219 protein-coding genes, 2 tRNA genes and 2 pseudogenes (1 of these 223 only partly in view) are annotated in these 225,213 nt (G+C 59.9%); 130 read left to right on the top strand and 93 right to left on the bottom strand.

From position 1 onward, the window contains the following. From AAIH70_RS20075 to AAIH70_RS20065, 3 genes are all read left to right on the top strand, one after another. Nucleotides 1–476, top strand: partial view of an FtsK/SpoIIIE family DNA translocase gene (locus AAIH70_RS20075; protein WP_132277403.1) — the 3' portion only. 2,167 nt of this gene lie to the left of the window's left edge; the window shows 476 of its 2,643 coding nt (coding positions 2,168–2,643); its start codon lies off the left edge, out of view; the stop codon is at nt 474–476. 73 nt (nt 477–549) lie between these two features. Continuing rightward, nucleotides 550–1,194, top strand: a complete 645-nt coding sequence (locus tag AAIH70_RS20070; protein WP_132277401.1) for an outer membrane lipoprotein carrier protein LolA — start codon at nt 550–552, stop codon at nt 1,192–1,194. A gap of 111 nt (nt 1,195–1,305) precedes the next feature. Beyond that, nucleotides 1,306–2,106 carry an exodeoxyribonuclease III gene (locus AAIH70_RS20065; protein ID WP_132277399.1) on the top strand — a complete coding sequence of 267 codons (801 nt, stop codon included), beginning with the start codon at nt 1,306–1,308 and terminating at the stop codon, nt 2,104–2,106. A 249-nt stretch (nt 2,107–2,355) separates the two neighbouring features. On the opposite strand, the gene AAIH70_RS20060 is transcribed toward AAIH70_RS20065, so the two are convergent. Both AAIH70_RS20060 and AAIH70_RS20055 read right to left on the bottom strand, forming a co-directional pair. Next, nucleotides 2,356–2,811, bottom strand: coding sequence for a cyclic nucleotide-binding domain-containing protein (locus tag AAIH70_RS20060; RefSeq protein ID WP_132277397.1), 456 nt, complete (start codon nt 2,809–2,811; stop codon nt 2,356–2,358). A gap of 14 nt (nt 2,812–2,825) precedes the next feature. Continuing rightward, entirely contained in the window at nt 2,826–3,509 is a 684-nt protein-coding gene (locus AAIH70_RS20055) for a response regulator transcription factor (protein WP_132277395.1), read from the bottom strand. A gap of 140 nt (nt 3,510–3,649) precedes the next feature. Between AAIH70_RS20055 and AAIH70_RS20050 the strand changes: the two genes are divergently transcribed. Beyond that, nucleotides 3,650–4,195: a L,D-transpeptidase family protein gene (locus AAIH70_RS20050; RefSeq protein WP_132277393.1), complete on the top strand. Its 546-nt coding sequence runs from the start codon at nt 3,650–3,652 to the stop codon at nt 4,193–4,195. Here the strand turns inward: AAIH70_RS20050 and AAIH70_RS20045 are convergent, their stop codons facing one another. From AAIH70_RS20045 to AAIH70_RS20000, 10 genes are all read right to left on the bottom strand, one after another. Continuing rightward, nucleotides 4,196–5,026, bottom strand: a complete 831-nt coding sequence (locus AAIH70_RS20045) for a DMT family transporter (RefSeq protein ID WP_132277391.1) — start codon at nt 5,024–5,026, stop codon at nt 4,196–4,198. A 120-nt stretch (nt 5,027–5,146) separates the two neighbouring features. Then, complete coding sequence (gene leuC, locus AAIH70_RS20040) at nt 5,147–6,553, bottom strand: 3-isopropylmalate dehydratase large subunit (protein ID WP_132277389.1); 1,407 nt, start codon at nt 6,551–6,553, stop codon at nt 5,147–5,149. Between the two features lie 289 nt (nt 6,554–6,842). Continuing rightward, nucleotides 6,843–7,550 (bottom strand): BA14K family protein, encoded by a 708-nt coding sequence (locus AAIH70_RS20035; RefSeq protein WP_165932079.1) that lies wholly within the window; start codon nt 7,548–7,550, stop codon nt 6,843–6,845. Nucleotides 7,551–7,709: 159 nt separating this feature from the next. Beyond that, entirely contained in the window at nt 7,710–8,252 is a 543-nt protein-coding gene (gene rplS, locus AAIH70_RS20030; protein WP_132277383.1) for a 50S ribosomal protein L19, read from the bottom strand. 258 nt (nt 8,253–8,510) lie between these two features. Then, nucleotides 8,511–9,185, bottom strand: a complete 675-nt coding sequence (gene trmD, locus AAIH70_RS20025) for a tRNA (guanosine(37)-N1)-methyltransferase TrmD (protein WP_132277381.1) — start codon at nt 9,183–9,185, stop codon at nt 8,511–8,513. Nucleotides 9,186–9,188: 3 nt separating this feature from the next. Next, on the bottom strand, nt 9,189–9,752 hold the full coding sequence (gene rimM / locus AAIH70_RS20020) for a ribosome maturation factor RimM (RefSeq protein ID WP_132277379.1): 564 nt from the start codon (nt 9,750–9,752) through the stop codon (nt 9,189–9,191). A 150-nt stretch (nt 9,753–9,902) separates the two neighbouring features. Continuing rightward, entirely contained in the window at nt 9,903–10,283 is a 381-nt protein-coding gene (rpsP, locus tag AAIH70_RS20015; protein ID WP_132277377.1) for a 30S ribosomal protein S16, read from the bottom strand. A 51-nt stretch (nt 10,284–10,334) separates the two neighbouring features. Next, complete coding sequence (locus AAIH70_RS20010) at nt 10,335–10,652, bottom strand: chorismate mutase (RefSeq protein ID WP_132277375.1); 318 nt, start codon at nt 10,650–10,652, stop codon at nt 10,335–10,337. 14 nt (nt 10,653–10,666) lie between these two features. After that, on the bottom strand, nt 10,667–12,253 hold the full coding sequence (ffh, locus tag AAIH70_RS20005) for a signal recognition particle protein (protein WP_132277373.1): 1,587 nt from the start codon (nt 12,251–12,253) through the stop codon (nt 10,667–10,669). Nucleotides 12,254–12,535: 282 nt separating this feature from the next. After that, nucleotides 12,536–13,111, bottom strand: a complete 576-nt coding sequence (locus AAIH70_RS20000) for a hypothetical protein (RefSeq protein WP_132277371.1) — start codon at nt 13,109–13,111, stop codon at nt 12,536–12,538. Nucleotides 13,112–13,273: 162 nt separating this feature from the next. Here AAIH70_RS20000 and AAIH70_RS19995 point away from each other — a divergent pair, with 162 nt between their 5' ends. From AAIH70_RS19995 to AAIH70_RS19950, 10 genes are all read left to right on the top strand, one after another. After that, nucleotides 13,274–13,513, top strand: a complete 240-nt coding sequence (locus tag AAIH70_RS19995) for a type II toxin-antitoxin system VapB family antitoxin (protein ID WP_132277369.1) — start codon at nt 13,274–13,276, stop codon at nt 13,511–13,513. Then, nucleotides 13,513–13,950: a type II toxin-antitoxin system VapC family toxin gene (locus AAIH70_RS19990; RefSeq protein ID WP_132277367.1), complete on the top strand. Its 438-nt coding sequence runs from the start codon at nt 13,513–13,515 to the stop codon at nt 13,948–13,950. The genes AAIH70_RS19995 and AAIH70_RS19990 overlap by 1 nt, the downstream gene beginning before the upstream one ends. 53 nt (nt 13,951–14,003) lie before the next feature. Next, nucleotides 14,004–15,101 carry an MBL fold metallo-hydrolase gene (locus AAIH70_RS19985; protein WP_132277365.1) on the top strand — a complete coding sequence of 366 codons (1,098 nt, stop codon included), beginning with the start codon at nt 14,004–14,006 and terminating at the stop codon, nt 15,099–15,101. Nucleotides 15,102–15,153: 52 nt separating this feature from the next. Beyond that, complete coding sequence (locus tag AAIH70_RS19980; RefSeq protein ID WP_132277363.1) at nt 15,154–15,741, top strand: biliverdin-producing heme oxygenase; 588 nt, start codon at nt 15,154–15,156, stop codon at nt 15,739–15,741. 93 nt (nt 15,742–15,834) lie between these two features. After that, on the top strand, nt 15,835–16,737 hold the full coding sequence (gene dapF / locus AAIH70_RS19975) for a diaminopimelate epimerase (RefSeq protein ID WP_132277361.1): 903 nt from the start codon (nt 15,835–15,837) through the stop codon (nt 16,735–16,737). Continuing rightward, nucleotides 16,734–18,020 (top strand): tRNA (N(6)-L-threonylcarbamoyladenosine(37)-C(2))-methylthiotransferase MtaB, encoded by a 1,287-nt coding sequence (gene mtaB / locus AAIH70_RS19970; RefSeq protein ID WP_132277359.1) that lies wholly within the window; start codon nt 16,734–16,736, stop codon nt 18,018–18,020. The genes dapF and mtaB overlap by 4 nt, the downstream gene beginning before the upstream one ends. Before the next feature lie 18 nt (nt 18,021–18,038). Beyond that, nucleotides 18,039–19,667, top strand: coding sequence for a signal recognition particle-docking protein FtsY (ftsY, locus tag AAIH70_RS19965; RefSeq protein WP_132277357.1), 1,629 nt, complete (start codon nt 18,039–18,041; stop codon nt 19,665–19,667). Nucleotides 19,668–19,736: 69 nt separating this feature from the next. Continuing rightward, nucleotides 19,737–20,384 carry a septation protein A gene (locus AAIH70_RS19960; RefSeq protein ID WP_132277355.1) on the top strand — a complete coding sequence of 216 codons (648 nt, stop codon included), beginning with the start codon at nt 19,737–19,739 and terminating at the stop codon, nt 20,382–20,384. Beyond that, a complete protein-coding gene (locus AAIH70_RS19955) occupies nt 20,381–20,968 on the top strand; it encodes a DUF2585 domain-containing protein (RefSeq protein ID WP_132277353.1) in 588 nt (195 codons plus the stop codon). Before AAIH70_RS19960 ends, AAIH70_RS19955 begins: the two co-directional genes overlap by 4 nt. Nucleotides 20,969–21,078: 110 nt before the next feature. Then, complete coding sequence (locus AAIH70_RS19950) at nt 21,079–22,266, top strand: GGDEF domain-containing protein (RefSeq protein WP_430035214.1); 1,188 nt, start codon at nt 21,079–21,081, stop codon at nt 22,264–22,266. 21 nt (nt 22,267–22,287) lie between these two features. On the opposite strand, the gene AAIH70_RS19945 is transcribed toward AAIH70_RS19950, so the two are convergent. From AAIH70_RS19945 to ccmA, 5 genes are all read right to left on the bottom strand, one after another. Further along, nucleotides 22,288–22,902 (bottom strand): DsbE family thiol:disulfide interchange protein, encoded by a 615-nt coding sequence (locus AAIH70_RS19945; protein ID WP_132277349.1) that lies wholly within the window; start codon nt 22,900–22,902, stop codon nt 22,288–22,290. Continuing rightward, the gene (gene ccmD, locus AAIH70_RS19940) at nt 22,899–23,072 is read right to left on the bottom strand and encodes a heme exporter protein CcmD (RefSeq protein ID WP_132277347.1); all 174 of its coding nucleotides are present in this window, start codon (nt 23,070–23,072) and stop codon (nt 22,899–22,901) included. Before ccmD ends, AAIH70_RS19945 begins: the two co-directional genes overlap by 4 nt. Nucleotide 23,073: 1 nt before the next feature. Beyond that, nucleotides 23,074–23,856, bottom strand: coding sequence for a heme ABC transporter permease (locus AAIH70_RS19935; protein WP_132277345.1), 783 nt, complete (start codon nt 23,854–23,856; stop codon nt 23,074–23,076). A 43-nt stretch (nt 23,857–23,899) separates the two neighbouring features. Further along, complete coding sequence (gene ccmB / locus AAIH70_RS19930) at nt 23,900–24,559, bottom strand: heme exporter protein CcmB (protein ID WP_132277343.1); 660 nt, start codon at nt 24,557–24,559, stop codon at nt 23,900–23,902. Nucleotides 24,560–24,788: 229 nt separating this feature from the next. After that, the gene (gene ccmA / locus AAIH70_RS19925; RefSeq protein WP_132277341.1) at nt 24,789–25,433 is read right to left on the bottom strand and encodes a heme ABC exporter ATP-binding protein CcmA; all 645 of its coding nucleotides are present in this window, start codon (nt 25,431–25,433) and stop codon (nt 24,789–24,791) included. A gap of 271 nt (nt 25,434–25,704) precedes the next feature. Here ccmA and acnA point away from each other — a divergent pair, with 271 nt between their 5' ends. The 4 genes from acnA (at nt 25,705) to AAIH70_RS19905 (ending at nt 30,878) form a co-directional block, all read left to right on the top strand. Further along, nucleotides 25,705–28,398, top strand: coding sequence for an aconitate hydratase AcnA (gene acnA, locus AAIH70_RS19920; RefSeq protein ID WP_132277339.1), 2,694 nt, complete (start codon nt 25,705–25,707; stop codon nt 28,396–28,398). Between the two features lie 86 nt (nt 28,399–28,484). Continuing rightward, nucleotides 28,485–29,222 carry a sulfite exporter TauE/SafE family protein gene (locus AAIH70_RS19915; protein WP_207908279.1) on the top strand — a complete coding sequence of 246 codons (738 nt, stop codon included), beginning with the start codon at nt 28,485–28,487 and terminating at the stop codon, nt 29,220–29,222. 188 nt (nt 29,223–29,410) lie between these two features. Continuing rightward, complete coding sequence (locus AAIH70_RS19910) at nt 29,411–30,160, top strand: DUF1223 domain-containing protein (protein ID WP_132277337.1); 750 nt, start codon at nt 29,411–29,413, stop codon at nt 30,158–30,160. A gap of 328 nt (nt 30,161–30,488) precedes the next feature. After that, nucleotides 30,489–30,878 carry a DUF2794 domain-containing protein gene (locus AAIH70_RS19905; RefSeq protein WP_132277335.1) on the top strand — a complete coding sequence of 130 codons (390 nt, stop codon included), beginning with the start codon at nt 30,489–30,491 and terminating at the stop codon, nt 30,876–30,878. A gap of 15 nt (nt 30,879–30,893) precedes the next feature. On the opposite strand, the gene AAIH70_RS19900 is transcribed toward AAIH70_RS19905, so the two are convergent. The 4 genes from AAIH70_RS19900 to AAIH70_RS19885 form a co-directional block, all read right to left on the bottom strand. Next, nucleotides 30,894–31,451, bottom strand: a complete 558-nt coding sequence (locus AAIH70_RS19900; RefSeq protein ID WP_132277333.1) for a GNAT family N-acetyltransferase — start codon at nt 31,449–31,451, stop codon at nt 30,894–30,896. A 109-nt stretch (nt 31,452–31,560) separates the two neighbouring features. Further along, nucleotides 31,561–32,295 (bottom strand): Bax inhibitor-1/YccA family protein, encoded by a 735-nt coding sequence (locus AAIH70_RS19895; RefSeq protein WP_132277331.1) that lies wholly within the window; start codon nt 32,293–32,295, stop codon nt 31,561–31,563. A 194-nt stretch (nt 32,296–32,489) separates the two neighbouring features. Continuing rightward, nucleotides 32,490–35,036 (bottom strand): ABC transporter permease, encoded by a 2,547-nt coding sequence (locus AAIH70_RS19890; protein ID WP_132277329.1) that lies wholly within the window; start codon nt 35,034–35,036, stop codon nt 32,490–32,492. Further along, nucleotides 35,033–35,746, bottom strand: a complete 714-nt coding sequence (locus AAIH70_RS19885) for an ABC transporter ATP-binding protein (protein ID WP_132277327.1) — start codon at nt 35,744–35,746, stop codon at nt 35,033–35,035. Before AAIH70_RS19885 ends, AAIH70_RS19890 begins: the two co-directional genes overlap by 4 nt. A gap of 92 nt (nt 35,747–35,838) precedes the next feature. On the opposite strand from AAIH70_RS19885, the gene AAIH70_RS19880 reads away from it, so the two are divergent. The 4 genes from AAIH70_RS19880 to AAIH70_RS19865 all read left to right on the top strand — a co-directional run bounded on the left by AAIH70_RS19880 (nt 35,839) and on the right by AAIH70_RS19865 (nt 37,943). After that, nucleotides 35,839–36,501 carry an arylesterase gene (locus AAIH70_RS19880; RefSeq protein WP_132277325.1) on the top strand — a complete coding sequence of 221 codons (663 nt, stop codon included), beginning with the start codon at nt 35,839–35,841 and terminating at the stop codon, nt 36,499–36,501. A 66-nt stretch (nt 36,502–36,567) separates the two neighbouring features. Next, entirely contained in the window at nt 36,568–37,155 is a 588-nt protein-coding gene (gene thpR, locus AAIH70_RS19875; protein WP_132277323.1) for an RNA 2',3'-cyclic phosphodiesterase, read from the top strand. Between the two features lie 29 nt (nt 37,156–37,184). Further along, nucleotides 37,185–37,484, top strand: a complete 300-nt coding sequence (locus AAIH70_RS19870) for a 4a-hydroxytetrahydrobiopterin dehydratase (RefSeq protein ID WP_132277321.1) — start codon at nt 37,185–37,187, stop codon at nt 37,482–37,484. Between the two features lie 60 nt (nt 37,485–37,544). Then, on the top strand, nt 37,545–37,943 hold the full coding sequence (locus AAIH70_RS19865; protein WP_132277319.1) for a YkvA family protein: 399 nt from the start codon (nt 37,545–37,547) through the stop codon (nt 37,941–37,943). A gap of 7 nt (nt 37,944–37,950) precedes the next feature. Here AAIH70_RS19865 and AAIH70_RS19860 read toward each other — a convergent pair whose 3' ends face one another. Next, nucleotides 37,951–38,538 (bottom strand): sigma-70 family RNA polymerase sigma factor, encoded by a 588-nt coding sequence (locus AAIH70_RS19860; protein ID WP_132277317.1) that lies wholly within the window; start codon nt 38,536–38,538, stop codon nt 37,951–37,953. A gap of 325 nt (nt 38,539–38,863) precedes the next feature. Between AAIH70_RS19860 and AAIH70_RS19855 the strand changes: the two genes are divergently transcribed. Both AAIH70_RS19855 and rlmN read left to right on the top strand, forming a co-directional pair. Then, nucleotides 38,864–39,367 (top strand): invasion associated locus B family protein, encoded by a 504-nt coding sequence (locus AAIH70_RS19855; protein ID WP_132277315.1) that lies wholly within the window; start codon nt 38,864–38,866, stop codon nt 39,365–39,367. 220 nt (nt 39,368–39,587) lie between these two features. Beyond that, nucleotides 39,588–40,829: a 23S rRNA (adenine(2503)-C(2))-methyltransferase RlmN gene (rlmN, locus tag AAIH70_RS19850; RefSeq protein ID WP_132277313.1), complete on the top strand. Its 1,242-nt coding sequence runs from the start codon at nt 39,588–39,590 to the stop codon at nt 40,827–40,829. Between the two features lie 15 nt (nt 40,830–40,844). On the opposite strand, the gene AAIH70_RS19845 is transcribed toward rlmN, so the two are convergent. The 4 genes from AAIH70_RS19845 to AAIH70_RS19830 form a co-directional block, all read right to left on the bottom strand. Further along, complete coding sequence (locus AAIH70_RS19845) at nt 40,845–42,719, bottom strand: FUSC family protein (protein WP_132277311.1); 1,875 nt, start codon at nt 42,717–42,719, stop codon at nt 40,845–40,847. Then, a complete protein-coding gene (locus tag AAIH70_RS19840; protein WP_132277309.1) occupies nt 42,716–43,180 on the bottom strand; it encodes a MarR family winged helix-turn-helix transcriptional regulator in 465 nt (154 codons plus the stop codon). The genes AAIH70_RS19845 and AAIH70_RS19840 overlap by 4 nt, the downstream gene beginning before the upstream one ends. A 97-nt stretch (nt 43,181–43,277) precedes the next feature. Continuing rightward, on the bottom strand, nt 43,278–43,919 hold the full coding sequence (locus tag AAIH70_RS19835) for a LysE family translocator (protein ID WP_132277307.1): 642 nt from the start codon (nt 43,917–43,919) through the stop codon (nt 43,278–43,280). A gap of 66 nt (nt 43,920–43,985) precedes the next feature. Then, nucleotides 43,986–44,843, bottom strand: coding sequence for an SDR family NAD(P)-dependent oxidoreductase (locus tag AAIH70_RS19830; protein ID WP_132277305.1), 858 nt, complete (start codon nt 44,841–44,843; stop codon nt 43,986–43,988). 102 nt (nt 44,844–44,945) lie between these two features. Here AAIH70_RS19830 and AAIH70_RS19825 point away from each other — a divergent pair, with 102 nt between their 5' ends. From AAIH70_RS19825 to AAIH70_RS19815, 3 genes are all read left to right on the top strand, one after another. Beyond that, nucleotides 44,946–45,194, top strand: a complete 249-nt coding sequence (locus AAIH70_RS19825) for a type II toxin-antitoxin system ParD family antitoxin (RefSeq protein ID WP_132277303.1) — start codon at nt 44,946–44,948, stop codon at nt 45,192–45,194. Further along, on the top strand, nt 45,184–45,486 hold the full coding sequence (locus tag AAIH70_RS19820) for a type II toxin-antitoxin system RelE/ParE family toxin (protein WP_165932078.1): 303 nt from the start codon (nt 45,184–45,186) through the stop codon (nt 45,484–45,486). Before AAIH70_RS19825 ends, AAIH70_RS19820 begins: the two co-directional genes overlap by 11 nt. A gap of 111 nt (nt 45,487–45,597) precedes the next feature. Then, nucleotides 45,598–46,815, top strand: coding sequence for an argininosuccinate synthase (locus tag AAIH70_RS19815; RefSeq protein WP_132277299.1), 1,218 nt, complete (start codon nt 45,598–45,600; stop codon nt 46,813–46,815). An 83-nt stretch (nt 46,816–46,898) separates the two neighbouring features. Here AAIH70_RS19815 and AAIH70_RS19810 read toward each other — a convergent pair whose 3' ends face one another. Beyond that, on the bottom strand, nt 46,899–48,110 hold the full coding sequence (locus AAIH70_RS19810) for a multidrug effflux MFS transporter (RefSeq protein ID WP_132277297.1): 1,212 nt from the start codon (nt 48,108–48,110) through the stop codon (nt 46,899–46,901). 26 nt (nt 48,111–48,136) lie between these two features. Further along, nucleotides 48,137–48,583, bottom strand: a complete 447-nt coding sequence (locus AAIH70_RS19805; protein WP_132277295.1) for a MarR family winged helix-turn-helix transcriptional regulator — start codon at nt 48,581–48,583, stop codon at nt 48,137–48,139. A 205-nt stretch (nt 48,584–48,788) separates the two neighbouring features. Here AAIH70_RS19805 and AAIH70_RS19800 point away from each other — a divergent pair, with 205 nt between their 5' ends. The 4 genes from AAIH70_RS19800 to ppa all read left to right on the top strand — a co-directional run bounded on the left by AAIH70_RS19800 (nt 48,789) and on the right by ppa (nt 54,225). Then, on the top strand, nt 48,789–50,879 hold the full coding sequence (locus AAIH70_RS19800) for a M3 family metallopeptidase (protein ID WP_132277293.1): 2,091 nt from the start codon (nt 48,789–48,791) through the stop codon (nt 50,877–50,879). Between the two features lie 161 nt (nt 50,880–51,040). Then, a complete protein-coding gene (gene typA, locus AAIH70_RS19795; protein WP_132277291.1) occupies nt 51,041–52,861 on the top strand; it encodes a translational GTPase TypA in 1,821 nt (606 codons plus the stop codon). Between the two features lie 200 nt (nt 52,862–53,061). Beyond that, nucleotides 53,062–53,568 carry a GNAT family N-acetyltransferase gene (locus tag AAIH70_RS19790; protein WP_132277289.1) on the top strand — a complete coding sequence of 169 codons (507 nt, stop codon included), beginning with the start codon at nt 53,062–53,064 and terminating at the stop codon, nt 53,566–53,568. A 123-nt stretch (nt 53,569–53,691) separates the two neighbouring features. After that, on the top strand, nt 53,692–54,225 hold the full coding sequence (gene ppa, locus AAIH70_RS19785; RefSeq protein ID WP_132277287.1) for an inorganic diphosphatase: 534 nt from the start codon (nt 53,692–53,694) through the stop codon (nt 54,223–54,225). A 4-nt stretch (nt 54,226–54,229) separates the two neighbouring features. On the opposite strand, the gene AAIH70_RS19780 is transcribed toward ppa, so the two are convergent. Beyond that, the gene (locus tag AAIH70_RS19780) at nt 54,230–54,544 is read right to left on the bottom strand and encodes a DUF167 domain-containing protein (RefSeq protein ID WP_132277285.1); all 315 of its coding nucleotides are present in this window, start codon (nt 54,542–54,544) and stop codon (nt 54,230–54,232) included. 11 nt (nt 54,545–54,555) lie between these two features. After that, complete coding sequence (locus AAIH70_RS19775) at nt 54,556–54,900, bottom strand: YggT family protein (protein WP_132277283.1); 345 nt, start codon at nt 54,898–54,900, stop codon at nt 54,556–54,558. A gap of 115 nt (nt 54,901–55,015) precedes the next feature. On the opposite strand from AAIH70_RS19775, the gene AAIH70_RS19770 reads away from it, so the two are divergent. After that, a complete protein-coding gene (locus AAIH70_RS19770; RefSeq protein ID WP_132277281.1) occupies nt 55,016–56,260 on the top strand; it encodes an MFS transporter in 1,245 nt (414 codons plus the stop codon). 3 nt (nt 56,261–56,263) lie between these two features. Here AAIH70_RS19770 and AAIH70_RS19765 read toward each other — a convergent pair whose 3' ends face one another. From AAIH70_RS19765 to hemC, 6 genes are all read right to left on the bottom strand, one after another. After that, nucleotides 56,264–57,034: a glutamine amidotransferase gene (locus AAIH70_RS19765; RefSeq protein ID WP_132277279.1), complete on the bottom strand. Its 771-nt coding sequence runs from the start codon at nt 57,032–57,034 to the stop codon at nt 56,264–56,266. A gap of 4 nt (nt 57,035–57,038) precedes the next feature. Beyond that, nucleotides 57,039–57,530, bottom strand: a complete 492-nt coding sequence (locus tag AAIH70_RS19760) for a TerB family tellurite resistance protein (RefSeq protein ID WP_132277277.1) — start codon at nt 57,528–57,530, stop codon at nt 57,039–57,041. Continuing rightward, on the bottom strand, nt 57,530–59,221 hold the full coding sequence (locus AAIH70_RS19755; RefSeq protein WP_132277275.1) for a heme biosynthesis protein HemY: 1,692 nt from the start codon (nt 59,219–59,221) through the stop codon (nt 57,530–57,532). The genes AAIH70_RS19760 and AAIH70_RS19755 overlap by 1 nt, the downstream gene beginning before the upstream one ends. A gap of 9 nt (nt 59,222–59,230) precedes the next feature. Continuing rightward, a complete protein-coding gene (locus tag AAIH70_RS19750) occupies nt 59,231–60,664 on the bottom strand; it encodes a COG4223 family protein (protein WP_430035202.1) in 1,434 nt (477 codons plus the stop codon). A 111-nt stretch (nt 60,665–60,775) separates the two neighbouring features. Next, nucleotides 60,776–61,474, bottom strand: a complete 699-nt coding sequence (locus AAIH70_RS19745) for a uroporphyrinogen-III synthase (protein ID WP_132277271.1) — start codon at nt 61,472–61,474, stop codon at nt 60,776–60,778. Between the two features lie 3 nt (nt 61,475–61,477). After that, on the bottom strand, nt 61,478–62,407 hold the full coding sequence (hemC, locus tag AAIH70_RS19740) for a hydroxymethylbilane synthase (protein ID WP_132277269.1): 930 nt from the start codon (nt 62,405–62,407) through the stop codon (nt 61,478–61,480). Between the two features lie 73 nt (nt 62,408–62,480). On the opposite strand from hemC, the gene tsaD reads away from it, so the two are divergent. From tsaD to AAIH70_RS19715, 5 genes are read left to right on the top strand one after another with little or no spacing between them, the layout of a single operon-like run. Then, complete coding sequence (tsaD, locus tag AAIH70_RS19735) at nt 62,481–63,575, top strand: tRNA (adenosine(37)-N6)-threonylcarbamoyltransferase complex transferase subunit TsaD (RefSeq protein ID WP_132277267.1); 1,095 nt, start codon at nt 62,481–62,483, stop codon at nt 63,573–63,575. Next, complete coding sequence (locus AAIH70_RS19730) at nt 63,572–64,561, top strand: NAD(P)H-dependent glycerol-3-phosphate dehydrogenase (protein ID WP_132277265.1); 990 nt, start codon at nt 63,572–63,574, stop codon at nt 64,559–64,561. The genes tsaD and AAIH70_RS19730 overlap by 4 nt, the downstream gene beginning before the upstream one ends. A 25-nt stretch (nt 64,562–64,586) precedes the next feature. Continuing rightward, complete coding sequence (locus AAIH70_RS19725; RefSeq protein WP_132277263.1) at nt 64,587–64,883, top strand: YciI family protein; 297 nt, start codon at nt 64,587–64,589, stop codon at nt 64,881–64,883. 6 nt (nt 64,884–64,889) lie between these two features. Next, a complete protein-coding gene (locus AAIH70_RS19720) occupies nt 64,890–65,330 on the top strand; it encodes an EVE domain-containing protein (protein WP_132277261.1) in 441 nt (146 codons plus the stop codon). A 19-nt stretch (nt 65,331–65,349) separates the two neighbouring features. Then, a complete protein-coding gene (locus AAIH70_RS19715) occupies nt 65,350–65,994 on the top strand; it encodes a class I SAM-dependent methyltransferase (protein WP_132277259.1) in 645 nt (214 codons plus the stop codon). A 7-nt stretch (nt 65,995–66,001) separates the two neighbouring features. Here AAIH70_RS19715 and AAIH70_RS19710 read toward each other — a convergent pair whose 3' ends face one another. Then, on the bottom strand, nt 66,002–66,409 hold the full coding sequence (locus AAIH70_RS19710; protein ID WP_132277257.1) for a hypothetical protein: 408 nt from the start codon (nt 66,407–66,409) through the stop codon (nt 66,002–66,004). A 303-nt stretch (nt 66,410–66,712) separates the two neighbouring features. Here AAIH70_RS19710 and sdhC point away from each other — a divergent pair, with 303 nt between their 5' ends. The 17 genes from sdhC (at nt 66,713) to AAIH70_RS19625 (ending at nt 84,580) form a co-directional block, all read left to right on the top strand. Beyond that, a complete protein-coding gene (sdhC, locus tag AAIH70_RS19705; protein WP_132277255.1) occupies nt 66,713–67,102 on the top strand; it encodes a succinate dehydrogenase, cytochrome b556 subunit in 390 nt (129 codons plus the stop codon). 11 nt (nt 67,103–67,113) lie between these two features. Further along, nucleotides 67,114–67,494: a succinate dehydrogenase, hydrophobic membrane anchor protein gene (gene sdhD, locus AAIH70_RS19700; protein ID WP_132277253.1), complete on the top strand. Its 381-nt coding sequence runs from the start codon at nt 67,114–67,116 to the stop codon at nt 67,492–67,494. Between the two features lie 6 nt (nt 67,495–67,500). Further along, nucleotides 67,501–69,345: a succinate dehydrogenase flavoprotein subunit gene (gene sdhA / locus AAIH70_RS19695; RefSeq protein WP_132277251.1), complete on the top strand. Its 1,845-nt coding sequence runs from the start codon at nt 67,501–67,503 to the stop codon at nt 69,343–69,345. A gap of 18 nt (nt 69,346–69,363) precedes the next feature. Then, the gene (locus AAIH70_RS19690; RefSeq protein ID WP_132277249.1) at nt 69,364–70,143 is read left to right on the top strand and encodes a succinate dehydrogenase iron-sulfur subunit; all 780 of its coding nucleotides are present in this window, start codon (nt 69,364–69,366) and stop codon (nt 70,141–70,143) included. Nucleotides 70,144–70,159: 16 nt separating this feature from the next. Next, nucleotides 70,160–70,966, top strand: a complete 807-nt coding sequence (locus AAIH70_RS19685; protein WP_132277247.1) for a nucleotidyltransferase domain-containing protein — start codon at nt 70,160–70,162, stop codon at nt 70,964–70,966. A 139-nt stretch (nt 70,967–71,105) separates the two neighbouring features. After that, nucleotides 71,106–71,630, top strand: coding sequence for a protease inhibitor Inh/omp19 family protein (locus tag AAIH70_RS19680; RefSeq protein ID WP_132277245.1), 525 nt, complete (start codon nt 71,106–71,108; stop codon nt 71,628–71,630). 31 nt (nt 71,631–71,661) lie between these two features. After that, a complete protein-coding gene (gene zapE, locus AAIH70_RS19675) occupies nt 71,662–72,822 on the top strand; it encodes a cell division protein ZapE (RefSeq protein WP_132277243.1) in 1,161 nt (386 codons plus the stop codon). A 177-nt stretch (nt 72,823–72,999) separates the two neighbouring features. Next, complete coding sequence (mdh, locus tag AAIH70_RS19670; protein WP_132277241.1) at nt 73,000–73,962, top strand: malate dehydrogenase; 963 nt, start codon at nt 73,000–73,002, stop codon at nt 73,960–73,962. Between the two features lie 36 nt (nt 73,963–73,998). Further along, nucleotides 73,999–75,192: an ADP-forming succinate--CoA ligase subunit beta gene (sucC, locus tag AAIH70_RS19665; protein ID WP_132277239.1), complete on the top strand. Its 1,194-nt coding sequence runs from the start codon at nt 73,999–74,001 to the stop codon at nt 75,190–75,192. 16 nt (nt 75,193–75,208) lie between these two features. Beyond that, complete coding sequence (gene sucD / locus AAIH70_RS19660) at nt 75,209–76,111, top strand: succinate--CoA ligase subunit alpha (protein WP_112429332.1); 903 nt, start codon at nt 75,209–75,211, stop codon at nt 76,109–76,111. A gap of 204 nt (nt 76,112–76,315) precedes the next feature. Beyond that, nucleotides 76,316–79,318 (top strand): 2-oxoglutarate dehydrogenase E1 component, encoded by a 3,003-nt coding sequence (locus tag AAIH70_RS19655; protein WP_132277237.1) that lies wholly within the window; start codon nt 76,316–76,318, stop codon nt 79,316–79,318. Nucleotides 79,319–79,378: 60 nt separating this feature from the next. After that, nucleotides 79,379–80,617 carry a 2-oxoglutarate dehydrogenase complex dihydrolipoyllysine-residue succinyltransferase gene (odhB, locus tag AAIH70_RS19650; protein ID WP_132277235.1) on the top strand — a complete coding sequence of 413 codons (1,239 nt, stop codon included), beginning with the start codon at nt 79,379–79,381 and terminating at the stop codon, nt 80,615–80,617. Nucleotides 80,618–80,646: 29 nt separating this feature from the next. Beyond that, nucleotides 80,647–81,060, top strand: a complete 414-nt coding sequence (locus AAIH70_RS19645) for an MAPEG family protein (RefSeq protein WP_132277233.1) — start codon at nt 80,647–80,649, stop codon at nt 81,058–81,060. A 33-nt stretch (nt 81,061–81,093) separates the two neighbouring features. Then, nucleotides 81,094–81,846, top strand: coding sequence for an SDR family oxidoreductase (locus AAIH70_RS19640; RefSeq protein WP_132277231.1), 753 nt, complete (start codon nt 81,094–81,096; stop codon nt 81,844–81,846). Nucleotides 81,847–81,865: 19 nt separating this feature from the next. After that, nucleotides 81,866–82,504: a LysE family translocator gene (locus tag AAIH70_RS19635; protein WP_132277229.1), complete on the top strand. Its 639-nt coding sequence runs from the start codon at nt 81,866–81,868 to the stop codon at nt 82,502–82,504. A 7-nt stretch (nt 82,505–82,511) separates the two neighbouring features. Continuing rightward, nucleotides 82,512–83,939, top strand: coding sequence for a dihydrolipoyl dehydrogenase (lpdA, locus tag AAIH70_RS19630; protein WP_281033627.1), 1,428 nt, complete (start codon nt 82,512–82,514; stop codon nt 83,937–83,939). Nucleotides 83,940–84,064: 125 nt separating this feature from the next. Next, nucleotides 84,065–84,580, top strand: coding sequence for a DUF2867 domain-containing protein (locus AAIH70_RS19625; protein ID WP_245519255.1), 516 nt, complete (start codon nt 84,065–84,067; stop codon nt 84,578–84,580). On the opposite strand, the gene AAIH70_RS19620 is transcribed toward AAIH70_RS19625, so the two are convergent. Then, complete coding sequence (locus tag AAIH70_RS19620; protein ID WP_132277225.1) at nt 84,573–85,676, bottom strand: TraB/GumN family protein; 1,104 nt, start codon at nt 85,674–85,676, stop codon at nt 84,573–84,575. The two genes, AAIH70_RS19625 and AAIH70_RS19620, sit on opposite strands and share 8 nt — an antisense overlap. Before the next feature lie 69 nt (nt 85,677–85,745). Further along, complete coding sequence (locus tag AAIH70_RS19615) at nt 85,746–86,681, bottom strand: tyrosine recombinase XerC (RefSeq protein ID WP_132277223.1); 936 nt, start codon at nt 86,679–86,681, stop codon at nt 85,746–85,748. Between the two features lie 133 nt (nt 86,682–86,814). Between AAIH70_RS19615 and AAIH70_RS19610 the strand changes: the two genes are divergently transcribed. The 17 genes from AAIH70_RS19610 (at nt 86,815) to AAIH70_RS19530 (ending at nt 107,347) form a co-directional block, all read left to right on the top strand. Continuing rightward, nucleotides 86,815–87,741, top strand: coding sequence for a GNAT family N-acetyltransferase (locus AAIH70_RS19610; RefSeq protein ID WP_132277221.1), 927 nt, complete (start codon nt 86,815–86,817; stop codon nt 87,739–87,741). 127 nt (nt 87,742–87,868) lie between these two features. Next, nucleotides 87,869–90,091, top strand: coding sequence for a primosomal protein N' (locus tag AAIH70_RS19605; protein WP_132277219.1), 2,223 nt, complete (start codon nt 87,869–87,871; stop codon nt 90,089–90,091). Between the two features lie 58 nt (nt 90,092–90,149). Next, complete coding sequence (locus AAIH70_RS19600; RefSeq protein WP_132277217.1) at nt 90,150–90,533, top strand: DUF4345 domain-containing protein; 384 nt, start codon at nt 90,150–90,152, stop codon at nt 90,531–90,533. A gap of 261 nt (nt 90,534–90,794) precedes the next feature. Then, nucleotides 90,795–91,361, top strand: a complete 567-nt coding sequence (locus AAIH70_RS19595; RefSeq protein ID WP_132277604.1) for a F0F1 ATP synthase subunit delta — start codon at nt 90,795–90,797, stop codon at nt 91,359–91,361. Then, nucleotides 91,361–92,890, top strand: a complete 1,530-nt coding sequence (atpA, locus tag AAIH70_RS19590) for a F0F1 ATP synthase subunit alpha (RefSeq protein WP_132277215.1) — start codon at nt 91,361–91,363, stop codon at nt 92,888–92,890. The genes AAIH70_RS19595 and atpA overlap by 1 nt, the downstream gene beginning before the upstream one ends. Nucleotides 92,891–92,920: 30 nt before the next feature. Next, nucleotides 92,921–93,802, top strand: coding sequence for a F0F1 ATP synthase subunit gamma (locus AAIH70_RS19585; RefSeq protein ID WP_132277213.1), 882 nt, complete (start codon nt 92,921–92,923; stop codon nt 93,800–93,802). A gap of 23 nt (nt 93,803–93,825) precedes the next feature. Continuing rightward, entirely contained in the window at nt 93,826–95,286 is a 1,461-nt protein-coding gene (gene atpD, locus AAIH70_RS19580) for a F0F1 ATP synthase subunit beta (protein WP_132277211.1), read from the top strand. Nucleotides 95,287–95,363: 77 nt separating this feature from the next. Further along, nucleotides 95,364–95,768, top strand: a complete 405-nt coding sequence (locus tag AAIH70_RS19575) for a F0F1 ATP synthase subunit epsilon (protein WP_132277209.1) — start codon at nt 95,364–95,366, stop codon at nt 95,766–95,768. Between the two features lie 131 nt (nt 95,769–95,899). Then, nucleotides 95,900–97,042, top strand: coding sequence for an iron-containing alcohol dehydrogenase (locus AAIH70_RS19570; RefSeq protein WP_245519254.1), 1,143 nt, complete (start codon nt 95,900–95,902; stop codon nt 97,040–97,042). Between the two features lie 61 nt (nt 97,043–97,103). Then, complete coding sequence (locus AAIH70_RS19565) at nt 97,104–98,036, top strand: L-lactate dehydrogenase (RefSeq protein WP_132277205.1); 933 nt, start codon at nt 97,104–97,106, stop codon at nt 98,034–98,036. 69 nt (nt 98,037–98,105) lie between these two features. After that, the gene (locus AAIH70_RS19560) at nt 98,106–98,999 is read left to right on the top strand and encodes a LysR family transcriptional regulator (RefSeq protein WP_132277203.1); all 894 of its coding nucleotides are present in this window, start codon (nt 98,106–98,108) and stop codon (nt 98,997–98,999) included. Between the two features lie 153 nt (nt 99,000–99,152). Next, nucleotides 99,153–99,632 (top strand): formate dehydrogenase subunit gamma, encoded by a 480-nt coding sequence (locus AAIH70_RS19555; protein ID WP_132277201.1) that lies wholly within the window; start codon nt 99,153–99,155, stop codon nt 99,630–99,632. Beyond that, nucleotides 99,629–101,197 carry a formate dehydrogenase beta subunit gene (locus tag AAIH70_RS19550; protein ID WP_132277199.1) on the top strand — a complete coding sequence of 523 codons (1,569 nt, stop codon included), beginning with the start codon at nt 99,629–99,631 and terminating at the stop codon, nt 101,195–101,197. Before AAIH70_RS19555 ends, AAIH70_RS19550 begins: the two co-directional genes overlap by 4 nt. A 258-nt stretch (nt 101,198–101,455) precedes the next feature. Continuing rightward, a complete protein-coding gene (fdhF, locus tag AAIH70_RS19545) occupies nt 101,456–104,335 on the top strand; it encodes a formate dehydrogenase subunit alpha (RefSeq protein ID WP_132277197.1) in 2,880 nt (959 codons plus the stop codon). Between the two features lie 145 nt (nt 104,336–104,480). After that, entirely contained in the window at nt 104,481–105,332 is an 852-nt protein-coding gene (fdhD, locus tag AAIH70_RS19540) for a formate dehydrogenase accessory sulfurtransferase FdhD (protein ID WP_132277195.1), read from the top strand. Next, entirely contained in the window at nt 105,322–105,612 is a 291-nt protein-coding gene (locus AAIH70_RS19535) for a formate dehydrogenase subunit delta (RefSeq protein ID WP_430035188.1), read from the top strand. The genes fdhD and AAIH70_RS19535 overlap by 11 nt, the downstream gene beginning before the upstream one ends. 76 nt (nt 105,613–105,688) lie before the next feature. Beyond that, on the top strand, nt 105,689–107,347 hold the full coding sequence (locus AAIH70_RS19530; RefSeq protein WP_132277191.1) for an OFA family MFS transporter: 1,659 nt from the start codon (nt 105,689–105,691) through the stop codon (nt 107,345–107,347). A 74-nt stretch (nt 107,348–107,421) separates the two neighbouring features. Here the strand turns inward: AAIH70_RS19530 and AAIH70_RS19525 are convergent, their stop codons facing one another. From AAIH70_RS19525 to AAIH70_RS19500, 6 genes are all read right to left on the bottom strand, one after another. Next, complete coding sequence (locus AAIH70_RS19525; RefSeq protein WP_132277189.1) at nt 107,422–109,206, bottom strand: methyl-accepting chemotaxis protein; 1,785 nt, start codon at nt 109,204–109,206, stop codon at nt 107,422–107,424. A gap of 237 nt (nt 109,207–109,443) precedes the next feature. Continuing rightward, on the bottom strand, nt 109,444–109,923 hold the full coding sequence (locus AAIH70_RS19520) for a chemotaxis protein CheW (RefSeq protein WP_132277187.1): 480 nt from the start codon (nt 109,921–109,923) through the stop codon (nt 109,444–109,446). A gap of 493 nt (nt 109,924–110,416) precedes the next feature. Beyond that, complete coding sequence (locus tag AAIH70_RS19515; protein WP_132277183.1) at nt 110,417–116,833, bottom strand: translocation/assembly module TamB domain-containing protein; 6,417 nt, start codon at nt 116,831–116,833, stop codon at nt 110,417–110,419. 49 nt (nt 116,834–116,882) lie between these two features. Beyond that, a complete protein-coding gene (locus AAIH70_RS19510) occupies nt 116,883–118,814 on the bottom strand; it encodes an autotransporter assembly complex protein TamA (RefSeq protein WP_430035268.1) in 1,932 nt (643 codons plus the stop codon). Between the two features lie 224 nt (nt 118,815–119,038). Continuing rightward, on the bottom strand, nt 119,039–119,653 hold the full coding sequence (locus AAIH70_RS19505) for an acetate uptake transporter (protein ID WP_132277179.1): 615 nt from the start codon (nt 119,651–119,653) through the stop codon (nt 119,039–119,041). Between the two features lie 236 nt (nt 119,654–119,889). Further along, nucleotides 119,890–120,156: a YMGG-like glycine zipper-containing protein gene (locus tag AAIH70_RS19500; protein WP_132277177.1), complete on the bottom strand. Its 267-nt coding sequence runs from the start codon at nt 120,154–120,156 to the stop codon at nt 119,890–119,892. Between the two features lie 343 nt (nt 120,157–120,499). Here AAIH70_RS19500 and hemA point away from each other — a divergent pair, with 343 nt between their 5' ends. Beyond that, on the top strand, nt 120,500–121,714 hold the full coding sequence (hemA, locus tag AAIH70_RS19495) for a 5-aminolevulinate synthase (protein ID WP_430035183.1): 1,215 nt from the start codon (nt 120,500–120,502) through the stop codon (nt 121,712–121,714). Nucleotides 121,715–121,793: 79 nt separating this feature from the next. Here the strand turns inward: hemA and dxr are convergent, their stop codons facing one another. Further along, entirely contained in the window at nt 121,794–122,963 is a 1,170-nt protein-coding gene (dxr, locus tag AAIH70_RS19490) for a 1-deoxy-D-xylulose-5-phosphate reductoisomerase (RefSeq protein WP_132277173.1), read from the bottom strand. Nucleotides 122,964–123,102: 139 nt separating this feature from the next. Here dxr and AAIH70_RS19485 point away from each other — a divergent pair, with 139 nt between their 5' ends. Beyond that, a complete protein-coding gene (locus tag AAIH70_RS19485; RefSeq protein WP_132277171.1) occupies nt 123,103–124,365 on the top strand; it encodes an FAD-dependent oxidoreductase in 1,263 nt (420 codons plus the stop codon). On the opposite strand, the gene AAIH70_RS19480 is transcribed toward AAIH70_RS19485, so the two are convergent. The 4 genes and pseudogenes from AAIH70_RS19480 to AAIH70_RS19465 all read right to left on the bottom strand — a co-directional run bounded on the left by AAIH70_RS19480 (nt 124,356) and on the right by AAIH70_RS19465 (nt 127,706). Further along, nucleotides 124,356–124,706 carry a flagellin gene (locus AAIH70_RS19480; RefSeq protein ID WP_430035266.1) on the bottom strand — a complete coding sequence of 117 codons (351 nt, stop codon included), beginning with the start codon at nt 124,704–124,706 and terminating at the stop codon, nt 124,356–124,358. The genes AAIH70_RS19485 and AAIH70_RS19480 overlap by 10 nt on opposite strands. Nucleotides 124,707–125,729: 1,023 nt before the next feature. Next, nucleotides 125,730–126,122, bottom strand: a pseudogene (locus AAIH70_RS19475) (flagellin); the annotation flags it as partial. Nucleotides 126,123–126,393: 271 nt separating this feature from the next. Further along, nucleotides 126,394–126,470 (bottom strand) — tRNA-Arg (locus AAIH70_RS19470). A 72-nt stretch (nt 126,471–126,542) separates the two neighbouring features. Further along, entirely contained in the window at nt 126,543–127,706 is a 1,164-nt protein-coding gene (locus AAIH70_RS19465) for a M20 aminoacylase family protein (protein WP_132277167.1), read from the bottom strand. 234 nt (nt 127,707–127,940) lie between these two features. Between AAIH70_RS19465 and AAIH70_RS19460 the strand changes: the two genes are divergently transcribed. Both AAIH70_RS19460 and AAIH70_RS19455 read left to right on the top strand, forming a co-directional pair. Next, the gene (locus AAIH70_RS19460) at nt 127,941–128,972 is read left to right on the top strand and encodes a D-alanyl-D-alanine carboxypeptidase family protein (RefSeq protein WP_132277602.1); all 1,032 of its coding nucleotides are present in this window, start codon (nt 127,941–127,943) and stop codon (nt 128,970–128,972) included. A 47-nt stretch (nt 128,973–129,019) separates the two neighbouring features. Beyond that, nucleotides 129,020–130,207: a CobW family GTP-binding protein gene (locus AAIH70_RS19455; protein WP_132277165.1), complete on the top strand. Its 1,188-nt coding sequence runs from the start codon at nt 129,020–129,022 to the stop codon at nt 130,205–130,207. Between the two features lie 3 nt (nt 130,208–130,210). Here the strand turns inward: AAIH70_RS19455 and AAIH70_RS19450 are convergent, their stop codons facing one another. The 5 genes from AAIH70_RS19450 to AAIH70_RS19430 form a co-directional block, all read right to left on the bottom strand. After that, nucleotides 130,211–130,459 carry a sulfurtransferase TusA family protein gene (locus AAIH70_RS19450; RefSeq protein ID WP_132277163.1) on the bottom strand — a complete coding sequence of 83 codons (249 nt, stop codon included), beginning with the start codon at nt 130,457–130,459 and terminating at the stop codon, nt 130,211–130,213. Nucleotides 130,460–130,467: 8 nt separating this feature from the next. Then, nucleotides 130,468–131,793 (bottom strand): L,D-transpeptidase family protein, encoded by a 1,326-nt coding sequence (locus AAIH70_RS19445; protein ID WP_132277600.1) that lies wholly within the window; start codon nt 131,791–131,793, stop codon nt 130,468–130,470. A gap of 193 nt (nt 131,794–131,986) precedes the next feature. Then, entirely contained in the window at nt 131,987–132,940 is a 954-nt protein-coding gene (locus AAIH70_RS19440; protein ID WP_132277161.1) for an acetyl-CoA carboxylase carboxyltransferase subunit alpha, read from the bottom strand. Between the two features lie 53 nt (nt 132,941–132,993). Then, nucleotides 132,994–133,944, bottom strand: a complete 951-nt coding sequence (gene xerD / locus AAIH70_RS19435) for a site-specific tyrosine recombinase XerD (protein WP_132277159.1) — start codon at nt 133,942–133,944, stop codon at nt 132,994–132,996. Between the two features lie 16 nt (nt 133,945–133,960). After that, nucleotides 133,961–134,131 carry a hypothetical protein gene (locus AAIH70_RS19430; RefSeq protein WP_165932076.1) on the bottom strand — a complete coding sequence of 57 codons (171 nt, stop codon included), beginning with the start codon at nt 134,129–134,131 and terminating at the stop codon, nt 133,961–133,963. 251 nt (nt 134,132–134,382) lie between these two features. Here AAIH70_RS19430 and AAIH70_RS19425 point away from each other — a divergent pair, with 251 nt between their 5' ends. From AAIH70_RS19425 to AAIH70_RS19415, 3 genes and pseudogenes are all read left to right on the top strand, one after another. Beyond that, on the top strand, nt 134,383–135,009 hold the full coding sequence (locus AAIH70_RS19425; protein ID WP_132277598.1) for a shikimate kinase: 627 nt from the start codon (nt 134,383–134,385) through the stop codon (nt 135,007–135,009). Nucleotide 135,010: 1 nt separating this feature from the next. Then, entirely contained in the window at nt 135,011–136,144 is a 1,134-nt protein-coding gene (aroB, locus tag AAIH70_RS19420) for a 3-dehydroquinate synthase (protein WP_132277157.1), read from the top strand. Between the two features lie 11 nt (nt 136,145–136,155). Then, nucleotides 136,156–137,022: pseudogene (locus tag AAIH70_RS19415) on the top strand (HlyC/CorC family transporter); the annotation flags it as partial. Nucleotides 137,023–137,055: 33 nt separating this feature from the next. On the opposite strand, the gene AAIH70_RS19410 reads toward AAIH70_RS19415, so the two are convergent. Beyond that, nucleotides 137,056–137,337: a BolA family protein gene (locus AAIH70_RS19410; protein ID WP_132277153.1), complete on the bottom strand. Its 282-nt coding sequence runs from the start codon at nt 137,335–137,337 to the stop codon at nt 137,056–137,058. A gap of 103 nt (nt 137,338–137,440) precedes the next feature. On the opposite strand from AAIH70_RS19410, the gene AAIH70_RS19405 reads away from it, so the two are divergent. The 5 genes from AAIH70_RS19405 to AAIH70_RS19385 all read left to right on the top strand — a co-directional run bounded on the left by AAIH70_RS19405 (nt 137,441) and on the right by AAIH70_RS19385 (nt 142,665). Next, entirely contained in the window at nt 137,441–138,067 is a 627-nt protein-coding gene (locus tag AAIH70_RS19405; RefSeq protein WP_132277151.1) for a J domain-containing protein, read from the top strand. Nucleotides 138,068–138,132: 65 nt separating this feature from the next. Further along, nucleotides 138,133–139,125 carry a cobaltochelatase subunit CobS gene (cobS, locus tag AAIH70_RS19400; RefSeq protein WP_132277149.1) on the top strand — a complete coding sequence of 331 codons (993 nt, stop codon included), beginning with the start codon at nt 138,133–138,135 and terminating at the stop codon, nt 139,123–139,125. An 18-nt stretch (nt 139,126–139,143) separates the two neighbouring features. Continuing rightward, nucleotides 139,144–141,039, top strand: coding sequence for a cobaltochelatase subunit CobT (cobT, locus tag AAIH70_RS19395; protein WP_132277147.1), 1,896 nt, complete (start codon nt 139,144–139,146; stop codon nt 141,037–141,039). 14 nt (nt 141,040–141,053) lie between these two features. Then, a complete protein-coding gene (locus tag AAIH70_RS19390; protein ID WP_132277145.1) occupies nt 141,054–142,061 on the top strand; it encodes an esterase-like activity of phytase family protein in 1,008 nt (335 codons plus the stop codon). Between the two features lie 46 nt (nt 142,062–142,107). Then, nucleotides 142,108–142,665 (top strand): AAA family ATPase, encoded by a 558-nt coding sequence (locus AAIH70_RS19385; RefSeq protein WP_132277143.1) that lies wholly within the window; start codon nt 142,108–142,110, stop codon nt 142,663–142,665. Here AAIH70_RS19385 and AAIH70_RS19380 read toward each other — a convergent pair. Next, on the bottom strand, nt 142,662–143,297 hold the full coding sequence (locus tag AAIH70_RS19380; RefSeq protein WP_132277141.1) for a queuosine precursor transporter: 636 nt from the start codon (nt 143,295–143,297) through the stop codon (nt 142,662–142,664). The two genes, AAIH70_RS19385 and AAIH70_RS19380, sit on opposite strands and share 4 nt — an antisense overlap. A 106-nt stretch (nt 143,298–143,403) precedes the next feature. Then, the gene (rpmB, locus tag AAIH70_RS19375) at nt 143,404–143,694 is read right to left on the bottom strand and encodes a 50S ribosomal protein L28 (protein ID WP_132277139.1); all 291 of its coding nucleotides are present in this window, start codon (nt 143,692–143,694) and stop codon (nt 143,404–143,406) included. 233 nt (nt 143,695–143,927) lie between these two features. Between rpmB and AAIH70_RS19370 the strand changes: the two genes are divergently transcribed. Continuing rightward, nucleotides 143,928–144,701, top strand: a complete 774-nt coding sequence (locus AAIH70_RS19370; RefSeq protein ID WP_132277137.1) for a DUF3108 domain-containing protein — start codon at nt 143,928–143,930, stop codon at nt 144,699–144,701. Nucleotides 144,702–145,090: 389 nt separating this feature from the next. Here AAIH70_RS19370 and AAIH70_RS19365 read toward each other — a convergent pair whose 3' ends face one another. Next, entirely contained in the window at nt 145,091–145,522 is a 432-nt protein-coding gene (locus AAIH70_RS19365) for a cupin domain-containing protein (protein WP_132277135.1), read from the bottom strand. After that, nucleotides 145,522–146,292, bottom strand: coding sequence for a hydroxyacylglutathione hydrolase (gene gloB, locus AAIH70_RS19360; RefSeq protein ID WP_132277133.1), 771 nt, complete (start codon nt 146,290–146,292; stop codon nt 145,522–145,524). The genes AAIH70_RS19365 and gloB overlap by 1 nt, the downstream gene beginning before the upstream one ends. An 88-nt stretch (nt 146,293–146,380) precedes the next feature. Here gloB and AAIH70_RS19355 point away from each other — a divergent pair, with 88 nt between their 5' ends. The 3 genes from AAIH70_RS19355 (at nt 146,381) to AAIH70_RS19345 (ending at nt 149,256) form a co-directional block, all read left to right on the top strand. Beyond that, the gene (locus AAIH70_RS19355) at nt 146,381–147,124 is read left to right on the top strand and encodes a class I SAM-dependent methyltransferase (protein ID WP_132277131.1); all 744 of its coding nucleotides are present in this window, start codon (nt 146,381–146,383) and stop codon (nt 147,122–147,124) included. Nucleotides 147,125–147,220: 96 nt separating this feature from the next. After that, on the top strand, nt 147,221–148,330 hold the full coding sequence (hisC, locus tag AAIH70_RS19350; protein ID WP_132277129.1) for a histidinol-phosphate transaminase: 1,110 nt from the start codon (nt 147,221–147,223) through the stop codon (nt 148,328–148,330). Beyond that, the gene (locus AAIH70_RS19345; RefSeq protein WP_132277127.1) at nt 148,327–149,256 is read left to right on the top strand and encodes a prephenate/arogenate dehydrogenase family protein; all 930 of its coding nucleotides are present in this window, start codon (nt 148,327–148,329) and stop codon (nt 149,254–149,256) included. Before hisC ends, AAIH70_RS19345 begins: the two co-directional genes overlap by 4 nt. Here the strand turns inward: AAIH70_RS19345 and AAIH70_RS19340 are convergent, their stop codons facing one another. Next, nucleotides 149,257–150,258, bottom strand: coding sequence for a DUF2125 domain-containing protein (locus AAIH70_RS19340; RefSeq protein WP_132277125.1), 1,002 nt, complete (start codon nt 150,256–150,258; stop codon nt 149,257–149,259). A gap of 45 nt (nt 150,259–150,303) precedes the next feature. Here AAIH70_RS19340 and AAIH70_RS19335 point away from each other — a divergent pair, with 45 nt between their 5' ends. Next, on the top strand, nt 150,304–150,858 hold the full coding sequence (locus tag AAIH70_RS19335; protein ID WP_132277123.1) for a gamma-glutamylcyclotransferase: 555 nt from the start codon (nt 150,304–150,306) through the stop codon (nt 150,856–150,858). On the opposite strand, the gene AAIH70_RS19330 is transcribed toward AAIH70_RS19335, so the two are convergent. From AAIH70_RS19330 to ftsE, 4 genes are all read right to left on the bottom strand, one after another. Then, nucleotides 150,859–151,650 (bottom strand): lysophospholipid acyltransferase family protein, encoded by a 792-nt coding sequence (locus AAIH70_RS19330; RefSeq protein WP_132277121.1) that lies wholly within the window; start codon nt 151,648–151,650, stop codon nt 150,859–150,861. Between the two features lie 89 nt (nt 151,651–151,739). Beyond that, on the bottom strand, nt 151,740–152,474 hold the full coding sequence (locus AAIH70_RS19325; RefSeq protein WP_132277119.1) for a YdcF family protein: 735 nt from the start codon (nt 152,472–152,474) through the stop codon (nt 151,740–151,742). A 70-nt stretch (nt 152,475–152,544) separates the two neighbouring features. After that, nucleotides 152,545–153,495 (bottom strand): cell division protein FtsX, encoded by a 951-nt coding sequence (locus tag AAIH70_RS19320; protein WP_165932084.1) that lies wholly within the window; start codon nt 153,493–153,495, stop codon nt 152,545–152,547. Between the two features lie 100 nt (nt 153,496–153,595). Beyond that, complete coding sequence (gene ftsE, locus AAIH70_RS19315; RefSeq protein ID WP_132277117.1) at nt 153,596–154,255, bottom strand: cell division ATP-binding protein FtsE; 660 nt, start codon at nt 154,253–154,255, stop codon at nt 153,596–153,598. Nucleotides 154,256–154,471: 216 nt separating this feature from the next. Here ftsE and AAIH70_RS19310 point away from each other — a divergent pair, with 216 nt between their 5' ends. The 3 genes from AAIH70_RS19310 (at nt 154,472) to AAIH70_RS19300 (ending at nt 156,284) form a co-directional block, all read left to right on the top strand. After that, on the top strand, nt 154,472–155,164 hold the full coding sequence (locus tag AAIH70_RS19310) for a hypothetical protein (RefSeq protein ID WP_132277115.1): 693 nt from the start codon (nt 154,472–154,474) through the stop codon (nt 155,162–155,164). Nucleotides 155,165–155,218: 54 nt separating this feature from the next. Next, nucleotides 155,219–155,773, top strand: a complete 555-nt coding sequence (gene hpt / locus AAIH70_RS19305; RefSeq protein ID WP_430035172.1) for a hypoxanthine phosphoribosyltransferase — start codon at nt 155,219–155,221, stop codon at nt 155,771–155,773. A gap of 130 nt (nt 155,774–155,903) precedes the next feature. Next, nucleotides 155,904–156,284 (top strand): response regulator, encoded by a 381-nt coding sequence (locus AAIH70_RS19300; protein ID WP_132277111.1) that lies wholly within the window; start codon nt 155,904–155,906, stop codon nt 156,282–156,284. 84 nt (nt 156,285–156,368) lie between these two features. On the opposite strand, the gene AAIH70_RS19295 is transcribed toward AAIH70_RS19300, so the two are convergent. The 4 genes from AAIH70_RS19295 to argH form a co-directional block, all read right to left on the bottom strand. Next, nucleotides 156,369–159,143: a TIGR02302 family protein gene (locus AAIH70_RS19295; protein WP_430035170.1), complete on the bottom strand. Its 2,775-nt coding sequence runs from the start codon at nt 159,141–159,143 to the stop codon at nt 156,369–156,371. 205 nt (nt 159,144–159,348) lie between these two features. After that, nucleotides 159,349–160,617 (bottom strand): diaminopimelate decarboxylase, encoded by a 1,269-nt coding sequence (lysA, locus tag AAIH70_RS19290; RefSeq protein ID WP_132277107.1) that lies wholly within the window; start codon nt 160,615–160,617, stop codon nt 159,349–159,351. A gap of 13 nt (nt 160,618–160,630) precedes the next feature. Further along, a complete protein-coding gene (gene lptM, locus AAIH70_RS19285) occupies nt 160,631–160,840 on the bottom strand; it encodes an LPS translocon maturation chaperone LptM (RefSeq protein ID WP_245519253.1) in 210 nt (69 codons plus the stop codon). 109 nt (nt 160,841–160,949) lie between these two features. Next, a complete protein-coding gene (argH, locus tag AAIH70_RS19280) occupies nt 160,950–162,353 on the bottom strand; it encodes an argininosuccinate lyase (protein WP_132277105.1) in 1,404 nt (467 codons plus the stop codon). Between the two features lie 21 nt (nt 162,354–162,374). Here argH and tlpA point away from each other — a divergent pair, with 21 nt between their 5' ends. From tlpA to AAIH70_RS19265, 3 genes are all read left to right on the top strand, one after another. Continuing rightward, nucleotides 162,375–163,049: a thiol:disulfide interchange protein TlpA gene (gene tlpA / locus AAIH70_RS19275; RefSeq protein WP_132277103.1), complete on the top strand. Its 675-nt coding sequence runs from the start codon at nt 162,375–162,377 to the stop codon at nt 163,047–163,049. Nucleotides 163,050–163,154: 105 nt separating this feature from the next. After that, entirely contained in the window at nt 163,155–163,397 is a 243-nt protein-coding gene (locus AAIH70_RS19270; protein WP_132277101.1) for a type II toxin-antitoxin system VapB family antitoxin, read from the top strand. Then, nucleotides 163,397–163,795: a type II toxin-antitoxin system VapC family toxin gene (locus AAIH70_RS19265; protein ID WP_132277099.1), complete on the top strand. Its 399-nt coding sequence runs from the start codon at nt 163,397–163,399 to the stop codon at nt 163,793–163,795. Before AAIH70_RS19270 ends, AAIH70_RS19265 begins: the two co-directional genes overlap by 1 nt. 4 nt (nt 163,796–163,799) lie before the next feature. Here the strand turns inward: AAIH70_RS19265 and AAIH70_RS19260 are convergent, their stop codons facing one another. The 6 genes from AAIH70_RS19260 to AAIH70_RS19235 all read right to left on the bottom strand — a co-directional run bounded on the left by AAIH70_RS19260 (nt 163,800) and on the right by AAIH70_RS19235 (nt 168,321). Then, nucleotides 163,800–164,681: a 3-hydroxybutyryl-CoA dehydrogenase gene (locus AAIH70_RS19260; RefSeq protein WP_132277097.1), complete on the bottom strand. Its 882-nt coding sequence runs from the start codon at nt 164,679–164,681 to the stop codon at nt 163,800–163,802. Nucleotides 164,682–164,792: 111 nt separating this feature from the next. Beyond that, complete coding sequence (locus tag AAIH70_RS19255; RefSeq protein WP_132277095.1) at nt 164,793–165,722, bottom strand: electron transfer flavoprotein subunit alpha/FixB family protein; 930 nt, start codon at nt 165,720–165,722, stop codon at nt 164,793–164,795. A 23-nt stretch (nt 165,723–165,745) separates the two neighbouring features. Beyond that, nucleotides 165,746–166,492 carry an electron transfer flavoprotein subunit beta/FixA family protein gene (locus AAIH70_RS19250; protein WP_132277093.1) on the bottom strand — a complete coding sequence of 249 codons (747 nt, stop codon included), beginning with the start codon at nt 166,490–166,492 and terminating at the stop codon, nt 165,746–165,748. 184 nt (nt 166,493–166,676) lie between these two features. After that, nucleotides 166,677–167,255 (bottom strand): cob(I)yrinic acid a,c-diamide adenosyltransferase, encoded by a 579-nt coding sequence (locus tag AAIH70_RS19245; protein ID WP_132277091.1) that lies wholly within the window; start codon nt 167,253–167,255, stop codon nt 166,677–166,679. Continuing rightward, a complete protein-coding gene (locus tag AAIH70_RS19240; RefSeq protein WP_132277089.1) occupies nt 167,255–167,455 on the bottom strand; it encodes a twin transmembrane helix small protein in 201 nt (66 codons plus the stop codon). The genes AAIH70_RS19245 and AAIH70_RS19240 overlap by 1 nt, the downstream gene beginning before the upstream one ends. 32 nt (nt 167,456–167,487) lie before the next feature. Continuing rightward, nucleotides 167,488–168,321, bottom strand: coding sequence for an SDR family oxidoreductase (locus tag AAIH70_RS19235; protein WP_132277087.1), 834 nt, complete (start codon nt 168,319–168,321; stop codon nt 167,488–167,490). 119 nt (nt 168,322–168,440) lie between these two features. Between AAIH70_RS19235 and AAIH70_RS19230 the strand changes: the two genes are divergently transcribed. Continuing rightward, nucleotides 168,441–169,421 carry a YihY/virulence factor BrkB family protein gene (locus tag AAIH70_RS19230; protein ID WP_132277085.1) on the top strand — a complete coding sequence of 327 codons (981 nt, stop codon included), beginning with the start codon at nt 168,441–168,443 and terminating at the stop codon, nt 169,419–169,421. Here the strand turns inward: AAIH70_RS19230 and gluQRS are convergent. After that, entirely contained in the window at nt 169,386–170,267 is an 882-nt protein-coding gene (gene gluQRS, locus AAIH70_RS19225) for a tRNA glutamyl-Q(34) synthetase GluQRS (protein WP_430035163.1), read from the bottom strand. The two genes, AAIH70_RS19230 and gluQRS, sit on opposite strands and share 36 nt — an antisense overlap. A 68-nt stretch (nt 170,268–170,335) precedes the next feature. Here gluQRS and AAIH70_RS19220 point away from each other — a divergent pair, with 68 nt between their 5' ends. Both AAIH70_RS19220 and AAIH70_RS19215 read left to right on the top strand, forming a co-directional pair. Continuing rightward, the gene (locus tag AAIH70_RS19220; protein WP_132277081.1) at nt 170,336–170,977 is read left to right on the top strand and encodes a DNA-3-methyladenine glycosylase family protein; all 642 of its coding nucleotides are present in this window, start codon (nt 170,336–170,338) and stop codon (nt 170,975–170,977) included. 134 nt (nt 170,978–171,111) lie between these two features. Then, nucleotides 171,112–171,669 carry an HNH endonuclease gene (locus tag AAIH70_RS19215; protein ID WP_132277079.1) on the top strand — a complete coding sequence of 186 codons (558 nt, stop codon included), beginning with the start codon at nt 171,112–171,114 and terminating at the stop codon, nt 171,667–171,669. A gap of 66 nt (nt 171,670–171,735) precedes the next feature. On the opposite strand, the gene AAIH70_RS19210 is transcribed toward AAIH70_RS19215, so the two are convergent. Further along, entirely contained in the window at nt 171,736–172,263 is a 528-nt protein-coding gene (locus tag AAIH70_RS19210) for a disulfide bond formation protein B (RefSeq protein WP_132277077.1), read from the bottom strand. A gap of 258 nt (nt 172,264–172,521) precedes the next feature. Here AAIH70_RS19210 and AAIH70_RS19205 point away from each other — a divergent pair. The 3 genes from AAIH70_RS19205 (at nt 172,522) to AAIH70_RS19195 (ending at nt 174,448) form a co-directional block, all read left to right on the top strand. Continuing rightward, a tRNA-Leu gene (locus tag AAIH70_RS19205) sits at nt 172,522–172,606 on the top strand. Nucleotides 172,607–172,689: 83 nt separating this feature from the next. Beyond that, nucleotides 172,690–173,418: a DUF6538 domain-containing protein gene (locus AAIH70_RS19200; RefSeq protein WP_132276964.1), complete on the top strand. Its 729-nt coding sequence runs from the start codon at nt 172,690–172,692 to the stop codon at nt 173,416–173,418. A gap of 124 nt (nt 173,419–173,542) precedes the next feature. Further along, nucleotides 173,543–174,448, top strand: a complete 906-nt coding sequence (locus tag AAIH70_RS19195) for a ParB N-terminal domain-containing protein (protein WP_132276962.1) — start codon at nt 173,543–173,545, stop codon at nt 174,446–174,448. A 166-nt stretch (nt 174,449–174,614) separates the two neighbouring features. On the opposite strand, the gene AAIH70_RS19190 is transcribed toward AAIH70_RS19195, so the two are convergent. Continuing rightward, nucleotides 174,615–175,283 (bottom strand): SH3 domain-containing protein, encoded by a 669-nt coding sequence (locus AAIH70_RS19190; protein WP_165932070.1) that lies wholly within the window; start codon nt 175,281–175,283, stop codon nt 174,615–174,617. 24 nt (nt 175,284–175,307) lie between these two features. Then, a complete protein-coding gene (locus AAIH70_RS19185) occupies nt 175,308–175,637 on the bottom strand; it encodes a hypothetical protein (protein ID WP_132276958.1) in 330 nt (109 codons plus the stop codon). Nucleotides 175,638–175,866: 229 nt separating this feature from the next. Between AAIH70_RS19185 and AAIH70_RS19180 the strand changes: the two genes are divergently transcribed. Beyond that, nucleotides 175,867–176,427, top strand: coding sequence for a recombinase family protein (locus AAIH70_RS19180; protein ID WP_132276956.1), 561 nt, complete (start codon nt 175,867–175,869; stop codon nt 176,425–176,427). 36 nt (nt 176,428–176,463) lie between these two features. Here the strand turns inward: AAIH70_RS19180 and AAIH70_RS19175 are convergent, their stop codons facing one another. From AAIH70_RS19175 to AAIH70_RS19160, 4 genes are all read right to left on the bottom strand, one after another. Next, on the bottom strand, nt 176,464–177,771 hold the full coding sequence (locus tag AAIH70_RS19175) for an ATP-binding protein (protein ID WP_132276954.1): 1,308 nt from the start codon (nt 177,769–177,771) through the stop codon (nt 176,464–176,466). A 361-nt stretch (nt 177,772–178,132) separates the two neighbouring features. Next, on the bottom strand, nt 178,133–178,369 hold the full coding sequence (locus tag AAIH70_RS19170) for a hypothetical protein (RefSeq protein WP_132276952.1): 237 nt from the start codon (nt 178,367–178,369) through the stop codon (nt 178,133–178,135). Nucleotides 178,370–178,518: 149 nt separating this feature from the next. Next, a complete protein-coding gene (gene rhaI, locus AAIH70_RS19165; RefSeq protein WP_132276950.1) occupies nt 178,519–179,811 on the bottom strand; it encodes an L-rhamnose catabolism isomerase in 1,293 nt (430 codons plus the stop codon). A 179-nt stretch (nt 179,812–179,990) separates the two neighbouring features. Then, a complete protein-coding gene (locus AAIH70_RS19160) occupies nt 179,991–182,087 on the bottom strand; it encodes a bifunctional rhamnulose-1-phosphate aldolase/short-chain dehydrogenase (RefSeq protein WP_132276948.1) in 2,097 nt (698 codons plus the stop codon). Between the two features lie 210 nt (nt 182,088–182,297). Between AAIH70_RS19160 and AAIH70_RS19155 the strand changes: the two genes are divergently transcribed. From AAIH70_RS19155 to AAIH70_RS19120, 8 genes are all read left to right on the top strand, one after another. After that, nucleotides 182,298–183,116, top strand: coding sequence for a DeoR/GlpR family DNA-binding transcription regulator (locus AAIH70_RS19155; RefSeq protein WP_132276946.1), 819 nt, complete (start codon nt 182,298–182,300; stop codon nt 183,114–183,116). 51 nt (nt 183,117–183,167) lie between these two features. Further along, nucleotides 183,168–184,163, top strand: coding sequence for a rhamnose ABC transporter substrate-binding protein (rhaS, locus tag AAIH70_RS19150; RefSeq protein WP_132276944.1), 996 nt, complete (start codon nt 183,168–183,170; stop codon nt 184,161–184,163). 353 nt (nt 184,164–184,516) lie between these two features. Then, the gene (locus AAIH70_RS19145; RefSeq protein WP_132277588.1) at nt 184,517–186,046 is read left to right on the top strand and encodes a sugar ABC transporter ATP-binding protein; all 1,530 of its coding nucleotides are present in this window, start codon (nt 184,517–184,519) and stop codon (nt 186,044–186,046) included. Between the two features lie 10 nt (nt 186,047–186,056). After that, the gene (locus AAIH70_RS19140; protein ID WP_132276942.1) at nt 186,057–187,046 is read left to right on the top strand and encodes an ABC transporter permease; all 990 of its coding nucleotides are present in this window, start codon (nt 186,057–186,059) and stop codon (nt 187,044–187,046) included. After that, nucleotides 187,043–188,053 (top strand): ABC transporter permease, encoded by a 1,011-nt coding sequence (locus AAIH70_RS19135; RefSeq protein ID WP_132276940.1) that lies wholly within the window; start codon nt 187,043–187,045, stop codon nt 188,051–188,053. The genes AAIH70_RS19140 and AAIH70_RS19135 overlap by 4 nt, the downstream gene beginning before the upstream one ends. Next, entirely contained in the window at nt 188,050–188,370 is a 321-nt protein-coding gene (gene rhaM / locus AAIH70_RS19130; RefSeq protein ID WP_132276938.1) for an L-rhamnose mutarotase, read from the top strand. The genes AAIH70_RS19135 and rhaM overlap by 4 nt, the downstream gene beginning before the upstream one ends. A gap of 5 nt (nt 188,371–188,375) precedes the next feature. After that, nucleotides 188,376–189,770: an FGGY-family carbohydrate kinase gene (locus AAIH70_RS19125; RefSeq protein WP_207908282.1), complete on the top strand. Its 1,395-nt coding sequence runs from the start codon at nt 188,376–188,378 to the stop codon at nt 189,768–189,770. 294 nt (nt 189,771–190,064) lie between these two features. Then, complete coding sequence (locus AAIH70_RS19120; RefSeq protein WP_132276934.1) at nt 190,065–190,865, top strand: hypothetical protein; 801 nt, start codon at nt 190,065–190,067, stop codon at nt 190,863–190,865. A gap of 99 nt (nt 190,866–190,964) precedes the next feature. On the opposite strand, the gene AAIH70_RS19115 is transcribed toward AAIH70_RS19120, so the two are convergent. From AAIH70_RS19115 to secA, 3 genes are all read right to left on the bottom strand, one after another. Further along, nucleotides 190,965–192,233, bottom strand: coding sequence for a GNAT family N-acetyltransferase (locus AAIH70_RS19115; protein ID WP_132276932.1), 1,269 nt, complete (start codon nt 192,231–192,233; stop codon nt 190,965–190,967). Then, the gene (locus tag AAIH70_RS19110) at nt 192,230–193,648 is read right to left on the bottom strand and encodes a lipopolysaccharide biosynthesis protein (protein ID WP_132277586.1); all 1,419 of its coding nucleotides are present in this window, start codon (nt 193,646–193,648) and stop codon (nt 192,230–192,232) included. The genes AAIH70_RS19115 and AAIH70_RS19110 overlap by 4 nt, the downstream gene beginning before the upstream one ends. Nucleotides 193,649–193,824: 176 nt before the next feature. Beyond that, nucleotides 193,825–196,536, bottom strand: a complete 2,712-nt coding sequence (gene secA / locus AAIH70_RS19105; RefSeq protein WP_132276930.1) for a preprotein translocase subunit SecA — start codon at nt 196,534–196,536, stop codon at nt 193,825–193,827. A gap of 211 nt (nt 196,537–196,747) precedes the next feature. Here secA and AAIH70_RS19100 point away from each other — a divergent pair, with 211 nt between their 5' ends. From AAIH70_RS19100 to AAIH70_RS19075, 6 genes are all read left to right on the top strand, one after another. Next, complete coding sequence (locus AAIH70_RS19100; protein ID WP_430035155.1) at nt 196,748–197,638, top strand: peptidylprolyl isomerase; 891 nt, start codon at nt 196,748–196,750, stop codon at nt 197,636–197,638. Nucleotides 197,639–197,710: 72 nt separating this feature from the next. Then, on the top strand, nt 197,711–198,952 hold the full coding sequence (argJ, locus tag AAIH70_RS19095; protein WP_132276928.1) for a bifunctional glutamate N-acetyltransferase/amino-acid acetyltransferase ArgJ: 1,242 nt from the start codon (nt 197,711–197,713) through the stop codon (nt 198,950–198,952). Between the two features lie 7 nt (nt 198,953–198,959). Next, entirely contained in the window at nt 198,960–199,739 is a 780-nt protein-coding gene (locus AAIH70_RS19090; RefSeq protein ID WP_132276926.1) for a GNAT family N-acetyltransferase, read from the top strand. After that, nucleotides 199,736–200,149 (top strand): 8-oxo-dGTP diphosphatase MutT, encoded by a 414-nt coding sequence (gene mutT, locus AAIH70_RS19085; protein WP_132276924.1) that lies wholly within the window; start codon nt 199,736–199,738, stop codon nt 200,147–200,149. Before AAIH70_RS19090 ends, mutT begins: the two co-directional genes overlap by 4 nt. 120 nt (nt 200,150–200,269) lie before the next feature. Beyond that, nucleotides 200,270–200,602: a hypothetical protein gene (locus tag AAIH70_RS19080; RefSeq protein WP_132276922.1), complete on the top strand. Its 333-nt coding sequence runs from the start codon at nt 200,270–200,272 to the stop codon at nt 200,600–200,602. 9 nt (nt 200,603–200,611) lie between these two features. After that, nucleotides 200,612–200,794, top strand: a complete 183-nt coding sequence (locus tag AAIH70_RS19075) for a Flp family type IVb pilin (protein WP_132276920.1) — start codon at nt 200,612–200,614, stop codon at nt 200,792–200,794. A gap of 4 nt (nt 200,795–200,798) precedes the next feature. On the opposite strand, the gene AAIH70_RS19070 is transcribed toward AAIH70_RS19075, so the two are convergent. Then, complete coding sequence (locus AAIH70_RS19070) at nt 200,799–201,668, bottom strand: methyltransferase domain-containing protein (RefSeq protein WP_132276918.1); 870 nt, start codon at nt 201,666–201,668, stop codon at nt 200,799–200,801. A 146-nt stretch (nt 201,669–201,814) separates the two neighbouring features. Between AAIH70_RS19070 and AAIH70_RS19065 the strand changes: the two genes are divergently transcribed. From AAIH70_RS19065 to AAIH70_RS19045, 5 genes are all read left to right on the top strand, one after another. Beyond that, nucleotides 201,815–202,636 carry a ComF family protein gene (locus tag AAIH70_RS19065; RefSeq protein ID WP_132276916.1) on the top strand — a complete coding sequence of 274 codons (822 nt, stop codon included), beginning with the start codon at nt 201,815–201,817 and terminating at the stop codon, nt 202,634–202,636. A gap of 111 nt (nt 202,637–202,747) precedes the next feature. Continuing rightward, nucleotides 202,748–203,005 carry a glutaredoxin 3 gene (gene grxC / locus AAIH70_RS19060; RefSeq protein ID WP_132276914.1) on the top strand — a complete coding sequence of 86 codons (258 nt, stop codon included), beginning with the start codon at nt 202,748–202,750 and terminating at the stop codon, nt 203,003–203,005. 45 nt (nt 203,006–203,050) lie between these two features. Then, nucleotides 203,051–203,908 (top strand): carbon-nitrogen hydrolase family protein, encoded by an 858-nt coding sequence (locus AAIH70_RS19055; protein WP_132276912.1) that lies wholly within the window; start codon nt 203,051–203,053, stop codon nt 203,906–203,908. Continuing rightward, nucleotides 203,905–204,333: a DUF1178 family protein gene (locus AAIH70_RS19050; protein WP_132276910.1), complete on the top strand. Its 429-nt coding sequence runs from the start codon at nt 203,905–203,907 to the stop codon at nt 204,331–204,333. The genes AAIH70_RS19055 and AAIH70_RS19050 overlap by 4 nt, the downstream gene beginning before the upstream one ends. 1 nt (nt 204,334) lies before the next feature. Further along, complete coding sequence (locus tag AAIH70_RS19045) at nt 204,335–204,913, top strand: DUF3291 domain-containing protein (RefSeq protein ID WP_132276908.1); 579 nt, start codon at nt 204,335–204,337, stop codon at nt 204,911–204,913. 36 nt (nt 204,914–204,949) lie between these two features. On the opposite strand, the gene AAIH70_RS19040 is transcribed toward AAIH70_RS19045, so the two are convergent. From AAIH70_RS19040 to ubiG, 3 genes are all read right to left on the bottom strand, one after another. Beyond that, nucleotides 204,950–205,246 carry a type II toxin-antitoxin system RelE/ParE family toxin gene (locus tag AAIH70_RS19040; protein WP_132276906.1) on the bottom strand — a complete coding sequence of 99 codons (297 nt, stop codon included), beginning with the start codon at nt 205,244–205,246 and terminating at the stop codon, nt 204,950–204,952. Beyond that, entirely contained in the window at nt 205,243–205,512 is a 270-nt protein-coding gene (locus AAIH70_RS19035; protein WP_132276904.1) for a ribbon-helix-helix domain-containing protein, read from the bottom strand. Before AAIH70_RS19035 ends, AAIH70_RS19040 begins: the two co-directional genes overlap by 4 nt. An 87-nt stretch (nt 205,513–205,599) precedes the next feature. Next, nucleotides 205,600–206,346 carry a bifunctional 2-polyprenyl-6-hydroxyphenol methylase/3-demethylubiquinol 3-O-methyltransferase UbiG gene (gene ubiG, locus AAIH70_RS19030; protein ID WP_132276902.1) on the bottom strand — a complete coding sequence of 249 codons (747 nt, stop codon included), beginning with the start codon at nt 206,344–206,346 and terminating at the stop codon, nt 205,600–205,602. Between the two features lie 323 nt (nt 206,347–206,669). Here ubiG and AAIH70_RS19025 point away from each other — a divergent pair, with 323 nt between their 5' ends. From AAIH70_RS19025 to AAIH70_RS18985, 9 genes are all read left to right on the top strand, one after another. Then, a complete protein-coding gene (locus tag AAIH70_RS19025) occupies nt 206,670–207,551 on the top strand; it encodes an SH3 domain-containing protein (RefSeq protein WP_430035149.1) in 882 nt (293 codons plus the stop codon). 298 nt (nt 207,552–207,849) lie between these two features. Continuing rightward, nucleotides 207,850–209,124 carry an aspartate kinase gene (locus AAIH70_RS19020; protein WP_132276898.1) on the top strand — a complete coding sequence of 425 codons (1,275 nt, stop codon included), beginning with the start codon at nt 207,850–207,852 and terminating at the stop codon, nt 209,122–209,124. Nucleotides 209,125–209,203: 79 nt separating this feature from the next. Beyond that, nucleotides 209,204–211,480: a phosphoenolpyruvate--protein phosphotransferase gene (ptsP, locus tag AAIH70_RS19015; protein ID WP_132276896.1), complete on the top strand. Its 2,277-nt coding sequence runs from the start codon at nt 209,204–209,206 to the stop codon at nt 211,478–211,480. 199 nt (nt 211,481–211,679) lie between these two features. Further along, the gene (gene prfA / locus AAIH70_RS19010) at nt 211,680–212,762 is read left to right on the top strand and encodes a peptide chain release factor 1 (protein ID WP_132276894.1); all 1,083 of its coding nucleotides are present in this window, start codon (nt 211,680–211,682) and stop codon (nt 212,760–212,762) included. Between the two features lie 10 nt (nt 212,763–212,772). Beyond that, the gene (gene prmC, locus AAIH70_RS19005; protein WP_132276892.1) at nt 212,773–213,657 is read left to right on the top strand and encodes a peptide chain release factor N(5)-glutamine methyltransferase; all 885 of its coding nucleotides are present in this window, start codon (nt 212,773–212,775) and stop codon (nt 213,655–213,657) included. Between the two features lie 339 nt (nt 213,658–213,996). Then, nucleotides 213,997–214,947, top strand: a complete 951-nt coding sequence (locus AAIH70_RS19000) for a DUF4167 domain-containing protein (protein ID WP_132276890.1) — start codon at nt 213,997–213,999, stop codon at nt 214,945–214,947. Between the two features lie 384 nt (nt 214,948–215,331). Beyond that, a complete protein-coding gene (locus tag AAIH70_RS18995) occupies nt 215,332–216,060 on the top strand; it encodes a uridylate kinase (protein ID WP_245519248.1) in 729 nt (242 codons plus the stop codon). A 121-nt stretch (nt 216,061–216,181) separates the two neighbouring features. Then, complete coding sequence (locus tag AAIH70_RS18990; protein WP_132276888.1) at nt 216,182–216,532, top strand: VOC family protein; 351 nt, start codon at nt 216,182–216,184, stop codon at nt 216,530–216,532. A gap of 239 nt (nt 216,533–216,771) precedes the next feature. Next, the gene (locus AAIH70_RS18985; RefSeq protein ID WP_132276886.1) at nt 216,772–217,734 is read left to right on the top strand and encodes a class 1 fructose-bisphosphatase; all 963 of its coding nucleotides are present in this window, start codon (nt 216,772–216,774) and stop codon (nt 217,732–217,734) included. An 88-nt stretch (nt 217,735–217,822) separates the two neighbouring features. Here AAIH70_RS18985 and AAIH70_RS18980 read toward each other — a convergent pair whose 3' ends face one another. Continuing rightward, nucleotides 217,823–218,002 (bottom strand): hypothetical protein, encoded by a 180-nt coding sequence (locus AAIH70_RS18980; RefSeq protein ID WP_132276884.1) that lies wholly within the window; start codon nt 218,000–218,002, stop codon nt 217,823–217,825. 326 nt (nt 218,003–218,328) lie between these two features. Here AAIH70_RS18980 and clpB point away from each other — a divergent pair, with 326 nt between their 5' ends. Then, entirely contained in the window at nt 218,329–220,929 is a 2,601-nt protein-coding gene (clpB, locus tag AAIH70_RS18975; RefSeq protein ID WP_132276882.1) for an ATP-dependent chaperone ClpB, read from the top strand. A gap of 60 nt (nt 220,930–220,989) precedes the next feature. On the opposite strand, the gene AAIH70_RS18970 is transcribed toward clpB, so the two are convergent. Together AAIH70_RS18970 and AAIH70_RS18965 are read right to left on the bottom strand one after the other, a co-directional pair. Then, nucleotides 220,990–222,405 carry a Dyp-type peroxidase gene (locus tag AAIH70_RS18970; protein WP_132276880.1) on the bottom strand — a complete coding sequence of 472 codons (1,416 nt, stop codon included), beginning with the start codon at nt 222,403–222,405 and terminating at the stop codon, nt 220,990–220,992. A 351-nt stretch (nt 222,406–222,756) separates the two neighbouring features. After that, nucleotides 222,757–224,706, bottom strand: coding sequence for a M23 family metallopeptidase (locus AAIH70_RS18965; RefSeq protein WP_132276877.1), 1,950 nt, complete (start codon nt 224,704–224,706; stop codon nt 222,757–222,759). Nucleotides 224,707–225,213 lie beyond the last annotated feature (507 nt).

Raw genomic sequence — 225,213 nt, 5'->3', positions numbered from 1 at the left:
CCTTCCAGGTTACCTCGAAGATCGACAGCCGCACGATCCTTGGCGAACAGGGTGCAGAACAGCTGCTTGGCATGGGCGACATGCTTTACATGGCCGGTGGTGGTCGCATCCAGCGTGTCCATGGTCCGTTCGTGTCGGATAACGAAGTCGAGGAAATCGTCTCCTACTTGAAAAGCCAGGGCTCGCCCCAATATCTCGAAGCAATTACGGCAGACGACGAGGATGACGACGAAGGCGGCCCGGCGGGCACATCCAATCTTTCCGATTCGGATGACCCTTACGATCAGGCGGTGGCAATCGTGCTGCGTGACGGAAAGGCCTCAACATCCTACATCCAGCGTCGTCTGGGGATCGGTTATAACCGCGCTGCGTCGCTGATCGAGCGGATGGAGCAGGAAGGGCTGATCGGCCCGGCAAACCATGCCGGCAAACGCGAGATACTGGTGCCGACGGAGAACGATATTCTCGATCGGTAACCGCGCTGTGAAGAGGCGCGGCCACGAAGCCGCCGCCTTTGACAGTAAGGAAGAGACTGAAGGAGAATATTGAATGACAGTTAAGACCATGCCGCAGATTTTGACACCCTCCCTCAGCCGCCGCGGTTTCGTCACCGGCGTCACGGCCATGGCGCTTGGCAGTCTCACAGGCGTTCCGGCTTTCGCGCAGGGCAATGCGTCCGCGCAGAAGATCGCCGATCACTTTTCCTCCGTCAAAACCATGATGGGCGAATTCGTGCAGTTCGGCCCGCGCGGCGAACAGACCGGCGGAAAATTCTTCATCGAACGTCCCGGAAAACTGCGTTTCAATTTCGAGGATCCGTCGCCGATCCGCGTCATTGCCGACGGCAAGAATGTCGTCATCGGCAATCTGAAGCTGAAGACCTGGGATATCTATCCGCTCTCCAAGACGCCGCTCAGCCTGCTTCTGTCCGAAAAGATCGACCTGCAGAACCAGACAGTACGTGATGTCAAGGAAGAGTCGGACCTGATCACCATCGTGCTCGGCAACAAGAGCATCTTTGGCGATTCGACGATCACCATGATGTTCGATCCGAAAACCTATGACCTGCGTCAGTGGACCATTACCGACCTTCAGAACAAGGAGACGTCGGTGATGATCTATAACGTCCAGAACGGCACGCAGTTCGACAACAAGGTCTTTCAGATCGATTACGACGCGGTCCGCCGCCGATAAGCTGTTTACAGCATGATGAGATTGCGGAAGGTCGCCGAAAAGGCGGCCTTTCTGCTTTTCAGGAGATTGGAAATTGCCTAGACCCTTGGCCATCAGCAGGGGATCGCTCGCATGTCATTTTCCGTCACCACCTGGAACATCAATTCCGTGCGGCTGCGCATGCCGATCGTCGAGCAGTTCATCGTCCGTCACCAGCCGGATATCCTCTGCCTGCAGGAGATCAAGTGCCAGGAGCCGGAATTCCCGCTCGCGCCCCTGAAGGCGCTCGGTTACGAGCACATAATCATCCACGGACAGAAGGGTTATCACGGCGTGGCAATCGCCTCGCGCATTCCCCTGTCGGAAGATCATCGCCAGAACTACTGTAATGTCGGTGATGCCCGCCACATTTCGGCGATCTTCGAGCGCGGTTCGCGCCGCATCCGCCTGCACAATTTCTACGTTCCCGCCGGTGGCGACGAGCCGGATCGCACCATCAATCCGAAATTCGGCCACAAGCTCGATTTTCTCGAAGAGATGAAGGCGCTGAAGGCGGATATGCCGGGTGTGTCATCCATCCTTGTCGGCGACCTCAATATCGCGCCGCTGGAACACGATGTCTGGTCGCACAAGCAGCTTTTGAAGATCGTCAGTCATACGCCGGTGGAAACCGACGGCATGAAGGAGGTCATAGCCAAGGGCGGCTGGCTGGACCTGATGCGTCAGTACACGCCGGAACCGGAAAAGATCTATACGTGGTGGAGCTACCGCGCCAAGGACTGGGAAGCCGCCAACAAGGGCCGTCGTCTCGACCATATCTGGTCGTCGCCGGAGCTCGGGCCGTTCCTGGACAGAATAGAAGTGCTGAAGGAAGCCCGCGGCTGGAACCAGCCGTCGGACCATGTGCCGGTGACCGCGACGTTCAAGTTCTGAGTGGGGGAAAGTAAGGCCAGGCTGCTTGGGTTTGGATCCTCGGGTCAAGCCCGAGGATGACGACGGTAGGGAGGCGTGAGGGGGCCTCAATCAATGCTGCGGCGAGCCGATAAGTCCCGAGCGGTTGAAAATTCTGAGATCGTTTCCGTGTGAGGAAATGGGTGCTTGTGGCATCCTCGCTCCTTCAGTTTGGCCATCCTCGGGCTTGACCCGAGGATCCACCCCCCAAACCCGCTGAGCCAACCGTCCTTACTGGAACCGGCTTTCCATCGCCGCTGCCGCCTGCGCCATGCGCACCAGATTGTCGCGGATGCGGGCCTGCAAGATCTGCGCCGCGCGCGGATATTCCTCTAGCAGGCGGTGAAACAGGGTGCGCGTCACTTTCAGCACGTCGCTGTCCTGCAGCGCCACAGCCGTGTATTTGCGCTCCACCATCGTCACCAGCGCCAGTTCGGAGAGTAGCGCTCCGGCGCCCACTTCCTTTTCCACCTGCTGGTGCCCATCACGGCCAAGCGTCGACAGTTGAAAACGGCCGCTGGCGATCACGAAGGCGCATTCGGCGGGGGAGTGTTCGCGAAACAGGGCCTGGCCTTCGCCGATGGTGCGGCGTTCGGCGCCGAAGGCGATCAGCCGCAGCTGGTCGCCATCCATGTCGGAAAACAACGGCACCTGCGAGAGCAGGCGGATATCGTCGGCAAGTGCCATTGTTGTTCCAGTCCTTACGGTACGATCTTGTAACCGCCGTTTTCCGTCACGAGGATTTCCGCGTTGGACGGGTCGCGCTCGATCTTTTGGCGCAGGCGGTAGACATGGGTTTCCAGCGTGTGCGTGGTGACGCCGGAATTATAACCCCAGACCTCTTCCAGCAACACGTCTCTGGTAACCACCTTCTGCCCGGCGCGGTAGAGATAACGGATGATCGCCGCTTCTTTTTCAGTCAGGCGGATTTTTTTGCCGTCGTCGGTGGTCAGCAGCTTCTGGCTCGGCTTGAACACGTAAGGCCCGACGGTGAATGTCGCGTCCTCGCTCTGTTCGAACTGGCGCAACTGGCCGCGGATACGCGCCAGAAGAACCGCAAAGCGGAATGGCTTGGTCACATAGTCGTTGGCGCCGGCTTCGAGGCCGAGAATGGTGTCGCTGTCGGTGTCATGACCGGTAAGCATGATGATCGGCGCCTTGAAACCGCTCTTGCGCAGGAGCTTCACGGCCTCGCGGCCATCCATGTCCGGCAGGCCGACATCCATGATCAGCAGGTCGATCTGGGAAGCCTTGGCCGCCTGCATCGCCTTGGTGGCGTTGCTTTCCTGCAGAATGTTGAATTCTTCATAGAAGGAAAGCTGCTCGACCAGCGTCTCGCGAAGATCGTTGTCGTCATCGACCAGAAGGATGGTGCGTGCTGCCATGTAGAACTTGCCTCTTTGTTGTCGCGTGCCGTCACGGTTGTGAAAGCGCACGCGGCCGACTGTTTCGGGCACTTGATGTAAGTGCTAGCTTGCTATGAATTCAAATAAAATCATGAGCAAAGCAAAAACTTGTGAGGAAAATGCGAGCAAAAGCCGAAAAGACAAGGCGTGGACCTGTCATTGTGGTCCGTCCGGCGCCCGGAAAACGGTCGCGGGCGCTCGTTCAGCTTGGCCCGGTCACCGTTCCGGCGGCGATCGGTCGATCCGGGCGCACCGGTTTCAAGCGCGAGGGGGATGGTGCCACGCCGATCGCTGCCATGCCCGTCCTTCACGGTTTTGTCCGCGGCGATCGTGTTCGCGCGCTGCCGACCGCACTCCCCATGCGCCGCATCCGCCCCGATATGCTGTGGTGCGACCAGCCGGAGCACCCGAGCTATAATCGTCTGGTGAAGGCGCCGTTCAAGCCCAGCCATGAGGAGATGACGCGGGAGGACGGGCTTTACGATGTGTGCCTCGTGCTCGACTGGAACATCTCTTCGCGCAAGCGGCATCGCGGCTCGGCCATCTTCTTTCATCTCATCCGCCCCGGCTACCAGCCGACGGCAGGATGCGTCGCGGTCAAGCTCAGGGACATGCAGCGTGTGCTGCGCTTCATCCGCAAGGGCACGGTCGTGAAAGTGCTCTGATCAGCGGCCGATCAGGATTGCACCGGCCGCTACGACCACGCAGGCAAAGATGCGTTTCGGCGTGAGCGCCTCGCCTAAAAAGATCCGGCCGATCAGAACGGCAAACACCACGCTCGTTTCGCGGATCGCCGTCACCGGTCCTGCCGGGCCGAGTGAATAGGCGGCGATCACGGCGGCATAGGCGATCAGCGCAAACACACCGCCACCCAGCGCCTTTTGCGCCTCACGCGATGTGAAGTCGATCCTCAGCCGGCCGCGCATGACGGTATAGACCGCCACCATCATCAGCCCGTAGACCAGCAGGACCCAGGCGGAATAGGTCATTGTCTCATCGACATGGCGAATGCCGGTGGAATCGATGAGTGCATAGGTGGAAATCAGCGCACCGGTCAAAAGCGCCAGCCCCAGTGATGTGGCGGACACGCCCGAGCGACCCAGCACGAGGCTCATGATGCCAAGGGTGATCAGCGCCACGCCCGTGATCTGCGGTGTCTCGAGGTGAACGCCGAGGAACAGGATGCCGATCAGCGTTACCAGCAATGGCACGGTGCCGCGAATGATCGGATAGACCTGACCGAGATCGCCATAACGGTAGGCGACCACCAGAAAGAAGCTGTAGGCCGTCTGCAGGGCCGAGGAGACGAAGATGAAGGCCAGCGCCGTTGGGGAGGGAAGCGGATAGATCAGGATCAGCGGCACGGCAATGACCGTGCCGGATATGCTCATCACCGTCACCGACCACATGCGGTCGGCACCCGAACGCAGAAAGGCGTTCCAGCTGGCGTGGAGAATGGCCGCAAACAGCGCCAGGCCGATCATTGTCAGGTTCACGGGGGAGGGCGCCTTGTGACGGAGCTGAAGAGTATCAGGACGCCAGCATAAAAGTCGCGGCTTGTCTGTCAATGAACAGCATCAGGAAGAAAGGGCCGGATTGATCCGGCCCCATCAAAATCATTTCCACTCGCGGATATCGACAAAATGCCCGGCAACTGCCGCCGCCGCCGCCATGGCGGGCGAGACGAGATGCGTGCGGCCCTTGTAGCCCTGACGACCCTCGAAATTGCGGTTCGAAGTTGAAGCGCAACGTTCATACGGGTTGAGGCGGTCGTCGTTCATGGCAAGGCACATGGAGCAGCCCGGCTCACGCCATTCGAAACCGGCTTCCTTGAAGATCACGTCGAGGCCCTCGGCTTCCGCCTGTTCCTTGACGAGACCGGAGCCCGGCACGATCATGGCATTGACCGTGGGTGCTACCTTCTTGCCCTCGACGACGATTGCCGCCGCACGCAGATCCTCGATACGGCCGTTGGTGCAGGAACCGATGAAGACGCGGTCGACGGTGATGTCGGTCATCTTCTGGCCGGGCTTCAGGCCCATATATTCCAGCGCCCGCCATTTCGAGGTGCGCTTGTTCTCTTCCGCGATATCGTCCGGGTTCGGAACAGTGCCCTGAACCGAGATGACATCTTCCGGCGAAGAACCCCAGGAGACGATCGGCGGCAGATTGGCGCCGTCGAGCACGATCACCTTGTCGTAATGGGCGCCTTCGTCGCTGTGCAGCGTCTTCCAGTAGTCGATCGCCATGTCGAGCGCCGCACCCTTGGGAGCGCGTGGCTTGCCCTTGATGTATTCGAACGTCGTTTCGTCCGGCGCGATCAGGCCGGCGCGGGCGCCGCCTTCGATCGTCATGTTGCAGACCGTCATGCGGCCTTCCATCGACAGCGAACGGATCGCCTCGCCGGCAAACTCGACCACGTGGCCGGTGCCGCCTGCCGTGCCGATCTCGCCGATGATGGCGAGGATCACGTCCTTGGCGGTGACGCCTTCCGGCAGCTTGCCATCGACACGCACCAGCATGTTCTTGGCCTTTTTCTGCACCAGCGTCTGGGTGGCGAGCACGTGCTCTACCTCGGACGTGCCGATGCCGTGCGCCAGCGCACCAAAAGCGCCGTGCGTGGACGTGTGGCTGTCACCACAGACGATGGTCATGCCCGGCAGGGTAAAGCCCTGTTCGGGGCCGACAATGTGCACGATGCCCTGACGGACATCCTTTTCGGAATAATATTCGACGCCGAAATCGGCGGCATTCTGCGCGAGCGCCTCCACCTGGATGCGGCTTTCCTCGTTCTTGATGCCGAGATGGCGGTCGCTGGTGGTCGGCACGTTGTGATCGACGACGGCGAGTGTGCGTTCCGGGGCGCGCACCTTGCGGCCGGCCAGACGCAGGCCTTCAAAAGCCTGCGGCGACGTCACTTCGTGAACGAGGTGACGGTCGATATAGAGAAGACAGGTTCCGTTTTCTTCCGAAACAACGTGGTCGTCCCAGATCTTGTCATAGAGGGTACGCGGTGCGCTCATGGCTGACATCCATTGCAAATGGTCATGTTTTGAAGAAGGGAATGCGGGCGGTCAAAATACCGCCGTGCCGGGCATGTCGGCCCGGTCAGCTAAGTCGGCTGCAAAGCGCCCCGGATACGCGCGCAAAGAAACGTGCCGGCAGACGCTTATGGTCCTGCAGCACAAAAACTTCCTTCGCGAGACATCCGAATTTCGATCCCATGACGGCGTATATAGCAGTTCCGTAAAATGTCGGCAATCCGGTGCGTGAAAGGATGATGACAGATGCCTGTTCTGTTGCCGGGTGGTGTCAGTAGCTGCTTTCGCGCGGTACGCATTGGCGACGCGGCCCGCCGTCGAACGGCTGATAGCTGTTGTCCTCGGCACGGTAGGATCGGTATTGCGCAAAACACCAGGATGTGTCGATGCTGCCGGAATCGGCGATCATCTGTGGTTCTTCCGCAGCGACCTGCTCCTCTGGCATGACATCCGCCGGGAGCGTCGCGTCACCCATGTCGTAAGCGGCGGCTACGGGCGTGCCTGTCTCATGCGGTGACTGGCATTGCTGGCGTTCCAGGGCATCGAACGGCTGGTAGCTGTTATCCTCGATCCGATAGGAGCGGTAGCGGGCAAAACACCAGTCGGTATGGGCCGCGCTCAATTCGATGCCGGCATCGGTCTCGTCACCCGGCAGCGATACTTGCGCCAACTGGCTGGTGGCGGGCAGACGCTGCGGCGATACTGCGTTGGCAGCGCTGGCGATCTCCGCACCCAGCGGCGTTTCCTGAGCCGGCACATCGGCACTGGCGACCATCGCCGGTAGACGTTCAAGCGCTTGCGCATTGCGATCGATGGCGACGGGCCTGTCGGTCCAGAGCGGCGCGTCCATATGCGCAAAATGGTGCGGTTTGTAATCGGTCACGACTAAGGATGCCGCGTAGGCCGCACCGATGATACCGGCGACGCCGATCGTCAGGCATGCTGCGAGTTTCATGGGTACGATGACGATCGGTTTCACGGGTTGGCTCCGGCTTTTGCAATCCGGTGTCAGAATGCTCAAGGGCGCCATCGGTTCCGTCGCAATGCCGTCAGCCTGTCGTATTGCCTGAAAAAGCTGTGCCGCAACAAAAAAGGCGACCCGAAGGCCGCCTTTTCAACATTGCCTTGTCGGCAAATCTTATTCTGCAGAAGCTTCTGCTGCCTTTGCTGCGGCTGCTTCTTCAGCGGCCTTGGCTTCAGCGGCTTCCTGAGCTGCCTTTTCGGCGGCCAGTGCCTGTGCTGCTGCTACCTTTTCGGCTTCCAGACGTGCCTTTTCCTCGGCCGCCGCAGCGCGCTCGGCGTCGTTCAGCTTGCGGGCGCGCGTACCGGTGTTTTCAACGATACGAGCCGACTTGCCGCGACGATCGCGCAGGTAGTACAGCTTGGCGCGACGGACCTTACCGCGGCGAACGATTTCGACGCCTTCGACCAGCGGCGAGTAAACCGGGAATACGCGCTCGACGCCTTCACCGTAGGAGATCTTACGAACCGTGAAGCTCTCGTTGATGCCGCCGCCCGAACGAGCGATGCAAACGCCTTCGTAAGCCTGAACACGGGTACGGGTACCTTCCGTCACGCGAACGTTGACGCGAAGGGTGTCGCCGGCTTCAAAAGCAGGGAGCTTGCGCTTGGCTTCGATCTTGGCGGCCTGTTCGGCCTCAAGCTGCTGGATGATGTTCATCGATATAACCTCTAGTTTTTCTGAAACAGCCAGAGCGCTCGATGATCATCCTCTGGTCCAGACTTTTAAGGGTCGTCGCCTCGGGATCAGCCTTTTCGGCAGAGCGGGTTCGCCATTCTTTGCTTATCGGTTACGGGCATTTGCCCATGTCCGAGCGGGCCAATACACCAAAGGGGACCGCTTGTCATCCCACCGGTCGCGTTTTTGTGCCGGAAATGCGGCGTTTGCGGCATGCAAGACACCGGTTGACGCTCGATATCAGTCCAAAAGGTCCGGTCGCCGCTCTTTCGTCAGCTTCAAGGCCTGTTGTTGCCGCCATTTTTCAATAGCCGCATGGTTTCCCGACGTCAGTACGGCGGGAATTTCCTGGCCTTCGAAAACCTGCGGCCGGGTGTAGTGCGGGTGTTCCAGCATGCCGGTCTCGAAGCTTTCATGCGTGCCGGACAGAACATTGCCCATCACACCGGGCAGAATGCGCACCACGGCATCGAGCAATATCAGCGCCGCAGGTTCGCCGCCGGAGAGAATGTAGTCCCCGACCGAAACCTCTTCGAGTGCGCGGCCATCGATCACCCGCTGATCCACGCCCTCGAAACGACCACAGACGATGACGACGCCATCGCCGGCCGCCAGTTCGCGCACGCGCTCCTGCGTCAGCGGTTTGCCACGCGGGCTCATCAGCAGGCGAGGGCGGTTGTCTGCCGCGACGGAATCGATCGCTTTTGCCAGAATGTCGGGCTTCAGCACCATGCCGGCGCCGCCGCCAGCCGGCGTGTCATCGACGGTGCGGTGCTTGTCTTCCGCAAAATCGCGAATCTGCACGGCTTCAACCGACCATTCACCACGCGCGGCGGCCTTACCGGCAAGCGAGGTGCCGAGATGGCCCGGAAACATTTCGGGGTAAAGCGTCAGAACGGTCGCGCGAAAGGTCATGGGTCAGTTGCCGCCGGGAAAGCCATCCTGGCCCTTGCCCTCATTGGGGTCCTCGATCAGGCCTGCCGCCATCGGATCGATCAGAATACGCCCGTTTTCGAGATCGATCTCCAGAACTGCCGCTTCCGAAAACGGAATGAGGGCAGGCCGCAGGCCCGGTCCCTTCAGTTCCAGCAGGTCGCCGGCGCCGAAATCGTGGACGGAGGTCACCTTGCCGTAACTCTTGCCATCGGCATCGACGGCTTCCAGGCCTTCGAGGTCGGCATAATAGAATTCGTCTTCTTCCAGTTCGTCGTCCGGCAGATTTTCGCGGTCGATGAACAGTTCCAGCCCGTTGAGCGCCTCGGCAGCATTGCGGTCGTTGATGCCGCGAAACCGCACGATGACGACAGTCTTGGCTTCGCGCAGGTCGAGGATCTCGAAGACGCGGCCATCGGCACTGTGCAGGTTGCCGTAATCACCAAGTGCCATCGGATCTTCGGTGAATGTGCGTACGCGCACTTCGCCGCGCAGGCCTTGGGCTGCGCCGATCGTGGCCATCAGGATTGGGTTTTCAAGCTTGGCCATACGGGCGTGCCGATCCTCGTTGTCGTTTCCGGTCTTTTACGGCGGCAGGCATTATCGGGCAAGCGCCGTTATCATGCTGCTGAAATACAAACGAAAACGGGTGGCATGTCGCCATGCCACCCGTTCCCAAGACCTTGCGGTCCGAAAAGATTATTCAGCGGAAGCGGAGGCTTCGGCAGCAGCTGCCTTGGCGTCTTCGATCTTCTGGGCCTTTTCAGCAGCGCGTTCGATTGCCTTCTTGCCCGGCTTTGCCTTGACCGGGTTGCTCTTGGCTTCGCGGGTAGCAATGTTGGCGTCGGCCAGGAAGCGCAGAACGCGGTCGGTCGGCTGTGCACCGTTTTCAATCCAATGCTGGATGCGCTCGGCGTTCAGTTCGATGCGGGCAGCGTTGTCCTTAGCCAGCATCGGGTTCCAGGAACCGAGCTTTTCCAGGAAGCGGCCGTCGCGCGGCGAACGGGCGTCAGCCAGAACGATCGTGTAGTAAGGACGCTTCTTGGAGCCACCGCGGGCCAGACGAATCTTCAGGGACATAGTTTTACTCCTAGGTTTGGGCCGCCATCCGGCGGGCCTTGATCTTGTTGGTTATGCAGTCTGTTTCGGACCGCCGTGTTCGGCGGCAATCGCTTCATGATGCCGGATGACTTCCTTGATGACGAAGTTCAAAAACGTCTCGGCGAAATCCGGGTCCAGATGAGCATCCTTTGCCAACTGGCGAAGGCGTTCGATCTGGAATTCTTCACGCGCCGGGTCGGCCGGCGGCAAATCGTATTGGGCCTTCAGGTGGCCCACTTCCTTGGTGCAGCGAAAACGTTCGGCCAGCATATGCACCAGCGCCGCATCGATATTGTCGATCGACTGGCGGTAGCTCAGAAGCTTTGCCTTCACTTCAGTGTCAACCATCTACGCGCTCCCTCTTACTTCTTCTTGCCCGGCAGGCCGGGCAGACCAGGAAAACCACCCAGACCCGGCAGGCCACCGCCGCCCAGGCCCGGAAGGCCACCCATTCCGCCCGGCAGGCCGCCGCCCGGCTTCAGGCCGGCGGCTTCCGCCTGCTTCTGCAGGGCTTCAAGCTGTTTCGGGTCGAGCTTGGAAAGGTCGGGCATGCCGCCCATACCACCCATTCCGCCCATACCACCCATTCCGCCCATGCCCATCTTCGAGGCAAGGCCGCCCATCATCTGCTTCATCATGCCGCCCTTGCCCTTGCCGCCCATCATTTTCATCATGTCGGCCATCTGGCGGTGCATTTTCAGAAGCTTGTTGATTTCCGCGGCATCAGAGCCGGAACCGGCAGCGATGCGCTTCTTGCGGGAATGTTTCAGCATGTCCGGGTTGGCGCGCTCGGCCTTGGTCATCGAGGAGATGATGGCGATCTGGCGGTCGAACGTCTTGTCGCTCATGCCGGATGCGGCGAGCTTGTCCTTCATGCCGGCCATGCCCGGCATCATGCCCATGATGCCACCCATGCCGCCGAGCGATTTCATCTGGCGCAACTGGTCGGCAAGGTCGTTCAGATCGAACTTGCCCGACTGCATCTTCTTGGCCATCGCCGCGGCTTTTTCCGCATCGATGTTTTCTGCAGCCTTTTCGACCAATGAGACGATATCGCCCATGCCGAGAATACGGTCGGCGATACGGCGGGGATGGAATTCCTCCATCTCCGTCATCTTTTCGCCGACACCGATCAGCTTGATCGGCTTGCCGGTGACGGCGCGCATCGAAAGCGCTGCACCGCCACGGCCATCGCCGTCCATACGGGTCAGAACGAGGCCGGTAATGCCGACGCGTTCATCGAAATTGCGCGCCAGATTGACGGCGTCCTGACCGGTCAGGCTATCGGCAACCAGCAGAATTTCATGCGGATTGGACTTGCGCTTGATCTCGGCCATTTCGGCCATCAGCGGTTCGTCGATATGGGTGCGGCCGGCGGTGTCGAGAATGACGACGTCATGGCCGCCGAGCTTGGCGGCCTGCACGGCGCGCGCGGCGATATCGGTCGGCGACTGGCCGGCGATGATCGGCAGCGTATCGACGCCGGTCTGGACGCCCAACTGGCGCAGCTGTTCCTGGGCTGCCGGACGACGCGTATCGAGCGACGCCATCAGCACCTTTTTCTTGTCGCGGTCGGTCAGCCGCTTGGCGATCTTGCCGGTGGTCGTGGTCTTACCAGAACCCTGCAGACCGACCATCATGATCACGACCGGGGCGGCGGCGTGCAGGCTGATGCCAACGCCTTCCGAACCCAGCATCTCGACCAGTTCGTCATGGACGATCTTGACGACCATCTGGCCGGGCTTGATCGATTTGAGAACTTCGGCACCAATGGCCTTTTCACGCACCTTGTCGGTGAAGGCGCGAACCACTTCGAGCGCCACGTCGGCTTCCAGAAGGGCACGGCGAACCTCGCGGAGCGCAGCGGAGACATCCGCCTCGCTCAACGCGCCACGGCCGGTCAGTCCATTCAGAATGGAGCCAAGACGGTCCTGCAGGTTCTCAAACATCGCAACTTCCTTCTTCGTTTCCGGGTGCCCGGAAACGTCGGGTCTTTTACCGCTGAAAACAAGACGCGAAGAGCGCGCAAAGCCAAAAAGCACCCGAGGGCGCAACGCGCTGTCGGGTGTTGACCTCCGGGCTCAGTATGGCGGCCCCGGTCGGCGGCTCCAAGTCGTGACTTGTCAGCAGATTTTCGGGCTTAAACAGGAAATGGGGGCGAGAGTCAAGGCAAGAGGCCGATTTGCAGGGGTAAAGGACGGGCCGACCAGGTGCCGGCGGCCCATCAAATATCATTTTTTCGCGTAACGGGCTGCGTATTCCGACTTGTATTTGCCGATGCCGTCAGTCCAGCCACTCACTTCGGCAGTTTTGCCCGACAGGCTCTTGTCGCGCAGCTGGCCGACCCAGTAGGCGCCGTCCTGGCTGTATTCGAACACGGTCAGCCCATGTTCTTCCAGCACCTTCTGCGGATCGATGCCGACATCGGTGGCGGCCTCCATGTGACCGGTGACACGGGCGTAATCGTCGAAGCTGGCAAGCTTGCGCTTCGTTTCCTGCGTGCTGGCGGCAAACCGGCCGGCATTCAGGTTGCTGAAGGCCTGACCGTAATAGGTGATCAGCTTGAAATCCTTGTCGTCCTTCAAGGCCTGGGTAAAGGTCTCATTGACTGCGTCGAACTGAGCCTTGTCGATCGCCAGCGTCTTGAAGACCTCGTCCTCACTTGTCCTGTTGGAAATACGGGCAGAGGCCGATGCCCATTCCTCGAAAGTGACGCCATGCACGGGCGGCGGCACATCCTGCGCTAAGGCGAAAACCGCGGAAAGCGACAATGCGCCGGCCATCATCAATATCTTCAAAAATCTCATGGTCCATCCAAAGCCGATTGGCGCATTCTCTCGCGCACGACATCACAACGCCGGCCTAAATAGGCGCGCCAGTGTTGATGCCAAGGTTTTGCTGTCGATTGCGGGAATATTCATTTGGTCTATACTGAATATTCCATCGCCCCTGCCGGAAGGTGACGTGCAATGTCTCTTTATATCCGTGATCCGAAGGTCAATGCACTGGCCGACGAGGTGATGCGCTACCTTGGCACCAAGACCAAGACGGAAGCCGTGCGTCTGGCGTTGGAGAGTGTGCTGAGAGAGGCGCATGAAAAGCCGTTGAAGGAGCGGATTAAACCCTTGCAGGAGCGATATGCCGCGCTCGGCCCCAAGGATCCTGATTTCGATGAAAAGGCGTTCATGGACGAGATGTGGGAAATCTGATGTTTGTCGATGCATCCGCCATCGTTGCAATCATCAGTGACGAAGATGGCGCGGCTGTGCTGCTCGAAAAGATCAATGCCGCGCAGTCTCCTATCCATTATTCTTCGCTGGTCATATTCGAAGCTGTGATCGGGCTGACTCGCAAGAAGAAGGCTTCTCTTTATGGTGAAAATTCGCCGATGCCTGCAGGTATGATCGAAGAAATGCAGAAACTCGTCGGCGATTTCCTTGACCAGATCAACGCCACCGAGATCGATCTCCCCGCCGGACTGCACGAGACCGCCCTCGATGCCGCGAAGACATTTGGCCGTTTCGTCGGGCATCCGGCAAAACTCAATTTCGGCGATTGTTTTACCTATGCCGCCGCCAAAACGTTCAAATCGCCACTTCTCTTCGTCGGCGAGGATTTTGCACAGACGGATATCGAAGTCGCCTGAGCACACCTCCCTGAAAACGTCTCCTTGAAAACTCCGACCATCGGACTGATCTCATGAACCGTCGCAATTTTTTCAAATGGACCGGTCTCGCCGCCATCGCGGCCCTTGCCGGCGGGTTCACGGCTAGGAGCGCCATGGCTGGCAATAAGTATTACAGCGGTCCCGTATCGGATCATTTCGACGGCACGCATTTCTTCAATCCGAATGGCGAAGAACCGGCGGGCATGACCGATCTCCTGCGCTGGAAACTCGGCAACGGCAATATTCCCTGGCCGGACACCTTTGCCAGCCCGTTTCCGCAAGCCGTCCCGGAAACCCGTATTGATGGAGACCGCGTCGTCGTCACCATGGTCGGCCATGCCTCCATGCTGATCCAGGTCGCCGGCCTCAACATCCTCACTGATCCCGTCTGGTCGGAGCGCACCAGCCCGTTTTCGTGGACCGGCCCGAAGCGCGTCAACCCACCCGGCATCCGCATCGGCGATCTGCCGCCGATCGATATCGTGCTCGTCACCCACAATCATTACGACCATCTCGATCTCGAAACGCTCTGGGTGCTGCAGGGGCGCGACAAGCCGCATTTCATCACCCCGCTCGGCAATGATGCGATCATCCGCACACGCGTGCCGGATGCAGGGATCACGGTGATGGATTGGGGAGCTCAGGAAACCGTCGCGCCGGGCGTCATTTTCCATTGCGAACCCTGCCATCACTGGTCGGCTCGCGGCCTCAATGATCGTCGGCAAGCGCTATGGGCGGCTTTCGTGTTCGAAACACCGGCCGGAAAAATCTATCATATCGGTGATACCGGCTTTCACAGCGGCATCAATTATCGCGCGGCACACGAAAAGCATGGCGGTTTCCGCCTCGCCAACCTGCCTTTCGGCGCTTATGAGCCGCGCTGGTTCATGAAGGCTCAGCACCAGAACCCGGAAGAAGCGGTGGAGGGCATGTTGCTTTGCGGCGCGTCCTTTGTTGCGGGCCACCATTGGGGCACCGTGAAACTCACCAATGAGGGCGTCGAGCAGCCTGTGGAGGCGCTTCATGCCGCGCTCGATGCGCGAAAAATTTCTCGCGATCGTTTTCGTCCCATGCGGCCGGGCGAGGTTTTCGACGTGCCCGCATCCATTTCCGCCAATACGCGCACTTGACGACACCCACTCCGATTTGCTTCATGCGAAACATGAGCTTGAGGGACAAGAAATGCTGATCGAACTCGAACGTCCGGCCGAATCCACCCGTATCCAGCGTCTGAAGGCGCTGACGGCGGGCACACATGATACGCTGGACAAGCGCATCATGTGTGCCGAACCCTTTGCTGACCGGGACCGTTACGCCCTGTTCCTCGAGGTTCAGCATCATTTCCATGCGGATGTCGCGCCGCTTTATGCGTCGTCGGAGCTGAATGCGAAACTTCCTGGCCTTGCCGATCGCTGCCGTCTGGAAGCCCTGCGTCAGGATATTGTCGATCTCGGTGACGTGGCTGAAAAGCTTGTTACCACAACAGGACCATTGAGCCCTGCCGCAGCACTCGGCTGGGTTTATGTGGCTGAAGGCTCCAATCTCGGCGCCGCCTTCCTGCGCAAGGAAGCCGCCAAGCTGGATCTGTCGGATGATTTTGGCGCCCGCCATCTCGCTGGTCATCCGGAAGGCCGTGGCCTGCATTGGCGCAATTTCGTTTCGGCCTATAACGACCTGCCGCTTTCCGAAGCCGAAGAAATGGAAGCCGCAGAAGGCGCCAAGGCCGCATTTCGGCGCGTGCATGGTCTGGTGGAGCGGATTTTCGGGTAAGCGGCGACCATTAGGCACCACTGGTAATTCCCGATACTTTCGGCCATATACGCCTTGAAGATAGGGGCGCAGGCCCGGGAATGGATCAGCATCATGACAGGACAGGTCGAATTCGCGCGCATGAACGGGCTTGGCAACAAGATCCTGGTCGTCGACATGCGAGGCCGTCCCGATATGGTGACGCCTGATGCGGCGATTGCGCTGAATGCCGATCCTGCCACCCAGTTCGACCAGATCATGGCCATCCATGATCCGAGGGCTGATGGCACCGATGCCTGGATCGACATTTTGAATTGCGATGGCACCAAGGCGCAGGCCTGCGGCAACGGCACGCGCTGCGTCGTGCAGGCATTGGCTGCCGAGACCGGACGCAAGACTTTTACCTTCCAGACGGTGGCCGGCATTCTGAATGCGGAAGAGCATGCGGACGGCACGATCTCGGTCGATATGGGAAAGCCGGTTTTCGCCTGGGATCGCATCCCGCTGGAGGAAGAGTTTTTCGACACCAGCCGTATCGAGCTGCAGATCGGCCCGATCGATGCGCCCGTGCTGCATTCGCCCTCGGCCATGTCGATGGGCAATCCGCATGCGGTCTTCTGGGTCGATCAGGACCCGATGACCTTCGATCTCGAGCGCTTTGGCCCGATGCTGGAAAATCATCCGATGTTCCCGGAAAAGGCCAATATCACGCTGGCGCAGGTCACATCCAACAGTTCCTTGCGCACCCGCACCTGGGAACGTGGTGCCGGGCTGACGCTCGCCTGCGGTTCCGCCGCCTGTGCCGCCGGCGTATCCGCTGCCCGCACCGGTCGCACAGGCCGCACGGTGACCATCGATGTGGCATCGGCACCGAGCCGCCAGCCGCTTGTCATCGAGTGGCGCGAAAACGATCACGTCGTCATGACCGGTCCTGCCGAATGGGAATGGTCCGGCAAGGTCGATCCGGTCACCGGCAGTTTTGTCCGGGATGAAAAACCCGAAGCGAGGGTGAATTGAGCGGCGTCGAGGTCATCACCTTCGGCTGTCGGCTGAACACCTATGAATCGGAAGTGATGCGGGCCGAAGCCGAAAAGGCTGGGCTCAACAATGCCGTGCTGGTCAATACCTGCGCCGTGACAGGCGAAGCGGTGCGTCAGGCGCGCCAGACCATCCGCCGTGTGCGCCGCGAAAACCCGCATGCCCGCATCATCGTCACCGGCTGTGCCGCGCAGACCGAAAAGCAGACCTTTGCCGATATGGCCGAAGTCGACATGGTGCTCGGCAACGAAGAAAAGCTGAAAAGCACCTCCTATCGCGCCCTGCCGGATTTCGGCGTGTCGGCGGAAGAAAAGCTGCGCGTCAACGATATCATGAGCGTCAAGGCGACAGCGCCGCAGATGATCAGGCATATCGATGGGCATGTGCGCGCCTTCATACAGGTACAGAACGGCTGCGATCACCGCTGCACCTTCTGCATCATCCCTTATGGACGCGGCAATTCCCGCTCCGTGCCGATGGGCGCGGTGGTTGAACAGGCGCGAAAACTGACGGAAAGCGGTTATCGCGAAATCGTGCTGACCGGCGTTGATGCCACCAGCTACGGCGCCGATCTGCCCGGTACCCCCACCTTGGGTTATCTCGCCAAGACGCTGCTGAAACAGGTTCCCGACATTCGTCGCCTGCGCCTGTCGTCGATCGACAGTATCGAGGCCGACAATCACCTCTGGGATCTGATTGCCGACGAACCACGTTTCATGCCGCATCTGCATCTGTCCTTGCAGCATGGGGACGACATGATCCTGAAGCGCATGAAACGCCGCCACAGCCGCGCCGAGGCGCTGGCCTTTACCGAACAGGCCCGCCGCCTGCGGCCTGATATCGCCTTCGGGGCGGATATGATCGCCGGTTTCCCGACAGAGACGGAAGAGATGTTCGAAGGTGCCGCAACGCTTGCAGAAGAAGCCGGCATCTCCTTCCTGCATGTCTTTCCCTACAGCCCGCGCCCCGGCACGCCGGCCGCCCGCATGCCGCAGGTGGATCGCGCGCTGGTCAAGGATCGTGCGGCACGGCTGCGCGCCCGTGGCGAAGCGCTGCACCGCGCCCATCTCGATCGCATGGTCGGCACCGAGCAGACCATCATCGTTGAGAACAACGGCTTGGCGCATACGGAAAACTTTTCGCTGGTTGCAGCCCCTGACCTTATTCCCCGCGACTTCAAGCGCGTTATGATAACAGGGCACAACGGCAAACATCTCGACATGACCGTCGTGGCCGATGCTCGTCACGAGCAGGCGGCCTGACCGGAACGGATATCACATATGGCATTGAGCTTCATCAAACGCGTCTTCACCTTCGGCGACAAGCCGGCAGAGGAACAGGTCGCGCATCCGGCCCCGGACGCGGCGGCCGACGTTGCTGCCGTTCAGGCCGAGCTGGAGCCGAAATCGCGTGATGAGGATCTGCCTGTTGCCGCTGACCCGGTCGCGGCTGTGGAAATGGAAACGGCGGGTGGGCCGTCCGGTGATGTCTTTGAGGAAGCTGCGGTCGAGACTCAGGTTGCCGAGGAAGAGCCTGTTGCCATTCTTCCGGGCGTCGAGGAAATTTCGGAACTTGGCGTCGTGCCGTTGTCGCTGCTGGAGGCGGAGGCTGCGGCCGAAACCGTCGATGTTCCGAGTGCAGAATCACCCCCCTCTGCCCTGCCGGGCATCTCCCCCTCAAGGGGGGAGATCACGGATGCGCCGGCTTCGGCCCCATCTGAAGAGGGCGTAAAAGGTGATGGTTCGCCTGCTCAAAAGTCCATCTCTGAGGCTTCGACGTCCGTTATAGAGCAGGGCGTAAGCCACGATTCGATCTCCCCCCTTGAGGGGGAGATGTCCGGCAGGACAGAGGGGGGTATTACCTCAACTGCTGATTCCAGCGGTGAAGTGGCAATCGTTCCAAGCGCAGCCCCATCCACACCAATCCTGCCCAAAGGTTTCTCCACTGCCAAGCCGGAAGCCGAACCGGTCGCGGTCGTCCCCCCGGCAAACCTTACGTGGTTCCAGCGCCTGCGCGCCGGCCTTGCCCGCACATCGTCGCAGCTGACCGGCCAGATCACTGCCCTGTTCACCAAGCGCAAGTTGGATGAACAGACGTTGGAAGAACTCGAAGACCTGTTGATCCAGGCCGATCTCGGTGTCGAAACCGCCATGCGTATTGCCGATACGCTGTCGTCGGAACGTTACGGCAAGGATGTCACCGGCGAAGACGTGTCACGCATCATGTCGGCGGAAATCACCAAGGTTCTGGCGCCGGTCGCCAAGCCGCTGCAGCTCGATCTCGATCACAAGCCGCATGTCATCCTCGTCGTCGGCGTCAACGGCACCGGCAAGACCACCACGATCGGCAAGCTGGCTGCAAAACTCTCTGGCTCGGGCCTGAAGGTCATGCTCGCCGCCGGCGACACTTTTCGCGCGGCAGCCATCGAGCAGCTTAAAATCTGGGCGGATCGTACCGGTTCGGAATTCATCGGCACCAAGCTTGGCGCGGATGCCGCGGGCCTTGCCTATGACGCTTTCGAGCAGGCACGCGCCAACAAGTCGGACGTGCTGATCATCGATACTGCCGGCCGTCTGCAGAACAAGGCCGAGCTGATGGCGGAACTGGAAAAGATCGTGCGTGTTCTGAACAAGCTCGACCCCGATGCACCGCATACCGTGTTGCAGACGCTTGATGCCACGACCGGCCAGAACGCCATGAACCAGGTGGAAATTTTCCGCAATGTCGCCGGCGTCAGCGGCCTGATCATGACCAAGCTCGATGGCACGGCGCGCGGCGGCATTCTGGTCGCCATTGCTGCCAAGCACAAATTGCCGGTCTATTTTATCGGTGTGGGTGAGGGCGTGGATGATCTGGAGCCGTTCGAGGCGCAGGATTTCGCCCATGCCATTGCCGGCCTGACGCATTGATGCCACGAAAAGCGTGTTTGGCTTCGCCAGCACAACCCGTTTGACGCTTAGCCCAAGAAGTTGGATCCCATGCAGATCGAAAGCGACACCACGCCGACCAAGGAAGAGAAACAGCATCCCGGCCTCAAGCTGGCGCTGGAAATCGGCCCTTTGCTGGTCTTTTTCTTCGGCAATCTTCGTGGCGAATGGCTGGCGGAAAAATTTCCGGCGCTGACCGCCATTGGCGGGCCGCTTTTGATTGCAACGGCGCTGTTCATGGTGGCGACCGTCGCGTCGCTGATTGTTTCAAAGATCGTCTTCAAGCACCTGCCGGTCATGCCCTTCGTTTCGGGCGTGGTGGTCATGGTGTTCGGCGGCCTGTCGATCTGGCTGCAGGATGAAACCTTCATCAAGATGAAGCCGACCATCGTAAATACCCTGTTTGGTGTCGTCCTGCTCGGCGGCCTCCTGTTCGGCAAGTCGCTGCTCGGTTACGTCTTCAACGCCGCCTTCCGGCTGGATGAGGAAGGCTGGCGAAAGCTGACGGTTCGCTGGGGCATCTTTTTCCTGTTCCTCGCCGTCATCAACGAAGTCGTCTGGCGTAATTTTTCCGATGCGTTCTGGATCAACTTCAAGGTATGGGGCACGATGCCGATTACCATCGCCTTCACGCTCTCGCAGATGCCGCTGATCATGCGCCACACGATCGAAGACACCGCGACGGATAACGGCAAGTGACGGCGACGGGCGCCTTCGAACCGGATTCTCAATCGCGCCGCTGGCTGCTGGGCGCGCTGGTTCTGTTCATCGCGCAGATCGGCATCCTGTATTTTATGGGCCGTATCCCGATCTGCGAATGCGGTTACATAAAACTTTTCGAGCCGGGGGTAAATTCGCCCGGCAATTCGCAGCATATCGCCGACTGGTATACGCCCTCCCACATCATCCACGGCTTTCTGTTTTACGGGCTTGGCTGGCTGGTATTGCGTCGCGCACCGCTGTCGGCCCGCTTCTCGCTGGCGGTGCTGATCGAAGCCGGTTGGGAAATTCTTGAGAACTCGCCTTTAATCATCGACCGCTATCGCTCGGCCACGATGGCACTCGGCTATAACGGCGACAGTATCTTGAACTCGGCGATGGACACTGTCTCCATGGCGCTCGGATTTTTCGTTGCGGCACGCCTGCCTGTCTGGATGACGGTGGCGATTGCGATTTTCTTCGAACTGCTCACCGGTTATCTGATCCGCGACAATCTGACGCTGAACGTGCTGATGCTGGTTTCCCCCGTGGATGCAGTGCGCGAATGGCAATCCGCGCTGTAAAGCCTGTGCACTTGCGTAAAAGCAATCAGGTTTCGTTAACAGTCGCGTCATAGAACCGGAATGTCAGTTCTTGAGGGGATGTACCCCTTAGGCCGCGTCGCGAGGACGACATGGAATCCCAGGATAATTTCGCCTATCTGCTGCCCTTCATTTTCCTGACCTTCGGTCTGGTGTTTTTCGGGGCGGCGCGCCTGGGCGACCGCAGTGCCCCTGCCTGGGGTTTTGGTTATATCGCCGCCGCTCTCGGCTTTGCCACGCCCTTGCTGCTTGGTTTCCTTCCGGCACGCGGACAGGCTGTTCTGGCGAATGCCTTCTTCTTCACCGGCTTCTATCTGTTCGGTGACGCGCTTCTCCTGCGTTTCCGCCGCCCGCGTCTTCGTAAAGCACGTATGGCGCTTTGGGCGATCGGGATGGTCGCCATCGGTTACTTCGTCCTGATCGCGGACAGCATGCGTGGCGAGTTGTTGTCCAGCGACGTCTTCTGCTTGGTTCTCATCGCCCTGCCGCTTGCCGCCGTGGTTCGCGATCTGCGCCGTCCAATCGATATCGCGTTGTTCGGTATCGTCAGCCTCGTGTTCATCGAGACCCTGGTGCGATTGGTTACCATGTCGTTCGTGCTGGCCGACCAGTCCTATATGGGCTTCGATCGCTTTCTGGCATCGGACTACGCCTTCTTCATGCAGGTCGGCGCCAGCATTATCGGTTTCCTGATGGCGCTGACGGCGCTTGCGGCAACGGTCCTCGATGTCATCGGAGGTCATCAGGATGCGGCCCATCGCGATCCGCTGACCAATGCGCTTAACCGCCGCGGTTTCGATCGTGCCATTGCCGAGCTTGGTGAATTAAGCGAGCGTGGCGTGGTCATCTGCAGCGATGTCGATCACTTCAAGCGGGTCAATGACGATTACGGCCATGCGGCCGGCGATGTGGTCATCACCATTCTGGTTGAAATGTTCCGCCGACAGTTGCCGGAAGGGGCGCTGATTGCCCGGTTCGGCGGGGAGGAATTCGTTGCCTTCCTGCCCGGCATGTCACTCACCGAGGGCGGTGTGCATGCGGAGGTCATCTGCCACGCCTTTGCCAACCGTCGCTGGGAAACAACCGGCATTCGTCGCAAGGTCACGGCAAGTTTTGGCGTATCCACCGTCTCACGCAACGACCGCTCGGTTCATGAGGCGATTTCGCGAGCCGATTCCTGCCTTTACGCTGCCAAGGACACCGGTCGTAACCGTGTCGTCATCGAAGGTCGTCAGCGGCCGGAAAGCTCGGCAAGCATTCACAGCATATCGGCGGCCTGAGCCGCCGGTCATCTGCGCTGTTCAGGATTTCGAGAGCGCTTTTTCCATGGCCGGCAGCAGGCCATTGGTCAGGCTTTGGCTGTCGAAGGGACCGACCTTCTTGTAGAGGATCGTGCCGTCCGGGCCGACCAGATAACTTTCCGGAATGCCGTAAACCCCCCAGTCAATCGCCGCCTTGCCGTTCGGATCGACGCCGATCGCCTTGTAGGGATTGCCGAGTTCGCCGAGGAAACGCAGCGCGTTGTCGTTGCGATCCTTGTAGTTGATGCCGACGATGTTCAACTGGCCTTGTTCGGCAAGGCTTTTCAGGATCGGATGTTCCTGCCGACACGGTACGCACCAGGATGCAAACACGTTGACCAGCGTCAGCTTGCCCTTGATGGCATCTGCGTTGAGCGCCGGCAGGTTTGAGCCGTCAAGTGCCGGCATCGCGAGCGTTGGTGCTTTCTGGCCGATCAGCGCTGAAGGAATTGCCGAGACGTCACGACCGTTCACGTCCTGATCGTAAAGCATCTTACCGGCAATGGCGGCAAAACCGGCAAAAACGGCAAGTGGGATGAGCGCCAGCGCATAACGGCCAAAACCGCGACGCTCACCTTCGCGCTGTTTCTGTTCCGTCGGTTGCGTGTTGGTCATGCCTTTTCGCCTTCTGGCTTCGGGGTCGAGCGGCGGCGAATGCCGGACGCTTCGAGTTCCGCCAGCTCTCTGCTCCGGGCCCGGCCATCCAGCCAGACCCAGGCGATCAGACAGAGGCTGATCAGGGCGGCGATGCCGTATGACATGGCGATGTAGAATGTATGGGTCATGTCACGCACCCTTCTCAGCGGTATTGTCCGTTTTCTGGCCGGCCATGCGAGCCGCCATTCGGCGCTGCGCGCTGACGCGGCGGCGCCAGATTTCATTGCGCATCGCAGCCACATGTAGCGTGAAAAACAGCATGGTGAAGGCAATGGCCATGATCAGCAACGGCCAGAGAAAGGTGCTGTCGATCGTTGAGCCGCCCATGCGGATGACGCTGGCCGGCTGGTGCAGCGTGTTCCACCAGTCGACCGAAAACTTGATGATCGGAATGTTGACGAAACCGACGAGGATCAGCACGGACGAAACACGCGCTGCCTTGCCCGGATCGTCCATGGCGCGGTTGAGCGCGATCAGGCCGAGATACATCAGGAACAGCACGAAAACGGAGGTGAGGCGTGCATCCCACACCCACCATGTGCCCCACATCGGCTTGCCCCACAGCGAACCGGTAGCGAGCGCGATCAGCGTGAAGGCCGCACCGAGCGGGGCGGCCGCCTTATGGGAAACATCGGCCAGCGGATGACGCCAGACCAGCGTGCCGATCGCCGACGCTGCCATCACCGAATAACACATCATCGACAGCCAGGCGGCCGGCACATGCACATACATGATGCGCACCGTCATGCCCTGCTGGTAATCGCCTTCGCCGGCAAAGCTCAGGTAAAGGCCGATCGCGAACAGGATCGCGGTGATCCCCGCCATCCATGGCAGGATGCGCGCAGCAAGGCTCAGAAACCGCGTCGGGTTGGCGAGATCTGTCAGCTTGGTCAAAACAGCAGTTTGAGGCATGGGGCTTTCTACTTGATGGGGCGGGCCACGGCTTTGCTTCTAGTCAATCGCCGGCGTTTCTCAAAGCCAGTGCCGCACCCAGCGGGCCAAGAACGGCAAAAAACATCGTGATCGCCACCAGTATCAGGAACGGCGGCATGAAGGGAGCGGGATCCTGCACGGCGGCATATGAAGCGCTGACGCCAAAAATCAGAACGGGGACGGCCAGCGGCAGGACCAGAATGGAAACCAGCAGGCCACCACGCGGCAGTGCGACGGCCACGGCGGCACCGACAGCACCGATAAAGGTGAGTGCCGGCGTGCCGACCAGAAGCGTCAGCATTGTCGCACCGATCGCCACCTCGTCCATGTTCATGAACAGACCGAGAAGCGGCGAGGCGATCACCAGCGGCAGGCCGTTGCCGAGCCAGTGCGCCAGGCATTTGACGAGCACGGTCAGCGCCAGCGGGTGTTCCTGCATGAGGATAAGGTCAAGCGAGCCATCTTCGCGATCGGTCTGGAACATGCGGTCTAGGCCAAGCAGCGACGATAAGAGCGCGCCGATCCAGACGATGGCCGGGCCGATGCGCGACAGCAGGTTGAGGTCAGGACCGACGCCGAACGGGATCACGGCGACCACCGTCATGAAGAACAGGACGCCGATCAGTGCCCCGCCACCGGCGCGGACGGAAAGTTTGACGTCGCGGAGGAGAAGGGCGATCATTGTGGCTGAGCCTCGTGGGTGCGGTTACCCCCCTCTGCCCTGCCGGGCATCTCCCCCTCAAGGGGGGAGATCACAAGGCGCCTGACTGTAATTTCTCCAAGAACCTTGTGTTGCACGGAAAGGCTAAAGTGGTTTGCGGGATGTGCGCCCAGCCGATCTCCCCCCTTGAGGGGGAGATGCCCGGCAGGGCAGAGGGGGGCTGCCGGGGGGAGGCGATAATGAAGCTGTATCACCACATGCTCTCCATAACACCGGCAAAGCCCGTCATCTTCAATTCCTGGGTATTCTCTAGCCCAAGCGGCTGATGGGTGGCCGCCAGCACGATGCCTCCCTTGCCGAGATGGGTCTTGATCAAGGCGGTAAAAACGCTTTCCGCACTCACATCAAGTGCTGCCGTCGGCTCATCGAGGATCCAGACCGGGCGCCAGGCGACAAGCAGCTTGGCGAAGGCCATGCGGCGCTGTTGGCCGGCGGACAGATATCCGAAGGGTAGGTGAGTTATGCCGCCGAGCCCGACCGCTTCCGCCGCCTCGCCGATCGACATGCCCTGACCGCCGGCAAAATCGCCGAAAAAGCTTTGCCAGAATTCGAGGTTTTCGCGCACTGACAATTCTGCCTTCATGGCGTTGCGGTGGCCGAGATAGTGGCAGGCTTCCGCCGCTCGCATACCGTCTTCCGCGCCGTCCGAAATCCAGATCACCCGTCCGCTTTCCGGGTGCAGCAATCCGGCGATGGCGCGCAGCAGGGTGGACTTGCCCGAGCCGTTGCGGCCGGTCAGGATCAGGCTTTCTCCTGCACCGAGCGTGAAGGAGATATCCTTGAAAATAAGGTCTTCTCCGCGTCGCGCGCTCAGGGCGTCTACCGTCAGTCGCATCTGCGGGCTTTCGTCAAGTTTTCAAACATCTGATCGCAAAAATGTTTCGTGCTCTGCGTCAAAGCATCTGGAAGGCTTCTTAGAAACTATCTATATACATGGCAACCACGCCAGCGGCCGGCGTGATTTCCACTCAGCGCCGGACCTGAAGACCATAAATCTTCTCGTGCGGACAGCGGAAATGGTCGCACCCGCATCCTATAGTGCATTTCCAAGTGCATAGGCGTCCGCACGCGCGTGTTGGCTCTTGATATCAGCGGGGTTATTTTCCGTGGCCAAATCTATTGATAGCTTTCAATGTCGTTCCGTCCTTACCGTAGGCGGTAAGGACTATGTCTATTACAGCCTGCCCAAAGCCGAAGCGAACGGCCTTGCAGGCGTTTCCAACCTGCCCTTTTCCATGAAGGTGCTGCTGGAAAACCTTCTGCGCTTCGAAGACGGCCAGTCCGTCACGAAGGAGCAGATCCTTTCCGTTGCCGCATGGCTCAACAACAAGGGCAAGGCCGAGGCTGAAATTGCCTATCGCCCCGCCCGTGTGCTGATGCAGGACTTTACCGGCGTGCCGGCGGTTGTCGATCTCGCCGCCATGCGCGACGGCATCAAGTCGCTCGGTGGCGATGCGCAGAAAATCAATCCGCTCGTGCCCGTCGACCTCGTCATCGACCACTCGGTCATCGTCGACGAATTCGGCACGCCGACCGCCTTTGCCCGCAATGTCGAGCTGGAATACCAGCGCAATGGCGAGCGTTACCGCTTCCTCAAGTGGGGCCAGCAGGCGTTCAAGAATTTCCGCGTCGTGCCGCCCGGCACCGGCATCTGCCATCAGGTGAATTTCGAATATCTTGGCCAGACGGTCTGGACCAATGAGGAAGATGGCGAAGTTACCGCCTATCCCGATACCTGCGTCGGCACCGACTCTCATACCACGATGATCAACGGCCTTGGCGTGCTCGGCTGGGGTGTCGGCGGCATCGAGGCCGAAGCCTCCATGCTCGGCCAGCCGGTTTCCATGCTTCTGCCGGAAGTCATTGGCTTCAAGCTGACCGGCAAGCTGAAGGAAGGCGTCACCGCGACCGACCTCGTGCTGACCGTCGTGCAGATGCTGCGCAAGAAGGGCGTCGTTTCCAAGTTCGTCGAATTTTTCGGTCCGGGCATGGACAACATGCCGGTCGCAGACCGTGCGACGATCGGCAATATGGGCCCGGAATACGGTGCTACCTGCGGCTTCTTCCCCGTCGATGCCGAAACCGTCAACTATCTCAACATGTCCGGCCGCACCAAGGAGCGCATCGCGCTCGTCGAAGCCTATTCCAAGGCGCAAGGCATGTGGCGCGACAATGACGGTGCCGATCTCGTCTTTACCGATACGCTGGAACTCGATCTCAACGACGTCGTGCCGTCCATGGCCGGCCCAAAACGTCCGGAAGGCCGTATTCCACTGGAAGGCATCGCCTCCGGTTTCGCCGGCTCGATGGACACCGAATACAAGAAGCCGGGTCAGCTGGAAAACCGCTATGCGGTCGAAGGCACCGATTTTGATCTCGGCCATGGCGACGTCGCGATTGCCGCCATTACGTCCTGCACCAACACGTCCAACCCCTCGGTTCTTATCGCTGCCGGCCTGCTGGCCCGCAACGCCGTTGCCAAGGGTCTGAAGACTGCGCCTTGGGTGAAAACCTCGCTTGCACCAGGATCCCAGGTCGTCGGCGAATATCTTGCCAAGTCCGGCCTGCAAAATGATCTCGATGCGCTCGGCTTCAACCTTGTCGGTTTCGGCTGCACCACCTGCATCGGCAATTCCGGCCCGCTGCCGGCGCCGATCTCGAAGACGATCAACGACAAGGGCCTGATCGTTTCGGGCGTGCTTTCGGGCAACCGCAATTTTGAAGGCCGTATCTCGCCGGACGTCCAGGCCAATTATCTGGCTTCGCCGCCGCTCGTTGTCGCTTATGCGCTGGCCGGCACGGTGCAGAAGGATCTGACGACGGAGCCGCTCGGCATTGGCAGCGATGGCCAGCCGGTCTTCCTCAAGGATGTCTGGCCGACCTCTGCCGAAGTGCAGGAGTTCATCCAGAAATACGTCACCCGCGAACTGTTCGAGAGCAAATACGCGGACGTTTTCAAGGGCGATGAAAACTGGCAGGCCGTACAGATCCCGGATGGTGATACCTATGCCTGGGACAACAACTCCACCTATGTGCAGAACCCGCCTTATTTTGTCGGCATGGGCAAAAAGGGAACCGGTCTCAAGGACATCAAGGGCGCCCGCGTCCTCGGTCTGTTCGGCGACAAGATCACCACCGACCACATTTCCCCGGCCGGTTCGATCAAGGCTTCGTCGCCGGCAGGCGCCTACCTCACGGAAAACGGCGTCGCTGTTGCCGACTTCAACCAGTACGGCACACGTCGCGGCAATCACGAAGTGATGATGCGCGGCACATTCGCCAACATCCGCATCCGCAATCACATGCTCGGCCCGAACGGCAAGGAAGGTGGCTACACCATTCACTACCCGTCCAAGGAAGAGCTGTCGATTTATGATGCGGCGATGAAGTACAAGGAAGAAGGCACGCCGCTGGTCATCTTCGCCGGTGTCGAATACGGCAACGGTTCGTCGCGTGACTGGGCTGCAAAGGGCACCAACCTGCTTGGCGTCAAGGCTGTGATTGCCCAGTCATTCGAGCGTATCCACCGCTCCAATCTGGTCGGCATGGGCGTGGTTCCCTTCACTTTCGAAGAGGGCACGACCTGGGCTTCGCTCAACCTCAAGGGTGATGAGACCGTCACCATCGAGGGGCTGGAAGGCGATATCAAGCCGCGTGAGTGGAAGATTGCCAAGATCGCGTACGCTGACGGCACGGAGAAGGACGTCAAGATCCTGTGCCGCATCGATACGCTCGACGAGGTCATCTACATGAACAATGGCGGCATTCTGCAGACGGTTCTTCGCGATCTGGCTGCCTGAGTTCGCCGATACAGCGCCCGCCGGTTCATTCGGCGGGCGTTTCTTTCAATCCATAAATCCGCATCGCATTTTCAGGTTTCCCACCCTTGTCCCTCATCATTTTCATCGGAATGGCAGTCACCGTCTTCCTGACGTCGCTGCTCTCCGGCATTTTCGGCATGGCAGGCGGGCTGATCCTGCTCTGGGTGCTGCTGTTTCTCTATCCCGTCGGCACGGCAATCGCGATTCAGGGCGTCATCCAGATGGTGTCGAACGGTTCCCGCGCATGGTTCTCGCGCGCGTATATCGACTGGAAAATCCTTGCCGTCCTGTGTTCCGGCGTGGCGCTGTCGGCCGTGATCCTGTTCCTGACCAGTTATACGCCCAACCTGATGGTGGTGCTGATCGGCGTCGGCCTGATGCCCATCCTCGTCTGGTTGCCGGTCAACAAGCTGAAGCTCGATGCATCGCGTCCTTCGCACGCCTTTCTGGCGGGGCTGCTTTCGGGCGGCATGACGATCAGCGTCGGCGTGGCGGGTCCTACGGTCGATATCTTCTTCATTCGCACCCAGATGGACCGCCGCAAGGTGATTGCGACAAAGGCATCCATTCAGACACTGTCACATATGGCGAAGATCGCCTTTTACTGGGATGCTGCTTCACAGCTTCCAACGGTCGATGCCATCGCTGTGTTGATCGCGGCTCCAATCGCCATACTCGGCGCGCGTGCCGGCAACGGTATCCTGCAGAAAATGACGGACGCAAACTTCCGAAGCTGGACCCGCTGGGTCGTGACAGCTGTCGGTGCCGTCTATTTGACCCAAGGCTTGCTGAAACTGATTTGACGCTCGTAGTTTTTTCAGCAATTCATGGCAAATCGTCAAGAAACATGACAGAGGCACCGATCACGTATCTGGTCCTCACCCTGTTGTGACTTCCGTTTGACTACATGGATTGACTATTTTGCAGGATGAGATGTGCGTGACCGTACTGTCACCGTTGTGATTGCCGGTTCGCCAGAGGGTTTTATTCGATGTTTTCGACTGTCCGTAGCGCCGCATTCCTGATCGGCCTGTTTTCTGCCGGTCTTGCCTGTGCTGGCGATATTGCGGAGCCGAAGGGCGTCGTTGAGCTGTTCACCTCGCAAGGCTGTGCCTCTTGTCCGCCGGCAGACGCCGCCTTGAAGAAGCTGGTCGAGCAGGGCGATGTCGTCGCGCTCTCCTATCATGTCGATTACTGGAACTATCTCGGCTGGACCGATACGCTGAGCTCCAAGGAAAACACCGAGCGCCAGTACGGTTATGCTCATGCCTTCGGGCGCAGCGGCGTCTATACCCCGCAGGCCGTCGTCAATGGCCGTGATCACCTGATCGGAACCGACCTTACCGCCATCAACGGAAAGATGGACGGCATGAAAACGGCCGGCCAGGGTCTGACAGTGCCGGTGAAGGCCGCCATGAACGGTGAAGAGATCGAGATCAATATCGGCGCCGGCACCGGCAAGGCCGATATCGTGATCGCTTATTTCACCAAGAAGGAAAAGGTCGAGGTCCAGAAGGGCGAGAACACCGGCAAGCAGATGGAATACTGGCACAGCGTTTACGATGTGCAGACCGTCGGCATGTGGGATGGCAAGGACATGAAGATCACTGTACCTGCCCGCACCATGGGCAAGGGCAAGAAGGATGGCTGCGCCATTCTGCTGCAGTCTTCCAAGCCAGGTGGCGAACCCGCAGCCATTGTCGGCGCAACCATGCTGATGGCCGGACGCAAGCGCGACTGACGCTTTCCATCAAAAAATGATTCGTGACGAGACCGGATATTGCTGATGTCTGGAAGGGTGTTGGTTGCCCGATCCGAGGCGTTGGGGGGCTGGGGGTAAGGGTCAGCGCTCCGGATCGGGCTTGTTTGACGCAAAGGCGTCAACCAACAAAGCCAATCTCGCCTCGGATTCGGGCGCTGTTTTGACCGAAATGCGGCGAGAAAAATAACCTTGGTCGATTGCATCCGCTGATTTTGTAAGGTGTCTCTGGCTCAACCGTCTGCGTCTTGCATTTTATGGCTGCTGAGGCACACTGTCATATCTCTGCAATAGTCGATCTGGAGCCGTGATGACTGATCAGCCGGATTTTCCGAGGGGATCAAAACCCGAAGACGGTACCGTTGTTGTCGATCTCAACCAGTATAGAAAAAATCTCGATCCGCTGCCCGTGACCTTTCACCGGCGCGAACTCGACGCCATCCTGTGGATCTATGGACGCATGGTGGGTGAGGGCGAGTGGAAGGATTATGCGATCGATCACACGAGCGAGAAAGCGATCTTTTCCGTCTTCAAGCGATCGGGTGAAATGCCGCTTTTCCGTATCGAGAAAAATCCGAAACTTGCCGCCAAGCAGGGCGCCTTTTCGGTGGTCAATACGCATGGAACGATCCTGAAACGTGGCCATGAGCTTCAGCAGGTGCTGAAGGTCTTCGACAAGGTGTTGAAGCTGGTCGATTGACCGGCTCGCTTTTGCTTATTCGCTAAAAAGCGAACCGGGATAGGTCGCAGGGTCCGGTGCGGTGTTCGTTCCATCGCCAAGTGCAATCTGCATGAACACCGTATCCAGCCATTTACCGTGCTTGAAACCGGTGCCTTTCATGGTACCCGTCATCTCGAAGCCTAGGCTTTTGTGGACCGCGACCGAGGCCGGGCTGGCGCCACCGATGACGGCTGCCATCTGGCGGAATCCGAGTGCTTCGCAGCGGATCAGCAATTCCTTCAAAAGCGCCTTGCCGACGCCTTTGCCACGGGCTTCCGGCGCCAGATAGATCGAATCTTCCACCAGCCAGCGATAGGCGGGGCGGGTACGGAAAGCCGAAGCGTAGGCATACCCCAGAAGCGTGCCGTCATCGTCCTCGGCAGTGATGTATGGATAGCCCTTGTCCCTGATGGCCTGAAAGCGGCCAGCCATTTCCGTCTGATCCGGCGGTGCAATTTCATAACTCGCCGTGCCGTTGAGAACGCTGTCACGGTAGATTTCCGTAATGGCGGCAAGATCGGCAGGCGTTGCGTCGCGCAGGCGAAAGGTCATGGAGAGGCCTGATGTTGTTCGGTGGGACCAAACCTATGCCCAGCCCCTAAGGGCGGCAATAAAAAGGCGGAGCCGAAGCCCCGCCTTTCCAGAATGGACGAATTCCTGATTAATCGCGGTTTCCAAGGAAGCGCAGCATGAACAGGAAGAGGTTGATGAAGTCGAGATACAGGGTCAGCGCGCCCATTATGGCCATGCGGCCGGTCGTGGTGGCGTCGTTGCCTTCGTAATACATTTCCTTGATCTTCTGCGTATCGTAGGCGGTGAGGCCCGCGAAGATCAGCACGCCGATTGCCGAGATGGCGAAGCCGAGTGCTGAAGATGCGAGGAAGATGTTGACGATCGAGGCGATGATCAGGCCGAACAGGCCCATGATCAGGAACGAACCCATTGCCGACAGGTTCTTCTTGGTGCTGTAGCCGTAAAGCGACAGCGCGCCGAAGGAAGCGGCGGTCACGAAGAACGTCTGAACGATGCTCTGGCCGGTATAGACCATGAAGATCGACGACAGTGAAAGACCCATCAGCGCCGCATAGATCCAGAACGTCGTCTGCGCTGCAGAAACGCTCATCTTATGGATGCGGAAGCTGAGGAAGAAGACGAGCGCGATCGGCGCCAGCATTACCACCCAGCGAAGCGGCGAGCCAAAGATGGCTTGTGCGAATGCCGGGCTGCTGAGCGCTGCGGTATAGGTGCCGTAGGCAGCCAGGCCGGTGATCGCAAGACCGAGCGCCATCAGGTTGTAGACCTTGAGCATATAGGACCGAAGGCCCTGATCGATCATCGCGCCCGACTGTACGCCGCCGCGTGCCATGCGGTTTTGGTAGTTGTAGGGATCAGCCATGGTTTCCTCTCAAAGCTCCCAGATCGTTTCGGTGTGCGGGCAAATGCCGGTCGCCGCTGCGGAGCTCCAGCAAGCATGAAGAGAATATGCTGGCAGTTGCGTTATCATTCAAGGCTTTGAAGCCCGAATCCTGAAAGTGGAGAAAATTTAATGCGCACATGCGGTCGGGGCCTGACGATCGTCAGGCCCATATATCAAAGTTCGCGCAATACGGGTGCCGCCTTCTGTCCCAGAATGCGCCACGTGCCGGCAAGACCGATACCGACCGTCAGCACCAGCGCGATCACCAGCGTCAGCACGGCGACATCCGGCATGAAGGTCGATTGCAGGCGCATGATCTTTGCCACCACATACCAGGCCGCACCGGTGCCGGCGAACAGGGCAAAGATGGCCGTTGCCGTGCCGAGGATCATGTATTCGTAGCTGAAGGCGCGGATCAGCATGGAGCGCGTGCCACCGAGCGTTTTGAGGATCACGGCATCATGGGTGCGGGCGCGGTTGCCGGCAGCAAGTGCGCCGGCCAGCACCAGCACGGAGGCGATCAGCGCCACGGCGGCGGCCGCGCGAATGGCAGTCGCGAGCTGTCCCACCAACTGATCGACAATGTCGATCGCGTCCTTGACGCGAACGCTGGTGATGGTCGGGAACGCGTTGGTCACTGTTCTGAGGATGGCGGCCTCGGCCTGCGGTGATGCGCCGGCATCCGTCAGCGTTGCCAGCCACGCATGTGGCGCGCCCCGAAACGTGTTGGGCGAAAAGACCATGACAAAGTTGATCGAAAGCGATTCCCACTCGATCTTACGGAAGTTGGCGATCCTGGCGGTGATGTTGCGGCCAAGCACGTTGACGGTAACTGTGTCTCCGATCTTCAGCCCCAGTTCGCCCGCTTCTTCCGCCGAGAAGGAAACGAGCGGTTCACCGGTATAATCTTCAGACCACCATTCGCCTTCGACCAGTTTCGAGCCGGTCGGCAGACTGGCGTCATAGGTGATGCCGCGATCGCCGCGCAGAACCCAGCGTCCCGATGGCGGCACGTTCATCTTGGCGACGTCCTCACCGTTGAAGGCGAGAATGCGTCCGCGCAACATCGGCACTTCGGTGATCGTGCCCTGCGGAGATTGCTGCTTCAGGATATCGACAAAACCCTGGCGCTCGGCGCTCTGGATATCGACGAAGAAGAAATTGGGGGCGTTCTGCGTCATCGTGCCGTTCAACTGGCGGCGCAGATTGCCGTCGATCAGCGTCAGTGTGACCAACAGCGCCAGGCCGAGGCCGAGCGACAGGACAACGGACGAAGTGAGCGCACCGGGACGATGGATGTTGCCGATCGCCAGTCGCAGGGCGGGCGAAGAGACACGCGGGCAATGGCGCGCCAGCGCCGATATGCCACCTGCAACAATGCGCAGCAGCACGAATGCCGCAGCAACCGCACCGAGGAAAATGGAGGCGATAAATCGGTCTTCGGCGGCGAAGATCGCCAGTGCCGCAAGGGCTGCCAAGGCAACGCCACCGGCCGCGAGGTAGGGCCAGGAGGGCAGGCGGGCCTGCTCAAAACCCTGTTCGCGGAAGAGCGCTGTGGCCGGTACTTCGCGGGCATGGCCAAGCGGCAGGATGGCAAAGGCAAAGGTCGTCAGAAGGCCGAACAGGGCTGCGATGCCGAGTGCGGACGGATAAAGCGTGACTTCGGCCGGAACGGGCAATGCGCCATCCAGAAAACGCAGGGCGATGAAGGGCGCGATGGCGCCGACGGCAAGGCCGATGGCAATGCCGACGCCGCCCAGAATGAGGATCTGGAACAGATAGGTGATGGTGACGACGAAAGCGGGTGCACCGAGGCATTTCAGCGTGGCGATGGTGGTGCGCTTGCTATCGAGGAAGGCGCGCACGGCGTTGGCGACGCCGACACCCCCGACGATGAGGGCGGTGAGGCCGACAAGCGTCAGGAACTGCGAAAAGCGGTCGACATTTTCCGTCAGCGACGGCGCTGCGCGATCGCTGCTGCGAACAGACCAGCCGGCACTCGGGAACTGTTTGTTGGCGCTGGCGACAACGGCCTTGCTTGTGGTCGGGTCTGCCAGCTTGATGCGGTAGGCATGTTCGACAAGGCTGCCGGTGGTGATCAGGCCGGATGCGGTAAGGGCATCACGGGCAATCAGCAGGCGCGGCGCAAAGCCAAAACCTTCAGAGACCGCATCCGGTTCGGTGACGATCGTGCCCTTGATCTTGATACGCGCGTTGCCGAGCAGCAATTCGTCGCCAACCGAGATGCCGAGACGATCGAGCAATAGCGGCGCAGCGATCGCGCCATACACGTTGTCCTCATGGGTGAGGAGATTGGTGATCGGCATGTTCGGCTCGGTCTTCAATTGACCATAGAGCGGATAAACGCCATCGACGGCCTTCACCTCGGCAAGCGTCTGGTCGGAGCCATCCGGCAGCCGCGCCATCGAGCGGAGGTTGGTGGAGACCGATACCGTGCCGAGGCCGTTGAGGAATGTACGCTCCTCCTCGCTTGCCTCGCGATTGTTCAGTTCGAAACGCACGTCGCCGGCTAGCAGGCTCTGGCCCTGGGTTGCGATCGCGCCGGTTATGGCGCGCGAAACGGAATTCACCGAGGCAATGGCGCCGGTGCCGAGCGCGATACAGGCGAGAAAGATGTAAAACCCGGAAAGGCCGCCGCGCATTTCGCGAAGGGCGAGGCGAAGTGCGATCGACAGGCGGGCGGACGTGCTGTTTCTCATGCGCGGATTGCTTCTCCGACACTACCGGGTGCTGCACCTTCGGCAACGATTTCGCCTGAGCGCACGCGTATCTGCCGCGAGCAGCGAGCTGCAAGTGCGTTGTCGTGGGTGACGAGCAGCATGGTCATGCCGCGTTCGGCCTGTTTTGAAAACAGGAGGTCGGCAATCTGACGGCCGGTCTCGGTGTCGAGATTGCCGGTCGGCTCGTCGGCGATCAGAACCGAAGGCGAGGGGGCAAGCGCACGGGCGATCGCCACGCGCTGCTGCTCACCGCCGGACAGCTGGCCGGGATAGTGATTGAGACGTTCACCGAGGCCGACTGCGATCAGCTCCTGGCGCGCGGTTTCGAACGGGTTCGGCGCATTGGCCAGTTCCAGCGGCACGGCAACGTTCTCGATTGCGGTCATGTTGGCGATCAGGTGAAACGACTGGAAGACGATACCGATATTGCGGCCGCGGAAATCCGCCAGGCCATCCTCGGAAAGCTGGTGGAGCGGGGTGTTGAGAATGACGATCTCGCCGCTATCGAGCCGTTCCAGGCCGGCGAGAACCATCAGCAGGGTCGATTTGCCCGAACCGGATGGGCCAACGATGCCGACGGCTTCGCCGCGGCCGATCTGGACGTCGATATTCTTCAATACATGCACGGATGCGGCGGCGCTGCCGAGGGTAAGATCAGCCTTCTTCAGCTCGATGATGGTTTTAGTCACGCGCAGGCGTCCTATATTGGCATGTACACAGCGGTCATGATGGGATGTCGGCAAGGGGCCGGCGAACAGGTTGGCAATCTAGGAAGGTCTTCATGGGATTGAAAGCGCTCGCACTTCACTTCACCGTCATAACCACGTTGTCGTTAACGGCCTTTTCTGCCGTGGCACAAAGCCCCGCACCAACCCAATCCGTCCAGATCGTCGGTTTTGGCGACAGCCTGATGGCGGGTTATCAATTGCCTCCAAACGAATCCTACACGGCGCAGCTGGAAGCGGCGCTAAAGGTCGAAGGGCTGAGCGTCACGATCACGAATGCCGGCGTTTCCGGTGATACAACATCCGGCGGACTGTCGCGCATCGACTGGTCGGTGCCGGATGGCACGGCAGGCGTGATCGTCGAACTCGGCGCCAATGACGCGTTGCGCGGTATTTCGCCTGAGCAGAGCGAAAAGAACCTCGACGGCATTCTGGCGCGGCTGAAAGAGCGAGGCATTCCTGTAGTTCTGGCGGGCATGATGGCGCCGCCGAACATGGGCGGCGAATATGCCGAGCGTTTCAATCCGATCTATAAAAAGCTTTCGGAAAAATATGATGTGCCGCTCTATCCATTCTTTCTCGATGGCGTTGCAGCCCAACAATCGCTGCAATTGGACGATGGCATGCATCCCAATGCAGAGGGTGTGAAGGTCATGGTCGAGCGCTCTCTGCCGGTTATGCAGAACTTTGTTCGCTCTATTCTTATGGAGAAGAAATAGTAGGTTGCACGGAACCGTCATGCATGTTCCGCTGTTGTCAGATCCGAGAGATTCGAGGAGGTCCCCATGCCGAGACTTTTCACCGCCCTCGAGATACCGCGCAATGTCGCGATGAGCCTGTCACTGCTGCGGGGCGGAATACCCGGAGCACGCTGGATCGATGTGGAGAACTATCACATCACTCTTCGCTTCATCGGCGATGTCGATAACCGCACTGCCGACGAAATCGTTGACCGGCTGGACCGGATCGACCGGCAGGAATTCCAGATCAGTATCAACGGTATCGGTTCCTTCGGCTCTAAGAAGCCGCATTCGGTCTGGGCAGGTGTCACGCCATCCCCCGAAATGGCTGCCTTGCAGGGTGAGATCGAACGGATCTGCCAGCGTATTGGCCTGCCTGCCGAGCCGAGAAAGTTCATGCCGCATGTGACGCTGGGACGGCTGAAATCCTGCCGCCTGGATGATGTCGTGCATTATCTCGGCGGTCGCGGGAATTTCCATGCCATGCCGTTTACGGCCGGCCGTTTCGTCCTTCTGTCATCGAAGGAATCTGTCGGTGGCGGACCTTACGTGACAGAGGAAATCTTTCCGCTGAACGAATCATGGGGGGCGAGCCATGCGGGCGGCGAGCTTCATGAGACCAGCCTCTACTGAAGGCTTCCGATCGATTTCAAAGGTGCATGATGCGACCCCAGAAACTCGAAGCAAAATCCATTGAAGGTGAACTGGCAAACCTTTCCGGCTGGGCCTTGCGGGATGATGGCAAGGCCATCGTCAGGACGTTCAAGTTCAAGACGTTTGTCGAGGCTTTCGGCTTCATGACGCAATGCGCGTTTTTTGCGGAGAAGCTCGATCATCATCCGGAATGGTTCAACGTCTACTCAAAGGTCGATGTGACGCTGTCGACGCATGATGCCGGTGGACTGACCGAGCTTGACTTCAAGCTGGCGCATTTGATGGATAGCGTTGCTGGCCAGGATTGAAGGTATGGCCTGTCATGGCCATATGAGGGGCTCCACGGGGTTCGCTTCGGAGACGCTTTTATGGATGACGTGAAAATCGGTGAGATACTGTTGGCCGGCGACGAGGAAACTCAAAATCGCCGCGAGACGCAGGTGAAAGCCAAATTCTGGCCGACGCTTCGCAAGGCGGCCCGCTACGTTCCGTTTTCGCGAGATCTGGTTGCCGCCTTCTATTGCGCCACCGATTCGAAAACGCCCACTCGGGCCAAGGGTGTATTGCTGGCGGCGCTCGGTTATTTCGTGTTGCCGATCGATATCATCCCGGATTTTCTTGTGGTGGCCGGCTTTACGGATGATGTCGCGGTGCTTGCGGCAGCGCTCAAGATGATCAGCGTCCACATCACCGACGAGCATTACGAGGCTGCCGACCGTGCCCTGGCTGACGAGACGGATGTCGCTGCAGCCTCCGCCGCCAAATAAAGATCCATTACGACGACAATCGATCTGAATTATCGAGCGCTTTGCGCAGGTGCTCGAACGCAAGTCGTATGCGCGATTTGACCGTGCCGAGCGGCAGGCCGGTGCAGGCGGCGATTTCGCTATGCGAATAACCGAGGAAAAACGAGGCGCGCACCAGCTCCATCTGCTCGCCGGGAATGCGGGTCAATGCCTCGCGCACTTGCGCCTCACGCTCCTCGCTTTCCAGCATGGTCTCCATGCCGGGCACGTCATCGATCTGTAGCAGCGGTTCCTTGCCGTCGATCATCCTGGTCTTGATGCGGCGTTGCAGGTCGATATGGCGATTGCGGGCAATGCGGAACAGCCATGTCGAAAGCGACGAGCGATTGACGTCGTAGAGTTGGGCGCGGTGCCAGAGAACCGTCATGACCTCCTGAACGATTTCCTCCGCTTCCTCATTGGCAAGGCCGCGGCGATGCAGCCAGTAATTCAGGCGTGGCGCGAAATGATCGAACAATTGGCGAAATGCAAGCTGGTCGCGATCTTCTGCGACAGCCCTTGCCAGAGCGGCGAAGCGATCTTTCTGGTCACTGTCGCTGAGCACTTCGTCCGTCATTCATCAAAAATCCGTCTCGTATTCAGCTATTCTAATGTCAAAACAGCGTATTGGAAGAGGACAAACTGTTGCCCCATTCCTTGTGTCAGTAAAATATGAGGGGCGCACAGGCCCACATTCGAACTTCAGGTGAAACAAAGTCAAAAACGTGGTTAAAACCGGGTTCAGGCGAAATGTCCCATGATGCCGGAAGTGGTACACCTCCTTCCCTTTCAGGACCGTTCTTCACGGTTTGGTAACCAGAATTTGGTCAAAATAGAGCGATCGCGACCACGCCCGCAGGGACTTCCGGTCGACCGTTCATAAAAAAATTGGCAGGAAACCCATGTTTGCAAGACAGATTGCCATTGCGCTGAGCCTCATGCTGGCAGGCACGAGCATTGCCGCCGCACAGGCGCCGAACCGTATTCAGCAGTTCAAGGCCTGGGGCGCATATTCCTACAAGCAGGGTAACGGCACGGTCTGCTACGTCCTGTCGGTTCCGACCACCAAGGAACCTGCTTCCGTCGATCATGGGGACATCTTCTTCATCGTTTCGCAGCGTCCGGGCCAGAACATCTCCTACGAACCGCAGGCAATGATGGGCTACACGATGCAGGCCAATTCCAAGGTCACTGTCACTATCGATGGCAAGAATTTTGTCATGTTCACCAAGGAAAAGGCTGCCTGGGTGGAGAATGCTGCCGAAGAGCCGGCCCTGGTCGCCGCCATGAAGACCGGCACGAACATGAGCGTCAGCGCCGTTTCCGGCCGCGGCACCAAGACGTCCTACGCCTATTCGCTCGCCGGTATTTCGGCTGCTCTCAAGCAGATCGAATCCTGCAAGTAAGAATTTTATTGCGCGTTTCAGAGAAAGGCCGGTCGCAAGACCGGCCTTCGTCGTTTTTCCAAGACAGGGTGACGCGGCGGCATTTTGATGATAAAGCCCGGCTCAACAGGGTCAGGCCACACGTTGCCGCGGCCGTTTCAGGTTTCACGAACAGACATGCCCCTAGCCTTATCCGCCTGTTTCGCGGTGGCGCTGGTCATGTGCTCGAACGGGATAGAACATGTCAGTCACAGAGGTTTTTGCGCCAGGCGTCGTCGCCAAGAAGCCGCTTGTCGCCAATCCGGATCTTTTCGGTTCCAAGCCATCGCTGATCGGTTTGTCGCGCGAACAGATGGGCGCGGCTCTGAAAGAAAAGGGCATTCCCGAAAAGCAGGTGCGTATGCGCGTCAGCCAGCTGTGGCATTGGCTTTACATTCGCGGCGTTTCCGATTTCGACGCGATGACCAATGTCGCCAAGGACATGCGCGAAATGCTGAAGGCGCATTTCACCATTGCCCGTCCGGAAATCGTCGAGGAGCAGATTTCCAACGATGGCACGCGCAAGTGGCTGCTGCGGTTTCCGCCGCGCGGTGCCGGTCGTCCGGTCGAGATCGAGACGGTCTATATTCCCGAAGAAGGCCGCGGCACGCTGTGCATTTCCAGCCAGGTCGGCTGTACGCTGACCTGTTCCTTCTGTCACACCGGTACGCAGCGCCTGGTTCGTAACCTGACTGCCGAGGAAATTCTCAGCCAGCTTCTTCTGGCCCGCGACCGGCTTGGCGACTTTCCGGGTGCCGACACGCCGCCTGGCGCTTTTGTGCCGACAGGTGACCGCAAGGTCACCAATATCGTCATGATGGGCATGGGCGAGCCGCTTTATAATTTCGACCACGTCAAGACGGCGCTTCTGATCGCCACGGATGGAGATGGTCTGTCCCTCTCCAAGCGTCGCGTGACGCTATCGACCTCGGGCGTCGTGCCGGAAATTTTCCGTACCGGTGACGAAATCGGCGTGATGCTGGCCATCTCGCTGCATGCCGTGCGCGACGAGCTGCGTGACATGCTGGTGCCGATCAACAAGAAATATCCGTTGAAGGAACTGATCGACGCCTGCCGCAACTATCCCGGCCTGTCGAATGCCCGCCGCATCACATTCGAATATGTGATGCTGAAGGACGTCAACGACAGCCTGGAAGACGCTAAGGCGATGGTTCAGTTGCTGAAGGGCGTGCCGGCCAAGATCAACCTGATCCCGTTCAACCCGTGGCCGGGCACAAACTACCAGTGCTCGGACTGGGCAACGATCGAAAAGTTTGCCGATTTCATCAATCAGGCCGGTTACGCGTCGCCGATCCGCACGCCGCGTGGTCGTGACATTCTGGCTGCCTGCGGGCAGCTGAAATCGGAATCGGAACGCATGCGCAAGACCGATCGCCTGGCTTTCGAGGCGATGATGATTGCGGGCCACGGCGAGGACGATTGAGTTCGTCCTTTCCGGTCAGCCTGCGCGCCTGAAGAAATCCTGATTGGCGGCCAGCAGGCCGGCGGTTTCGGTGAGGCCCGCGGCACTCTGCGGATCGATTTCTGTCAGGGTCTTTGCAGCCGTTCTTAAAAGCCGGGTCACGCGTTCCGGCTTTTCGGGCAGGGTGGCGACACTCGACAATGTCGCCTTCAGCGCGCGTCGCGATCCTGCGGACAGGGCCGGCCTTGCCGCCATGTCCCGCACATGCAGAAGCGTGTTGCCAAGTGCAAGTGCTGTCATTCCGCCATCGGATGCAAGGGAACCGGTGCCACCGCTGCGATGCGCCCATCGGGCCAGCAACATCAGCCGGTGATGAATGCGCAAACGCCAGTGTCGGCGGCGCTTCAAGTCGTCAAAATCCCCTTTCGCAATGGCCGTGAGTTCGGAGACGATCAGCCGGATGATGAAATCAAGCCGTCGACGCGGATCGATGGGGACTGCCAGAAACGCCAGATAGGCGCAGACCGGACCAAGCACGACGGCAACTGCCTGCAGCAGCGCGCGCGCAAGATTGTCATCGACCGGCAGGTTCGGGTTCATCATCAGCAGGTAGATGAGATTGTATTCCATGCCGGCCAGCGCCACCCGCCGATGCGCCATGACCGGTGCGCCAAGAAGAATGAGCGGCATGCTCAAAAGGGCTGCCAGCGTTGCGCTCATGGCCATCGGCAGGATGAACAGATGGGCGAACACTGCCGCCAGCGCGCCGGCAACCGAACCGCCAACCACCCAGCGCATCTGCAGGTGAGGGGTCGGAAAGGTTGAGAAGACCGACGTCATGATCGCCGCGCCCATCACCATGTAAGGCCCGAGCGGCCAGCCGGTGATCACCCAGAGCATACCCGTCGCGGCCACGGCGCCGGCCGAACGCAAGGCTGCACGACCTGCGCCGATCCGGTCGCGATGCCGAGGCAGGGCGGGGTGGGACGGGCGCTCCCTGTCGATCGTACCGGCGGTTGGATTGGCCTGCCGCCATGCCGCCGCCACTGCCGTCAGCGAGGCGGCCAGATGCGGTGATGATGATGCGACGTCCGCCGCCAGTGTCGCGATACGGTTTGCCACGGCGTCATCGCATAGCGGCGTGCCCGTCCGATCCGGCGTCGGCGGGATCTTGCCTGGTGCGTGTGGTTTCGGCTCCGTGAGGCATCCGATGATGGCTGCCAGCAATTGCCGGATATCGCGCGCTTGCCGGCGTGTACGCAGCGAGCCTGCGGATACGGCATCCAGTTTTTCGTCCAGCACGGCCATCGCCGCGATCAGCTGCGCACGCTGTTGGCGGTCGGGACCGCCGGCCGCGACATGATCGAGGAAGGTTTCGACAATGGCACGTGTGTCCTGGGCAATATCGGAGGGTTTCGTGGTGCTGAAAATTGCGGCGAGCGTCCCGATCAAGCCGCCGAGGCAGATCGTCAGGATACGATCGAGCGCAAGCGCCGCGATGGAGTCTTCATGCCCATGACCGAGTAGTGTGACCATGGCGGCGGAATATCCCGCCAGCAGGCTGACATAGGACAACGGGCCGGTCAGCAGATTGCCGGTGCCGGCGCAAAGGCCCAGCCACAGGGCAAGGCCGAGAACGATGCCGATTGGACTGCCGCCTGACAAAACGATGAAGCCGATGCCCGCCATCGCGCCTATCGTCGTCCCCGCAATACGCGCGAGGCTTCGTTCCAGACGCTGGCCACGCGTCGGCAGGGCGACGATCCAGACGGTCATTGCCGCCCATTGCGGGTGATCGAGGCCAATCAACGTGCCGAGGCCGAGGGCCACGCAGGAGGCAATGGCGGTGCGCGCCGTCGCCTGCAGGCGCGCGGGGTCGATATCGGTCAAGAAGGAAAGGAGATGTCTCACGGTTTGCCCGCCTTCTCCCTTGCCTGTTCAATCTTCGTCTCCACCCGTTCGAAGAGGTTCAGCATCGCGGCAATGTCGCCATTACCGAACTCTTCCAGCAGTTCGTGTTCGAGCGCCACCAGCCTTGCACGAATGGCCGTCGCGGCCTTTCTGCCTTCCTCTGTCAGATAAAGCCGGCGGGCGCGCCGATCGTTCGGATCAATGCGCCGCTCGACGAGATTGCGTTTCGACAGGATATCGAGGAGCCGGACAAGGCTCGAATCGTCGAGGCCAGACGCCGTTGCGAGTTCCTTTTGCAGCAGGCCATCGCCTTGACGGTAGAGATAGATGAGTGGCGTCCAGCTGGCGTCCGTGAGGCCGCTCTCGGCAAGTCTGTGGTCTATGAAATTTCGCCAGCGGCGGGCGAACACGACGACGGCGCCGCCAAAGACGGCTTTGGGATCATTCGAATTGATGCGCATTCAAATGATTTGCATCAAAACTAATTTGGACGATAGAGGTCTAACGGCATGACTGCCGTGCAGTTTCCGCAGGTCTATGATCGTTTTGACCGATGGCTCAGCGGGCCTGCGTCAGAAAGATTTTGGCGGCGAACACCGAAAAGACGCCGGCAAAAGTGTAATCCATGCCGCGCAGAAATTTTGGATTGGCCTGCAGCCAGCCGGCCAGCTTATCGGCAGCGAGCACTGCCGCCACGTTCACCGGCATGCAGATGATGATGAAGTACACGCCAAGGAAGATCAGTTTTCTGGTGACATGCGGATCGCCCGCCGTGACGAATTGCGGCAGAAAAGTCATGAAAAAGATAATGACTTTGGGGTTGAGGATATTCACCCAAAATCCCACGGAAATGTTGGCGAAGGGACTGCTTTCGGCCTTGTCCACCTTCTGAACGGACAGGCTTGAGCCGAAGCGGATCGCCTGGATTGCCAGCCAGAGCAGATAGGCGGCACCGCCGGTCTTGAGGAAAAAGAACGCGGTTGGCGATGCGGTGATCAGCGCCGAAACGCCGAAGGCGACGAGAAGCGTGTGGCAGACGACGCCAAGGCTGGTGCCGAGAACCACAAACATTGCCGGCTTGCGGCCCTGGCCAAGCGCGCGGCTGATGGACAGGGTCATGTCCGGGCCGGGGGTCAGTGCGAGAAGCAGGCCTGCGGCGGAGAAGGCAAGCAGGGTGGCAATGCTGGGCAGGAATTCCATGGGTGCACTCGAAAGCCGGATGGTCGATATGCTTGTGTACCCGGCTTTCGTGTTCCTGCCAATGGATCAGCGACCGCTGATGAATTCCTTGGAAGCCTCTGCATAGTCGGGATGCCAGCGCGACAGCGGCGGCCGGTTTTCGATGACGTCTCCGATCGCCCAGGCCATGCGGCGTTCGTCGGTGGCGCGATCGACATCATTGTCCGGGCAAAGGATGTAGAAGTCGCCGCGTTCGATGCTCCGGAGCATGAATTCGACCGTCTGTTCCGATGTCCATGCCCCCTCCGGTTTTTCCGTGCGGCCACCCGCAGCAAGGGGCGTGAACACGAAACCGGGGATCAGCAGGTGGGCTTCGACATTGCATTCCGGCGTGTTGCGCAATTCGTGCTGCAGGGCTTCGGTAAAGGCTTTCACGCCGGCCTTGGAGACATTGTAGGCCGGGTCGCCCGGCGGCGTGGTGATGCCCTGTTTCGAGCCGGTGTTGATGATCAAGGCCGGCTCCTTGTGCGCGATCATGCCGGGACCCAAAACGCGGCTGCCATTGATGATGCCCATCAGGTTGACGGCCAGAATGCTGTCCCAGTTTGCCTGCGGGCCGAAGACGCTGCTGCCCGGCTGGATACCGGCATTGTTCATCAGCACATGCACGCGGCCAAACCGCTGGATGACGGCGCGTTCCAGCGCTTCCAGCTGGTCGATACGCGAAACATCGGTCGGTATGGCGACGACATCGGCTTCTCCGTCTTCTGCGAAGCTTGTGACTTCGCTTGTGGCTTCGGCAAGGCGGTCGCCTTCCAGATCGACGAGTACGACACACATGCCAAGCCGGGCGAATTCTTTTGCGGCGGCAAGTCCGATACCGGAGGCCGCACCGGTGACGACGGCGACATTATCCTTCTTGATGGCAGGATGGGTAACGGCCATGACGGATCTCCTCTGCGAGGCTGCTGTTCAAAGGTGGGGACGCATATGGTACGGTGACGATACTGCGTCAACATGACGGAATGGCCAACCGGAGCAAGCCTGATGGGCGAGATCACATCGATCAGCGTGGATGAGGAATTGACGGCCTTCGTCAGGCAGCAGGTCGATGACGGCCGTTACCCGTCCGAGAGCGCGGTGATCGAAGACGCCCTGCGGATGCTCAAGGAGAGCGAAGAGGCGGCCATTGACGCGATCCGCACCGCGATCGAGGAGGGTGAGGCTTCGGGAGAGCCCGAGACGTTTGATCCGGATGCGTTTCTGGCCGAGATCCATCGTAAACATGGGCGATGAGCTGAGGCGCTACAAGCTTTCGCCACGAGCGAAGCGGGATCTCCTGGAAATCTGGCTTTATACCCGCGACACGTGGTCCATCGTCCAGGCGGACAGCTATTACCAAGAACTGATCAATTCGGTGGAAGCTTTGGCGACGGGCGTAAAGCGCGGCAAGCCGATTGACGATATCCATTACGGGTATCTCAGTTTTGCGTCCGGTTCGCATCGTATCATATACCGCCACGCGAACCGCCAGGTTCTTGTCATCCGCATCCTCCACCAGCGCATGAACGTTCGCCAGCATCTCTGATGCCGTTTCACCGGGTTTCCCTTGCGTGGCCCGCGAAACTCGCTAAAAAGTTCGGCGATCCAATTGGGCGGACTGCTGTCCGCCAACCACCCGCAGACGGATATTTTCGCCATGGCTCTCCCCAAAGACGTAAAGAAGGTCGTTCTCGCCTATTCCGGCGGTCTCGATACCTCGATCATCCTGAAATGGCTTCAGACCGAACTGAACGCTGAAGTCGTCACCTTCACCGCCGATCTCGGCCAGGGTGAAGAACTCGAGCCGGCCCGCAAGAAGGCCGAGATGATGGGCATCAAGGAAATCTATATCGAGGACGTCCGCGAAGAATTCGTGCGCGATTTCGTATTCCCGATGTTCCGTGCCAATGCCGTATACGAAGGCGTCTATCTGCTCGGCACTTCGATCGCCCGTCCGCTGATCTCCAAGCATCTGATCGACATCGCCAAAAAAACCGGCGCCGATGCGATCGCGCATGGCGCCACCGGCAAGGGCAATGACCAGGTTCGTTTCGAACTGTCGGCTTATGCGCTTAACCCGGATATCAAGATCATCGCTCCTTGGCGCGACTGGTCGTTCAAGAGCCGTACGGACCTCCTGAACTTCGCCGAACAGCACCAGATCCCGGTTGCCAAGGACAAGAAGGGCGAAGCGCCGTTTTCCGTCGATGCCAACCTCCTGCACTCCTCGTCCGAGGGCAAGGTTCTGGAAGACCCGGCCGTCGAGGCTCCGGAATACGTGCATATGCGCACGATCTCGCCGGAAGCTGCTCCCGACAAGGCCACCGTCATCAAGGTCGGTTTCCGCAAGGGTGATGCCTGCTCGATCAACGGTGTCGAAATGTCGCCGGCCACACTGCTGGCAGCACTCAACAACTATGGCCGCGACAACGGCATCGGCCGTCTCGATCTCGTCGAAAACCGCTTTGTCGGCATGAAGTCGCGTGGCGTCTACGAGACCCCCGGCGGCACGATCCTGCTCGCCGCTCACCGCGCCATCGAATCCATCACGCTTGACCGTGGCGCTGCCCACCTCAAGGACGAGATCATGCCGCGTTACGCCGAGCTGATCTATTACGGCTTCTGGTTCTCGCCGGAACGCGAAATGCTGCAGGCGCTGATCGACAAGAGCCAGGAGCATGTCGAAGGCGAAGTGACGCTGAAGCTCTACAAGGGCAATGTCATGGTCATCGGCCGCGAGAGCGACAAGTCCCTCTATTCCGACCAGCTGGTTACGTTCGAAGACGACCAGGGCGCCTATGACCAGAAGGACGCAGCCGGCTTCATCAAGCTGAACGCTCTGCGCCTGCGCACGCTCGGCAAGCGCAACAAGTAATTTCTCTGGCGGCTTCGGCCGCCAGATGTCTGATCTAAGAACCCGTCCTGCCTCGTGCAGGGCGGGTTTTTTATTGCCGCCTGTCAGCGACGCCGGTTGAGGGCGAGATAACCGAAATAGCTGGCAATGGCGATCAGTTCCATTGCCGGAATGATGATGCTGAAGGCCAAGACGGGTGATCCGAGTGCCGCCGCCGCAAGCCCTCCGGTAAAACCAAAGCCCATCTGGATGAAGCCCATGATCGCCGATGCCGAGCCGGCAATATGCGGGAAGGGGGCGAGCGCCATGGTGACCACCTGGGGCGTGATGAAGGAGAGGCCAAAGGTGCAGATGGCGACCGGTCCCATGATCGAGACTAGCGTTGCCGGTAAAAGCATGTTCCAGCTGAACATCAGAAGCGCGCCGAAGCCGATCAGGGCGAGGCCGATGCGCACGGCGCCGGGGCCACCGATCCGGCTGGAAACCCGCTTGAGAACGAGGGATCCGGTGAAATAGGCACCGGATTGCATCAGCATGGACAGGCCGAATTGCGTGGGCGTGAGGCCGACTGCGCCGATCAGCACGAAGGGCAGCATGGTCGACTGGGCGTAGAGCGCGCCGACCGAACCGCCGAGGATGAGTGCGGTGGTGAGGAAACGTGGTTCCGACAGCGTTTCCCGATAAGCGGAGATCAGCCGCGCGGGGCGGATGCGCGTGCGATCCGGGACCGTGGTTTCCTTCAGCAGAAAGAACACGCTGGCGACGATGCCGACACCGAACAGGACCATCAGGATGAAGACGGATTCCCAGCCGAAAGCCGAAAGAGCCAGGCCGCCGATGGTCGGTCCCATTGCAGGACCGATCGCCACCATGATGCCGACGAGGTTCATGATGCGCGCGGCCTCTGCGCCAATGAAGAGGTCGCGGACGATGGCGCGGGCGACGGTAACGCCTACAGAGGCGCCGATGCCCTGGATCAGGCGGCCGATCAGCAGCGCTTCCACCGATGTGGCGAAAACGGAGATCAACGCACCGAGAAGATATATGGCCATGAAGGCGATGGTGGTCTTGCGACGTCCAAAAGCATCCGATGCCGGCCCTGCCAGCAATTGCGCCATGGCAAAACCGCCGAAATAAAGTGACAGGCTAAGCTTGATCGCCGCTTCCGTCGTACCGAATGCTTTCACCATTTCCGGCATGGCGGGTGTGGAAATCGCCATGGAGATCGGGCCGATCGCCGTCAGCACCGCTCCAAAAATCGCCACCCGGCGCTCGCTCATGCGTTTCTTTTCGGGCGGCACCACGGAACTGGTCATCAGGGGGTATGATCTCGGCAGGAGGCTCAGGGCGTTTCGGCAAGAAGATTGTCATGCACGGTTTCGAGTACGCGCATGAAAATTTTAACATCGTTTTCGGCCAGACCTTCGGTCGCCTGTGCGATCAACTGGTCGAGTTCATGGCGGATACGCTTGATCAGATCGTGCGATTTCGGCGTCAGCACCACCTGCTTGGCGCGGCGGTCGGTGGGGTCCGGTTGGCGCTCGATCAGGCCGGCGGCCTGCAGCTTGTCGAGAAAGGCGCAGACCGTCATCGGTTCTATGCCCATGCGGGCAGCGATATCCAGTTGTCGGCCGTCCTTGAGGATTTCCACGTTCAACAGGGTCCGTGCTTCCGCCGGGGTTACCTCCAGCCCTGCCTGAACGATACGCCGCTCGAAAGCTGCCCGCAGCACGCGTGCGCTGTCGGAAATCAGGAAGGTCAAGGTGTCGGTGTTCTGCTTTGCGTCCATCGATCCTGCTGCCGTTGCCGCGGGCACCCTTACTCAGTTCCACCGTCAAGGAAAACCGAAAAGCCGAAAAAGCCGGTGTTTTCGTCTGATCGGGCCGCGACAGATGCGCGCTTTACTGCGCCTGTCGCAGATACCCTCCCAATCCTCGAAGGTTTCTCCTATGTAATACCGACGAGACTCACATCGATGCAGAGGAAAAGCGCGCATGGCGACCGAAACGCAAATCAATCCGGCCCTCATCGACTGGAACGGCCCCAATGGTCTTCCGAAATTCGAACTGGTGAAGGACGAGGATTTTGCCATCGCCTTCGATTCTGCGCTGACTGCGCATGAAGCGGAAATCGATGCGATTGCCGACAACACGGAAACACCGACCTTCGAGAACACAATCGCAGCACTGGAAATTGCCGGTGACGCGCTGTCACGCGTCTCGTCTCTGTTCTGGAACAAGGCGGGCGCACATACAAACGAGTTGATCCAGTCGCTGGAGCGCGAAATCGCGCCAAAAATGTCGCGGCATTATTCGAAGATCGGCATGAATGCTGCCTTGTTCGCGCGCGTCGATGCGCTGTGGGACGGCCGCTCGACACTGGAGCTCGATCTGGAGCAGACGCGTGTTCTCGAGCGCCACTGGAAAGGTTTTGTGAAAGCCGGTGCAAAGCTTTCCAGGGATGAGCAGCAGCGTCTTGCAAAAATCAACGAAACGCTGGCCGGCCTCGGCGCCAGCTTCGGTCAGAACGTGCTGGCCGACGAAAAGGACTGGTCGCTGATCCTGACGGATGAAGCGGACCTTGCCGGTCTGCCGGCGTTTGTGCGTGATGCGATGTCGTCGGCTGCGGAGGACCGCGGTTCGCCGGGTGCCTTTGCCGTGACCTTGTCCCGTTCGATCATCGAGCCGTTCCTGACGTTTTCCGAGCGTCGCGAATTGCGCGAACAGGCTTTTGCGGCATGGGCGGCGCGTGGCCGCAATGGTGGCGCCACCGACAATATCGGCATCGTCCGCGAAACGCTGGCGCTGCGCTTCGAAAAGGCAAAGCTGCTGGGCTATGCCGATTTTGCCGCCTTCAAGCTCGACAACACGATGGCCAAGACTTCCGAGGCCGTGAACGGCCTGCTGCATCAGGTGTGGGAAAAAGCGCGTACCAAGGCGCTGGAGGAAGAGGCGAGCCTGTCCGGGCTGATCGCCGAGGAAGGCAAAAATCATGCGGTCATGCCGTGGGACTGGCGTTTTTACGCGGAAAAGCTGCGTGAGCGGATGTTCGATTTTTCCGAGTCGGAACTGAAGCCGTATCTGCAGCTCGAAAAGATCATCGAGGCCTGCTTCGATGTTGCCACGCGCCTCTTCGGCGTCGAGATCAAGGAAGTCTCCGGTATTGCCGCCTATCATCCGGACGTGCGGGTATTCGAAGTGCGCGATGAGGAAGGCACGCTGAAGGCGATGTTCCTCGGTGATTATTTTGCCCGCTCTTCCAAGCGCTCGGGTGCGTGGATGAGCGCGTTCCAGTCGCAGCACAAGCTGACGCTGAAAAGCGGCGCAGAGGGCGAGCTGCCGATCATCTACAACGTCTGCAATTTTGCAAAGCCCGCCGCCGGCAAGCCGGCGCTGCTGTCGCTCGATGATGCCCGCACACTCTTCCACGAATTCGGCCATGCGCTGCATGGCATGTTGTCCAATGTCACTTATCCGTCGGTCTCGGGCACCGGTGTCTCGCGCGATTTCGTCGAACTGCCGTCGCAGCTTTACGAACATTGGCTGACCGTGCCGGAAATTCTCGAAAAATATGCCGTGCATCACGAGACCGGCAAACCGATGCCGAAAGCTTTGCTCGACAAGGTTCTGGCGGCACGCACCTTCAATGCCGGTTTCGCGACGGTGGAATTCACCTCGTCGGCGCTGGTCGACATGGCATTCCACACGCGTGGCCCGGTGGAGGATCCGCTCGCGGTTCAGGCTGAGGTGCTGGATGAGCTTGGCATGCCGGCCTCCATCGTCATGCGCCACGCCACGCCGCATTTCCAGCATGTCTTCTCTGGTGATGGTTATTCGGCCGGTTATTATTCCTACATGTGGTCTGAAGTGCTGGATGCCGATGCCTTTGCTGCTTTCGAGGAGACCGGCAATGCGTTTGATCCGGTGCTGGCGCGCAAGCTGAAGAACAATATTTATTCGGTTGGCGGCTCGATCGATCCGGAAGACACCTACAAGGCTTTCCGCGGCAAACTGCCTGATCCGACGGCAATGCTGAAGAAAAAAGGTCTGGCCGTTATGGGAGAGCTGTCGGGCAGCGATGGCTGAATTTTCGCCGGCGAATTGTCATCGGTTCTTCGCAGACGGGTCTTAAGGAGAGGCGAAAATCTTCGCCCCCTTTCGCAAACGGGAAAAACAGGCTAAGAGCGCGCCAACAGAAATTGGCGCCTTCTCCCAATAGTCGCGCCCCAGCCCCAGAGAAACTTGATATGGCACTTCGCAACATCGCGATCATCGCGCACGTTGACCATGGCAAAACAACGCTTGTCGACGAGCTCCTGAAGCAGTCCGGTTCGTTCCGTGAGAACCAGCGCGTTGCAGAACGCGTGATGGATTCGAACGATCTCGAAAAGGAACGCGGCATCACCATTCTCGCCAAGGCGACCTCGGTGGAGTGGAAGGGCGTTCGCATCAATATCGTCGACACCCCCGGCCACGCCGACTTCGGTGGCGAAGTTGAGCGTATCCTCTCGATGGTGGACGGCGCGATCGTTCTGGTCGACTCGTCGGAAGGCCCGATGCCGCAGACCAAGTTCGTGGTCGGCAAGGCGCTGAAGGTTGGTCTTCGCCCGATCGTCGCGATCAACAAGATCGACCGTCCGGACGGCCGCCACGAAGAAGTCATCAACGAAGTTTTCGACCTGTTCGCAAACCTCGACGCCACCGACGAGCAGCTCGACTTCCCGATCCTTTACGGTTCCGGTCGCGATGGCTGGATGAACGTCAACCCGGAAGGCCCGAAGGACGAAGGTCTGGCACCGCTGCTCGATCTGGTTCTCAAGCACGTTCCTGAGCCGACCGTCGAAGAAGGTCCGTTCCGCATGATCGGTACGCTTCTCGAAGCCAACCCGTTCCTCGGCCGCATCATCACCGGTCGCGTCGCTTCCGGCTCGATCAAGCCGAACCAGGCCGTCAAGGTTCTGGCTCAGGACGGCAAGACCGTTGAAACCGGCCGTATTTCCAAGATCCTCGCATTCCGCGGCATCGAGCGTACCGCTATCGATGAAGCAATCGCTGGCGACATCGTTGCCATCGCCGGTCTGTCCAAGGGTACCGTTGCCGATACGTTCTGCGATCCTTCGGTCTCGGAAGCGATGACGGCTCAGCCGATCGATCCGCCGACCGTCACCATGTCCTTCATCGTCAACGACAGCCCGCTTGCCGGCACCGAAGGCGACAAGGTCACCAGCCGCGTCATCCGCGATCGTCTGTTCAAGGAAGCCGAAGGCAACGTTGCACTGAAAATCGAAGAAGCCGAAGGCAAGGATTCGTTCTACGTGTCCGGCCGTGGCGAACTTCAGCTCGCCGTTCTGATCGAAACCATGCGCCGCGAAGGCTTTGAGCTTGCCGTGTCGCGTCCGCGCGTCGTCATGCACAAGGACGAGAACGGCGTCACCATGGAGCCGATCGAAGAAGTCGTCATCGACGTTGATGAAGAACATTCCGGCGTCGTCGTTCAGAAGATGTCCGAGCGCAAGGCCGAGATGACCGAACTGCGTCCTTCGGGCGGCAGCCGCGTTCGCCTCAAGTTCCTCGCTCCGACCCGCGGCCTGATCGGCTACCAGTCGGAACTGCTGACCGACACGCGCGGTACGGCCATCATGAACCGCCTGTTCAACGACTATCAGCCTTACAAGGGTGAAATCGCTGGCCGTTCCAACGGCGTTCTGCTCTCCAACCAGTCTGGTGAAGCTGTCGCTTACGCGATGTTCAACCTGGAAGATCGCGGCCCGATGATCATCGAGCCGGGTGAAAAGGTTTATGCCGGCATGATCATTGGCATCCACACCCGCGATAACGACCTTGAGGTCAACGTCCTGAAGGGCAAGCAGCTGACGAACATCCGTTCGGCCGGCAAGGACGAAGCCGTCCGCCTGACCCCGCCGATCCGCATGACGCTCGACCGCGCTCTCTCCTGGATCCAGGACGACGAGCTGATGGAAGTGACGCCGAAGTCGATCCGCCTGCGCAAGATCTACCTCGACGCCAACGACCGCAAGCGCTTCGACAAGTCGAAAGCCGCTCTCTGATCTACGTCTTAACCAAGACCATAAAACCCGGCCTCAGTGCCGGGTTTTTTAATGTGCTTTGGTTCGGCACAGGCTTGTCGTGATCGTTAAAAATGCGTTAACCTTCACGGAAGTTTAATGGCTGATTAGCCTGTGGGCAACGCAACCCGGAGTCACTGCCGGGATTGGCGAATCAGCCCTCGCGGGACCAGAGTGGCGTTATGAAGACGTTATCCATAGATGTGCGGCGCGCCGAGCCCAATGATGCCCGGGAGATCTCCGAGGTGCACCGGGCTGCGTGGGCGCAGGCCTATACGGGCCTCATCCCCCACAAGCCGCTCACGCAGATGCTGGAGCGCCGAAACGAAAACTGGTGGCGCAAGGCTGCGCGCGGCCCCGCAACGCTGCTGGTGCTCGATGTCGCCGGAACCATTGCCGGTTACGCCACTGTCGGCCTGAACCGGGCCAAGGCGCTGCCTCAGGATGGCGAAATCTACGAAATCTATCTGCGCCCGGAATATCAGGGCATCGGCCTTGGCCGCCGCCTGTTCGGAGAAACGCGCCGCCTGCTGAAATCGCTTGGCTGCAACGGGCTTGTCGTCTGGTGCCTGGAGGACAGTGAGAGCGCCACGAGTTTCTTCCGCCGTCATGGCGGTCACGATCTTGCCGAAGGCATGGAGGATTTCGGCGGTGCGCATCTGCGCAAGATCGGTTTCGTCTGGCCGTAAATGCCGCGATGGTGCGGCTGCCTGTCCGAGCATCACTCGGATTGGATGGTAAATGGCAGGTTGCCATGGCTTTCAAATCCCGATATCCAAACCCTCGAATGTTCAACATTATCGAGGATTAGAATGCGTATCGACGCGATTTCCATCGGCAAGAATCCGCCTGAAGATGTCAATGTCATCGTTGAAGTGCCGGTCGGCGGTCAGCCGATCAAGTACGAGATGGACAAGGATGCAGGCGCGCTGGTCGTCGATCGTTTCCTCTACACGCCGATGACCTATCCGGGTAACTACGGTTTCGTGCCGCACACATTGTCGGAAGACGGTGACCCGATCGACGTCCTGATCTGCAACACGCGTCCGCTGGTTCCGGGTTGCGTCATCAACGTCCGTCCGATCGGCGTGATGATCATGGAAGACGATGGCGGCAAGGATGAGAAGATCATCGCCGTACCGTCGCCGAAGCTGACGCGTCGCTACGACAAGATCCAGAACTACACCGATATGCCGGAAATCACGCTCAAGCAGATCGAGCACTTCTTCGAGCACTACAAGGATCTGGAGCCCGGCAAGTGGGTGAAGATCGGCGGCTGGCAGGGCGTTGACGTTGCCAAGAAGCTGATCGTCGAAGCGATCGAGCGTTACGAGGCGCAGAAGTAAGCCTTCAGGCGCCCGTCAGCATATCCAGCTGTTTTGACAAATCCTCCGGGTCGCCATCGATCCGGAGGATTTTTTTGCGCGCTGTTTCCCCGGTGATGACGGTTATCGCGCTTTTCGGTACGCGCAGCTCTTTTGAAAGAAGCGCGATGAGCGCCTTGTTCGCCTTGCCGTTTTCGGGAACTGCGGACACGCGCGCCTTCAGATAGGCGTCGCCATCGGCATCCTTCTCGATGCCGTCGATAGAATCGCGGCCCCCGTTCGGCGTCAGCCGGACCGAGAGCCGCAGATGGTCGTCATGCAGTCTGAACGGCGTGTTCAAACCAGCCGTATTCAAGAGACCAGCGAGATCAGCGCCGGTGCAATCGGGTTCGCGATGATCATCTGCAGGAAATAGATGAGCAGGATCAGCACGATCGGCGAGATATCGATACCGCCGAGGTTCGGCATCACGCGCCGGATCGGGCGCAGAACCGGCTCCGTCACGTTGTAGAGGAACGAACCGATCGAATTGACGAACTGGTTGCCCGAATTGATGACGTTGAACGCGTAGAGCCAGGAGAAGATGGCGCTGGCGATAAGAATGTAGACAAAAAACGTCAGTGCCATCTGAATGACTTGGATCAGAGCGAAAATAATGCCCGCCATCGAGTTCTCCATTTCGTGGTTGACAGACATGTAGACATTGAGGCCTTAACGAGCAAGTACCGCGCCGTTGGCTCAGACGAAACATGTTTAACGCGCGCTCATGACAGGCCTGCCGGTTTTCCGGCCCTCTGAAAGTGCGTTTCCAATGAGCATCTCGTCTACGGGGGACCGTTTTGCCGCTTTCCGGCACCGCTCCTACTCGCTGTTCTTCTCATCCCGCTTCCTTGCCGCCTTCGCCATCCAGATCGTCAGTGTCTCGGTCGGCTGGCAGATGTATGAAGTCACGCGCAACACGCTGTATCTCGGGTTGATCGGTCTCGTTCAGTTCCTGCCGGCGCTGTTGCTCATTCTTGTCACCGGTTCGGTTGCCGACCGTTATAATCGGCGTGTCATCGTTTCGGCCTGCATGGCGCTGGCTGCCATTTCTGCCGCAGCGCTGCTTGGGCTGACACTGGCCGGCGCATTCGAGCCGCTGCCTGTGTTCATCATTCTCGTCCTGTTCGGCATCGAGCGCGCCTTCATGGGGCCGGCCGTGCAGTCGCTTGCGCCCAATCTGGTGCCGGAAAAGGATCTGGCCAACGCCATCGCCTGGAATTCGTCGTCATGGCAGATGGCATCGATCATCGGCCCGGTGGCCGGCGGTCTGCTCTATGGTCTCGGCGCGTCGGTTGCCTATTCGGTTGCGCTGGGCATGTTCATTCTCGGTGCCGTTCTGGTCTCGATCATTCCGAAACCGGCGCAGCGGACGTCCTCCAAGGCCACAAGCTGGACGGAAATCCTGGCAGGCTTCCACTTCATCAGCCGCGAGAAGGTGGTGCTGGGTGCCATTTCGCTCGACCTTTTTGCCGTGCTTCTTGGCGGCGCGGTGGCGCTGATGCCGGTGTTTGCCACGGATGTGCTGGCACTCGGCCCGCTCGGTCTCGGCCTGCTGCGCTCGGCGCCGGGCGTCGGTGCCATCATCGTGGCGATCTGGTTGGCGTTCCGGCCCATCCAGCACAATGCCGGCATCGCCATGTTCGTCGGTGTCGCGTTGTTCGGTATCGGAACGGCAATTTTCGGCTTGTCGCAAACGCCATGGATTTCGATTGCAGCGCTTGCCCTGATGGGCGCTTCCGACATGATCTCGGTCTATGTGCGCGAAACGCTGATTGCGCTCTGGACGCCGGACGAGGTGCGCGGCCGCGTCAACGCCGTCAACAGCGTGTTTATCGGCGCTTCCAACGAACTGGGCGAGTTCCGCGCCGGCACGATGGCACATATCATCGGTGCGGTTCCGGCTGTCGTCATCGGCGGGTTTGGAACACTGGCGGTGGCGGTGATCTGGTCGCTAAGCTTTCCGCAACTGCGCAAGATCGACAGCCTGCAGGCGCCGGATCGGACGGAAAGATAAGCTTCAGGCGTTCGCCGATTTCGGGGCCGGGCTGTATCTTGGCAGTTCGGCTTCCAGCTTTTTCGGTTCGAAAATCAGATCGAGATAGTTCCATAGCCATTCCCTGAGCGGCTGGTCGAACAGCATGCGGCCTTCCAGATGTCGGCTGCCGACCTGCGCGTTCGGCATGGTGAACCGCTCGGCGCCATGCACGACCCAGCGCTGCATCATGGCGCGGGTGAGTTCTGCATGAAACTGTACGCCCCAGGCATTGTCGCCGTAGCGTATGGCCTGATGGGGATAGGTATCGCCTTCGGCAAGCAGTTGCGCGCCACGCGGCACCTCAAAACCCTCGCGGTGAAACTGATAGACCATCTTTGGCCAGTGCATGAGAAGCCGTCCATGCTCGGTCGGGCGTAGCGGGTACCAGCCGATTTCGGTCATGCCCTGTTTGTCGGCGTGTACCTTGCCGCCGAGATGGCGCACCAGCATCTGCGCGCCGAGGCAAATGCCGAGATAGGGCTTGTTTTCCTTGAGCGGCACCTTGATCCAGTCGATCTCGGCCTTGACGAATTCATGTTCGTCATTGGCGCTCATCGGCCCGCCAAACACGACGGCGCCGGAATGGCTGGCCAGTGTCGATGGCAGGCTGTCACCCAGCGCCGGTCGGCGAATATCGAGGGGATAGCCTTTTTCCAACAGCATCTGTCCGACGCGTCCGGGTGAAGAGCGTTCCTGATGCAACACAACAAGAACCGGAGCTTTATTGGAGCGTCGGGCAGGCGCGGCTATCATCTGTCTAGTCCTCAGTCTCCAAGGCAACCGGCTGGGCGTCCGGCCTGGCGCGTGAGGCGGCCTGTTGCCGCAACAGAACACGGTCTCGAGAAGATACACCCAGCAAATCGGCGACCCGCCAGATGACGTGGTCTTCCATTTCGCTGCGGTCACCATCGGCATAAACGAGATCCCAGAGGATGCCGAGCAGTTCTGTGCATTCCTCCGGCGACAGATGCCGTTTCAGATCCGAGGTGAAGCGGTAATAGTCGACCGCCTCAAGTCCAGCTTCCTGACCAGCCTCAATCAGTGCCTGCAATTGACCGCTTGTCAGACCGTAACGTACGCCGAGCAGGTCCTTCAGGCGTTGCATTTCGGACTTCGAAACCTTGCCGTCTGCCTCCATGACCTGAAAACAGAGGGCTGCAAATGCCACGCGCGGATCGTCGCCCGAAAATTCGTTTTCGGAGCGGCCGACCGTCAGTGTCTGGAGAAAGGCCTGTATCCTCTCCAGCATCAATAGAGCCTCAACCGTGTCGGGGCTTCGTTGCTTGCAGCCTGGTCCTTTACGCCCGGATCATCCGGCGGCCGGCCATTGAACGGATCAGGTTCCGCTACGCTCGGCGCAGTGTCGGTTTTTGCCGGTACCGGCGTTTGCGCTGTGGCTGGTGTCCTTGCTGGTGTCGGGGCCGGTTTGGCAATCGGCTTTTCCTCAATCTTCACGAAGGTTAGCGGTGAAAATTTTTGCGTTTCGGTCTGTGCAGGGGAAGGAGCAGGTGTCGGTTCCGCAACGGTGGAGGTTTTCTGCTCCGACTTCGTCTCCGCAGCCTTCACATCCGTCCGCTCCGGCGCCGTGTGGACGGCCGGCAGGCTGGCGATTGCAGTTTCCGCAAGCCTGCCTTCTTCGACCGGTCCTTCCAACTGACCAAAAGGCGCCTTCCACTCGAATGCGTCGAGGCGGCCGGTGGCCGGCGAGACAGGCAGCCAGTGATCTGAAACGATGCCGTCTGCTACCCAGGACGGGTCGCGCGGCGCGCGCAGGGCCTGTCCCATCCAGTGGCGAACGCGACCCTGATCACCAGTGTCGGCCTCTTCGATATCGGCAAGAAGCAGATAGACGCCTTCACGGGAATCGATACGGGCAGCGGCTTCCGCCTTGGCGCGGGCCTTGTCGAAATCCCTGGCATCGAGTGCTGCACGGGCGACTGCGATCAGCGATTCGACGTTGTTCGGTCGCATCGCTTCCAGCTTTTCGGCGCGTTTCAGGCGGTCGGCCGTGCTGTCGCCGCTGCGGGCGCGAACATAGGTCTCGGCAACATCCGGATGCGGTGTGATTTTCCAGATGCTTTCGAGCACGGATGCCGTCTTGCGCAGATTGTTTTCGCGCGCATAGGCCTTGGCGGCGATGATGCCGGCGGGCACCAAATCCTTGGCCAGTTTCAATGCAGCGGTCGCATCGTCGCGGGCGCCGCGCGGATCACCTTCGAGCTTTTCACCGGCCTTGGCGGTCAGAAGCACGGCCTTCCAGCGATCGGCCTTGTCACGCTCGATCACACCGGCAATGCGCTGCTGGTCGAGAAGGCGGATGGCGTCATCCCAGCGTCCGGCCTGACAGCGATATTCCAAAGTCGCCTGAGCGGCCCATGGCAGGTAAGGCGCGTTTTCGGCAGCGCTCTCGGCATATTGCCGGGCGGCTTCATCGGCGCCGAGGCGGCGGGCTTCCATATAGAGACCACGCAGCCCGATTTCGCGGGTTTCCGGATCCTGCGACATGGCTTCGAAAATCGAACGGGCCTCGTCATGCTTGCCTTCGATCAAAGCCGTCTGTGCTTCGAGAAGCAGGATCAGCGGCTCCTGATCGGCGCGAATGAGACTGCGGCTGCGCAGGCTCATCTTGCGGGCAAGCGTTGCGTTGCCGGCGCCGGCGGCAATCAGGCCGGTGGAAAGCGCCTGGTAACCGCGGTCACGCTTGCGGGCGCGAAAATGGCGTTGCACCAGATGCGGCGAACTCCAGATGATGCGCACCAGCCAGCCGATGAACATCATGGCGGCAACGATGGCGACCAGAAGGGTGGCAGCCACCATCAGGCTGGTCTCGATCAACTGACCCTGCCAGGTAATGGAAATCAGGCCGGGACGATCGGCGAGCCAGGAAAAGCTCCAACCCAGACCGAGAACGACGATGGCGAATATGAACAAACGGATCATCGAAGAACCTCAGCCTGCATTGCTGGCGCCGGCAATGGCGCGGTTGAGTGTGTTGTCGACGAGGCCATCAACCTCGATGCGGGCATCAAGCGTCTGCTTGTAGGCAACCGAGGCATCCTTGGCAGACTGCGGCAAGGCTTCCCACTCGCTGGTCGCGCCCTTGAGATTGCCCTTGCGCAGCTGGTCCTCCATGCGGGCAACGATCGCTTCGGGCGTATCACCCTCGACATCGCCGACCGGGCGCACCTTGACCATCTGCATGGCGCTGGACAGTAGCCGGCTACCGACCCCTGCCTGCTCATCCGTCTGATTGGCGGCGTTCAGAATGGCGTTGGCTGTCTGCGGAAATTTCTGGACCAGATCGGATGCGGACGGCACGCCGCTCTGGGCAAATTTTCCCAGCACCTGCACGGCCGGATCATCTCCGGCGATACCGGAAAATGTCTGCAATTCGCCGGTGAAGGGGCCGCCGCGGTCGATGGCTGTTTTCAGGGCCGAAGCGGCAAGCGCCTTGGCGACCGCCTCTTCGCGGCCGGGCTGATCAACCTTGGCTTCCAATGCGGCCAGTCGCTGCGTCAGGGCGTCTGAGGCCGCAGTGTTGGAGCCGGCCTCGGTGATCCGCGCTTCCAGTGCCGCCAGCCGATCAGAAATCTCGGTGCTGCCACCGGTGGCACCATTGCCGGCCGCAGCGGTTGCCTTGAGCGCCTCGATGGCGGCGGTGCTGGAGGCAAGCTGCTGGTTCAGGCTGTCGATCTGCTGCTGCAGGGTTGCCGTTTCGGTGGAACTGCCCCCGGATGAGCCGGGAATGACGCCTGCGTAAAACATGCTGCCGACCAGTGCCAGGGCGACGACGCCACCAACAATGCCGGCGGCAATCAGCGAACTGGTGGCAGGAGATTGGCGGGGTTGTTCCTTGGCGGGTGCCGATGTCGATGTGGAGCCGGGGCCGGCTTTTGCCGAAGCCGATGTTGCTCCGGCAATCGGGGCGCTCGTACCGGCGGTGCTGGTGCCAAAAGGTTTGTTTGGCGTGTCGACGCCTGAGGTGCCCGTGCTGCTGGCAGCTGAGGCAGAGGCTGAAGACGGGCTCGATGTCGGTGCGCTGGTCGCCGGACCTGTCTTATCTGAAGCGCGGGCGGCGCTGTGCTTGGTGACTTCAGGTGTTTTGCCGGATTCGGCATTACCCCTTGGGGCGCTTACAGACACTGCTGGTTTCACGTCCGCCGGTTTGGTGTCTTGCGGGCCTGTTGCCGTGGATGCCGATTGAGCAACGGGTGGCTTTTCGGAAACCACGGACTCGGCATCCTTCTTCGCGGCATTCACAGGTGCGTCGCTGTCATCACTGCGCACGGGCGTGGCGATCGTGCTGACGTCGTCGGCCGCAAGATCGATCGTGACGGGAGACTTGTCCGATTTGGAGCGGCGTGGGGGCTTGTCCGAAACCATGGCAACCTCATTTTTCTGCATTCAAAACAAAAGTAGACAGCACGACCAACGAAGGGAAGGGGCGCGACCCGAATTAGGCCGTTGTCGGTGCCTTGTTATCTGCCGTGATGGTTACAGAAGTGCCAGCAAGGCGGCTTCATCGGGGCGCTCGGCAATCTTCACGCTGTCTTGTAGAGCGGTTGGCACTTCTTCTGCCACGCGGGCGCTCAGGCAGGCGATGATGCCGGCAGACAATGCCGCGAGGTTTTCGGCGATTGCCGGAAGCGCGAAAAAAAGCCGGGCTGTTTCGCGTGAATGGAAAAGAATGGCGCCGGGTGGCGGGTCAAGCAGTGCGAGAATATCTGCCGGTGCCGGTGCAAGCGGCACCATCTCGTAACATTCGATGACGGAAAGCGGGATGTCTTCCGCCTGAAGTGCCTTTTCAAAGGTTGGTGACCGTGGTTTTCCCGTCAGGTAAACCACGCCAGTTGGTGCATTCCGGGCAATCAGCGCGGCAAGCGAAGCGCCATCGCCATCGGCGATCTCGATCGTCTTGAAACCGGCCTGTTGTGCGGCTGCAGCGGTCTTGCGGCCAACGGCGAACAGCGGTGTCGCCAGATGATCGGAGAGATCGAAATCTGCAAGTGCCCGCAGTGCTTCCGCACTTGTCAGCGCGATGGCCGGATATTTTCGGACCAACAGTTCGCGGACCCGATCCGTCAGGTGTCGGGCTTTGCTCAGCGGAAGCAACAGCGGTTCGTGGCCCATGCCGCGAAGCGTTGCGGCGGTGGCCTCAGCCCTGTCTTGCGGCCGCGTCACCACCACCCGCATCGGTCAGCTCCAGCTTGAAAAGAAGCCGGGGCCGGCGGCGGTGCGCACCGCTTCGCCCGCTTGTCTGCCGAGCTTGACCGCATTGGCGCGCGAACCATCGATGCTGATGGCATGTTCGCGCGTGCCATCCGGCGTCAGGATCAGGCCGGAAAATTTCAGGTGATCACCATCGAGGATCGTATAACCGGCGATCGGTGTGCGACAGGAACCGTCCAGCACTTCCAGGAAGGCACGCTCGCAGGACACTGCGTCATAGGTTGGCTTGTGGTTGATGCCTTCCAGCAGGTCGAGGACGCGCCGGTCGCCAACGCGGCTTTCGATACAGATCGCGCCTTGCGCCGGTGCCGGTGGAAATTCGGTCGGGTCGAGAAGCTCGGTGACCACATCCTCGCGGCCAAGACGTTTCAGGCCGGCGAGTGCCAGAAGCGTCGCGTCGACCTGACCTTCATTGAGCTTGCGCAGACGGGTTTCCACCGAACCGCGGAACACGATGACCTCGATATCCGGGCGCATCCGGCGGATCAGGGCCTGTCGGCGCAAAGAGGCAGAGCCGACGACGGCGCGGTCGGGCAGGGCGGTCAGGCTGGGCGCAGTGCGGCCGACCACGGCATCACGAAAATCCTCGCGTGGCAGATAGGCGGAAATCTCCAGCCCTTCCGGCAGCCATGTCGGCATGTCCTTCGACGAATGAACGGCAAAATCCAGCTCGCCGGACAGCAGTTGCTGTTCCAGTTCTTCGGTGAACAGGCCCTTGCCACCGATCTCGCTGAGCGCCCGGTCGGTGATGCGGTCGCCCTTGGTGGACAATACCACGACCTCGAACATCTCCTCGGGCAGGCCGTGGGCCTCCATCAGGCGGGAACGGGTTTCGGCGGCCTGGGCTAGGGCCAGCGGGCTGCCACGCGTGCCGATCCGGAAAGGTTTTGTTTGCATCCGCAGTCATCCATTGTTAGGCGGTAGCTTCGTAACCGGCTTCTAGCCCCATCGCAATCAATCCGACAGACCCATGGCACCGTTTCTGCGTATTCTCGGCATCGAAACCAGCTGCGACGAGACCGCCGCGGCGGTGGTCGCACGTCACGACGATGGCCGCGGCGAAATTCTCTCGGACGTTGTTTTTTCTCAACTTGAGGAGCACAGCGCCTATGGTGGCGTGGTGCCGGAGATTGCCGCGCGTGCCCATGTCGAAGCCGTCGATGGGCTGATCGACGAGGCGCTTGCCCGCGCCAATCTGTCGCTGTCGGATATCGATGCGATTGCCGCAACCTCCGGTCCCGGTCTGATCGGCGGCCTGCTGGTCGGGCTGATGACGGCCAAGGCGATGGCGCTTGCCACCGGCAAGCCGCTTTATGCGATCAACCATCTCGAAGGCCATGCGCTGACGGCGCGACTGACGGATGGATTGTCCTTCCCCTATCTGATGCTGCTGGTCTCCGGTGGTCATACGCAGCTTATTCTGGTCAAGGGTGTCGGCGAATACGAGCGTTGGGGCACGACGATCGATGACGCGCTTGGCGAAGCCTTCGACAAGACGGCAAAGCTGCTTGGTCTGCCTTATCCCGGTGGTCCCGCCGTCGAGAAGGCGGCGCTTTCCGGTAATCCGGATCGTTTTGTCCTGCCGCGTCCGCTGGTCGGCGAGGCGCGCCTCGATTTTTCCTTCTCCGGCCTGAAGACGGCCGTACGGCAGGCGGCGACCGAGATCGCACCGCTTTCCGATCAGGATGTTGCCGATATCTGTGCGTCCTTCCAGAAGGCGATTTCGCGCACGCTGAAGGACCGCATTGGCCGTGGCCTTGCGCGGTTCAAGGCGGAATATCCGGGCATGGCTGAGCCGGCGCTGGTCGTTGCCGGTGGCGTTGCCGCCAATCAGGAAATTCGCCGAACGCTGCAGGCGCTGTGCTCCGAACACCGCTTCCGCTTTATCGCGCCGCCCATGAATCTCTGCACCGACAACGCCTCGATGATCGCCTGGGCAGGGCTGGAGCGCATGGCAAACGACGTTGCGCCCGATACGCTGCAGGTCGCGCCGCGTTCGCGCTGGCCGCTCGATGCCGAAGCGCAGACGCTGCTTGGTTCCGGCAAGAGGGGAGCCAAGGCATGAGCGGACGACAGAAGATTGCCGTCATCGGCGCCGGTGCTTTCGGAACGGCGCTTGCCACTGTCATGGCGCTGGATGGCCGATCGGATGTGACGCTTGTCGGGCGTGATCTGGCATTGATGGCCGACCTGCGTAATGACCGCATGCATGATGCGGCTTTGCCGGGTGTGCCGCTGCCGGATGGTCTGCAGTTTTCGGCAGAGCCGGATGCGCTGGAGCAGGCTGACCTCGTACTCTTCGCCATGCCGGCGCAGGCGCATGATGCCGCCGCGCATTATTACGGTCCTTATCTGCGCGGTGACGTCGTGGTCGTCACCTGTGCCAAGGGTATCGAACGCTCGAGCGGGCGCATGCTGACCGACGTGCTGAAAGCGTCATTGCCGAACAATGCGGTTGCAGTCCTGTCCGGTCCCGGTTTTGCTGCCGATATTGCTCGTGGCCTGCCGACGGCCATGTCGATTGCCGCCGAAGATCTGAGCGTTGCCGAACATCTGGCGCAAACCATTTCCAGCCCGACATTTCGCCTTTATGCATCGAGCGATCGTATCGGCGTGCAATTGGGCGGCGCGTTGAAAAACGTGCTGGCGATTGCCTGCGGTGTCGTGGAAGGCGCCGGACTTGGCGATAGTGCACGAGCGGCATTGATTGCGCGTGGTCTTGCGGAAATGTCGCGTCTGGTCGTGGCGCTGGGCGGCTCTGCCGATACCGTTCGCGGCCTTTCCGGTCTTGGCGATCTTGTGCTGACGGCCACAAGTCATCAATCGCGCAATCTGCGTTTCGGCATCGCGCTCGGCGAAGGCGTTCCGGCGGATGCGGCGGCCGGCGGGCTGGTTGAAGGTGCGCATACCGCGTCCGTTGCCGTCCGGTTGGCGCGCGAAAATGGTATCGAGATGCCGGTGGCCGAAGCGGTTGCCGCCATCATCGATGGCCGGCTCGGCGTGCGCGCCGCCATGGAAGCGTTGATGACGCGACCGATCACCACCGAATAATTTTTGTCACGGGAGTTCTGACACCATGCCTCTCTTCTCCTTCATCTGCACCGACAAGCCGAATTCGCTCGAACTGCGCATGGCCACGCGCCCGCCGCATGTGGAGCATCTGACCGCGCTCAACGAAAAGGGCATCCTGAAAATGGCAGGTCCGTTTCTCGATGCCGATGGCAAGCCGAATGGCAGCCTTGTCATCGTCGAAACGGCGACGATCGAGGAAGCCAGGGCTTTGGCCGATGCCGATCCTTACGCAAAGGCCGGTCTGTTCGAGAAGGTCGAAGTGAAACCGTTCAACTGGGTTTTCAACCCGCCGAAGGCTTGATCATCCATGGCTTACTGGCTCTACAAATCCGAACCGAATGTCTGGTCCTGGGAACAGCAGAAAGCCAAGGGCGCTGCCGGCGAGGAATGGACAGGCGTTCGTAACTATCTGGCGCGCAACAACATGCGCGCCATGAAAATCGGCGACAAGGGGTTCTTCTATCACTCCAACGAGGGGCTGGAGATCGTCGGTATCGTCGAGGTCTGCGCCCTGTCGCATCCCGATTCGTCGGCCAAGGGCGATCCGAAGTGGGATTGCGTCGATATCCGCGCCGTCATGGATGTACCGAAGCCGGTCACACTCAAGGACGTCAAGGCTAATCCGAAATTCGAGAAGATGGCGCTCGTCACCTCGATGCGTCTTTCGGTACAGCCGGTCACGGAAGAGGAATATTTCGAGATCTGCCGCCTCGGTGGTGTCGATAATCCTCCGAAGTCTCCGGATTGACCCGAGAGACGAGTGTGGCGTGAAGACCGATCCCAAAAACTTCATTCTCGCCAATACCGATCTCATGCGACCGCCGCATGTGCCGGAGGTGCTTTTGCATCTGGCAAGCGAAGCGCATGATCTCTGGCTGAAAACCGAGGATGAGTTGCAGGAGATCGGCCTGCCACCGCCCTTCTGGGCTTTTGCCTGGGCGGGTGGGCAAGGACTTGCCCGGTATGTTCTCGATCATCCCGAGCTTGTTGCCGGCAAGCGCGTGCTGGATTTTGCGACCGGTTCCGGGCTGGTGGCGATTGCTGCGATGAAAGCCGGAGCATCGCATGTTCTGGCCGTGGATATCGATCCATGGGTCGGCACGGCGCTGGCGCTCAATGCTGCCGCCAATGATGTCGAGGTCGAATTTGTCCGTGATGACCTGATCGGCCATTCTGTCGAAGCGGATATCGTTCTTGCCGGCGACGTTTTTTACGATCGTGATTTTGCCGCGGCACTGACGCCCTGGTTCAAGCGGTTGACGGCAGAAGGCCGTCAGGTGCTCGTTGGTGATCCGGGTCGCAGCTATTGCCCAATGAGCGAACTTGTTGCGCTGGCAAGTTACGAGGTTCCGGTCACCCGGGTGCTGGAAGACAGCGAGATCAAACGAACCACCGTCTGGCAGTTCGCCTGAAAATCGTTCAGCGATCGCCGCGAATCACGCAGACGCCCGATTCCATGACGCAGCCGGAGCGCGGCGCAAAGGCGTCATTATAGGCAACGGTATCCACATCGATGATCTTTGCTTTCGGCGCCAGAACGGTGATGGACTTCTTTGCTTCACGCCTGTCGTCGAGTGATACGAACCTGCCGTAAATTCTGGCGTTCACGATGGCGACGCTGCCATGGCGGATGAAATACGAAGGATAACGACCTTCGTAGCTACGGCTCGCGCGACCTTGATCGCCATTGTACGATTGAACGCTGATATTGTTGCCAAGAGGCCCGTTGCCGCTGCCGAGAGATCTGTCGCTGGCATTGGCGATGGGTGCGGCGCACACAAACAGAAGAGCGGCAGTCATGCCGCCGAAGATGCTTTTCGCCATCATGGCGGATCCTCCGAACGCATTACGGTTAACCAATCGTTAACACATAGTCCGAAAGAAAGCGCCAGTAGTTTTTGCGTCGGCGAAAAACTGACTGAAATGGTTAACTTTCGTCAGTCACAATAGGACGTGTGGCGGCATCGAACCCCAATCGATTAAATTCGGATTCGCTCTGAAATAAGCTTGTCGTGACGGCAATCGACGATTAAAGCATCGCATGATGCAATGCACATTTCTTCGGCATCGTGCATTGCCGGGAACGCACCAGGAGGTATGGGCGCGCCCGCAATACGCCGCGAGGATATGATGGCGAATGTGACTAACAAGCGGCCCCTGTCGCCGCATCTGCAAATCTACAAGCCAATTCCCACCATGGTTATGTCGATCGTACACCGTATTACCGGTGGAGCACTGGCTGTGGGAACCATTATTTTGGCATGGTGGCTAATTGCCGCAGCCTCTGGCAAGCCGTATTTCGATTGGATCAGCTGGCTGCTCGGCACCTGGATCGGTCTTCTCGTGCTGTTCGGCTATACGTGGGCGCTGGTTCACCACATGCTTGGCGGCATGCGCCACTTCATGTGGGACATGGGCCACGGCTTCGACAAGCACTTCACCACCAAGATGGCGATCGCGCTGCCAATCGTATCGATCTGTCTCACCGTGGTGATCTGGATCGTCGGTCTGGCGATCTGAGGGAAAAAATCATGGATATGCGTACGCCTCTGGGCAAAGTTCGCGGTCTCGGTTCCGCAAAGGCTGGCACCGAGCATTTCTGGGTGCAGCGGATGTCTGCCGTGGCCATGGTGCCGCTGGCCATCTTCTTCATCATTTTCCTGATCCGTTATGCCGGTGCTCCCTACGAAGATGTCGTTGGTGCGCTGTCGAACCCGATCGTCGCCGTCCTGTTCGGCATGATGATCATTGCCGGTCTCGTGCACATGCGCATCGGCATTCAGGAAATCATCGTCGACTATGTCCATCACGAAGGACTGAAGTTCCTCGTGATGATGCTCAATACATTCTTTGCAATGCTGATCGGTGGTCTCTGTCTTTTCGCCGTTCTGAAAATTGCGTTCGTAGGATAACCCGCCATGGCATCCGTGACCCCCATCGCCCAGAACGGCAAAGCATATACCTATGTCGACCATTCCTATGACGTGATCGTCGTTGGCGCCGGTGGCGCCGGCCTGCGCGCCACGCTCGGCATGGCCGAACAGGGTTTCAAGACCGCCTGCATCACAAAGGTTTTCCCGACCCGTTCGCACACTGTCGCGGCGCAGGGTGGCATTGCCGCCTCCCTGCAGAACATGACGCCGGACAGTTGGCAGTGGCACCTCTATGACACCGTCAAGGGTTCCGACTGGCTCGGCGATGTCGACGCCATGCAGTACATGGTGATGGAAGCGCCGAAGGCCGTCTACGAACTCGAGCATTACGGCGTGCCGTTCTCGCGTAACGAAGAAGGCAAGATCTACCAGCGCCCGTTCGGCGGCCACATGCAGAATTTTGGCGCCGGCCCGCCGGTGCAGCGCACCTGCGCTGCGGCCGACCGTACAGGCCACGCCATCCTGCACACGCTTTACGGCCAGTCGCTGCGCAACAATGCCGAATTTTTCATCGAATATTTCGCGCTCGACCTGATCATGTCGGACGATGGCAGCCGCTGCGAAGGCGTCGTGGCCTGGAACCTCGATGACGGCACGATCCATCGTTTCGCCGCCAAGATGGTGGTTCTGGCGACCGGCGGTTACGGCCGCGCCTATTTCTCGGCGACCTCTGCCCATACCTGCACCGGCGACGGTGGCGGCATGGTGGCACGCGCCGGCCTGCCGATGCAGGACATGGAATTCGTTCAGTTCCACCCGACCGGCATTTACGGTTCGGGCTGCCTGATCACCGAAGGCGCACGCGGCGAAGGCGGTTATCTCGTCAATTCCGAAGGCGAACGCTTCATGGAGCGTTATGCGCCATCGGCCAAGGACCTTGCCTCGCGTGACGTGGTTTCGCGCTGCATGACGATGGAAATCCGTGAAGGCCGCGGCGTCGGCAAGAACAAGGACCACATCTTCCTGCATCTCGATCATCTCGATCCGGCTGTTCTACACGAACGTCTGCCGGGCATTTCCGAGAGCGCCAAGATTTTTGCGGGCGTCGACGTGACGCGCGAGCCGATCCCGGTTCTGCCGACGGTTCACTACAACATGGGCGGTATCCCGACCAATTACTGGGGCGAAGTGCTGAACGCAGACAGCAATAACCCTGAGCGTATCCTGCCCGGCCTGATGGCCGTCGGTGAAGCTGGTTGCGCCTCGGTGCACGGTGCAAACCGCCTCGGCTCCAACTCGCTGATCGACCTCGTGGTCTTCGGTCGCGCCGCAGCGATCCGCGCCGGTCAGGTCATCGACCGCGCCTCGGCAATCCCGGCACTCAACACGGCTGCCTGCGACAAGATCATGGATCGTTTCGACGGCCTGCGTCATGCTGCCGGCGGTACGCCGACGGCTGTGCTGCGCGACCGCATGCAGCGCACCATGCAGGACGATGCCGCTGTGTTCCGTACCCAGGAATCGCTCGAATCCGGCTGTCGCCGCATGAGCCAGATCTGGGGCGAGATGAAGGACATCAAGGTCACCGACCGTTCGATGATCTGGAACTCCGATCTCGTCGAGACGCTGGAACTGCACAACCTGATGGCCAACGCGATCACCACGGTCTACGGCGCCGAAGCGCGCAAGGAAAGCCGCGGTTCGCACGCCCGCGAAGACTATACCGAGGGCGCATTCGCCGGCCGCGACGACGTCAACTGGCGCAAGCATACGCTGGCGTGGGTCAGCGACGCCGGTGACGTCAAGCTCGACTATCGCCCGGTCCATACCGACCTGATCGCCGAAGGCATCGATCCTTACAAGATCGAGCCCAAAGCGCGCGTCTATTGATCTGAAGGGAATTGGACCATGGTTGAACTCGCTCTCCCAAAAAATTCCCAGATGACCGAAGGCAAGGTCTGGCCGAAGCCGGATGGTGCCCAGAATGTTCGGGAATACCGTATCTATCGCTGGAACCCGGATGACGGCCAGAACCCGCGTATCGATACCTATTACATCGATATCGACGATTGCGGCCCGATGGTGCTCGACGGTCTCTTGTACATCAAGAACAAGATCGATCCGACGCTGACGCTGCGCCGTTCCTGTCGCGAAGGCATTTGCGGCTCCTGCGCGATGAACATCGACGGCACCAACACGCTTGCCTGCACCAAGGGCATGGACGACGTGAATGGTACGGTGAAGGTTTATCCGTTGCCGCATATGCCGGTCGTCAAGGATCTCGTTCCTGACCTCACCAACTTCTATGCCCAGCATCGCTCGATCGAGCCCTGGCTGAAGACGGTATCGCCGGCACCAGCCAAGGAGTGGAAGCAGAGCCATGATGACCGTCAGAAGCTCGACGGTCTTTACGAGTGCATTCTCTGCGCCTGCTGCTCGACCTCCTGTCCGAGCTACTGGTGGAATGGCGACAAATATCTTGGTCCGGCCGTTCTGCTGCAGGCCTATCGTTGGCTGATCGACTCCAGAGACGAAGCCAAGGGTGAACGTCTCGATAATCTCGAGGATCCCTTCCGGCTCTATCGCTGCCACACGATCATGAACTGTGCCCAGGCCTGCCCGAAGGGTCTGAACCCGGCCAAGGCGATTGCCGAAATCAAGAAGATGATGGTCGAGCGCCGCATCTAGGCGCTCGAGAGTAAAGATGTCACTGAGCGAATTCGATCCGCTTGCCGTTGCCGAAATCCGCAAGCGGCTCGAATCTGTCAGGGCATCCGGTGTCCGTATCGGCTTTGCCATCGAAAGCGGCAGCCGCGCCTGGGGTTTTCCGTCCCCCGACAGCGATTACGACTGCCGCTTCATCTATGTGCGGTCGCGCAACGATTATCTCAGCCTGTTCCCCAAGCGCGATGTCATCGAGTTTCCGATCGTTGGTGATATCGATGCCGGCGGCTGGGATTTGCGCAAGGCGCTGCTACTTGCCCTTAAAGGCAATGCGGCTTTGGTGGAGTGGGTAACATCACCCATCGCTTACGAGGAAGAGCCGGGTTTTCGCGATCGGCTGAAAAGCCTGCTCGACGAGATCATGGTGCCGCGCCGGGTGGCGCTTCATTATGTCGGATTGCTGCACCGACATATGCCGGGTGACGTTTTTACCCAGTCCAAGCTCAAGAAACTGCTCTACGCCGTGCGTCCCGCCATTGCCCTGCACTGGATGAGCCAGCGCGATTTTACGGCCCTGCCGCCGATGAACATGCTGGAATGCCTGGAGGGCTGCGTCATGGCGGATGAGCAGCGGCAGGCCATTCTCGATCTGGTCGTGTTGAAAAAGTTGACGCGGGAAATGGGGGAGGGGCCTGTGCCGGTGCCGGTCGCCGCCCTACTTCAGGAGGCGTTGGCAGCGTTCGGCGGGCTTTCGACGTCGTTCGACCTCATCGAAACTGCCGAGGATGACATGATGAAAGAGCGGACGGATGCCTTTTATATCCGGGAGATCGATTGCGGAATTTGATGGCCGGGCCTGATCAAAGCCTCGTCAAATTGTCGTGGTACGACTTGATTAACCAAATCGCTTTACGATAATCGGGCTTAATTCAGTGGCCCCGGGCCAGTGGCATGGTGCAGCGCGCACTGAACGCAGGAGTGGAATGATGCAGTTGAAATATGTGGTGACGGGACTTGTGGTCGCGGTTTCTCTCGCTGGCTGCCAGAGAACGTCGAACAACCCCTATAACAATCTGCAGTCGCCGCCGCCATTGCAGGCGCAGCCGGTTCCTTCCGTACAGTCGGGCCAGCTGCCGCCTCCGGGCGCCGGTGGCCAGCAGTTCCCCAATGCCCCGATGGGCAACCAGAACATGGCATCGCTCGATCCGGGTTCGGCTCCGACCAATGCGCTTGATGTGACCAAGGAATCCATGGTCGGTAACTGGCGCGTTTCCAACGGCGGCGCATCCTGCGACATGTTCCTGACGCTGACCAATCTCGGCAGCGGCTCGCGTGGTGGTACCCGCGGTTGCTCCGGCGAACTGACGGCCATGGGTTCGTGGGAAGTTTCCGGCAAGATGGTCCAGTTCAAGAACCGCGCCGGCGACGTCATCGGCCGCGTCTACAAGAGCGCCGACAACCGCTACGACGGCACCACCAATTCCGGCCAGCCTGTCAGCCTCAGCCGCTAAAGCCCGACGGGCTATCGGCGGGGAGGGCTGATTGGAACGCATACCGGATTACAAGCTGAGCGTCAGCGAGGAACTCAAGTCGCTGACCGCCTCCGGCAAGCTGCAGGCGGATGCCGCGCAGTTCGATGTTGCAGCCAAGCTCGACCACGTGCTTTCCTCTTTGCGGGACATGCGTCCTGCCAAGAAGAAAAGTGCGCTCGGCTGGCTGTTTGCCCGTGGCGGTAAACCGCAACATATCCGCGGTCTTTACGTTTACGGCAGCGTCGGTCGCGGCAAGACCATGTTGATGGACATGTTCTTTGCGAAGGCGCCGGTGGAGCGCAAGCGGCGCTCGCATTTCCACGAATTCATGGCGGATGTGCATGGCCGCATCCACGAACATCGACAGAAGCTGAAGGCCGGCGAGACCAAGCAGGCCGACCCGGTGCCGCCGGTTGCGGCGGCTCTTTTTGCCGAAGCCGAACTGCTGTGCTTTGACGAATTCACTGTCACCGACATCGCCGATGCGATGATCCTCGGGAGACTGTTCACTGAACTGTTCTCGCTTGGATGCGTGCTGATCGCCACATCCAACGTCGCGCCGGAAAACCTTTATAATGAGGGGCTGAACCGCAGCCTGTTCCTGCCGTTCATCGGCCTGCTGCAGCAGAACGTGGATGTCACGACGCTTGATTCGCCGACCGACTACCGCATGGAAAAACTCGCCAGCCTGCCGGTCTATCTGACGCCCGCGGATGCGCGCGCCGATGCCGCGATGGAATCCGCTTGGCACCATATTACCGATGGAGCGAAATCGGCGCCCGATGAGATACCGATGAAGGGGCGCAGCATTCATGTGCCCGCGTCTGCCGGTCGTGTCGCACGCTTCCATTTTTCCGATCTCTGCGAGAAGCCGCTGGGCGCGAGCGACTATCTGGCGATCGCCGGCCGTTACGATGCCATTTTCATCGAGCACATTCCGCGGCTTGGGCCGGAAAAACGCAACGAGACCAAACGCTTCATCACGCTGGTCGATGCGCTCTACGATAAATCCGTCCGTCTTTATGCAACGGCCGCCGCGCCTGCCGAGGATCTTTTGACGGAGCGCCGCGGCACGGAAGGTTTCGAATTTGACCGCACCGTATCCCGCCTTTTCGAGATGCGCAGCGCCGACTATCTTGCGCTGCATAAAAGCGAACGTGCTGATATCTAACACTTTGATGACATAATTTCTTACGTTTACGTAAGAGTTTTAATATCTAAACGATTGAAAAATATAGCTTTGAATTAATCGGTTGCCAATTTGTCGCAGCCGGTTTATGTCCTCTCCCCACATCGGTCGACCGTTGTATGTGCCGGCCATGAGTGTGAATGGAGAGGAAGCATTTCGATGGCACGCAAGAAGATTGCACTTATTGGCTCCGGCATGATCGGCGGCACGCTGGCACATCTCGCCAGCCTGAAAGAACTGGGCGACATCGTCCTGTTCGACATTGCCGACGGCATTCCGCAGGGCAAGGGCCTCGATATCGCTCAGTCCGGCCCCGTCGAAGGCTTTAATGCCAAGCTGACCGGTGCCAGCGACTATGCTGCGATTGAAGGCGCTGATGTCTGCATCGTTACCGCCGGCGTTGCCCGCAAGCCGGGCATGAGCCGCGACGATCTTCTCGGCATCAACCTCAAGGTCATGGAACAGGTCGGCGCCGGCATCAAGAAATATGCCCCGAACGCCTTCGTGATCTGCATCACCAACCCGCTCGATGCGATGGTCTGGGCGCTGCAGAAGTTCTCCGGCCTGCCGAAGAACATGGTCGTCGGCATGGCCGGCGTGCTCGATAGCTCGCGCTTCCGCCTGTTCCTCTCCGAAGAATTCAACGTTTCCGTTCAGGACGTCACCGCTTTCGTGCTCGGCGGCCACGGCGACACGATGGTGCCGCTCGCCCGTTATTCGACCGTCGGTGGGATTCCGCTGACCGATCTGGTCAAGATGGGCTGGATCACCAAGGAACGTCTCGAAGAAATCATCCAGCGCACCCGTGACGGCGGCGCCGAAATCGTCGGCCTGCTGAAAACCGGTTCGGCCTATTACGCACCGGCTGCCTCGGCGATCGAAATGGCCGAATCCTACCTCAAGGACAAGAAGCGCGTTCTGCCGGCCGCTGCCCATCTTTCGGGTCAGTACGGCGTTAACGACATGTATGTCGGCGTTCCGACGATCATCGGTGCCGGCGGCATCGAGCGCATCATCGAAGTCGAATTCACCAAGGACGAAGAAGCGGCCTTCCAGAAGTCGGTCGGCGCTGTCGCCGGTCTTTGCGAAGCCTGCATCACGATCGCGCCGGCTCTCAAGTAATCGGCGCCGCACTCATTCAAACAGGGACATCGCCCCATGAACATTCATGAATACCAGGCCAAGGCTCTTCTGAAGGGCTTTGGCGCTCCGGTCGCCGAAGGTGTGGCCATCCTCAAGGTCGAGGAAGCCGAAGCTGCTGCCAAGTCGCTTCCGGGTCCGCTTTACGTCGTCAAGAGCCAGATCCATGCTGGTGGCCGCGGCAAGGGCAAGTTCAAGGAACTTGGCCCCGACGCAAAGGGCGGTGTTCGCCTTGCCAAGTCGATCGAAGAAGTCGTGGCGCACGCCAAGGACATGCTCGGCAACACGCTGGTAACCGCCCAGACGGGCGATGCCGGCAAGCAGGTCAACCGTCTCTACATCGAAGACGGCGCCGACATCGAGCGCGAACTCTATTGCTCGCTGCTGGTCGACCGTTCGGTCGGTCAGGTTGCTTTCGTCGTATCGACCGAAGGCGGCATGGACATTGAAGCTGTCGCTCACGACACGCCTGAGAAGATCCACACGATCGCCATCGAACCGCAGGCCGGTGTGACGGCTGACGACGTTGCCAAGATTTCGAAGGCTCTCGAGCTTTCGGGTGCGGCTGCCGAAGACGCCAAGGCGCTCTTCCCGGCGCTCTACAAGGCGTTCGGCGAAAAGGACATGGCTCTCCTCGAAGTCAACCCGCTGATCGTCATGAAGGACGGCCATCTGCGCGTCCTCGACGCCAAGATGTCCTTCGACGGCAACGCCCTGTTCCGCCATGACGACGTCAAGGCGCTGCGCGACGAGACCGAAGAAGACGCCAAGGAAATCGAAGCCTCCAAGTGGGACCTCGCCTACGTTGCTCTCGACGGCAATATCGGCTGCATGGTCAACGGTGCCGGTCTCGCCATGGCGACGATGGACATCATCAAGCTATACGGCAAGGAGCCGGCAAACTTCTGCGACGTCGGCGGTGGCGCCGGCAAGGAGAAGGTGGCTGCAGCCTTCAAGATCATCACGGCTGACCCGAAGGTCGAGGGCATCCTCGTCAACATCTTCGGCGGCATCATGAAGTGCGACGTCATCGCCGAAGGCGTTGTCGCAGCCGTTCAGGAAGTCGGTCTCAAGGTTCCGCTCGTCGTTCGTCTCGAGGGCACCAATGTCGAGCTCGGCAAGAAGATCCTCAACGAATCCGGTCTCGCGATCACGGCAGCTGACGATCTCGACGATGCAGCCAAGAAGATCGTCGCGGCGATCAAAGCCTAATTTGAGGACCTGATAAATGTCTATTCTCGTAAACAAGAATACCAAGGTCCTGGTTCAGGGCCTGACCGGCAAGACCGGCACGTTCCACACCGAACAGGCGCTTGCCTATTACGGCACGCAGATGGTCGGCGGTATCCACCCGAAGAAGGGTGGCGAAACCTGGACCGGTTCGAAGGGTGAAAGCCTGCCGATCTTTGCGACCGTCGCAGAAGCCAAGGAACGCACCGGTGCTGACGCATCGGTCATCTACGTTCCGCCGGCAGGTGCCGCCGACGCCATCATCGAGGCAATCGACGCCGAGATCCCGTTCATCACCTGCATCACCGAAGGCATCCCGGTCATGGACATGGTCCGCGTCAAGGCTCGCCTCGACAAGTCCAAGTCGCGCCTGCTCGGCCCCAACTGCCCGGGCATCCTGACGCCGGAAGAATGCAAGATCGGCATCATGCCGGGCTCGATCTTCCGCAAGGGTTCGGTCGGTATCGTTTCGCGCTCCGGCACGCTCACCTATGAAGCCGTTTTCCAGACATCCAACGAAGGCCTCGGCCAGACGACGGCTGTCGGTATCGGCGGCGACCCGGTCAAGGGCACCGAGTTCATTGATGTGCTGGAAATGTTCCTGGCCGACGAAGCCACGACTTCGATCATCATGATCGGTGAAATCGGCGGTTCGGCTGAAGAAGATGCAGCCCAGTTCCTGATCGACGAAGCCAAGAAGGGCCGCAAGAAGCCGATGGCAGGCTTCATCGCCGGCCGTACGGCTCCGAAGGGTCGCACCATGGGCCATGCCGGCGCTGTCGTTTCCGGCGGCAAGGGCGATGCGGAATCCAAGATCGCTGCCATGGAAGCAGCCGGTATCAAGGTTTCGCCTTCCCCGGCACGCCTCGGCACCACGCTGGTTGAAGTCCTCAAGGGCTGACGCCACATAGGGACCACGACCGGCCTTCAGGGCCGGATGTGGTCGAAAGAATACGGGCAGGCGGCATCTCCGCCTCCCGTTCCAGTGCCCTCGGGTGCTGCCGCTTGATGCGGATCTAAAAGACAAGACCCAAGCGGCGGCCGGCGCTTTGTTTTCCCGGCCCTCAATTACGTGAGGAGGCGGGCGCGGCGCCCGCGGGACATCATGGCACGGCAAGAAGCCAACGAGCAGTTTCTCATCACTTCGTTCCTCGACGGCGCGAACGCTCCCTATATCGAGCAGCTCTACGCGCGTTACGAAGAGGATCCGAATTCGGTCAACGCGGAATGGCAGGCCTTCTTCAAGGCACTGGCCGATAATCCCGAGGACGTGAAAAAGGCCGCCAAGGGCGCCTCCTGGAAGCGCGCCAACTGGCCGCTGGCTGCCAGCGGCGATCTTGTTTCGGCCCTCGACGGCCACTGGCCGGTCGTGGTGGAAAAGGCCATTGAAACCAAGGTCAAGGCCAAGGTCGAAGCTGCTGCTGCCGTCACCGGCCAGCCGGCAAGCCCCGCAGAAGTTCATCAGGCGACCCGCGACAGCGTGCGCGCCATCATGATGATCCGCGCCTATCGCATGCGTGGCCACCTGCATGCCAAGCTCGATCCGCTCGGCATCGCCAGCCCGGTCGACGACTATAACGAACTGTCGCCATCTTCCTACGGCTTCACCGATGCCGATTACGATCGCAAGATCTTCATCGATAACGTGCTGGGCCTGGAATACGCCACCGTGCGCGAGATGATCGATATTCTCGAGCGCACCTATTGCTCGACGATCGGCGTCGAATTCATGCACATGTCGAACCCGGAAGAGAAAGCCTGGATTCAGGAGCGTATCGAAGGTCCGGATAAGGGCGTCGAGTTCACGCCTGAAGGCAAGAAGGCTATCCTGTCCAAGCTGGTCGAGGCCGAAGGTTTCGAACAGTTCATCGACGTCAAATACAAGGGTACCAAGCGTTTCGGCCTCGATGGCGGTGAATCGTTGATCCCGGCGCTGGAACAGATCATCAAGCGCGGCGGCCAGGAAGGCCTGCAGGAAGTCATCGTCGGCATGGCCCACCGTGGCCGCCTGAACGTTCTGACCAACGTCATGCACAAACCGCACCGCGCCGTCTTTCACGAGTTCAAGGGTGGCTCGTTCAAGCCTGACGAAGTCGAAGGTTCGGGCGACGTGAAGTACCATCTCGGTGCCTCTTCCGACCGCGAATTCGACGGCAACAAGGTTCACCTGTCGCTGACGGCCAACCCGTCGCACCTTGAAATCGTCAACCCGGTTGTCATGGGCAAGGCCCGCGCCAAGCAGGACATGCTGACCAAGGTCTGGGACAAGGACAACATCATTCCGCTGTCCGAGCGCTCCAAGGTTCTGCCGCTGCTGCTGCACGGCGATGCGGCTTTTGCCGGCCAGGGCGTTGTTGCCGAAATCCTCGGCCTGTCGGGCCTGCGCGGTCACCGCGTTGCCGGCACGATGCACGTCATCATCAACAACCAGATCGGTTTCACCACCAATCCCGGTTTCTCGCGTTCGTCGCCTTATCCGTCCGACGTCGCCAAGATGATCGAAGCACCGATCTTCCACGTCAACGGCGACGATCCGGAAGCGGTCACCTACGCTGCCAAGATCGCCACCGAATACCGGATGAAGTTCCACAAGCCGGTCGTGATCGACATGTTCTGCTACCGTCGCTTCGGCCATAACGAAGGCGACGAGCCTTCGTTCACCCAGCCGAAGATGTACAAGGTTATTCGCGCCCATAAGGCCGTGGCCGAGATCTATGCCGATCGTCTGGTCGCCGAAGGCGTCATCACCGACGGTGATTTCCAGAAGATGAAGGCCGACTGGCGCGCCCATCTGGAGACCGAATTCGAAGCCGGCCAGGCCTACAAGCCGAACAAGGCCGACTGGTTGGATGGCCAGTGGTCGGGCATGCGCTCGGCCGACAATGCCGATGAACAGCGTCGCGGCAAGACCGCCATGCCGATGAAGAGCCTCAAGGAAATCGGTCGCAAGCTGGCGACCATTCCGGACGGTTTCAACGTCCATCGCACCATCAAGCGTTTCATGGAAAACCGCGCCCAGATGGTCGAGACCGGCGAAGGTATCGACTGGGCTATGGCGGAAGCGCTTGCTTTCGGTTCGCTCGCCGTCGAAGGCACGAAAATCCGCCTCTCGGGTCAGGATTGTGAACGCGGCACGTTCAGCCAGCGTCACTCGGTTCTCTACGATCAGGACACCGAAGAGCGTTACATTCCGCTTTCCAACCTGCAGGCCGGCCAGGGCAAATACGAAGTCATCAACTCGATGCTTTCGGAAGAAGCTGTGCTCGGTTTCGAATACGGTTATTCGCTGGCCCGCCCGAGCGCTCTGACGCTCTGGGAAGCCCAGTTCGGTGATTTTGCCAACGGCGCGCAGGTCGTGTTCGACCAGTTCATCTCGTCTGGCGAACGCAAGTGGCTGCGCATGTCCGGTCTCGTCTGCCTTCTGCCGCATGGTTATGAAGGTCAGGGTCCGGAGCACTCTTCGGCGCGTCTCGAGCGTTGGCTGCAGATGTGTGCGGAAGACAACATGCAGGTCGCAAACTGCACGACGCCGTCGAACTATTTTCACATCCTGCGCCGCCAGGTGAAACGCGACTTCCGCAAGCCGCTGATCCTGATGACGCCGAAATCCTTGCTGCGCCACAAGCGCGCCACTTCGACGCTTGCCGAAATGGCCGGCGAATCGTCGTTCCACCGTCTGCTGTGGGATGATGCCGAGGTGATCAAGGACGGTCCGATCAAGCTCCAGAAGGACGCAAAGATCCGCCGCGTCGTGATGTGCACCGGCAAGGTCTATTACGATCTGCTCGAAGAACGCGAAAAGCGCGGCATCGACGATGTCTACCTGCTGCGTGTCGAACAGCTCTATCCGTTCCCGGCCAAGGCTCTGATCAACGAGCTTTCCCGCTTCCGCCATGCCGAAATGGTCTGGTGCCAGGAAGAGCCGAAGAACATGGGTGCATGGTCGTTCATCGACCCTTACCTGGAATGGGTGCTGGCGCATATCGACGCCAAGTATCAGCGCGTGCGCTATACCGGCCGTCCGGCCGCCGCCTCTCCGGCAACGGGTCTGATGTCGAAGCATCTGCAGCAGCTCGAAGCCTTCCTCGAAGACGCATTGGGCGGCTGATCCTTCAGCCTTCCACCTTTCGCAAATTCAACGAACACCTGACAAAAACGGAAACAAGTCATGGCCACCGAAATCCGCGTTCCCACCCTCGGCGAATCCGTCAGCGAGGCGACCGTCGGCACCTGGTTCAAGAAGGTCGGCGACACCGTCAAGGCCGATGAGCCGCTGGTCGAACTCGAAACCGACAAGGTCACCGTCGAAGTGCCGTCCCCGGTATCCGGCGTCCTGACCGAGATCGTCGCCCAGAACGGCGAAACCGTTGGCCTCGATGCCCTGCTCGGCCAGATCGCCGAAGGTGCTGCCGGTACCGCTTCTGCGGCGCCTGCCGCTGCCAAGCCTGCTGAAGCAGCACCGGCCGCAGCTCCTGCACCGGCTGCTGCTGCCGCACCGGCTGGCGGTTCCGCCATGCCGGCTGCTCCGGCCGCCGCAAAGATCGCTGCCGACAACAACATCTCGACCGCTGATGTCGATGGTTCCGGCAAGCGTGGCCAGGTTCTGAAGGGCGACGTCATCGCTGCCATTGCCAAGGGCACGTCGGCTCCGGCAGCACCTGCTGCTGCTGTTGCGGCACCACGCCCGGTCTCTTCGGCTGAAGATGCACCCCGCGAAGAACGCGTGAAGATGACGCGCCTGCGCCAGACCATCGCCAAGCGCCTCAAGGATGCCCAGAACACCGCAGCCATGCTGACCACCTATAACGAGGTGGACATGTCGGCCGTGATGGACCTGCGCAACCGTTATAAGGACGTGTTCGAGAAGAAGCACGGCGTAAAGCTCGGCTTCATGGGCTTCTTCACCAAGGCCGTTACGCACGCGCTGAAGGAACTGCCGGCCGTCAACGCCGAAATCGACGGCACCGACATCATCTACAAGAACTACTGCCACGTCGGCATGGCTGTCGGCACCGACAAGGGTCTGGTGGTTCCGGTTATCCGTGATGCCGACCAGCGTTCGATCGCCGGCGTCGAAAAGGAACTCGGGCGTCTTGCCAAGGCAGCCCGCGACGGTTCGCTGTCGATGGCCGACATGCAGGGCGGCACGTTCACCATCACCAATGGTGGTGTTTATGGTTCGCTGATGTCCTCGCCCATCCTCAATGCACCGCAGTCGGGTATTCTCGGTATGCACAAGATCCAGGAGCGTCCGGTCGCCATCGGCGGTCAGGTCGTCATCCGCCCGATGATGTATCTGGCGCTCTCCTACGATCACCGCATCGTCGACGGCAAGGAAGCGGTTACCTTCCTCGTGCGCGTCAAGGAAAGCCTGGAAGATCCGGAACGTCTGGTTCTGGACCTCTGATCATTCCATCCTGACTGGAGGAGACCACGATGGACGCCGCTTCTGCCAATGCCACCACGCTGCTGGTGCTGCTAGCCTTAAGCGTCGTCCTGCTCGTGGTTCATATCCTCCTGCAGGGGAATTTTGCGACCAAGGAACGCGGCCTGGAATGGAATGCCGGGCCGCGTGACGGCGATAATGAGCCGAAGAGTGCGCTTGCCGGCCGCTCTGCCCGCGCTTCCAAAAATTTCCAGGAAACCTATCCGGCCTTTATCGGCCTGCTGCTGGCGATGATCTTGACCGGTGATACGTCGGGTCTCGGCCTGCTCGGCGGCTGGGTCTGGCTGATTGCGCGTATTGTTTACATCCCGCTTTATCTCGGCGGTGTTGCCTATGTGCGCTCGCTGGTCTGGGTGGTCAGCCTGCTTGGGCTGTTGCTGATGATGATCGGGTTGTTCCTGTGATGGCACCGTCGATCACAGTAGGGGTGTGCTGCCATGACTGAAAACCCCGTCCTGCTCGTAACCGGCGGCAGCCGTGGTATCGGCGCTGCAATCTCCCGGCTTGCTGCTGCAAAGGGATGGCGGGTAGCCGTGAACTACGCTGCCAACAAGGCTGCGGCCGATGCTGTCGTTTCCGCGATCGAGGCCAGTGGCGGCGAGGCTTTTGCGATCAAGGGTGATGTTGGCAATGCCGCCGATATCGCGGCGATGTTTCAAGCCGTCGACAAGCAATTCGGACGGCTGGACGGACTTGCCAACAATGCCGGCATTGTGGATGCGCAGGCGCGGGTGGACGAGATGTCGGTCGAGCGCCTCGAGCGGATGATGCGTATCAACGTGACCGGCTCCATTCTCTGCGCCGCCGAAGCGGTTCGCCGAATGTCGACCCGACATGGCGGGAGTGGCGGCGCTATCGTCAATATTTCATCGATGGCTGCAATCATCGGCTCTCCCTCGCAATATGTCGACTACGCCGCCTCCAAGGCCGCGATCGACACGTTTACCATCGGTCTCGCCCGTGAAATCGCCACCGAAGGTGTGCGAGTGAATGCGGTGCGGCCGGGTGTCATCGACACCGAAATCCATGCCTCCGGCGGCCTGCCGGATCGGGCGCGCGACATGGCGCCGACTATTCCGATGCAGCGTGCTGGAACGGCTGAAGAGATCGCCGATGCGGTGCTCTACCTGTTGTCATCCGAGGCTTCCTATATCACGGGCTCGATCCTCAATGTGAGCGGCGGTCGATGACCCCAATGGCGGTGTGAACATGCAATACCTCCTTGAATTTCTCGGCCTGATGGCCGTCTTCTCAATCTTCATCGTCGTTCCGGGCGCCGACTTTGCCGTGATCCTGCGCCAGAGCATCGTGCATGGCCGCCGAGCAGCGATGATGACCGGCCTCGGAATGGGCTTTTCGCTGCTGTTTCACATCAGCTACACCATTCTCGGTCTCGGGCTGATCGTCTCGCAATCGCTGATGCTGTTTTCGCTGATCAAGTTGGCGGGTGTGGCTTACCTGATCTATCTCGGCATCATGTCGTTTCGCGCGCCCGGCTTTAATGTCGAGGAGATCAAGGTATCCGAGGCGGAACGCAAGCCGATCTCGGCTCTGAAATGCCTGGGCATGGGCTTCATCACCAACGCGCTGAACCCCAAGCCTGTGCTGTTCTTCCTGTCGCTGTTTTCGACGCTCGTGCATCACGATACGCCGGCTCTGATCCAGTTCAGCTATGGCATCGGCATGGCGACGGCCTTGGCCGTCTGGTTCGCCGGTGTCTCCACCTTTTTTACGGTCAAGGCCGTTCGCGACCGCTTCATCGCAAGCGGCAAATGGTTCAACCGCATTACCGGTGCCGCTCTGGTCGGCTTCGGCTTCCGCCTCGCACTGACCCGTGCGGCGGACTAAACAGACAATCTCAAGAGGAAAAGAAACAATGTCCTATGATGTGATCGTTATCGGTTCCGGCCCCGGTGGTTATGTCTGCGCCATCAAGGCAGCGCAGCTCGGCCTCAAGGTCGCCGTAATCGAAAAGCGCGCCACCTATGGCGGCACCTGCCTCAATGTCGGCTGCATCCCGTCCAAGGCTCTGCTGCATGCATCGGAAATGTTCCATCACGCCGCTCACGGCATGGACTCGCTCGGCATCGAAATCGCAGCGCCCAAGCTGAACCTCGAAAAGATGATGGCGCACAAGGAGGCCACCATCAAGTCGAACGTCGAGGGCGTGTCCTTCCTGTTCAAGAAGAACAAGATCGATGGCTTTATCGGCACCGGCAAGATCGTTGCAGCCGGCAAGGTTTCCGTTACCGCTGAAGACGGCAAGGTTCAGGAGCTCGAGACCAAGAACATCGTCATCGCCACCGGTTCCGACGTTGCCGGCATTCCGGGCGTCAATGTCGAGATCGACGAGAAGGTCATCGTTTCCTCGACCGGTGCACTGGAACTCGACAAGGTTCCGCAGAACCTGATCGTCGTCGGCGGCGGTGTCATCGGCCTTGAGCTCGGTTCGGTCTGGCTGCGTCTCGGCGCCAAGGTCACCGTCATCGAATATCTCGACAAGCTGCTCGGCGGCATGGATGCCGACGTGTCGAAACAGTTCCAGCGGATGATCGCCAAGCAGGGCATGGATATCCGCACCGAAGCCAAGGTTACGGCCGTCGAAAAGACCGAAACGGGCGCCAAGGTCACCTATGAGCCGGTCAAGGGCGGCGATGCTGTCACCTTCGAGGCCGATGTCGTGCTGATCTCCACCGGCCGCAAGCCCTACACTGAAGGCCTTGGTCTCGAAGGTGCCGGCGTGGCGCTCGACAACCGTGGCCGCGTCGAAATCGACCATGGCTTCAAGACCAATGTTGCCGGCATTTATGCCATCGGCGACGTCGTGAAGGGTCCGATGCTGGCGCACAAGGCGGAAGACGAGGGTGTGGCGCTTGCCGAAATCCTCGCCGGCCAGCACGGCCATGTGAACTATGATGTCATTCCGGGCGTCGTTTATACCCAGCCGGAAGTCGCTTCCGTCGGCAAGACCGAGGAAGAGCTGAAGGCTGCCGGCATCGCTTACAAGGTCGGCAAGTTCCCGTTCACCGCGAACGGCCGCGCTCGCGCCATGCAGGTGACGGACGGTTTCGTGAAGATCCTGGCCGACAAGGAAACTGATCGCGTTCTCGGCGGCCATATCGTCGGCTTTGGCGCCGGCGAGATGATCCATGAAATCACGGTTCTCATGGAATTCGGTGGTTCGTCGGAAGACCTCGGCCGTACCTGCCATGCCCACCCGACCATGTCGGAAGCGGTCAAGGAAGCGGCTCTTTCGACCTTCGCCAAGCCGATCCATATGTGATCGATCGAATTATTCGAACAGAAAGCCGTCGTCTGTCATGCAGGCGGCGGTTTTTTGTTGCCTTGTCGGCTCTACGGAAATCTATTGTGCTGGAGAGCGCAAATCGCCGGGTGTAGGGTTGGGCCATGACAAAAGTTGACGATTTCAGCCGGATGCCGGTTTTCAGTCGACCTCAATTACCGCACCCGATTTTTCCGCGCGCCGATTGGGCCGATTGTTATGCCCTGCAAGTCGCAAACCCGCAATTGTCGGCAATAGAGGCGGCACGTCTTGCCTTCGGCTCTTTTCCGCTATGGGTGAGATTGCTGTTGAAAATGCGAAACGGCATCGTTGCTCTGGCCGGATTGCAGTCCACGGGTGATCTCGCAGGTACAACGACCGAACGGATAGGTTTTTTCCCGATCGTCAAACAATCAGATCGTCAAGTCGTGGTCGGGTTCGACGACAGGCATCTGGATTTCCGGGTTGTCGTTGATGTCGAGAATGGAGACAACGGTCTTTCGATCGTTTCAGCAACAACGTTGGTTTACCGAAAGATCTTGCTCGGACGTCTGTACATTGCAGCCATCACGCCGTTTCACAGGCTGATCGTCAAGACCATGCTGCGCAACATCGCGCGACAGCTGACGCCTATCAATTGATGGCGGAAACCTTGAAGCCCTGTTTGCGCAGCAGTTCGATCACGCCTTCCTCACCCGGCAGGTGAAGTGCGCCGACAGCCATGAACAGGCCGCCTTCCTTGAACAGCGCGGCGGAGCGGTCCGCCATGACATGGTTGCGTTTGGTGACGATCATCTTTTCGAACTCGGCATAACCGGCATCGGCTTCCTTGTCGTCTTCAGGCGTCAGCGCCCGCAGCATAGGCACTGTCAGGCCGATATCACCGGCCACATAAAGCGCCGTCATGGTTTCGGTCACGTCGTTCATACGTGAACCGAGATCGAGCGTTTCCGCGAGCGATTTCAGATGCAGGTCGAGGGGGAGGGCTGCCATTGCGGAAAGCTGCTCCTCCATCGATTCAAGGCCTTTTACCGGCTTGCCTGCAGCAATGGCGTCGAGCGCGATCTTCTTGTCGAGGAAAGGCGCGGCATTGGCCTTGCGTGCCAGTTCGCAGGCGGGAAGCGCGATCATGCCCGATATCATCCAGGGTTTGAAACTCTGAACGGCGGCGAGCGGGATATTGCGCTCCTTCAGAGCGGCCTCGAGCTTTGCCACCTGCTCTTCAGGCAGAAGTGTCTTGATGGTCTTGCCATCCATGAACATCAGCAGGTCCGGTTTGGTCATCAAACCGGCCATTGCCTTCTTCTCATCGAGGATCTCATCCGATTCGATGGCGATCGTTTTTGCATCCTTTGCCGCCTCGGCAGCACCTGCCGGCATTGCGAGCACGCGCGGATCGGTGACATGCATGGTGCCGAGCAGATACGATGTCGGGACGCCGTCCTTTTCGATCTTCCAGAAAATGCCCTTGCCGTTCGGTGTCTTTTCGCCTTCGGCGATCACCTTGGCGTAGCGCGCCGGATCCTGTGTCTTCAATTCGTCCAGCACGTTGTTGCCGGTGCAGACGGGCGCTGCCTGTGCGCTCGCATCCTGCGCATGCGCGGGAGACAAAGATGCCACAACGACCATGAAGGACAGAAAGACGATGACGTGCAGCGTTGCCAGCAGCCATAGGGCGATATCGCCAGGCTGGCGCGAAAACGGATGTCTGGACGAGGTGAAGGCAAATTTTGTCATAGGGCCGATGTATCGCTTCGGTGTCGAAAAGCCCTTAACGGGCGTGGTTAAGCATTGCTTACCGCCCGCTCAGGCGCGGGGGTGGGCGCGGTCGTAGACTTCCAGCAGGCGTGCGGCATCGACGCCGGTATAGACCTGTGTCGTCGACAGGCTGGCATGGCCGAGCAGTTCCTGAATGGTGCGCAGGTCGCCGCCGCCGGCCAGAAGATGGGTGGCGAAGGAATGGCGCAGGGCGTGCGGCGTCGCGGTTTCCGGAAGGCCGAGTGCGCCCCGCAACTTGCGCATTTCGCTCTGGATGATCGCCTGCTGCAGTTTTCCGCCGCGAGCCCCGCGAAACAGCGGCTCGTTGTCCGGCAGATGATAGGGGCAGAGGCGTTTGTATGTCTCCACCGCTTCCAGTGCTGCCTGCAGAAGCGGCACGACGCGCATCTTGTTGCCCTTGCCGGTTATGCGCAATGAGGTCGCGCCCGCCGCCATGTCGGATGGCGTCAGGTCGAGCGCTTCGGAAATGCGCAGGCCGCAGGCGTAGAGCAAGGTCAGGACGGCAGCGTCGCGTGCAGCGATCCACGGCTCTTCATGCAATTGCGCATTCTGGCCGACAACAGCGATCGCCTGCGTGTCCGACAATGGTTTCGGCAGAGATTTCGGCTGTTTTGGTGTGCGGATGGCCGAAGCACCGGCCGCATTGACGAGGCCCTTGCGCTCCAGATACCGCAGAAATGACCGTATACCGGCAAGATGACGGCCGAGCGATCGGTTGCCGGAGCCTTCGCGTCGGCGGGCCGCCAGAAAAGCGCGCAGATCGGCCGGACGCAGCGTGTGAATGTCGCTTATGCGGGCTGGTTCGGCGAGGTGGCCTGTCAGAAATTTCAGGAACTGGCGGGTGTCGCGTTCATAGGCATTGAGCGTGTTTTCGGAAAGTCGGCGCTCGTCGGACAGGCTTTCCATCCATTCCCGGCGCTTCTCCAGAAGTTCGGGCGCTGCAATGATCAGGATTTCGTTCATCACAAGCCTGTTGAATTCGTGTGCCAAAATCCCACATTGCCGATGGTTCCGTTACGAATTCCCTAAAGCCTGCGCATTGTCGTTTTGACATGACGAGGGACTGCGATATACGGCAAGTGGTAATGGAGTTTGTATGGCGCGCCGCGATAATTCGACCGCACTCGGTCACTTTGCTCAAACGATCGCGCTCGTCTCCCAAGGCCGCCCCGGACACATCGTTGATACCCTGATTGCGGAACGCGGCCAGCGAATCGTCAAACATCCGCTGTGGCCGCTGATGCGACCGTTCCTCTATTCGCTGCTTCGTTATGACCGCGCTATCGGTTTTGCCAATGATGTTGCCAATCTGAGCGGTTTCGAGTGTTTCGAGTATATGAGCGATCTGCTGCATCTCGATGTGCAGGCTCATCATGCCGATCGCATTCCGGCGTCCGGCGGCTTCATTCTGGTCAGCAACCATCCGACCGGTATTGCCGATGGCGTTGCCGTCTTCGATCTCCTGAAGCCGAAGCGGCCGGATATCATGGTGTTCGCCAATCGGGATGCGGTGCGCGTCAATCCGCGTTTTGCCGAAACAATCATTCCTGTGGAATGGCGCGAGGAACACAAGAGCAAGCTGAAGACCCGCGAGACGCTGGTGCTGACCAATCAGGCTGTCGAGGCCGGCAAGGTCATGGTGCTGTTTCCGTCCGGTCGTATCGCCTATTGGGAAAACGGCAAGCTCAACGAGCGTCCGTGGAAAACCTCGGCGGTCGGGCTTGCCCGCAAATACAATCTGCCGATCCTGCCGATCCATATGACGGCACGCAATTCAGGCCTGTTTTACTGGTTTGCCAAATGGTCGACCGAATTGCGTGACATGACGGTGTTTTACGAACTCCTGAATAAGAAGGGTAACCGCTTCGACATGACGGTCGGTCACCTGATCCCGCCCGAAGCGCTGGATGGTGATATCAACGACGTCACGCAGGCGCTGGAGCGGCATACGGTGCATAATCTGGCGGCGGATGCCGATGCGCGTTTTGCCTTCGGAGTGAATGACAAGTCGGCTGCGGCCTGACCGTTTTTGACATGTTGCAATCGTTATTTTGCCGTCTCCGGGCTTTGATAGTGAGGACGAGTGATCGGTAGAGGGTTCACTTTTGTTCTCTCTTTCGGCATGGTCGCCGCACACGGGCATAGATGATTTGGGCACAGATAATACCAGTCTTTTCGGTTCACTGTTCGAGGCGCCGCCGCTGAAGCGCGTGGTGCCCGTTCTCGTGCCTTTGCCGGTGCCGGGTCCCTACAGTTATGCCGTGCCCGAAGGCATGCATGTCGAACCCGGTTCCGTTGTGCAGGTGCCCGTTGGGCCGCGCCCGTTGATCGGTGTGGTCTGGGATGGCGAAAGCCAGGATGGGCTTGATCCGAAGAAGTTGCGGCCGATCACGCTCGCTTTCGATTGTCCGCCGCTTTCCAAGGAAATGCGCGATTTCGTCGATTGGGTTGCCGCCTACACACTCTCGCCACCGGGTCTGGTTGCGCGTATGGCGGTGCGTGCGCCGGCAGCGCTTGATCCCGAGCCGATGGTCGAGGCGGTGCGTTATATCGGCGGCCAGCCGGAGCGTCTGACGCCGGCGCGTGTGCGGGTTCTGGATATCGCCAAGGGTGAGGATATTGCGTGGACGCGCAGTGGTCTTGCCCATGCGGCCGGTGTGTCGATGAGCGTGATCGATGGGCTGACCGCGCAAGGTATTTTCGAAACCGTATTCCTGCCGCCGCCACCTGTCGTGGCGCGGCCGGAGCCGGATTATACGGCGCCGCGCATCGAAGGCGTGCAGAAGGAAGCGGCAGCGGAAATCGTCGCCTCGATTCGCGAAGGGGGCTTTTCCGCGTCGCTGATCGATGGCGTGACCGGATCGGGCAAAACCGAAGTCTATTTCGAGGCGATCGCCGAGACGCTGCGGCGTGGCAAGCAGGTGCTGATCCTGCTGCCGGAAATCGCGCTGACGCCTGCCTTCCTTGAGCGGTTTCAGGATCGTTTTGGCGCAAAGCCCGGCGAATGGCATTCCGATCTCTCGCCGCGCATGCGGGAAAAGGTCTGGCGCGGTGTGGTGACCGGCGAGGTGCGCGTGGTGGCCGGTGCACGTTCGGCGCTGTTCCTGCCGTTCGAAGAGCTTGGCCTTATCATCGTCGATGAAGAACATGACCCGGCTTACAAGCAGGAAGACCGCGTCTTTTATAATGCCCGCGACATGGCAGTGGTGCGCGGCCGTATCGGGGATTTCCCGGTCGTGCTGGTGTCGGCCACGCCCTCGGTGGAAAGCCAGGTCAACGGCCTGTCCGGTCGCTACAATCTCGTGCAACTGCCGACCCGCTTTGGTGACGCGGCGATGCCGGACCTGCATCTGATCGACATGCGCCGGCATGCGCCCGAGCGCGGCGGGTTCCTGTCGCCGCTTCTGCTGCGGGCCATGGCACGCACGCTTGAGCGCAAGGAGCAATCTCTGCTCTTCCTCAATCGCCGTGGTTATGCACCGCTGACGCTCTGCCGGGTATGCGGTCACCGTTTCCAGTGCCCGCAATGTTCAAGCTGGCTGGTGGAGCACCGGTTCAAGAACCAACTACAGTGCCACCAATGCGGATATCACCAGCATACGCCGGAACATTGCCCGGACTGCGGCACGTTCGATCACCTCGTTGCCTGTGGGCCGGGCGTTGAGCGAATCGCCGAAGAGGTAGAAAAGCATTTTCCCGATGCCCGTACCATCGTCATGTCCTCGGATCTGCTTGGCAGCGTCAAGCGGATGCGGCTGGAGCTGGAGGCGATCGCCAATGGTGAGGCGGATATCGTCATTGGCACACAGCTCGTCGCCAAGGGTCATAACTTCCCGCTGATGACACTGGTCGGTATTGTCGATGCCGATCTGGGGCTGGCGAATGGCGATCCGCGCGCCGCCGAGCGCACGTTCCAGCTGCTCAGCCAGGTGACGGGCCGCGCCGGTCGTACAGGTCTGAAGAGCCACGGCCTGTTGCAGACCTACCAGCCGATGCACCCGGTCATGCAGGCGATCGTTTCGGGTGATGCCTCGGCCTTTTACGAGCGCGAGATCAACGAGCGCGAAAAAGCCATCCTGCCGCCGTTCGGGCGTCTGGCCTCCATCATCATATCCGCCGAAACGCGCGCCGATGCCGAAACCCATGCGCGCGGCTTGCGGGCTGCGGCGCCAAAAGTGACCGGCATTGCCGTACTCGGACCTGCCGAAGCGCCGCTGGCTTTGGTGCGCGGCCGCCATCGTTTCCGTCTGCTCGTGCATGGGCGCCGCAATTCCGACATGCAGGCATTTTTGCGCGTCATGCTGAATGCCGGGCCAAAGCAGCGCGGATCGGTTCAGGTTCAGCTCGACGTCGATCCGCAGAGCTTTCTTTAACCATAACCGGTTAGCTGCTACACATCCTCACACTATGCATGCATGGAGCGGAAGCCCTATGGAATTCTATTTTCCGACCGAACTACCCGAACAGATCGCCTTCGTGGCATCCGCCGCCACGGCCCTGATCGGTCTTTTCCTGCTTGTGCTGCCCGGCACGGCGCTGCGTCTCGGCGGTTTTCAGGTCGGACAGATCACACCCGAAGGCTATGGCGCCACCCGCTCGACCGGCGGTCTTTATCTCGGGCTGCCGATTTGCGCGCTGCTGTTCGCGCAGGATTTCTACTATCTGGCCGTCGGCGTCACGCTCGGTTTTGCGGCCTTGGGACGCCTGCTGTCACTCTTCCTCGATCGCGGTCTTGTGGTGCGCAATATCGCGCTTCTGACCCTGCAGCTTCTGCTTGCTGCCGGGCCGCTTGGCTATTCCCTCGGGTATTTCTGACGGCCACGTTTTAGCCTGTGACCACCGGTCGCGCCGCCTTGTTTCGTGGAAACAGCCTAAAAACACGCAAACCCACCGTGGAGAGGGTGTTTTGCGGCGCCGCGCGTGTTGCGAGTCCAAACGTCCTATGCTAGACGAACCGCGAATTAAAAAGAACGGCGGGGGGAGGTTCCCTGTTCGTTTCGAGAAAACGAAACGATTTCAAGCGTTTGTTGGACTGCTCAAAACAGGCCTTCCGCTTGGATGATAATCAGGGAATTCGTGCCCGTGGCAGACACATCCCAGCGTATTTCCGGCGTTGCCGAACGTTACGCATCCTCGCTCTTCGAGCTGGCTGTCGAGGCCAATGCAATCGAACAGATTGCTGGCGATCTTGACCGTTTTCAGGCGATGCTTGATGAAAGTGCAGATCTGCGCCGCCTCGTGGTGAGCCCGGTCTTCTCTTCGGAAGAGCAGAAGGCAGCTGTAACGGCGATCGCCGAAAAGGCCGCTCTCGGTCCGGTTGTTTCCAATTTCCTCAAGGTCGTTGCCGGTAATCGCCGCCTGTTCGCATTGCCGGGCATGATCCGCGCGTTCCGCGAAATTGCTGCGGCTCACCGCGGCGAAATTGTTGCCGAGGTCACCTCGGCGCATGCGCTCACCGTAGCGCAGGACAAAGAACTTAAGACGGCGCTGAAGGGCGTCACTGGCAAGGATGTCACCATCAATGTGACTGTCGACCCGTCGCTTCTCGGCGGTTTGATCGTCAAGGTTGGTTCGCGCCAGATCGACACCTCCCTTCGCACCAAACTTTCCACCCTTAAGCTTGCACTGAAAGAGGTTGGCTGATGGACATCCGCGCCGCGGAAATTTCCGCAATTCTTAAAGATCAAATCAAGAATTTCGGCAAGGAAGCCGAAGTTTCCGAAGTCGGCCAGGTGCTTTCCGTCGGTGACGGTATTGCTCGCGTTTACGGTCTGGACAACGTCCAGGCTGGTGAAATGGTCGAGTTCCCCGGCGGCGTTCGCGGCATGGCCCTTAACCTCGAAGCCGACAATGTCGGCGTGGTTATCTTTGGCTCCGACCGCGCCATCAAGGAAGGCGACACCGTCAAGCGTACGGGCGCCATCGTTGACGTTCCAGTTGGTCCGGAACTGCTCGGCCGCGTTGTTGACGCGCTTGGCAACCCGATCGACGGCAAGGGCCCGATCAACGCGACCCGCCGTTCGCGCGTCGACGTCAAGGCTCCAGGCATCATTCCGCGCAAGTCGGTTCATGAGCCCATGTCGACCGGCCTCAAGGCTGTCGACGCTCTGATCCCGGTTGGCCGTGGCCAGCGCGAGCTCGTCATCGGTGACCGTCAGACCGGCAAGACCGCCATCATTCTCGACACGATCCTGAACCAGAAGGCCATCCACGACAACGGCCCGGACGGCGAAAAGCTGTTCTGCGTCTACGTTGCTATCGGCCAGAAGCGTTCGACCGTTGCCCAGTTCGTCAAGGTTCTGGAAGAGCGCGGCGCCCTGCAGTATTCGATCATCGTTGCTGCCACGGCTTCCGACCCGGCTCCGATGCAGTACCTCGCACCGTTCGCCGGTTGCGCCATGGGCGAATACTTCCGTGACAACGGCATGCACGCCCTGATCGGTTACGACGACCTTTCCAAGCAGGCTGTTGCCTATCGTCAGATGTCGCTTCTGCTGCGCCGCCCGCCGGGCCGTGAAGCTTATCCGGGCGACGTTTTCTATCTCCATTCGCGTCTGCTCGAGCGCGCCGCCAAGATGGGCGACGATGCCGGTGCCGGTTCGCTGACGGCTCTGCCGGTCATCGAAACGCAGGGTAACGACGTTTCGGCCTTCATTCCGACCAACGTGATCTCGATCACCGACGGCCAGATCTTCCTTGAAACCGACCTGTTCTACCAGGGCATTCGTCCGGCCGTTAACGTCGGTCTGTCGGTTTCGCGCGTTGGTTCTGCCGCTCAGATCAAGGCCATGAAGCAGGTTGCCGGTTCGATCAAGGGCGAGCTTGCCCAGTATCGTGAAATGGCCGCCTTCGCTCAGTTCGGTTCCGACCTCGATGCCTCGACCCAGCGCCTGCTGAACCGTGGTGCACGTCTGACGGAACTCCTGAAGCAGCCGCAGTTCTCGCCGCTGAAGACGGAAGAGCAGGTTGCCGTGATCTTCGCAGGTGTTAACGGCTACCTCGACAAGGTGGCGGTTTCCGACGTCGGCAAGTTCGAGCAGGGCCTGCTGTCCTACATGCGTGGCGAAGGCAAGCCGGTTCTCGATGCGATCCGCACCGAGAAGCAGGTTTCCGACGACACCAAGGCAAAGCTCAAGGCTGCGCTCGACGCCTACGCCAAGTCTTTCGCCTGAAACCGGAACTAGCCCGAGGACCGATAACGGATGCCTTCACTTAAGGATCTGAAAAACCGGATCGCCTCCGTCAAGGCGACGCAGAAAATTACCAAGGCGATGAAAATGGTCGCCGCGGCAAAACTGCGTCGCGCCCAGGAGGCCGCCGAAGCCGCACGTCCCTACGCGGAACGCATGGACAAGGTTCTTGCCAGCCTTGCGGCTGCCAATGCCGGCAACGCGGAAGCACCTCTGCTTCTGTCGGGTACCGGCAAGGACCAGGTTCATCTTCTTGTGGTCGCCACCGGCGAGCGCGGTCTGGCTGGGGGCTTCAACTCCTCCATCATCCGCCTTGCCCGCGACCACGCGCTGAAGCTTCTGTCGGAAGGCAAGACGGTCAAGATCCTGACGGTCGGCCGCAAGGGCAACGACATTCTTCGTCGTTCCTTCCGCGAAAACATCGTCGATTACGTCACCTTCCGCGAAGTGAAGCAGCTTAGCTTCGTTCAGGCGGATGACGTGGCGGGCCGCGTGCTGACGATGTTCAATGCTGGCGAGTTCGATATCGCGACGTTGTTCTACGCTCGTTTCCAGTCGGTTATCTCGCAGGTGGCAACAGCCCAGCAGATCATCCCGGCAAAGTTCGAAAGTGTTTCCGAGGCTGATAGTGCCTCTGCAGCACTCTACGAATACGAGCCGAGCGAACAGGAAATCCTCGAAGACCTGCTGCCACGCAGCGTTGCCGTGCAGATCTTCCGGGCGCTTCTGGAAAACAACGCTTCCTTCTACGGTGCGCAGATGTCCGCTATGGACAACGCGACCCGCAATGCTGGTGATATGATCAACAAGCTGACCTTGTCCTACAACCGTCAGCGTCAGGCGCAGATCACCAAGGAACTGATTGAAATTATCTCGGGCGCGGAAGCGCTCTGAAGGCCTTAGAAAGGGTAAGAAACATGGCTAGAGCAGCTACCCTGAAGACCCGCGCCAAGAGCGTTACTGCCGCAGCAACCGGCAAGGTCACCCAGGTTATCGGCGCCGTCGTCGACGTATCGTTCGAAGGCGCACTGCCGGCGATCCTGAACGCACTTGAAACCGAGAACAACGGCAACCGCCTCGTTCTCGAAGTTGCGCAGCATCTCGGTGAGAACTCCGTCCGCACGATCGCTATGGACTCGACCGAAGGTCTGGTCCGCGGCCAGCCCGTCAGCGACACCGGCGAACCGATCACCGTTCCGGTCGGTCCCGAGACGCTCGGCCGTATCATGAACGTCATCGGCGAACCGGTTGACGAAGCCGGCCCGCTGGTCACTTCGGGCAAGCGCGCCATTCACCAGGAAGCACCGTCCTACGTCGAGCAGTCGACCGAAGGCCAGATCCTCGTCACCGGCATCAAGGTCGTCGACCTTCTCGCGCCTTACGCAAAGGGCGGCAAGATCGGCCTGTTCGGCGGCGCCGGCGTTGGCAAGACGGTTCTCATCATGGAACTGATTAACAACGTCGCCAAGGCGCACGGTGGTTACTCGGTATTCGCCGGCGTGGGTGAACGTACCCGCGAAGGTAACGACCTTTACCACGAAATGATCGAATCGGGCGTGAACAAGCACGGCGGCGGCGAAGGCTCCAAGGCTGCTCTCGTTTACGGCCAGATGAACGAACCGCCGGGCGCGCGCGCTCGCGTCGCTCTGACCGGTCTGACCATCGCTGAAGACTTCCGCGACAAGGGCCAGGACGTTCTGTTCTTCGTCGACAACATCTTCCGCTTCACGCAGGCTGGTTCGGAAGTGTCGGCTCTGCTCGGCCGTATTCCTTCGGCCGTTGGTTATCAGCCGACGCTTGCCACCGACATGGGCCAGATGCAGGAACGCATCACGACCACGACGACCGGCTCGATCACCTCGGTTCAGGCCATTTACGTCCCCGCCGACGACTTGACCGACCCGGCACCGGCAACCTCGTTCGCCCATCTGGACGCAACGACGGTTCTGTCGCGTTCGATCGCTGAAAAGGGTATCTACCCGGCTGTTGACCCGCTCGACTCGACGTCGCGCATGCTCGACCCGCTGATCGTTGGTGAAGAACATTACGAAATCGCTCGTAAGGTTCAGACGACCCTGCAGCGCTACAAGTCGCTTCAGGACATCATCGCCATCCTCGGCATGGATGAACTGTCGGAAGAAGACAAGCTGACGGTTGCCCGCGCCCGCAAGATCGAGCGCTTCCTGTCGCAGCCGTTCTTCGTCGCCGAAGTGTTCACCGGTTCGCCGGGCAAGCTGGTTGCTCTCGAAGACACGATCAAGGGCTTCAAGGGCCTCGTCGCCGGCGAATACGACCACCTTCCGGAAGCAGCCTTCTACATGGTCGGCTCGATCGAAGAAGCGGTCGAAAAGGCCAAGAAGCTGCAGGCTGCTGCCTGATCTCATTGATGCTTCGACGGCGCGTGACAAACGCGCCGTCGGCTCTTGCCTGCAACATCATCTGAAAGTGGACCGTCATGGCCGACACCTTCAATTTTGAACTCGTATCGCCCGAGCGCCTTCTCGTTTCCGAACAGGTAAGCGAAGTCGTTATCCCGGCGACCCTTGGCGAGATGACGGTGCTGGCCAATCACGCACCGACGATGACAACCATCAAGCCTGGCATCGTGACCGTGAAGCTCGCTTCCGGCCAGACGGAAAAATACGCCGTTATCGGTGGATTTGCCGACATCCTGCCGACGGGCTGCACGCTGCTGGCCGAAGCGGCTCTGCCGCTGCAGGCTCTCACGCGTGAAAAGCTGCAGTCCCGCATCGAGCATGCCCAGAAAGAACTGGATAATGCCGATAGCGACGAGCACAAGACCAAGCTCGAGCAGTTCCTGGTGGATCTGACGCACTTGAACAACACGGTTTCCGGCTGAGGCTGGAGCTCATATCAAATGATCGGGGCGGCCTTCGGGTCGCCCTTTTCATTTCCGGGATTTGCAGGTTTGCAGATCCCAGTTGATCAGGCATGTTGATACCGTCACTTCCAGGGGGGCGGGCAGCATTGATGTTCTCAAATTCCTTCATTCCAGACATGCGTTTTGGTGCGGGCAGTTTTTCTGAAACGGCCGCAGCGGCAGCAGTGCTTGGCGATATCGATCGGGCGCTGGTGGTCATGGACAGCTTTCTGGCTGCCTCCGGGCTGGCCAACCGGCTGATTGACGACCTGAGAGCGCATGGCATTACTGCGGCGTTGTTTGCCGACTTTGCCGGCGAGCCGAAACTTCCCCATCTCCAGGCCGCAACACGGGCGGCAAAAGGTGCGCAGCAGGTTATCGGCGTCGGCGGAGGCTCTGCGATGGATATCGCCAAGATCACCGCCTGCTGCGCTGCCTCTGGCCAGGACCCGATGTTTTATGCGTTGGCGGCCAACCCTCTGCCGAAAAATCCACTCAGGAAGATACTGGTTCCGACCACGGCCGGGACCGGCGCGGAAATGTCTGCGACCAGCATTTTTGCCGGTGACGAGGGCAAAAAACTCTGGATTTGGGGGCCTGAAACCAAGGCCGATCTGGTCATCCTCGATCCTGCCCTGACGGTATCGCTGCCACCGCACCTGACTGCCTGGTGCGGGATGGATGCTTTCATCCACGCATTCGAAGCCGCCACCAACCGTAACACCCATGCCGGCGTACAGCTCTATGCATATGAGGCGATGCGGCTGGTTGCCGGCGCATTGGAAACGGCCGTTAAGGCACCGGGCAATCTCGATGCACGCGGAAAGGTTCTGCTGGGCTCGTGTTACGCCGGTATCGCCGTCGATAATTGCGGCACGGCCATCGCCCACAATATAAGCCATGCGCTGGCGGGCCTTGCTCCCATTCGTCATGGCCTCGCCACGGCACTGGGTTTCGAGGCGACCTTGCCCTGGCTTGTTGCGGCGCCCACTGCGGAGTTGGATGCCGCGGCGAAAGCCATCGGCCTTGCGTCTGCGCAGGAGCTGCCGGGCTTTACTTCTGATCTGATGGATCGCTGCGACATCCGGCGCGCGCTGCCGGTGGCGTTTGATGCTGTTTCACCTGACGAGCTCGCCAACGAGATGGGGGCGATGGAAAACCGGCCGATGCGGCGGGCGACTGCACGGGATGTCGTGGATGGTGACCTTGTCCGCTTCGCCGAGGTGATTATGTCCTTGCCCAAAACGGCTTGATATCAAATACCCCTGCGCTTTTCGCCCTATAGTCACGGCCAGCTTTCACAGAGTGTTTTTCATGAAGATCGGTATTATCGGCGCGGGCATGGTGGGGAGTTCGGTGGGCTTTGCGCTCGCCATTACCGGTTATGTCAGCGAGGTCGTGATCATCGACCGCAACGAGGCGCTGGCGGTGGCGCAGGCCGAGGATATCGCCCATGCCGTACCGTTCATGTCGGCCACGCGCGTCCGGGCCGGGGGATATTCGGATCTCGATGGTGCCGGTATCGTCATCCTTGCGGCCGGTGCCAGCCAGAAACCGGGCGAGACACGGCTTGAGCTTCTGGGCCGCAACACGGAGGTTTTCCGGCAGATCGTCGGGCAGGTTCTGTCCGTCGTCAGCAATCCCATCCTGCTGGTGGCGTCGAACCCGGTGGATGCCATCACCTTCATCACCCAGCGCCTGTCCGGTCTGCCTTCGCAGCGGGTCATCGGCTCGGGCACGATCCTCGACACGGCCCGGTTTCGCAGCCTGATTGCACGCCACCTGAACATCTCGCCGCAATCGATCCATGCCGACGTGATCGGCGAACATGGGGATAGCGAGGTTCTGGCCTGGCACAGTGCGCGTGCCAGCTCCGTCGATCTGGCGTCGTTTGCCCAGCAGATCGGCGCACCGTTGACAGACAAGGTCCGCGCCGAGATCGACGACAATGTCAGAAACGCCGCCTACAAGATCATCGAGGGCAAGGGGGCGACCTATTACGGTATCGGCGCCGGCATTGCCCGTATCGTGCGGGCCATTGCCCGCGACGAAGGTGCGGTTCTGACGGTGTCGCTGGTGACGGATCATGTGGCCGGGGTCGAGCAGGTGGCGCTATCTCTGCCGCGGGTGATCGGCGCCAATGGCGTGGCCTTCGATATGCTTCCCGATCTCTCCCCGAGCGAGCAAGTGGCGCTGAAACGCAGTGCCGAACTTCTGAAAAGCATCACGGATGCGCTGCAACTCTGATCATCCGGCCGTTGCAATCTGTTGAATTGACGAGCGTAACCGGCTAGCGCTTGTTTCGAGGGAGTTGCCATGATCGACAAGCTGGAATTTTTCATTGCGCTGGCGCGCGAGCAGCATTTTGGACGTGCCGCCGAGGAATGCGGCATTTCCCAGCCGACGCTGTCGGCAGCGATCCGGCAGTTGGAAGAAACGCTTGGTGTCGGTCTGGTGGTGCGCGGATCGCGCTTTCAGGGGCTGACACCCGAAGGTCAGCGCGTGCTGGAATGGGCACGCCGCATCGTCGGTGATACGCGCACGATGCGGGAGGAAATGCGGGCTGCGCGCAAGGGGCTGGCCGGGCATATCCGGCTGGCCGCGATCCCGACGGCGCTTGCCATGATCCCAAAACTGACAGAACCGTTTCAGGCCAAGCACCCCGAAGTGACGTTTTCCGTCGTGTCGCGCACCTCCTTGCAGGTGCTGAGCCAGCTGGAAAATTTCGAGATCGATGCCGGTCTGACCTATCTCGACAACGAGCCGCTCGGTCGCGTTACCACTGTTCCGCTGTATGCCGAACATTACACGCTGGTCACGGCAGAGGGCACGCCGCTGTCAGATCGCGAAGAAGTGACCTGGAAAGACATGGCGGGTCTAAGGCTTTGCCTTCTGACGCCGGATAACCAGAACCGCCGGATCATCAACCAGCATCTGGCAAGCGCGGGCGTCGATGTTCGCACCATGCTGGAATCGAACTCGATGGTCGTGCTGCTCGCGCATGTCGGCACAGGGCGCTGGGCCAGCATCATGCCACGTAACGTCGCGCGTTCATTCGGTTTTTCGGCGCAGATCCGCACCATTCCCATCGTCGAACCGAAGGCCAGCCACATTGTCGGGCTTGTCGCCACCCATCGCGAACCGTTTACGCCGCTGGTCTCGGCGCTGCTGCATGAGGCGCGACATCTGGGTGTTATCGATCCGGATTGATAGAAATGTTCTATCGCGTAACGTAATCATCCTATTGACCCTTCCCCTAACCTGCTGCGAAACTTTGCAAATGTAAGCGGAGGAGGGTGTTTTGGCGCGCTGCGCCGTTGATGCCTCGCTTGCATGAACAGAAGTCGGTTGGGAGGCTGACGAATGAACATGCATCTCGCTACGGCTGATATGGCCGAGCGTTCGCGCGATATCGTCCGCGAGCTCAAACATCTCGAAGGCCCGTTGCTGCCGATCCTGCATGCGATCCAGGCGGAGTTCGGTTATGTGCCGGATGATGTTAAGCCGGTCATTGCCGGCGAACTCAATCTTTCACGCGCCGAAGTGCATGGCGTCGTCACCTTCTATCACGAGTTCCGCGATCATCCGGCCGGCCGGCATGTGCTGAAACTCTGTCGGGCGGAAGCCTGTCAGTCGATGGGCGGTGATCGTGTTGCCGATCGCGTGCGGCAATTGCTCGGCATCGATTTTCACCAGACAACGCCGGATGGCGCAGTGACGCTGGAGCCGGTCTACTGTCTGGGCCTGTGCGCCTGCGCGCCTGCCGCCATGCTGGATGGCGAGGTTTATGGCCGCGTCGACGAGCACTGTCTTTCCGACATCGTTGGGGAGATTGGCCGATGACGGTGACGATTTTCGTTCCGCGTGATGCGGCATCTTTGGCGCTCGGAGCCGAGAAGGTGACAACGGCCATCGCTGCCGAGATCGCCGCTCGTGGCCTTGATGCCAGGATCGTGCGCAATGGTTCTCGCGGCATGTTCTGGCTGGAGCCGCTGGTCGAGGTGCGCACCGAGCGTGGCCGTGTGGCTTACGGGCCGGTGAAAGCCTCGGATGTGAAATCACTCTTCGATGCCGGTTTTTTATCTGGCGATGATCATCCTCTCTGTCATCCCCTCTGTCTGGGGCTGACGAAGGAAATTCCGTTCCTTCGTCAGCAGACCCGCCTGACCTTCTCGCGCTGTGGCATCACCGATCCGCTTTCTCTGGATGATTATCGCCATTATCAGGGGCTGAAGGGGCTGGAAAAGGCCGTCACCATGACGTCGGCCGATATCGTCACCCAGGTGACCGAGAGCGGCTTGCGCGGTCGCGGTGGCGCCGGTTTCCCGACCGGCATCAAGTGGAAGACGGTGATGGAGGCGCAGGCTTCCCAGAAAGACATCGTCTGCAATGCCGATGAAGGTGACAGCGCCACCTTTGCCGACCGTATGATCATGGAGGGTGATCCCTTCGTGCTGATCGAGGGCATGGCGATCGCCGGCATCGCGACGGGCGCGACCAAGGGTTACATCTACACCCGTTCCGAATATCCGCATGCGATCGCCACCATGACCAGGGCAATCGAGATTTCTCGCGCGGCGGGTATTATAGGACCGTCCGTACTCGGCTCTGCCCATGCGTTCGATCTGGAAATCCGATCGGGGGCGGGGGCTTATGTGTGCGGCGAGGAAACCTCGCTGCTGAACTCGCTGGAAGGCAAACGCGGTGTGGTGCGCGCCAAGCCGCCATTGCCGGCGCTGCAGGGTTTTCTCGGGCGGCCGACTGTCGTCAACAATGTCATCTCGCTGGCGACTATCCCGGTGATCATGGACAGGGGCGCCGCCTTCTACAAGGATTTTGGCATGGGCCGTTCGCGCGGCACGATCCCGATCCAGATTGCCGGCAATGTGAAGTATGGCGGCCTGTTCGAGACGGCTTTCGGTCTGTCGCTTGGAGAGATCGTCGATCATATCGGCGGCGGTACGGCAACCGGGCGTCCGGTCAAGGCGGTACAGGTCGGTGGTCCGCTCGGCGCCTATTTTCCACGCGCGCTGTTCGATACGCCGTTCGATTATGAGGCCTTTGCCGCAAAAGACGGGTTGATCGGTCATGCCGGCATTACCGTGTTCGATGATACCGCCGACCTGTTGAAACAGGCGCGGTTCGCGATGGAATTCTGCGCCATCGAAAGCTGTGGCAAGTGTACGCCCTGCCGGATCGGTTCCACGCGTGGTGTCGAAACGGTCGACAGGATCGCTCAAGGCATCGAGCCGGAGAAAAACAAGGCGCTGCTTGCCGACCTCTGCAACACGATGAAGTTCGGTTCGCTCTGTGCGCTCGGCGGTTTTACGCCCTATCCGGTGATGAGCGCGATGACGCATTTCCCGGAGGATTTTTCGCCGGCACCGATGGTGGAGGCTGCGGAATGATCGTGTTTTCGAACGCAATGCCGGAGCAAGGCGCCCCCCTCTGCCCTGCCGGGCATCTCCCCCACAAGGGGGGAGATCGGTTCGCCTCCCGTTCCCCGCTTCTCATTTCCCGTTCCATTCTCACTGACGTTTCTCTTGAAACGCCGGTCGCGCCTCTTGTGATCTCCCCACCTGTGGGGGAGATGCCCGGCAGGGCAGAGGGGGGCAGGCAGCGCCGCAGCAATCAAGGCAATTACCATTCTGTACAGGAGGCACAGCATGTCGCTCATTCATGAAATCGACTACGGCACACCGGCCTCCCGCTCCGAAAAACAGATTACGCTCACCATCGATGGCCGCGCCATCACCGTGCCGGAAGGCACGTCGATCATGCGCGCTTCGATGGAGGCAGGCATCCAGATCCCAAAACTCTGCGCCACCGATATGGTGGATGCGTTCGGGTCCTGTCGGCTCTGTCTGGTGGAGGTCGAGGGCCGCAATGGCACGCCGTCCTCCTGCACCACGCCGGTTGCGGCCAACATGGTCGTCCATACCCAGACCGGCCGGTTGAAGGATATTCGCCGCGGCGTGATGGAGCTTTATATCTCCGATCATCCGCTCGACTGTCTGACCTGCGCCGCCAATGGCGACTGCGAATTGCAGGACATGGCGGGCGCTGTCGGCCTTCGCGATGTGCGTTACGGGTATGAGGGCGATAACCATGTGCGCACCCGCAATGACGGCGCCATCAACGCCAAATGGATGCCGAAGGACGAGTCCAATCCTTACTTCACCTATGACCCGTCGAAATGCATCGTCTGTTCGCGCTGCGTGCGTGCCTGCGAGGAAGTGCAGGGCACGTTTGCACTGACGATCGAAGGGCGCGGTTTTGAGAGCCGGGTCTCACCCGGCGCGCATGAGCATTTTCTAGACTCCGAATGTGTCTCCTGTGGTGCCTGCGTGCAGGCCTGTCCCACCGCGACACTGACGGAAAAGTCGGTGATCGCAATCGGCCAGCCGGAACATTCCGCCGTCACCACCTGCGCCTATTGCGGCGTCGGCTGTTCCTTCAAGGCCGAAATGCGCGGCGAGGAACTGGTGCGCATGGTGCCGTGGAAGGATGGGCAGGCCAATCGTGGGCATTCCTGCGTGAAAGGCCGCTTTGCCTATGGGTATGCCAGCCACAAGGACCGCATTCTCAACCCGATGATCCGCGAAAATATCGCCGATCCGTGGCGCGAGGTGACATGGGAGGAGGCGTTTTCGCATATCGCTTCGGAATTCCGGCGCATCCAGTATCAGTATGGCCGCGAGTCCATCGGCGGCATTACCTCGTCGCGTTGTACCAACGAGGAAACCTTTCTCGTCCAGAAACTGATCCGCGCCGGGTTCGGCAATAACAATGTCGATACATGCGCCCGCGTCTGCCATTCGCCGACCGGTTATGGTCTCGGCCAGGCCTTTGGCACGTCTGCCGGCACGCAGAATTTCGACAGTGTCGAGCAGACGGATGTGGTGATCGTTATCGGTGCCAACCCGACCGATGGCCATCCGGTCTTCGGGTCTCGTCTGAAGAAGCGGCTGCGGCAGGGTGCAAAGCTGATCGTCATCGATCCGCGACGCATCGATCTGGTCAAGACACCGCATGTCGAGGCGGCTTACCATCTGCCGCTGAAACCCGGCACCAATGTCGCTGTCATGACCGCATTGGCGCATGTCATCGTCACCGAAGGTCTGTTTGCCGAAGCTTTCATTCGCGAGCGTTGTGACTGGTCGGAATTCGCGGATTGGGCGGCTTTCGTTTCGGAAGAGGCGCATAGCCCGGAAGCGACGGAACGTTTTACCGCTGTTCCGGCCGAACTGGTGCGCGGTGCGGCCCGGCTGTTTGCCACCGGCGGCAATGGCGCCATCTATTATGGTCTCGGCGTTACCGAACACAGCCAGGGCTCGACCACGGTGATGGCGATCGCAAACCTTGCCATGGCCACCGGCAATATCGGCCGCCCTGGCGTTGGCGTGAACCCGCTGCGTGGGCAGAACAATGTGCAGGGCTCCTGCGACATGGGATCCTTCCCGCATGAACTGCCGGGCTACCGCCATATCTCCGACGATGCCACGCGAGACATTTTCGAAAAACTCTGGGGTGTGACGCTCAACAACGAACCGGGCCTGCGCATTCCCAACATGCTGGATGCCGCCGTGGAAGGCTCGTTCAAGGGCATCTACATTCAGGGCGAGGACATTCTGCAGTCCGACCCGGATACCAAGCACGTCTCGGCGGGGCTTGCCGCGATGGAATGCGTCGTCGTGCACGATCTCTTCCTGAACGAGACGGCCAATTACGCCCACGTTTTCCTGCCCGGCTCGACCTTCCTCGAAAAGGACGGCACGTTCACCAATGCCGAGCGGCGCATCAACCGCGTGCGCAAGGTGATGAGCCCGAAGAATGGTTATGCCGACTGGGAAGTGACGCAGAAACTGGCGCAGGCCATGGGGCTGAACTGGGCCTATACGCATCCGTCGCAGATCATGGACGAGATTGCCGCGACAACACCGAGCTTTGCATTGGTCTCCTACGACTATCTGGAAAAAATGGGTTCGGTGCAGTGGCCGTGCAATGAAAAATTCCCGGTCGGTTCGCCGATCATGCATGTCGATGGGTTCGTGCGCGGCAAGGGCAAATTCATCCGCACGGAATATGTGGCGACCGACGAGCGCACCGGGCCGCGTTTTCCGCTTCTGCTTACCACCGGCCGCATTCTTTCGCAGTACAATGTCGGGGCGCAGACGCGGCGTACCGAAAACGTTGCCTGGCATGCGGAAGATCGTCTGGAAATCCACCCGCACGATGCCGAACAGCGCGGCATCAAGGAAGGTGACTGGATCAAGCTTGCCAGCCGTTCGGGCGATACGACGCTGCGGGCGCTGATCACCGATCGGGTGTCGCCGGGCGTGGTCTATACGACCTTCCACCACCCGGACACGCAGGCCAATGTCATCACCACCGATTTCTCCGATTGGGCAACCAATTGCCCGGAATACAAGGTGACGGCGGTACAGGTGTCGCCCTCCAACGGCCCGACCGAATGGCAGGAGGATTACGACGAATTGTCCCGTCGCTCACGCCGTATCGCGGCCAAACTGGAAGCGGCCGAATGAGCGCATTCCAGATGCTTGGCCACGGCGAGAAACGAATGATGTGTCGCCCGTTGCGCGGGCGGCGCCGATGACTATTTTGACCGGCATCAAGAATGGGGAAGCATTGGCCGTGAGGTCGCCGCTTCCCGTGCAAAGGATGCCCCTCATGTCGACCGCCGAACACAGCCCGAATTTCCAGATTGCCACGACCGCTGCCGCGCCGCAGACGATCCGGCGCGATGGCGTGGTGCGCAAGGCGGTTCGGTCTGTGCCGGAGGAGGTGCCGATTGCGTTTTCCTATGGTGGGTCAAGTCACGCGGTGATGATGGGCACGCCGGCGGATCTCGAAGACTTTGCCGCCGGCTTCAGCCTGACCGAAGGTATCATCGCCTCGCTGGCCGAGATCGAGACGATCGAGGTCTTGCAGGAAGGTGATGGTCTGGATGTTCAGATAGTGCTGGCGGAGGACAAGGAGGACGCGTTGCGCGCCCGCCGCCGCCATATGGCGGGGCCCGTTGGCTGCGGTCTCTGTGGTATCGAATCCATCGAGCAGGCCATGCGGCCGGTGCCGGATGTTTCTGCTATCGAGATGGTGCTGTCGGCTGCCGATATTGCCACTGCCAGTTCGGCGCTGAACAGCGCGCAGCCGCTGCATGCGCAGACGCGCGCAGTACATGGCGCCGGTTTTTTCATCCCCGGCGAAGGTCTGATCGCGGTGCGCGAAGATGTCGGCCGCCACAACGCACTCGACAAGCTCTCCGGTGCCGTTCTGCGATCCGGTCGTCATGGACGTGAAGGCGTGGTCGTCGTCACCAGCCGTATCTCGGTGGAGATGGTGCAGAAAACCGCCATCCTTGGCGCACCGATACTGATCGCCATTTCGGCGCCAACGGCCCTTGCCATCCGCACTGCGGATGCCGCCGGAATGACGCTCGTCGCCCTGTCGCGCGGCGAGGATTTCGAAGTGTTCACTCACCCCAACCGTATTCGATTCGAGGCGGAACCCGATGTCTCATGACGCAGATGCAGGCACCCAGACACCTGAGAAACTGATTCGCATGGCCAATCAGATCGGAACGTTCTTCCTTTCCCAGCCAAAAAATACCCAAACTGAGGGAATTGCGACACATATCAACAAGTTTTGGGAGCCAAGGATGCGGCGGCAGCTTTTTGCCCATATCGATAAGGGCGGAGACGGTTTATTGCCAATCGTCAAGGACGCGTCTGCGCTGATCCGTCGCACAGGGTGCGACGAAAAGGCGCCCGTTCAATCCCGTGCCCCGGGGGACACCGCATAAAATCATGCGGCCGGGTGGGAGAGAGCCGGTCGCGTTCGATATTGAAACATCATTTTCCCAGAGGGAGGAAGTGCGAATGGCAGTTGCAACATCTGCGGGCGAAGGTTCCGCAGGCAATGCCGGTCTTCTCGACCGCGAACGCATTATAGCAAAACCTGGTTTTAACCGCTGGCTCGTACCGCCGGCAGCATTGGCAATTCATCTTTGCATCGGCATGGCTTACGGCTTCAGCGTTTTCTGGCTGCCGCTGTCTCGCGCCATTCCCGGCACGCCGGATGCGGCTTGCGCCACCATGAATCTTGTCACCGCGCTGTTCACCACCGAGTGCAACTGGCGCGTTTCGGATCTTGGCTGGATCTACACCCTGTTCTTCGTCCTGCTCGGCTGCTCCGCTGCCATCTGGGGCGGCTGGCTTGAAAAGGTCGGCCCGCGCAAGGCCGGTTTCGTATCGGCTCTGTGCTGGTGCGGTGGTATTCTCGTTGCCGCTATCGGCGTCATGACCCATCAGCTGTGGCTGATGTGGGTTGGTGCCGGCGTCATCGGCGGTGTAGGCCTCGGCCTCGGTTACATTTCGCCCGTTTCCACGCTCATCAAGTGGTTCCCGGACCGCCGCGGCATGGCAACCGGCATGGCCATCATGGGCTTTGGTGGTGGCGCCATGATCGGTGCTCCGCTCGCCAACCTGCTGATGAACCACTTCAAGACCGACGTATCCGTCGGCGTATGGCAGACCTTTGTCGCCATGGCGCTGATCTACTTCGTCTTCATGATGGCAGGTGCCTTCGGTTACCGTATTCCGCCGGCCGGCTGGCGTCCGGAAGGCTGGACGGCTCCGGCTTCCAAGTCGACCATGATCACCAGCAAGCACGTCCATCTGCGCGATGCGCACAAGACACCGCAGTTCTGGCTGATCTGGGCTGTTCTCTGCCTCAACGTTTCGGCTGGTATCGGCGTCATCGGCATGGCTTCGCCGATGTTGCAGGAAATCTTCGCCGGTTCGCTGATCGGCCTGCCTGATCTGACCTTCTCGCAGCTCGACATGGCTCAGAAGACGCAGATCGCCGCGATTGCCGCCGGCTTCACCGGTCTGATCTCGCTGTTCAACATCGGTGGCCGTTTCGTCTGGGCATCGCTGTCGGACAAGCTGGGTCGCAAGAACACCTACTACACGTTCTTCATCCTCGGCATCATCCTCTACACGCTTGCCCCGACGCTTGCCGAAATGGGCAACAAGGCGATGTTCGTGCTGGCCTTCGGCATCATCCTGTCGATGTATGGCGGCGGTTTCGCGACCATCCCGGCTTACCTTGCGGATATCTTCGGCACCCAGTTCGTCGGCGCTATCCATGGCCGTCTGCTGACTGCCTGGGCGACTGCCGGTATTCTCGGCCCCGTCGTCGTCAACTACATCCGCGAAGCGCAGATCAGCGCAGGTGTTGCACCGGGCCCGGCTCTTTATTCCGGCACGATGTACATTCTCGCCGGCATGCTGGTCCTCGGTCTGATTGCCAACTCGCTCGTTCGCCCGCTGGCCGACAAGTGGTTCATGTCGGACGAGGAAGTGGCTTCGCTGCAGGCAAAGACTGCTGCTGCCAACGCTGGCCCGACCGGTTCCTTCGGTATCGGCAAGGGTGGTCTGGATGCCAAGGCGGCTTTCGCCTGGGCCGTGGTCGGCATTCCGCTTCTGTGGGGTGTCTGGGTCACGTTGAAGAGCAGCCTTGCGCTGTTCGGCTAAACCGTGCTCCTGATACGCATATAAAAAAGGGCAGCTTCGGCTGCCCTTTTCCATTCAACGATGAAATTTCAGGATCAGAAATCTTCCCAGCCATCATCCGCGACGGCGATTGCCTGCCCTCTCGAGGCGGTGCGTACCGCTGGTCGTGAGGGTGCGGTGCTGCGGGTGTTGTGCACGGCAGGCGCTGCATAACGTGGCGCGGCGGCGACCGCTCCCGTTGCCTGACCAATGCGGAACTGCTGCAGCAGTCGCCGCAGGTTCTCGGCCTCGGATGAGAGAGAATGGCTCGCCGCAGTGGTTTCCTCGACCATGGCAGCATTTTTCTGGGTAGCCTGATCCATGACGTTGACCGCCTGGTTGATCTCCTTGAGGCTGGCCGACTGCTCGCGGGATGCCTCGACGATTGCCGCCACGTTGGTGTGGATGGCGCCAACCTGACCGACGATCTCGCTCAAGGCCGATCCGGTCTGCCCGACCAGATTGACGCCGTTTGTGACGTAACCGCTGGACGCGTTGATCAGCGTCTTGATCTCCTTGGCGGCGGTCGCCGAACGCTGTGCCAGTTCGCGTACTTCCTGGGCGACGACGGCAAAACCCTTGCCCGCTTCACCGGCACGCGCCGCTTCCACGCCGGCATTAAGCGCAAGCAGATTGGTCTGGAAGGCGATTTCGTCGATCACGCTGATGATGTTGGTGATCTCGCCGGACGATTTGGCGATCTGGTCCATGGCCGCGATGGCGTCGCGGACGATCTGGCCCGATTGCTCGGCATTCTGCTTGGTCAGCGTCACCAGACGGCCCGCCTCGTCGGCGCGGTGTGTGGAGTCGGACACCGTGGTGGTGATCTCTTCCAGTGCCGCTGCCGTTTCCTCAAGAGAAGCGGCTTGCTGTTCCGTGCGTCGGGCAAGGTCGTCGGATGCGCCGGCGATTTCGCCGGAGGAGGCTGCAATGCCGGCGGCGTTTTCCGCCACGGTCTGCATGGCGGCGCGCAGCTTGGCCACGACCTCGTTGAAATCGTGACGGGTTGCTTCCATGCTCGGTACGAAAGTGTTGTCGAGGCTTTGCTCGAGGTCACCGCCCGCCAACGCCTTCAGGCCGTTGCCGAGGCTGGTGATGGCGCTCATGCGCGGTGTCACGTCGGTGGCGAATTTCACCACCTTGTAGACCTGGCCCTTGAGGTTACGGATCGGGTTGTAGGCCGCCTGGATCCAGATTTCCTTGCCCCCCTTGCCGAAGCGAACGAACTCGTCGGCGATGAATTCTCCAGAGGCAAGCTTCTGCCAGAAGGCGGCGTATTCGGGCGAGGCGGCATAGGTCGCATCGCAGAACATGCGATGATGGCGGCCCTTGATCTCCGAAAGGGCATAACCGAGACCCTGGCAAAAATTGTCGTTGGCATCGAGGATTTCACCCTGCGGCGTGAATTCGATGACGGCCTGGGAATTGGAAATAGCTGAAAGCTTCGCCGCGTCCTCGGTGGCTCTTGCCTTTGCAGCGGTGATATCGGAGGCGATCTTGACGACCTTGACGGGTTTTCCACCGCGCAGGACTGGATTGTAGGAGGCCTGAATCCAGATCTCTTCGCCAGCCTTGGTGTGGCGCTTATACTCGCCCGCATCGAATTTGCCTGAGCCTAGATTGCTCCAGAACTGGCGGTATTCCGCGGTTGCCGCATAGGCCGGGTCGCAAAAGATGCGGTGGTGCTGACCTTTGATCTCTTCAAGGCGATAACCGAGCGCCCGGCAGAAATTCTCATTCGCATAGAGAATATTGCCCTGAAGATCGAACTCGATGATGGCCTGCGATTTGGATAGTGCGTCGACAACCTGCTGTGCGCCTGACGTGCCGAGTCCGAACATTCTTCGCTCCCAAGGGCTTTGCGTCCTCGTCGGTTCGTCTGAGGGCAGGCGAATACAACCGGCGATTCATCTCAGGGTTACTTTAGACATTTAAAACTTAATAATAAATTGAAACAAAGTGAACAGGAATCACAATATTTCGTAGGGGATGAACAAAGGGTTCGCAGATCCCACGAATCAAAACGGCCACCGCAGCAATACGGTGGCCGTCAGCTTGTCTTTGCAAGAAAAGCTAAGTCAGGCTGCGAGGTCTTCGGCCTCGGTGCCCTTGAACATCTTGGCAAGGTTCAGGAAGCAGATCATGCCGTTCTCGTTGGCGATAACGCCTTCGGAGAAGGACTTGTCGAACGAGGCGGAGACTTCCGGAACCGGCTGAACCTGGGTGGCTGAAATGGTCAGGATGTCCGAGACGCGGTCGACCAGCATGCCGATGACCATGTTGTGCACTTCGGCAACGACGATGGCGCTGCGCTCGTTGGCAACGGTGCTCTTCATGCCGAGCTTGTAGGCAAGGTCGATGATCGGAATGACCGAGCCGCGTAGGTTCATCACGCCGATGACGTCGGCTGGTGCATGCGGGATGGGCGTGGACGGTGCCCAGCCGCGGATTTCGCGGATGGTCGTGGTCTTCACGCAGAATTCCTGATCGTGCAGACGGAAAGCGATGATTTCCAGGTTCTCATCGCCATAGCTTACGGAATTGATCGTCGTAGCCATCAAACTTCTACCCCATTGCCCTTTGCTGGACGGAGCGGACGCACCGGATATGGCGCACGCGACCGTTGCCGAAAAACTTGTCGTCGATGGCACGGGATGTGCTGTCGATCGATTCGAAGTTTAATGTAGGGGAAGAGTATTTCTTAAATCTAAACCGGCCGACGAAAGCCGGCGCGGAATCAGTTGCTTAGAGCGGTTCATTGTTAAATGGAAACGGTTCTGCCGGAGCAGGTTTTCGTCGGGGCAGTGGCGATTGGCGAAGTGCATGCCCGAAGGTACGTGCGAGCCGATCGCCGCTGATCCCGGCGGAAAGATGCCCGGCCCTTATGGGTTGGCTGAAACGGGCCGGCTGATCGCATGGCCGGCTTGGTCGTATGCTTTGGCTACGACGCGCGCCAGCCATGCGACCATCCAACTCCGTTTGAGCCAACAGAACCGATTCCATTTAACAATGAACCGCTCTAGCAAATGCCGGTCGCACGACGGATCCGATTTAGTATTCTTTTTCATAGAATACGCCCGCCGAACCACCATCGCCGCCCGCACCGGCCTTGAGCTTTACGCCGCGTCCGACATCGAGATTGATGACGGCGCGCGCACCTGCCTTGCCACCCTGTTCAAGCTGGAGGTACGTGCGGTCGTTGATGTAGCGGCCGACCGAAACCGTCGTCTGGCCGTTACTGTCGGTATTGATGTCGAGATCATCGACGCCGAGATTGGCGCGCAGCGTGTCCAGCAGCGAGTTCGAACCACCGCCTGCCAGCTGGCTGACGGCATCGGCAAGCTGGGCGATCTGCAGTGGCGACAGTTTTGACATGGACTGGCCGAAGACGAGCCGTGCCAGAACCTCATCCTGCGGCAGGGCAGGGGAGGAGGAGAAGCTGATATCAGGATCGTTGGCAACGCCTGCTACATTCACCGTGATGGTCGTCTGCGAAGACGTGGTGTCTGCTTCCATATCGAGCACGGGGATAAGGCCGCCGCCGAAGGTGATCTTGCCCTCGGTGAAATCCAGTCGCTTGGTCAGGATGATGATACGGCCGCGGCGCATCTCGAAGCCGCCGGAGACATTCGGTGCGGCCGACGTGCCGGTGACGGTCAGTTCGCCACCGAGTTCCGCATCGATGCCGCGACCGCGGACAAAAATGCCGCTCGGCGCGCTGATGACGAGATCGAGACCGAGCGCAGAGCTGCTGCCGCTGCCGCCCTTCGGCTGGATCTCGGCCATCTGGCGGCGGACATCTGCCGGGGCATTTTTCTGCTTGATATTCAGTTCGGCCAGCGAGGATGGCAGTTTTGCCGGAACCGTAATCGACGTCTTCGACAGGTTGAGGCGGCCGCCGAGAATGGCGTTGGTGAGGAGAGGACCCTTGACCGTCAGCTGACCGTCGGCAGTCGAGGCAAGAAGCTGACCGTCGACATAGGTGGCCTTGGCAAGCGTCACCGTCAGGTCGGCAGGCAGGCCGGCCGCCGGATTGATGCCGATCGTGCCTTGCGCCGAGACATTACCGCCGGTGGAGAGGTTTGCCGTCACCGATGAGAGCGTGGCTTGATCGCGGTTGAAGGCGATGTTGGCGGCAAGGTTTTCCAGGGCGAGATTGCGACGGACGTCGATCAGCCGGGCACCGGATGTGCTGGCCGACCCGGTGACGAGCGGCGCAGCTGCAGTGCCGCCGACATTGACGTCGATATTGCCGTTGCCTTCGAGCACAAAACCCTGACCTGCAAGCTGTGCGCCGAGAAGTGCGAAGGGAACGCCGCCATTGACCTTGAGATTGAGGGCACGATTGCCGGCCAGACCGACCGAGCCGTTTCCGGAAATCGCCAGACCGGACTGGCCGGAAAGGCGGGTATCGACGGTAACGGTATTGTTCTCGAAGCGGCCATTGGCGGTGATGCGGAAAGGCGCAAGACCGGCTGAGCGGGTCTGTTTTACTGCCGCGTCATCCCAGGCGAGATTGAACTGCACGCCGGGCGTCGATGCGTTGTTGAGGGCGGTAACCTTGCCGGTGATCTTGCCGCCGGCATCGAGATCGGGAACGAGGCCATTGGCGATGCTGGCGGGAAGCGCGTTGATGTCGGCGTTGACGTCGAGGACGGGACCTGCCTTGCCGCCGAGGACCACACGACCACCGGCCGTCAGCGACATGCCCTGCGGTCCGGTCAGGCGGGTTTCTGAAAGCGTCAGCGTGTTGTTTTCGAAATTGCCGGCGGCCTTGAGGTTCATGCCGGAAATGCCAGCAGCACCCTGTCGGCGGATTTCCGCGCCATTCCATTGCAGATCGTAACGGACGGCGGGGGCCGCCATCGTGCCGTTGGCCGTGACCGAACCGGTGATCTCGCCGCCCGTCTGGATGCCAGGCACAAAGCTGTTGGCAAGGCTTGCCGGCAATGACGCGACATTGGCAGTGACGCTGATCGGACGTTCGCCTGCAAGACTGACCGTTCCCTTGGCGTCGAGCGCCAGACCGGAAGGCCCGGACAGTTTTACGCCCTCGAGATTGGCAGTGCCCTGCTCGAATGTTCCTGCGGCGGTCAGCTGAAGCGCATTGAGGCCGGCTGCGCGGGTCTGGCGCAGCGCAAGATCTGACCAGCGTAGGTCGTAACGGATGGCAGGTGCTTGCGCCGTGCCGGTGGATGTGACTTTGCCGGCAATCGTGCCACTGGCATCAAGACCTGCGACAAAACCGTTGGCGAGGCTGGCGGGCAGGGCGGCGATATCGGCGTTGACGTCCAGCGCCGGGGCGCCGGATGCACCGTTCAGAATGACCCGGCCGGTCGCCGAGGCGGACAGGCCGCCAGAGCCGGTGATGCTGGTTTCTTCGAGTGTTGCCGTGCCGTTTTCGAAATTCCCCTTGGCCTTCATCTGCAAGGCTGTGACGCCTGCCTGTCTGGTCTGGCGTGTCTGGATTTCGGTGGTGCCGAGATCGTAGCGCACGTTCGGGGCATCGACAGTGCCGGACGCCGTAACCGCGCCGTTGATGGCGCCGCTGGCTTCGAGATCGGGACGGAAAACGTTGGCAAGAGCGAGCGGTACGGAGGCAAGGTTTGCGGTGATATCGAGCTTGCGATCGCCGGACAGTGCGGCATTGCCGCGTGCCGTCAGCGACAGGCCCTGTGGTCCGTTGAGGTCAGCCGCTTCCAGTGTGAACGCCTGATTTTCCAAACGTCCCTTAAGGCGCGCCTGCAGGCCGGTCAACGAGGCTGGACCTTTGCCGACCGCGAGGTCGGCGCCGGTCAGATCAACGGTCGCATTGGGGGCAGAGATGGTGCCGCTGGCATTGATCGTGCCGGAAAACGAACCGGCGGCATTCAGGTCCGGCCGGAAGGCGTTTGCGAGTTTGGCTGGCAGCGCGGAGATGGAGGCATCGACCGACAACGGGCGATCACCGGCAAGGTCGAGCCAGCCTTTGGCAGACAGCCCGACACCTTCGCCGGTTCCAGACAGTGTATCGAGCGTGACGCGATTGTTTTCGAAGCGCCCCTGCGCTGCAATGGCAAGCGGACCCACGGCGGCCTGGCGGGTCTGGCGCACGGCCGCATCGCGCAGGTTGAGATCGAAGGTCGCCGATGGTGCAGCTAGCGTGCCCTTGGCGCCCACACGGCCGGATAGAAGGCCGGCCGCATCGAGGTTCGGAAGAAATGCATTGGCAAGCGCTGCGGGAATGTCGGTCAGTTCGCCATCGATATCGACAGCCTTGTCGTCGTTCAGCGAAACGGAACCGCGGGCCGTCAGGCCAAGCTGGCCGGGGCCGGAAATCCTGGCATCGGCGATGGTCAGGGCGTTGTTTTCGAAACGTCCGGCCGTCTGAAGCTGAAGTGCGGAAAGTCCTGCCTTGCGGGTCTCGGTGGTTGCGGCATCAGCCCATTTCAAATCGAAATCGGCAGCCGGTGCAGCGATCGTTCCCTTGGCGCTTGCACGGCCGGATATGCTGCCGGCCGCATCAAGGCCGGGCCGAAAACCATTGGCAAGCTTGGCCGGCAAGGCGCCGATCTCGGCATTCACATCCAGACCGGGGCCGCCATCCTTCAGGCCGACAGAGCCGTTTGCCGAAAGCGACAGGCCGTCCGGGTTGGTGATGCGGGTAGTGCCGAGTGTGACGACATTGTCCTGAAGCTGGCCATCGGCTTCGATCAGTAAAGGCGAAATACCAGCCGCTTTCGTCTGGCGAAGCTGCGCATCGCTCCATTGCAGGTCGTAACGTACGACCGGTGCAGCTGTGGTGCCAGTCGCAACGATCTTGCCGGTAATGGCGCCGGCCGCGTCGATGTTTGGAACAAAAGCATTTGCGAGTGTCGCCGGCAGCGTGGTGACGTTTGCCGTGAGATTCAGATTGGTGCCTGCCTGACCGTCCAGTACGACACGGCCATTGCCGGCATTGATCGTCAGTTCCGAAAGGCTGACGGCGCCATCGGCGATGCCGATCCGAGACGGTCTCGACAGCGCAACGTCGATACCGCGTGGCTTGGCGGTAAAGTGGTCGATCGCGACCGTCATGCCGCGGCTATCGGGGGTGATCGATCCGGCTGTCGAAAGCGGTGCCGAATCAAATTGTGCGGCAAGATCGAACAAGGTCGCCGCGTCGTTCCTTTTGACGCCGAGAACCACATCGGTCAGCGCCTGCGCGCCGACGCCGATGCGGGCCGCGCGGATCGTGCCTTCGGCGGTCAGGGCCCGCAGGTCGGGCAGGGTCATGTCGACCGACGGTGAGGCTATGGCAATACCGCCGCGGGCAAGCGCGTTGCCGGTCGCCTTGACCGTCACGGATGGCTTTTCACCGGCATTGACGAGATTGACCGTGCCGCGCAGGTCACCCTGCACCTGCTGGCCGGCGAAGGAGGCGAGGAGCGCGAGTTCCGGAAAGTCGAATTCCAGATTGCCCTGTGGCAGAAACTGTTCGGAGAAATCGAGCGCGCCGGTCAGCTTGTTTGAGCCGACATTCAGCTGCAGATTGGATGTCGACAGGCGGCCGCTGACATAGGCGACATCCGATCCGGCATCGATCTGCTTGCCGTCGACGCGGGTGGTGAGGCCGACATGCCCGCGCGGCGCATTGGGATCGGCCGTGGCGTCGATGTTGACGCTGAAAGCTTCTATCAGACGGCCGGCAACACGGGCTTCCGCCGAGTTGACGACGCCCTTGACGGCCATGGCCGATAGCGGGCCGGTTGCCGAGATGTCGTAGCCGGCGGCCCCCTTGGCGTCCGGACGGAACTTGCCGATATCGGGCATACGCCCGGCCAGCCGCGCATTGATCGTCTGGTTTTCGACAACAGCGTTGCCGTGGCCTTCGATGGTGCCGGAGCGGATCGTCAGGTTTTCCAAAGCCATGCGCCCGCCGATCACGGCGTTGACATAGGCCTCGACGCCGATCGCTTCGGCAAACTTTCCGGCAATCGCAGGCGGCAGGACGGCCGGGTTGGCGGTCATGCGGATATTGCCGGTCACGGCCTGCTTCGACAGATCATAGGCGCCGCTGATCGTGCCGTTGAGGTTGGCGCTTTCGACCGTGGCCGCGTCAAGCCCGATGGCCGGCAGTGCCAGACGGATCGGCGCATCCAGCGTGAACGGTGAGCGGATGACGCGGTCGAGATCCGCATTGGCAAAGGCCGAGCGGGCAATGGTGAGGCGGCTGCGGATGCTGCCGGCGCGCTCGACGAGATCGAGATCCTCGCTCTCGGCCTGCAGGCGCACTTGCTCGAAACGGCCCTGCGGCAGTTCGGCGGAACGAATGGCGGCCGTCGCGTTGAAGCGGGCCGACGTTGCCGCACCCGTCAGCGTGAAATTGACATTGTCCACCGAAAGGCGCGCCTGCTGGTTCTGCTGCAGCGGCCAGTTGATGGTGATCGGGCCATTGGCGCCGGCAACGCTGGCGGTCAGGCTGTTGTCGCCCTTCTGGTCGAGTGCGCCGGATGCCGCGACCTTGACGGCGCCGGTGCTGATATTGCCCTTGTCGATATCGATGCGGTCGCCATTGCCGAAGCGCGCGGCGACATCGATCGCGGTGAGGCCGGCAAAGAAGGGACGCAAGGCCGGCGGCAGCATTTCCTGCAGCTGGCCGCCGCCTGTCAGTTCAAGACGATGGCGTCCATTATCCGTCAGGGTATGCTTGCCGTTGACGCTGATCACAGGCGCGCCATCGACATTGCCATCCAGCTGGCCGGTCCAGTTCGACAGCGGGCCGCTACCATCCAGCGCCATGGCCACGGACGGGTTGCCCGGCAGCCGCAGCAGGCGTGCAATAAGGCCGCCCTGCGGTTCGGCGATCGACGCCTGCAGCTTCAATTCATTCTGCTCGGGCGCATAAACGATGTCAGCTTCGGCCATCGCATCGGGCAGATCCTGACGATGGGCGGCAAAGTTCAGGCTGACCCGCTCGGATGTCGCATCGACGGCGCCATGGGCGGCGATGGAGAAATCGCGGCCGGCAAAGGCTTCGGCAAGGCGGATATCGGGAAGTTCAAACCGGTCGATTTTGAGCTCGACGGGCAGCGAAAATCCGCTGCTGCTGCTTGTTGTCGTCTCGGCTGGCGTTTCGCTTTCGGCGGGTGCCCGCGTCAACGCGATGGACTGTATCGCAATTTTTTCCGCATGAAATGTCGCGGTCAGCAGGGCAAGCGGCGACCAGTCGACGGCAATGTTCCTGATCTCACCAAAACTACCCTCACGGTCGGCTAAGGTGACGCCTTCGATGCGCAGGCGGCCGGACAGAACACCCTTCAGGCGGGAGATCCTGATCGTCTGGTCGGGAGTGGAAATCAGCGAGGAAATGGTGTCGGCAGCGATGCGTCCGCCGGCGGGCGCAAGCCCGACGAACAGGATGACGGCCACGGCCAGGACGAGCAGAATCGCGACGACGCCGGCGACGGCGCGCGTGATCCATTTCATCAGGCGAAACAATACTGTCATCGAACGCGATCAGACCTTTCCACTTGCCCCTCGGGCTCGCTGCATTCTCTTAGAACGACTGCCCTATGCCTGCATAGATGCCGTATGAACTGCCACCTTCATATCGATCAAGCGGCAGCGCAAAATCGATGCGCAATGGCCCGAAGGGTGTCGCGTATCGAAGGCCGATACCGGCGCCCATGCGGATATCCGAGAAATCGGGCACGATTTCGGTCGCAACTGTACCGACATCCAAAAACGGCACAATTCCGATCGTATCGGTAATTTTTATGCGCGCTTCCAAAGAAGTTAACATGTAAGAGCGGCCACCGAGTGCCTCGTTGTCGTCGTTATAGGGCGAAATTTCGCGATAGGAATAACCGCGCACCGAGCCGCCGCCACCCGCATAAAAGCGCCGCGTTGCAGGGATACTGGCCAAACCATCGCCACCGATCAAAGTTCCTGCGGAGAGCTTGGCGGCCAGCACGACGCGATCTTCCTGCCCGAGACCGAGATAACCGGAAATCGAGCCTTCAAAGGAAGAAAAGACATTGCCGTTCAGAGCCTCGTAACTCGGCTTGGCCGACAGCGTGCCGTAATACCCTTCGGTGGGATCGAGCTTGTTGTCGCGGGCGTCGCGCTCGTAGCCGATCGGAAGGCTGAACGTCAGGTAGTCGTTGTCGCCGTAAACGTCATGTGTCTGGGTATAGGCAATCTCGCCGCCGCCGGTGAATTTGTCCTGATCGTTCAGCTCATAGGTGAACTGGCCAAGTGCGGTCACGGATTCGGCGTCATAGGTGTCGTAGTTTTCCGTTTTTGCTTCGACGCTTGCATCGAAGGTGATCTGCGGAAGAAATGTGCCCGGTTTCTTGAAATAGACACCGGCGCGATAGTTGAGATCGCCGACATCGGTGCCATCAGTTGAGCCGAGACCGGAAACCTCGCCTTCGAAACGCAGCGATTCCGCCTGCCCGAACAGATTGCGATGTCCCCAGTAACCCGAGAGGCCACCGCCATCGAGCGACGAATATTCGGCACCAAAACCGAAATAGCGGAATTTGCCTTCCGAAACTTCGATCGACAGCGGAATGGAGCCGTCCGGAGCCAGTGCCTTGTCTTCCTGGATGGTGAGGCTGGAAAACACGCTGAGTTCGCGCAGACGATCGGCCGCCTTCTTCATCTGATCGGGTGAATATTGCTGACCCTGGTCGAGGCGCGAATAACGGCGGATGAATTCCGGGTTGACCGCCCGCGCGCCTTTCACAGCGACGCTGCCGAAAGGTGCGACCGGGCCGCCGCGGGCATCCAGCGTCACATCTACCTTGTTGGTGGCGTGGTCGGCGACGACTTGCCGTTCTGCCAGCTCTGCCAGCGGACGACCTTCGTTCTTGAGGTCGTGAATGATGGTTTCCCCGGCCTTGATGATCAGCCGCGAGCCGGCCTTGCCGTCGGGTACGAGATCGTATTCGGCCGGGTCTCTGCCGGCTGCATCGCCCAGCATGGTGATCTTGCCGAGGGTAAAGACAGGGCCGGGCTCGACGGAGACAGTGACGGGGATCGGCTTGCTGCGATCGAAGCTTGGGTTTGGCGGCAACCGGTCGATATCCTGACCGGCGATCGTGATGTTGACGATGCCGCCGTAGCGGGCTTCCTCGAACAGCACGGCGACAAGGCGGTCGCGGTCCTCGCGCGCCTTGATGACGATACCGAGATCGCCGGAAACGGGATTTTCCTTGTCGGCCACCAGAGAGGCGGCGTTTTCCAGCCGCTCTTCGAGGTCGCTGTCCGCCTCCTTGGCCTGAAAGGTAACGTCGTAGCGGACAGGGTCGACGACCTCGACCTCGTCCTTGTCGCTTTCGAACAGGGTCAGGCCAAAAATCTTCAGCGCATGCGCTTCCGGAACAAGCACGGGAGAGCTTGTCGTCGCCAACGCGAGCGCCAGTATCGTTGCGCCTCGATAGGCCGAGCGAATGAATGGTGCCGTGTGGGGGCGTTTCCGCAGTACTGCTATGTTTCCGCCCTCGCCGGTCTTTGCTGTTTGTCTGAAATGCTAATTTATTCGCAAAAACAGGGGCAACATATGTCTTTTAATGAGCCAGGTCGAATCTTTATGGAAAAAAGTGAGGGCTTTAGGAGGGGAGTGTTGCCCCATGGCCGCGCAATCCGCCACAAAATAGGGCGGGTCGCACGATTAGCGACCCGGTGTTTTAAAGGCGTTCCCGCCTGTCAGCCGATCATCGGCTTGCCGACGGGAAGCAGGTCGCGACCAAACGCATCCTTGTAGATCGTATGTGCCATCACATAGAGAGCCGAGGCACCGCACAGCATCAGCTCGTAACCGGCAATCACGTTGAAGGCAGGTGGACCAAAATGGCCGGCTACAAGCAGGGTGAAGCCGATCAGCAATGTGATGAAGACGAGGCCAAGGCCGGTGCTGGCGCGCATCGCGCCCGGCGTCATGATGGCCGTGTAGATCGTCCAGATGGCCAGGAACCAGCCGAGATCCGTGTGGCTGATGGGGAAAATGCCCGTCGCATTGCCGATCTGGATCAGGCAAAGTGCAATCCAGAAGCAGCCATAGGACGTGAAGGCGGCATAACCGAAATTGTTGCCGATCCGGCCTTCATGCAGGCCGGCGATCAGCTGGGCGAGGCCGCCGAAGATGAGGCCGGTCCAGATGACGGGTCCGAGCGAGGCCCAGCCGACATTGTGAAACTGAAGGAGGATGGTCGTCATGCCGAAACCGGCAAGGCCGACCACGGCCGGGTTGCCGTGTGTTGCGTGATTATGGGCGACAGGTTCTGCGGTGATGATCTGATCGGGCGGCGTGTTGGCGTTCATGGGATATCCGTCACTGGGATGGCGATAAAAGCTGCCAATCCGATCGGATATGTGCAGCGCGCGATGGCGGCTGCTGGCTAAGCTGACTGCGAACAGCTTGAGGTTGATCTGGCGCAATCTGCGTCCATCAGTCTCAGACGGGCAAAGGTCTGCATGCACCAATGCAAAAGCCCGCAGAAGATCATTCCGCGGGCTTCTTCATCGGTTCGGTCGTCAATACGACCGTATCGAACGGCTCAGTAGCCGCCGCGCGGGCAGCTGTCGATGTAACGACGACCGTACTGGTCGCGATAGTAGCACTGACCGGGCTGTTCGGAGACATTGCCGATCACAGCGCCTGCGACGCCGCCGATCGCACCGCCGACTGCGGCACCGCGGACGTTACCCGTTGCCAGGCCACCGATGACGGCGCCGGATGCAGCGCCGATGCCGGCGCCTTTTTCGGTCTGGGTGCAACTCGCCAGCGACAGGCCGGCCAGAGCGAGAACCATCAATTTTTTCATAACTCTCTCCACTTCATTGAAGACGGCTGCAGGGAGTGATCTCGCCTCTCACCGCATCCCGCGGCAGCATCGTCTTGACGGAGAATAGGGTTCCATACCCATATGTCCATACTGTGATGCGGCCTAGCTTACCCGACGCGAGGCGGTTTTTCCTCAAGCGGACGCAAAAATGCAATTCGTCAAAATTTGACATCGATCAACACGGGCGCGTATTGCCTCTCTATCTTTTGACTAGAACAGTTCAAAAGAGTGGGCCATTTGCCGCAGTGTGCTCTATTAGACATTGCTGGGGTTGACGGAAGAAAAGGCAGAACTCACAAAAGTGCAGGTTCTGGAGTTTGATATGGATTTCGAGGCATTTTTCAAGAACGAGCTGGACGGACTGCATCAGGAAGGCCGCTACCGCGTGTTCGCCGACCTTGAGCGTCAGCGTGGCAGTTTCCCGCGCGCCACCCATCACATGGCCGACGGCACGAAGGACGTCACCGTCTGGTGCTCCAATGATTATCTCGGCATGGGCCAGCACCCCGCCGTTCTTGCCGCCATGCATGAGGCCATAGATCACTGTGGCGCGGGTGCGGGAGGCACCCGGAATATTTCTGGTACCAACCACTATCACGTTCTGCTCGAGCGCGAGCTCGCAGATCTGCACGGCAAGGAAGCCGGCCTGATCTTCAACTCCGGCTATATGTCGAACTGGGCCGCACTCGGTACGCTTGGCCAGAAGATCCCCGGCCTCATCATCTTCTCCGATGCGCTGAACCATGCTTCCATGATCGAGGGCATTCGCCACGGCAAATGCGAGCGGGTTATCTGGAAGCACAACGATCTCGCCGATCTCGAAGCCAAGCTTGCTGCCGCAGATCCGAACGCGCCGAAAATGATCGCCTTCGAGAGCGTCTATTCCATGGATGGCGATATCGCGCCGATCAGGGAAATCTGCGATCTCGCCGACAAATACGGCGCCATGACCTATCTCGACGAAGTGCATGCCGTCGGCATGTACGGCCCGCGCGGCGGTGGCATTGCCGAGCGCGAAGGCCTGATGGACCGCGTGACGGTCATCGAAGGCACGCTGGGCAAGGCTTTTGGCGTGATGGGCGGCTATATCACTGCCTCCACCGCTTTGTGCGATTTCGTGCGCTCCTTCGCCTCCGGCTTCATCTTCACCACGGCGCTGCCGCCGACGCTTGCCGCCGGTGCAATCGCCTCGATCCGCCACCTCAAGAACAGCCAGTTCGAGCGCGCCCGCCATCAGGAACGCGTGCGCAAGCTGCGCGGCATGCTGGATGCCAAGGGCATTCCGCATATGCCCAACCCCAGCCATATCGTGCCGGTCATGGTTGGCGATGCCGCCAAGTGCAAGTGGATCTCGGATCTGCTGATGGACAATTGCGGCATCTACGTGCAGCCGATCAATTATCCGACCGTTCCGCGCAAAACGGAGCGTCTGCGTATTACCCCGACGCCGCTGCATTCCGACGCCGATCTCGAACATCTGGTCGATTCGCTGCATCAGTTGTGGGCGCGTTGCGCACTGGCCCGCCAGGTCGCGTAAGCTCAAAGACTGTCGACGAAATACAAAAGGCCTGATCGTTCGCGATCAGGCCTTTTTGGTTTGGTCGTGGTGTCCGTTGTCAGCCGATGTGTCTTGCGGCGAGACGGCGTGCCTCGGCATCGGCGGCAAACACGTCATCCATGCTCGATGCCGGCGGCAGGGTGGAAAGCTCCGTCATCACCTGTTCCGTGATCTCGGCCATGGTGAGAAAGCCGGTGCGGCCGGCGATAAAGGCTTCGAGCGCCACTTCCTTGGCACCGTTCAGCACCGCGCCCTGCACGCCGCCGCGCGTCATCGCCAAACGCGCCAGGCGCAAGGCTGGGAAACGGGTCTCGTCTGGCGCTTCGAAATCCAGTCGCGCCAGCTTTGCGAAATCCAGCCGTTCGACGGCCAGGCTGGCGCGTTTCGGATATTGCAGGGCATAGCCGATCGCGGTGCGCATATCCGGGCAGCCGAGCTGCGCCAGCACCGAGCCGTCCGTGTAGCCCACCATGGAATGAATGACCGATTGCGGATGCACTATCACCTCCACTTGTTCGGGCGTCAGTCCAAACAGATGTTTGGCCTCGATCATCTCCAGCGCCTTGTTGAACATCGAGGCGCTGTCGATGGAGATTTTCAGGCCCATCGACCAGTTGGGATGGGCGCGGGCGATATCTGCCGTCACGCCTGCCATCTGCTCGAGGCAATACGCGCGGAAAGGACCGCCGGATGCGGTGAGGATCACCCGCTCCAGCGCATGCCGCTGGTTTTCCTCCAACACCTGAAAGATGGCATTGTGTTCGCTGTCGACCGGCAGCAGCTTGCCGCCACCCTGCCTGACCGCTTCGATAAACAGGTCGCCGGCCGAAACGAGGCATTCCTTGTTGGCAAGCGCGATATCGGCGCCGCGTCTGGCAGCGGCCAGCGTTGGCGCAAGACCCGCCGTGCCGACGATTGCCGCCATTACCAGCCCGGCATCCATTTCAGCTGCCTCGATCAGGCCGCTGCGACCCGCCGCGACGGCAATGCCGGTGCCGGCCAGGGCTTCCTTCAGGTCGTTGTAGCGGGCTTCGTCAGCCGTCACAGCCAGTCTGGCGTTGAAGGCGCGTGCCTGTTCGGCCAGCAGCGAAATATTGCCGCTGCCGGTCAGTGCCGCCACTTCAAACGTCTCACGGCCCAGATGTTGGACCACATCCAGCGTGCTGACGCCGATCGAGCCCGTGGAACCGAGAACGGTGATGGAACGCGAATGATGCGTCGATGCCATGAAATGTCCGCCTGCTTCTTATCGTGGCCGGTCTATCGCCGAATGGGTGTGGTCACAAGTCCCGGCTGTTTTCCGCCACGCAAGCGGATGTGACGATGCAACGGCTTGATCCGATCGCACTGGCGGTAGAATGTGCGGCATGACCAGCATCCATTCTCAATATTCCGAACAAATCGAAACCGGTTGCGCCATCGTCGGCGGTGGCCCGGCGGGGCTTATGCTCGGCCTGCTTCTGGCGCGCGCCGGTGTGGAGGTCGTGGTTCTGGAAAAACATGCCGACTTCCTGCGCGATTTTCGCGGCGATACGATCCATCCCTCGACGCTGGAGGTGATGCGTGAGCTTGGTCTTGACGAAGCCTTTCTGACATTGCCGCACACGCGGGCGCCGAAATTGTCGGCGGAGATCGGCGGACGGCAAATCAGCATCGCTGATTTTTCGCGTCTGCCGGTGCATCACCGGTTCATTGCCTTCATGCCGCAATGGGAATTCCTGAATTTTTTGGCGCAGGAGGCGGCACGATATCCGAATTTTCGGCTGATCATGCAGGCCCGCGTCGAAGATCTGTTGGAGGAACAGGGCAAGATCGCCGGGCTTTCCGCTGCCACTCCGGACGGGCAGATTATCATTCGTTCCCGTCTGGTGGTGGGTGCCGATGGCCGCAATTCCGTGACGCGGGCAAAAGCGGGACTTGAGGTCGAGAGCTTTGGTACGCCAAGCGAAGTCGTCTGGATGAAACTGTCCAAACAGGCCGGCGATCCGCAGGAGACGATGGGTCATGCCGGTCCGCGGCAAGGCTTTGTGCTGATCGATCGCGGGGATTACTGGCAGTGCGGATATGTCATCCGGCGCGGCACCTTCACTGATATAAAAACGCGCGGGATCGCGGCGTTTCGCGAGGCGGTGAGTGCCGTTTCGCCGCTGCCGGCCGACCGCATGGATGAGATTGGCGGATGGGGGGATGTCAGCCTGCTGCAGGTGCGTATCGACCGGCTGAAACGCTGGTGGCGGCCGGGCCTGCTCTGCATAGGGGACGCAGCGCACGCCATGTCGCCGATCGGCGGTGTGGGCGTCAATCTGGCCATTCAGGATGCGGTGGCGGCCGGCAATCTTTTGGCGCAGCCCTTGAGGGCGGGAAACCTTTCCGATGGAGATCTGGCTGCGGTCGAGGCTCGCCGCGGTTTTCCGACGCGCGCCACCCAGAAACTGCAATTGATGATGCGCAGTTCGCGCCGCACGGATCAGGTTAGCGCAGAAAAGCGAAAAGGCCCCCCGGCCTTCATCCGGGGCATAGCGCGTTTCCCTCTGCTGTCACATCTGGCCGGACGCCTGATCGGCCTGGGCTTTCGGATGGAGCATGTGCGCCAGCCGCAGATCAGTGCGGCGTCGAAAGGTCAGGACTGAAATAGCGACAGCATGCTCGACGAACTGGAATTGGCGATCGACAATGCCTGTATCGCCAGCTGTTCCTGTGTCTGCAGAGCCTTCAATCGTGTCGAGGTTTCATCCATATCGGCATCGACAAGCCGGCCGACGCCCTTTTCGATGACATCCGACAGGTCGAGCATCAGGCTTGTCTGCATGTCGAGCGTCGTTTTGAGGGCGCCCAGCGATGTGCCTGCGTCGATGATGTCGGATGTGACGACATTGATGTAGCCAATATAACGATCCAGCATTTCGGGGTTTTCGACGATATCGATATCGACGAAATTCTGGGTCGGGATCGGTTCGATGCTGACGCTCATGCCGGTAAATCCGATGGAGGTCTTGATGCCGGAAAGCCGGTCGCCTGCCGTGTCAGATCGCACAGATATCGTGCTGGGATCTGTCGCCTCGATGATGACATTCGGCCAGCCATCCTCCATGAACGACTTCAACAGGGTCACCATCTCGTCGGCGGTCTCGACCTTGCCTGTGTCCTTGCCCAGCAGGCTGTTCACATAAGGTCTGTCGAATTCGTAGGTCTGCGAGCTGGCGCCGTTGAGGGTGAAGCGGAACGTTACGGAGACACCATCCGGATCGTCGCCATCCGTATAAACTTCGAAGGGCGTAAAGCCCAGGCTGATTGCCGAACCACGCGTTCCATAGGCGAGAAAATTGGACATGCCGGCACTGCCGACATCGCTGCTGAAATTGCGGATCTCCAGCGCTGAACCGTCTAGCCCGGAGCTTTCATTGGTTTGCATGGCGATCTGGTTGGGCACCGTCCCGCTCGGATATTGTGGAACCAGACCTGCCGATGCGCCGCTGCCAGACAACGATAGCGCGTTAGACAGCACCTGCACGAACTGCGTGTAGGTCGATACTTTTCCGTCAGAAATGGAAAGTACACTGTCGACCATAGTGCGATCGATGGTGATGTGCGTGAGCTTGCCTGGATCGTGCGGTCCGGGCAGGTCGGCGGGGTTGTCGGCATCAACGATGACGTCGAACTCGATCTTGTCGTTCGTGTCAAAGGTGAGTGGGCCGGCAAACGTGAAGCCGCTGCGCGCATTGGTGCCGCCGGTCAAGTTGGTCTGGCTCATGTGGACCAGGCCATCGTTGTCCATGTAGGTGTCAAAAAGCCGGACGCCACCAAGGGTTTTCAGTCGGCGTTTGTCTGCTTGCAGCAGGCCGCCGCCTTCGGAATTGAAAAGCGACACCTCGGAAAGATGAAAATCGGTCTTGCCGAGAGAAACGCCGGATCCCGTGCGCGTAAACGACGACACCATCGACACCCGGTTAAGATCGCTGTCATTGATGTCCGCGATTTCGGTGTTCAGCCAGTTCTCGCCGCTGAAGCTTGCCGACGTCGAGATGTCGATCACCTGCTGCTTGAGTTGGTCGAGTTCCTTCTGGATCTTGCCGGGATCGACGCCGGGTTCCTTGGCGGCAACCAGCTTCGTCTGGAAATCGGAGAGCACGTCGATGACCGACTCGATCCCCGTATAGGCGACGTCGAGCTTTGCGGCGCCAAGGTTCAGTGCGTCGCCGACGGCAGAGATTGCCTTGTTGTCCGAGCGCATGGTGGTGGCGATGGACCAATAGGCGGCATTGTCCGCGGCCACGTCTATCCGCATGCCGGACGCGACCTCACTTCGCGTGTTTCCCATCTGACTTTCGATGGAACGGAGGGTCTGCAACGCGGAAATGGCGCCGTTATTGGTGAGGATACTGGACATGAAAGCTCTGCAAATATGGGAGAGCGCATCATGCGCAAATGATTACGCCATACAACAAAACCTTGGTTAAGCGATGGTAAATGTTAACAATAAGATATTGGGTGTTTTTAGACTATAAATGGTTGAAAGAAAGCGTGAGTAATTAATTTCGGAGCCTTTCTTGACTTAAAGGAACCCGTTTTAGACGAAAAGTTTTCTTGCGAGTTTTTGACCTCGATGACTCCCAAGCGTCATGCTTCGCTGTCTTCAGATGGCTGCCGTGAATGGCAAATGGTGATTCCGACGCGATTCGAACGCGTGACCCTCAGATTAGGAATCTGATGCTCTATCCTGCTGAGCTACGGAACCACTCAAAGCCATCCATACAAAAGGAGGGGCGGCAAGCCAAGCGTTTTTCCACCCCTCTTCGTCGCTGCCGGATCAATCGGTCAGGCGCTGTTCCGCGAGCTTTACCCAATAGGATATGCCGTGGGCGATTGCTTCGTCGTTGAAATCGTATGCCGGGTTGTGAAGGCCAGCGCTGTCGCCGTTGCCGATGAAGATGAAGGCGCCGGGGCGGCTATTCAGCATGAAGGAAAAATCCTCGCCGGCCATCATCGGATCTGTGTTGGCGTCGACGTTTTTCGGGCCGGCGATAGCCGTCGCCGCCTCGGCCGCATGCAGCGTTTCCGTGTCGTGGTTGATCGTCACCGGGCAGGCGCGTTCATATTCGAACGTCGCCGTTGCGCCATGGGCGGCGGCGATCGTCTCGACCAATTGGCGCAGGCGCGCCTCGGTGAAATCGCGCACGGATTCGTCCAGCGTGCGCACCGTGCCTTCCAGCTCGGCCGTCTCGGGAATGATGTTGTGGGTCGTGCCGGCCTGAAAACGGGTGACCGAAACCACGACTGAGCGCAGCGGATTGATGTTGCGCGAGGCGATCAGCTGAACATTGCTGACGATCTGCGCGCCGATGGCGATCGGGTCGACCGTGTTATGCGGTTCTGCCGCATGGCCGCCGCGGCCGTCGATGGTGATGGAGAACTTGTCGGGCGCGCCCATGATGGCGCCCTGGCGGATGGCGAACTGGCCAACCGGAATGCCCGGCCGGTTATGCATGCCGTAGACTTCATGGATGCCGAACCGCTCCATCATGCCGTCCTTGACCATGGCTTCGGCGCCACGGCCGCCTTCTTCGGCCGGCTGAAAGATCACCGCGACGGTTCCGTTGAAATTGCGCGTCTCGGCCAGATATTTGGCCGCGCCCAGAAGCATGGCGGTGTGGCCGTCATGGCCGCAGGCATGCATTTTTCCGGGCGTCTTGGAGGCCCATTCGGCGCCGGTAATCTCGGTCAGCGGCAGCGCATCCATGTCGGCACGAAAACCAACCGTGCGGCTGCCGGGGCCCTTGCCGCGAATGAGGCCGACGACGCCCGTTCTGCCAATGCCCGTCACCACCTCGTCGACGCCGAATTCCTTCAGTTTTTCCGTCACGAAATTCGCCGTATGCTCGACCTCGTAGAGAATGCCCGGGTTTTCGTGGATATGACGGCGCCAGGCGCTGACTTCATCCTGCATTTCGGCGGCTCTGTTCAGGATCGGCATAAGATTTCCATTTCGCTTGCAAAGACGTGATGTTGCTCCCGATTCCATATTGCGCTGCGGAATTGACGGAATCAACGATCTTTGCCATTGCTAGGTCATAGTGGTCGAATAACCGCCACGCTCGTTACGCCCGGATTGTACGAGGACGACCCCTTGCATAGATCGAAGACCTTTCTGCCGTTCGCATCGAAGTCGATCGGCGCCGTGATCGCATTGTCGCTGTTTTCCACCAGCATGGCATCGGTGGCCGAGGCCAACCCGAAAATGGTCGTCGATGTGCGCACCGGCCGGGTGATCAGCCATACGGAAGCATTTCGCAAATGGTATCCGGCATCGCTGACCAAGCTGATGACGGCCTATGTGACCTTCCGCGCCATCAAGAGCGGTCGCCTCAATCTCGACAGCGTCGTGACGATGAGCAAAAGAGCGGCCGACCAGCCGGCCAGCAAGATGTATTTCAAGGCGGGCACGCGCCTGACGCTCGACAATGCCCTGAAGATCACGCTGGTGAAGTCCGCAAATGACATGGCCGTTGCCGTGGCTGAAACCGTCGGTGGCGGTTCGCTGGAGCAGTTCGTCGCCATGATGAATTCGGAAGCCGCGCGGCTTGGCATGAATTCGTCGCGCTTCATCAACCCGCATGGCCTGCCGGGGCAGGGGCAGTATACGACGGCACGTGACCTTGCGATCCTGACGCTGCAGCTGAAGCGGGAATTCCCGGAATATGCCGGTTATTTCTCGATCGAGGGTATCGACGTCGGCAAGAAGCAATATGCCAATTTCAACATGCTGATCGGCCGTTTCGATGGTGCCGATGGCATGAAGACTGGCTTTATCTGCGCTTCCGGTTTCAACCAGATCGGCTCGGCGACGCGCAACGGACGTTCGGTGATTTCGGTCGTGCTCGGTTCCGATAGCCTTGCCGGCCGTGCTGACGATACCGCCAACCTGCTGCAGGCCGGTCTCACCGCCGGTTCGAACCAGGGCGCGCCTCTCGGCTCGCTGGCGCCCTATGGCGAGACCGTGCAGGTCAATGATGTCAGTGCTGAAATCTGTAACCCCAAGGCCGCCAAGATGCGCAGCGAAACGCGCGACGAGGCCGGCCGCATGATCACCCATTCACCCTATATTCGCGAACTGTCGCATCCGATCGTCTATTCGTTTGCGGGTGTTCTGCCGGGAGCAGAACCTGCCAGCCCGACGACCACCGGTGCCAGCCAGTTTGCCAACGTGCCGATCCCGATCCCGCGTCCGAGCACTTTCTGATCGCGGCGATCCGGCAGCGGCCTCAGAGCCAGCCAGAAAGTCAGTCCATGTCCGTCCTGCGCAACCGTATTCCGGTTTCGATCCTCACCGGTTTTCTCGGTGCCGGCAAATCGACCCTGCTCAACCGCATCCTGAAAGATCCGGCGACCAAGGATACGGCCGTCATCATCAACGAATTCGGTGAGGTGGGTATAGACAACCTGCTGGTCGAATCCTCGGGTGATACGCTGCTGCAGCTTTCCAACGGCTGCCTGTGCTGCACCATTCGCGGCGAACTGGTCGATACGCTGGCGACATTGGTCGATCAGGTGCAGACGCAAAAACTGCAGCCGATCCGCCGTGTGGTGATCGAAACGACCGGCCTTGCCGATCCCGCTCCGGTCATGCAGGCGGTGATGGGCAATCCGGTCATCGCCCAGAATTTCGAACTCGATGGCGTGATTACCGTGGTCGATGCGGTCAATGGTCTGGCGACGCTCGATCGCCATCCGGAGGCGCTCAAGCAGGCGGCGGTGGCTGACCGGTTGATCATTTCCAAGCAGGGCATGGCGGATGCAGCTCATGTTGCGGCCCTGAAGACGAGGCTTGCCGCGCTCAATCCGCGTGCGCCGATGATCGATGGCGACAGTGCCGATGCCGGTACGGCCGTGATCCTCGCCAATGGTCTCTACGATCCGGAAACCAAGATCGCCGATGTCGGTCGCTGGCTGCGTGACGAGATGGCGGCGGACGCGCATGACCATGCGCAACACGATCATCACCATGGCCACGACCACGATGACCATCACCACGGACACGGTCATGCGGATCAGGGTCACGGTCATCACCACCATCATCATCACGATGTGAACCGACACGGCGAGGATATCCGCTCCTTCTCCATCGTGCATGACAAGCCGATCTCGCCGATGGCGATCGAGATGTTCGTCGATCTGCTGCGCTCCGCCCATGGCGAAAAGCTTTTGCGGATGAAGGCGGTGGTGGCGCTCAGCGACAACGTTGATCGTCCGCTGGTGCTGCATGGCGTGCAGAGTATCTTTCACCGGCCGGAACGGCTGGCAAAATGGCCGGACGGCAGCGATCGCAGCACCCGCATGGTGCTGATCACGCAGGGCATGCCGGAGGATTTCGTGAAGGATCTGTTTGCCGCCTTTACCGGCGAACCGCGGCTGGATCGCCCCGATCGCGCGGCACTGGAAGATAATCCGCTGGCGGTGCCTGGCCTCAAACTCTGAGTGTCAGGCCGCCGATCCCTTGCGGATCAGGAAACGGTGGCCGTCCGCGGTCTTTTCCGATGACACGACCGCGTGGCCGTCTTCCCGGCAGAAATGCGGAATGTCGATGCCGGCCAGAGGGTCATTGGTCTCGATGAGAAGATCGTCGCCCACGACCATGTCCTTCAGGCGTCGGCGCGTTTTCAGCACCGGCAGCGGACATTTCAGGCCTCTGAGATCGTAAAGTTCTTTCGCGTCGCCGGCATCGCCCATGAGGGCGACTACCAGAGCTTCCAGAAAGGCTTCTTTTCTTCCGGCTCGGGTGCCGGTGCCTGCGCGTAAGCCAGCGGGTTCTGGGCCGGTACCGGGATTGCGCCGGTCGATGTCGTGCCGTCACGATCGGTCTTGGCGGCAACATTAGTCTGGGCCGTATCGGCAACGGCCGGTGCGCCACGACGTTTCTGGGCTTCGGCGGCCATCACGGCAGCGGCGCTGGTGCGTGGCTGGGGTGCAGCCACCTCTGCGCCGGCGGAACCGCTAACAGGCGCGGAAGCGAGCATCGGGCCGGCCGGCTTGGAGCCTGCGCCCATGCGCGTCGCCATCATCTTTTCGAATTCCGACTGCTTCATCAGCTTGCCGGCTTCCAGCGAACTGCCGGTCGGCGCGTAGGCCAGTTCGCGGCCCTTGCGCTTGTCGGCAACAACGGCCTTGCGCTCGGCTTCGCTGGGCTCGTACCAGACCATGCCGTCCAGCTTGTCGATCGCCTTGTTGTAGGCGATGTCATAGTTCTTTTCGTAGGAAGACAAGGCGACGTTCAGCGCCGGTGGTGTCGACATGGTCGGGCAGGCGCCGCCCGGCGTGAAGCCACCGCTGGCCTGCTGGTTGAAGACGTATTTCTTCTCGCAGACATTCACGTCCGGCGGGCGCTTGGTGACTTCGAAATTGTCGTAGCCGACCTTCAGCATCTTCCAGAATTCGAAATGTTCGCTGCTGCGATGACGCGCCATGTTTTCGGCCGTCATGCGGAAGGGGAAGGCCTGCATCTGCACGGAGGTCTGGCCGCCCTTGAAGGCGTCGCGGGCAAAGCCGTAAATTTCGAGGATCTGCTCGTCGGTCATCGAATAGCAACCCGACGACGAGCAGGCGCCGTGGATCATCAGGTTCGAACCGCTGCGAGCGTTCGCTGCGTCATACCGATTCGGAAAACCGGTGTTGATGGCGAGGTAATATTTGGAATTCGGGTTCAGGTGGGCCGGCGTCAGGCCGTAAAAACCTTCAGGCGCCTGGCGGTCGCCTTCCTTCACCTTGGGGCCGAGTTTGCCGGACCACGCACAGATCTGGTAGCTGGTCAGCTTGTCGAAGCGGTTGTCGGCCTTCGCCTTCCAGATCTCCAGAACACCTTCTTCCTTGAAGATGCGGATCATGATCGGAGAGGTGCGGGGCATGTTCTTTGCCTGCATCTCGGCAATGATGCGCGAGGAGAGCGGCTGCTCGACCTTGTTCTTGACCTTGGAAATATCGACGGTGGACGCCGAATCCAGAGTGTCATTGCAACCGGTCAAAACCGTGCCGACGAGAAAAGCTAGGGCGATGTGTTTCAGGCGCATCACGGACAACCACGTATTGCTGACGATACGAACGAAGCAGGCGTAAGCCAGCTTCCCATCCATTCTCAATAGAATGGTAATCTTTACATCTTCTTAACCGCATACGACGATGCCGATCGCAAATCAAGCGACCGGCATCGTCTAGCATAGCAATGTGACTGTCAATGCGGCGGTTTTCCGGCCGTTTCGACTTTTAGAGATTGCGGCCGATGGCCAGGAATTTCTGGCGGCGTGCATTGCGCACTTCCTCGCCCGAAAGCTGGCCGAGTTCTGCAAGCGCCTTTTCGATGACGTTGCCAGCGGCATGGATCACCGTTTCCGGCTCGCGATGGGCGCCGCCCAGCGGTTCGGCAATGATCTCGTCGATCACGCCAAGGCCCTTCAGGTCTTCCGCGGTGATCTTCATGTTGGTGGCGGCTTCGCGGGCGCGGGTCGAATCGCGCCACAGGATCGAGGCCGCACCTTCCGGCGAAATGACCGAATAGATCGAATGCTCCAGCATGTAGACCTTGTTGCCGGTGGCAATCGCAATCGCGCCGCCGGAACCGCCTTCGCCGATGACGATCGAAACCATAGGCACTTTCAGGCCGAGGCACATTTCGGTGGAGCGGGCGATGGCTTCGGCCTGGCCGCGTTCTTCCGCACCAACGCCCGGATAGGCACCGGCGGTGTCGATCAGCGAAATGACCGGCAGGCCAAAACGGTCGGCCATTTCCATGACGCGCATCGCCTTGCGGTAACCTTCCGGCCGGGCGCTGCCAAAATTGTGCTTGATGCGGGTCTTGGTGTCGTGACCCTTTTCCTGGCCGATCAGCGCAACCGGCTGGCCGCGGAAACGTGCAAGACCTGCCTGGATGGCAGCGTCTTCACCAAAGGTGCGATCGCCGGCCAGAGGCGTGAATTCGGTGAACAGGCCTGCCGCGTAATCGACGAAATGCGGGCGCTGCGGATGGCGCGCGACCTGCGTCTTCTGCCAGGCGGTGAGCTTGGAATAGATATCCTGTATGGCTTCGCGCACGCGAATTTCGAGGCGCCCGATCTCGTCCGAGGTGTCGATGCTCTCGTCTTCGGTGGCGAGCTTTTTCAGCTCATGAATCTTGCCTTCGAGATCCGCGATGGGTTTTTCGAAATCGAGATAAGTCTGCATAAGAACCGTTTTCCGATCTTGCTGGCTGATGGATGGCCGCGCTTTTGACCGCTCTAATCCCGGTTTTTGCCCTGTTTTGCAAGAGGGTGATGCGTTTCCACCAGTTCACGAAGTCTTTCTTCCAGAACATGTGTGTAAATTTGTGTGGTGGAAATGTCCGAATGGCCAAGCAGTTCCTGCACGACGCGCAGGTCTGCACCATTGGCCAGAAGATGGCTGGCAAAGGCGTGGCGCAGCACATGTGGCGAGATCGCCGACGGCGGCAGGCCCGCCCGGATGGCCAGATCTTTAAGGTCTCGGGCAAACACCTGACGCGGCAAAAAACCATCCTTGCCGGAAGAGGGGAAAAGCCATGCACTTTCCTCTTCTTTTTCCTTCTGACGGGCAGCTTCGGCCTTGGCGGCGCCATAAACCCGCATTGCCTCGATCGCAGCACGCGACAGCGGCACCAGTCTTTCCTTGTTGCCCTTGCCCTTGATCATCAGGAAACGGCCCTGTTGATCGAGCACGCGGGCAGGCAGTGATACCAGTTCGCTGACACGCATGCCGGTCGCATAAAGAATTTCGAGCAATGCCAGCATGCGCAGGCGCGACAATCTGCCGGAGGCGGGGTCTTCCGCTTCGCTCGCCGCCTGGGCGAGAAGTTTTCCGACATGATCCTCGCTCAGGACCTTGGGAAGCGAGCGGCCTTTCTTGGGCGCGTCCAGGATGGCCGTCGGATCGTCACCGCGCAGGTTTTCCGCATAGAGAAACTTGTAGAATTGCCGCATGGCCGACAAGCGGCGCGATTGCGAGGAGGCGGCAAAACCCTGTCGCGCAAGGTGGGCGAGATAAGCGGAGAGATCGCTGCTCTGGGCCAGCACCAGCGTCTGCTTCTTGCCGAGGAATTCTCGCAGGTCTGTCAGATCGCGTTCATAGGATAAAAGCGTGTTGGCGGCAGCACCGCGTTCCGCGCTCATCATCTCCAGAAAGGCTTCCAGATGCGCGCCAGACAGATCCATCATGTCCGGTCCATTTCGCTCATGGCTTTGCCGGAGCGGTCGTTGCCGGCGGGTTCAGGCGTTCGGATGGCACACGCACGGTCACGTCGCGCTCCTTCGGTTCCACCAGCAGAACCAGCGCCATCATGCTTCCGTAGATCACCCCCGCGATGACGGCCAGGATGAAGAGAAACCGGAAGAGTGTGGGCATGCGGGGCTCCGTTTGAACAGCCGTCTTTATGAGCAAAGCAGCGTGCCAGTGCAAGCCGGCATTGGCTGACATGGGCGTGTTCGGCATACGGTTGTTCATCTGCGTTGCAAGCATGCTGCGCATCGCTGCCCGAATGCCAAGGTTGCATCTTTCACGGGCGCAAGCCTTGACGCTGCCGGTGCATTTGTCGATAGGGTTTTCACATGGAAGACCCCAAGGAACAGGCTTATCCGGTGATGACCGATCTTGTTATGCCAGAGGCGCTCGTGGCAGCGCCTTCGCTGAGCGACAAGGCGCGCGAAGCGCTTGGTGGCCGTAACCTGATCTTCGTCGGCTTGATGGGCGCCGGCAAGTCGGCGATCGGCCGGCTGGTGGCGCAACAGCTTTCCCTGCCGTTCGTGGATACCGACGCCGAAATCGAAAAAGTGTCGCGCATGACGATTTCCGAACTCTTCGCCACCTATGGCGAAGCGGAATTTCGTGCGCTGGAAGCAAGGGTGATGGAGCGCCTGCTGCATCAGTCGCAGCGCGTCGTCTCGACCGGCGGCGGCGCCTTCATCAACGAGCAGACCCGCGGGCATATCAAGGCCGGTGGCCTGTCGATCTGGCTGCGCGCCGATCTCGACCTTCTGTGGGACCGTGTGCGCAAACGCGATACACGGCCGTTGCTGAAGACCGAGAACCCCAAGGAGACGCTCGAAAATCTGATGAACCAGCGGTATCCGATCTATGCGGAAGCGGAATTGACCGTCGAGTCGGCCGACGTACGCAAGGAAACCATGGCGCATAACGTGCTGGCAGCCATCGCCGGGCTTTCTCCCCGCGATCATGCCGGCTCGTCGTTATCGAGCAATGATCAGGCAGTGGAAAGTGATTGAAATGACGACGTCTTCTTCGCAGGCGGCTGAAAAGCTTGTGCATGTTCCGCTTGGTGAACGCGCTTACGACATTCTCATCGGTCCCGGCCTGATCGGTCGTGCCGGTGGCGAGATCACCAGCCGCATCAAGGGCCGCAAGGCTGCCATCGTCACCGACGAAAATGTCGCCCCGCTTTACCTCGAAGCGTTGACGGACGCATTGCAGACGGATGGTATCGAGGTCGCCTCGCTGACCCTGCCGGCCGGCGAAAAGACCAAAAGCCTCGATCATCTGGCCGCCGTCTGTGACATGGCGCTGGCGGCGCGTATCGAGCGCAGCGATGCGATCATAGCGCTTGGCGGCGGCGTCATCGGCGATCTGGCCGGTTTTGCCGCAGGTATCGTGCGCCGCGGTGTCCGGTTCGTGCAGATCCCTACCTCGCTTCTATCACAGGTGGACAGTTCCGTCGGCGGCAAGACCGGCGTCAATTCACGCCACGGCAAGAACCTGCTTGGCGTATTCCATCAGCCGGATCTGGTGCTTGCCGATACCGATACGCTGAATACGCTGAGCGAGCGTGAATTCCGCGCCGGTTATGCCGAAGTCGCCAAATACGGCCTGATTGACAAGCCGGACTTTTTCGAATGGCTGGAAAAGAACTGGAAGGATGTTTTTTTCGGTGGTCCGGCCCGTGCCGAAGCGATCGCCATCAGTTGCCAGGCGAAATCGGATGTGGTCGTCGAAGACGAGTTCGAAAACGGCCGCCGTGCGCTGCTTAATCTGGGGCATACGTTCGGTCATGCGCTGGAGGCTGCGACCCAGTATGACAGCAGCCGTCTGGTGCATGGCGAAGGTGTCGCCATCGGCATGGCGCTCGCCTATCGCTTTTCGTCCCGTCTCAATCTTGCCAGCCCCGATGATGCCGAGCGTGTCGAAGCGCATCTGAAGGCTGTCGGCCTGCCGACCCGCATCAGCGATATTCCGGGCGAAGCCTTGCCGGTCGAGCGGCTGATGGAGGCGATTGCCCAGGACAAGAAGGTCAAGGGCGGCAAGCTCACCTTCATTCTCACCCGCGGCATCGGCCAGTCCTATGTGGCCGACGATGTGGCGGCATCCGAAGTCCTCAATTTCCTGGAGTTGCAAAAGGCCAGATGACGTCAGGAAGCGGGTTTCTGTCAGGTCTTGTCAACGCTGTCGTGCGCGGCACGCTGCGTGTTACAGGCGTGACGTTGACCCCTTCTACGCTCAAGCTCGCCTCGCATGACGATCTGCACGAAGCTCTCGATGAGGTGCATCGTGAGGGGGATTTCGACAAGCAGGACCGTGATCGCCTGAGCGGCCTGTTCGATCTGGAGGAACTCGAGGTTTCCGACGTGATGGTGCATCGTCTGGCGATGCGCGCCGTCAATGCTGCCGATCCGCCCGAACAGGTGGTTCGCACGGTGCTGGAAAGCCCCTATACGCGCATGCCGGTCTGGCGCGGCTCGACGGAAAACATCGTCGGCGTTATCCATGCCAAGGATCTTTTGCGGGCACTGTCCGAGCCGGATGTGCGGCCGGAAACGGTCGATATCGCCAAGGTCGCGCAAAAGCCGTGGTTCGTGCCCGATACGACCAGCCTCAAGGATCAGCTCAACGCTTTTCTGCGGCGCAAGGTCCACATGGCCGTCGTGGTCGATGAATATGGCGAGATGCAGGGCATCGTCACGCTGGAGGATATTATCGAGGAAATCGTCGGTGATATTGCCGATGAGCACGATCCGTCGCTGCAGGGCGTGCGGCAGGATGCGGATGGCTCGATCATCGTCGATGGCTCGGTGTCGATCCGTGATCTCAACCGCGCGCTCGGCTGGAGCCTGCCCGATACGGAGGCGACGACGATCGCCGGCCTCGTCATCCACGAATCGAAACTGATCCCGGAAGAGCGGCAGGCTTTCACCTTCTATGAGAAGCGCTTCATCGTGCTGAAGCGCGAAAAGAATCGCATCACCCGCCTGCGCATCCGCCCGGCCGCCGTTGCAGCCGCCCAGTAGCTCGCGCGCCAAATCTTTGCGCTCGCGCAGATGTTACCAGCGGGTCGGCTCACCCGGTGCCGAAGCTTCGACTGCCAAGGCGTGCAGGCCGGCTTGAAGTTCGGGCTTGAGGATATCATTTATGATCCGGTGCCGCTCGATGCGGCTCTTTCCCTCGAACGCCTTCGAAACGATGCGTACCCGCATGTGGCTGCCGCCTTCGCCGGAAAACTGCGGCTGGTGGCCGGCGTGCTGATGGCTCTCGTCGATCACGTCCAGTCGTTCCGGTTGCAGAGCGTGGACGAGGCTCGTTTCAATACGGGCTTTGACAGTCATGAAATCGCTCCGAAGCAGCGTGGAAGGGCACTTCACAAACCAGCAGCAAAGGGATTTGTCAATTCTTGTCCTCTCCCTTTGTGCAGCCCATAATGTGCGTCTGATGAACCTAGATTCAAAATATTTCGACCGCATCCGGACGCGCCGGAACCGCAAGCAGGAAGAGCCCGCTCAGGCGTCTACTTGTCAGTGGGACGGGTGCGACAAGCCGGGAGCCCATCGTGCGCCTGTCGGCCGCAATGCTGAGGGGCAGTTCTTCATGTTCTGCTTCGAGCATGTGAAGGACTATAACAAGGGCTACAACTATTTTTCCGGCCTGTCGGACAGCGAGATCGCCCGCTACCAGAAGGAAGCGATCACCGGTCATCGTCCGACATGGTCTGTCGGCGTCAACAAGGACATCAAGGATGCGCCCCTACATGCGACGATGCGGTCCGGCAGTGCAGCGAGCCAAAACCGCATGCGCGATCCCTTCGGTTTCGTGCGGGAAGGGCGCATGGGTAGCGGTCCGCGTTTCCCGCAGGAACGCAAGCTGAAGACGCTGGAACAGAAGGCCTTCGACACGATGGAGCTGACCGCAGGCGCTACGTCTGCGCAGATCAAGACCCGATACAAGGAACTCGTCAAGAAGCATCACCCCGATGCCAATGGCGGCGACCGCGGATCGGAAGAACGTTTTCGCGCGGTAATTCAAGCATATCAGTTGTTGAAACAGTCTGGTTTCTGCTAAGCGGTAAAACATAGGAAGCAGCAAGGATTGCTGCCGGGCTACGGACCGTCCGGCATGGAGTGGTGATGAGCAAAATTGATCTTGATATTTCGAACCTTCCCGACACGACCGTTTCAGTCAGGGACGTCTTCGGCATCGATACCGATCTGAGGGTTCCGGCTTACAGCAACGGCGACCCCTACGTTCCCGACCTCGACCCCGACTATCTTTTCGACCGTGATACCACGCTCGCCATTCTCGCCGGTTTTGCCCATAACCGCCGCGTGATGGTTTCCGGTTTCCACGGCACCGGCAAATCGACCCATATCGAACAGGTCGCGGCCCGCCTCAACTGGCCCTGCGTGCGCGTCAACCTCGACAGCCATGTCAGCCGTATCGATCTCGTCGGCAAGGACGCCATCGTCCTGAAGGACGGCAAGCAGATCACCGAATTCAAGGACGGCATCCTGCCCTGGGCCTACCAGCACAATGTCGCGCTCGTCTTCGACGAATACGATGCCGGTCGCCCGGACGTGATGTTCGTCATCCAGCGCGTGCTGGAATCGTCGGGCCGCCTGACCCTGCTCGACCAGAGCCGTGTCATCCGTCCTCACCCGGCCTTCCGCCTGTTCGCAACCGCCAACACCGTTGGTCTGGGCGATACGACCGGCCTCTATCACGGCACGCAGCAGATCAACCAGGCGCAGATGGACCGCTGGTCCATCGTCACCACGCTGAACTACCTGCCGCACCAGAAGGAAGTCGATATCGTTGCCGCCAAGGTCAAATCCTTCGGCAAGACGGCTGAAGGCCGCGAGACGGTTTCCAAGATGGTCCGCATCGCCGACATGACCCGTTCGGCCTTCATCAACGGCGATCTTTCGACCGTGATGAGCCCGCGTACGGTGATTACCTGGGCGGAAAATGCGGAGATCTTCGGCGATGTCGCCTTTGCTTTCCGCGTGACCTTCCTCAACAAGTGCGACGAACTGGAGCGTACGCTGGTGGCTGAACAGTACCAGCGCGCCTTCGGTGTCGAACTGAAGGAAAGCGCCGCCAACATCGTTCTCGGGGCTTAAGCGCGCGGGAGCAGCAGCATGGCAGGTCGTGGAGACAATTCGAAGCCCAAGGCGGGTGGTCCGGTTGATACCGAACCGTTGCGCCGGGCCATTACCGGCTGCGTCCGCTCGGTTGCGGGCAGCGGCGAGGTGGAGGTAACCTTCGCCAACGAGCGTCCCGGCATGGCCGGTGAGCGCATTCGCCTGCCGGAAATATCGAAACGTCCGACGGCCCATGAGCTCGCGGTAACCCGCGGGCTCGGCGACAGCATGGCGCTGCGGCTTGCCTGCCACGATACCGGTGTGCATGCGACGATGGCGCCACAGGGGCCGGATGCCCGTGCGATTTTCGATGCCGTCGAGCAGGCGCGTGTCGAATCCATCGGCTCGCTGCGTATGGCCGGCATGGCCAGCAATATCGGCAGCATGAATGCCGAAAAATACGCCAAGGCCAATTTCTCCGGTATCGAGCGTCAGGATGATGCGCCGATCGGCGAGGCCATGGCCATGCTGGTGCGGGAAAAGTTGACCGGCGTGAAGCCGCCTGAAAGCGCCGGCAAGGTGCTCGATCTCTGGCGTCCGTTCATCGAGGACAAGGCTGCGACCGACCTCGATGGTCTGCGCAATGCGATGGAAGACCAGCAGGCATTCGCCAAGCTGATCCGCCACATGCTGTCCTCCATGCAGATGGCCGAGGACTACGGCGACGACGATACCGAAGCCGAGGAACTCGAAAACCAGAGCGAAGAAGATCAGGCCCGCAGCAACGAGACCGAAAACGAAGAGGTCGAGGAAGAGGCGGGATCGGATGCGGCGCCGGCTGAGCAGAGCCAGGCTGCCGAAGACGAGATGGACGACGGCGAGATGGACGGCGCCGAAATCTCCGACGAAGACATGTCGGAAGAGAGCGACGAGCAATCCGAAACGCCCGGCGAAACCAAGCGTCCCAACAGCCCGTTCGACGATTTCAACGAGAAGGTCGATTACAAGATCTTCACCCACGAGTTCGACGAGGAAATCACCGCCGAAGAGCTTTGCGACGAAGCGGAACTCGACCGCCTGCGCGCCTTTCTCGACAAGCAGCTGGCGCATCTGCAGAGCGCGGTCGGCCGTCTTGCCAACCGCCTGCAGCGCCGCCTGATGGCGCAGCAGAACCGTTCCTGGGATTTTGACCTGGAAGAAGGTTATCTCGACCCGGCCCGTCTCGTGCGCCTGGTCATCGATCCGATGCAGCCGCTTTCTTTCAAGAAGGAACGCGACACGAAATTCCGCGATACGGTCGTGTCTCTCGTCATCGACAATTCCGGCTCCATGCGTGGTCGCCCGATCACCGTTGCCGCTAGCTGCGCCGATATTCTGGCCCGCACGCTGGAACGCTCCGGCGTCAAGGTCGAGATTCTCGGCTTCACGACGAAGGCATGGAAGGGTGGTCAATCGCGCGAGCAGTGGCTGGCAAGCGGCAAGCCGGCGACGCCGGGCCGCCTCAACGATCTGCGCCATATCATCTACAAGTCGGCCGATGCGCCGTGGCGCCGTTCGCGCCGCAATCTCGGCCTGATGATGCGCGAAGGCCTGCTCAAGGAAAACATCGACGGCGAAGCGCTGATGTGGGCGCATAACCGCCTGATCAATCGTCGCGAGCAGCGCAAGATCCTGATGATGATCTCGGATGGTGCGCCGGTCGATGATTCGACGCTGTCGGTCAATCCGGGCAATTATCTGGAGCGGCATCTGCGCGCCGTCATCGAACAGATCGAAACCCGTTCGCCGGTCGAGCTTCTGGCAATCGGCATCGGCCACGATGTGACGCGTTATTACCGCAAGGCGGTGACGATCGTTGATGCCGACGAGCTTGCCGGTGCGATGACCGAACAGCTTGCCTCGTTGTTTGAAGAAAATGCGGGCAGGGGCCGTGGCGCCCGCCGCGCCGGTTGAGAACCGGCCGGCATATGCTCCCAAAACACGCCCGGCTTCGTGCCCATGTGCTCGCAGCCATTTTTGTGGCCGTCGCCGCGCAATCCTTGCGGGCGGCGGATGTTGATGCGCCGATCGAGGCGCGTGCCTTCCACGAATTCAAGGCCGGCAATCCGGAAACGAAATTCGGTGCTCTCGAATTTGTCGGGGGCCTCGAATATACGTCCGGCAACGACCTTGTCGGCGCCGTCTCCAGCATCCGCTTCCGGCCGGATGGCCGCAATTTTGTTGCCGTGCTCGATACCGGCCACTGGATGACGGGTTCGATAGAGCGTGACGGGCAGGGGCGCCTGTCGGGCATGCAGGATGTTCGCATCATGCCTATGGTGGACGCGAGTGGGCGTGAGCCACGCTCCAAGGGCGATATCGATGCGGAAGGGGTGACGTTGCGCAATGGCGAAGCGATCGTCAGTTTCGAGCGCCGTCATCGTGTCGATATTTATCCCGATCCGGGTTTCGAAACCTCTCGCCCGCGAAGGACGCTGGATTTCCTGATCCCGCGCCGCGAGTTGCGTGCCAATGGCGGCCTGGAGACGGTGGTTGCCGCGCCGAAGGAAGGTCCGTTGCAGGGTGCTATCGTGGTCGCTGCGGAAAAGAGCGTCGATGCTGACGGCAATTTTTACGCGGCCATTCTGGAGGGGCCGCGCAAGGGCCAGTTCAAGGTGCAGCGCCATCACCCGTTCGACATTACGGATGGCGCTTTCCTTCCGGATGGCGACCTCGTTCTGCTGGAGCGCTCGTTCAGCCTGCTCGGTGGTGTCGGTATGCGCATCCGCCGCATCGATGGCGACAGTTTGAAGCCAGGTGCGCTGGTGGATGGCGAGATGCTGATCGAGGCCGATCTCGGCCAGCAGATCGACAATATGGAAGGCATCGATGTGGTGGCGGGAGCCGATGGCGTGCCGCACCTGATCATCGTCTCCGACGACAACCATTCCATTTTCCAGCGCAACCTGATGCTGGAATTCCGCTTGAACCGCTGAGCCTGCTTTCATAGTCTTTATCCTTGCTGACTGAAGGACAAAGATCATGCTCCGCATTCATGTGACGGGTGCATCCGGTTCCGGCACGACGTCACTGGGCGCCGTTCTGGCTGAGCGGCTTGATATCCGCCATCTCGATTCCGACAATTTTTACTGGATGCCCACCGACCCGCCGTTCACGACGCCCAGAGAAATGGTGTCGCGCATCTCCATGTTGAGAGCGCAGGCGGCCACTGACAAGGGTTGGGTTCTATCCGGCTCGGCGCTGAAATGGGGGCTGGCGGTCGAGCCGCTGTATCACCTGATCGTTTTCCTACGGCTTGAGCCATCCATTCGCATGAGCCGCATCTACAGGCGTGAGCAGCAGCGGTATGGTGCGCGGATCGAGCCGGGTGGCGACATGGCCGAGAAAAGCCGGCAGTTTCTGCGGTGGGCGGAAAGTTATGATACCGCAGGGCCGGAGCAACGCAGTCTTGCCGCGCATGAGGCGTGGCTCTCGGCACAGGCGACAACCGTTCTGCGGCTCGATTCGATCAAGCCGGTGACGGAGCTGGCCGAAGCCGTTCTCCGTCATCCTATTGTTCTAAATGCAGTCCGATCCTAGCGCGCGGAAACCTGCGGCATCGGCTTCAGAATGCTCATCAGTGCGCCATAGGGGAGCAGCAGCACGACGCCGACCAAGATCTTGACCACGAGGTCGCCCAGCGCCCAAGAGATCCAGCGCGGCGCTTCTGTCGCCATCACGCCAAGAACCGGGGCCGGCGCAACCGCGAAGTCGAGGTTCGGGCCGATGAAGGCGAAGAAGGGGGCAAAGGCGAGCGAGAAGAACAGGACGGTGTCGATCACCGTGCCGATCATCGAAGCTGCCAGCGGTGCTTTCCACCACGTCTTGCGGCGCAGTTCGTTGAACACCGAGATATCCAGCAACTGGCCGATCAGGAAGGCGGTGCCCGAGGCAATCGCGATACGCGGCTCCGACAGCCAGAAGGACAGGGCCACGCCGACGACGAAGCCGACAAACACGATGCGGCGCGCGATGGCCGGGCCGAACTGGCGGTTGGCAAGGTCGGTAACGAGGAATGCGACCGGATAGGTGAAGGCACCCCAGGTGAGCAGATCGCCAAGTGCGATGCCCCAGAGTGTTCCCGTCAGATGAAACTGGACGAGAATATTGGACGCGACCACGATGGCCGCCATAACCAGCGAATAGATAAGGGTAGAGCGCTTCGTCAGCATTTTTTTATCCTGGGTGATGCCACCAGTTGGAATAAAGCAAAGGAAAAGGCCTGTGCGATAAACGCCCAAGCCTTCACCAGAACCGATGATGTATAAGTGCTAAAGCTTATGCAGCTTCAGCGGTCTTCTTGACGATCTGGCGACGCAGCAGACGAGCGCGCATCGACAGTTCGGCTTCGTCAGCCTTGACGAGGAAAGCGTCGAGACCGCCGCGATGCTCGACCGAGCGCAGGGCGTGAGCCGAGACGCGCAGACGGAAACGCTGGCCAAGAGCGTCGGAGATCAGCGTAACCTGGCACAGGTTCGGCAGAAAGCGACGACGGGTCCGGTTGTTGGCGTGGCTGACGTTGTTGCCGGTCATTACGCCCTTGCCGGTCAGTTCACACACACGGGACATGGGTACACCTTTGTTCTTCTGCAATTGGATGCCACTTCCGGACAATGTCCGGCGCGCCGATCCAACTGGTCCTGATTGGAAAGTTGCGGTTCTATAGTCAGTGGGGCCGCGCGCGTCAAGCCAAACCTTCAACCGAATCAGGATAAACCCGCTTCGGGCGTCGCAAGTCGCTATTTTATTGCCATAGTGGCACGTCTATATGACGTCAACATTTCTCGTTCCAAGGCTGGTTCATGATCGCCAAGGCTTCCGTTGCATTCGTCGCCGCCGTCGTATCCGTTGCTGTCGCATCCCCCGCCAGCACGGCCGGCATCCGCCACACAAGCGAATACAGTGTCTCGCTGGGCCTCCTGCCGGTGGCAAAGCTGTCCTTCGCCAGTGAGTTCGATGACAAGTCCTACACGATCAATGGCAGTTTCCGATCTGCCGGCATCGTCGATATCATCGCCAAGACCTCGGCCGAGACGACCGTGAAAGGTTCGATGGGGCGGGACAGGCTGCAGGCCAATTCCTATTCGCTGACCTACAAGACCAACAAGAAGACGCAGATCTACGACGTTCAATATCGCAACGGCAATGTCGTTTCGACGACCGTGCAGCCCGAGCCGAAAGCCCGGCCATCAAGCTGGATCCCGATCAGCGATGCCGACCTGCGCTCCGTGCTCGATCCGCTCTCGGGCATGATTTTTCCCGCTGATGCAAAAGTCTGCCCCTCCAAACTGCCGATCTATGACGGAGAATCCCGTCTCGACCTGGTGCTGACCGCCAAGGGGACCGAAAAATTCTCCACGAGCGGCTTCAAGGGCGATGTCATCGTTTGCTCGATCCGCTACGTGCCGAAAGCCGGTTACCGCAAGGGCCGCAAGGATATCGAATATCTGAAGACCGTTGCGATGGAAGTCTGGTTTGCCAAGGCGGATGGTGCCAATGTCTATGCGCCCGTCTATGCCTATATTCCGACGCGGATGGGACCGCTTTACGTGAAGGCGACGAAATACGGCGGGTGAGGGATAGAGCGAAATCCAGCTTGGGGGAGTTGGGGAGTGTCGGTCGTTCACAATGAGCAGACGAAATACATCGCCAACGCTTTTGATCGGGCATCGACGTCCTGCCTGACGGTGGGCGTATTTGCGCCGATAGCCGCAGCTATCTATACCCCGATGGGGTCCAGTGCACACGTATATCCGCTGGTGTTTTTCGGTGTCTGTTGGCTTTTCGCCGCCGCCATATTACATTTGTCGGGTAAGGCTATTTTGAGGAGAATGCGATGACCGGTTTGCAGATTTATGCATTCATCGTGCTGCCGCTCTCCATTGCGGCGATTGGCTGGACCTACGCTTATTTTTGGGTGCGTAACGATAAGCGCAAACACGGCGAGTAAAATCGCGCTTAGGTTTCAGTTCGGCTGCCAATTCGGCGGCGCCATTTCGAAACTCGAAAAATCGAAACCCGGCGCAACGGTGTAGCCCACCAGCGTGAACGCGCCCAATGGTTTGGCTGATTGCCAGGCATTGGCGGGCACGATGGCCTGTGGTCTTTGTCCCGCCGCAAGGTCAATACCGAGTGTCACCGTTTCCGTGCTGCGGCCATCTGTCGAGATTTTCAGCAAAAGCGGGTCGCCGGCGTAAAAATGCCAGGCTTCTGACGCGTCGCGCACGCGATGCCAGTGCGAGCGTTCACCGGCTTGCAGAAGGTAATAGATGGCGGTCGAGTGTCCGCGCGGCGCGCCATGCTCATCGCGAAATGTCTCGACATACCAGCCGCCTTCCGGGTGCGGCTGCATGCCGAGCGTTTCGATGATCTCTTTTGCGGAGGGAATGTCGGACATCAGAAATTGTCCTTGCGCTTGCGGATCTCGGCAAACACTTCCTCGTTGGTTTTGCCTTCCATGATCAGGTTGCGGCGGATCGATGGGTCGGTGGCACGCAGGAAGGGATTGGTCTCCTTCTCCAGTCCCATCATCGTCGGGATTGTAAAGCGACCTTCGGCACGCAGTTCCTCGATCTGGACGGCACGGCGCTGCAGGGCTTCGTTATCCGGGTCGATGGTGAGCGCGAAACGGGCATTGGACAGCGTATATTCATGGCCGAAATAGATGGCGGTCTCATCCGGCAGCACGGCGAGCTTTTGCAGCGAATGCCACATGTCGGCGGCCGGGCGCTCAAACAGACGGCCACAGCCGAGCGCAAACAGCGTGTCGGCGGAAAACAGCAGTTTGTCCTCGGAGAAATGGAAGCAGATATGGCCAGCCGTATGGCCCGGCGTCTCGATTACCCTCACCGGATGTTCGCCGAACAGAAATTCGTCACCATCGTCCACGGTGCGGTCAAGGCCGGGAATGGCAACAGCCTCATTGACCGGGCCGATGATTTCAAGCCCGAAGCGGGCCTTCAGCGCCAGATTGGCTTCCACATGGTCGGTATGATGATGGGTGGTGAAAATATGGCTGATGGACCAACCGCGCCGTTCGGCGGCATCGAGGATCGGTTTTTCCTCAGGCGCATCGATTGATGCGGTGAGGCCCGTCTCCGGGTCATGGACCAGCACGCCGTAATTGTCGCTGCGGCATGAAAAGACTTCGATCTCCAGGGATTTCATCAATCCGCCTCTCTAGTTTGAATGGCTTCGGGAACAATGTAGAGATTGGGGTCTTGAAGTCCAACCGTCGTCTGATAGCAAAATCACCATGCACGCCGATATTGTCGATCTCCGCGAATTCTATCAAACCCCGCTTGGCCGCGTGGCCGAACAATCCATCGTGATGGCTTTGTCGTCGCTGTGGGCGCGGCTGCCGGAAGAGCGGCTTGTCGGGCTGGGATATGCGGTTCCCTATCTCGACCGGTTCCGTAAGGATACTGAGCGCACCTTTGCCTTCATGCCGGCAGGGCAGGGGGCTGTGAACTGGCCGCCGGGCGAATTTTCCTCCACAGCGCTGGTATTCGATGAGGAACTGCCGCTGCCGGATTCGTCGATAGACCGTTTTCTGCTGGTGCATTCGCTGGAATTTGCAGAGAACCCGCGTGAGAGCCTGAAGGAAATCTGGCGGGTGCTGGCGCCGGGCGGGCGGCTGATCATCGTCGTGCCCAATCGTCGTGGTGTGTGGGCGCGCATGGAACACACGCCTTTCGGTTCCGGCCGGCCTTATTCGCGCAGCCAGCTCACGTCACTTCTGCGCGAAAGCAATTTTACGCCCTCGGCCAGCGCCGAAGCTCTGTTTTTTCCACCATCGAAACTGCGGTTCCTGCTGAAATTACGCCACGTCTTCGAGCAGGCCGGCCGGCGGTTCTGGCCGGTGTTTTCCGGTGTCATCGTGGTGGAGGCGCAAAAGCGGCTGTATCAGGGGCTGCCTGTTGCGGCACGCGCATCCCGCCGTGTCTTCGTGCCGGTCCTGTCGCCGCAGGGCGTGCCGAGCACGCGAAACCGCGAGTAGCAGGGTTCCCCACTCGACAAAAAGGCGCTTCCGTTTTATTGCCTCAAGGCAATCTTTCGCCGGCTTTTCCGGCGTATTCCCTGGAAGGTCTGTCTGATGAGCACCGAGATGATGAAGCCCGCTCCGCGCCCGGGTATCCTTGATATTGCCGCTTATGTACCCGGCAAGGATCATGCGGAGGGCGTTGCTCGCGTCTACAAGCTCTCGTCCAACGAAACGCCACTCGGCGCCAGCCCCAAGGCGATCGAGGCGTTTCGCGAGGCCGCCGGCAATCTCGAACTTTACCCGGATGGTCAGGCACATCAGCTGCGCGAGGCGATCGCCTCGATCAACGGCCTGAACGCCGCCAACATTTTGTGCGGCAACGGTTCCGACGAATTGCTCGGCCTGCTCTGCCACGTCTATCTCGGCGCAGGCGACGAGGCTGTTATCACCGAGCACGGTTTTCTGGTCTACAAGATCCAGATCATGGGTGCCGGTGCGACGCCGGTGACCGTGCCTGAAAAGGATTACACGGTCGACGTCGATGCGATCCTAGCTGCGGTGACGCCGAAGACAAAGCTCGTCTTCATCGCCAATCCCGGCAATCCGACGGGTACCTATGTTCCGGTTGCCGATATCCGTCGCCTGCAGGCGGGCCTGCCGAAAAACGTCATCCTCGTTCTCGATGCCGCCTATGCGGAATATGTCCGCAAGAACGACTACGAGGCCGGTATCGAGCTTGTTTCGTCCAACAGCAATGTCGTGATGTGCCGTACCTTCTCCAAGGTTTATGGTCTGGCGGCGCTGCGTATCGGCTGGATGTATGGCCCGCTGGAGGTCGTCGACGCGATGAACCGCGTGCGTGGCCCGTTCAACCTCAATGCTCCGGCCATTGCCGCCGGTGCTGCCGCCATGCGCGACCAGGCCTTCATCGGCACTGCCGTCGAATACAACAAGCTCTGGCTCGACAAGCTCACCCACGCGTTCGAAACCATCGGCCTGAAGGTTACGCCTTCCGTCACCAACTTCATTCTCATCCATTTCCCGGATGTGGATGGCAAGCGTGCGCCGGATGCCGACGCCTTCCTCACCAGCCGCGGTTATATCCTGCGCATGGTCAAGGGTTACGGCCTGCCGAACGCGCTGCGCATGACGGTCGGCCCGGAAGAGGCAAACCGTGGCGTCATCGAAACGCTCGGTGAGTTCATGGCGAGAAGCGCATGAGTGATCCGCAGTTCAACCGCATTGCCCTGATCGGCATCGGCCTGATCGGCTCCTCCATCGCTCGCGATGTGAAGGCGCTTGGCCTTGCCAATGAGGTGGTGATTTCCAGCCGCAGCACCGAGACGCTTAAGCGAGCGGAAGAGCTTGAGCTTGGCACGCATTACGTTTCCTCCGCTGCCGAAGCGGTGAAGGATGCGGATCTTATCATTGTGTCAGTGCCGGTCGGTTCCTCCGGTGCCGTGGCTGAACAGATCGCACCGAACCTGAAGCCGGGCGCCATCCTCACGGATGTCGGCTCGACCAAGGCATCGGTGATCGCCCAGATGGCGCCGTTTGTGCCGCAAGGTGTGCACTTCATTCCCGGTCACCCGCTGGCGGGTACGGAAAAATCGGGGCCCGATGCCGGCTTTGCAGGTCTCTTCCGCGATCGCTGGTGCATCTTTACGCCGCTGCCGGATACCGACGCGGATGCTCTGGAAAAGCTGAAGGCCTTCTGGATCGCGCTCGGTTCGCGTGTTGACGACATGGACCCGCAGCACCATGACAAGGTGCTCGCCATCGTCTCGCACCTGCCGCATATCATCGCCTACAATATCGTCGGCACCGCCGATGATCTGGAGACGGTGACGGAATCGGAAGTCATCAAATATTCGGCCTCGGGTTTCCGTGATTTTACGCGTCTGGCCGCATCCGACCCCACCATGTGGCGGGACATCTGCCTGCACAACAAGGACGCGATCCTCGAAATGTTGGCGCGGTTTTCCGAAGACCTCGCCTATCTGCAGCGGGCGATCCGCTGGGGTGAGGGCGACAAGCTTTTCGAGCTTTTCACCCGCACCCGTGATGTCCGCCGGTCGATCATCCAGGCCGGTCAGGATGTCGATGCGCCCGACTTCGGACGCCACGCACTCGACCAGAAGAAATAATCAGATCGGCGGAATTTCACCCACCTGGATGAAGCCGCCGACCAGAACCTTGCCGTTCTTGATCGTGAAATCGATCGAGGCACGGTCACCGCCGCCAAGAGCGGACAGCATGTTGGTGGCGTTGTTCAGCATCGGGGCTATGCCGGGAATGATCGTTTCCAGGCTTGCCTTCCACGCTTCCAGCTTTTCCACCCGCAGCTTCATCTTGCCGTTCATGCGACCGCCGGCGGTGAAGCTGAATGGGCCGGACAGCGTAATGACGCGACCTTCGCCGAGATCGGCGGACAGTGTGCGGATTTCGCCTTCGGCGCCGTAAAGCGAGACATTGCGGTCGCTGCCGTCGATCAGCCCGGCCTTGCCGGTCAGCACCACATCGGCGCTGGTCGTCAGCGCCGGCAGCCCCTGTGGCAGGCCTTCGCCGGTCAGGCTGGCATTGGTGATCGTCATCGCCGCATCGAGATCGGCACCGTTCTGGCGCAGGTGCATCTCGGTATTGGCGGCCGCGAGATTGAATGTCTGGCCGGTCGCCGACGAGACGATTGCCGATTGCAGGGCATTGATGATCGTCGAGGAGCGCTCGACGCCACGGCCCTTGGCGGTCAGGCTGGATTGCAGGCTTTCCCAGTTGGAGGAAATGCTCAGGCCATGGCTGGTGCGGATCTCCGATGGCCCGTCCAGTTCCCAGACGACGTGTTTCGGATCGTAGACCTGTGCTGCCGAGCGCAGGCCTCCGAAAACGGCGGAGACGCCATTGTTGCGGTCGTCCACCGAGACTTTCGAGCAGAACAGGCCGATGCGGAACGGGTAACCGCGATATTCTGCATCGGCGCATTCGGCATTGACGCCGGCCTGTTGCTGGCTGCCGAGCAGGGTGAGGGTGCGCTCCTTGAGAAGCGAAGCGGCATAGAACCAGCCGCCGGTATAAACGCCGATCACCAGAATGATGATGATGCCAAGGGCCCAAATTTTGCCGCTGACGCTCCGCCGGCTTGACGCTGCCATGATGTTCTCCAATGGTGCTTCGATTGCAGAGGTGTTGCGTCGGATATGGACGAATTTTGGGTGTTTGGCTACGGCTCGTTGATGTGGAATCCGGGCTTCGAGTATGAGGAGCGGCTTGCCGCGCGTGCATTCGGATATCGCAGGTCGCTCTGCGTGCGGTCCTTCGTGCATCGCGGAACGCCTGAAAATCCGGGGCTTGTGCTGGGGCTGGATCGCGGTGGCTCCTGCCGCGGCGTCGCCTTCAAGGTGCGTGGCGAGTTGCGTGAGCCGGTCATGGCCTATCTGCACGAACGCGAACTTGTGACGAAGGTTTATCTGGAGCGGATGCTGCCGCTGGTGCTTGCCGACGGGCGTCAGACTCAGGCGGTCGGTTATGTCGTGGATCGCGCCCACAAGCAGTATGCCGGCGCTCTTGGCGTCGAGGAGGCGTCACGCATCGTGCATGCCTCCGCCGGCCAGTCAGGCCCGAACGATGCCTATGTGCTCAACACGCTGACGCACCTGCGCGAGATGGGTATCCGTGACCTGTGGCTTGAAGGTGTGGGCAGCCGTGTGGAAGCGTTGCAGCGGCACGATGCCGCCGCCTTCGGCGCTCGCTGATCAGGAAACGGTCTGGGCCTGCAGTTCGGCAAGGCGCTTCACCGCAGTCGGCGGCAGCGGCAGGTTCGGATTGTCGATCGCGGTCTGCAGCAGCAGTTCGTCGCTTGCCTGTTCCAGCGTGGCGATCAGGTGGGTGAAGAATGCGTCCGGCTCCATGCCCGGCTGGATCGCCGGCAGGATGCGCACCTTGAAGTGGCCGCCATGCTTGATCAGCTTGCGGCGACCCCAGAACAGGCCCCAATGGGCAACGATCGGCACGACCGGCACCTGCATGTCGCGGTAGATGCGGGCGATGCCGTAGCGGTAGTCGGGTGTATCGCCCGGTGCGCGGCGGGTACCTTCGGGATAGATGATCAGCTGACGGCCGGCATCCATCTCCTGCTTGGTGCGCTTCATCACCTCGACCATGACCTTGCCGCGGGCGCCGCGATTGACCGGTATCATCCGCTGCTTGGCAACATACCAGCCGAACAGCGGAATCCACATCAGTTCACGTTTCAGGATATAGACGGGATCGCGCTGGTAAGGCAGGAGCGCGAATGTGTCCCAGGCCGACTGGTGTTTGGGCGCAAAAATGCAGCCGCCTTCTGGAATGTTTTCCAGTCCCTCGATCTCGAAGGTTGCGCCGGTGATCTTGGCCATCAGCCAGTTCGACGACGACGCCCATCCCCTTGGGACGAACAGGGCCTTCTTGCGGTCCAACAGAAAATAGACCGGCGAGAATATGACCATCCGGGCGATGATGTTGATGTAGAACGCCGTATTGAAGAGGATCGAACGCAAGAGCAGCATGGATGCATTTCCGGATAGTGAGGTGTGCGGTGCCTACACGATATCGGGCGGTGAGGAAAGCAGGCTTGTCGGTGCAGCACCAATCCCTGTCAGCCGGATTTGGCCTTGGGCGTTTCGTCTTCACCGTCGGTTCTCAGCCCGCTGCCCTGGTTCATGCCGGCCCAGTCGCGCAGCATGGCGGCGGCCATCTTGCCGTATTCACCCAGCATGATGCGCAGAGCATCGGGATCGGCAAACCAGGCTTTTCGCGCAAGGTCCGAGTTGATGACCGGATAGGGAATGAAATCGGTTTCGACATCGCGGCGGCGCAGTTCATGCAGGCTGCGCGGCATATGGTAATTATTGGTCACCACAACGACCGACCGATAGCCGTGATCATGGATCCAGCGGATGATCTCGTTGGCATTGCCGATCGTGTCGATTGCGTCATAACCGATGTCGACACAGCAGGAAAACAGGTCGGTTGAGACCTGTGTGGTCTTGCGGATCTGGTTGGGGGTGGCAGAGGGGTGGGCGCCTGAAATCAGAAGCCGTTTCCCGGCACCATCCCGCAGCAGGCCGACGGCCTGATCGATGCGCTGGTAACCGCCCGTCAGCACGACGATCGCATCAGCCTTCACGCCGTCCGGCGTCTTGAGCGATGTAACCTCGTTGGCAAACCAGAGAAATCCGCCGCAGAACAGGGCGATCAGCACAAGACAGGCAAAAATGACCCAGCGCCCGAACCGGCGCAGCGGACTTCGGCGTGAAAGCCAACCTCTGCGTTTCCAGCGTCCCGGCGCTGGATGAGGTTCCTGATCGTTGTTCGTCGAACCGGGTGTCATGCTCTGTCCATAGACCGAGATTCGTGGCGAGAACAGGGCTATATTTCGGAGCCGCGTCGCGGCGCTCCCGTCACGAAGCGGGCAGGCCGTCCGAGCGGGCGGGATCGGAGCGGATCAGGTCGATCTCGTCGATCGTGCGCATCACGGTGAAGCGGGCGGTGAGGGTCGTCAGAAGAGCGATGATGACGATCGTGGCGATGATGCCGAGATAACCGCCCATGCCGATCGTGAACGTTCCGAACAGCGCTGTTGCCTGATCGCTTTCCGGTGTTGCCAGCGAACGGCTCTGCCAGAAGCTGGCGATAGCGAACAGCAATGCAGCCAATGCGCCGCCGGCGGCCGAGCCTTTCAGGCTGATCTTCAAAAAGTGCTTCTGGAATTCACGGGCAACAAAACCGCTTTCGGCGCCGACGAAATGCAGAACCTCGACGATATGCCGGTTGCTGGACAATGCACCGCGTGTGGCAAAAACGACGGTGAGGATCATCGCCGTAAAAACCAGGATGAGAATGCCGCCGCCGATCATCACGGTGGTTTTTGCCATGGAAACCAGACGGTCGACCCAGGTGCGGTGGTCATCGAGAAAGGCTTGCGGAATTTCCGCATGAAGCCGGTCGCGCATGGCCTGGAAATCGGGCGGGTTGCTTTCATCTATGGTGATGATGACGAGACGTGGGACCGGCAGTTCCTTGAGGTCCAGGCCGCTGCCGAGCCAAGGTTCGAGCAGGCGCGCGGTGGCGCTGTCGTCCATGATCGTACCGTTGGTCGTGCCGACGAAGCTCAAGGCAAGGTCACGCGCCTTGGCGAGCGCGGCATTCATGTCCAGCCCGTCATCCGGCTTTATCTGGATGGTGATCTCGCGGGAAATTTGGCTTTCCCAACTGGATGCCGTGGCGCGCACCATGCTGACGCCGCCAAGCGTCAGGCAGGCGAGAAACGACATGATGGCGATCACCACCATCAGCGCATTGCCCTGAATGTTGGAGGGCGGCAGGATCGGCCCCGTTGGGCGCACCTGCATTTCCGCGCGCCGCGGCTGCTGTTCGGGCAGGTCGTCGGTGGCGGGGATCGCCCGCTTGCTCTCCGTTTTAGGCAGGCTCGATCGCCTGATGCGCTCGAACTCATTCATAGATATCGAGCCGCCCTTCGGTGAGGATCATGCGGCGCGCATCCACCTGGTCCATCAAGGCCAGATCATGGGTGGCGATGACGACGGCGGTGCCGAGCCGGTTAAGCTCCAGAAACAGGTTGAGAAGGCGGCGTGCCATTGGTGGATCGACGTTACCGGTCGGCTCGTCGGCCAACAGGATTTCCGGCTGGTCCATCAGGGCGCGGGCAATGGCAGCACGCTGCTTTTCACCACCGGAGAGGACAGCCGGCAGAACATTGATGCGTTCGCCGAGGCCGACCCATTTCAACAGTTCGATGACGTCGTTGCGATAGGAGGATTCGTCCTTGCCGCGCACGCGCAAGGGCAGGGCGACGTTCTCATAGGTGGTCAGGTGATCGAGAAGGCGAAAATCCTGATAAACGATGCCGACGCGCCGACGCAGCATCGGCATTTCGCTGCGCGGGATCTGCGACAGGTCGCGGTCGAACATGCGGATAAGGCCGCGGGTCGGCTGCAACGACAGAAAGAGCAGGCGCAGAAGCGTGGTCTTGCCGGCACCGGAGGGGCCGGTCAGGAACTGGAAAGAGCCGCTCGGGATGTCGAACGTCATGTCCCGGAGAATTTCCGGGCCCATTCCATACCGCAAACCGACATTTTCGAAATGGATCAACCGATCGTCCCGTCCATCAGGTTTTGGTTTTCCGCGTGCGTAAACGCTGGAGGTTTACAGAGCATGAATCAACCGCGGAAAGAGGCGGTTTGAGCACCGTCTTTGCGAAGCATTAACCATTTAAATTTACTTCTGGGCGGGATTCGTTTCAATGCCCCGCTTGTCCGTGGTTCTCAACTCTCGGGGATAACGGGGCGCGAGGAGGCCGGAGAAGCCATGAGCGCATTCCGTTCACGCCAAGAGAAGACGACCGATGCCTACGACATTCTGCCGCCGGCGCCAAGCCGCAGGCCGCAGGCGCAGGGCCGCAAGGCTGGCGATGAGGTCGTGGATGCCCAATTCGTGACCGTTGGTGATACGGCACATCGCCGGGTTTTCGAAGCCGCACCGCGCAACGACAATCGCCGCACCACCCGTCGCCCGGCCGCAAGTCAACGCTCAATGCCGCCGCAGGCCGGTTTCGTTGCACGCATTGTGGAGCGCGCTGAGCACGCTCTCATGCGCATGTCGGCGGATTTCTTCTCCGCCATCGTTGCGCTCGTTTTCGTGCTGGTTTTTGGCCTTTCTGGCGGATTTTCCCTGATTGGCGGCGATAGAGCCGATGCAGCCCAAAACCGCGGTCTCGGCATCACTCATGTCAACCTGACGCCGCAGGACGCCAACGGCATGCAGGCGCTGCTGATCACCGGCATCATCGAGAATGGCGATGCCAACAGCCATCCGCTGTCGCCGATCCGCGCCGAACTGGTGTCCGGCGGCAAGGTGGTGGGGCAGACGCTTATTGCACCACCAACGGCCATGATCGGTGCCCGCGAAAGCCGCGGATTTTCGGCGCGCATGGCCTATGCCGGTGGAAAAAAGCCGGAGTTGCGGCTTTCCTTCGTCGAAGGTGATGCTCCGCGCCCCTGATTGTGCTATCGGCCCCGCTTTGAAGTCGAGCCCAACTGGCCGAAGGAGATGCCAATGCCCGTGGTCCGCGGAAAAAATATCGAACCGCTCTACACTGCCGAGCAGATTGCCGAGCGCAACCACGATATCGCAGCCAGGATTGCCAAGGGTCCGACCAAGGATCTGCTGGTCATCGCCATCCTGAAGGGCTCCTTCATCTTCGCGGCCGACCTTTTGCGCGCCATGCATGATGTGGATCTTGCTCCCGAGGTCGAATTCATCACGCTGTCGAGCTACGGCACCGGCACGGTTTCGCAGGGCGTTCGCATCGTCAAGGATATCGACAGCGACGTGCATGGCCGCGACGTTCTGCTGATCGACGATATTCTCGAATCCGGCCGCACACTGAAATTCGCCAAGGAACTGCTCTTCGAACGCGGCGCCCGCAACGTCACCATCGCCGTGCTGCTCGACAAGCGCGTCAAGCGCAAGGAAGACCTCGAGGCGGACTATGTCGGTTTCGAATGCCCGGATTATTTCGTGGTCGGTTATGGCATGGACGTGGCCTACGCGTTCCGCGAACTGCCATTCGTCGGTGTCGTCACCGGGGATGCTGAAACGCAAGCGTGACGGCCGCATAAGCTGACACAGTGACACGGCCTGTTAACCACGTTCCTTCCCCATGTGCCCGATGTTTACTCCTTGCAAAGGAAAGACTGGTCATTTGGGTCCCGAATTGAAGCACGGGAGTTATATGGACATGGCCAAGATCCTGATCACCGAGGATGAGGATTCGCTACGTCGTTTCGTGGCTCGTGCGCTGCGACTGGACGGTCACGAAACCTGCGAAGCGGCCGATGGCGCCGAAGGGCTTGCCCTTCTCGATGAAGGTCCGTTCGACCTTCTCCTTTCCGACATCCGCATGCCGGTGATGGATGGCATCGAGCTGGCGCATCAGGCATCTGCAAAATTTCCGGATCTGCGCATCCTGCTGATGACCGGTTATGCCGAACAGCGCGAGCGTGCCGACGACCTGATGACCAAGGTGATCGACGTGGTCGACAAGCCTTTTGCCCTGCCGGATATCCGCAAGGCCGTGGCACAGGCACTCGCAGTCTCTCGCGAGACAAAGGCGGCCTGAACCCTTTCAGGGTAACCGAATAACAAAAGGCCTGGAGGCAACAAGCTTCCAGGCCTTTGTCGTTCTGCGTGGTTTTCTTTGCGCTCAGCGCATTTCCAGCAGGCGTTCAAGGTAACGGCGCTCGGCCTCGCCCGACAGTGCGCCGCCCAGCTTCTCGCGGATCGCTTCCAGAATTTCACGCGCTCGCTGCACGTCGATTTCGTCCGGCACCTTCACCTGATTGCCGAATTCCGGGCCGGAACTGGAGCGCAGGCGGCCGAGCGGGTCACGGCCGTTCTGGCCGCCCTGATTGGCCATGCCTTCCCCTTCGCCCTGACCCTGGCCCGGCTGCTGGCCCTGACCCTGCATGGCCTGCATCATTTGCTGCATCATGCTCTGGGCGCCCTGACGCAGTGCGTTGAGGGCATTGCCCTGACCTTCGACGGCCTGTTCGCCCTGGCCCTGTCCGAGCGCCTGACCGGCATTGCCCATTTCTCGTTCGGCCTGACCGAAGCCGGGGCCGGGATCCATGCCGAGTTCCTTCAGGCCCTTCTGCAATTCGCCGAGCTGCTTGCCGAGACCTTCCTGCTGGGCACGCAGGTTTTTCAGCGCCTCGCGCAGCTGTTCTGCGGTCATCTGGTCGGTGGATTGCTGCCCCTGTTGACCTTGCTGGCCAGGCTGCTGGCCGCCCTGCTGGTTCTGTCCTTGCTGCTGACCTTGCTGATTTTGGCCCTGCTGGTTTTGTCCCTGTTGGTTCTGGCCCTGTTCATAAGGGTTTTCGCCCTGCTGTTCCGGGTCGCCGCGCTGCAGGCGGTCGCGCAGGGCCTGATCGAGTTTAAAGGTCTCGTCCATCAGGCGCTGCTGCTGCTGCATGATCTCGCCGAGCTTGTCGATCTGCTGGCGCATCTGGCTGTTCTGCTGCTGGCCCTGTTGACCCTGCTGGCCGCGCTGCGGGCGACCGGCCTGCATGTTGTTCATCATCCGCTGCAATTGCTGCAGCATCTGCTGGGCGGCATCGCGGTTGCCGGACCGCGCCAGATTTTCGATCTGGTCCATCATGTTCTGCAGGTCGCGCTGGCGGATGACGTTCTGGGCCTGCATGTTCTGTTGGCCCTGCGGTGCATTCTGCATGCGCTGCGCAAGCTCGTTCATGAACTGCTGCATCGCTTCGCGCAGTTCCTGCGTCAGCTTGGCGATTTCCTCGTCGGAAGCGCCCTTTTCGATGGCGTCGGACAGGTTCTGCTGCGCATCACGCAGACGTTTTTCCGCAGCCGACAGATCACCGTCCTCGATGCCGAGGGCGATTTCCCAGAGATATTCGGCGGTCTGTTTCAGCTGTTCCTCGCCACGCGCCAGTTTCATGCGGCCGTGTGCCGACTGGATCAGCAGAAAGTGGCTGAGGTTCGTAATGGTCTCGTCCGGACGGATGGTCAGTGCCTCGTTGAGCGCGATGGCCTTGGGCATCTGGCGGGTGTCGAGCGCAAACACCTGACGTTCTTCGGCAACGGCCGCCGCCAGCGGTTCGGTGAAATTGCGCGATGGCAGGACCATTTCCAGAGACGGGCTGCGACCTTCCTGCCCGGCGCCATCGGTGGCGACCAGCGTGATGCGCACGCGTTTGCCGGCGAGCGGGTGTTCGGTCAGGTTGCGGCTGGAAAGCCCCTTGGCCTCGCGATTGTTTTGACGCGGGATGTCCAGCTTGTAGTCGGGCAGCGGATAAAGCGGTTTTGCCTTGTCGTCGGTTTTTTCAACCGGCTCGATCAGCGCATGTGCCCTGGTGATCCCGTAATCGTCCTTGGCGCGGAAACCGATTTCCAACGCACCATTAACGGCGCGGCGCGGCTGGTTGTCGAAGGCGATTTCCGGTGCCTTGTCGGGTATGACGTCGAACATCCATTGCTGGCCGTTGACGCTGAGATCGCCGCTTTCACCAACACGCATCGCATAGGTGCGCGGCGCTAACGGTTTTTCGCTGTCAACGGAGGCGGTGGTCGGCGCTGCGGGCGCCGGTGCTGGAGCACCCGTAGCGGCTGGATCCTGCGGCTTCTGTTCGTTGGCTGTCAGAACGCGCGCCTCGCCACCCTCGAGCGGCGAGAAACGAACCGTTTCCTCGCCTTCGCCGCCGGTGACGCGGACGGTCAATTCCGAGTTTTCCGGAATTTCCACGGCCTGTGCGCCGGTCGATTGGCGACCCGTCAGAAATACGGGTGCCTTGCCGGTATAGCCCGGCGGTGTCAGCCAGGCATCGATGCGCAGATCGGGATTGATGCGGGCTGCGGGTGCGGAGGGTTGCAACGCATCGGTGGTCGAGCCGCCGCCATTGGAAAACGAATACCCGAAGGCTGCGACAAGGAGCAGCGCCGGCAGCGCGCGCAGGCCGTAACGGTCGTAATTGGCAATGCCGGGACGAGGCAGGCCTGCATCCAGCGCTGCGATACGCTCGGCCATGCGCGTCTGGTGCTCGCGCCAGAGCGCGCGCGAAAACGGCGTCTCGAAGGCCGGCTCGTCATCCTGCACGCTCACCGGCTGGTGGGGGAGGTTGTTGCGGTCTTCCAGCAGGCGGTCTGCATCGGCGGAACCCGGCAGGCGCAAACGTGCCAGCGGCAGCAGCGAGGCGAGGAAAGCGAAGGTGAAGAGAAAGTTCAGCGTCCAGCGCAGCCAATCCGGCGAAATGCGCATGAGGCCGAACCACGAGACGGCCAGAAACAGCGCGACGACGCAGAGCGGTGCCAGCGACAGCGGCAGCAGCCGCTCGAAAAACAGGACGAGGCGGGCGACACCACGCTTCAGCGCAACACGACGTGCCAGATCGGGCTTCAGCGCAAAGGCGCCTTTGGCAGAGCTGTTTCCGGTCTTGTCGCCCGTGTTTTCTGTTCTCATGCGGTCCGTCTCCGTCGTCGTGGCGGCGCAAATCGGTGGCGCGGGCGCTTGGAAAGCGCGATCCCTGAAAGCGCAAGGATAGCAATCTTTGTGGCGAAGACGAGGGGGCAGGGGCATATGCCCCCGCATTTTGCGCTATATCGCTCAATCGTGAACAGGCGTCACGCCAGTATCAGCGTGATACCATGTTGATATCCGGCCAGTATCAGGCCAGCCAGTCCGGGACGGAATCGAGCGCGATCAGCTCTTCATAGGTGCCGCGCGGACGGATGACGTGGAACGTGTCACCCTTGACCAGCACTTCGGGAACCAGAAGGCGGGTGTTGTAGGTGCCGGCCTGCACGGCGCCATAGGCACCGGCGGAGGAGACGGCGAACAGGTCGCCCGGCTTGGGCACAGCCATGTCGCGGTCGAGCGCCAGATAGTCGCCGGTCTCGCAGACCGGGCCGACAACGTCGGCCTTCACATGCACGGCATCCTTTTCCGGCAGCACGACGGGGCGCAGGCCGTGATAGGCCTCGTACAGCGTCGGGCGGATGAGGTCGTTCATGGCGCCATCGACGATGACAAAGGTCTTTTCGCCGGCATCCTTCACGTAGAGCACTTCGGTGACCAGAATGCCGGCATTGCCGACGATCAGGCGACCGGGTTCGGTGACGACGCGGCAATTGAGGCTTTTCAGCTCCTCGGTGACGATTTCCGCGTAAGCCGTCGGTTCCGGCGGCGGATTGTTGTCTTCGTGGTAGGGAACGCCAAGGCCGCCGCCGACGTCCACATGCGTGATGGCGTGGCCGTCACCGCGCAGCGTATCGACCAGCTCGCGCATCAGCTTGAAGGCGTCGCGGAAGGGCTGCAGCTCGGTGATCTGGCTGCCGATATGCATGTCGATGCCGGACACCTGGATGCCGGGCAGGGTTGCGGCATGCGCGTAGACCTCGCGGGCGCGCTTGTAGGAAATGCCGAACTTGTTTTCCTTCTTGCCCGTCGAAATCTTTGCATGCGTGCGGGCATCGACGTCAGGGTTGATGCGGAAGGAGACGTGTGCCTTTTTGCCAGCCTTGACGGCGCGCAGGTTCAGCACTTCCAGTTCCGGTTCGCTCTCGACGTTGAAGCAATAGATGCCGGCTTCGAGCGCGAAATCCATTTCGGCGACCGTCTTGCCGACGCCGGAAAACACGATGCGTTCGGCCGGAATGCCGGCGGCCAGCGCGCGGCGCAGCTCACCACCCGAGACGACGTCAGCGCCCGCACCGAGGCGCGCAAGCGTTTTCAGTACGGCCTGGTTGGAATTGGCCTTCATGGCGTAGCACACCATGGCGTCGAGGCCATCGAATGCCTTGGCGAAAACCTTGTAATGCCGCTCCAGCGTCGCGGTCGAATAGATATAGAACGGGGTGCCGACCGCCTTGGCGATTTCGGGAACAGCCACGTTTTCGGCGTGAAGCACGCCGTCGATATATTGAAAATGGTTCACGGATCAGCCCGGATTAGAGCAGCTTGTCGAGGATGAAAGGCTTTTCGGGAGCCTGTTCCTTCGGCGCTTTGGCGTCTTTACGCTTGTTCTGCATGTCGATCGGCGTGCTCGGTTTGTCGAGATCGCCCTTGCGACCGCAACCGGTAAGGACAAGGCCGGCAACGGCAGCGATAACCGCAACGCGGCCAGCATGACGCCCCAAATTCAGCAGCGATTTCGACATTCCCGTTCCCTTAAATCAGCATGGCGGACGACGATGTCATAGAGGGTTTCGTCGTCCTTGTGCAGTCACATTCGCGAAGTCGGGCGGCTTGCCCGGCTGTTGTTGCTTATCAGTTGCGCGCGCGCCACCAGGCGATCTGCTTGCGTACCTCTGCAGGCGCGGTGCCGCCGAAACTTGTGCGGCTGGCAACGGAGGCGTCGACGGAGAGGACGTTGAAGACGCTCTCGGTGATTGCCGGATTGATGTCCTGCAGTTCTTCCAGCGACAGTTCCGACAGATCGCAGTTCTTGCTTTCCGCCAGCGCCACGGCGCGGCCGGTCACATGATGGGCTTCGCGGAAAGGCAGGTTCACTTCGCGCACCAGCCAGTCGGCGAGATCGGTGGCGGTGGAATAACCGGCGCCTGCGGCCTGGCGCATGCGGTCGGTGCGGATGGTCATGTCGCGCATCATGCCGGTCATGGCGGCGATCGCCAGTTCCAGGTTTTCGGCGGCGTCAAACACCTGTTCCTTGTCTTCCTGCATGTCCTTGGAATAGGCGAGCGGCAGGCCCTTCATGATGGTCAGGAGTGCGACCAGAGAACCGTTGATACGACCGGTCTTGGCGCGCACCAGTTCTGCGGCATCCGGGTTCTTTTTCTGCGGCATGATCGACGAGCCGGTGGAAAATGCGTCCGACAGGCGCACGAAACCGAATTGCGGCGTCGACCAGATGACGATTTCTTCGGCGAGACGCGACAGGTGCATGGCGCAGATGGCCGCAACCGACAGGAATTCCAGCGCGAAATCGCGGTCGGAGACGGTGTCGATCGAGTTGCGGGTCGGTTCGCGGAAGCCCAGCGCCTTGGCGGTCATGTGGCGGTCGATCGGGTAAGGCGTGCCGGCAAGGGCGGCGGCGCCGATCGGGCTTTCGTCGAGATGGTCGATGGCGTGGCGCACGCGGGCGCGGTCACGGCCGAACATTTCGACGTATGCCATGCAGTGATGGCCAAACGTGACCGGCTGGGCGGCTTGCAAATGGGTGAAGCCCGGCATGACGGTATCGGCATGCTCTTCGGCGCGGTCGAGGAAGGCGGCGATCAGGGCGGTCAGCATCGCCTCGGTCTTGGCCAGTTCTTCCTTCACCCAAAGGCGGAAATCGAGGGCCACCTGATCGTTACGCGAACGGGCGGTGTGCAGGCGGCCGGCGGCGGGACCGATCAGGTCGGCCAGCTTCGCCTCGATATTCATGTGGATGTCCTCGAGCTTGCGCGAGAACTGGAACGAGCCTTGCTCGATCTCTGACATGATCGTGTTCAGGCCGGTGATGATCTTGTCTTTATCTTCGCCAGAAATGATGCCTTTTTCCGCAAGCATGGTCGCATGCGCGATCGAGCCGCGAATATCCTGGGCGTAGAGCTTCTTGTCGAAACCGATGGAGGCATTTATCTCCTCCATGATAGCATCCGGCCCGGAAGCGAAACGCCCGCCCCACATCTGGTTGGAGGATACTGCGTCCTTCGTGCCGTCAGCCATGATGCCCGTCCTGGAGTAATTATGACAGAGAAACGACCCTTTGGCCTTCCGTCTGCCAGACTGATAATGATTGCCGCCGTCGCCGGGATACTGGCGGGGGCCGTCGCGGTATACGTGACGAACATGGGGTCTGGCAATGCCACCGAGGTTGCCGGCGGCGCCTGCGAGGGTGCAATCAAGCGGGTGGCGACGGTCAAGGAACTGTCGAAGGGCGAAGTGGCAGCCATGAGCGGCGTCGATCGCCCGCGTCCGATCAGCAATCTCGTCTTCAAGGATGCGGCGAAAGGCGAGGGCGCACCTGACCTGACCATGGCCGATTTCGCCGGCAAGACGGTGCTGCTCAATCTCTGGGCGACATGGTGCGTGCCCTGTCGCGAAGAGATGCCGGCGCTGAATACACTCGAAAAGGAGATGGGCGGCAAAGACTTTGAAGTCGTCGCCATCAATATCGATACCGGCAGCGACGAGAAGCCGAAAAACTTTCTGACCGATACCGGCGTCGATGCGCTCGGTTTCTACCGTGACAGTTCGATGGGCGTGTTCAACGCGCTGAAAAAGGAAGGTTTGGCTTTTGGCCTGCCGGTTTCGCTGCTGTTCGATGACAAGGGCTGTCTGATCGGTTCGATGAACGGACCGGCCGAATGGGCGAGCGACGACGCCAAGAAGCTGGTGAATGGCGTCAAGGCGCCGATCTGACGCACCCTGAGCTTGTCATTTATTCGCCTGCCTCCTGCCGGTTCTGTATGGATGACGTCTGGCAATCGTAGTGATATGCTTCCGGAGTGCCGCCGGAGCTTAGTCATGACGCTGCAAATCCGAGATGAACGTGCCCGTGAGCTTGCCGAAACACTTGCGCAGAAACGCAATATTTCGATGACGGCTGCCGTGATCCAGGCGCTGGAAGAGGAATTGCGGCGCGAAAACGCCACCGTGCCGCTTTCGAAGCGGGCAGCGGCTATTGCTCGTGACTTGAAAGCGCAGGCTGGCCCGAAGGGTCGCAGCCTCAGCAAGCAGGAGGTCGACGATCTCTGGAGCCAGCCCTGATGTTCATCGACACATCGGTTATCGTTGCCATTCTTGCCGATGAAACCGATGCTGCAGATTATGCGCAGCGTATCGAACAGGCGCCGAGCTGCCTGACCTCCGGCCTTGTCATCCTCGAAGCGTCCATGCGCCTCGCAACAATGCTCGATATTCATCCGATCATCGTCGAAGAGCGCGTTCGTTTGCTGCTGACCGAAGCCGGTATTTCCATAATGCCGATCGACGCCGCGATTGCCACCATCGCCGTCGAAGGGTTTGCCCGCTATGGCAAGGGGCGCGGCCATCCGGCGCAGCTCAATCTGGCCGATTGCATGTCCTATGCATGCGCCAAGTCAGCTGGCGGCCGGCTTTTGTTCAAGGGTAATGATTTCTCGCATACCGACATCGTTGCCGGTTAACGCACTACCGCGTCGGAACCGGCACTTCGCCACGATAATCGTAAAAACCGCGGCCGGATTTGCGGCCGAGCCAGCCGGCTTCGACATATTTCACCAGAAGCGGGCAGGGGCGGTATTTGCTGTCGGCCAAACCGTCATGCAGCACCTGCATGATCGACAGGCAGGTGTCGAGGCCGATGAAATCGGCAAGCTGCAGCGGGCCCATCGGGTGGTTGGCGCCGAGCTTCATGGCAGTGTCGATCGCCTCGACCGAGCCGACGCCTTCATAGAGCGTGTAGATTGCCTCGTTGATCATCGGCAGCAGGATGCGGTTGACGATGAAGGCCGGAAAATCCTCGGCGACGGTGAAGGTCTTGTCGAGCGTGGTGACGTATTCCTTGGCGGCGTTGAAGGTCTTTTCTTCCGTGGCGATACCACGCACCAGTTCCACTAGCTTCATCACCGGCACGGGGTTCATGAAGTGGATGCCCATGAAGCGTTCCGGACGGTCGGTCGCAGAGGCAAGGCGGGTGATCGACAGCGAAGACGTGTTGGTCGCGAGAATGGCTTCGGGGCGCAGGACGGGACAAACGGTGGCAAAAATCTTGCGCTTGACGGTTTCGTCTTCGGTGGCGGCTTCGACGACGAGATCCATCGAGGCGAGGTCGTTGACGTCGGTGGAGCCGCTGATGCGCGAAAGGGCGGCCTTGCGCTCTTCTTCCGTCAGCTTGCCGGCGCCGACCTGACGCGCAAGCGTGCCGTTGATAGTCGCAAGGGCTGCCTCAATGCGGTCCTGCTCCAGATCGTAGATCTGGATCTTGTAACCGGCGATGGAGGAAACATGTGCGATGCCGCAGCCCATCTGGCCTGCACCGATGATGCCGATGTTCTTGATGGCGGTGGACATGTTCGCTCCTGCGTCTTTTCCGGTTCAATAAAAATGCCGAACCCTTGTCAGGGTCCGGCAGATTGTTAGCCATGCGGGTGGTATTTAGCCAGCCCCTTTTGATGCACGCGGTTAAAGCGCCTTTTCCAGCTGCGGCAGGATCTCGAAGAGATCGCCGACAAGGCCGTAATCGGCGACCTGGAAGATCGGCGCTTCCTCATCCTTGTTGATGGCGACGATGACCTTGGAATCCTTCATGCCGGCGAGATGCTGGATGGCGCCGGAAATGCCGACCGCGATGTAAAGCTGCGGTGCGACGACCTTGCCGGTCTGGCCGACCTGCCAGTCGTTGGGGGCATAACCGGCATCGACGGCAGCGCGCGATGCACCGACGGCAGCGCCGAGCTTGTCGGCTACCGGCAGGATGACTTCCTGGAATTTTTCCGAGGAACCAAGCGCGCGACCACCCGAAATGATCACCTTGGCCGAGGTCAGTTCTGGACGTTCGGACGCCGCCAGAGCATCGGAGACGAAGCTGGAGAGACCGGAATTGCCGGCGCCGCTCACGTTTTCGACCGATGCCGAACCGCCTTCAGCCGTTGCCGCAAAGGATGCGGTGCGCACGGTGATGACCTTTTTCGCATCAGCCGACTGGACCGTCTGGATGGCGTTGCCTGCATAGATCGGGCGCTTGAACGTATCGGCCGAGACGACCTCGACGATTTCCGAGATCTGAGCGACGTCAAGCAGGGCTGCGACGCGCGGCAGGACGTTCTTTACCGAAACCGAAGCAGGTCCGAGGATCACGTCATAGGCGGGGGCCAGCGACACGATCAGATCGGCCAGCGGCTCGGCGAGATTGTTGGCGTAGGCCGCATCGTCAGCCAGCAGAACTTTTGCGGCGCCCGAAAGCTTTGCAGCCGCATCGGCGGCAGCCTTGGCGCTGGAACCGGCGACTAGTACGTGAACTTCGGCGCCGATCTGGCTTGCTGCGGTCAGTGCCTTGGCGGTCTGGTCGTTGAGGCTGGCATTGTCGTGTTCGGCGAGAAGAAGAATGGTCATTGTTTCTATTCCTTTCCTTACCGTTAGATCACGCCAGCGGTCTTGAGGCTGGAAACCAGCTCTTCAACCGACTTGACCTTGATACCGGCCTTGCGGCCACCCGGCTCTTCCGTCTTCAGAACTTTCAGGCGCGGCGTGACATCGACGCCGAAATCGGCAGGCGTCTTCTTGTCGAGCGGCTTCTTCTTCGCCTTCATGATGTTCGGCAGCGAAGCGTAACGGGGCTCGTTGAGGCGCAGGTCGGAGGTGACGATGGCCGGCAGCTTGACGTCGATCGTCTGCAAGCCGCCATCGACTTCGCGGGTGACGGTCGCCTTGTCGGCGGAGAGCTCGATCTTGGAGGCGAAGGTGGCCTGGCCCCAGTTGAGAAGGGCTGCCAGCATCTGGCCGGTCTGGTTGCTGTCGTCATCGATCGCCTGCTTGCCGACGATGACGAGGCCTGGGCTTTCAGCCTCGACCACGCCCTTCAGCAGCTTGGCGACGGCGAGCGGCTCGACGGCTTCGTCGGTCTCGATCAGGATGCCGCGATCGGCGCCCATGGCGAGCGCGGTGCGGATGGTTTCTTCCGCCTTGGCCGGGCCGATCGATACGATGACGATCTCTTCCGCCTTGCCGGCTTCCTTCAGACGCAGTGCTTCCTCGACGGAAATTTCGTCGAACGGGTTCATCGACATCTTCACGTTGGTCAGTTCGACGCCCGTGTTGTCCGGTTTGACCCGAATCTTCACGTTGTAATCGACCACACGTTTTACCGGCACAAGGATCTTCATGGCTTCCTTCCTTTGGACATCACGCCGCCGCAAGATGCGACGTCTCCCACGCGTTCAGTTGTCAATCGGCGACATGGGTAAGCATTTTTTTAGCCGAACACAATGTGGTTGTCCGACATCGGGCGTGTCGATTTGTCATAGCACCATTCCATGTTTCAGCGTCAGCGGGTGACGGCCGTGCGGTTCAGCGATTTTGCCCCGGCACCCATAAGATATCGGCCTTGCCGCCGCCATTGGCATAACGGGCGGCCACGAACAGGAAGTCCGACAGCCGGTTGATATATTTCAGCGCCGGTTCGCTGACGACTTCGTCTGCCTGCTGTGCCAGTGCCACCATGATGCGTTCCGCCCGCCGCGATGTCGCACGCGCGACATGCAGGTTGGCCGCGGCCGGGCTGCCGCCGGGCAGGACAAAGGATGTCAGCGGATCAAGGCTTTCGTTCAGCCGGTCGATTTCCACCTCCAGCCGGTCCACCTGCAACTGCACGATGCGCAGCGGCTCGTATTTCGGAACCTCGCCGGTATCGGGTGTGGCAAGGTCGGCGCCGAGGTCGAAAAGGTCATTCTGGATGCGAAAAAGCATCGGGTCGAGCGTGGACATGGCGCCGGTGTGGAGCCGTGCCATGCCGAGCAGCGAATTGGTCTCATCGACGGTGCCATAGGCTTCGACGCGCAGGTCGTGCTTGAAACGGCGCGGGCCATCCACGAGGCCGGTCGTGCCATTGTCGCCGGTGCGGGTATAGATCTTGTTGAGTTTGACCATCAGTCGCGTCCACCGCCGGAAAGCCAGAGTGTGAGCATGATCAGGCCGATGGCGACCGCCTGCAAAAGCACGCGCAACTGCATCAGCTTGTTGGAGCGGTTGGCATCCTGCCCCTTGACCATGTTGAACAGGCCGCGGATCAACACGAGCACGACAAGGCCCATGACGATCACCGTCAGCACGGTGGTAAAACTGGACATTTTTCCGCCTCCCGGTTTTTTATCGTTCTTGTTCAGTCAAAGCGGCGCATCAGCCGGTAGAAAAGATCCGCAGGCAAAAGCCATTTCAGAAAAATGCCCTGCTTTGCCGGTTTGGTGACGAGATAATGTGGCTTTGGCCGTGGGGCGGTCAAGGCATGCACCAGCACCTTGTGCACGGCTTCCGGCCCAAGCTTGTGGCGGTTCACCGGGCCTGAGCCATCAAGACGGGAAAGCTGGCGTTTGTATTCCTGCGCATGTGCGGAATTTTCGAGATCAATATTTTTGCGCACCGCCTCAAGGGCGTTGGCGGTGAAGCGCGAGGCGATCGGCCCCGGTTCGATCAGGCTGACATGGATGCCGGAACCGTGAAGCTCCATGCGCATCGTCACCGTCAGACCTTCGAGCGCAAATTTGGAGGCGTTGTAGGCGCCGCGATAACGATAGGGGATGAGGCCGAGAATGGAGGAGCAGTTGACGATGCGGCCGTGGCCCTGTGCGCGCATGACCGGGATCACCCGTCGCGTCAGTTCATGCCAGCCGAAAAAATTGGTTTCAAACTGCAGGCGCAGCACGTCGGTGGTCAAATCCTCTACTGCGCCCGGCTGGCCATAGGCGCCGTTGTTGAACAGCGCATCGATGCGACCGCCGGTGCGGGCCAGGACGGTTTCCACCAGTGCCGCGATCGTGTCCGTCCGGGTGTAGTCCATCAGCAGGGCTTCGATGCCATCGGCTTCGAGTGGCGCAAGGTCTTCGGCACTGCGCACGGTGGCGAAGACCCGCCAGCCTTCGGCTTTCAAAGCGCGTGCGCAATAGGCGCCAATGCCGGACGAGCAGCCGGTGACGATGATTGAGCGCCGCTCGGCCATGCTGTTCAAACCTTCTTGGCTATGGAGGACGATGCGTCCTGTACAATGGGCAGGGATTTCCCATATTTCACGGGTGAAGACAACGGAGCGGTCAAGGCTGGAAAGCCGGGCTGGAGAGAATGCGCAAAACCGCCTGGTACAGCCTTGCCTATACGGTGCTGTCGGATGCCTATAACCATTTTCATGAGGACGATGGCTGGGCGATGGCAAGCCATGTGGCCCTGTCCGGTCTTTTGGCGCTGTTTCCGTTCCTGATCTTTGGGACGGCGCTTGCCGGTTTTCTCGGTGCCAGTTCGTTTTCCTCGATTTCCGTGCATCTGCTCTTCGATGCATGGCCGGCGGAAATTGCCGATCCGCTGCAGGCCGAAATCCAGCGTGTTCTGGAAATCCCGCGCGGTGGCTTGCTGACGGTCTCCGTGCTGGCGGCCGCTTATTTTGCGTCCAATGGCGTGGAGGCGTTGCGTATCTCGCTCAACCGCGCCTACCGCGTCAGCGAAACCCGCACCTGGTATGTTACTCGCCTTGCCAGCCTCGGTTATGTGGTCGTGGTCGTTGTCGTGTTTGCGGCGATCAGTATTCTTCTCGTTGCCGTTCCTGTGGCGCTGCGGTTCGCGGGCACGCGATTTCCGCAATTGCAGGAATGGCTCGGCGGCCTGATGAATTACAGCACCTACGGTATCTACGGCACGGTGGCGATCGTGGTGATCGGGTTGATCGCCTCGCACAAATGGCTGCCGGCCGGCAGTCGGCGTCTGGTGGATATTCTGCCGGGAGCGCTTCTCACCATTCTCTGCTGGGCGGTCGGCGCTTTCGTCTTCGCGTCCTACATCTCGACCTTTGCCACCTATGCCGCCACCTATGCCGGTCTGGCCTCCGTGATGATCGTGCTGGTGTTTCTCTATATGGTCGGCGTGATCTTCATGCTGGGCGCGGAGGTGAATGCGGCGCTGATGAAATACCGGGTCTATTCGGTGGTGACCCATCACCTGCGCACAGGGGAAATGCCGGGTGATGTGAGCGGTGCCGGTGGTCGAGATCCGGCGGATGCCGGCCCGGAGCAAAGCCTAGAGGCCAACAAGACGGCGGATATCGGCCGCTGACATGCCTTGTTCGCGCAAGTGCGCAAGCCCGGTGGAGCCGCTGCTCTTCGAGAGTTTTTTTCCGTCTTCATCCATCAGCAGCCGGTGATGATGGTAGAGCGGCTGCGGCAGAGCGAGCAAGGTCTGCAAAAGCCGGTGCACGGATGTGGCGTGAAACAGGTCGAGACCGCGCACCACATGGGTGATGCCCTGAAGCGCGTCGTCGATCACCACCGACAGATGATAGCTGGAGGGTGCATCCGAGCGCGACAGGATGACATCGCCCCATGCCGCCGGATCAGCCGGGATTTCTCCGTGCGCGCCGTCGCCGGTTTCCTGCCAGTTCAGGGGCGTGTTCACCAGAGCGAGCGCCTTTTGCATATCCAGTCGCCATGCGTGGCGAATACCTTTTTCGATCAGCGACTGACGCTCGTCCGTGGAGCGGAGCTTGTCTGTTTCAGGATAAAGAGGCGAACCATCCGGATCGCGTGGCCACGCCTTGCCTGTCTTTTCGTGCTCAGCAACGATTGCCTTGACTTCACCACGGGTCAGAAACGCCGGATAGACCACGCCCATTTTATCAAGCTGTGTTAATGCATCGGCATAGGCGTCAAAATGGTCAGACTGCCGGCGCACCGGCTGTTCCCATGCCAGGCCAAGCCACGTCAGGTCATCATGGATGGCCTGTTCGTATTGCGGCGTGCAGCGGGTGAGGTCGATATCCTCGATTCGCAGCAGAAAACGGCCGCCGGCTTCTTTCGCCATGTCGTGGTTGAGCATAGCCGACAGGGCGTGGCCGAGGTGGAGCAGGCCATTCGGGCTTGGCGCGAAACGGAAAACCGGTTTTGGGTGGACATTCGAAGGCATGCGCGATTTGCTTGTGTTCGGGGGACTTGGTCAAGTCCGCGTATAAAAACACATACCCGCAGGTATTGATGACCATCATCCGTGACATGAGCGATATCGACGCCGGCCTCGTCCACCTGGTCGCGCTCGATCCGCGTCTTGAAACCATTGTCGCCGCCTCGGGCGCCGTGCCTCTGCGCCTGAGCGAACCCGGCTTTGCCAGTCTGGCATCGATCATCGTGTCGCAAATGGTGTCGAAAGCCAGTGCTGCGGCGATCTGGAACCGCATTCTGGCCGAGGGACCCGTGACGCCGGAAAACTATCTGGCGACCGCGCCGGACGTTGCCGCCACATTCGGCCTGTCGCGTGCCAAGGCGAAAACGCTGGCCGGTCTCGCCGAAGCCATCGTCGCGGGTCGTGTCGATCTCGATGCCCTGCTGCAGATGCCGCCCGAGGATGCGATCGCCGCGCTGACAGGCTTGCCCGGCATCGGCCCGTGGACCGCGGAAGTTTATCTGATGTTTTGCGGCGGTCACGTGGATGTGTTTCCGAGCGGTGATGTGGCTTTGCAAGCCGCCGTCGCACATGCCTTTACGCTGGAGGCGCGCCCGTCAGCGAGGCAATTGCGGCAGCTGGCCACAATCTGGTCGCCATGGCGTTCGGTCGCTGCCCGGTTGTTCTGGGCCTATTACGCCACCCATATGCGCCGGGATGCCCTGCCGACGCTCTGATTCGGCACAAGTCTGCAACATTGCCCGCAACTGATTCGCCGATCCTCAAAGCCCCTGCATTTATTGGCTTCACATTCCTGTAACAACAGACCTAATATAGAGGAGATAGATGCCGAATCGGGTAGGAGCGTCATTTGACGATTGCAGTCTCCCCGCAGGCCTTGCCGGCGCTCGTCCTGAACGCTGACTACCGGCCGCTGAGTTACTATCCCTTGTCGTTGTGGTCCTGGCAGGACGCGATCAAGGCGGTTTTCCTTGACCGTGTGAACATCATCGCGGAATACGATCACGCCGTCTCGTCGCCCAGCTTTTCGATGCGCCTACCGAGTGTCGTCAGCCTGAAAACCTATGTGCAGCCGACCCGCAACCCGGCCTTCACGCGCTTCAACGTGTTCCTGCGCGACAAGTTCGAATGCCAGTATTGCGGCGATCATCACGACCTGACCTTCGACCATGTCATTCCGCGCGCGCATGGCGGCGAAACGACCTGGGAGAATGTGGTGGCGGCCTGCTCGCCCTGTAATCTGAAGAAGGGCAGCAAACTGCCGAAACAGGCCGGCATGATACCGCACCAGAAGCCCTATGCACCGAGCGTGCAGGACCTGCACAACAATGGCCGGCTTTTCCCGCCGAACTATCTGCATGAAAGCTGGGTCGATTATCTCTACTGGGATACCGAACTGCAGCCGTGAGGTTTTTCGTCAATCTCGCGGCAAGGCGATGGCGCGTGAGCGCCATGCCATTCATCACGAAAATCTTCAGGCCGATTTGCGGAAGGCGCCGATAAAGGCGATCGCTGCCAGCGCAGCACTCGTCAACACGTTCCAGCCGGCCATGGACAGGCCGAGCACGCGAAGGGCTGCCGTATCGCAGGAGGGGCCGCGCACGGTGTTGAGGTCGCTCAGGAGATTGGCGGCATTGGTGCTCACCGCGCCGGCCGGATTGGTGCAGCTGGATGGACCCGCCCAGAAAGCCCATTCGACGCCGGAATGATAAACGGCGACGCCACCGCCGACCAGCATCATCAGGCCGATCAGTGCGAGCAGGACACGGCCTGTCCATGACGGCAGTTTGAAGGCAACGGTGCCGATGGCAAGGATGCCGACCGGAATGCCGTAATAATAGGGATCGCGCTGAACCAGGCAGAGATGGCAGGGCATGTAGCCGCCGATATGCTGGAAGGCGAGGGCGCTGAGAATGACCACCGCCATGCCGAATGTTACAATCAGGGGAAAGGCGATCTGCGGAATGCTGCGGCTGTGCTCGATTGATGCTGCATGCGCCATGAATGTCTCCTGCTTCCTGTCGTACGGCATCAGATCTTCAATAAACACGATGCTCGCTGCTGCTTTAATCTCACGCGCGACCGCTGTAAATCGACATGCCGTCGCAGATTGGCTTAGCGCATGGCACAGTTTCGTGAACCGTATCGTGGTTTGCGATCGGCAACATGCGAGATTTTTTGGGCGGCGCTGCCATGATGCGGATAAGGCGTCTTGCCGCATCCGCACACGCATGCTAGAGGCCGATCACACGCTCGCAATGCCCCGTTGGCGGAATTGGTAGACGCGCCTGACTCAAAATCAGGTTCCGAGAGGAGTGCTGGTTCGATTCCGGCACGGGGCACCAAAAACCTATAGGTAATTCAAATACCTACTGGTTTTTCAATAGGTTAAACTTCCATCTGCTACAGCGAACTGCTACAGCGAGGCATGGAAGACGTGACCGTTTACCCTTGGTTGACCCTCAGAAATCGCACCTATTATCTCCGCGCTCCGGTGCCAGCAGACCTCCATGAGGTGCTGAAAAAGACCCAAATCTGGAAATCTCTCGGCACGCAGGACCGTCGCAAGGCGGTTGAGAAGCTGCGGATTGAGAGCGGTGTGGTCTCGGAGATGTTCGAACAGGAGCGTAGGAGACAGGCACGTCTTAACGAGCCTTCGCTGGAGGAACTGACGGAAGCCCAGCTCAAGATCATCGGGGATGTCTACTTCGCCCACCTTCTGGACGAAGACGAGGAACGGCGACTTGGCGGCTTCGAAGGAGATGATTTCGACATTGCAGCCGAATGGCTGGACACACTTGACCAAGAGAACCGCAGAGAGTTCGCTCGCGGTCAAATCTCCCCCTTCATGCTGGACGAGGCAGCCGAGGTTCTGTCATGGGACGGCATTGAACTTCGCCTGGCTGATAACTCGCCAAGCTGGCCGAAGCTGGTCAGGGCAATCTATCAGGCAAGGATCAAAGCCGATCAGGCGAAGCGACAGCGCAACATGGGCGATGTGATCGAGACCCCGAAGCCCGAGGTTGCCAGCGAGAAGCATTACGGTTCCGCTGCGGTGAAGCTGGTGGGGCTTGCGAGAGCGATACGGCTGGCTTTCGGTGTGGTTGATCCATCCGATCGACAGTCCAACAACTACCCGTCAATCCAGCACAGCTAACTACATCCTCCTAAACCGCCAACCCTATACAGCCCTTAGGCTGTACAAATTGTACACCTGCGGTGGCAACTGCGCGAACCGCCTAAAGCCCTAAATTACCACTCACTTATAGAATAGAACGGCGATGGCATCGGTCTTCAGCCAACCAGATATGACGAGAATGAACGAATACGCACGACTTAACCCCGAGATTTGGAACGCCTCTCTTTCCGAGGCCATCGAGATGCTTGAAGAGACGCGTGGGCGTCAGAAGGACAATCCCTCTGAACCTGACAGTTTACCTGCGTCAGAAATCGAAGTGCTGCCCACCGTCTTCCAGTCCAGAGGTGACAAGCCTGACGAATACCATGTCAATGAGTTAATCTCTGCTTTGAAGCGAGAAAGCGCACTCGATCCAGTCTCGGTTTGGAGGTGCGGTGGACATACGCTGTTGGTCGATGGTCATCACCGTCATACTGCCTACACGGCCCTTGGGGCAGCAACAGGGAAAGAATTGGAGGTTCCCGTCAAATGGGTTCAGGGTCCGCTAGACAAGGCTCTATGGGCCGCCGCTGATAGCACCAAGGCGAAGCTTGCCATGACCCCTGGACAACGCCTCAATCGGGCGTGGGTACTTGTCACGTTAGGTCGGTTTCCCAAGGCAACGGAAGCCAGCATGGCGGGGGTATCAACTAGCCAGATCGCAACCATGCGGAAGGTGAAGCTGACACTCGGTGAGAGCGTAGAAGACTACAGAGGCTGGAAGGATGCGCTGCGCGCCTACCAAGGGCGCACGGCTGGTGAGTTCAATGAGGACGATCGGCAAGCGTGGCTTGAGCAGCAGGCTGACGAATGGGCAGCGAGGATGCGAAAAACCTTCGGCACGAAGCTTAGCCAAAACACCGAACTAGCGGCCATGGTCATGGCCCGTTACTTTGGTAGGAATGCATCCAAGCTCGCGATGGATTTGGCAGATGAACTCGGCATGGAAGTTGCCCATCCTGAACAGGAAGAGATGGACGAAGAAGGCTATGACACCACCCCGTTTTAGTCGGAGAACAGACGTATGCAGGCTTAATTCCTGCTATTTTAGATATAGATAAATTACCACACCCTTTAGGATAGAGGCGGCTTTTTACCCGAAAAATTCGAGAGGCCAATCAGATAGAAGGCCGTGTTGGCTTCCCCCCCTACGGCCCCTCGAAGCAACTTCCCTGTCACCGGTTGTATCTGCAACTCGTATCCACAACAGTCACCCTTACTATCGGCTCGATCGATATGCCCGGCGTCAAGGTGACATCCACGGTAGTACTGCCGTAACCGGAATTTACGTACAGGGTGGCGTAGCCGTCAAAAGTCTTACGGTTGGGGAAGAGATCATCTCTCTGCTCCATCTTCGCTTCGACATCGCAGTCTACAGAGAACGATCCCTCTACATCGGCATCACCATTGTACTCCACCGTTATGGTATAGTCGCATCTACTAAGCCCGCCCCCGATCATATTCTCTCGGCAGTTAAGGTCTGTGTCGCTTATGGTAAGCGGAGAGCGATACGTCGAGCGCGGAGTTGTGGAGGGAGGTGGCGATGTAGACGGCAGTTTTAATGGGCTGCTGGATAGCTGCTCTACAAACTTCTCTCTCACCCATCCAGTCTTCGTCTGGTTATCGATCAGCACCCCGATCTCTCGCCAATCGCCCACTCGCTTACTGAAAAGCACGACCTTCATGCCCATAGGCAGTTCGGCTAGAACCGCGCCGCTCGTAGTCGGCACAGCACGCATATTCAGCCGCTGCGTGTTCACCCTGCCAAGGGTCATCTCTTCCGCGTACGAAACAGCCGGCATCACCAGCCCCAACGCGATGATAAATGCGATGATAGCTCTCATGGACATGCAACACCCGACTGCACGTTAGCCGAACGTGAAAGTGAAGCGTTGGCTGCCTACGGAGCCGGTGCCGGTGCCTCGCGTTCCTGTCGAGACAAACGAGAAGGAACCGCTTTGCCCGTTCGTGCAGGTAAACGTGCCTTCGCCACGACGCTGCGTCACATAGACGAAGTTACCGCTGCACTTCCTACCCTTGCTGCTGGTCAACTCCAGCGTGCCGCCACCATCCATGTAACCGGTCGCCTTGCCAGAAAACGTCTCGTCACCGCTCTCGGTCTGCCCTTTCAGTGGCAATGTCATGCCGCAGCTCGATACAAGAAGAGCGACGGCTACAAAAGTAATTGTGCGTTTCATTGATACCCCCAAATGATTTGCGCCTGGACCTTAGTCTGATCAAGCCGACGTCCACCAGATGGGTCGCCGCTTATCCCCAGATCGAAAAGCATAAGAGTATCAATAGACCACGCCGATGTGGCTTCTCCGAAAAGAGCCTAAAAGAGTCCCATACAAGTGGTATTTGACTTTTGGAACCGTAAGTGTCAGAAGCCCTTAAACTTCTGTGACACTATCGGAGCCGTTTCAAATGCCTACCACCATCATTGGTTATGCCCGCACCTCGACCCTCGACCAGACCTATGGTCTCGATGCTCAGCTTCGCGATCTAGCGGCAGCAGGCTGTGAGAAGGTGTTCAAAGAGCAGCTCTCCTCGGTCGATACAGAGCGCCCAGAGCTGACCCGCGCTTTGGACTATGCCCGTGAAGGTGATGTATTCATCGTCACCAAGCTGGACCGATTGGCGCGCTCCATGACCGACCTAGTGAGGATCAAGGACACGCTGGAGACTAAAGGCGTCACGCTCAAAATCCTCAACCTCAATATCGACACCTCGACACCTACCGGCAAGCTCATGCTCAGCCTGCTCGGTTCCATCGCAGAGTTCGAGCGCGACATCATGCTAGAACGGCAGCGGGAGGGCATTGCGAGGGCAAAAGCTGACGGCAAGTACAAAGGCCGTGCCCCAACAGCTCAGCGAAAAGCCGACGACGTGAAGCGGCTGAAGGCCGAGGGGAAGACCGCCGAGCAAATAGTTGTGGAACTGGGCATCAGCCGTTCGAGCGTCTTTAGGGCGCTTCGGGCGGAATAATCACGCGTCCGTTTGGCACGGGGTGATTATGTGTTTTCAACCTTTGCTACCCTGCCATCCCAATCTCCGTCGCGCCATGGGATGATCGACTTCTAGCTGGACACTGGCCTGTTCAGCTCTAAGGCGTACGTACCCTCGAATGACCTTCTCCGTGAACTCATACCAACCCGTTCGATTGGCTGAGAGGATTTCCCCGGCTCCAGTTTTCTTGAGGCTGTTCATTCGGGTATTGAACTTACTGCGGTCGAGCGCCTCTAAATTAAGAGCTGCCGTGATGCGAATGTATGAGGCGAAGATGTCCGTACTGCGTCGCTGAAGCTCGTGGCCGTCCGCAACGGCATACAAGATATACTGATTGTCGTTGCTGTATTTCCGCGTCGCCAAATCGAATGGCGCTTTGAGCTTCATCTCCATTGCGTCACTTGCCTTCGCCATTGCCGCTTCAAAAAGCTCGCCCGTAACCATACCCCCATTCTGAGCCTCAAAGACTTGCCAGAATAGCTTTTCGGAAATCAGGTGAACATAGTGCGGGAAGCCGTCAGATATTTTGGCTATGCGATAAGCGGTGGTGTCGTCGATCTCAATTCCCAGACTCGATGCAGCCGCGACCACGATCTCTATACGACCATCCCAGCCCAGCCTTTCAAGGCTCACAGTGTGGAAATAGCGGTCGGCGCTGGCATGAGCGGACATGATCGCTTCGACCGTCTCTCCAATCCCACAGAAAATGAAACGGGCAGGCACTCGTTTGTCTGAAAGTTGCTTGATGAAGTTGGCGAAGTGTTCTTGCTCAACCTTGTCTTTGATTTGATCGAACTCATCGATCACAACGACTAGCTTGTCACTATATCGCTCGCATAAGAAGGCAACGAGACGGACAGCCTCGTTGATTGTACTCGGCTCAGGTGCCCTTCCCTCTTGGGTAGAGACCTTTGCAGCACCAGTGAGCCAGCCCAGATTTATGCCACCGCCTCCCTCCCTGATTGTCTTTTCGATCAACGGGCTTCGGCTTATGACTTCCTCAAAGAGGTCCTTGATAATGCTGCTAAAGCTGTTGCTGTTGTCGCATCCCAAAATGACCGGATCGCAACTGGCTGACGAGAGAGAGTAAGCGGCTGTCTGAGCCAAAGAAGACTTTCCAACTCCTCTGAAGCCATGGATAAAGACGTGACGACCCGGGGCATAGAGCGCCTTTCTGATGCCATCCAACTGCTCTTCACGGCCTCTGAGAAACTCTTCCGATTGAAGAGGGCGCGAAGGAGAAAGCACATGGGCTAGGGCCTTGCCGAAATCTTCTTCAGGCTGCGTAACTACCGCTCTGAGATTCCATAATTCGTCAGCCATTGCTCTATCCCGCTGGGAAACCGCGACTCGCAGCACACACAATTATAGAGAGTCGGGCCTGCGGATTGCAATCGCGCCACCCACCAGATGACACGCCCTATGCATGATCATTAGATTGACGATTTGGCCATCTTGAAACTGCTACAGCGAGCTGCTACACCGCTCGGCGTGGATGGCATTATAACCCATTGAAATCATTGCCTATAGACTGGTGCTCTGACGCCGGCACGGGGCACCACAACATCCTTGAGATATGGCCGATTGAACCCGTCAGGGAGCGTGCAATCGCGTGCCGTTGCTGCTCAACGATAATTTTTTAGCAGCTTCTCAGTTTTCAGGCCGACGATGCAAGCAGCCACTATCAGGCGGCAAGGTCGCCGATCTCGCCGAATTGTGCGAGCAGTCGAGGTGCGGTCATGTCACCGGTTTCGTCATCGACCATCACGGCATAGGCTGCAACGCCGATAAAACGATCGGCCATCGCGCCCGCGATTTTTTCTGCCGATACCGGATTGGAAGCCTGCCGCATTTCGCCGACAACCAGGTTCCCGCGATTTTTCCTGTAGGGCAGGATGATGTATTTTTCCGCGTTCGCCATGACTTCATTTTCCTTTTTGTTGCCATTATGTTCTCATTGTCTGGAAGGGAAGTCAATGGCTTGTATTGATCTGTGATCGGGCATTGATAAACGCGGAAAGCGGCGCGTTGGTCACGCACCGCTTTTCTGTTTCGTTCTGGCAGAAACCGTCAGATGATGCCGCCGCTGCCGCCAACAACGGCTGGGCGCTCTTTCGACACTTTTGCACGATAGCCGCTTGCGCGGTATGCGGCGATCGGGTCGATCGCGCCGCCGGTGCGACGGCGGGCTTCGGCGAGGATCGGCTCCACGTCGGTTCGGTAGGCACGTTTCAGCGTGTCGGTGGCCATCAATGCGTCATTGTCCTGCTGGTAACCGTCGAGTGCCGCGCGGTCGACGATCAGCGCCTGCGCATAGGCGCGGCGGATCTCGTTGGCGCTGGAGATCAGGCTTTCGATCGGGTCGGTGACATTGTGCGACTGGTCGATCATGTGGGCCGGATGAAAACCCTTTACGCCGCGGTTTTCGGCATCCACCAGTTCGTTGAAGACGAGGAACAGGCGATAGGGTTCGATCGAACCGGCATCGAGATCGTCGTCGCCGTATTTCGAATCGTTGAAGTGGAAACCGCCGAGTTTCTTGAACTGGATGAGGCGGGCGACGATCATCTCGATATTGGTGTTGGGGGCATGGTGGCCGAGGTCGACGAGGCAGAATGCCTTTTCGCCGAGCGTCTGCGCGATCAGGAGGTTGCTGCCCCAGTCCTGCACGACGGTCGAATAGAAGGCCGGCTCGTACATCTTGTGTTCGGAAAACAGCCGCCAGTCATCCGGCAGCGCCTTGTAGATATCCGCCATCGAAGAGAGGTAGCGCTCGAACTGGCGGGTGAAATTGCTCTGGCCGGGAAAGTTGGAGCCGTCGCCGATCCAGACCGTCAGTGCCTTGGAGCCGATCGCATTGCCGATCTCGATACATTCGATGTTGTGTTCGACAGCCTGCGCGCGGGTGGCGGCATCGGTGTGGCTGAGCGAGCCGTATTTGTAGGAATGTTTTTGGCCCGGTGCGTCGGAGAAGGTGTTGGAGTTCATGGCGTCGAAGCCGAGACCGAGTTCCTCGCCCTTGGCGTTGAGATCCTTCGGGTCCGTCTTGTCCCATGGGATGTGCAGAGAGACGGTCGGCGTGGCGCGGGTCAGCTGGTTGATGACGGCGCAGTCGTCCAGCTTGTCGAAAATGCCGCGCGGTTCGCCCTTGCCGGGGAAGCGCGCAAAACGCGTGCCGCCGGTGCCCACCCCCCAGGAGGGGACGGCCACGAAAAATTCCGCAACCTTTTGGGTGATGGCTTCGATATCGATGTTGCGGCGGGACAGGTTGTCGCCGAGCGCCGCATAATCGAATTTCAGGGCTGCGAGGCGCGCTTCATTGTCCTTGTCGACGGTGTCGGCGGCGATCTTGAGTGTTGTCATTGAAAAATCCTCCCTTGGCTCTTTTCTATCTTCTCCCCAACGGGGAGAAGGTGGCCCAGAGGGTCGGATGAGGGGGCTTGCGGTGCGTTTGCCTTTTCGCTTTGGCTCAAGGCGTCGCTTCGCTCCTCCCCCTCATCTGCCCTGGCGGGCATCTTCTCCCCGGCGGGGAGAAGACAATGTCAGCGTGTAAAACTCTGGGCGTTGCCGGCATCGACATTGATGATGTTGCCAGTCGATTTGGCGGACAAGTCCGAGGCGAGGAAATAGATCGCTTCGGCAATATCCTCGGGGAAGACGTTGAGTTTCAGCATCGAACGCTTGCGGTAATGTTCCTCAAGCTCGTTCACGTCGATCTTGGAGGAGGTGGCCCGCTGTTCGCGCCACTCGCCGCTCCAGATCTTGGAGCCGCGCAGGACCGCATCCGGGTTGACCGTGTTGACGCGGATGCCGGCGTCGGCCCCTTCCAGCGCAAGGCAACGGGCGAGGTGGATTTCGGCGGCCTTGGCCGTGCAATAGGCCGAAGCATTCGGAGATGAGGCAAGGCCGTTCTTCGAGGCGACGAAGACGACGTTGCCACCCAGCTTCTGGCGGCGGAAAAGCCGGAATGCTTCACGCGACACGAGGAAATAACCGGTGGCCAGAATGTCGATATTCTTGTTCCACATGGCGAGCGTGGTGTCTTCCACCGGAGCGGAAGAGGCGATGCCCGCATTGGAGACGAGGATATCGATACCGCCGAATTCGACGGTTGCTTCCGTGAAGGCCTTGGCGACGGCGTCTTCGGCGGTCACATCCAGCTGCACGCCGCGCACGGCGTCTGCGCCAAAACGCTTGGCGAAATCGGCATGGGCTTCGTTGAGCGCGGTCTGGTCGATATCGGCGAGCACCACGCAGGCGCCTTCACCGACAAGCCGCGCCGCAGTGGCGCGGCCGATGCCGCCGGCACCGCCGGTGACGAAGGCTACCTGTCCGGCAAGGCTTTTTGGCTTCGGCATGCGCTGCAGCTTTGCCTCTTCCAGCAGCCAGTATTCGATATCGAAGGCTTCCTGCTCGGGCAGGCCCTGATATTCGGAAACGGTGGAAGCCCCGCGCATGACGTTGATGGCGTTGACGTAGAACTCACCGGCAATGCGGGCGGTTGCCTTGTCCTTGGCGAAAGACAGCATGCCGACGCCGGGTACGAGGAAGATGACCGGGTTGGGATCGCGAATCTTTGGCGAATTGTCGTGTTTGCAGGTCTCGTAATAGCGCGTGTAATCGGCGCGGTAATCTTCCAGCGCCTTGTCGAGGCCGGCGATCACCGCATCGGCATCCGGATTGGCCGGATCGAAATCGACGATCAGCGGGCGGATCTTGGTGCGCAGAAAATGGTCGGGGCAGGAGGTGCCGAGGCTACCCAGCGGCGCCAGGTTCTTCGAGTTGACGAATTCCAGCACCGCATCCTGATCATCGAAATGGCCAAGCTTGCGCTCCGCCTTGCCGATGCGGCCACGGATTTCCGGCATCAGTTTTGCTGCAATGGCGCGGCGCTCTTCTGTCCCTAGGCTTTTGGTGACGGCGCCGCCAAAGATGGTCTTGCCTTCGGTCTCTTGTGCAAACCACTCGATCGCTTTGTTGATGATCTCGAGCGTCAGCAGATAGCAATCCTTGGCGTCATCGGCCCAGGTGAACAGGCCATGGCTTTCCAGCACCACGCCCTTGGCGGTCGGGTTGGCCTTCACGAAGGATTCGAGATCGAGGCCGAGTTGGAAACCGGGGCGGCGCCAGGGCAGCCAGCCGATGTCGCTGCCGAAAATCTTTTGGGTCAGTTCCTTCGAATTCTTCGAGGCGGCAATCGCGATGATCGCATCCGGATGCATGTGATCGACATGGGCGAAGGGCACGAAACCGTGTAGCGGCGTGTCGATGGAGGCGGCGCGCGGGTTGAGGTTGAACGTGCAATGCGGGAGGAAACCGACCATGCGGTCTTCGTCCTCGACACCCTTGTAGATGCCTTTCAGCGCTTCCAGCTTGTCCATGTAGAGGGTGGAAAAACCGTCGAGCTTGATGGTGCCGACATCGCCGCCGGAGCCCTTCACCCACATGACCTTGACCTTTTCACCGGTCAGCGGATCGGTTTCCATAACCTTTGCGGAGGTATTGCCGCCGCCATAATTGGTGATGCGCTTGTCACTGCCCAAAAGGTTGGAACGGTAAAGCAGCTTGCCCGGCTCATCGAGCTTTGCGGCATAAGCATCATCCCAGCGGTTATCGAGAAGGCGGGTTTGGCCCGGCATAGTCGTCCTCCCTGACGTTATCTGCCTGATATCTTCCACCGACGCTGGTCCTCCTGCGCCGGCCATGCGAGAGGGTATCGCGCACTCACTCAGGGCTTGTCAATCGTAAACGATCATAATCAATCATGTTGCGTCGCAATAGGAATTTTGATGATCGATGATGATTGACAAGTTTAAGAAACTGACAATAGTTGGCATCAGGAGGACCTCATGCACGAACGCGAACGCCATCGCATCATCTTAAGCGCGATACAGGAAAAGCCTGTGATCACGGTGCAGGATATTGCCGATTTGACGGATGCGTCCGAGGCGACGATCCGGCGCGATATCGCGTCCCTGCATGTGCAGGGTAAGTTGCGCCGTGTGCGTGGCGGGGCGGAAGCGATGCACCCACCGCAGATCGGCCAGCTGGCTGCACGCTCGTTTCGTGTGTCGGAATCGGTCAATATCGATAAAAAGCGCTCAATTGCGCGCCAGGCTGTCGAGCTTTGTGAAGAAGGCGACTCGATCATCATCAATGGAGGCACGACGACCTTCCAGATGGTGCATTACATGGCCTTGCGCCGCATGCAGGTGATGACCAATTCGTTTGCGATCGCCGAACATCTGGTCAAGCATTCCAAGAACAATGTGACGGTGCCGGGCGGCACGATCTATCGCGAGCAGAGCCTGATACTGTCGCCGTTCGACAATGATGCGATCCGCAATTTTTACGCCCGTCGCATCTTTATTGGCGCGCAGGGCATTGGTCCGCTCGGTATCATGGAGCCGGATGCGCTGGTGATCCAGAGCGAACAGAAGCTGATGCAACAGGCGGAAGAGCTGATCGTCATGGTCGACTCGTCGAAATTCCAGCGGCGATCGAGCATGATCCTGTGTCCGCTGGAGCGGGTGACCGCCATCATCACAGATGACGGTATCAGTGAGGAATCGATGCGCATGGTGGAGGATGCCGGCGTGCGACTGATCATTGCGGGGGCGGGTTATGCCGCTCAGGCAGATGAGGAGGATACCACGTCGGTTGCATGACGCGCCGGCGGGGGGACGGACTTTAGATCAATCTTTGGGAGGAGAATTGACATGAAACTTTCTAAAAAACTGGCATTGGGTGCGGCATTGGCCGTCGTGATGATGTCGTCTGCGGCTTCCGCCGCCGACATCAAGATCGCCCTTGTGGTGAAATCGCTCGGCAACGGCTTCTTCGAAGCCGCCAACAAGGGCGCGCAGGAAGCCGCCAAGGAGCTCGGCGGTGTCGAGATCATCTATACCGGCCCGACCTCGACCACGGCGGAAGGCCAGATCGAAGTCATCAACTCGCTGATCGCGCAAGGCGTCGATGCCATCGCCATTTCCGCCAACGATCCGGATGCGGTCGTGCCGGCGCTCAAGAAAGCGGCGCAGCGTGGCATCAAGGTGATCTCCTGGGATAGCGGCGTTGCACCGGAAGGCCGCATCCTGCAGCTCAACCCGTCTTCCAACGAGCTGATCGGCAAGATGTGCCTGCAGCTGGCCGCCAGCCATCTTGAAGGCGGCAAGGGCGATTTCGCCATTCTTTCCGCCACCACCACTTCGACCAACCAGAACATCTGGATTGACCAGATGAAAAAGCAGCTGAAGGATTTTGCCGGGCTCAACCTCGTCACCACCGTTTATGGTGACGACCTTGCCGACAAGTCCTATCGCGAAGCCCAGGGCCTTTTGACCTCGCAGCCAAACGTCAAGGTCATCGTTGCACCGACCACGGTTGGTGTGCTGGCCGCGTCGCAGGCGGTGAAGGATGCCGGCAAGATCGGTCAGGTTTTTGTCACCGGTCTCGGCCTTCCGTCCGAAATGGCGGGCGCTATCAAGTCGGGTGCTACCAAGGAATTTGCCATCTGGAACCCGATTGATCTCGGTTACTCCGCCACGCAGATCTCCTATCACCTGGTCAAGGGTGATGCCGACGGCAAGCCCGGATCCGAGATCACGGCTGGCCGCATGGGCAAGATCAAGATCGATGACAAGGGCGAGGCCGCCATGGCCGATCCGTTCATCTACGACGCCAAGAATATCGACGAGTTCTCGAAGATTTTCTGATCTGACGGAACGTCGTCCGATTGCAAAGTCCCCCTCAGGCCTGCCGGCGTCCGGCGGACCCCACCACAAGGGCAGGGGTATCGCAACTGGAAAAGACCCCGCCCCAAACCCCTCCCCACAAGGGGAGGGGCTTAACCAAGCCGATCCGCTGAAACTCAATCGAGGTAGGCGTTTGCGGCTGGTTTTCTCCCCCCTTGTGGGGGAGATGGCCGGCAGGCCAGAGGGGGACTTTCTTCCGTATGCGATAACCTTCCCCCTTGTGGGGAGGGGCCTTTTGCCAAAATCGAAAGCTCACCCTGCGGGGGGATCTTCAGGTGAACAAAATGAATGTAGCCGCACCCATGCCCGATGAAATGCCCGACCAGATCAATGAAGTTGAGGCGCTGCCCGCCCGTGGCGCACCCATCCTCGAAATGCGCGGCATTTCCCAGATCTTTCCGGGTGTCAAAGCACTCGATGGTGTCAGCATTGCACTTTATCCCGGTGAGGTGACGGCACTGATCGGTGAAAACGGCGCCGGCAAGTCGACACTCGTGAAAATCCTCACCGGTATCTATCGCCCCAGCGAAGGCGAGATTGTTATCGATGGTCAGCCGGTCACCTTTGCCAGTGCGCAGGATGCGATCGATGCGGGTGTCACTGCCATTCATCAGGAAACCGTGCTGTTCGACGAGCTGACGGTTTCCGAAAACATCTTTCTCGGCCATGCGCCGCGCACCCGTTTCGGGCTGATCGACTGGAAGGTTATGAGCGCCCGCGCCAGTGAATTGCTGCGGGCGCTGGAAAGCGAGATTGATCCCACCATCCGCCTGAAAGACCTGTCGATTGCGCAGCGGCATCTGGTCGCCATTGCCCGCGCGCTGTCGGTCGAAGCGCGCATCGTCATCATGGACGAGCCGACGGCAGCGCTTTCCCGCAAGGAAATCGATGATCTCTTTCGTATCGTCGAAGGATTGAAGAAACAGGGCAAGGCGATCCTGTTCATCAGCCACAAGTTCGACGAGGTTTATGAGATCGCCGAAAATTTCGTGGTGTTTCGCGATGGCCGCGCCGTTGGCAGCGGGCGTCTGGCCGAGACGCCACAGGATACGATCGTGCGCATGATGGTCGGGCGCGATGTGTCCAACATCTTTCCCAAGGTCGAGGTGTCGATCGGCCAGACGGTGCTGGCGGTTGAAAACTACTGCCACCCGACCGAATATCGCGACATCTCTTTCGCGCTGAAGCGCGGTGAAATTCTCGGCGTTTACGGCCTGATCGGCGCAGGCCGTTCGGAGCTTTGTCAGGCGTTGTTCGGCGTATCACGCCCATCTTCCGGCCGGCTGGTGCTCGAAGATCAGGAACTGACCATCCGCTCACCACGCGATGCGATTGCCGCCGGCATCGTCTATGTGCCGGAAGAGCGTGGTCGTCATGGTTTGGCGCTGCCCATGCCGATCTTCCAGAACATGTCGCTGCCGTCGCTTGCCCGTACCTCCCGTTCCGGTTTTCTGAAAGCCGCCAACGAACTGGCCTTGGCCCGCAAATATGCCGAACGGCTGGATCTGCGCGCCGCCGCCCTTTCCGTGCCGGTTGGCACGCTGTCGGGCGGCAACCAGCAGAAGGTGGTGATCGGCAAATGGCTGGCGACGCTGCCCAAGGTTATCATTCTCGATGAACCCACCAAGGGCATCGATATCGGCTCCAAGGCGGCCGTCCACGGTTTTATCAGCGAACTTGCTTCGGAAGGCCTGTCGATCATCATGGTCTCGTCGGAACTGCCGGAAATTCTCGGCATGTCCGACCGGGTTCTGGTCATGCGCGAAGGCCTGTCTGCGGGCATTTTTGATCGTTCACAGCTCAGCGCCGAGACTTTGGTGCGCGCTGCCACCGGCAATGCGTGAGGAAGCGCCAATGAAAAGACTTCTGAAACATCGCGAACTTCTTCTGGTCGGCATCATCGCAATCATGGTGGCGGGGTTTGCCACCCGGGCTCCCGGTTTCGCCACACCCGCCAACCTCGCCAATATATTCAACGACACCTCGATCCTGATCATTCTGGCGCTTGGCCAGATGACGGTGATCCTGACGAAATCGATCGATCTTTCCGTTGCCGCCAATCTTGCCTTTACCGGCATGGCGGTCGCGATGCTGGATGCCGCCTATCCCGGCCTGCCGCTGGCGCTGCTGGTCGTGCTTGCGATCGGCATCGGTGCGGCGCTCGGCGCCATCAACGGTTATCTCGTCTGGGCCTTGCAGATCCCGCCGATCGTCGTGACGCTTGGCACGCTCACCATTTATCGCGGCATGGCCTTCGTCCTCTCCGGCGGCGCCTGGGTCAATTCGCACCAGATGACCCCGGGTTTCCTCAATTTTCCACGTGTCTCCGTGCTCGGCATGCCGCTCCTGTCATGGATCGCCATCGTCATCGTGCTTTTGATGTGGGGGCTGCTGACCCGCACGGCGTTCGGCCGTTCGGCTTACGCTTCCGGTGGTAACCCGACGGCGGCCGTTTATGCCGGTATCGATATCGGCAAAACGCGGTTTTTCGCCTTTGTGTTGTCCGGCGCGTTGTCGGGCCTTGCCGGTTATCTCTGGGTGTCGCGTTATGCCGTCGCCTATGTCGATGTCGCGGCCGGTTTCGAGCTCGATACGGTGGCTGCCAGCGTCATTGGCGGCATTTCCATTGCCGGCGGTATTGGCTCGGTGGCCGGTGCCGTGCTCGGCGCGCTGTTCCTCGGTGTCATCAAGAATGCGCTTCCCGTCATCGGTATATCGCCGTTTGCGCAGATGGCGATTTCCGGCATCGTCATCGTGCTCGCCGTCGTCTTCAACGCCCGCGCGGAACGCCGGGCCGGGCGCATCATCCTGCGCGATCGTGGCGCCAAGGAGGTTTCCGCATGAGCGACGTCACCGAAACCAGAACGCGCCTGGCCATTCCCGATCGCCTTGGCACGCCGTTCAGCCGCCTGCTCGGCAGTTGGGAAGTGTTGTTGTTCGGCGTGGCGGTGGTGATCTTCATCGCCAACTCGTTTGCCTCGCCTTATTTCCTCAATGCCTGGAATCTGTCGGACGCTACATTCAACTTCACCGAAAAGGCGATGATCGCCTTTGCCATGGCCATGCTGGTCATTGCCGGTGAAATCGATCTTTCCGTCGCTGCCATGATCGCGCTTGCATCCACCGCCATGGGGGCGGCGGCGCAGATGGGCATCGGCACGCCGGGATTGGTCGCCATCGGCATTGGTGTCGGGCTTGCCTGCGGTGCCATCAACGGCACGCTGGTTTCGGTGCTGAAACTGCCATCCATCGTCGTCACCATCGGCACGATGAGCCTGTTTCGCGGTATTTCGTATATCGTGCTGGGCGATCAGGCCTATGGCAAGTATCCGGCAGACTTCGCCTTCTTCGGACAGGGTTATGTCGTCTGGGTGTTTTCGTTCGAATTCGTGCTGTTCATCGTGCTTGCCATCATCTTCGGCGTGGTTCTGCATGCGACCAATTTCGGTCGGCAAATCTTTGTTATCGGCAATAATGAATTTGCGGCGCGCTTTTCCGGCATTCCGGTGGAGCGCATCAAGTTCAAGCTTTTCCTGCTGACCGGCCTGATGTCCGGCATTGCAGCCGTCTGCCTCACCTCGCGGCTCGGCTCCACGCGCCCGTCGATCGCGCAAGGCTGGGAGCTCGAGATCGTCACCATGGTGGTTCTTGGCGGCATCTCCATTCTCGGAGGGGCCGGCACGATTGCCGGGGTCGTCATCGCCGCCTTCGTCATGGGCCTCGTGACTTTCGGCCTTGGCCTTTTGAATGTGCCCGGCATCGTCATGTCGATCTTTGTCGGCCTTCTTTTGATCATCACGATCGCGCTGCCCATCGTGGCCCGACGCATCAAGCATATGAGAACCAGATGATTTTGGAAAAACACGCATTCAAGATGAAGCTTCATCCGGGCATGGAAGCGGAATATCGCAAGCGTCATGACGAAATCTGGCCGGAACTAGAGGCGCTTTTGCGCGAGGCCGGCGTGCGCGATTATTCCATCCATCTCGACCGTGAAACCGGCATCCTGTTCGGCGTGCTTTCCCGCCCGGTCGATCACACAATGGAAAGCCTGCCGGAACATCCGGTGATGAAACGCTGGTGGGCGCATATGGCCGATATCATGGAGAGCAATCCCGACAACTCGCCGGTTCAGAGTGATCTCGTCACGGTGTTTCATCTGCCATGAGTGATTTGGGGGGGAGTGATTTTCGACGCATCGCCGTGCTGGATATCGGCAAGACCAATGCCAAGGTCGTGGTGGTCGATGTCGCCTCGGGTGGCGAAGTTGCGACTCTAAAGATGCCCAACCGCGTCCTCACCGGGCCGCCATACCCACATTACGATGTGGAAGGTATCTGGTCGTTCGCGCTCGATGCGCTTGCGCGTTTTGCGATCGAACCGGGTTATGATGCGATTTCCATCACCACGCACGGTGCATGTGCGGCGTTGCTCGACACCGAGGGGCATTTGGCTCTGCCGGTGCTGGATTACGAGCATGCCTATCCGCAGCATGTTCGGCATGCTTATTCGGCGCTTCGTCCGGCTTTTGCGGAAACCGCCTCGCCACCGCTTGCCAATGGGCTCAATCTCGGTGCGCAGCTGCATTACCAGAAGGAATGTTTTGCCGCTGAGTTTTCGCGCGTTGCCACCATCCTGACCTATCCGCAATACTGGGCCTTTCGGTTGACGGGCATTGCCGCCAACGAAGCCACGTCGCTTGGCTGCCACACGGATCTGTGGCGACCGGGCAGGGGCGAATATTCCACGCTTGTCGATGCACTTGGCCTGCGGCAACTGATGGCGCCGGTTCGCTCTGCATTCGATATGCTGGGACATGTCGTGCCTCGGATTGCCGAGCGAATGGGTCTGGCCAGGCCGGTCCCCGTTTTCTGCGGTATTCACGACTCCAATGCATCACTGCTTCCGCATCTGGTGGGTCGGCAGAGTCCGTTCTCCGTCGTTTCGACCGGAACCTGGGTGGTGAGCTTTGCTGTCGGCGGAAACCTCGCCGGGCTGGATCCCGCGCGCGATACGCTTGCCAATGTCGATGCGCATGGCCGCGCAGTTCCGTCTTCCCGGTTCATGGGCGGGCGTGAATTCGAAATGCTGACGTCGGACTGGCCGCAACCGGGTTCCGAGGAGGTTGGCGTATCTGTCGCGAACATGCTCTCTGCGGGCCGGATGCTGTTACCCGGTCTCATGCATGGCTCGGGGCCTTTTCCAGACCGGCAGCATGAATGGGTGGGGGAGGCTCCTCAAACTGCGGCAGAGGCCCATGCGCTTGCAACAATCTATGCCGCATTGATGACGGATGCCTGCCTTGGTTTGCTCGGTGCGGGTGGAGACACGATTGTCGAAGGACCTTTTGCCGATAACGCGGTTTATCTGCAGCTGCTGGCGGCATTGACCGGGCGGGATGTTCTGGCGGTTTCCGGATCAACCGGAACCAGTGCCGGCGCAAGTCTGCTGACGGGTGCACGACTGGCGTCTCTTTCCTGCCGGCGCGTTGAACCGTGGTCGATACCGTCGGCCCTGTCCTACAAGACCCTGTGGCTGGGGGGCCTCGGCATGGTGGCTGCCGCCTGAAGCCTTGTGCCGAGCGTGGTGCCTTTTCCGACGTCATCCTTCTCGATAGCGTTATCTGGTTGTTGCCATCGCAGGTGGCGGCGCATCTGTTGGTGTGCCACCGAAGATCGAAAGCGGCATGGAAACTATCGAAAACAGCGATTTTTGTGCCAATCTGAAACAGATTGATTAGGTGCGTTGCAACAATTAATTCTTGCTTTGGTTGAATTATGTAAAGCTAAAACAGCAAGTCAAAGACATGCTCTATTACCCTCACAACCTCGCAGAAGCTGAGGGTATTGAGAGGAGAATGACATGCGCAAGTCGAGTAAACTTCTGGTTCTTTCTGTATGCCTCGTGTTTCCGGTTGCCTCTGGCGCCTTCGCACAGTCTCTTGGTGGTCTCGGCGGTGGCGGCAGCGGTAATGGCGGTGGCGGGCTTGGACTGGGCGGCCTTGGTGGTGTGAGTGTTGGCAGCAGCAATGGCGGTCTCGGTGTCGGTGCATCGATCGGCGGCGTCAATGCCGGCGTAGGCCTTGGCGGCGGTGGTCTTGGTGTCGGCGTCTCTGCCGGCGGTGCCAGCGGCGTTAATGCCGGTGTCGGCGTCGGAACCAGCAATGGTGTCAATGCCGGTGTCGGTGCAAATGTCGGCGGATCAAGTGGTCTGAGTGCCGGCGTTGGTGCGGCCCTCGGTCGCGACGGTATCGATGCCAGCACGACCGCCTCGATCGGCGGCAGTGGCGGCATCAATGCGGGTGTCGGTGCCGCCATCGGCGGTGGCCGCGGTGTCAACGCCAATGTCAACGCATCGGTTGGTGGTACGAACGCCAATGTCGGCGTTAGCATCGGTGGTGGTCGCCCGGGAACGACTCCCGGTGGCCCAAATCCGGGCGGCGTGACGCCTGGTGTGACAGGTCCGGGAACCGGCACGAATCCCGGTCGAAACAATACCGGTGTGAGGAGCCCTTCTGCTGCCCTTCAGGCCTATAACCGCATGTCGGAAGCCGAGCGCAAGAAGCTGCTGATCACCTGCCGGAGTGTTCTCGGCGGCGGTGGTGGTTATGACGCTTCGCTTGTATCACTTTGCAAGCTGCTGAATGCTTCCGCAAAGCGCTAAACAGTTACCTCCCGAAAAAGCCCATGGTTTCGGCCGTGGGCTTTTTTCTGTTCAGCATAGAGGGGATGTACGGTTTACGTCGCCGCATCGTCGGTTTTCTCAACCGTGACGGCCGGCCATGGCCATGATCTTCTGGCGCAGCATGCGGGCGACGTTGCGGGTGTTGCGATAGAAATGCAGCTGGCTCGCCGCCTGGCGCATGTCGCGGTCCACGTTTGAACGCAGGCCGATCAGAACCGTACCCATATTCTCGCGTTCTTCCCAGAAACGGCTCATGATCGGGTGATCGGGCACGGCGCAGCTGTCGGTGCGCATGATGTTGGCGTCATCGAGATGCCAGTCGGTCAGCTTCATCATCAAAAGCTTGCCCGGTGAGAAGCGGCTGTAATTCTCATCATAGGCCGTCTTCCAGGTGTAAGCTTCGCCGGCCATGACGAAGACGACGAGGCTTGCAATGGCACGGCCTTCGAAATCGATCGTGTGGATACGCACGGCGTCGGCTTCGGCAAGATTGCTGATCGCTTCGCGGGCAAAGGCAGCACGGTAGCGATCACTGATCAGGGCGCTGCGCTTGCGACCCTTCCAGCCCTTGGCTTCCAGCGCCAGAAACTCTTCCGTGCGCTTGCGGATTTCGGATGGCTGACGCGCAACATTGTAGGAAAGGCTGCCTTCCTTTTCGAGCAGCCGCCATTGGCGGCGCATGTCACGCAGGTGAGCGGATGTCATCGCCTTTTTCAGATAGGCATCGCCATCGAGCAGGCTTTCCAGCATCGGGCGCTGATACTGGCCGGTCACGGTGACCGGCAATTCGCGGCTGATCGCCACGGCGCGCAGCAATTGCGCAAACCGGCCGTCAAGGCGCAGATCCGGCAGGACCAGAACGGAAGGCAGCTTTGCCTGGCGGGAGCCGAGCGCCTCAAGGAGATTGTCGATGGTCTCGGCAGCGTCTTCTGCATCCACCAGAGGCGTGCCCAGCGGGCCGAACGGGTTGGCCCAGACACGGATGATCGGCGGCCCCATCGAGAAACCGGGCTTTTCCACCGAGTAGGGCAGCAGCAGACGCATGCGGCTGCGGCCATCACGATCGTCGCGGATCAGGGCCAGACGCACATCGCGGTCTTCCACGCGCGGCATTGCCGGCGCCAGCAGGCGGCCGGAGAAAAAAATGTTCGGCTCCATCACGCGGTTGGAGAGAAAGTCCAGTTCCTCCTGCAGATCGTAGCCGAGGGCTGCCGGATAGATCGACATATGGCGCCCGGACCGGCCGACATCGACGGTGATCTCGGCATTGGGGCGCTCCATGCGTGCGAGTTCCCGTGCGTCCGGCGCAGGCTGGTAAACGTCGTTGCTGATCGGAGGCAAGGTCATGGTTTCGCTTTCGCAATTTTATGTGCGGGCCGCGGATCGGCGAATGCAAACAGCACGATGCCGAGAACACGGCGTACGGCGATATGCAGGAGTATCGTTTCCACCACCATCGCGCCCGCCGTTGCCGATGCGGCACCAATCAGGCCGAAATGCGGTATCAGGATCACGTTCAGGCTGATGTTGGCAGCAAGCGTCACGGAATAGAGCGCGACGCAGAGTTTTTGCCGGCCGGCCATGCTAAGAAGCACTTCGCCCGGGCCGATCGATGCCTTTGTCAGGATGCCGGCAAACAGGATGACCATCAGGATGTAACCGGAGGTGAAGGCCGAACCGAACAGCGACAGCAGGAATTCACCAAGCGCCAGCACGCCGAGCCCCACACCCAGTGCCGGCCAGAAGGTCCAGCGGGCTGCCTGTCCGGCAAAACCGGCAAGCGCATCATGATCCCCTGCCGCCATGATGGCGGAAAAGCGCGGAGCGGCGGCTGCCTTCACGGAGAAATAGACGAACTGCACCAGCGCGATAGTCTTGGCGGCCGCGTAATACACACCGACCTGATCCGGCGGCATATAGAGACCGACGACGACGACGTCCGAATTGGTGAGCAGAAAGCCGATGCCATCGACGAGAAAAACCGGCAGCGAAAACTTCATCCATGGCAGCACGCTGAAGCGCAGTGCGCCACGGCCATAGCTCCTGCGCAGGCGCCAGGTTACGCGGATGAACTGCGTCATTGTCGTCACATAGGTGGCCGCCAGCGCCGCCGTCATAGCGGTCACGGCAGTGCGCGGTTCGCCGATCCACACGGCCAGCAGCATGAAGGCGAGGATGAGGACAGGGCGGATGATGTAGGTTGGCGACAGTGCCGTCACCGTCCATCCGTTGGCGCGTGCCGTGCCGTCCAGCACGTCGCCGAGCGCAATCATGGGCAGCGTGAAGAGGCCGAGGAACAGCGGCACCAGCCAGTAGTCGGTGATCTTTTCGCCGGCAAAATGCAGGACGGCAAGGCCGATGGCAGCAAGGATGCTTGCCGAGACCATGGCGAAGACGCGCACCGTCCAGTTGAGGCCGCGCACGAGGCTGTGGTCGTTTTCCGAGCGATGCACCGGCAGGAAGCGGATGACGGCGGTGTGCATGCCGAGGCAGGAAAGATTGCCGAACACCACGACCAGCACCCAGACGAAAGCGAATATGCCGTATTCGAACTCGCCCATAAGGCGCGCCTGGATGATCTGGGAGACGAATGCAATGCCGGCGCTGACGACACGAATGACGAAGGCGATCAGGGCCATGCGCTGGGCGCGCGCGGTGTCATTCTCTGCGGTCAGCATTGATTGCAGCCGAAGCAGGACCGGGGCGGTCCGCCGACGCAGGGGATGCGGAAGCTGACGCTCCGCAAACTGGATGACCGTCACCAGGGACACGCAATACTCGCAATGACGCAGATACACAGTCGCCTAGAGTGTCAGAACAGCGTTAAGAAACTGTTTCCATTAGTAATGTCTGTTATATACTGAGGACGCCTTCAACAGGCTTGTGGCAACAAAAAATGCCGCCCGGAGGCGGCATTTTTATTCTGATCATTGGCAGATCAGGCGCTTTCGAAAGCGCCGTGGCAATGCTTGTATTTCTTGCCCGAACCACAGGGGCAATTTTCGTTGCGCCCGATCTTGCCCCAGGTGGAGGGATCTTCCGGACGGCGGTCCTGCGGGGCCGCAATAAAGTCCTGGCCATCGCGGTTCGCCACTTCGTCCCAACCGGTCGAGGCGTCGATATGGTGCTCGCCAGACACTTCCGGCGGCTGCGGAGGCTCGGGGTTCTGAACCAGTTCAACGCGCATCATCTGTGCCGTGACTGCTTCGCGCAGGTTGGCAAGCAGGGCCTGGAAAAGCTCAAAGGCTTCGGCCTTGTATTCCTGCAGCGGATCGCGCTGGGCGTAACCACGGAAACCGACGACGGAGCGCAGGTGGTCGAGGTTGACGATATGCTCGCGCCAGAGGTGGTCGAGTGTCTGCAGCGTCACGGAACGCTGGACATAGGTCATGATTTCCGCGCCAAAACGTTCGGTGCGTTCCGCATTGGCCTTTTCCGCGGCCTCGGTGATGCGTTCGCGCAGGTCCTCCTCGCCGATACCTTCTTCCTGCGCCCATTCGACGATCGGAAGTTCGAGGTTGAGCAGGCGGGCGACTTCGGCCTGAAGACCGGCGGCATCCCACTGTTCGGCATAGGCGCGCTCGGGGATATGCTTGCCGACCAGTGCGTCGATGACGTCCTGACGCATGTCGTCGACGATTTCGGTCAGGTCTTCGGCGTCCATGACTTCCAGGCGCTGTTCGAAGATGACCTTGCGCTGGTCGTTGGTGACGTCGTCGTATTTCAGAAGGTTTTTACGGATGTCGAAGTTGCGGGCTTCGACCTTCTTCTGGGCGCGTTCCAGAGCCTTGTTGATCCACGGATGGACGATGGCTTCGCCTTCCTTGAGGCCCAGCTTCTGCAGCATGCCGTCCATGCGGTCGGAGCCGAAGATGCGCATCAGGTCGTCCTGAAGCGAAAGGTAGAATTTCGAGCGGCCCGGATCGCCCTGACGGCCGGAACGGCCGCGCAGCTGGTTGTCGATACGGCGGCTTTCGTGACGTTCCGAAGCGATGACGTAAAGGCCGCCGGCTTCCAGAGCCTTGGCCTTGAGTACCTTGATCTCGGCACGAACCGTCGCTTCGATGGACTTGCGCTCGGCTTCGTCCTCGATGCCTTCAAGCTCGCGCTCGAGACGCATGTCGACATTGCCGCCGAGCTGGATGTCGGTACCACGACCGGCCATGTTGGTGGCGATCGTGACGGCGCCCGGCACGCCGGCCTGCGACACGATATAGGCTTCCTGCTCGTGATAACGGGCGTTCAGGACCTGGAAGTTTTCAAAGCCGTCATTGCGCAGCATGGTGGCCAGCAGTTCGGATTTTTCGATCGAGGTCGTGCCAACGAGAACCGGCTGGTTGCGCTTGTGCGCATCCTGGATCTCCTTGATGATCGCGGTGAACTTTTCCTCGCCGGTACGATAGACTTCGTCGTCCTCGTCGATACGCTGGATCGGCAGGTTGGTCGGTACTTCGACAACTTCGAGATTGTAGATGTTGCCGAATTCTTCCGCTTCCGTCGAGGCCGTACCGGTCATGCCGGCAAGCTTTTCATACATGCGGAAATAGTTCTGGAAGGTGATCGAGGAGAGTGTCTGGTTCTCCGGCTGGATCTGCACCTTTTCCTTGGCTTCCAGCGCCTGATGCTGGCCTTCGGAAAAGCGGCGGCCCGGCATCATGCGGCCGGTGAATTCGTCGATGATGACGATTTCGCCGTTGCGGACGATGTAGTCCTTGTCGCGGCTGAACAGCTTGTGGGCCTTCAGCGCGTTGTTGATGTGGTGAACGATCGCGACGTTCTCGACGTCGTAGAGCGATTCGCCCTTCAGAAGGCCGGCCTGACGCAGCAGGTTTTCCAGCTTTTCGGTGCCGTCTTCAGAGAAGTTGGCAGAGCGCTGCTTTTCGTCGATCTCGTAGTCTTCGGCCGACAGCATCGGGATGAAGGCGTCGATCGTGTTGTAAAGATCGGAACGGTCATCCAGCGGGCCGGAAATGATCAGCGGCGTACGGGCTTCGTCGACCAGGATCGAGTCGACTTCGTCGACGATCGCAAAGTTGTGGCCGCGCTGGACCATCTGGCCGCGCTCGAACTTCATGTTGTCGCGAAGATAATCGAAGCCGAGTTCGTTATTGGTCGCGTAGGTGATGTCGCAGGCATAGGCCTCGCGGCGCTGTTCGTCGTCCAGACCGTGGACGATGACGCCGGTGGAAAGGCCGAGGAAGCTGTAAAGGCGGGCCATGGTGGCGGCGTCGCGGCTGGCGAGGTAGTCGTTGACCGTTACCACATGCACGCCCTTGCCGGACAATGCGTTGAGGTAGACGGGCAGGGTGCCTACAAGGGTCTTGCCTTCGCCGGTCTTCATTTCGGCGATGTCGCCGTCGTGAAGAATCATGCCGCCGGTGAGCTGCACGTCGAAGGGACGCATGCCGAGAACGCGGAGCGAGGCCTCGCGCAGCACGGCAAATGCCGGGGCGAGGATATCGTCGAGCGTCTTGCCGTCGGCCAGCATCTGCCGGAATTCGACCGTTTTGGCGGACAGTTGCTCGTCTGTCAGCGCCTTGGTCTTCTCTTCGAGGGCAGCGATTGCCTGAATGCGGGAACTATAGGAGCGGACGCGGCGATCATTAGCCGAGCCGAACAGTTTGCGGGCGATGCCGCCGAAGCTGACCATCCGAATGGTCCTTTCTCAATCATGTCCCATGGTTGCGGACCGTTCGATTGCAAGGTCTTTCAACCCAACAAATTGCTCCGCTGCGCCTGAAACTCTTCTGGACGCGAAGTTGCGTGACAGATAAGAGGGGGGCCGAATGATGTCAACGGTTCCGGCCGATACAGAATGGCCACAATCCGGTGTTTTTGAAGGATTCCAGCCGGGATCACGCATGCAGATACCGGTGCCTAACCCGAAAGGTTTCTATATGTTGCGCCATAAGCTTCTTGCAGCCACCGCTCTGATCGCTGCGATCTCCTTCTCTTCCACGGTCTTCGCACAGGACGACGCAGTCGTTGCCAAGGTCGATGGTGTCGAGATCCACAAGTCCGATCTGGAAATGGCTGCCTCCAGCCTCGGCCCGCAGTACCAGCAGCTCCCTGACGAGCAGAAGCAGGCTGCTGCCCTGTCGCAGGTCATCGACGTCAAGCTGCTTGCCAAGAACGCGACCGCTGAAGGCCTGCAGAACACTGACGACTTCAAGAAGCGTCTTGCCTTCCTGCAGGAACGCGAGCTGCACAATGCCTATCTGCGCAAGTCCGTCTTCGATGCCGTCAAGGACGAAGAAGTGAAGGCTCGTTATGAGAAGGAAATCGCTTCGCTTCCCAAGGAAGAAGAAGTGCATGCCCGTCACATCCTCGTAAAGACCGAGGAAGAGGCCAAGGACATCATCAAGCAGCTCGACGAAGGCAAGGACTTCATCGAACTGGCAAAGGCCAAGTCGGAAGATTCCAGCAAGTCCGACGGTGGTGACCTCGGTTACTTCACCAAGGGCCGCATGGTTCCGGAATTCGAAGAATCCGCTTTCACGCTCGAAAAGGGCGCCTACACCAAGACCCCGGTTAAGTCGCAGTTCGGCTTCCACGTCATCAAGGTCGAAGACAAGCGCGAAGCCGCTCCGCCGGCATTCGAGCAGGTCGAGCCGCAGGTTCGCCAGCTGGTGATGCAGGAAAAGTATTCGGCACTTCTCGAAAAGGCCAAGGCAGAGCAGAAGGTGGAAATCACCGACGAAGCGCTGAAGAAGGCTTACGAAGACGCCACCAAGGAACAGCAGCAGCAGTAATCTGCTTTTCTAAAGAGGCCCGCTCACGCGGGCCTTTCCATGTCCGGTATTTCAAGATCCAGGGTTTTGACCATGTCCGCCACCATTTCTCCGCTCGCTCCGAAATCCTATCCAGACATGCCGTCGCTGCGCGGTGTGCGCATGGCAACGGCTGCCGCCGGCATCAAGTACAAAAACCGTACCGATGTGCTGATGATGGTGTTCGATGAGCCGGCAGCGGTGGCGGGCGTATTCACCAAGTCCAAGTGCCCGTCGGCACCAGTGGATTTCTGCCGCACCAACCTGTCGCACGGTGTTGCCCGTACGGTGGTGGTCAATTCCGGCAATGCCAATGCCTTTACCGGCATCAAGGGCAAGGCTGCGACCGAGCTGACGGCCAAGTCCGCATCCGAAGCGGTGGGCTGCGGTGAGAACGAGGTCTATCTCGCCTCGACCGGCGTGATCGGCGAGCCGCTCGATGCCACCAAGTTTTCCGGCGTTCTGGGCGACATGCACAAGACCGCGACCGGTGATTTCTGGCTGGAAGCGGCCAAGGCGATCATGACTACCGACACCTATCCGAAGGTCGCGACCCGCACCGCCGAGATCGGTGGTGTGACGGTGACGATCAACGGCATCGCCAAGGGTGCCGGTATGATCGCGCCCGATATGGCGACCATGCTCTCCTTCGTTGTGACCGATGCCGATATTACCGCGCCGGTGCTGCAGAGCCTGCTTTCTGCCGGTGTCGAGCCGAGCTTCAATTCGATGACCGTCGACAGCGACACATCCACGTCCGATACGCTGATGGTGTTCGCAACAGGCGCGGCCGCCAAGGATGGCCAGAAGCAGATCGTCGATGCCAAGGATCCGGCGCTTGCTTCTTTCCGTGATGCGCTGAACGCGCTTCTGAAGGATCTGGCCATTCAGGTGGCGCGTGATGGCGAAGGCGCTACAAAAATGCTGGAGATCACCGTGACCGGTGCCGAAAGCGACGCTGCCGCCAAGACGATCGCGCTGTCGATCGCCAATTCGCCGCTGGTGAAGACCGCGGCTGCCGGCGAGGATGCCAATTGGGGCCGTATCGTCATGGCCGTTGGCAAGGCCGGCGAAGCCGCCGATCGCGACAAGCTGGCGATCTGGTTCGGCGACGTGCGTGTTGCCGTCAACGGCGAGCGTGATGCCGGTTATTCGGAAGATGCCGCCTCGAACGTGATGAAGGGCCAGGACATTCCGGTGCGCGTCGATCTCGGTCTGGGATCGGGTACGGCGACCGTTTGGACCTGCGATCTCACCAAGGAATATGTCGCCATCAACGGCGATTACCGGAGCTGATGTCTTGATGCTGGCAAATTCTCCCCATGGTGATCTGCCGATGGTGCGGCGTCTGGAAGCTGTCGGCTTCCGGGCGTGGCCGGCGGCCTCCGTGGTTTATGACGGCAGCTGGCAGGTGCGGCTGACCGGCGGCCATCCGTCGAAGCGGCTCAACTGCGTCGTGCCGCTCGATCCTTCCGATTACCGCGATGCCGATATCCGGCTGGAAAAGGCGCGCAAGCGTTTTGCCCACTACGGAAGACAACTGGTCATCCGCGAGACACCGCTTTCGCCGAAAGCTCTGCTCGACAAGCTGGACGAAAACGGCTGGAAGATCATCGAGAGCGTCTCCGTCATGACGGTCGACCTCGGTGCGATCGATCTTCCGGAAACACTGGCGCATCTGCCGACCCATGATATCGGCCGTTTCATCGATGCCAGCCTTGCCGTGCATGGATCCGATCCGGCAATCAAGCCTGCCATGGCGGAAATCCTTAGCGCCATCAAACCGACGATGGGTCTTTTCCTGATGGAAAACCCCGGTGAAGGCCCGGCAGCCGTGGCGATCTGCGTGCAGGACAACGATCTGGCCGGTATTCAGGATCTGGCAGTTGCCGAAGCTCGCCGCGGGCAGGGCTTGGGCACCGAGCTTCTTTCGGCGGCTTTGCGCTGGGCCCGGATCAGTGGTGCGCGTACCGCCTGGCTGCAGGTTGTCGATACCAATGCGGCGGCGCTGGCGCTCTACAAGCGGTTTGGCTTCCGCGAAGCCTATCAATATCATTACTGGCGCAAGGACGAGACGGCGTGAGCGCAACCGAACGCAAGATCCTGCTGGTGGCGGCCTGTGCCCTGATCGATACCGATGGCCGTATTCTTCTGGCGCAGCGCCCGGAAGGCAAATCGCTTGCCGGTCTCTGGGAGTTTCCCGGTGGCAAGGTCGAGGCCGGCGAGACACCGGAAGAGACTTTGGTGCGTGAACTCGAGGAAGAGCTGGGTATCGTTACCAAGGTGGCATGTCTCGCACCGCTGACCTTTGCCAGCCATACCTATGAGACGTTTCATCTGCTGATGCCGCTTTATATCTGCCGTCGTTACGAGGGTATTCCGTCAGGGCGCGAGGGACAGGCGATCAAGTGGGTGCGCCCACAGGCGCTACGGGATTACCCGATGCCGCCGGCCGATGAGCCGTTGATTCCCTTCCTGCAGGATCTTCTCTGACTATCCACAGGTGATTTTCGCCCTGTGCGACTAAAGCAACGGCGTTAACAGATCCTTTAACCGATCATGCGAAGTTTAGGCTCTGGCGGGCAAGTAACTGCGTGTGTGAGGCTTTGAGCGATGGACGACGAAATCTGGAAGACTGCACGCGCCAAACAGCGGCCAGCGTATCGGTCGGGTCGGACCGGCGCGCTCAATGTCGCCCTTCTGTTCGGTACGGCCGCGATCGCTCTGTCGCTGATCGTGACACCTATGCTCGCCAAGCGTAGCGAGCAGAGCCGCATTGCGAATATCCAGCAAGACTTCGACATGATCTCAACTGGTTCAATTCATCGCGGTACTGATAACACAAAAGAAAAGAATAAGCATTATACCATCCGGAGAAGTGTCCTGCAGGAGACGCCGGGTTCGGTGTGTGTCTTACAGGGCTACAGTTCCGAAACCGGTTGCTGAGGCCTCAAAATGCGATTGATCCGCTCCTTTCTTTGCGACGAAAGCGGCGCGACGGCTATCGAATACGGGCTGATCGCCGCTCTTATCGGTACGGCGGTCATTGGCGGCATGGGCGCATACGGCACCCAACTCAGCAACCTGTTCAACAAGGTCGCGACGACGTTGAACGATACGATGTCAGAGACCCGGTAAAAGATCAGCTCCGCTTCAATGCATCCGCCAGCCTGACCGTAGCCGAACCCGGCTTCAACGGTTTCGGCTGATTTTCGTGCGGCGCCCATCCAGACACATAGATCATTGCGAATGTCGCGCGGATGCGACCGTCCGGGTCCGAATAACGTTCGGCGTAGATCTGGGCAGCCCTCATCAGGAATTTTCGCGTCAGTGGCGTACGGCTGCGGCCGGCGAGCGGATTGGTCATGCCGATGGCACGCAGGTCGCGGACGAGGTCAAACAGCGAATCGTAGCGAACCGTGTAGGTTTCGGCATCGGCGACGGGCAGGGCAAAACCGGCGCGTTGGAGAAGGGCGCCGATATCGCGCACATCCGGGAAGGGGATGACACGGGGGCTGGCGCCACCCGATAACTCCGCTTCGGTTGCCAGCAGCACATCGCGCAGTTCCGTAAGCGTACCGGCGCCGGGGATGGCGGCGAGAAACAGACCATCCGGTTTTAGTGCACGGCGAACGCGGATCAGCACGCCGGGTGTATCGTTGGTGAGGTGCAGCGCCAGCGGTGAGAGCACCAGATTGGCTGACTGGGGTTCCAGCGGTACATCTTCCAGCGGTGCGGCAACGAATGTCTGCTCACCGGCTCCGGCGAAGACAGCGTCCGTTTCGATGCGGGTGAGTTTTTTTATCTTGCCGGTGGCAAGGCTCAGGCGGGCCGCCGCGCCCATGCCGCCATGTAGTTCGACCGCGTGGTCAAAGCTGCGTTCGACCACTTCCAACCGTTCGGCCAGTTCGCGGCCAGCCAGATCTGCCAGAAAATCGGCTCCCGGCAGCGGATGACGTGCGGCACGCTCACGGCGGGTGGCGATCAGGTCGAGGTCGAAAAGAATGTCCATCATGCACTCCGGATGCGGGATCGGCTTCATATGGTAGCCGTAACGCAATCCCCCAAGAATTCCGGATCGCAAAGGCGCCGGTGAGCGATTATTGTCAAGGCCAAAGGGTTTGCTGGCTGTAACGTTCAGCTTGGTCGGGGGATGGTATGGAGGACGAGATCGGTGACAGTGACGGCGGGGTGGCTGGCCTTACCGTGGCCGGGTCGATTGCATTTGCCGCATCCGGCTTGTTTCGCCGGATCGCGGATTTCGTTTATCCGCCGGTCTGTGCAGGCTGCGGCGTGATGATCGGCAAGCACGGCGCGCTTTGCCCCGTCTGTTGGCAATCGGTGCATTTTATCGAGCGGCCGTTTTGCGAGGTGCTCGGTATTCCTTTTGCTTTCAACCATGAGGCGGGAGTGGCCGGCGAGGGTGGGCGTATGGTTTCGGCCAAGGCTATCGCCGATCCACCGCGTTTCGACCGGCTGCGGGCCGTGGCGATCCATGACGGCGTTGCGCGCCGGCTTGTACATGGGCTGAAATATCGCGACCGCACCGATCTGGCGATCATGATGGCGGCGTGGATGCAGCGGGCAGGGGCCGAACATCTGGCCGGTTGCGACGGTATTCTGCCGGTGCCTTTGCACTGGACGCGGTTTGCGCTTCGAAAATTCAATCAGTCCGCGGAACTCGCACGGCATCTGGCAAAGCTGTCAAGCAAACCGCTGCTGCCTTCGACGTTGAAGCGCGTGAAACGCACCAGCCGGCAAGTCGGGCTGACGGCCAAGGGACGACAGGACAATGTACGCGCGGCGTTTGCCATCGTGCCGGGCCATGAACCGGATGTTTTTGGCAAGCGACTGGTGCTGGTCGATGACGTTCATACGACCGGAGCAACCGTATCGTCCGCAGCCGCTGTCTTGAAGCGGGCGGGTGCCACCGAGGTCACGGTTTTGACCTTTGCACTGGCGATTTCCGGGCCTATATGAAGAGACAACAGACGAGACGGCCGGATGGCCCTCATGGTGCCACCGGGAGCATCCGATCCCTAAGGGTTTTCATGGAGGGCATTTTCAAGCCGCCTCCCCATGGAGATTTTTATGGCAGACATCATCATCTATACCCGTGACGGCTGTGGTTATTGTTCGCGGGCCAAATCGCTTCTGGATTTCAAGGGCGCGGATTATGTCGAACATAATGCGACGCAGCGGCCGGAAGCGCGCGGCGAAATGATCGCCGTGTCGAATGGCGGCACGACCTTCCCGCAGATCTTCATCAACGGCCAGCATATCGGCGGTTGCGACGACCTGCATGCGCTGGAACGCGCCGGCAAGCTCGATCCGCTGCTGGCCGCCTGATTACGATATTCACGATTTAGAAAAGCAAAAACAGGGAACAGGATCATGGCTTTCAAGGCTGCCGCCATCCAGATGTGCTCCGGTGTCGATCCGGTGAAAAACGCTGCCGACATGGCGCGGCTGGTGCGCGACGCTGCCGCGAAAGGCGCGGTCTATGTGCAGACGCCGGAAATGACCGGGGCGGTGCAGAAGGATCGCGCCGGCCTGCGTGCCGTGCTGAAGGACGAGGATGGCGACATCATCGTGGCGACTGCTGCAGATCTCGCCAAGGAACTCGGCATCCATGTGCATGTGGGCTCCACGGCGATTGCGCTCGAGGACGGCAAGATCGCCAATCGTGGATTTCTGTTCGCGCCGGATGGCTCGCGTATCTGCACCTATGACAAGATCCACATGTTCGACGTCGATCTCGACAATGGCGAGAGCTGGCGCGAAAGCGCGGTCTACCGGCCGGGCGAGGAGGCGCGGGTGGCCGAACTGCCTTTTGCCAAGCTCGGTTTTGCGATCTGCTACGACGTGCGTTTCCCTCAGCTGTTCCGTACCGAAGCGGTGGCCGGTGCCGAAGTTCTGACCGTTCCGGCTGCCTTTACCCGCCAGACCGGCGAGGCGCATTGGGAAATTCTGTTGCGTGCCCGCGCCATTGAGAACGGGGCTTTCTTGATTGCGGCGGCGCAGGCCGGTGTGCATGAGGACGGCCGCGAGACCTTTGGTCACTCGATGATCATCGATCCCTGGGGCAAGGTGCTGGCATCCGCCGGCGGCAGCGGCGAGGCGGTCGTCATCGCTGAGATCGACGTGGCCGAGGTGCCGGCTGCACGTGGCAAAATCCCCAATCTGAAAAATGCCCGCGACTTCACGCTCGATACCGTCGCGCCGGCAAAGTCCGGCGAGGTTGCGGCTTGATCAAATATTCGCTCATCTGTGACAATGCGCATGCGTTCGAAGGCTGGTTTTCGGAAAGCGGCGATTTCGACCGGCAGTTGGCAAGCGGTTTTCTGACCTGTCCCGTCTGTGGCTCCGCTACCATCTCCAAAAGCCTGATGGCGCCGTCCGTTTCGACTGCGCGGGCCAAGGAAAAACGGCAGGCGGTTGCCATGGATGTGGCCAAGGCGGAAGCAGTTGCCAAGCTGAAGGCGGCTGTCGCCGAGATCAGGGCCAATGCCGAGGATGTCGGCGAGCGGTTTCCCGAAGAGGCGCGCAAGATCCATTACGGCGAGGCGGATGCCCGCGGCATTATCGGCCAGGCGAGCTTTGGCGAGGTCCGCGATCTGCTGGACGAGGGCATTGAGATCGCGCCGATCCCGATCATTCCGGATGATGCCAACTGACATGGCGGGTGCGACAAGAAGACTGGCGATCTACAATTTCGGTCTTTTCGTTGCTCCCTATGACAGTTCCGAGGTCGAGGGATTTCGTGTTCGCGAACCTCTGAACTTCGCCGCGGCGGAAACGGCTGAAGGTTTTATCGGGCGTTCCGGTTATGACGGCGAGCCGGGGCCGGAATGCTGGGGCAATCAGGTGTTTCCGCGCTTCATCGAAGGGAGCGGGTTTGCGACCGCGCCTTCCAGCCTTTCGCTTTGGGCCGACATCGAAAGCCTGATGGCGTTTTCCTATTCCGGCGTGCATGCGGATGCGCTTAAACATGCGCGCAACTGGCAAATTCCCCGGCGCTGGCCAGCGCTGGTTCTGTGGTGGACCGATCAACGGCCGGACTGGCAGGAAGGCGTATCGCGCTTCGAGCAGTTGCACGACCACGGGCCGGGACCGGTGGCTTTTCATTTCAAGGAACCATACGGACCGGATGGGGAGAAAGTGATCATCGACCGCGCCTGTATCCGCAGGCTTTCAGAGGTGAATGCGCAAAGGCATCAGGGCCTGCTGGCAGCGGTGCGTGGGATGAAAGTGTAGTGCGGCTTTGGGGTGGGTGGATGAAGGCGGGCAGTTTTATTTTTGCGTCAGCATACGCATATACTCTCTAGCACCGTGAATGATGCGTATAACGAGGACTTGAGAGCCTTCCACCTTGTAGAATATGAGGTACGGCGCGAATGGGCGACGGCGGAAATCTGGAAGTGAAGTCTGGTCGGTCATCTCGAACGCGTATGGCATCGTGCCAAGGTCGAGACATGCTCCACGCAACTCGAGCATGAATGTTCGCGCTCTTTCTGGGTTATGCCTTGATAGATAATGCGCGATTTCCGCAAGGTCTTGTCGAGCTTCGCGAGCAAAGCTGACCTTCATCGCCGGATACGTTCCCAACCGAGTTCGTCAAAAACGCTGTCAAAGGCATCGTCCAATGACATCGTCCGACCAGCCTGGACATCGTCCAGGCCGCGTTGCAAGGCCGCATCAAGCTCACGTCGTGCTTGATCACGTTCATGATCCCTGCGCACGAGATCTTCGACATAACCTTCAGGCGAGGTCGCCGCACCACGTTCCACCTCGCTGCGGATGAAATCCGCAGTTTCAGACTCGAGGGTGATAGTAATCTTGGCAGTTTCCGACATCTCAGGTTTCCGGTCAGGCATCCCAAACTCGGAACATCATAGCAGAGTTTCCACCAGCCAGGATCATCCCTTTTCAGGGGGCATCTTTCAGCCCGGCCGTCTTGCCAGCAGCATGTAGTTCACGTCCATGTCGGACGATAGGTTCCAGCTGTCGCCGAGCAGATTGTAGAACACGCCGGTGCGGTGGATGATTTCCAACCCGTCTTCCGTCAGTGGCTTTTCGATCTCTTCCGGGCGTACCAGCTTTTCATACTGGTGGGTGCCGCGCGGCAGCCAGCGCAGCACGTTTTCGGCGGCGAAAATGGCGAGCGCACGAGCCTTCAGCGTGCGGTTGATGGTGGCGACGAACATGAGGCCACCGGGCTTGACCATCGAGGCGCAGGTGCGCAGGAAAAACTCGACGTCGGCGACGTGCTCGACGACTTCCATGTTCAGCACGACGTCGAAATGTTCGCCCGTCTCGGCCAGATGTTCGGCAGTGACGGCGCGGTAATCGACCTCGACGCCGGTCTGTTCGGCGTGGGTGGAGGCGATGCCGATGTTCTTTTCCGATGGATCGGCGCCGACCACGATGGCGCCCATGCGGGCGATCGGTTCCGACAGAAGGCCGCCGCCGCAGCCGATATCGAGAATACGCAGGCCTTCAAGCGGCTTGTGGGCGCGCGGATCGCGGCCGAAATGGGCGCAGATCTGGTCGCGGATATAGGAAATGCGGACGGGATTGAACTTGTGCAGCGGCCGGAATTTGCCGGTCGGGCTCCACCACTCGGCGGCCATCTTTGAAAACCATTCGACCTGGCTCGGATCGACGGTGGTTTTTGCGGGCTCGCTCATGGTGTCATTCTCTCTTCAAGGTCTTCGCTTCGGTGTCTGAAGTCGGCTGATAGGCAGGCGAAGTCAAGAGGCTGGTGGCCGCAGGATATTCCCGGTCGCGGCTTTTGAGGTAAGCTGTTAGCGCGGGCTGTTTTTCGAAGCGATGCTACAATGCCGCAAAATACTTGACTAAACATCAGCTAAACGCCGCATTCATGCCCGGTTCACCGCCATGGTGGAACTATCGGTGCGTCTTCGGCATTGTCTGCCGCATCTTAGCAGACTGTGCCGACCCCTGGTCCGGACGACCGAGGTATCAGGCAATGTTCTTCAAGGAGGAACACGTGAAGAAATTTATTCTGGCTGCAGCCGCGACAAGTGCGCTGATGGTTGCGCCGACGCTGGCAGAAGCTGCCGCGCGTGGTTATGCCACCGCTAATGTCAACATGCGCTCCGGTCCGAGCACCGGTTACCCCGCCGTAACCGTCGTGCCGGTTGGTGCGCCGATCACCATTCATGGCTGCATGAGCAACGTCAACTGGTGCGACGTGCAGTTCGCCGGTGGCCGTGGCTGGGTGTCGGGCAGCTATATCAGCACGACCTATCGTCAGAACCGCATTTATGTGGAGCCGGAATATTACCGCCCGCTCGGCATTCCGACCGTCACCTTCGAGGTCGACAATTATTGGGGTCGCTATTATCGCGACCGCGATTTCTATCGGGATCGCGACCGCTGGGATCGTCGTCCGCCACCACCGCCGCCGCGCTGGACGCGGGATGACCGCCGCCCGCCGCCGCCCGCCTGGGATCGTGATGACCGCCGTGGTCCGCCGCCGGGTCCGCCTCCGGGCTGGGACCGTGGTGATGATCGCCGTGGGCCGCCTCCGGGCGATTGGGGACGAGACCGGGATCGTGACCGGGGTGGCAACTGGGATCGTGGCAATGACGACCGCCGTGGCCCGCCGCCCGGCTGGGATCGCGGCAATGATGACCGTCGCGGCCCGCCGCAGGGTGACGATCGTCGGGGACCGCCACAACAAGGTGACGACCGTCGTGGTCCTCCTCCCGGTGGAGACCGTGGCGATGACCGCCGTGGCCCGCCGCGCGGTGACGCCGGAAACGGGATACCGGAGGGTTTCCTGCCACAGCGTGGTGATGACCGCCAGCAGCCTCAGGATCGCGGCCGCGCTCCGGTGTTCATTCCAGGCATGCCGCAGAACAACTGATCGGTATCGTATACCGATCCCTGACGTCCGCTCCGACCCTCCAAGGGCTTTATGGGAAAAGGGCTGCCTCCGCCGGGCAGCCCTTTTTCGTGGGCGGTGTTTTCGCCACTTGGACAATTCATGACAAAACCGTACCGCTTTGGCTTGAAGCGACCATTGCGTGGAAGACGGCTTTTCGCTATGAGACCCGGCAACTTCGGGCTTTTTTCCCTGAAAAAGGTCCGTTCGACAGGAGACGCGTCCGCCGGCATCGAAGCCGATGCCATATGGGGCGCGAACGGGTGGTATTGGTCAAGAAATGGCACGCATTGTCATGAAATTCGGCGGCACGTCCGTCGCCAACCTCGAACGCATCCACAATGTTGCCCGCCATGTGAAACGTGAAGTCGATGCCGGCCATGAGGTCGCGGTCGTCGTTTCCGCCATGTCCGGCAAGACCAACGAGTTGGTCGGCTGGGTTCAGGGCATGCCGAAAGTGGCGGGCGCCACTTCACCTTTCTATGACGCGCGTGAATATGATGCGATCGTGGCTTCAGGTGAGCAGGTAACTTCCGGCATTCTGGCGATTGCCTTGCAGTCGATGGGCATCAATGCCCGTTCCTGGCAGGGCTGGCAGATTCCGATCCGCACCGACAGCGCCCATGGTGCCGCCCGCATCGAGGAAATCGACGGCGCCGATATCATCAAGCGCATGGGCGAGGGCCAGGTGGCCGTGGTGGCCGGTTTCCAGGGACTTGGTCCCGATAACCGCATCGCCACGCTCGGCCGCGGCGGTTCCGATACCTCGGCCGTTGCGATCGCCGCTGCCGTCAAGGCCGACCGTTGCGACATCTATACGGACGTTGATGGCGTCTACACGACGGACCCGCGTATCGTGCCGGCCGCGCGCCGCATGAAAAAGGTGTCTTTCGAGGAAATGCTCGAAATGGCCTCGCTCGGCTCCAAGGTTTTGCAGGTTCGTTCGGTCGAGCTTGCCATGGTCCACAAGGTCCGCACCTTCGTTCGCTCCAGTTTCGAAGATCCCGATGCACCGGGCATGGGTGACCTTCTCAATCCGCCCGGTACGTTGATTTGCGCAGAGGAAGAAATCGTGGAACAGGAAGTCGTTACCGGCATCGCCTATGCCAAGGATGAGGCACAGATCTCGCTGCGCCGGCTCGCCGACCGTCCGGGCGTTTCGGCCGCGATCTTCGGCCCGCTGGCCGAAGCCCATATCAATGTCGACATGATCGTGCAGAACATTTCCGAAGACGGTTCGCGCACCGACATGACCTTCACCGTGCCGTCCGGCGACGTCGACAAGGCCATGCAGGTTCTGAACGAAAACAAGGCCGCGATCGGCTTCGACGTCGTCCAGACCGAATCAGGCCTATCCAAGGTTTCGGTCATCGGCATCGGCATGCGCAGCCATGCGGGCGTTGCAGCCACTGCCTTCAAGGCACTTGCCGCAAAAAGCATCAACATCAAGGCCATTACGACGTCAGAAATCAAGATTTCCATCCTGATCGACGGCGCCTACTCCGAACTTGCAGTTCGGACTTTGCATTCCGCTTACGGTCTCGATAAGAATTGATCATGAACCGGTTCGCCGCGCCTGACATTTGAGGGCGCGGCTGCTTCCGGGGGTGGGGTACCTGTTTTCGGGAGCAAGCATGCCGACGCGAGATCTATCGGCAGGTCCGCGGGTTCTGTTGAAGCGCCTGCGTGAGTTGATGGCGGAGCCGCTCGAGCCACAGGATCGGCTCGACCGTATCGTTCGCCAGATTGCCAGCAATGTGGTTGCGGAGGTGTGCTCCGTTTACGTCCTGCGTTCCGATGGCGTGCTGGAACTGTATGCCACAGAAGGCCTCAACAAGGATGCCGTCCACCTTGCCCAGCTGAAAATGGGCCAGGGTCTGGTCGGCACGATTGCCGCTTCGGCGCAGCCTCTCAACCTCTCCGATGCCCAGTCGCATCCGGCTTTCCGCTATCTGCCGGAAACCGGAGAAGAGATCTACCATTCCTTCCTCGGCGTTCCTATCTTGCGGGCCGGCCGTACTTTGGGCGTTCTCGTCGTCCAGAACAAGGCGCAGCGCAATTACCGTGAAGACGAAACGGAAGCGCTCGAGACGACTGCAATGGTAATCGCCGAGATGATCGCGACCGGAGAACTGAAAAAGATTACGGCCCCCGGTCTCGAACTCGATCTGACACGCGCCGTGTCGATCGATGGCGACGGCTATAATGAGGGCATCGGTCTCGGCCACGTGGTTCTGCATGAGCCGCGCATCGTCGTGACCAATCTTTTGAACGAGGATGCCGACAAGGAAATCACCCGTCTTGTCGAGGCGCTCGGCTCGTTGCGCATTTCCATCGACGACATGCTGCAGCGTCGTGATGTGAGCCAGGAAGGCGAGCACCGTGAGGTTCTGGAAGCGTTTCGCATGTTCGCCCACGACCAGGGTTGGGTGCGGCGCATGGAAGAGGCGATCCGCAATGGCCTGACCGCCGAAGCGGCTGTCGAAAAGGTGCAGAGCGACACCAAGGCGCGGATGATGCGCCTGACCGACCCTTATCTTCGCGAGCGCATGCACGATTTCGACGATCTCGCCAACCGGCTGCTGCGCCAGTTGACCGGTTTTGCCGGCCGCGATTTCGAAAACGGTTTCCCGAACGATGCGATCGTTCTGGCGCGCGCCATGGGCGCCGCCGAACTGCTCGACTATCCGCGCCAGAGCCTGCGCGGCCTCGTGCTCGAAGACGGTGCCGTGACCAGCCATGTGGTGATCGTCGCGCGTGCCATGGGCATTCCGGTTGTCGGCCAGGCGACCGGTGTCGTGGCGCTGGCCGAAAACGGCGATGCCGTGATCATCGATGGCGACGACGGCCAGGTGCATGTGCGACCGATGGTCGACATGCAGAACGCCTACGCCGAAAAGGTGAAACTGCGCGCCAAGCGGCAGGAACAGTTCCGGGCGCTGCGCAATGTCGAGCCGGTGACGCGCGACGGCAAACGCATCGGCCTGCAGATGAATGCCGGCCTGATGGTGGATCTGCCGCAGCTTGCCGAATCGGGTGCCGAGGGCATCGGCCTGTTCCGCACCGAACTGCAGTTCATGATTGCCTCCACCATGCCGAAGCTGGAGGAACAGGAAGCGTTTTATCGCGCCGTTTTGAAACAGGCGGCCGGGCGTCAGGTGACGTTCCGCACGCTCGATATCGGCGGCGACAAGGTGGTGCCGTATTTCCGCGCGCATGAGGAAGAAAATCCGGCTTTGGGCTGGCGCGCCATTCGGCTTTCGCTTGACCGTCCGGGGCTGTTGCGCACGCAGTTGCGTGCGCTGCTGCGTGCGTCCGCCGGCGCCGAACTGAAGATGATGGTGCCGATGGTGACGGAAGTTTCCGAGATCCATGCCGTGCGCGAGCTGCTTCTCAAGGAAGTGCAATATCTTTCCAAACATGGGCATGCGCTGCCGAAAAAGCTGCAGTTCGGGGCAATGCTGGAAGTGCCGTCGCTGATGTGGCAGCTCGATGAGCTGATGGCAGCGGTGGATTTCATCTCCGTCGGGTCCAACGACCTGTTCCAGTATACGATGGCGGTGGACCGCGGCAATTCGCGGGTCTCCGACCGGTTCGACAATCTCGGAAAACCGTTCCTGCGGGTGTTGCGCGATATCGTGCGGGCCGGCGAGCGCAACAATACGCCGGTGACGCTGTGCGGCGAGATGGCCGGACGACCGCTTTCGGCGATGGCGCTGATCGGGCTCGGCTTCCGTTCGGTATCGATGTCGCCGACCGCGATCGGCCCGGTCAAGGCGATGCTTCTGGGGCTGGATGCCGCAAAGCTGGCCGACGCGTTGAACGTGGCACTTGACGACCATGCGCTGTCGAGCGAAACGACGCGCGAGCTTTTGCTGCGCTTTGCAGCAGAACACAACATTCCCGTCTGACCTAGGCTTCAGCCTTGAAGGGCGGTTATTGGTCGGGCTAACGCTCTCTCAACGTCATCCTCGCCCTCGGGTTAAACCCCGAGGGTGTCCCGAGGATCTGCTGCCCTCTCCTACGTGGTTAGATCCTCGGGTCAAGCCCGAGGATGACGACAGAGGAAATGGCGCCCAAGAGTAAGCCGGCATATCTGGAGTTTTCTAATTGGCAAAACTGCCCGTCGAAAAAATGCGCGAACTGGAACGCCGGTTCGCCGAGATCGAGGCACGCATGTCGGAAGGCCCGGCGGCCGACGTCTATGTGAAGCTTGCGTCCGAATATTCCGAACTGCAGCCGGTGGTGCGCAAGATCCGCGATTATTCCAAGGCGGTTTCGGAGGAGGCGGACCTGCGCGCGCTTTTGTCCGACAAGACGACCGATCGCGAGATGCGTGAGCTTGCCGAAATGGAACTGCCGGAGGCGGTGGAGCGGATCGAGGGGCTGGAGAAGGAGATGCAGATCCTGCTTCTTCCGAAAGATGCCGCCGACGAGCGCAGCGCCATTCTGGAAATCCGCGCCGGTACCGGTGGCAATGAGGCGGCGCTTTTCGCCGGTGACCTTTTTCGCATGTATGACCGTTATGCCAGCACCCATGGCTGGAGAGTGGAAGTGCTTTCCGCCAGCGAGGGCGAAGCGGGCGGCTACAAGGAAATCATTGCCAACGTCACCGGCCGCGGCGTGTTTTCCAAGTTGAAATTCGAGAGTGGCGTGCACCGCGTGCAGCGCGTGCCCGATACCGAAACGCAGGGGCGTATTCACACGTCCGCGGCAACGGTTGCAGTGATGCCGGAAGCCGAAGAGATCGATATAGAGATCAAGGCCGACGACATCCGCATCGACACGATGCGCGCTTCGGGCGCCGGCGGTCAGCACGTCAACACCACCGACTCGGCGGTGCGTATCACCCATTTGCCGACCGGCATCATCGTCGTCAGTGCCGAAAAATCGCAGCACCAGAACCGCGCCAAGGCGATGCAGGTTCTGCGCACGCGGCTTTACGACATGGAGCGCCAGAAGGCCGACAACGAGCGTTCCGCCGACCGCAAGAGCCAGGTGGGATCGGGCGACCGTTCCGAGCGCATCCGCACCTACAACTTTCCGCAGGGGCGGGTGACCGACCACCGTATCAACCTGACGCTCTACAAGCTGGACCGGATGATCGAGGGCGAGATCGACGAGATGGTCGATGCGCTGATTTCCGATTATCAGGCCGGGCAGCTGGCGCAGCTGGGCGAGCGGCAGGGATAGGGATGGCCCGATGAAAAACCTGGCTGAGGCGGTGATGGCCGCCAAGGGGCGGTTTGCCGAGGCGGGTCTGACAGACGCCGCCTTCGAGGCGCGTTACCTGATCGGCGGTCTTTTGGGACTTTCGAACACGCAGGTGTTTACCGGCGGCGACCGGCTGCTGACGCTGGCCGAGACGGCAAAGATTGCCGATGCGATCGACCGGCGGGTGCGAAACGAGCCGGTGCACCGCATTCTGGGGTTTCGCGAATTTCACGGGCTGAACCTGAAGCTCTCGAAAGAGACGCTGGAACCGCGACCCGACACCGAAACGCTGGTGGAGGCGATGCTGCCACATGCGCAGGCGATCGCGGCGCAAAAGGGCGGGGTGCGGCTGCTCGATATGGGCACCGGCACCGGCGCGATCGCGCTGGCGCTGGCGAAAGCCCTGCCGCAATTAACGGCTGTCGGCAGCGATATTTCGCGCGACGCCCTTGATACGGCTGCAGCCAACGCCCACCTCAATGGGGTGCAGGACCGGTTTCAGCCAAAGGAAAGCCGCTGGTTCGACACTATTGAGGGACGTTTCGACATAATCGTGTCAAATCCTCCCTATATATGCACGGATGTAATTCCCGAGCTGGCGCCGGATGTTCGAGATTTCGATCCCGCCGCAGCATTGGATGGCGGCCCGGACGGGCTGGATGCCTATCGCGACATAGCAGACGGTGCCCGCGGCTTCCTTGAGCCGGACGGACTGATCGGTCTGGAAATCGGTTATGACCAGAAGGAAACGGTCACCGAGATTTTCAAGGCACAGGGTTTTGCGTTGATCGAAGCATTGCGTGATTACGGCGGAAACGACCGTGTTCTGGTGTTGCGCGACGCGTTGCATGGTGACATCCAAGCAAAAGCATGACAGCCGAATAACAAAGCTTGTGCGAGACTTAGCGCGTTTTGCACAAGCGAAAGAAAAGGCTTGGAATTCCGCGGGAAGCGGGCTAGGTTCGGATCACGCATTGGGCAGCTGGGGATGAACGAGTTATCGTTCGGGTTCAGATCAACCGGAGTTCGGCTTTTTTCGAAGAGCTTCGAGGGTTGAGCCATTCCCGGTGCGTGATCAGACAAACCGACCTTCACATGCAGCAGCACGGCGATAACGCCTGCATGCCGCCAGTGAAGCCTTGGTCCGGCGCGTGGCCGGCACGGCCAGCGTGGCCCTTTTATCAGCAAAACAGAGAATTCAGGTGAAAGATCGATGAGGCCAGGACAACAGCAGAATAAGCGTGGTCGAGGGCGCGGCAGCAACAACAACAGTGGCGGCGGTGGTGGTGGTAACAACTTCAACCGCAAGGGCCAGAACCCCCTGACACGTACTTATGACAGCTCCGGTCCCGACGTGAAGATCCGTGGCACGGCGCAGCATATCGCAGAAAAATATGCGACACTTGCGCGCGACGCCCAGAGCTCCGGCGACCGGGTCATTGCAGAAAACTACCTGCAGCATGCCGAGCATTATTATCGCATCATTGCTGCTGCACAGGCGCAGATGCAGGAACGTTTCCAGGGTCAGGAACGTCAGGACTATAATGGTCAGGACGATCGTGACGGCGACGACATGGACGGCAACGATTACGACGACAGCATGGGCGCGCAGCCGGTCATCGACCAGCAGCCGCGCGAACAGGGCAATCGTGGTGATCAGGGACGTGATCAAAACCGCGACCAGAACCGCAACCGCGATAACCGTGGCGAGCGCCAGGATCGTGGCGACCGGCAGCCGCGCGGCGAACGCGACGGCAATCGTGACAACCGCGGCAATCGCGGCGATCGCAATGTTGCCGAGGGCGCCGAGCAGGTGCAGGCGGTCAAGCAGGATGCAGCGCCGGAAACGGTGGCAGCTGTTGCCGAGACCGACGAACAGCCGCGCATCGAGACCCGTGAGCGCCAGCCGCGCCCGCGCCGCGAGCCGCGTGAACCGCGCGTTCAGGCGCCCGTGGCAGCTGCCGTGGACGACGGCACCGGCCCGCAGCCGGTGATCGAAGGTGTTCCGGCCGAAGTGGCCGCGGAAGAGGCCGAAGCGACGGCTGCGCCGCGCCGCCGCGCCGCGCCGCGCCCGCGCCGCCAGCCGCGCAAGACCGCCGAAGGTGCCGAAGGCGATACGGCCGGCGACAGCAAGGCCGAACTCGCGGATGTTGCCGGCGAATAAGGTTTTTCGCCGGGTTTGAAATAAGAGCCGTCCCGGTTGGGGCGGCTTTTTTCGTTTTTGGGTGAGTTTGGGGGGCAGGGGAGGCAGATTTGCCGCCATGGTGGTCTTGCTGAGGTAAAACAGCCGTAACGCAGGAAGGCGAATTGATAAGGCGACAGGATCCGAACCTGCGCGAGCCCAAAAAAACGGAGCGGGGCCTGCAGCGCGCCCGCCCGCGATAAACCACTCCCCCACGCCTTTCCCGACGATAGTCGATGAAAGCACGCGTTGGAACCTTGCTCGATCCCGTCACATGGGCAGCTTTGCGCCAACAGCGGTTATCCAGACACAAAACCTTCAACTAACGTCTGTAGTTCCGCGATCACAGTCTGTGTGGAGTACGCCGTGACCATTTCGAACCGCCCCGCCGCCTTGAAGGCACTGGCAGACGCCGTATCAAGTATTGATCTAGCCCGACCACTTCGAGTCGCGATTGATGGTCGGACAGCTTCCGGGAAGACAACGCTCGCGGACGAGCTTGCCAAGGAGCTTCGGTCATCAGGTCGAGAGGTCATTAGGACGTCGATTGACGGCTTCCATCGGCCGAAGGCTGAAAGATATGCGCGAGGTCGCTATTCGCATGAGGGATACTATTACGACGGGCGCGATCTTATCGCAATTAACTCCCTACTGCTGTTGCCACTAGGACCAGAGGGAAACCGCGAATACCGCACGGCATCTTTTGACCTGCTGAAAGATGAACCTATTGAGCAGTTTGCCAAAATCGCATTGGCAGACGCCATATTGATCGTAGATGGCACTTTCCTGCAGCGCCCTGAATTGGCTCCGAATTGGGATTTGGCGATTTTCATCGACACAAACAAAGCCACATCTGAAAAACGGGGCGTCGGGCGCGACACGGAATTGCTGGGCGGCATCGACGCTGCGCGGCAACTATACGCTAGCCGATATCAGCCCGCCTACGATCTTTACGAAAGCATTTGTGCGCCTAGCACCAACGCGGATGCCTTGTTCAACAATGAAGACATTGAGAACCCAGTGCTGAAGATCAATGCGTCTGGCAGACTGCAGCGTGGGTATGAACGCTCTGGGCCAAAGGCCGTCATGGCGTAGAAGCGGCATTTGCGGTCATAACCAGACAGATTTCAACATGTCATAGACGCAATGTTTCCTTGCCCAAATTCTGGAAGTGGTCTTTGTTGACCGGGTTTTAGCGCCAACATCGAGGTGCCTCATGCTGCGGCCATTTGTGCCTTCCCAAGATCATGATCTGTCGAGGCGGTTCTATGAAGCACTTGGATTTGAAACCAAATATGCGGACGGGGGCATAGCCGTAATGTCTAACGGCAATGACAGCTTTATCCTGCAGAACTTCCACATAAAGGAATTGGCAGAAAACTTCGTGTTGCAGCTAACTGTCCCACAAGCAGATGCCTGGTGGAAGAAATACGATCCCAAACGTGTCGCGGAGCATTTCGGAACGAGACCGCCCACGCCACCAACATTGCAACCCTGGGGCATGATTGTCGGTTTTATCCACGATCCTTCGGGCGTACTCTGGCACGTCACTGAAGCAAGGTCGTGACCTCCTACCGTCCGCTTTGGGCCGAAAGCCGTCATAGCGGCGTTTGCCGGGCACAATTCATCTGCAAAATCCCTGCAAGTCGCCGGTTCCGCGCCTTTCCTATCCCCAAAATCCCGCGCCCGCCCATTTCCGTTATATTGCAGTGCGCTATGTGATTTAGCGATTACATCTCGATATTTACCGCAGTGCGCAAAATCATTACGCTGCTGCACAACCCAATTTTGTCAGGAGGAGCAGCCATGACGACGTTCGAAACCTTTCTTGAAGGCCAGAAGGCAAACGGGCTTAGCGGCGAGCTGATCGCAGTGCTGGCGGAAATTGCGCAAGCCACACGGAAGATTTCGGACACGCTGAAAACATCGGCGCTCGATGGTCTTACCGGCGCGACAGAAGAAACCAATGTGCAGGGCGAAACACAAAAGCCGCTGGACATTCTTTCCAACGACATTCTGCTGGATGCCTGCCGCAAGGTGCCGTCCGTTTCCTTCGCTGTTTCGGAAGAGCTCGATGCGGAGGTGGCGATCCATGCGGGTGGCAAATATGCCGTCATCTTCGATCCGCTCGACGGATCTTCCAATCTCGATGTGAACGTCACCGTCGGTACGATCTTTTCGGTGATCGAGGCGAAGACGGCGCAAGACATTCTCAAGACCGGCCGCCATCAACTGATTGCCGGTTATGCCGCCTATGGGCCGCAGACGACCCTGGTTCTGACCACCGGCAAGGGCGTGCAGATTTTTACGCTCAATGGCGATGGCATCTATGTGCTGACCACGGCGGATGCGAAGATCGTGCCGGAAGCCAAGGAATTCGCCATCAATGCTGCACGCCGCGCCTCGTGGGACGATGTGGTTGCCGCTTACATCGAGGATGCGATCGACAGCGGTCACAACATGCGCTGGGTGGGGTCGATGGTGGCCGATACGCACCGCATCTTCAACCGTGGCGGTGTGTTTCTTTACCCGGCCGACCGCAACAAGCCCGCGTCCGGCGGCCGTCTGCGGCTGCTTTACGAAGCCAATCCGATCGGTCTTCTGGTGGAAGCAGCCGGCGGTGAGGCGATTATCGGCGACAGCAAAATCCTCGACATCGAGCCGACCGGCCTGCATCAGCGTGTGCCGGTGATTTTTGGCTCCAAGGCCGAGGTCGACAAGCTGGCGGCGGCTTATGGCGCGCGCGTGCTGGAAGCGGCGGCAGAGTAAGATTTTCGGGGGAGAGGGGAGGCGGCGATTGCTGCCTTTCGAGAAAACTCGATGCCCGGGCAGACAAGCTTCCGTCCGGGCGTAAATATCAGAACAGCGTCGAGTGGCTTTCGCATTCATCACGCGCTTCGTCGAATTCATCGACATGCGCCTGCGCAAACGCCTGGAACTCGGGATCGCTGATATGCTCGACACCTTGCGGCAGGCCGTGGTCGTGGATCAGGGTCTTGAACGTGTTGATGAGCTGGGTGGTCTTGTCTTCCGACATGGTCTTTACCTTCCAATGTTGACGTGAAGTGCACCCCCGAAAACTTCACAATCGTCATTTGGGGACGCAAATGCCGTGACAAAATGGCATTCACGCTTTTCTGATCCCATGCTCACGAAGCCGCGATTGCGCAGTGGCGGCCGCCGCTTTCAGGGGCTTGCATCGGCGATGCCAAAACCTTTGCCGGCCTCCTTTAAAACCGCAAAAGCCGCTCCCATATTTTCATCGAAGCCGTGACCAAGGCTCGAGGGCTTGCCGCAATCGGGAGCCCGATCCCAACCGTCGTTTCGTGCCGATACGGGCGAGGCGATTTCAGGAGGTAAGACATGAACATTGAAAAATATTCCGAACGCGTGCGCGGTTTCCTGCAGTCTGCCCAGACGCAGGCACTGTCCGACGGACACCAGCAATTCGCCCCCGAACATGTGCTGAAAGTGCTGCTCGACGACGATCAGGGCATGGCCTCGGCGCTGATAGACCGTGCCGGCGGCAATGCCAAGGAAGCGCGCATTGCCAATGATGCCGCACTCTCGAAACTGCCGAAAGTCTCCGGTGGCAATGGCGAAATATATCTTTCGCAGCCCTTGGCCCGCGTATTTTCCACGGCGGAAGATGCTGCCAAGAAGGCCGGCGACAGTTTTGTCACCGTCGAACGCCTGCTTCTGGCGCTTCTCATCGAAAATTCGGCCTCGACCTCGGCCAGCATGAAGAAGGCAGGGCTGACGGCGCAGGGTCTTAACCAGGTGATCAACGATTTGCGAAAAGGCCGCACCGCCGACAGCGCCACTGCCGAACAGGGTTTTGAGGCGCTGAAGAAATATGCCCGCGACCTGACCGCCGATGCGCGTGACGGAAAACTCGATCCGGTGATCGGCCGTGACGACGAAATCCGCCGTACGATCCAGGTCCTGTCGCGCCGCACCAAGAACAACCCGGTCCTGATCGGTGAACCCGGCGTCGGCAAGACGGCGATCGCCGAAGGTTTGGCGCTGCGCATCGTCAATGGTGACGTGCCGGAAAGTCTGAAAGACAAGCAGTTGATGGCGCTCGACATGGGCGCGCTCATTGCCGGTGCAAAATATCGCGGTGAATTCGAGGAGCGGCTGAAGAGCGTGCTTAACGAAGTGCAGTCGGAAAACGGCAATATCATCCTGTTCATCGACGAGATGCACACGCTGGTGGGTGCCGGAAAATCCGACGGCGCCATGGATGCGTCCAACCTTTTGAAGCCGGCTCTTGCCCGCGGCGAGCTGCATTGCGTTGGTGCGACCACACTCGACGAATATCGCAAGCATGTGGAAAAGGATCCGGCGCTTGCCCGTCGTTTCCAGCCTGTCGTCGTGGATGAGCCGACCGTCGAGGACACGATCTCGATCCTGCGCGGCCTGAAGGAAAAGTACGAGCAGCACCACAAGGTGCGCATCTCGGACTCCGCTCTCGTTGCGGCCGCAACCTTGTCGAACCGCTACATTACCGACCGGTTTTTGCCGGACAAGGCCATCGATCTGATGGACGAAGCCGCGTCGCGGCTGCGTATGCAGGTGGATTCGAAGCCGGAAGAACTGGACGAGCTTGATCGCCGCATCATGCAGCTGAAGATCGAGCGCGAAGCCTTGAAGAAGGAAACGGATAGTGCTTCCGCGGATCGTCTCGTCCGGCTCGAAAGCGAGGTAACCTCGCTGGAAGAGCAGGCGGATGCGCTGACGGCCCGCTGGCAGGCGGAAAAGCAGAAGCTTGGCCTTGCCGCCGACCTGAAGAAGGAACTCGACGACGCCCGCAACGAGTTGGCGATTGCCCAGCGCAAGGGCGAGTTCCAGCGCGCCGGCGAACTGACCTATGGCGTCATTCCGGATCTGGAAAAACGTCTGGTCGAGGCCGAAGCGCAGGATACCTCCGCCAATGCCATGGTGCAGGAAGTCGTCGATCCCGACGCGATTGCCCATGTGGTTTCCCGTTGGACCGGTATTCCTGTCGACAAGATGCTGGAAGGCCAGCGCGAAAAGCTGCTGCGCATGGAAGACGAGCTGGCAAAGTCGGTCGTCGGTCAAGGGGATGCGGTGCAAGCCGTGTCGCGTGCGGTTCGTCGTTCGCGTGCGGGTTTGCAGGATCCGAACCGGCCGATCGGCTCGTTCATCTTCCTGGGTCCAACAGGTGTGGGCAAGACCGAGCTGACCAAATCGCTGGCGCGTTTTCTGTTCGACGACGATACCGCGATGGTGCGGCTCGACATGTCGGAATATATGGAAAAGCACTCCGTCTCACGGCTGATCGGTGCCCCTCCGGGTTATGTCGGCTACGATGAAGGCGGCGCGCTGACCGAGGCGATCAGGCGCAAGCCCTATCAGGTCGTGCTGTTCGACGAGATCGAGAAGGCGCATCCGGACGTGTTCAACGTTCTTCTGCAGGTGCTCGACGACGGGCGTCTGACGGACGGGCAGGGGCGCACAGTCGACTTCAAGAACACCATCATCATCATGACCTCGAACCTCGGTTCGGAGTTTTTGACGCAGATGAAGGATGGCGACGACAGTGACAGCGTGCGCGAACTGGTGATGGCGCAGGTGCGCGGCCATTTCCGGCCCGAGTTCCTGAACCGCGTCGACGATATCATCCTGTTCCATCGCCTCAGACGCGATGACATGGGCGCGATCGTCGATATCCAGTTGCAGCGGCTGTTGCAGCTTCTGGCCGATCGCAAGATCGAACTGGAACTGGACGACGATGCCCGCATCTGGCTGGCCAACAAGGGCTATGACCCGGTCTACGGCGCACGTCCGTTGAAGCGGGTGATCCAGAAATTCGTTCAGGACCCGCTGGCCGAGGATATTCTCGGCGGCAAGATCCCGGACGGGGCGACCGTCAAGGTGACGTCGGGATCGGATCGGCTGCTGTTTCGCGTGAAGGGCAGTTTGAGCGAGGCGGCGTAATATAGCGCGGAGGGCCGTCTTACGGCGGCCTTCCCCATTTCCTTATCTGCCCGCGCCTTCCTAAATATTTTTCAGGAAGGCGAGAGAAGGCATGAAGAAATACTCCCCGCCTTTCATCGTGACGGTCCTCGGGGGCGCGGCAACCGTTTTGATCGACTTCGCATCACCCCATTTGACGGGACAACTGATGGCGGGACGCTGCGCGTCGTTAGGCGTTTGGCCGATAATTGGATCGACACCCGGCGCAGGCGAACCATCCGGAACCTCTGGAAAGCCGATACCGTTCGCCCACGCCACCTGCGTAAACTCGAATTGCTGTCCGATATCGCTGTTGAAGGCCATGAACAGCAGACCGACATCCTTTTCCGGCTTGTTGTCGATCCTGCCGTCATTGAGGTCGTCCGTCCTTATGCCATAGGTCTGACCGCGCCGGGCCATGATATGGGTTCGCTCCTGCTTCTCCGGTTGACCGAAACCGCCGCTGCCGCGCGGATTGGTCTTGCGGATGTGGCCGGCGAAAGGGCATTTCGCACCCTTCGTGTCACTGGCATAGTTGAAATTGTTGGGGACCGGACTTTCGACACCGTCCTCAAACTGCATTGTCACCGGCGTGCCGTCTTCGAAACGTCCGACCAGCATGGCACCCGCGCGTTCATCGCCCGGAATGCCTAGACTGTTGGCAAAATCGCGCTCCGATTCTTTGAAGAGCCTGACATTCTGTTCAAGCTTACGGAAGATGAAATAGCTTCCGCAATGCACATCCGGATCGGGTGCGCCTGGATCAGGGACAATCACCTGTTTGAGCGGACAGCTCGGATTCCAGTCGGTGATGCCATCAGTATCCTGTTCTTCGGCACTGACGTCCTCCTCCAGAAAAAGTGGCTGGCTTCGCCCATCGACATATCCGAAATGTTCGATGCCCTCGGCATTGTCATTGTGCTGCCCAAGCCCATCCTGCCTTGCGAGGACAGAGACCCCCTCGCCAGCGTTTACCCAGGCAACGACCTGCGCCAGCGCCGCGTCTCTCGTGCCGCTCAGCATGTCGCCGACGAGGATCACCGCATGAATTTTACTCGGTTTGCGAAAATGCTCTTCCCATTCTTGCGGGTTCGGATCGTTAAGCTTGGGATTTGCCTGCATGCCCTGGACGAAGGCAGGGTCGGACGGGACGATCGGCAGGTCGAGGGCGATATAACCTGCCCTGCTCAACCCGACGCCGATATAGGATGTTCCCGGCACCATGGTTTTCTTGAATGTATCGATTTCCTTGAAGTGTCGCCACGCGGACTTCATACCGCCCGCGACGGTGCGCAAGAACGCACGTCCGCCGGCCGGATCGTCGAAGCTGAGAAACAGCACAGTCAGAAATTCCCTGACATGGCCTTTCAGAATATTGGGCTGCAAATTATCGAGCATAACACGCTCGGCGCCGGCTGCCTTTTTCCATGCGATCGCATTTTCAAAGTCGATAGCCATCGGATCCCCCCGTGGTTGCTGTTGAGTACCACGGCATTATTGCTTAAAATTGTATTTTGTAAACAATTACCCCTATGGTTGTGTTTTTGCTTGATTATTATTCTTTCCGGCTATCGTCTTAACGACCAGGTTACAAACCATCGACCTTCCTGGATCGGCATATCAATGCCGTCTGCCATCCGCGCTCTTGCGGTTTCCGTAATGGGGCGCCAAGTCGATCGCGCCTGAAAGGCGAAAGGATGTGCTGAAACATGCCATCGATCCGCTGGCAGCGTCCGGCAGCGTAGCCGCCGCCCAAGAGACGCTGACGTGATCTTACTTGTCACGAATGATTACGGGAGGAAGGCCGGTTTAACGGCTGGCGACCTGATCGGCCGGCTGGCCGTTCGGGCCGAGCAGGGTGTCGATGCGCTTGCGTTCCTGTTCGAACTTGGCGAGCGCCTTGCCGTCCAGCGATTTTCCGCCCGGCAGACGCACTTTCAGCGGATCCACCTTGGCGCCGTTGACGATCAGTTCGTAATGCAGGTGCGAACCGGTCGACTGTCCGGTCGTGCCGACATAACCGATCACCTGACCCTGCGTGACTTTTGCCCCTTCGCGTACGCCCTTGGCGATCGCGCTCTGGTGATTGTAGGAGGAGACATAGCCGTTGCCGTGGCGGATCAGCGTCTGGTTGCCGTAACCACCACTATCCCATCCGGCCTTTTCGACAATGCCATTGCCGGCCGCGATGATCGGCGTGCCGCGCGGCGCTGCCCAGTCCGAGCCGGTATGCATGCGCGAATATCCGAGGATCGGGTGACGGCGCATGCCGAAACCAGAAGTGAAGCGGCCGTTCGGCACCGGGTTGCGCAGCAAGAACTGCCTGACGCTCTTGCCGTCCTGATCGTAATAATCGACCGAGTTGTCGTCGGTGTTGAGGAAACGATAGAAACGCGTGCTGTTGTCGCCGAATTTCGCGTTGACATAAAGAAGTTCGGAATTGGCTGTCGCCTGGCCACTCTGGTCGGCAACCGAGAAAAACGCTTCGATCGAGTCGGTCGGTCGCAGCTGTGCCTGCAGGTCGACATTGCTGGCCAGCAGCTTGACGAGCAGTGACGTCATGTCGGAGGTCATGCCGTAGGAGAGGGCGGCGCGAAAAATGCCGTCATAGATGCGTGGCAGTTCGCGGCCTGCAATCATCGGCGGGGCGCTGTCGTCAAAGGCGGTGTCGACGGCGTCGAGCTTCATCGGCTCCTGGCCCTCGATGAAACGGCCGCGATCGTCGAGCGCGATGGTCATTTGGTGATTGCCGCGGCGATAGATGCTGGCGCGGACGATCTGCACCATCTCGCCTTCCTGGATCAGGCCGATACGCAGCACTTCGCCTTGCGAAAGCTTGTCCGAGCCGAGATGCTGGGAGAGACTGCCGGCAAGTTCCGCCGCCTGCGCCTTCGGATAACCGACGGCGGTCATGGCAGCGACCACGGTCATGTCCTGGCGCACCGGAATGACGTCATCGGCATAATCGCGGGTTTTGGGCGTGACCGGCTCGGGTTCCGACACCGTCATGTTTTCCTCGACAATGCGGGCCGAGAGAAGATTGGTGCCGTCGAGATGGTCGTCTTCGCTGTCGAAACGGCGCGGATCGACATAGGCCAGACCCGAAACCTGGCTATTGCCATCGGTCAGCAGCGAACCGTTGGTGCGAACATTCTCTTCGACTTCATCAACCGACATGCCGGGGGCATAGGTATAGGAGCCGCGCGTGGCCGGGAAGGGAACCGTCTGCAGGCTGACATCGGTCTCGACCGTGGAGCCATAGATAAGACCGGTGCGGTTGACCGGCGCATCTTCGCTGCTGGTCTCGCCGGTGGAAAAGATCGTCAGCGGATTGAAGGACGGATAGTCCTCGGTGGCGACGTGGTTGGCGGCCAGCTGCATCTTCACATGCGAAAAGGGCTGGCGGCGGATGATTTCCTTGGAACCCTCGTGCACGACGGTCGCCACATCCATGACCTTGCGGTCGGTCGGCATGGCAACGATGTTGGCGCCGAGCAGGCGTTTGCCGCGCGTCACGCCATCGCCATCATGGGCGTCGGGAACAGAGGCATAGGCTTCGGCGGGAATGGCCAACTGCTGGCGGCCGTCGAGCGCTGCAAACAGCGCGACACCCATCAGGATGGACGAGGTGATGCCGGTCAGAAAGGTGCCGGACAACCAGCGCAACGAAATCTCGCGACGGTCGGGTGCGCGCCGGCCATCCGCAAGGATGGGGGCCTCGTTGCCGAGCGAACGGATCATGTTGCGGGGTGTCATCATGCCACTCGTTACCAATTTCCCGTTTTCAACCGGGCCCGTCCTGTTTCTGCGCCATTCTATATGAGGCCGCTTGGCCGCAAGATGTGCCCTTTTCGGGGCTTCGAGTCAAACAACCGATGACGGTTCGAGGCAATGCTTCACCGGCGGCTATGGATAAGGGTGTTCCCCCCTCTCTATAGAAGCACAAGGTTGACCGAAACATGCCGCATGAAACCCACTCTTTCAAAGTGGGTCTAATCGCGGGATGATGATGGTCACCGGCGCATCGTCACGTCCCAGCCTGACCATCGAATTGTGATCTTGTCGGGGCAGGACGAGGGCAGGCCACAGTTTCTTATCATTTTGATGAAGCGGCGGCACGAAATGGCCGATGCCGGCCGTCATATTAGGCATGATTCAAGCGATAAATTGCTTATTCACAGAATAACCTCATAAAAATCAGCTACTTATCACATTTTTGTATTTTTATGAATTTGGTGTGTTGACGTTTTTATGTGTGTGGGACTA

Origin of the sequence: Neorhizobium sp. BT27B, from assembly GCF_050455485.1 — a bacterium.
Taxonomy (GTDB): Bacteria; Pseudomonadota; Alphaproteobacteria; order Rhizobiales; family Rhizobiaceae; genus Neorhizobium.
Note: the sequence above shows the minus strand (reverse complement) of the source record. Positions and strands in the feature narration are given on the sequence as shown.

Excerpts from the sequence above, each read along its gene's own strand:
- odhB (WP_132277235.1), top strand. The coding sequence starts at position 79,379 with ATGGCCACCGAAATCCGCGTTCCCACCCTCGGCGAATCCGTCAGCGAG.
- AAIH70_RS19960 (WP_132277355.1), top strand. The coding sequence starts at position 19,737 with ATGCAGATCGAAAGCGACACCACGCCGACCAAGGAAGAGAAACAGCAT.
- AAIH70_RS19180 (WP_132276956.1), top strand. The coding sequence starts at position 175,867 with ATGCCTACCACCATCATTGGTTATGCCCGCACCTCGACCCTCGACCAG.
- AAIH70_RS19560 (WP_132277203.1), top strand. The coding sequence starts at position 98,106 with ATGATCGACAAGCTGGAATTTTTCATTGCGCTGGCGCGCGAGCAGCAT.
- AAIH70_RS19170 (WP_132276952.1), bottom strand. The coding sequence starts at position 178,369 with ATGGCGAACGCGGAAAAATACATCATCCTGCCCTACAGGAAAAATCGC.
- AAIH70_RS20060 (WP_132277397.1), bottom strand. The coding sequence starts at position 2,811 with ATGGCACTTGCCGACGATATCCGCCTGCTCTCGCAGGTGCCGTTGTTT.
- AAIH70_RS19645 (WP_132277233.1), top strand. The coding sequence starts at position 80,647 with ATGGACGCCGCTTCTGCCAATGCCACCACGCTGCTGGTGCTGCTAGCC.
- cobT (WP_132277147.1), top strand. The coding sequence starts at position 139,144 with ATGGCAGGTCGTGGAGACAATTCGAAGCCCAAGGCGGGTGGTCCGGTT.
- AAIH70_RS19460 (WP_132277602.1), top strand. The coding sequence starts at position 127,941 with ATGGCATCGGTGGCCGAGGCCAACCCGAAAATGGTCGTCGATGTGCGC.
- AAIH70_RS19075 (WP_132276920.1), top strand. The coding sequence starts at position 200,612 with ATGCGATTGATCCGCTCCTTTCTTTGCGACGAAAGCGGCGCGACGGCT.
- prmC (WP_132276892.1), top strand. The coding sequence starts at position 212,773 with ATGAAAAACCTGGCTGAGGCGGTGATGGCCGCCAAGGGGCGGTTTGCC.
- AAIH70_RS19090 (WP_132276926.1), top strand. The coding sequence starts at position 198,960 with ATGCTGGCAAATTCTCCCCATGGTGATCTGCCGATGGTGCGGCGTCTG.
- AAIH70_RS19530 (WP_132277191.1), top strand. The coding sequence starts at position 105,689 with ATGGCAGTTGCAACATCTGCGGGCGAAGGTTCCGCAGGCAATGCCGGT.
- hisC (WP_132277129.1), top strand. The coding sequence starts at position 147,221 with ATGAGCACCGAGATGATGAAGCCCGCTCCGCGCCCGGGTATCCTTGAT.
- AAIH70_RS19890 (WP_132277329.1), bottom strand. The coding sequence starts at position 35,036 with ATGAGAAACAGCACGTCCGCCCGCCTGTCGATCGCACTTCGCCTCGCC.
- AAIH70_RS19855 (WP_132277315.1), top strand. The coding sequence starts at position 38,864 with ATGTTTGCAAGACAGATTGCCATTGCGCTGAGCCTCATGCTGGCAGGC.
- AAIH70_RS19240 (WP_132277089.1), bottom strand. The coding sequence starts at position 167,455 with ATGTCCAGTTTTACCACCGTGCTGACGGTGATCGTCATGGGCCTTGTC.
- gloB (WP_132277133.1), bottom strand. The coding sequence starts at position 146,292 with ATGAAATCCCTGGAGATCGAAGTCTTTTCATGCCGCAGCGACAATTAC.
- AAIH70_RS19155 (WP_132276946.1), top strand. The coding sequence starts at position 182,298 with ATGCACGAACGCGAACGCCATCGCATCATCTTAAGCGCGATACAGGAA.
- cobS (WP_132277149.1), top strand. The coding sequence starts at position 138,133 with ATGAGCAAAATTGATCTTGATATTTCGAACCTTCCCGACACGACCGTT.
- AAIH70_RS19260 (WP_132277097.1), bottom strand. The coding sequence starts at position 164,681 with ATGTCCACCGCCATCAAGAACATCGGCATCATCGGTGCAGGCCAGATG.
- AAIH70_RS20055 (WP_132277395.1), bottom strand. The coding sequence starts at position 3,509 with ATGGCAGCACGCACCATCCTTCTGGTCGATGACGACAACGATCTTCGC.
- AAIH70_RS19995 (WP_132277369.1), top strand. The coding sequence starts at position 13,274 with ATGTCTCTTTATATCCGTGATCCGAAGGTCAATGCACTGGCCGACGAG.
- AAIH70_RS19310 (WP_132277115.1), top strand. The coding sequence starts at position 154,472 with ATGAGCGCATTCCGTTCACGCCAAGAGAAGACGACCGATGCCTACGAC.
- AAIH70_RS19190 (WP_165932070.1), bottom strand. The coding sequence starts at position 175,283 with ATGAGAGCTATCATCGCATTTATCATCGCGTTGGGGCTGGTGATGCCG.
- AAIH70_RS19655 (WP_132277237.1), top strand. The coding sequence starts at position 76,316 with ATGGCACGGCAAGAAGCCAACGAGCAGTTTCTCATCACTTCGTTCCTC.
- AAIH70_RS19895 (WP_132277331.1), bottom strand. The coding sequence starts at position 32,295 with ATGGCTGATCCCTACAACTACCAAAACCGCATGGCACGCGGCGGCGTA.
- AAIH70_RS19760 (WP_132277277.1), bottom strand. The coding sequence starts at position 57,530 with ATGCTGGAGAGGATACAGGCCTTTCTCCAGACACTGACGGTCGGCCGC.
- AAIH70_RS19070 (WP_132276918.1), bottom strand. The coding sequence starts at position 201,668 with ATGGACATTCTTTTCGACCTCGACCTGATCGCCACCCGCCGTGAGCGT.
- ccmA (WP_132277341.1), bottom strand. The coding sequence starts at position 25,433 with ATGCGACTGACGGTAGACGCCCTGAGCGCGCGACGCGGAGAAGACCTT.
- AAIH70_RS19585 (WP_132277213.1), top strand. The coding sequence starts at position 92,921 with ATGCCTTCACTTAAGGATCTGAAAAACCGGATCGCCTCCGTCAAGGCG.
- AAIH70_RS19440 (WP_132277161.1), bottom strand. The coding sequence starts at position 132,940 with ATGCAGACTTATCTCGATTTCGAAAAACCCATCGCGGATCTCGAAGGC.
- AAIH70_RS19040 (WP_132276906.1), bottom strand. The coding sequence starts at position 205,246 with ATGAAGGTCAGCTTTGCTCGCGAAGCTCGACAAGACCTTGCGGAAATC.
- sucD (WP_112429332.1), top strand. The coding sequence starts at position 75,209 with ATGTCTATTCTCGTAAACAAGAATACCAAGGTCCTGGTTCAGGGCCTG.
- AAIH70_RS19750 (WP_430035202.1), bottom strand. The coding sequence starts at position 60,664 with ATGGTTTCGGACAAGCCCCCACGCCGCTCCAAATCGGACAAGTCTCCC.
- AAIH70_RS19345 (WP_132277127.1), top strand. The coding sequence starts at position 148,327 with ATGAGTGATCCGCAGTTCAACCGCATTGCCCTGATCGGCATCGGCCTG.
- AAIH70_RS19020 (WP_132276898.1), top strand. The coding sequence starts at position 207,850 with ATGGCACGCATTGTCATGAAATTCGGCGGCACGTCCGTCGCCAACCTC.
- AAIH70_RS19450 (WP_132277163.1), bottom strand. The coding sequence starts at position 130,459 with ATGGGCGATGCCGGCGACGCGAAAGAACTTTACGATCTCAGAGGCCTG.
- AAIH70_RS19160 (WP_132276948.1), bottom strand. The coding sequence starts at position 182,087 with ATGCCGGGCCAAACCCGCCTTCTCGATAACCGCTGGGATGATGCTTAT.
- AAIH70_RS19710 (WP_132277257.1), bottom strand. The coding sequence starts at position 66,409 with ATGATGGCGAAAAGCATCTTCGGCGGCATGACTGCCGCTCTTCTGTTT.
- AAIH70_RS19620 (WP_132277225.1), bottom strand. The coding sequence starts at position 85,676 with ATGACAAAATTTGCCTTCACCTCGTCCAGACATCCGTTTTCGCGCCAG.
- AAIH70_RS19820 (WP_165932078.1), top strand. The coding sequence starts at position 45,184 with ATGGGCGATGAGCTGAGGCGCTACAAGCTTTCGCCACGAGCGAAGCGG.
- AAIH70_RS19365 (WP_132277135.1), bottom strand. The coding sequence starts at position 145,522 with ATGTCCGACATTCCCTCCGCAAAAGAGATCATCGAAACGCTCGGCATG.
- AAIH70_RS19295 (WP_430035170.1), bottom strand. The coding sequence starts at position 159,143 with ATGAGAACAGAAAACACGGGCGACAAGACCGGAAACAGCTCTGCCAAA.
- AAIH70_RS20065 (WP_132277399.1), top strand. The coding sequence starts at position 1,306 with ATGTCATTTTCCGTCACCACCTGGAACATCAATTCCGTGCGGCTGCGC.
- AAIH70_RS19520 (WP_132277187.1), bottom strand. The coding sequence starts at position 109,923 with ATGGCTACGACGATCAATTCCGTAAGCTATGGCGATGAGAACCTGGAA.
- AAIH70_RS19600 (WP_132277217.1), top strand. The coding sequence starts at position 90,150 with ATGGAATTCTATTTTCCGACCGAACTACCCGAACAGATCGCCTTCGTG.
- tsaD (WP_132277267.1), top strand. The coding sequence starts at position 62,481 with ATGGCACCGTTTCTGCGTATTCTCGGCATCGAAACCAGCTGCGACGAG.
- AAIH70_RS18980 (WP_132276884.1), bottom strand. The coding sequence starts at position 218,002 with ATGTCGGAAGACAAGACCACCCAGCTCATCAACACGTTCAAGACCCTG.
- AAIH70_RS19370 (WP_132277137.1), top strand. The coding sequence starts at position 143,928 with ATGATCGCCAAGGCTTCCGTTGCATTCGTCGCCGCCGTCGTATCCGTT.
- AAIH70_RS19805 (WP_132277295.1), bottom strand. The coding sequence starts at position 48,583 with ATGGACGCAAAGCAGAACACCGACACCTTGACCTTCCTGATTTCCGAC.
- AAIH70_RS19870 (WP_132277321.1), top strand. The coding sequence starts at position 37,185 with ATGCGACCCCAGAAACTCGAAGCAAAATCCATTGAAGGTGAACTGGCA.
- AAIH70_RS19035 (WP_132276904.1), bottom strand. The coding sequence starts at position 205,512 with ATGTCGGAAACTGCCAAGATTACTATCACCCTCGAGTCTGAAACTGCG.
- AAIH70_RS19880 (WP_132277325.1), top strand. The coding sequence starts at position 35,839 with ATGGGATTGAAAGCGCTCGCACTTCACTTCACCGTCATAACCACGTTG.
- rpmB (WP_132277139.1), bottom strand. The coding sequence starts at position 143,694 with ATGTCCCGTGTGTGTGAACTGACCGGCAAGGGCGTAATGACCGGCAAC.
- leuC (WP_132277389.1), bottom strand. The coding sequence starts at position 6,553 with ATGAGCGCACCGCGTACCCTCTATGACAAGATCTGGGACGACCACGTT.
- AAIH70_RS19500 (WP_132277177.1), bottom strand. The coding sequence starts at position 120,156 with ATGAAAAAATTGATGGTTCTCGCTCTGGCCGGCCTGTCGCTGGCGAGT.
- AAIH70_RS19410 (WP_132277153.1), bottom strand. The coding sequence starts at position 137,337 with ATGACTGTCAAAGCCCGTATTGAAACGAGCCTCGTCCACGCTCTGCAA.
- AAIH70_RS19405 (WP_132277151.1), top strand. The coding sequence starts at position 137,441 with ATGAACCTAGATTCAAAATATTTCGACCGCATCCGGACGCGCCGGAAC.
- AAIH70_RS19860 (WP_132277317.1), bottom strand. The coding sequence starts at position 38,538 with ATGACGGACGAAGTGCTCAGCGACAGTGACCAGAAAGATCGCTTCGCC.
- AAIH70_RS19690 (WP_132277249.1), top strand. The coding sequence starts at position 69,364 with ATGGTTGAACTCGCTCTCCCAAAAAATTCCCAGATGACCGAAGGCAAG.
- AAIH70_RS19635 (WP_132277229.1), top strand. The coding sequence starts at position 81,866 with ATGCAATACCTCCTTGAATTTCTCGGCCTGATGGCCGTCTTCTCAATC.
- AAIH70_RS19080 (WP_132276922.1), top strand. The coding sequence starts at position 200,270 with ATGGACGACGAAATCTGGAAGACTGCACGCGCCAAACAGCGGCCAGCG.
- AAIH70_RS19810 (WP_132277297.1), bottom strand. The coding sequence starts at position 48,110 with ATGACCAGTTCCGTGGTGCCGCCCGAAAAGAAACGCATGAGCGAGCGC.
- hpt (WP_430035172.1), top strand. The coding sequence starts at position 155,219 with ATGCCCGTGGTCCGCGGAAAAAATATCGAACCGCTCTACACTGCCGAG.
- AAIH70_RS19725 (WP_132277263.1), top strand. The coding sequence starts at position 64,587 with ATGCCTCTCTTCTCCTTCATCTGCACCGACAAGCCGAATTCGCTCGAA.
- argJ (WP_132276928.1), top strand. The coding sequence starts at position 197,711 with ATGTCCGCCACCATTTCTCCGCTCGCTCCGAAATCCTATCCAGACATG.
- AAIH70_RS19145 (WP_132277588.1), top strand. The coding sequence starts at position 184,517 with ATGCCCGACCAGATCAATGAAGTTGAGGCGCTGCCCGCCCGTGGCGCA.
- rpsP (WP_132277377.1), bottom strand. The coding sequence starts at position 10,283 with ATGTCCCTGAAGATTCGTCTGGCCCGCGGTGGCTCCAAGAAGCGTCCT.
- dapF (WP_132277361.1), top strand. The coding sequence starts at position 15,835 with ATGACAGGACAGGTCGAATTCGCGCGCATGAACGGGCTTGGCAACAAG.
- clpB (WP_132276882.1), top strand. The coding sequence starts at position 218,329 with ATGAACATTGAAAAATATTCCGAACGCGTGCGCGGTTTCCTGCAGTCT.
- AAIH70_RS19245 (WP_132277091.1), bottom strand. The coding sequence starts at position 167,255 with ATGGTCAAACTCAACAAGATCTATACCCGCACCGGCGACAATGGCACG.
- secA (WP_132276930.1), bottom strand. The coding sequence starts at position 196,536 with ATGGTCAGCTTCGGCGGCATCGCCCGCAAACTGTTCGGCTCGGCTAAT.
- AAIH70_RS19430 (WP_165932076.1), bottom strand. The coding sequence starts at position 134,131 with ATGCCCACACTCTTCCGGTTTCTCTTCATCCTGGCCGTCATCGCGGGG.
- AAIH70_RS19335 (WP_132277123.1), top strand. The coding sequence starts at position 150,304 with ATGGACGAATTTTGGGTGTTTGGCTACGGCTCGTTGATGTGGAATCCG.
- AAIH70_RS20010 (WP_132277375.1), bottom strand. The coding sequence starts at position 10,652 with ATGGTTGACACTGAAGTGAAGGCAAAGCTTCTGAGCTACCGCCAGTCG.
- AAIH70_RS19120 (WP_132276934.1), top strand. The coding sequence starts at position 190,065 with ATGCGCAAGTCGAGTAAACTTCTGGTTCTTTCTGTATGCCTCGTGTTT.
- AAIH70_RS19250 (WP_132277093.1), bottom strand. The coding sequence starts at position 166,492 with ATGAAGATCCTTGTGCCGGTAAAACGTGTGGTCGATTACAACGTGAAG.
- atpD (WP_132277211.1), top strand. The coding sequence starts at position 93,826 with ATGGCTAGAGCAGCTACCCTGAAGACCCGCGCCAAGAGCGTTACTGCC.
- gluQRS (WP_430035163.1), bottom strand. The coding sequence starts at position 170,267 with ATGCCTTCGAATGTCCACCCAAAACCGGTTTTCCGTTTCGCGCCAAGC.
- rlmN (WP_132277313.1), top strand. The coding sequence starts at position 39,588 with ATGTCAGTCACAGAGGTTTTTGCGCCAGGCGTCGTCGCCAAGAAGCCG.
- AAIH70_RS19195 (WP_132276962.1), top strand. The coding sequence starts at position 173,543 with ATGGCATCGGTCTTCAGCCAACCAGATATGACGAGAATGAACGAATAC.
- AAIH70_RS19945 (WP_132277349.1), bottom strand. The coding sequence starts at position 22,902 with ATGACCAACACGCAACCGACGGAACAGAAACAGCGCGAAGGTGAGCGT.
- AAIH70_RS19255 (WP_132277095.1), bottom strand. The coding sequence starts at position 165,722 with ATGACCATTCTTCTTCTCGCCGAACACGACAATGCCAGCCTCAACGAC.
- AAIH70_RS19910 (WP_132277337.1), top strand. The coding sequence starts at position 29,411 with ATGTTTTCGACTGTCCGTAGCGCCGCATTCCTGATCGGCCTGTTTTCT.
- ftsY (WP_132277357.1), top strand. The coding sequence starts at position 18,039 with ATGGCATTGAGCTTCATCAAACGCGTCTTCACCTTCGGCGACAAGCCG.
- AAIH70_RS19950 (WP_430035214.1), top strand. The coding sequence starts at position 21,079 with ATGGAATCCCAGGATAATTTCGCCTATCTGCTGCCCTTCATTTTCCTG.
- ubiG (WP_132276902.1), bottom strand. The coding sequence starts at position 206,346 with ATGAGCGAGCCCGCAAAAACCACCGTCGATCCGAGCCAGGTCGAATGG.
- AAIH70_RS19485 (WP_132277171.1), top strand. The coding sequence starts at position 123,103 with ATGACCAGCATCCATTCTCAATATTCCGAACAAATCGAAACCGGTTGC.
- AAIH70_RS18965 (WP_132276877.1), bottom strand. The coding sequence starts at position 224,706 with ATGATGACACCCCGCAACATGATCCGTTCGCTCGGCAACGAGGCCCCC.
- AAIH70_RS19550 (WP_132277199.1), top strand. The coding sequence starts at position 99,629 with ATGACGGTGACGATTTTCGTTCCGCGTGATGCGGCATCTTTGGCGCTC.
- AAIH70_RS19625 (WP_245519255.1), top strand. The coding sequence starts at position 84,065 with ATGACAAAAGTTGACGATTTCAGCCGGATGCCGGTTTTCAGTCGACCT.
- AAIH70_RS19320 (WP_165932084.1), bottom strand. The coding sequence starts at position 153,495 with ATGCAGGTGCGCCCAACGGGGCCGATCCTGCCGCCCTCCAACATTCAG.
- ppa (WP_132277287.1), top strand. The coding sequence starts at position 53,692 with ATGCGTATCGACGCGATTTCCATCGGCAAGAATCCGCCTGAAGATGTC.
- rplS (WP_132277383.1), bottom strand. The coding sequence starts at position 8,252 with ATGAACATCATCCAGCAGCTTGAGGCCGAACAGGCCGCCAAGATCGAA.
- aroB (WP_132277157.1), top strand. The coding sequence starts at position 135,011 with ATGACGACGTCTTCTTCGCAGGCGGCTGAAAAGCTTGTGCATGTTCCG.
- sdhD (WP_132277253.1), top strand. The coding sequence starts at position 67,114 with ATGGATATGCGTACGCCTCTGGGCAAAGTTCGCGGTCTCGGTTCCGCA.
- dxr (WP_132277173.1), bottom strand. The coding sequence starts at position 122,963 with ATGGCATCGACGCATCATTCGCGTTCCATCACCGTTCTCGGTTCCACG.
- AAIH70_RS19055 (WP_132276912.1), top strand. The coding sequence starts at position 203,051 with ATGGCTTTCAAGGCTGCCGCCATCCAGATGTGCTCCGGTGTCGATCCG.
- AAIH70_RS19465 (WP_132277167.1), bottom strand. The coding sequence starts at position 127,706 with ATGCCGATCCTGAACAGAGCCGCCGAAATGCAGGATGAAGTCAGCGCC.
- AAIH70_RS19775 (WP_132277283.1), bottom strand. The coding sequence starts at position 54,900 with ATGTCTGTCAACCACGAAATGGAGAACTCGATGGCGGGCATTATTTTC.
- AAIH70_RS19840 (WP_132277309.1), bottom strand. The coding sequence starts at position 43,180 with ATGCGCATCAATTCGAATGATCCCAAAGCCGTCTTTGGCGGCGCCGTC.
- AAIH70_RS19680 (WP_132277245.1), top strand. The coding sequence starts at position 71,106 with ATGCAGTTGAAATATGTGGTGACGGGACTTGTGGTCGCGGTTTCTCTC.
- AAIH70_RS20050 (WP_132277393.1), top strand. The coding sequence starts at position 3,650 with ATGCGAGCAAAAGCCGAAAAGACAAGGCGTGGACCTGTCATTGTGGTC.
- hemC (WP_132277269.1), bottom strand. The coding sequence starts at position 62,407 with ATGCAAACAAAACCTTTCCGGATCGGCACGCGTGGCAGCCCGCTGGCC.
- AAIH70_RS19555 (WP_132277201.1), top strand. The coding sequence starts at position 99,153 with ATGAACATGCATCTCGCTACGGCTGATATGGCCGAGCGTTCGCGCGAT.
- AAIH70_RS19615 (WP_132277223.1), bottom strand. The coding sequence starts at position 86,681 with ATGAACGAAATCCTGATCATTGCAGCGCCCGAACTTCTGGAGAAGCGC.
- AAIH70_RS19445 (WP_132277600.1), bottom strand. The coding sequence starts at position 131,793 with ATGCGCCTGAAACACATCGCCCTAGCTTTTCTCGTCGGCACGGTTTTG.
- AAIH70_RS19390 (WP_132277145.1), top strand. The coding sequence starts at position 141,054 with ATGCTCCCAAAACACGCCCGGCTTCGTGCCCATGTGCTCGCAGCCATT.
- AAIH70_RS19270 (WP_132277101.1), top strand. The coding sequence starts at position 163,155 with ATGACGCTGCAAATCCGAGATGAACGTGCCCGTGAGCTTGCCGAAACA.
- AAIH70_RS19980 (WP_132277363.1), top strand. The coding sequence starts at position 15,154 with ATGCTGATCGAACTCGAACGTCCGGCCGAATCCACCCGTATCCAGCGT.
- AAIH70_RS19765 (WP_132277279.1), bottom strand. The coding sequence starts at position 57,034 with ATGATAGCCGCGCCTGCCCGACGCTCCAATAAAGCTCCGGTTCTTGTT.
- grxC (WP_132276914.1), top strand. The coding sequence starts at position 202,748 with ATGGCAGACATCATCATCTATACCCGTGACGGCTGTGGTTATTGTTCG.
- ptsP (WP_132276896.1), top strand. The coding sequence starts at position 209,204 with ATGCCGACGCGAGATCTATCGGCAGGTCCGCGGGTTCTGTTGAAGCGC.
- AAIH70_RS19865 (WP_132277319.1), top strand. The coding sequence starts at position 37,545 with ATGGATGACGTGAAAATCGGTGAGATACTGTTGGCCGGCGACGAGGAA.
- AAIH70_RS19800 (WP_132277293.1), top strand. The coding sequence starts at position 48,789 with ATGGCGACCGAAACGCAAATCAATCCGGCCCTCATCGACTGGAACGGC.
- AAIH70_RS19185 (WP_132276958.1), bottom strand. The coding sequence starts at position 175,637 with ATGAAACGCACAATTACTTTTGTAGCCGTCGCTCTTCTTGTATCGAGC.
- AAIH70_RS19065 (WP_132276916.1), top strand. The coding sequence starts at position 201,815 with ATGGAGGACGAGATCGGTGACAGTGACGGCGGGGTGGCTGGCCTTACC.
- fdhF (WP_132277197.1), top strand. The coding sequence starts at position 101,456 with ATGTCGCTCATTCATGAAATCGACTACGGCACACCGGCCTCCCGCTCC.
- AAIH70_RS19000 (WP_132276890.1), top strand. The coding sequence starts at position 213,997 with ATGAGGCCAGGACAACAGCAGAATAAGCGTGGTCGAGGGCGCGGCAGC.
- AAIH70_RS19330 (WP_132277121.1), bottom strand. The coding sequence starts at position 151,650 with ATGCTGCTCTTGCGTTCGATCCTCTTCAATACGGCGTTCTACATCAAC.
- atpA (WP_132277215.1), top strand. The coding sequence starts at position 91,361 with ATGGACATCCGCGCCGCGGAAATTTCCGCAATTCTTAAAGATCAAATC.
- AAIH70_RS19140 (WP_132276942.1), top strand. The coding sequence starts at position 186,057 with ATGAAAAGACTTCTGAAACATCGCGAACTTCTTCTGGTCGGCATCATC.
- sdhC (WP_132277255.1), top strand. The coding sequence starts at position 66,713 with ATGGCGAATGTGACTAACAAGCGGCCCCTGTCGCCGCATCTGCAAATC.
- sucC (WP_132277239.1), top strand. The coding sequence starts at position 73,999 with ATGAACATTCATGAATACCAGGCCAAGGCTCTTCTGAAGGGCTTTGGC.
- sdhA (WP_132277251.1), top strand. The coding sequence starts at position 67,501 with ATGGCATCCGTGACCCCCATCGCCCAGAACGGCAAAGCATATACCTAT.
- ccmB (WP_132277343.1), bottom strand. The coding sequence starts at position 24,559 with ATGATCGCCCTTCTCCTCCGCGACGTCAAACTTTCCGTCCGCGCCGGT.
- AAIH70_RS19385 (WP_132277143.1), top strand. The coding sequence starts at position 142,108 with ATGCTCCGCATTCATGTGACGGGTGCATCCGGTTCCGGCACGACGTCA.
- AAIH70_RS18970 (WP_132276880.1), bottom strand. The coding sequence starts at position 222,405 with ATGGCTATCGACTTTGAAAATGCGATCGCATGGAAAAAGGCAGCCGGC.
- AAIH70_RS19830 (WP_132277305.1), bottom strand. The coding sequence starts at position 44,843 with ATGGCCGTTACCCATCCTGCCATCAAGAAGGATAATGTCGCCGTCGTC.
- thpR (WP_132277323.1), top strand. The coding sequence starts at position 36,568 with ATGCCGAGACTTTTCACCGCCCTCGAGATACCGCGCAATGTCGCGATG.
- AAIH70_RS19685 (WP_132277247.1), top strand. The coding sequence starts at position 70,160 with ATGTCACTGAGCGAATTCGATCCGCTTGCCGTTGCCGAAATCCGCAAG.
- AAIH70_RS18990 (WP_132276888.1), top strand. The coding sequence starts at position 216,182 with ATGCTGCGGCCATTTGTGCCTTCCCAAGATCATGATCTGTCGAGGCGG.
- AAIH70_RS19340 (WP_132277125.1), bottom strand. The coding sequence starts at position 150,258 with ATGGCAGCGTCAAGCCGGCGGAGCGTCAGCGGCAAAATTTGGGCCCTT.
- tlpA (WP_132277103.1), top strand. The coding sequence starts at position 162,375 with ATGACAGAGAAACGACCCTTTGGCCTTCCGTCTGCCAGACTGATAATG.
- rhaS (WP_132276944.1), top strand. The coding sequence starts at position 183,168 with ATGAAACTTTCTAAAAAACTGGCATTGGGTGCGGCATTGGCCGTCGTG.
- AAIH70_RS19565 (WP_132277205.1), top strand. The coding sequence starts at position 97,104 with ATGAAGATCGGTATTATCGGCGCGGGCATGGTGGGGAGTTCGGTGGGC.
- AAIH70_RS19990 (WP_132277367.1), top strand. The coding sequence starts at position 13,513 with ATGTTTGTCGATGCATCCGCCATCGTTGCAATCATCAGTGACGAAGAT.
- ffh (WP_132277373.1), bottom strand. The coding sequence starts at position 12,253 with ATGTTTGAGAACCTGCAGGACCGTCTTGGCTCCATTCTGAATGGACTG.
- AAIH70_RS19480 (WP_430035266.1), bottom strand. The coding sequence starts at position 124,706 with ATGAGCGTCAGCATCGAACCGATCCCGACCCAGAATTTCGTCGATATC.
- AAIH70_RS19115 (WP_132276932.1), bottom strand. The coding sequence starts at position 192,233 with ATGACCTTGCCTCCGATCAGCAACGACGTTTACCAGCCTGCGCCGGAC.
- AAIH70_RS20070 (WP_132277401.1), top strand. The coding sequence starts at position 550 with ATGACAGTTAAGACCATGCCGCAGATTTTGACACCCTCCCTCAGCCGC.
- AAIH70_RS19790 (WP_132277289.1), top strand. The coding sequence starts at position 53,062 with ATGAAGACGTTATCCATAGATGTGCGGCGCGCCGAGCCCAATGATGCC.
- AAIH70_RS19570 (WP_245519254.1), top strand. The coding sequence starts at position 95,900 with ATGTTCTCAAATTCCTTCATTCCAGACATGCGTTTTGGTGCGGGCAGT.
- AAIH70_RS19770 (WP_132277281.1), top strand. The coding sequence starts at position 55,016 with ATGAGCATCTCGTCTACGGGGGACCGTTTTGCCGCTTTCCGGCACCGC.
- AAIH70_RS19100 (WP_430035155.1), top strand. The coding sequence starts at position 196,748 with ATGCAGATACCGGTGCCTAACCCGAAAGGTTTCTATATGTTGCGCCAT.
- AAIH70_RS20000 (WP_132277371.1), bottom strand. The coding sequence starts at position 13,111 with ATGAGATTTTTGAAGATATTGATGATGGCCGGCGCATTGTCGCTTTCC.
- AAIH70_RS19640 (WP_132277231.1), top strand. The coding sequence starts at position 81,094 with ATGACTGAAAACCCCGTCCTGCTCGTAACCGGCGGCAGCCGTGGTATC.
- AAIH70_RS19175 (WP_132276954.1), bottom strand. The coding sequence starts at position 177,771 with ATGGCTGACGAATTATGGAATCTCAGAGCGGTAGTTACGCAGCCTGAA.
- AAIH70_RS19935 (WP_132277345.1), bottom strand. The coding sequence starts at position 23,856 with ATGCCTCAAACTGCTGTTTTGACCAAGCTGACAGATCTCGCCAACCCG.
- AAIH70_RS19575 (WP_132277209.1), top strand. The coding sequence starts at position 95,364 with ATGGCCGACACCTTCAATTTTGAACTCGTATCGCCCGAGCGCCTTCTC.
- AAIH70_RS19200 (WP_132276964.1), top strand. The coding sequence starts at position 172,690 with ATGGAAGACGTGACCGTTTACCCTTGGTTGACCCTCAGAAATCGCACC.
- AAIH70_RS19720 (WP_132277261.1), top strand. The coding sequence starts at position 64,890 with ATGGCTTACTGGCTCTACAAATCCGAACCGAATGTCTGGTCCTGGGAA.
- hemA (WP_430035183.1), top strand. The coding sequence starts at position 120,500 with ATGGATTTCGAGGCATTTTTCAAGAACGAGCTGGACGGACTGCATCAG.
- AAIH70_RS19745 (WP_132277271.1), bottom strand. The coding sequence starts at position 61,474 with ATGCGGGTGGTGGTGACGCGGCCGCAAGACAGGGCTGAGGCCACCGCC.
- AAIH70_RS19220 (WP_132277081.1), top strand. The coding sequence starts at position 170,336 with ATGACCATCATCCGTGACATGAGCGATATCGACGCCGGCCTCGTCCAC.
- typA (WP_132277291.1), top strand. The coding sequence starts at position 51,041 with ATGGCACTTCGCAACATCGCGATCATCGCGCACGTTGACCATGGCAAA.
- rimM (WP_132277379.1), bottom strand. The coding sequence starts at position 9,752 with ATGGCCAAGCTTGAAAACCCAATCCTGATGGCCACGATCGGCGCAGCC.
- AAIH70_RS19825 (WP_132277303.1), top strand. The coding sequence starts at position 44,946 with ATGGGCGAGATCACATCGATCAGCGTGGATGAGGAATTGACGGCCTTC.
- AAIH70_RS19210 (WP_132277077.1), bottom strand. The coding sequence starts at position 172,263 with ATGGCGCATGCAGCATCAATCGAGCACAGCCGCAGCATTCCGCAGATC.
- AAIH70_RS19455 (WP_132277165.1), top strand. The coding sequence starts at position 129,020 with ATGTCCGTCCTGCGCAACCGTATTCCGGTTTCGATCCTCACCGGTTTT.
- AAIH70_RS19730 (WP_132277265.1), top strand. The coding sequence starts at position 63,572 with ATGAGCGGACGACAGAAGATTGCCGTCATCGGCGCCGGTGCTTTCGGA.
- AAIH70_RS19515 (WP_132277183.1), bottom strand. The coding sequence starts at position 116,833 with ATGACAGTATTGTTTCGCCTGATGAAATGGATCACGCGCGCCGTCGCC.
- xerD (WP_132277159.1), bottom strand. The coding sequence starts at position 133,944 with ATGATGGATCTGTCTGGCGCGCATCTGGAAGCCTTTCTGGAGATGATG.
- AAIH70_RS19425 (WP_132277598.1), top strand. The coding sequence starts at position 134,383 with ATGCCAGAGGCGCTCGTGGCAGCGCCTTCGCTGAGCGACAAGGCGCGC.
- ccmD (WP_132277347.1), bottom strand. The coding sequence starts at position 23,072 with ATGACCCATACATTCTACATCGCCATGTCATACGGCATCGCCGCCCTG.
- AAIH70_RS19815 (WP_132277299.1), top strand. The coding sequence starts at position 45,598 with ATGGCTCTCCCCAAAGACGTAAAGAAGGTCGTTCTCGCCTATTCCGGC.
- AAIH70_RS19900 (WP_132277333.1), bottom strand. The coding sequence starts at position 31,451 with ATGACCTTTCGCCTGCGCGACGCAACGCCTGCCGATCTTGCCGCCATT.
- AAIH70_RS19835 (WP_132277307.1), bottom strand. The coding sequence starts at position 43,919 with ATGGAATTCCTGCCCAGCATTGCCACCCTGCTTGCCTTCTCCGCCGCA.
- trmD (WP_132277381.1), bottom strand. The coding sequence starts at position 9,185 with ATGACCTTTCGCGCGACCGTTCTGACGCTTTACCCCGAAATGTTTCCG.
- AAIH70_RS19355 (WP_132277131.1), top strand. The coding sequence starts at position 146,381 with ATGCACGCCGATATTGTCGATCTCCGCGAATTCTATCAAACCCCGCTT.
- AAIH70_RS19505 (WP_132277179.1), bottom strand. The coding sequence starts at position 119,653 with ATGAACGCCAACACGCCGCCCGATCAGATCATCACCGCAGAACCTGTC.
- fdhD (WP_132277195.1), top strand. The coding sequence starts at position 104,481 with ATGTCGACCGCCGAACACAGCCCGAATTTCCAGATTGCCACGACCGCT.
- AAIH70_RS19985 (WP_132277365.1), top strand. The coding sequence starts at position 14,004 with ATGAACCGTCGCAATTTTTTCAAATGGACCGGTCTCGCCGCCATCGCG.
- rhaI (WP_132276950.1), bottom strand. The coding sequence starts at position 179,811 with ATGACAACACTCAAGATCGCCGCCGACACCGTCGACAAGGACAATGAA.
- AAIH70_RS18985 (WP_132276886.1), top strand. The coding sequence starts at position 216,772 with ATGACGACGTTCGAAACCTTTCTTGAAGGCCAGAAGGCAAACGGGCTT.
- AAIH70_RS19230 (WP_132277085.1), top strand. The coding sequence starts at position 168,441 with ATGCGCAAAACCGCCTGGTACAGCCTTGCCTATACGGTGCTGTCGGAT.
- AAIH70_RS19235 (WP_132277087.1), bottom strand. The coding sequence starts at position 168,321 with ATGGCCGAGCGGCGCTCAATCATCGTCACCGGCTGCTCGTCCGGCATT.
- rhaM (WP_132276938.1), top strand. The coding sequence starts at position 188,050 with ATGATTTTGGAAAAACACGCATTCAAGATGAAGCTTCATCCGGGCATG.
- AAIH70_RS19135 (WP_132276940.1), top strand. The coding sequence starts at position 187,043 with ATGAGCGACGTCACCGAAACCAGAACGCGCCTGGCCATTCCCGATCGC.
- AAIH70_RS19045 (WP_132276908.1), top strand. The coding sequence starts at position 204,335 with ATGGCGGGTGCGACAAGAAGACTGGCGATCTACAATTTCGGTCTTTTC.
- AAIH70_RS19535 (WP_430035188.1), top strand. The coding sequence starts at position 105,322 with ATGTCTCATGACGCAGATGCAGGCACCCAGACACCTGAGAAACTGATT.
- lptM (WP_245519253.1), bottom strand. The coding sequence starts at position 160,840 with ATGTCGAAATCGCTGCTGAATTTGGGGCGTCATGCTGGCCGCGTTGCG.
- AAIH70_RS19610 (WP_132277221.1), top strand. The coding sequence starts at position 86,815 with ATGGCGCGCCGCGATAATTCGACCGCACTCGGTCACTTTGCTCAAACG.
- AAIH70_RS19265 (WP_132277099.1), top strand. The coding sequence starts at position 163,397 with ATGTTCATCGACACATCGGTTATCGTTGCCATTCTTGCCGATGAAACC.
- AAIH70_RS19380 (WP_132277141.1), bottom strand. The coding sequence starts at position 143,297 with ATGCTGACGAAGCGCTCTACCCTTATCTATTCGCTGGTTATGGCGGCC.
- AAIH70_RS19525 (WP_132277189.1), bottom strand. The coding sequence starts at position 109,206 with ATGTTCGGACTCGGCACGTCAGGCGCACAGCAGGTTGTCGACGCACTA.
- argH (WP_132277105.1), bottom strand. The coding sequence starts at position 162,353 with ATGGCTGACGGCACGAAGGACGCAGTATCCTCCAACCAGATGTGGGGC.
- mdh (WP_132277241.1), top strand. The coding sequence starts at position 73,000 with ATGGCACGCAAGAAGATTGCACTTATTGGCTCCGGCATGATCGGCGGC.
- AAIH70_RS19300 (WP_132277111.1), top strand. The coding sequence starts at position 155,904 with ATGGCCAAGATCCTGATCACCGAGGATGAGGATTCGCTACGTCGTTTC.
- AAIH70_RS19905 (WP_132277335.1), top strand. The coding sequence starts at position 30,489 with ATGACTGATCAGCCGGATTTTCCGAGGGGATCAAAACCCGAAGACGGT.
- AAIH70_RS19325 (WP_132277119.1), bottom strand. The coding sequence starts at position 152,474 with ATGACACCCGGTTCGACGAACAACGATCAGGAACCTCATCCAGCGCCG.
- AAIH70_RS19755 (WP_132277275.1), bottom strand. The coding sequence starts at position 59,221 with ATGATCCGTTTGTTCATATTCGCCATCGTCGTTCTCGGTCTGGGTTGG.